Origin of the sequence: Sporolactobacillus kofuensis (genome assembly GCF_024125425.1) — a bacterium.
Taxonomy (GTDB): Bacteria; Bacillota; Bacilli; order Bacillales; family Sporolactobacillaceae; genus Sporolactobacillus; species Sporolactobacillus kofuensis.
This window is the reverse complement of record NZ_JAMXWN010000001.1, coordinates 173,014-334,518: the sequence shown is the minus strand read 5'-3', so window position 1 is coordinate 334,518 and position 161,505 is coordinate 173,014. Positions and strand designations below refer to the sequence as shown.

Annotated in this window: 154 protein-coding genes, 1 pseudogene and 1 riboswitch (1 of these 156 only partly in view); of the genes and pseudogenes, 18 read left to right on the top strand and 137 right to left on the bottom strand. The window is 41.5% G+C overall.

All coding sequences use genetic code 11. The features are described from left to right. Positions 1-1,608: 1,608 nt before the first annotated feature. Positions 1,609-1,696: riboswitch (cyclic di-GMP riboswitch) on the top strand. A gap of 65 nt (positions 1,697-1,761) precedes the next feature. Next, a complete protein-coding gene (locus tag NIE32_RS01560) occupies positions 1,762-2,124 on the top strand; it encodes a response regulator (protein WP_253052287.1) in 363 nt (120 codons plus the stop codon). A 355-nt stretch (positions 2,125-2,479) separates the two neighbouring features. Continuing rightward, on the top strand, positions 2,480-3,106 hold the full coding sequence (locus NIE32_RS01555; protein WP_253052285.1) for a DUF421 domain-containing protein: 627 nt from the start codon (positions 2,480-2,482) through the stop codon (positions 3,104-3,106). Positions 3,107-3,334: 228 nt separating this feature from the next. On the opposite strand, the gene glnA is transcribed toward NIE32_RS01555, so the two are convergent. The 10 genes from glnA to NIE32_RS01505 all read right to left on the bottom strand — a co-directional run bounded on the left by glnA (position 3,335) and on the right by NIE32_RS01505 (position 13,977). Then, complete coding sequence (gene glnA / locus NIE32_RS01550; RefSeq protein WP_253052283.1) at positions 3,335-4,669, bottom strand: type I glutamate--ammonia ligase; 1,335 nt, start codon at positions 4,667-4,669, stop codon at positions 3,335-3,337. Positions 4,670-4,730: 61 nt separating this feature from the next. Next, the gene (locus NIE32_RS01545; RefSeq protein ID WP_253052281.1) at positions 4,731-5,117 is read right to left on the bottom strand and encodes a MerR family transcriptional regulator; all 387 of its coding nucleotides are present in this window, start codon (positions 5,115-5,117) and stop codon (positions 4,731-4,733) included. A 104-nt stretch (positions 5,118-5,221) separates the two neighbouring features. After that, positions 5,222-6,502, bottom strand: coding sequence for a methionine gamma-lyase family protein (locus tag NIE32_RS01540; protein WP_253052279.1), 1,281 nt, complete (start codon positions 6,500-6,502; stop codon positions 5,222-5,224). A gap of 2 nt (positions 6,503-6,504) precedes the next feature. Then, the gene (hflX, locus tag NIE32_RS01535) at positions 6,505-7,758 is read right to left on the bottom strand and encodes a GTPase HflX (protein WP_253052277.1); all 1,254 of its coding nucleotides are present in this window, start codon (positions 7,756-7,758) and stop codon (positions 6,505-6,507) included. Between the two features lie 24 nt (positions 7,759-7,782). Continuing rightward, entirely contained in the window at positions 7,783-8,733 is a 951-nt protein-coding gene (locus NIE32_RS01530) for an AAA family ATPase (RefSeq protein WP_253052275.1), read from the bottom strand. 288 nt (positions 8,734-9,021) lie between these two features. Next, entirely contained in the window at positions 9,022-9,255 is a 234-nt protein-coding gene (gene hfq, locus NIE32_RS01525) for an RNA chaperone Hfq (protein ID WP_253052273.1), read from the bottom strand. Positions 9,256-9,466: 211 nt separating this feature from the next. Continuing rightward, entirely contained in the window at positions 9,467-10,408 is a 942-nt protein-coding gene (gene miaA / locus NIE32_RS01520; RefSeq protein ID WP_253052270.1) for a tRNA (adenosine(37)-N6)-dimethylallyltransferase MiaA, read from the bottom strand. Between the two features lie 278 nt (positions 10,409-10,686). Next, positions 10,687-11,307: a DUF5052 family protein gene (locus NIE32_RS01515; protein WP_253052268.1), complete on the bottom strand. Its 621-nt coding sequence runs from the start codon at positions 11,305-11,307 to the stop codon at positions 10,687-10,689. A 313-nt stretch (positions 11,308-11,620) separates the two neighbouring features. Continuing rightward, positions 11,621-13,150, bottom strand: coding sequence for a gluconokinase (gene gntK, locus NIE32_RS01510; RefSeq protein WP_253052331.1), 1,530 nt, complete (start codon positions 13,148-13,150; stop codon positions 11,621-11,623). A 128-nt stretch (positions 13,151-13,278) separates the two neighbouring features. After that, positions 13,279-13,977, bottom strand: a complete 699-nt coding sequence (locus NIE32_RS01505; protein WP_253052329.1) for a GntR family transcriptional regulator — start codon at positions 13,975-13,977, stop codon at positions 13,279-13,281. A gap of 405 nt (positions 13,978-14,382) precedes the next feature. Here NIE32_RS01505 and NIE32_RS01500 point away from each other — a divergent pair, with 405 nt between their 5' ends. Then, positions 14,383-15,711: a GntP family permease gene (locus tag NIE32_RS01500; RefSeq protein ID WP_253052327.1), complete on the top strand. Its 1,329-nt coding sequence runs from the start codon at positions 14,383-14,385 to the stop codon at positions 15,709-15,711. A gap of 246 nt (positions 15,712-15,957) precedes the next feature. On the opposite strand, the gene NIE32_RS01495 is transcribed toward NIE32_RS01500, so the two are convergent. The 7 genes from NIE32_RS01495 to NIE32_RS01465 form a co-directional block, all read right to left on the bottom strand. Beyond that, entirely contained in the window at positions 15,958-17,652 is a 1,695-nt protein-coding gene (locus NIE32_RS01495; protein ID WP_253052266.1) for a glycerol-3-phosphate dehydrogenase/oxidase, read from the bottom strand. Between the two features lie 187 nt (positions 17,653-17,839). Continuing rightward, positions 17,840-19,345 (bottom strand): glycerol kinase GlpK, encoded by a 1,506-nt coding sequence (glpK, locus tag NIE32_RS01490; RefSeq protein ID WP_253052264.1) that lies wholly within the window; start codon positions 19,343-19,345, stop codon positions 17,840-17,842. Between the two features lie 27 nt (positions 19,346-19,372). After that, on the bottom strand, positions 19,373-20,203 hold the full coding sequence (locus tag NIE32_RS01485; RefSeq protein WP_253052262.1) for an MIP/aquaporin family protein: 831 nt from the start codon (positions 20,201-20,203) through the stop codon (positions 19,373-19,375). 225 nt (positions 20,204-20,428) lie between these two features. Further along, a complete protein-coding gene (locus tag NIE32_RS01480; RefSeq protein WP_253052260.1) occupies positions 20,429-21,016 on the bottom strand; it encodes a glycerol-3-phosphate responsive antiterminator in 588 nt (195 codons plus the stop codon). A 491-nt stretch (positions 21,017-21,507) separates the two neighbouring features. Next, positions 21,508-22,263 (bottom strand): glucose 1-dehydrogenase, encoded by a 756-nt coding sequence (locus NIE32_RS01475; RefSeq protein ID WP_253052259.1) that lies wholly within the window; start codon positions 22,261-22,263, stop codon positions 21,508-21,510. Between the two features lie 8 nt (positions 22,264-22,271). After that, entirely contained in the window at positions 22,272-23,288 is a 1,017-nt protein-coding gene (locus tag NIE32_RS01470; protein ID WP_253052258.1) for a zinc-dependent alcohol dehydrogenase, read from the bottom strand. Between the two features lie 410 nt (positions 23,289-23,698). Beyond that, positions 23,699-24,034: a phage holin, LLH family gene (locus tag NIE32_RS01465; protein ID WP_253052256.1), complete on the bottom strand. Its 336-nt coding sequence runs from the start codon at positions 24,032-24,034 to the stop codon at positions 23,699-23,701. A gap of 449 nt (positions 24,035-24,483) precedes the next feature. Between NIE32_RS01465 and NIE32_RS14165 the strand changes: the two genes are divergently transcribed. From NIE32_RS14165 to NIE32_RS01445, 5 genes are all read left to right on the top strand, one after another. Continuing rightward, the gene (locus NIE32_RS14165; protein WP_290443375.1) at positions 24,484-24,612 is read left to right on the top strand and encodes a hypothetical protein; all 129 of its coding nucleotides are present in this window, start codon (positions 24,484-24,486) and stop codon (positions 24,610-24,612) included. Positions 24,613-24,658: 46 nt separating this feature from the next. Beyond that, entirely contained in the window at positions 24,659-25,330 is a 672-nt protein-coding gene (locus NIE32_RS01460) for a DUF3298 and DUF4163 domain-containing protein (RefSeq protein ID WP_253052255.1), read from the top strand. An 84-nt stretch (positions 25,331-25,414) separates the two neighbouring features. Continuing rightward, complete coding sequence (locus tag NIE32_RS01455) at positions 25,415-26,359, top strand: exonuclease domain-containing protein (protein WP_253052254.1); 945 nt, start codon at positions 25,415-25,417, stop codon at positions 26,357-26,359. Positions 26,360-26,750: 391 nt separating this feature from the next. Further along, the gene (locus tag NIE32_RS01450) at positions 26,751-26,945 is read left to right on the top strand and encodes a site-specific integrase (protein ID WP_253052253.1); all 195 of its coding nucleotides are present in this window, start codon (positions 26,751-26,753) and stop codon (positions 26,943-26,945) included. A gap of 137 nt (positions 26,946-27,082) precedes the next feature. Further along, positions 27,083-27,232 carry a hypothetical protein gene (locus tag NIE32_RS01445; protein WP_253052325.1) on the top strand — a complete coding sequence of 50 codons (150 nt, stop codon included), beginning with the start codon at positions 27,083-27,085 and terminating at the stop codon, positions 27,230-27,232. 28 nt (positions 27,233-27,260) lie between these two features. Here the strand turns inward: NIE32_RS01445 and mutL are convergent, their stop codons facing one another. After that, a complete protein-coding gene (gene mutL / locus NIE32_RS01440) occupies positions 27,261-29,129 on the bottom strand; it encodes a DNA mismatch repair endonuclease MutL (protein WP_253052251.1) in 1,869 nt (622 codons plus the stop codon). A gap of 21 nt (positions 29,130-29,150) precedes the next feature. Then, a complete protein-coding gene (gene mutS, locus NIE32_RS01435; protein ID WP_253052249.1) occupies positions 29,151-31,775 on the bottom strand; it encodes a DNA mismatch repair protein MutS in 2,625 nt (874 codons plus the stop codon). Between the two features lie 178 nt (positions 31,776-31,953). Between mutS and NIE32_RS01430 the strand changes: the two genes are divergently transcribed. From NIE32_RS01430 to NIE32_RS01420, 3 genes are read left to right on the top strand one after another with little or no spacing between them, the layout of a single operon-like run. Further along, positions 31,954-32,898, top strand: coding sequence for an AAA family ATPase (locus NIE32_RS01430; protein WP_253052247.1), 945 nt, complete (start codon positions 31,954-31,956; stop codon positions 32,896-32,898). Beyond that, the gene (locus tag NIE32_RS01425) at positions 32,895-34,088 is read left to right on the top strand and encodes a DUF58 domain-containing protein (protein ID WP_253052245.1); all 1,194 of its coding nucleotides are present in this window, start codon (positions 32,895-32,897) and stop codon (positions 34,086-34,088) included. The genes NIE32_RS01430 and NIE32_RS01425 overlap by 4 nt, the downstream gene beginning before the upstream one ends. After that, positions 34,081-35,295 (top strand): hypothetical protein, encoded by a 1,215-nt coding sequence (locus NIE32_RS01420; protein WP_253052243.1) that lies wholly within the window; start codon positions 34,081-34,083, stop codon positions 35,293-35,295. The genes NIE32_RS01425 and NIE32_RS01420 overlap by 8 nt, the downstream gene beginning before the upstream one ends. Before the next feature lie 211 nt (positions 35,296-35,506). Here the strand turns inward: NIE32_RS01420 and cotE are convergent, their stop codons facing one another. The 3 genes from cotE to miaB all read right to left on the bottom strand — a co-directional run bounded on the left by cotE (position 35,507) and on the right by miaB (position 38,051). After that, positions 35,507-36,067 carry an outer spore coat protein CotE gene (cotE, locus tag NIE32_RS01415; protein ID WP_253052241.1) on the bottom strand — a complete coding sequence of 187 codons (561 nt, stop codon included), beginning with the start codon at positions 36,065-36,067 and terminating at the stop codon, positions 35,507-35,509. A gap of 140 nt (positions 36,068-36,207) precedes the next feature. Beyond that, positions 36,208-36,567: a YlbF/YmcA family competence regulator gene (locus NIE32_RS01410; protein WP_253052239.1), complete on the bottom strand. Its 360-nt coding sequence runs from the start codon at positions 36,565-36,567 to the stop codon at positions 36,208-36,210. Next, a complete protein-coding gene (gene miaB, locus NIE32_RS01405) occupies positions 36,564-38,051 on the bottom strand; it encodes a tRNA (N6-isopentenyl adenosine(37)-C2)-methylthiotransferase MiaB (protein ID WP_253052237.1) in 1,488 nt (495 codons plus the stop codon). The genes NIE32_RS01410 and miaB overlap by 4 nt, the downstream gene beginning before the upstream one ends. 652 nt (positions 38,052-38,703) lie before the next feature. Between miaB and NIE32_RS01400 the strand changes: the two genes are divergently transcribed. Beyond that, positions 38,704-39,060: a TM2 domain-containing protein gene (locus NIE32_RS01400; protein ID WP_253052235.1), complete on the top strand. Its 357-nt coding sequence runs from the start codon at positions 38,704-38,706 to the stop codon at positions 39,058-39,060. Positions 39,061-39,179: 119 nt separating this feature from the next. Then, a complete protein-coding gene (locus NIE32_RS01395) occupies positions 39,180-39,557 on the top strand; it encodes a PH domain-containing protein (protein ID WP_253052233.1) in 378 nt (125 codons plus the stop codon). A gap of 900 nt (positions 39,558-40,457) precedes the next feature. Here the strand turns inward: NIE32_RS01395 and NIE32_RS01390 are convergent. Further along, positions 40,458-42,302 carry a nitrilase-related carbon-nitrogen hydrolase gene (locus tag NIE32_RS01390; protein ID WP_253052231.1) on the bottom strand — a complete coding sequence of 615 codons (1,845 nt, stop codon included), beginning with the start codon at positions 42,300-42,302 and terminating at the stop codon, positions 40,458-40,460. Positions 42,303-42,703: 401 nt separating this feature from the next. Here NIE32_RS01390 and NIE32_RS01385 point away from each other — a divergent pair, with 401 nt between their 5' ends. The 3 genes from NIE32_RS01385 to NIE32_RS01375 all read left to right on the top strand — a co-directional run bounded on the left by NIE32_RS01385 (position 42,704) and on the right by NIE32_RS01375 (position 45,827). After that, the gene (locus NIE32_RS01385) at positions 42,704-42,877 is read left to right on the top strand and encodes a YjfB family protein (RefSeq protein WP_253052229.1); all 174 of its coding nucleotides are present in this window, start codon (positions 42,704-42,706) and stop codon (positions 42,875-42,877) included. A 264-nt stretch (positions 42,878-43,141) separates the two neighbouring features. After that, positions 43,142-44,413: an MFS transporter gene (locus tag NIE32_RS01380; RefSeq protein WP_253052227.1), complete on the top strand. Its 1,272-nt coding sequence runs from the start codon at positions 43,142-43,144 to the stop codon at positions 44,411-44,413. Positions 44,414-44,585: 172 nt separating this feature from the next. Beyond that, a complete protein-coding gene (locus NIE32_RS01375; protein ID WP_253052225.1) occupies positions 44,586-45,827 on the top strand; it encodes an MFS transporter in 1,242 nt (413 codons plus the stop codon). 103 nt (positions 45,828-45,930) lie between these two features. Here NIE32_RS01375 and NIE32_RS01370 read toward each other — a convergent pair whose 3' ends face one another. Next, entirely contained in the window at positions 45,931-46,392 is a 462-nt protein-coding gene (locus NIE32_RS01370; RefSeq protein WP_253052223.1) for a CBS domain-containing protein, read from the bottom strand. Positions 46,393-46,668: 276 nt separating this feature from the next. Here NIE32_RS01370 and NIE32_RS01365 point away from each other — a divergent pair, with 276 nt between their 5' ends. Next, the gene (locus NIE32_RS01365; protein WP_253052221.1) at positions 46,669-46,929 is read left to right on the top strand and encodes a stage V sporulation protein S; all 261 of its coding nucleotides are present in this window, start codon (positions 46,669-46,671) and stop codon (positions 46,927-46,929) included. A 227-nt stretch (positions 46,930-47,156) separates the two neighbouring features. Here the strand turns inward: NIE32_RS01365 and NIE32_RS01360 are convergent, their stop codons facing one another. The 100 genes and pseudogenes from NIE32_RS01360 to NIE32_RS00875 all read right to left on the bottom strand — a co-directional run bounded on the left by NIE32_RS01360 (position 47,157) and on the right by NIE32_RS00875 (position 146,565). Beyond that, positions 47,157-47,954, bottom strand: a complete 798-nt coding sequence (locus NIE32_RS01360) for a TIGR00282 family metallophosphoesterase (RefSeq protein WP_253052219.1) — start codon at positions 47,952-47,954, stop codon at positions 47,157-47,159. Between the two features lie 213 nt (positions 47,955-48,167). Continuing rightward, on the bottom strand, positions 48,168-49,733 hold the full coding sequence (gene rny, locus NIE32_RS01355; protein WP_253052217.1) for a ribonuclease Y: 1,566 nt from the start codon (positions 49,731-49,733) through the stop codon (positions 48,168-48,170). A 414-nt stretch (positions 49,734-50,147) separates the two neighbouring features. Then, positions 50,148-51,200 (bottom strand): recombinase RecA, encoded by a 1,053-nt coding sequence (recA, locus tag NIE32_RS01350; protein WP_253052215.1) that lies wholly within the window; start codon positions 51,198-51,200, stop codon positions 50,148-50,150. A 262-nt stretch (positions 51,201-51,462) separates the two neighbouring features. Then, positions 51,463-52,710 (bottom strand): competence/damage-inducible protein A, encoded by a 1,248-nt coding sequence (locus tag NIE32_RS01345; RefSeq protein WP_253052213.1) that lies wholly within the window; start codon positions 52,708-52,710, stop codon positions 51,463-51,465. An 87-nt stretch (positions 52,711-52,797) separates the two neighbouring features. Further along, on the bottom strand, positions 52,798-53,376 hold the full coding sequence (gene pgsA, locus NIE32_RS01340; protein ID WP_253052211.1) for a CDP-diacylglycerol--glycerol-3-phosphate 3-phosphatidyltransferase: 579 nt from the start codon (positions 53,374-53,376) through the stop codon (positions 52,798-52,800). A 125-nt stretch (positions 53,377-53,501) separates the two neighbouring features. Then, positions 53,502-54,398, bottom strand: a complete 897-nt coding sequence (locus tag NIE32_RS01335) for a helix-turn-helix domain-containing protein (protein WP_253052209.1) — start codon at positions 54,396-54,398, stop codon at positions 53,502-53,504. A gap of 6 nt (positions 54,399-54,404) precedes the next feature. After that, a pseudogene (locus NIE32_RS14325) lies at positions 54,405-54,707 on the bottom strand (DUF3388 domain-containing protein). Between the two features lie 130 nt (positions 54,708-54,837). Continuing rightward, entirely contained in the window at positions 54,838-54,987 is a 150-nt protein-coding gene (locus NIE32_RS14320; protein ID WP_354326783.1) for a DUF3388 domain-containing protein, read from the bottom strand. Between the two features lie 56 nt (positions 54,988-55,043). Beyond that, positions 55,044-55,187: an ACT domain-containing protein gene (locus tag NIE32_RS14315; protein ID WP_354326781.1), complete on the bottom strand. Its 144-nt coding sequence runs from the start codon at positions 55,185-55,187 to the stop codon at positions 55,044-55,046. Between the two features lie 336 nt (positions 55,188-55,523). After that, entirely contained in the window at positions 55,524-55,790 is a 267-nt protein-coding gene (locus NIE32_RS01325; protein ID WP_253052207.1) for a DUF3243 domain-containing protein, read from the bottom strand. 71 nt (positions 55,791-55,861) lie between these two features. After that, positions 55,862-56,593, bottom strand: coding sequence for an elongation factor P 5-aminopentanone reductase (ymfI, locus tag NIE32_RS01320; protein WP_253052205.1), 732 nt, complete (start codon positions 56,591-56,593; stop codon positions 55,862-55,864). A gap of 41 nt (positions 56,594-56,634) precedes the next feature. Beyond that, positions 56,635-58,944: a DNA translocase FtsK gene (locus tag NIE32_RS01315; RefSeq protein WP_253052203.1), complete on the bottom strand. Its 2,310-nt coding sequence runs from the start codon at positions 58,942-58,944 to the stop codon at positions 56,635-56,637. 361 nt (positions 58,945-59,305) lie between these two features. Further along, positions 59,306-60,973, bottom strand: a complete 1,668-nt coding sequence (locus NIE32_RS01310; protein ID WP_253052201.1) for a ribonuclease J — start codon at positions 60,971-60,973, stop codon at positions 59,306-59,308. Positions 60,974-61,108: 135 nt separating this feature from the next. Beyond that, on the bottom strand, positions 61,109-61,750 hold the full coding sequence (gene pcp, locus NIE32_RS01305; protein WP_253052199.1) for a pyroglutamyl-peptidase I: 642 nt from the start codon (positions 61,748-61,750) through the stop codon (positions 61,109-61,111). Positions 61,751-61,829: 79 nt separating this feature from the next. Beyond that, positions 61,830-62,729 carry a 4-hydroxy-tetrahydrodipicolinate synthase gene (dapA, locus tag NIE32_RS01300; protein ID WP_253052197.1) on the bottom strand — a complete coding sequence of 300 codons (900 nt, stop codon included), beginning with the start codon at positions 62,727-62,729 and terminating at the stop codon, positions 61,830-61,832. 5 nt (positions 62,730-62,734) lie between these two features. Beyond that, a complete protein-coding gene (gene dapG, locus NIE32_RS01295) occupies positions 62,735-63,982 on the bottom strand; it encodes an aspartate kinase (RefSeq protein WP_253052195.1) in 1,248 nt (415 codons plus the stop codon). A gap of 88 nt (positions 63,983-64,070) precedes the next feature. Next, on the bottom strand, positions 64,071-65,129 hold the full coding sequence (gene asd / locus NIE32_RS01290; protein ID WP_253052193.1) for an aspartate-semialdehyde dehydrogenase: 1,059 nt from the start codon (positions 65,127-65,129) through the stop codon (positions 64,071-64,073). A gap of 143 nt (positions 65,130-65,272) precedes the next feature. After that, entirely contained in the window at positions 65,273-65,872 is a 600-nt protein-coding gene (locus NIE32_RS01285; protein ID WP_253052191.1) for a dipicolinate synthase subunit B, read from the bottom strand. Further along, positions 65,872-66,765 carry a dipicolinic acid synthetase subunit A gene (dpaA, locus tag NIE32_RS01280; protein WP_253052189.1) on the bottom strand — a complete coding sequence of 298 codons (894 nt, stop codon included), beginning with the start codon at positions 66,763-66,765 and terminating at the stop codon, positions 65,872-65,874. The genes NIE32_RS01285 and dpaA overlap by 1 nt, the downstream gene beginning before the upstream one ends. A gap of 177 nt (positions 66,766-66,942) precedes the next feature. After that, positions 66,943-68,178 (bottom strand): M16 family metallopeptidase, encoded by a 1,236-nt coding sequence (locus tag NIE32_RS01275; RefSeq protein WP_253052187.1) that lies wholly within the window; start codon positions 68,176-68,178, stop codon positions 66,943-66,945. Between the two features lie 231 nt (positions 68,179-68,409). Then, positions 68,410-70,551 (bottom strand): polyribonucleotide nucleotidyltransferase, encoded by a 2,142-nt coding sequence (pnp, locus tag NIE32_RS01270; protein WP_253052185.1) that lies wholly within the window; start codon positions 70,549-70,551, stop codon positions 68,410-68,412. Between the two features lie 137 nt (positions 70,552-70,688). After that, positions 70,689-70,958 (bottom strand): 30S ribosomal protein S15, encoded by a 270-nt coding sequence (gene rpsO, locus NIE32_RS01265; protein WP_023508861.1) that lies wholly within the window; start codon positions 70,956-70,958, stop codon positions 70,689-70,691. A 151-nt stretch (positions 70,959-71,109) separates the two neighbouring features. Next, entirely contained in the window at positions 71,110-72,066 is a 957-nt protein-coding gene (locus tag NIE32_RS01260) for a bifunctional riboflavin kinase/FAD synthetase (protein ID WP_253052183.1), read from the bottom strand. A 60-nt stretch (positions 72,067-72,126) separates the two neighbouring features. Further along, a complete protein-coding gene (gene truB, locus NIE32_RS01255; protein ID WP_253052181.1) occupies positions 72,127-73,032 on the bottom strand; it encodes a tRNA pseudouridine(55) synthase TruB in 906 nt (301 codons plus the stop codon). Positions 73,033-73,109: 77 nt separating this feature from the next. Continuing rightward, positions 73,110-73,460, bottom strand: a complete 351-nt coding sequence (rbfA, locus tag NIE32_RS01250; RefSeq protein ID WP_253052179.1) for a 30S ribosome-binding factor RbfA — start codon at positions 73,458-73,460, stop codon at positions 73,110-73,112. 16 nt (positions 73,461-73,476) lie between these two features. Then, positions 73,477-73,755, bottom strand: coding sequence for a DUF503 domain-containing protein (locus NIE32_RS01245; RefSeq protein WP_253052323.1), 279 nt, complete (start codon positions 73,753-73,755; stop codon positions 73,477-73,479). Beyond that, complete coding sequence (gene infB / locus NIE32_RS01240) at positions 73,755-76,019, bottom strand: translation initiation factor IF-2 (RefSeq protein WP_253052177.1); 2,265 nt, start codon at positions 76,017-76,019, stop codon at positions 73,755-73,757. The genes NIE32_RS01245 and infB overlap by 1 nt, the downstream gene beginning before the upstream one ends. A gap of 4 nt (positions 76,020-76,023) precedes the next feature. Further along, the gene (locus NIE32_RS01235) at positions 76,024-76,341 is read right to left on the bottom strand and encodes a YlxQ family RNA-binding protein (RefSeq protein ID WP_253052175.1); all 318 of its coding nucleotides are present in this window, start codon (positions 76,339-76,341) and stop codon (positions 76,024-76,026) included. Further along, positions 76,331-76,615 carry an RNase P modulator RnpM gene (rnpM, locus tag NIE32_RS01230; protein ID WP_253052173.1) on the bottom strand — a complete coding sequence of 95 codons (285 nt, stop codon included), beginning with the start codon at positions 76,613-76,615 and terminating at the stop codon, positions 76,331-76,333. Before rnpM ends, NIE32_RS01235 begins: the two co-directional genes overlap by 11 nt. A gap of 12 nt (positions 76,616-76,627) precedes the next feature. Continuing rightward, complete coding sequence (nusA, locus tag NIE32_RS01225; protein WP_253052171.1) at positions 76,628-77,782, bottom strand: transcription termination factor NusA; 1,155 nt, start codon at positions 77,780-77,782, stop codon at positions 76,628-76,630. Between the two features lie 33 nt (positions 77,783-77,815). Continuing rightward, the gene (rimP, locus tag NIE32_RS01220) at positions 77,816-78,289 is read right to left on the bottom strand and encodes a ribosome maturation factor RimP (protein ID WP_253052169.1); all 474 of its coding nucleotides are present in this window, start codon (positions 78,287-78,289) and stop codon (positions 77,816-77,818) included. A 120-nt stretch (positions 78,290-78,409) separates the two neighbouring features. Continuing rightward, entirely contained in the window at positions 78,410-82,720 is a 4,311-nt protein-coding gene (locus tag NIE32_RS01215; protein WP_253052168.1) for a PolC-type DNA polymerase III, read from the bottom strand. A gap of 136 nt (positions 82,721-82,856) precedes the next feature. Then, positions 82,857-84,494 (bottom strand): proline--tRNA ligase, encoded by a 1,638-nt coding sequence (locus NIE32_RS01210; protein WP_253052167.1) that lies wholly within the window; start codon positions 84,492-84,494, stop codon positions 82,857-82,859. A gap of 48 nt (positions 84,495-84,542) precedes the next feature. Beyond that, the gene (gene rseP, locus NIE32_RS01205; RefSeq protein ID WP_253052165.1) at positions 84,543-85,805 is read right to left on the bottom strand and encodes an RIP metalloprotease RseP; all 1,263 of its coding nucleotides are present in this window, start codon (positions 85,803-85,805) and stop codon (positions 84,543-84,545) included. Positions 85,806-85,824: 19 nt separating this feature from the next. Next, the gene (locus NIE32_RS01200; RefSeq protein ID WP_253052163.1) at positions 85,825-86,973 is read right to left on the bottom strand and encodes a 1-deoxy-D-xylulose-5-phosphate reductoisomerase; all 1,149 of its coding nucleotides are present in this window, start codon (positions 86,971-86,973) and stop codon (positions 85,825-85,827) included. A 13-nt stretch (positions 86,974-86,986) separates the two neighbouring features. After that, entirely contained in the window at positions 86,987-87,778 is a 792-nt protein-coding gene (locus NIE32_RS01195) for a phosphatidate cytidylyltransferase (protein WP_253052161.1), read from the bottom strand. Next, a complete protein-coding gene (uppS, locus tag NIE32_RS01190; RefSeq protein WP_290443372.1) occupies positions 87,775-88,557 on the bottom strand; it encodes an undecaprenyl pyrophosphate synthase in 783 nt (260 codons plus the stop codon). The genes NIE32_RS01195 and uppS overlap by 4 nt, the downstream gene beginning before the upstream one ends. A gap of 103 nt (positions 88,558-88,660) precedes the next feature. Continuing rightward, positions 88,661-89,221, bottom strand: a complete 561-nt coding sequence (gene frr / locus NIE32_RS01185; protein ID WP_253052159.1) for a ribosome recycling factor — start codon at positions 89,219-89,221, stop codon at positions 88,661-88,663. A gap of 3 nt (positions 89,222-89,224) precedes the next feature. Next, positions 89,225-89,950: a UMP kinase gene (pyrH, locus tag NIE32_RS01180; protein WP_253052157.1), complete on the bottom strand. Its 726-nt coding sequence runs from the start codon at positions 89,948-89,950 to the stop codon at positions 89,225-89,227. A 159-nt stretch (positions 89,951-90,109) separates the two neighbouring features. Beyond that, positions 90,110-90,991 carry a translation elongation factor Ts gene (gene tsf / locus NIE32_RS01175; protein ID WP_290443371.1) on the bottom strand — a complete coding sequence of 294 codons (882 nt, stop codon included), beginning with the start codon at positions 90,989-90,991 and terminating at the stop codon, positions 90,110-90,112. A 94-nt stretch (positions 90,992-91,085) separates the two neighbouring features. Continuing rightward, positions 91,086-91,844, bottom strand: coding sequence for a 30S ribosomal protein S2 (gene rpsB / locus NIE32_RS01170; RefSeq protein ID WP_253052155.1), 759 nt, complete (start codon positions 91,842-91,844; stop codon positions 91,086-91,088). A gap of 145 nt (positions 91,845-91,989) precedes the next feature. Further along, positions 91,990-92,577, bottom strand: coding sequence for a hypothetical protein (locus NIE32_RS01165; RefSeq protein ID WP_253052153.1), 588 nt, complete (start codon positions 92,575-92,577; stop codon positions 91,990-91,992). Positions 92,578-92,593: 16 nt separating this feature from the next. Beyond that, on the bottom strand, positions 92,594-93,346 hold the full coding sequence (locus tag NIE32_RS01160; RefSeq protein ID WP_253052317.1) for a FliA/WhiG family RNA polymerase sigma factor: 753 nt from the start codon (positions 93,344-93,346) through the stop codon (positions 92,594-92,596). Positions 93,347-93,393: 47 nt separating this feature from the next. Beyond that, positions 93,394-93,876, bottom strand: coding sequence for a chemotaxis protein CheD (locus NIE32_RS01155; RefSeq protein WP_253052151.1), 483 nt, complete (start codon positions 93,874-93,876; stop codon positions 93,394-93,396). Next, complete coding sequence (locus tag NIE32_RS01150) at positions 93,873-94,487, bottom strand: chemotaxis protein CheC (RefSeq protein ID WP_253052149.1); 615 nt, start codon at positions 94,485-94,487, stop codon at positions 93,873-93,875. Before NIE32_RS01150 ends, NIE32_RS01155 begins: the two co-directional genes overlap by 4 nt. Before the next feature lie 3 nt (positions 94,488-94,490). Further along, positions 94,491-94,964 (bottom strand): chemotaxis protein CheW, encoded by a 474-nt coding sequence (locus tag NIE32_RS01145; RefSeq protein WP_253052147.1) that lies wholly within the window; start codon positions 94,962-94,964, stop codon positions 94,491-94,493. A 12-nt stretch (positions 94,965-94,976) separates the two neighbouring features. Next, positions 94,977-97,040 carry a chemotaxis protein CheA gene (locus tag NIE32_RS01140; RefSeq protein ID WP_253052145.1) on the bottom strand — a complete coding sequence of 688 codons (2,064 nt, stop codon included), beginning with the start codon at positions 97,038-97,040 and terminating at the stop codon, positions 94,977-94,979. A gap of 2 nt (positions 97,041-97,042) precedes the next feature. Further along, positions 97,043-98,125 (bottom strand): protein-glutamate methylesterase/protein-glutamine glutaminase, encoded by a 1,083-nt coding sequence (locus tag NIE32_RS01135; RefSeq protein WP_253052143.1) that lies wholly within the window; start codon positions 98,123-98,125, stop codon positions 97,043-97,045. Beyond that, positions 98,122-99,009, bottom strand: a complete 888-nt coding sequence (locus NIE32_RS01130) for a P-loop NTPase (protein ID WP_253052141.1) — start codon at positions 99,007-99,009, stop codon at positions 98,122-98,124. Before NIE32_RS01130 ends, NIE32_RS01135 begins: the two co-directional genes overlap by 4 nt. A 2-nt stretch (positions 99,010-99,011) precedes the next feature. Beyond that, on the bottom strand, positions 99,012-100,109 hold the full coding sequence (locus NIE32_RS01125) for a flagellar biosynthesis protein FlhF (RefSeq protein WP_253052139.1): 1,098 nt from the start codon (positions 100,107-100,109) through the stop codon (positions 99,012-99,014). Further along, positions 100,106-102,139, bottom strand: coding sequence for a flagellar biosynthesis protein FlhA (gene flhA, locus NIE32_RS01120; RefSeq protein ID WP_253052137.1), 2,034 nt, complete (start codon positions 102,137-102,139; stop codon positions 100,106-100,108). Before flhA ends, NIE32_RS01125 begins: the two co-directional genes overlap by 4 nt. Before the next feature lie 19 nt (positions 102,140-102,158). Continuing rightward, positions 102,159-103,247, bottom strand: a complete 1,089-nt coding sequence (flhB, locus tag NIE32_RS01115) for a flagellar biosynthesis protein FlhB (protein WP_253052135.1) — start codon at positions 103,245-103,247, stop codon at positions 102,159-102,161. 5 nt (positions 103,248-103,252) lie between these two features. Next, the gene (fliR, locus tag NIE32_RS01110) at positions 103,253-104,041 is read right to left on the bottom strand and encodes a flagellar biosynthetic protein FliR (RefSeq protein ID WP_253052133.1); all 789 of its coding nucleotides are present in this window, start codon (positions 104,039-104,041) and stop codon (positions 103,253-103,255) included. A gap of 9 nt (positions 104,042-104,050) precedes the next feature. Beyond that, the gene (gene fliQ, locus NIE32_RS01105; protein ID WP_253052131.1) at positions 104,051-104,320 is read right to left on the bottom strand and encodes a flagellar biosynthesis protein FliQ; all 270 of its coding nucleotides are present in this window, start codon (positions 104,318-104,320) and stop codon (positions 104,051-104,053) included. Positions 104,321-104,336: 16 nt separating this feature from the next. After that, on the bottom strand, positions 104,337-105,011 hold the full coding sequence (gene fliP / locus NIE32_RS01100; RefSeq protein ID WP_253052129.1) for a flagellar type III secretion system pore protein FliP: 675 nt from the start codon (positions 105,009-105,011) through the stop codon (positions 104,337-104,339). Then, positions 105,008-105,694, bottom strand: a complete 687-nt coding sequence (locus NIE32_RS14310) for a flagellar biosynthetic protein FliO (protein WP_253052127.1) — start codon at positions 105,692-105,694, stop codon at positions 105,008-105,010. Before NIE32_RS14310 ends, fliP begins: the two co-directional genes overlap by 4 nt. 6 nt (positions 105,695-105,700) lie before the next feature. Further along, positions 105,701-106,063 carry a response regulator gene (locus NIE32_RS01090; RefSeq protein WP_253052124.1) on the bottom strand — a complete coding sequence of 121 codons (363 nt, stop codon included), beginning with the start codon at positions 106,061-106,063 and terminating at the stop codon, positions 105,701-105,703. Between the two features lie 93 nt (positions 106,064-106,156). Continuing rightward, positions 106,157-107,350, bottom strand: a complete 1,194-nt coding sequence (gene fliY, locus NIE32_RS01085; RefSeq protein WP_253052122.1) for a flagellar motor switch phosphatase FliY — start codon at positions 107,348-107,350, stop codon at positions 106,157-106,159. Further along, positions 107,343-108,341, bottom strand: coding sequence for a flagellar motor switch protein FliM (fliM, locus tag NIE32_RS01080; RefSeq protein ID WP_253052120.1), 999 nt, complete (start codon positions 108,339-108,341; stop codon positions 107,343-107,345). Before fliM ends, fliY begins: the two co-directional genes overlap by 8 nt. A 33-nt stretch (positions 108,342-108,374) precedes the next feature. Then, complete coding sequence (gene fliL / locus NIE32_RS01075) at positions 108,375-108,809, bottom strand: flagellar basal body-associated protein FliL (protein ID WP_253052118.1); 435 nt, start codon at positions 108,807-108,809, stop codon at positions 108,375-108,377. Then, positions 108,788-109,024, bottom strand: a complete 237-nt coding sequence (locus NIE32_RS01070) for a flagellar FlbD family protein (RefSeq protein WP_253052116.1) — start codon at positions 109,022-109,024, stop codon at positions 108,788-108,790. The genes fliL and NIE32_RS01070 overlap by 22 nt, the downstream gene beginning before the upstream one ends. A gap of 60 nt (positions 109,025-109,084) precedes the next feature. After that, entirely contained in the window at positions 109,085-109,849 is a 765-nt protein-coding gene (locus NIE32_RS01065) for a flagellar hook-basal body protein (RefSeq protein WP_253052114.1), read from the bottom strand. Positions 109,850-109,921: 72 nt separating this feature from the next. Next, a complete protein-coding gene (locus NIE32_RS01060; protein WP_354326758.1) occupies positions 109,922-110,317 on the bottom strand; it encodes a TIGR02530 family flagellar biosynthesis protein in 396 nt (131 codons plus the stop codon). After that, positions 110,310-110,783, bottom strand: coding sequence for a flagellar hook capping FlgD N-terminal domain-containing protein (locus tag NIE32_RS01055; protein WP_253052112.1), 474 nt, complete (start codon positions 110,781-110,783; stop codon positions 110,310-110,312). The genes NIE32_RS01060 and NIE32_RS01055 overlap by 8 nt, the downstream gene beginning before the upstream one ends. A 1-nt stretch (position 110,784) precedes the next feature. Next, positions 110,785-112,227 carry a flagellar hook-length control protein FliK gene (locus NIE32_RS14305; protein WP_253052110.1) on the bottom strand — a complete coding sequence of 481 codons (1,443 nt, stop codon included), beginning with the start codon at positions 112,225-112,227 and terminating at the stop codon, positions 110,785-110,787. Positions 112,228-112,255: 28 nt separating this feature from the next. Beyond that, entirely contained in the window at positions 112,256-112,891 is a 636-nt protein-coding gene (locus NIE32_RS01045; RefSeq protein WP_253052108.1) for a MotE family protein, read from the bottom strand. 12 nt (positions 112,892-112,903) lie between these two features. Then, a complete protein-coding gene (gene fliJ / locus NIE32_RS01040; RefSeq protein WP_253052106.1) occupies positions 112,904-113,341 on the bottom strand; it encodes a flagellar export protein FliJ in 438 nt (145 codons plus the stop codon). After that, entirely contained in the window at positions 113,331-114,659 is a 1,329-nt protein-coding gene (gene fliI / locus NIE32_RS01035; RefSeq protein ID WP_253052104.1) for a flagellar protein export ATPase FliI, read from the bottom strand. Before fliI ends, fliJ begins: the two co-directional genes overlap by 11 nt. Before the next feature lies 1 nt (position 114,660). Further along, positions 114,661-115,416: a flagellar assembly protein FliH gene (gene fliH / locus NIE32_RS01030; RefSeq protein WP_253052102.1), complete on the bottom strand. Its 756-nt coding sequence runs from the start codon at positions 115,414-115,416 to the stop codon at positions 114,661-114,663. Further along, positions 115,409-116,425: a flagellar motor switch protein FliG gene (fliG, locus tag NIE32_RS01025; protein WP_253052100.1), complete on the bottom strand. Its 1,017-nt coding sequence runs from the start codon at positions 116,423-116,425 to the stop codon at positions 115,409-115,411. Before fliG ends, fliH begins: the two co-directional genes overlap by 8 nt. Before the next feature lie 13 nt (positions 116,426-116,438). After that, positions 116,439-118,034, bottom strand: coding sequence for a flagellar basal-body MS-ring/collar protein FliF (gene fliF / locus NIE32_RS01020; protein WP_253052098.1), 1,596 nt, complete (start codon positions 118,032-118,034; stop codon positions 116,439-116,441). A gap of 37 nt (positions 118,035-118,071) precedes the next feature. Then, complete coding sequence (gene fliE, locus NIE32_RS01015) at positions 118,072-118,356, bottom strand: flagellar hook-basal body complex protein FliE (RefSeq protein ID WP_494337181.1); 285 nt, start codon at positions 118,354-118,356, stop codon at positions 118,072-118,074. 25 nt (positions 118,357-118,381) lie between these two features. Then, positions 118,382-118,828, bottom strand: a complete 447-nt coding sequence (gene flgC, locus NIE32_RS01010) for a flagellar basal body rod protein FlgC (protein WP_253052094.1) — start codon at positions 118,826-118,828, stop codon at positions 118,382-118,384. Between the two features lies 1 nt (position 118,829). Next, entirely contained in the window at positions 118,830-119,171 is a 342-nt protein-coding gene (gene flgB / locus NIE32_RS01005; RefSeq protein ID WP_354326812.1) for a flagellar basal body rod protein FlgB, read from the bottom strand. 653 nt (positions 119,172-119,824) lie between these two features. After that, positions 119,825-120,601 (bottom strand): GTP-sensing pleiotropic transcriptional regulator CodY, encoded by a 777-nt coding sequence (gene codY / locus NIE32_RS01000; protein WP_253052090.1) that lies wholly within the window; start codon positions 120,599-120,601, stop codon positions 119,825-119,827. A 412-nt stretch (positions 120,602-121,013) separates the two neighbouring features. Beyond that, complete coding sequence (trmFO, locus tag NIE32_RS00995) at positions 121,014-122,321, bottom strand: FADH(2)-oxidizing methylenetetrahydrofolate--tRNA-(uracil(54)-C(5))-methyltransferase TrmFO (protein ID WP_253052088.1); 1,308 nt, start codon at positions 122,319-122,321, stop codon at positions 121,014-121,016. Positions 122,322-122,359: 38 nt separating this feature from the next. Beyond that, entirely contained in the window at positions 122,360-124,444 is a 2,085-nt protein-coding gene (gene topA / locus NIE32_RS00990) for a type I DNA topoisomerase (RefSeq protein ID WP_253052086.1), read from the bottom strand. Between the two features lie 138 nt (positions 124,445-124,582). Next, entirely contained in the window at positions 124,583-125,488 is a 906-nt protein-coding gene (gene dprA, locus NIE32_RS00985) for a DNA-processing protein DprA (RefSeq protein ID WP_253052084.1), read from the bottom strand. A gap of 167 nt (positions 125,489-125,655) precedes the next feature. Further along, positions 125,656-125,949 carry an EscU/YscU/HrcU family type III secretion system export apparatus switch protein gene (locus NIE32_RS00980; protein WP_253052082.1) on the bottom strand — a complete coding sequence of 98 codons (294 nt, stop codon included), beginning with the start codon at positions 125,947-125,949 and terminating at the stop codon, positions 125,656-125,658. Next, positions 125,946-127,475: a hypothetical protein gene (locus NIE32_RS00975; protein WP_253052080.1), complete on the bottom strand. Its 1,530-nt coding sequence runs from the start codon at positions 127,473-127,475 to the stop codon at positions 125,946-125,948. The genes NIE32_RS00980 and NIE32_RS00975 overlap by 4 nt, the downstream gene beginning before the upstream one ends. A gap of 23 nt (positions 127,476-127,498) precedes the next feature. Continuing rightward, on the bottom strand, positions 127,499-128,260 hold the full coding sequence (gene rnhB / locus NIE32_RS00970) for a ribonuclease HII (RefSeq protein WP_253052078.1): 762 nt from the start codon (positions 128,258-128,260) through the stop codon (positions 127,499-127,501). A 65-nt stretch (positions 128,261-128,325) separates the two neighbouring features. Further along, positions 128,326-129,195 carry a ribosome biogenesis GTPase YlqF gene (gene ylqF, locus NIE32_RS00965; RefSeq protein WP_253052076.1) on the bottom strand — a complete coding sequence of 290 codons (870 nt, stop codon included), beginning with the start codon at positions 129,193-129,195 and terminating at the stop codon, positions 128,326-128,328. Positions 129,196-129,510: 315 nt separating this feature from the next. Next, a complete protein-coding gene (gene rplS / locus NIE32_RS00960) occupies positions 129,511-129,852 on the bottom strand; it encodes a 50S ribosomal protein L19 (RefSeq protein ID WP_253052074.1) in 342 nt (113 codons plus the stop codon). A gap of 144 nt (positions 129,853-129,996) precedes the next feature. Beyond that, the gene (trmD, locus tag NIE32_RS00955; protein WP_253052313.1) at positions 129,997-130,740 is read right to left on the bottom strand and encodes a tRNA (guanosine(37)-N1)-methyltransferase TrmD; all 744 of its coding nucleotides are present in this window, start codon (positions 130,738-130,740) and stop codon (positions 129,997-129,999) included. Continuing rightward, on the bottom strand, positions 130,730-131,254 hold the full coding sequence (rimM, locus tag NIE32_RS00950) for a ribosome maturation factor RimM (RefSeq protein WP_253052072.1): 525 nt from the start codon (positions 131,252-131,254) through the stop codon (positions 130,730-130,732). The genes trmD and rimM overlap by 11 nt, the downstream gene beginning before the upstream one ends. A gap of 266 nt (positions 131,255-131,520) precedes the next feature. Next, positions 131,521-131,751: a KH domain-containing protein gene (locus NIE32_RS00945; RefSeq protein ID WP_253052070.1), complete on the bottom strand. Its 231-nt coding sequence runs from the start codon at positions 131,749-131,751 to the stop codon at positions 131,521-131,523. A 20-nt stretch (positions 131,752-131,771) separates the two neighbouring features. Next, positions 131,772-132,044, bottom strand: a complete 273-nt coding sequence (gene rpsP, locus NIE32_RS00940; RefSeq protein WP_253052069.1) for a 30S ribosomal protein S16 — start codon at positions 132,042-132,044, stop codon at positions 131,772-131,774. 43 nt (positions 132,045-132,087) lie between these two features. Next, positions 132,088-133,431, bottom strand: coding sequence for a signal recognition particle protein (gene ffh / locus NIE32_RS00935; protein WP_253052067.1), 1,344 nt, complete (start codon positions 133,429-133,431; stop codon positions 132,088-132,090). Positions 133,432-133,443: 12 nt separating this feature from the next. Then, positions 133,444-133,779 carry a putative DNA-binding protein gene (locus tag NIE32_RS00930; protein ID WP_253052065.1) on the bottom strand — a complete coding sequence of 112 codons (336 nt, stop codon included), beginning with the start codon at positions 133,777-133,779 and terminating at the stop codon, positions 133,444-133,446. A 144-nt stretch (positions 133,780-133,923) separates the two neighbouring features. Beyond that, complete coding sequence (gene ftsY / locus NIE32_RS00925) at positions 133,924-134,934, bottom strand: signal recognition particle-docking protein FtsY (protein WP_253052063.1); 1,011 nt, start codon at positions 134,932-134,934, stop codon at positions 133,924-133,926. A gap of 47 nt (positions 134,935-134,981) precedes the next feature. Further along, positions 134,982-138,554: a chromosome segregation protein SMC gene (gene smc / locus NIE32_RS00920; RefSeq protein ID WP_253052061.1), complete on the bottom strand. Its 3,573-nt coding sequence runs from the start codon at positions 138,552-138,554 to the stop codon at positions 134,982-134,984. 156 nt (positions 138,555-138,710) lie between these two features. Further along, a complete protein-coding gene (rnc, locus tag NIE32_RS00915; RefSeq protein WP_253052311.1) occupies positions 138,711-139,418 on the bottom strand; it encodes a ribonuclease III in 708 nt (235 codons plus the stop codon). 132 nt (positions 139,419-139,550) lie between these two features. After that, positions 139,551-139,793, bottom strand: a complete 243-nt coding sequence (gene acpP / locus NIE32_RS00910; RefSeq protein WP_253052059.1) for an acyl carrier protein — start codon at positions 139,791-139,793, stop codon at positions 139,551-139,553. 104 nt (positions 139,794-139,897) lie between these two features. Next, a complete protein-coding gene (gene fabG / locus NIE32_RS00905; RefSeq protein WP_253052057.1) occupies positions 139,898-140,644 on the bottom strand; it encodes a 3-oxoacyl-[acyl-carrier-protein] reductase in 747 nt (248 codons plus the stop codon). A 3-nt stretch (positions 140,645-140,647) separates the two neighbouring features. Beyond that, positions 140,648-141,592: an ACP S-malonyltransferase gene (fabD, locus tag NIE32_RS00900; protein WP_253052055.1), complete on the bottom strand. Its 945-nt coding sequence runs from the start codon at positions 141,590-141,592 to the stop codon at positions 140,648-140,650. Positions 141,593-141,692: 100 nt separating this feature from the next. Then, complete coding sequence (fapR, locus tag NIE32_RS00895) at positions 141,693-142,268, bottom strand: transcription factor FapR (protein ID WP_253052053.1); 576 nt, start codon at positions 142,266-142,268, stop codon at positions 141,693-141,695. A 247-nt stretch (positions 142,269-142,515) separates the two neighbouring features. Then, a complete protein-coding gene (recG, locus tag NIE32_RS00890; RefSeq protein WP_253052051.1) occupies positions 142,516-144,564 on the bottom strand; it encodes an ATP-dependent DNA helicase RecG in 2,049 nt (682 codons plus the stop codon). Further along, positions 144,561-145,463, bottom strand: coding sequence for an L-serine ammonia-lyase, iron-sulfur-dependent, subunit alpha (gene sdaAA / locus NIE32_RS00885; RefSeq protein ID WP_253052049.1), 903 nt, complete (start codon positions 145,461-145,463; stop codon positions 144,561-144,563). The genes recG and sdaAA overlap by 4 nt, the downstream gene beginning before the upstream one ends. 27 nt (positions 145,464-145,490) lie before the next feature. Next, positions 145,491-146,153 carry an L-serine ammonia-lyase, iron-sulfur-dependent subunit beta gene (sdaAB, locus tag NIE32_RS00880; RefSeq protein ID WP_253052047.1) on the bottom strand — a complete coding sequence of 221 codons (663 nt, stop codon included), beginning with the start codon at positions 146,151-146,153 and terminating at the stop codon, positions 145,491-145,493. A gap of 13 nt (positions 146,154-146,166) precedes the next feature. Beyond that, on the bottom strand, positions 146,167-146,565 hold the full coding sequence (locus NIE32_RS00875; protein ID WP_253052309.1) for an Asp23/Gls24 family envelope stress response protein: 399 nt from the start codon (positions 146,563-146,565) through the stop codon (positions 146,167-146,169). Between the two features lie 958 nt (positions 146,566-147,523). On the opposite strand from NIE32_RS00875, the gene rpmB reads away from it, so the two are divergent. Then, on the top strand, positions 147,524-147,712 hold the full coding sequence (gene rpmB, locus NIE32_RS00870; RefSeq protein WP_023508941.1) for a 50S ribosomal protein L28: 189 nt from the start codon (positions 147,524-147,526) through the stop codon (positions 147,710-147,712). 231 nt (positions 147,713-147,943) lie between these two features. Here rpmB and spoVM read toward each other — a convergent pair whose 3' ends face one another. The 13 genes from spoVM to NIE32_RS00805 all read right to left on the bottom strand — a co-directional run. Then, positions 147,944-148,024, bottom strand: a complete 81-nt coding sequence (gene spoVM / locus NIE32_RS00865; RefSeq protein WP_253052307.1) for a stage V sporulation protein SpoVM — start codon at positions 148,022-148,024, stop codon at positions 147,944-147,946. A 97-nt stretch (positions 148,025-148,121) separates the two neighbouring features. Further along, positions 148,122-148,763, bottom strand: coding sequence for a thiamine diphosphokinase (locus NIE32_RS00860; protein ID WP_253052045.1), 642 nt, complete (start codon positions 148,761-148,763; stop codon positions 148,122-148,124). Positions 148,764-148,807: 44 nt separating this feature from the next. Further along, complete coding sequence (gene rsgA, locus NIE32_RS00855; protein ID WP_253052043.1) at positions 148,808-149,689, bottom strand: ribosome small subunit-dependent GTPase A; 882 nt, start codon at positions 149,687-149,689, stop codon at positions 148,808-148,810. A gap of 11 nt (positions 149,690-149,700) precedes the next feature. Then, positions 149,701-151,704, bottom strand: a complete 2,004-nt coding sequence (gene pknB / locus NIE32_RS00850) for a Stk1 family PASTA domain-containing Ser/Thr kinase (protein ID WP_253052041.1) — start codon at positions 151,702-151,704, stop codon at positions 149,701-149,703. Beyond that, positions 151,701-152,450, bottom strand: a complete 750-nt coding sequence (locus NIE32_RS00845) for a Stp1/IreP family PP2C-type Ser/Thr phosphatase (protein WP_253052039.1) — start codon at positions 152,448-152,450, stop codon at positions 151,701-151,703. Before NIE32_RS00845 ends, pknB begins: the two co-directional genes overlap by 4 nt. 35 nt (positions 152,451-152,485) lie before the next feature. Further along, the gene (gene rsmB / locus NIE32_RS00840) at positions 152,486-153,835 is read right to left on the bottom strand and encodes a 16S rRNA (cytosine(967)-C(5))-methyltransferase RsmB (RefSeq protein ID WP_253052037.1); all 1,350 of its coding nucleotides are present in this window, start codon (positions 153,833-153,835) and stop codon (positions 152,486-152,488) included. Then, positions 153,832-154,776, bottom strand: coding sequence for a methionyl-tRNA formyltransferase (gene fmt, locus NIE32_RS00835; RefSeq protein WP_253052036.1), 945 nt, complete (start codon positions 154,774-154,776; stop codon positions 153,832-153,834). The genes rsmB and fmt overlap by 4 nt, the downstream gene beginning before the upstream one ends. A gap of 88 nt (positions 154,777-154,864) precedes the next feature. Continuing rightward, positions 154,865-157,285 carry a primosomal protein N' gene (gene priA / locus NIE32_RS00830; protein ID WP_253052034.1) on the bottom strand — a complete coding sequence of 807 codons (2,421 nt, stop codon included), beginning with the start codon at positions 157,283-157,285 and terminating at the stop codon, positions 154,865-154,867. Beyond that, the gene (gene coaBC, locus NIE32_RS00825) at positions 157,282-158,481 is read right to left on the bottom strand and encodes a bifunctional phosphopantothenoylcysteine decarboxylase/phosphopantothenate--cysteine ligase CoaBC (protein WP_253052032.1); all 1,200 of its coding nucleotides are present in this window, start codon (positions 158,479-158,481) and stop codon (positions 157,282-157,284) included. Before coaBC ends, priA begins: the two co-directional genes overlap by 4 nt. A gap of 112 nt (positions 158,482-158,593) precedes the next feature. Beyond that, entirely contained in the window at positions 158,594-158,788 is a 195-nt protein-coding gene (rpoZ, locus tag NIE32_RS00820; RefSeq protein ID WP_253052305.1) for a DNA-directed RNA polymerase subunit omega, read from the bottom strand. After that, positions 158,788-159,411, bottom strand: coding sequence for a guanylate kinase (gene gmk, locus NIE32_RS00815; RefSeq protein WP_253052030.1), 624 nt, complete (start codon positions 159,409-159,411; stop codon positions 158,788-158,790). The genes rpoZ and gmk overlap by 1 nt, the downstream gene beginning before the upstream one ends. A 38-nt stretch (positions 159,412-159,449) precedes the next feature. Continuing rightward, a complete protein-coding gene (locus NIE32_RS00810; protein WP_253052028.1) occupies positions 159,450-160,340 on the bottom strand; it encodes a YicC/YloC family endoribonuclease in 891 nt (296 codons plus the stop codon). An 87-nt stretch (positions 160,341-160,427) separates the two neighbouring features. Beyond that, positions 160,428-161,505 carry the 3' portion of an Rqc2 family fibronectin-binding protein gene (locus tag NIE32_RS00805; RefSeq protein WP_253052026.1) on the bottom strand. It continues 647 nt past the right edge of the window, so only the last 1,078 of its 1,725 coding nucleotides appear in the window; the start codon falls outside the window, past its right edge; the stop codon is at positions 160,428-160,430.

The following is a 161,505-nucleotide window of genomic DNA, read 5'->3' as shown; positions in this document are numbered from 1 at the left end:
CCTATGGGGATCAATTATTGATTGGGGAGTTATTGCATATAACTCACGATCATTGTTCGCATTAACATAATTTCACTATCATTCCCAAGCATCAGTCTCAACTGTGACTCAGGTAAAAAATAAATAAAAAAAGAATTTAAGGTGAATGCATGGTGCACATCGCAAATCTATCAAAACAAGGGGAATGTGATCAAAGGAGATAAGTAAGATAGCAACGTAACTTCAATCAGACACGTTACCAATAATCATAAGTATTTGGGGCATGATTTGCTGAAGGACATCCATTTCTTCACCTCAAATCCGGCCAGTAAAGGAATTGTATCCTTTTACCATCATTATCATATCTCGTATGCTTACGAATGAACAACGAATTTATGATGCGCCTTCCCGCACTTTTTAATGCGGAATCACGCATGATCACGCATTCACGTTTATTATTTTCATGAGCTTACTCTGTAAACAATCTTCGATGATGCGTATTCCAATGGGAGCTGCTTACATACCCTATCCATCACGTTGTGGCTGTCCATGAATCTATACCACTTTTATATTGCCGGGGAGCGTTAGCGAATGAAAAACTATATGTTTTTTAAAGGTAACGCTTGATTCTCTCAATGATTACATTGGTCTACTTAACGTTTATAGGCAAGGTCATAACAGAAAAAGAGCCTCAGCTAGTGTTACCTCAGGCTCTCTTTCTTTATTCATTAGTACATGTAGGGATTATCAACAGATCATTTCGAAGGCTTGCCAAAATTGTCTCTCCATATCATGTGACAATAGCGATATGCAATTTTTGTTGAACGTAGTATCGGTTGTTGTTTGCGGTTATTTCGGTAAATGTTCATAAACAGCCTGATTAATTTAATTTTTTCATCCCACGGTATTCGTTCCTTTTGTTGCAGTGCAGGTTGTTTCATTTCTATCCATCCTTTATGACATTATCAGTAGAAAACACGCCATATCAGCATGGTCGTTATTTGATATTCCTAAACAACACAAATGGTGCATTTTAACCTATGCACTTATAATAATAAAATTAGAATCAATGTTTGGGATTTAGTTTACATAATTTATTTATGGTATTTTTATTTAATAGGAGTATTCCTCAGTAAATTCAAAAATTTATTTAGTAGTCTCTAGTAAAAACCTCCTTCTCTATGATAAAATGTCTCATATTATACGCTCATAGCTTATAAATGGATTTGTTTCCATCTTTGCATACAAACTGTTTTATGGAGGAACCGTCATGCATGCTTTTTTAATTATCCTTGAATGGGTAGGATTTTCCTTCGTTTTCATTGGTTTACTGATTCGCTATTTAAAAATTTTCCAACAAAATGAAACGAGAAAAAGAATAGGAATAATCCTTTGGGCCATCGGTATTTGTGTTATCTTTGCTTCCAGCTTTTCTATTCATTTTCTTCTAAAATAACTCCCAAACTGATGAAATGTACCACCATGAAGAGACTTAATCGTCGCCTATTTTAGAGCTTACCAAATCACGAAAAACGAACGTGGGGCGTTTAAAAAAATGCGCTGATCGATCACCTTCTATTGTTGCGCATAATAAATGTATTGAGTGTCTCTCCACTTTTTGTGATAATATAACTATCAAGGCAAATTTTACGAAAGTATTAGACGCAAAGCCACGGACCTACAGCATTCATTTTGCCATGGTAGCCGGGTTGCCAGGAGATTCTCCTGTTCAAGTTAATACTGACTTTAAATTTGCCCTTATTACGTAGATGAGGTAACAATTTGTTAAAGACTATTTTAATTGTAGATGATTCGCGATTTATGAGAACATTTATTCGAAACAAAATAGATTCATCGCTCTTCTGCATTGCTGGTGAAGCGTCAAATGGGCTTGAAGCCGTTGATCAATACAGTACCCTTCACCCTGACCTCGTGATTATGGATATTACTATGCCTCTTCTATCTGGGATCGATGCTTTGCGAAGAATTATGAAGCTAGACCCGAAAGCAAAAGTAATCATGTGTTCATCATTAGGCAGCGAACAATTAGTAATTGAAGCCATACAATTCGGTGCCAAAGAATTTGTGTTAAAACCTTTTTTTGATGATCTCAATGAAAAATTAAAAAGTGTCTTACACTATTAAAATCAGTGCGTGACGTTTGATCCAATGCCTTTAATCCTTTCAAAGCATCAAGAATTGAATCATCGAATTCATCATTCCGCCAATGATTGACTTATCGTCTTCCGAATCCGTGGCGTCATAATGACTTTGCTTTCAGATCTTGCAGCATTTGCTTATATTCTTACATCTGCTTGCGTCCACCATATCTCCCTACTTTAGCTTAAGCCACCGCCTTTGACGCGATGCGTTTCTTTCCCCCATTTTATCAATAGGTTCAGTCGTTTTCCGCTGTCGCAAACAAATTTCATCACTTAAAAGATGTATATTTATAAGCCAATTTTTCTAATAATAGTTAATACATTGGCGGTGAACAGTGATGGATTTAAATTTGATATGGAAAGCAGTATTAATTATTGTTTGTGGTATCTTTTTATTGCGGCTTTTAGGAAGAAGCTCCATTTCTCAAATGACGACTTCCCATACGGTTATAATGATTTCAATTGGTACGTTACTTATACAACCGATAATAAGCAACAGAAACATCTGGCTTACTTTTGTACTTGCCTCTATATTGGTTTTAACCCTGATCATCATTGAATTAATTCAAATGAAATGGGACTTTACCGAAGCGTTAATCACTGGACGCTCCAAAATAGTTATAGAAAATGGGGCATTAAATCAAAAAAATCTAAAAAAGTTACGTATTTCGGTAGATGACCTAGAAATGAGTCTAAGGCAAAATGGTATTGAAAAGATAACCGATGTACAATGGGCGACTATTGAACCAAGCGGACAATTAGGTTATCTACTTACTGATAAAAAGAAATTTGCAACGAAAGAAGACACGGATAAGATTTATGAATTACTCAATCAGCTTATCTCACAATTGAATGACACGAAAACTAAACCTCCGGAAAACAATAAATTAACGAATCAAGTTTCTAATCTTTTTACCGAAGTTAAGAAAGGACATAGTTCGTCAAATTCTGATCAGCTTAACTAATGTCCTCACCGCTCATGAATCACTTCGAATTGTTCAATTTCCGACAATTTAATACCTGTTGTTATTCCTGTCAGCACACCTTGTTCCTAATCAAGACTGACTAAACGATCAATGAGCAACTTGCGATTGGAAGTCTCCTCTAATGTTCCTGCTAAGATGGTATTTAAGCAGTTATAGCAAAGACCCCTCAAGCCATATGGCTCAAGGGGTCTTTGTATTTCTAGTTGATTAATATTGTTCCATGTATTGTTCGCGTTCCCAAGGATGTACCTGAGTGCGGAACATATCCCATTCAATTTCTTTAGCATCGTTGAAGTGGGAAACTGTATGTTCACCAAGTGCAGCTGTGATTACTTCGTCAGAATTGAATACGTCTAATGCTTCTTTCAAAGATGAAGGTAATTCGTGAATACCAAGTTCTTCACGATCTTCGTCAGTCATGACATAGATGCTACGGTCAACAGATGCAGCTGGAGTCAATTTTTCTTTGATTCCGTCAAGTCCTGCTGCAAGCATAACAGCCATAGCGAGGTATGGGTTTGTTGCAGGGTCAACACTACGCACTTCGATACGAGTGCTTAAGCCACGAGAAGCAGGAATACGAACCAATGCACTACGGTTGCTCAAAGACCATGCAACATAGCTTGGTGCTTCATAGCCAGGAACCAAACGTTTAAATGAGTTAACCGTCGGGTTGGTAATCGCTGTGAATGCACGAGCATGTTTCAGAACGCCGGCAATGAATGCCTTTGCTGTAGCACTGAGTCCGTCTTCAGCAGATTCATCATAGAAAGCATTTTCTTTGCCTGTGAATAAAGACATGTTCGAGTGCATACCTGAACCATTGACACCGAACAGAGGTTTCGGCATGAATGTTGCATGAAGTCCGTGTTTACGTGCAATCGTTTTAACAACCAATTTGAATGTTTGGATGTTATCACATGTTTTTACTGCATCAGCATATTTGAAGTCGATTTCGTGCTGACCCGGAGCCACTTCGTGGTGGGAAGCTTCAATTTCAAAGCCCATATCTTCGAGTTCAAGAACGATATCACGACGGCAATTTTCGCCAAGGTCCGTAGGAGCAAGGTCGAAGTAACCGCCTTTATCATTAAGATCGAGTGTCGGTTCGCCGTTTTCATCCATCTTGAAGAGGAAGAATTCCGGTTCAGGTCCGATGTTGAAAGATGTAAAACCTAGTTTTTCCATTTCGGCTAATTGAGCTTTCAATACCGAACGAGGATCTCCAGGGAATGGCGTGCCGTCTGTCTTGTGGATATCACAAATCAGTCGAGCAACTTTTCCTTTTTCTGCTGTCCAAGGGAATACGACGAAGCTGTCATAGTCTGGGTACAAAAGCATGTCCGATTCTTCAATTCTTACAAAACCTTCGATTGAAGAGCCGTCAAACATAATTTTGTTATCCAACGCTTTTTCGAGCTGACTTACAGGAATTTCAACATTTTTGATAATTCCGAGCAAATCAGTGAATTGCAAACGGATGAATTTCACGTTTGCTTCATTTACCTTAGAAATGATGTCTTCTTTTGTAAACTTTGCCATTCAAGATCCTCCCCAAAGATAAGTTTCTGTTTTCTTAAAAATTTATATACACAGATCGCAATCACCGAAAGAACCGTGACAGCTCCCCTTGTATTAACGATGCCTTACCATACTTACCTGCTTGAACAAGCTCAGACTTCAGGAATTTCATCAAATCAGCATCAGACACTGCCTTCTTTTCCTCCGCAGGGCTGTTCGCTTCCAAAGGCTTTTCACTAAGCTCTCGCCTTATACCCGCCAAGTTCACGCCTTCATCTAAGAGTGACTTAATATCCAGAAGTCGATCAACATCATTGAAAGAAAAGACGCGGCGATTTCCCGCTGTACGTTCAGGACGAATCAAGTCATTTTCCTCGTAATAGCGGATCTGTCTGGCCGTAAGTCCGGTCAGTTTCTGCACAATGCCCATTGAGAATAAAGGCATTGAACGGCGCACATTATCAGCCATCTCGCCTCACGCCCCTTTCTTAATCACATTATAACGGTCAGCCTATTAGTTGTCAAACCATGTTAGCTTATCTCACGTTTAACGATACTGATTTAAGAAATTTGTCACAATTGCACGTGATCTGGATTCAACAGATGGGTTTCAAACAAATGGTTAACAGCCACCATCATTGCTGCTTTCACGTGTTCATAGGTTAATCCACCTTGAACATATAACGTATAGGGCGGGCGAAGCGGTCCATCTGCGGTCAGTTCCAGACTCGCTCCTTGAATAAATGTACCTGCAGCCATAATTACATCACTTGTGTAACCAGGCATTGGGCTCGGATAAGGGAGTACATGTGCGTTAATTGGTGATGCCATTTGCACAGCCTGACAAAATGCAGTCATGAGATCTGGGTCATGAAATGTAACGCTTTGAATTAAATCCGTCCGCACGGTTTGCCATGAAGGAGCTGTTTCCATGCCTAACTTCTCCATAAGCGCGGATGTGAATACTGCCCCTTTCAGTGCTTGAGCAACCATGTGAGGGGCAAGGAAAAATCCTTGATATTGATCCTTTAATTCATTCAAAGATGGCCCTACTTCTTTTCCAAGTCCAGGGGCTGTCAGTCTCTCAGCACACATTGAGACGAATTCTTCTCTTCCGACGATGTAGCCACCAGATTTTGCCAACCCGCCGCCAGGATTTTTGATCAATGAACCAGCCATTAAATCAGCCCCAACATGGCATGGCTCAATCGTTTCAGTAAATTCGCCGTAACAGTTGTCCACAAAAACGATGACATTCGGATGTTCCTTTTTAATTGATGCAATAGCTTTACCTATTTGATCAACCGGGATTGACGGACGGTTGTCATAACCACATGAGCGTTGGATTGCGATCATTTTTGTTTTCGAAGAAATCGTGCGATTGACATAGTCTGTATCAATCTTTCCATGCTTCAGTGGAATCGAGCGAAAATCGACTCCGAAGTCCTTCAAAGATCCGTGACTGTTCCCGGAAATACCAATTACACCTTCTAATGTGTCATAAGGTTTACCAGTTATGTAGATTAACTCATCATTTGGTCGAAGAATTCCAAAAAGTGCGGTTGTAATCGCATGTGTACCTGAAATCATCTGTGAACGAACAAGCCCGGATTCTGCTCCAAGACAGTCTGCGTACACGGCCTCTATGCCTTCACGGCCAAAATCATCATAGCCATAACCAGTCGTTCCGCTAAAATGAGCATCACTAATTTTGTTTTTTCTAAAACTGGTTAACACGCGATATTGATTTTCTAGTGCAATGGCATCAATGGCCTTCAATCGCTCAGCAATCTGTTGCTCAACACCTTCTGCCAATTTCTTTAATTGATCTCCAAAAGCAAGTGCATCAAACATTATTATAGCTCCTCATCTGTTGTACCTATATCTTTTAATAACTTAGAGGCAATCGGCGTCTCCGGAAAGACAAATCCTTCAACTTCAAAAGCCTGAGTTTCTTCATTATAACTTTGTTTTTTTAGAACTGTATTTAGCTTTATTTCATTTAATAATTTGCCTTCGTCCGCAGGTATCATCGTTTGGAACGGTACCATCTGCTCAATCAGCATATTTTCGACTGCTTCAAGAATCTGATCGCGGTCATTCAAATTTCTCGCTGAAACAAGCAAAGAACCTTTTGGAACAATAAAAGGCGTTTGCAATAAATCTTTTTTATTATAGAGAGTTAACATCGGAAGATCATCAGCACCTAGCTCTACAAGTAATTGTTTGACCGTTTGTTCATGAGTGATCAAATCCGGATCAGAAGCATCAAGAACGTGCACGATGAGCTGAGCACCTGAGACTTCCTCTAATGTGGAACGAAAAGCGGCAACAAGTTGTGTTGGTAGTTGCTGAATAAAACCAACAGTGTCTGATAATAAACTGATAAAACCATTCGGCAGATTCATTTTCCGTGTTAAAGGATCTAACGTTGCAAAAAGCTGGTTTTCTGCGTAGGTCCGTGCCGCAGTGAGTTGATTAAACAATGTAGATTTTCCTGCATTGGTATACCCTACAAGTACCACCTGACATTGGTTATTTGCGAGCCGTCGTTCACGATAGCGTTTGCGATGCTGTACAACTGTCTTCAATTGATTACTGATATCTTTCATTCTATTGCGGATATAGCGTCGATCAGTCTCCAATTTGGTTTCACCAGGACCACGTGTGCCAATACCACCACCGAGTCTTGACATGGATTCACCCATGCCGCTAAGCCTTGGAAGTAGATACTGAAGTTGAGCCAATTCAACCTGTAATTTTCCTTCTCTAGAGCGCGCTCGCATTGCGAAGATATCTAAGATTAACTGAGTCCTGTCCAATACTTTTGCATAAAGCAATGCGCTGAGCCTTCCCTGCTGTGCAGGTGTCAGTTCACCGTTAAAAATGATTGTGCCTGCTCCTAATTGCTTTTCCAATGCGTCTAGTTCTTGTAATTTCCCGCTTCCAATGTAAGTCGCGGAATCGATTTTTTGTCTCTTTTGAGTGACAACGGCAACAACTTGACCATCCGCTGTCTTTGTTAGTGCCTCAAGCTCCTGAAGTGATGATTCGAAATGATCATCAGATTGGGAGGGTAGCTGACATGCAACTAGGATTACATTTTCCATAAAGTACCTCTCTCTATTTCTGCATTATGCCTCATCAACTTTTGAAAATGTCGATCCGTCTTCAATGTTCAGATCACAAGCGCGAAGCGTGAGAAGCGCGTCACGATCGAAACTATGTTCACGTACGAGGCGGACTGCCTGTTGACGAATCATTTTTTCAATTAAGTTACGTACGAAACGTCCATTACTGAAGTGGGGTTCAATGCCGGCTGCTTTTTGTTGAAGCAACCGGAAAAGTTTCTTTTGAGCTTCGGCAGTTAACGAATATTCCCGATCATGAATCATTTGTTTTGCAATTTCCAACAGTTCAACTCCTGAATAATCAGGAAAAGACATAATCATTGGAAAGCGCGAAGAAAGCCCCGGATTCATCTGAAGAAATTCATCCATTTCGTCGGAATATCCGGCTAAGATTAGGATAAATTCATCCTTATGATCTTCCATTTGTTTGACCAGTGTGTCAATAGCTTCCTTCCCAAAATCCTTCTCTCCGCCACGGGAGAGTGAATACGCCTCATCAATAAAAAGTACTCCGCCAAGCGAACGTTTCACTAAATCTCTCGTTTTTTGTGCGGTCTGTCCGATGTACTCACCAACAAGATCTGCACGTTCTGCCTCAATCAAATGGCCTTTCGTCAAGATGTCCATTTCTCGGAATAAATCGCTGATCAGCCGTGCAACAGTCGTTTTCCCCGTGCCCGGATTACCTTTGAACAACATATGAAATGAATGTTTCTGCACCTTCAATTGTACTTCTTCACGTTTCCGATAGATATAGAGCCAAGCGTAAAGTTCCCGTACGAACTGTTTTATTTCATCCATTCCTACCAGTTGATTGAGCTTTGTTTCTAACTTTTCAAGCGGCTCATGGGTCACACGTTCATCAACAGGAAACGGTGCTGCGCTTTTCTCTGCTTTTTGATTAAACACAACATTAATTTGGCTTTTCTTCGTGAACGTATAGGCTTCTCGCACGGACCGATCACCTCACTGTTGTTCTGTGGTTCAAGTCTCATAATTTCACCTGCGTCGCTTATGTATACGCTGGCCGGAACGCGCCTGTGACAAACGCCCATGGCGATTGTGAAAAGACTGGACTGATTTATCTTATGATAACCATCTGCAATTAAGAATTAAAGTAACCCAACAAAAACTTGATCGAACAGTTTGGAATCACAGACCCAATGACCGCCTAACTTGCATTCTACAATTGCTTTTCAACATAAAGAAAAGACAGCGTAATCGCTGCCTCCCCAGAATCTATTATGACTCGTCTTGACTTGTCCAGTTTACAGGCTTTGATGGAGTAAAAGTGGAAATCGCATGCTTGAAAATCAACTGCTGTTTGCCATCGCTCTCCAAGAGCACCGTGAAATTATCGAAGCCTTTAACTTTTCCTTTCAATTGAAAACCGCTAACAAGAAAGACGGTCACAAACGTTCCTTCTTTTCGCAACTGATTCAAGAAAGTATCTTGGATGTTGATTGACTGTTTCATTTTATTCCTCCTCTTTTCTCTCTAACTAACACTAATTCGATTTGGTGTTAAATTATCCTGCAAGGAACATCAATTTGTCTGATCTTTATCTCTGAGAAGGAAAAAATTGTCCAGTCAGAAAGATCTTACAAAATGATTATATTTTAAATTTCCATCATTTGCAAAGTTTGCTACAAAAACGATCAAGAAATGTTAGAAAACATGCCTTGAATCATTTAGTGATGAAACTTTTCTCCACGAAGTGGTAAATTTCGTCTGCTTTTGATGGAAAATCCTCGATAGCTTCCGTCATGTCAAACCAATGCACAGGCATCTGTCGCCTAAACCAGGTTAATTGTCGCTTTGCATAATGACGGGAATTCTTCTTTAGCTGATCTACAGCTTCCTCTAAGGAAACAGATCCATTAAAATAGGGAATAAATTCCTTATAGCCAATTGCTTGCATGGCCTGAGTCTTCTGATACCCCAACCGATACAAAGACTCTGCCTCATCGAGTAACCCATCTGATATCATTTGATCCACGCGTTGATTAATACGCGAATATAAACGAGAACGTTCCATCGTCAAACCAACGCATAGAAAAGGATAAAGAGACTGTTCCGTTTCATGTTGCGCATGGGCACTAAATGGCTGACCTGTTTCATGGTAAACTTCAAGTGCGCGCATCACTCGAACAAGATTATTCGGGTGAATCCTTTGTGCTGCAACGGGATCTACCTTTTTCAAACGTTCGTACAGTTCTTGTTCGCCGTGTTCTTTTACGAATGCTACTAATTGCCGCCGATAGTCAGGATTGGACCCACTCGAAGAAAATTGATAATTAAAGAGCGCGGCCTTTATGTATAGGCCGGTTCCACCAACTACAATAGGCAACTTGTCTTCATTAGCCATTTCTTGAATGACTAAGCGCGCATCTCGCTGATAATCAGCCGCCGAATAATCCTCATTCGGATCACAAATATCAATAAGATGATGCGGAATACCCTCGGCTTCTTCAATGGTCACTTTTGCCGTACCGATATCCATACCTCGATAAATCTGAAATGCGTCTCCGTTAATTACTTCACTGCTAAAGCGCTTTGCCAATTCAACGCCAAGTTTAGTTTTTCCGACCGCTGTCGGACCAACGATTACAATGATCTTTCTATTCATAACCGACTCCCAAAATAAAGTTGGTTTCAGTATAGCATAACTCATTAATGATGAACCATTTATGAATCATGGCGAATGTGGCAAGACGCCGGATATGATCCCGATAAGACACTGATTTAACCACCATGACCAACAGATTGAGAAATCATTACGACAACGTCGCCTCTTCTCATCACGTCTTCTTATCATCATTATACGAACGTTAGTTCCTATTATCAAGCAGTTTTTTTGAAAATATTATAAGTGAAGAATGAGGTTTGGACGTCTCTTCTCATCTATTATTTTTTTAACAGTTTCGTATCATACATGGTAAAATCACATCGATAGATAAATAGATATTTGCCATCAATGATCAATCCCGTTGAATTAGGCACTTCCGTAGCGAAATAAGAGACATGATTTCCAGCAAAAGTTGCGATTGGTTTTCCAAGCTGTGAACGGATTAAAATCACTTTAGATCGACCATCAAAATAGTTATGAAAATTATTAACTACACGATTGATGAACGGGTAACTACGATCCTGATTCTCAACAAGTGCCTTTTTCGGCAATTTGTTCATCACATCCTGAAGCCCTTTTTCATACATAATTAACGTGCTGCCGACATGGACCACTTGATTCCCACCAATAGTAATATTTAGTACAGAAGATTGCTTTGTTGTTTCCCCTTTCTCATTGGTTTGGTCAAACTTTGTATCTCTCGTAATAGAACCCGAGATTCCGTGTAGGGAATCAATTGGCTCGCCATCCGCATCATAGGTTTGCATGGTGACGTCTAGTCCTTTTAATGATCCTTCAATTTGTGTCGTGAACATATCCCAAACTTGACACCCGCTAAGTCCAATCAATGTTATAACCAATAGCCCCGCAATAATAATAGCTTTCACATTTTTCTTCACTTTATTTTCTCCTGTCTACCCAAAGAGTCATGGATACTTCTGCTACCAGCATAGCTAATGGGTATGAATCTGTCATCCGTCTCCAGACAGAGATTCGGTGAACATAAAAAAAGAGCTGAACATCCACATTGGAACGGAATGCCAACTCGAGCACAAGTGTTAAATGCTACTGTAAAAATATTAGACCCTGTCAAGGCCGAATAATTAAGGAGGGTGTTGCTTTCATGTATTTATCATAATAAATAATTCTTAATAACTCCTTAAAATGTTGAGCAATCTTATATCATTCAATAGAAATTTTTTGACCCTATACTTAATTAGTAAACTGCTCATGTTGGAATGCTGCAATATCCTTCCACTCATCACTGAGTTTTCTCGATAGTCTCAGAAAAATTGGGAAGAGTCGCTCATACACGTCAACATTTTCTTTTATCGGTTGATGACTATTCACTGACCCTATCATAGATGCGACGATGCCAAGATTGTCCGTTTCTCCGGTCGCGTAAAGTCCAAGGACGGCTGCACCCAAACACGAACTTTCAAAACTCTCAGGTACATTCACCGGCTGAGCAAAAATGTCTGCCATCATCTGGCGCCAGAGTTCAGAACGAGCAAAACCTCCGGTCGCCTGGATCTTTTTCGGCTCGCCTGTTCTCTCTCTCATGGCCAGCATGACACTGTAGAGATTATAGATAATACCTTCGAGTACTGCACGGATCATGTGCTGCTTCTGATGATGTAAAGTCAAACCAAAGAAAGCACCCCGTGCATTTGGATTCCAGAGCGGTGCACGCTCACCGCTGAAGTACGGTTGGAAGATGAGACCATCTGAACCCGTTTGTACGCGGGCAGCCATTCGTGTCAGTACATCATAGGGGCTGATCCCCAGCCGCTTTGCCGTTTCGACTTCTGACGCTGCAAATTCGTCCCTTGCCCAGCGCAGAACTCCCCCGCCATTATTGACTGGCCCACCAACTACCCATTTATCTTCAGTCAATTCATAACAAAAGAGACGTTCTTTCGGATCAGCTACTGGTTTATCAACGACGGTTCGAATAGCTCCACTTGTTCCAATGGTAACAGCGACAACACCAGGCTCAACTGCATTTACGCCTAGATTCGATAGAACACCGTCACTCGCTCCTACAATAAATGGGGTTTCCTTTTTGATCCCCATCTTATCTGCAAATACTGGATTTATTCCCATCATTATTTGGGTCGTTGGTACAAGTTCAGAAAGCTGATCTTCCTTTATTCCCGCAACTTCCAGTGCGTCTTGGTGCCAGCTAAGCGTTCTCATTTCCATTAACCCTGTACATGACGCTATGGAATGATCAACGACATATCGATTAAATAATTTATAAAAAATATATTCTTTGATTGAGATATATTTCTTAGCTTTGTTAAAGACCTCTGCATTCTCGTGTTTCATCCAGAGCAACTTGGGAAGCGGGGACATTGGATGGATCGGTGTTCCGGTTTTCATATAGATCTCATGTCCACCAAGATCCGTTTTCAGCCGTTGACACCAGTCAATACTGCGATTATCCGCCCAGGTAATACAGCGCATTAGTGGTTTCCCATCTGCGTCAACGGGGATGACACTATGCATTGCACAGCTAAAAGAAATAAATGAAAGTTGCTCTGGAGCTACCTTACTTTTCTGAACAGCATCATGAATTACAGATAAGACCGCTGAGAAGATCTCTTCAGGGTCCTGTTCAGCTGTAAATGCATCCGGTGTATAGAGTGGATAACCATGATTTGCATACGCAGCAATCGTGCCATTGGTTTGATACAAAACCGCTTTCGTACTTGTCGTTCCTATATCCACACCCATCATATATTTTGTCACTACCCAGCTCCCCTTTCATGTGTATCCTTTTGGATTAATCTTTTTCCATTTCGAAGAACAGTACCCTAAATTTAATCCAAGTTGGCTTCAATACCTGGTTATATCTCCCACGTTATTCAAGCTCTTCCCTCATCTATTCTCAAAGGAAATGATTTATTGAGCGTCCGTTTTGAATCATCAAAATATCGGCCCACTGATTTTTCTATGGTTTCGCTCGTTCCTGTCTGCATCGCCCGAACGATCTTACGATGTTTATCAATCACCCATTCAGTATGCTCTGTTCCATGTGCAAAGACATCTTCAGTTGTTACAAGAATGATCGCCATAATTAATGGTCGCATGCCGTTCCAAAGGTTTAAAATACGTTGATGGCGAGCATGACGGATTATTGTTTCATGAAAAGTTAGATCGTAATAAGCAAAATTACTGTGCATATCATATCGAGCTGCTAATTCCATTTGATCAATAGTCAGACATAGCGAATGAAGCACTGTGCTCATATCTTTCCTTGAAACGCGCTGTTGGGCGAAATTTTCGATCATCTCACGAATATCATACAGTTCTTGAACATCTTTTTGACTGAGTCCGAGAACGACGGCCCCCATACGCTCCAGATGAATCAATCCATCATTCGAAAGTGCTTTCATCGCATCACGCACCGGTGACCGGCTTGTGCCGTATAATTGAGCGATTTGATTCTCTGATAAGACTTCCCCAGGCTTAATACTATTTTCTAGAATTTTCAGACGCAATTCATTCGCAATGCGCTCACCTAACGATATAGTGTTCATCCACAATTCCGGGAACTGCAGCATCATCTTCACTCCTGTTCAACCCAAGACCTAACTTTATACGAGCCATGGGCGCCAAGTACACTTGTCGACAAGTTAATTAACAATAAAGTACCGTATTGCGAAAAACAATGTAAGCCCTTACAGTTTTACCAATTAGTATTTACTCACCTTTGCACTGCTGTCAACGTTCCACCTCTTTTTATCGTTCAAGCTCTTTCACTACGCCTTCCATCTTCTCTGAATGTATGCAAAAATGACCGATCATAGAATGTAAAAATAATCTTCTCCCCTCATCAGTGAGCAGAGCGTTCATCAAAGAAAACTAATGAATCAACGACTAAATTTAAAAATTAATATCATGAATATACACGAACGAAAATATCAATGTAAACTGTAAGCGCATTCATCAATCGGGAGGGGATTATCATAGACGCATACTTGTTGATCATTACTGTATTGTCAATCGTTCTCGTTATCCTTGGTGTTTCATGGTTCAAGTGGCATGCATTCATAAGTTTAACAGTCGCCAGCCTATTCCTTGCTATTTTTTCCGGTATGTCTTGGGACAAAATTGTCCTCGGTTATGAGACGGGTGTTGGCGGTGTGATGGGGCACTTAGTCGGTATTCTCGCACTCGGGACAATATTAGGGAAAATGCTCGCCGAATCGGGTGGAGGAACATCGATTGCGAATTTCTTTATTAAGATTTTCGGTGATAAGTTGTTACCCTGGGCTATGTTTGTTTCCGGATTCATCGTCGGAATTCCGGTATTCTTCGAAGTCGGTATTCTCATCCTTCTACCTTTGGTCATTTCCATCCATCATGAGTCAAAAAAGAACATTTTGCTGATTGCGCTTCCAGCCATTGCTGGGCTATCAATTGTTCACGGTATTATTCCTCCTCATCCTGGGGCGATCGCTGCAATCAGTATTTATGGTGCGAATATGGGTACCGTTCTCCTTTATGGTCTTATCGTCGCTGTTCCATCAGGAATTATTGCTGGGCCATTGTTTGCCAAATGGATTTACAAAAAAGTCACGCCTGCTAATGAACCGAAACTCATTGAAGTCGAAGAAAAAGATCCGGCTACAATCCCCGGTCCAGGATTGGCATCATTTATCATTCTCCTTCCTGTTATTCTGTTATTATTTGGATCTTTCGCATCCTATCTAACAAAAAACGAAACATTTCAACATCTTTTCGCATTTATCGGTAGTCCACTCGTAGCACTATTGATTTCAGTATTTATCGCTTATATCTTACTTGGTTTTCGATTGGGCAATACGAAAGATCAAATTAGAAAGTTTACAGAGGATAGCATCCTTCCCGTCGGTTCAATCATTATCATCATCGGTGCCGGTGGTGCATTTAAACAAATTCTGATCGACAGTGGGATTGCAACTGTGATTAGCCGAATGGCCATTCATTTCTCACTATCTCCATTGATTTTAGCCTTTGTTATCGCAGTGCTTATCCGTGTTGCGACCGGATCAGCAACCGTTGCTTTGACAACAGCAGCCGGAATTGTCGCTCCGATTGTTGCGCATATGACCGGTGTGAATCTTGAACTGTTGGTTATTGCCACAGGAGCGGGTTCGCTTTTCGCCTCTCATGTCAATGATGCGGGGTTCTGGATGGTCAAGGAATATTTAGGCCTTTCATTGAAAGAAACGTTTAAGACATGGACTGTTTTGGAATCGATTCTATCGGTTGCAGCTTTCGCGATGGTTTTAATCTTAGATGTTTTTGTATAACTCAACTTCTATGTAAAGTAAGTAATTTAATAGAAACAGCCGCAAATGATGTCTGCGGCTGTTTCTCTATTCAAGTGTGATTTGGTACGTTGAAGAGATGTTTTGTTCACATAATGGTACCATCTACCCTCATGCAATTTTGGTCTTTTAGTCATAATCTCATTACCATCCCCAAATTTATTCAAAACAAGAAATGGCACCTGAAATGCTCAGGTGCTTTGATTCTTGCAAATAAACCGATCAATATCATAGACCTATTAAAGGATTCTCATCCAGGGTCACAGATTTAAATGTTGCTTCATCGAATGCTGCTGCTAGTTCTTGTTCGTAATGTTCCATTTGTTCTTTCCTCCATGACAAGCGATCGGCCATATAGTTCAGAATCGGTCGTTTCCATTTTTCCACCCAATCGATATCGAATAACAGTTTCCCTGTTCTTCTCGTAAAATAGTCTACTGGAGAAAATGCCATTTCATTAGTCAAAGCATATTCTATTGTCGCAAAAACAAATGGTGTAAGATGATATTGTTTAATTTCTTCCCTATTTAAACGGATCAATTCAAATAGGATTGGTGTATTTGTGCCATATTTTTGAGACAATTCTTGTGCTTCTTCTTCAGTCAACCCAAGTTTTTCACCGTTTGCAATCATTTTTCGTATCAGGTCCAAATAATTTGCGGAACCGCCAAAATGCCCACCTGAAAGTTCAGCATGAACAGTTTGGCATGATGGATAGTGATGGCCTGTTTCTCTCTCGAGTTGAGTCGTGACTTCATCAACGACACGCTCAGCCATCTTCCGATAACCGGTTAATTTCCCGCCTGCAATCGAGATCAAGCCCGATTTAGCAACGAATAGTTCATCTTTCCTGGAAATTTCAGAGGGCGACTTTCCTTCTTCCTGAATTAATGGACGGACACCTGCCCAGCTTGATTCGACATCCTCTGGCCTGAGATTAATGCTCGGGAACATGCCATTAATCGCATCTAAAATATAATCTCTATCTTCTGAATCCGGTTTCGGATTAATTGGATATTGGGCATACGTCGTATCGGTCGTACCAGCGTAAACTTTACCATCCCGTGGAATGACAAATATCATCCGTTTATCTCCATTTGTTGTATCAAAATAAAGCGATTGTTTCATTGGAAACCGTTTGCCATCAATAACAATATGGACGCCTTTAGTCAGTTGAAGGTACTTTCCCTTCTTAGAATGGTCCATTTCCCGAATTGTATCTACCCATGGTCCTGCTGCGTTGACAATTTTTTTCGCAAAAATACGATAGGACTTTTGTGTCAATTGATCAATCACCTGTACACCTGTCAACTGTGAATGAGCATCATATATCAAATGCTCTACTTTGGTATAGTTTACCGCGAGTGCCCCCTGTTGCACCGCTTCCTTCATTGTTTCTATTGTCAGACGTGCGTCATCCGTACGATATTCGACGTAATATCCGCTGCCCTTCAGCCCTTCTCTTTTCAGAAGCGGTTCCTTTTCAAGCGTCTCACTTCGGCTGAGCATCACGCGGCGTTCACTTCGTTTAACACCAGCGAGAAAATCATAGAGCTTAAGGCCCATGGAAGTAGAAAATCTGCCAAAGGTTCCATTTTTATAAATCGGCAGCATCATTTTTTCCGGACTGGTAACATGTGGTGCATTTTCATAGACAATTGCCCGTTCCTTACCAACCTCAGCGACAATTTTTATTTCAAGTTGTTTGAGATAACGCAATCCTCCATGTACAAGTTTCGTTGATCGACTAGATGTCCCACCGGCGAAATCCTGCATATCAACCAGACCGACATTTAGGCCGCGTAAGGTTGCGTCAAGAGCAACGCCTGCCCCAGTAATGCCTCCCCCGATCACCATAAGGTCAAGTGGACGGGTAGCCATCTCTTCCAAATAGTGATCTCTTTCCAAAGATGAAAATGACATTATGCCTTCCCCCTAGTTAATTATTGAAAATGGGGACCACCAATACAAACCGGTTCGCTTTTGCTCACTTAATTCCGGAAATGATTGGCGGTCCCCTCCTCAGTCACGACCTGATATGAACTTGTTTTTATAGATAGATAGATAAAAGTATGCTTGTTTTAAAGTCACTTAACATGAGAATTTGAGCTTATGCCTGTAACCCCGGCTTGTATACACGTGTTGCTTCAACTGCTTTTGCCCAACCTGTATAGAGCAGGGATCTTTTTTCATCACTCATCGCTACTTGATAAGATTTTCCCAGTTCCCATATCTGGGCTACTTCATCCTTGTTTTTCCAGATGCCTACAGCAAGCCCAGCAAGATAGGCTGCTCCCAGCGCAGTTGTTTCATTGTTTGTTGGTCGTTGAACTGGGACACCAAGGATATCACTCTGAAATTGCATCAGAAAATCATTCATTGATGCACCGCCGTCTGCGCGAAGTGTATTCAGTGTAATACCCGAATCTTTTTCCATTGCATTTAGTACATCTTTTGTTTGATAGGCCAGCGATTCAAGTGTCGCACGTATAAAATGTTCTTTTGTCGTCCCCCGCGTCAAACCGAAAATGGCTCCACGAGCATCCGAATCCCAATAAGGGGTTCCTAATCCGACAAAAGCTGGTACAAAATAAACACCATCGGTTGAATCTACTCGAGTTGCATAGTTTTCACTTTCCGGAGATGATTTGATCATTCGTAGTCCATCACGCAACCATTGAATCGCAGATCCGGCTACAAATATACTCCCCTCTAAACCATAATTGATTTTTCCGTCTAGACCCCAAGCTATTGTCGTTAAGAGCCCGGTTTTGGAATGCACCGCTTTCTCACCCGTATTCATGAGCATGAAGCATCCTGTTCCATACGTATTCTTCACCATTCCCGGCTCAAAGCAGGTTTGGCCGAACAATGCAGCTTGCTGATCACCGGCAATACCGCAAATCGGCACTTCTTCCCCAAAGAAATGATAACTGATCGTTTTGGTATAAATTTCAGAGGAAGAATGTACTTCGGGAAGCATCTTCTTCGGAATGTCCAGCATCGCAAGTAAATCGTCGTCCCAATTCAGATCATAAATATTGTACATCATCGTACGCGAAGCATTTGTATAATCTGTGACATGCGCTTTTCCGCCAGAAAGCTTCCAAATCAGCCAGCTATCAATGGTCCCAAACAGCAAGTCACCTTTTTCTGCTTTTTCACGAGCATTTTCTACGTGATCCAGAATCCATTTCACTTTTGTTCCTGAAAAGTAAGCATCGATCAGTAGTCCCGTTTTGCTACGTACAAGATCATCGTACCCTTTTTCCTTCAGATCACGACATATCTCATCCGTTTGGCGTGATTGCCAAACAATGGCATGGTAGATTGGGTGGCCAGTATTCCGATCCCAGACAACTGTCGTTTCGCGCTGATTTGTAATACCGATTCCAGCCACATCTCGAGGAGAGATTTCACTCGTAGACAATGCGTCGGCAATGACTGCTAGAATTGCACCCCAGATTTCATTTGCATCTTGTTCCACCCAGCCAGGGTTTGGGAAAAACTGGGTGAATTCTTTCTGTGCTGTCTGAATGATACGTCCATGATCATCAAAAATCATCGCCCGTACACTCGTCGTTCCCTCATCTAACGCAAGAATATATTTTCCCATTTTTTTCCCCTCTCACTTTTCAATTATTTATTCTGAAGTTACCTGATCCTGTACGATCCGTTGTGTAGCATACTTTCGTTCACTTCTAAGAGCAAAAATAATCACGATCAGGCTTACGCCACCAAAAACCCAGAAAGCCGTGGTCATTTGTCCAATAAAGAGTGCTTTGTAGAACAGAGCACCGAATACACCGCCAATAATCGGCCCTATTACTGGAATCCAAGCGTAGCCCCAGTTCGAACTCCCTTTACCGATAATTGGAAGAATCGCATGCGCTATCCTTGGTGCTAGATCACGTGCTGGATTGATGGCATATCCTGTTGTCCCACCTAGAGACATACCGATCACAATGATTAAAAATCCAACAATCAGAGGATTTATCCCTTGAGCAAATTTGTTGGCACCAATAGCCAATATGCCCACGACAAGAACAAACGTCCCAATCATTTCACTGAGCAAATTGGCCCAACGATGAGGGATTGCCGGACCAGTGCAGAAAATACCGCGCTTCACTCCTGGATCATCCGTCTCCCTCCAATGCGGCAGGTAGTGCAGAAAGACAATGCAGGCACCTAGAAACCCGCCAATGAGCTGGCCGGCAATATATACTGGGACCTCGCTCCAGGGAAAATCTCCAGTTGAAGCGAGTGCTAGAGTCAATGCAGGATTTAGATGTGCCCCACTGATTCTGCCGACCGCATAAGCACCAATTGCGACCGCAAGTCCCCAACCCATAGTGATCACGATCCAGCCGGAATTTCTAGCATAAGATTTTTTCAGACTAACGCCTGCGCACACCCCATCACCAAGTATGATTAGGATCATTGTACCAATCAACTCGCCTAAGAAACCGGACATCCTATTCCCCCCTATGTTGATTCATTGCGGACTGGATTGGGCATCTTTCCTTTCTCGCGCAAAAAAAATCCACTCTTGGCATGTCTGGATCATCAAACATGGTCCAGATTGCTGTTAAGTGGAAGATCCAATCTCAGTATCCGCGTATCATTAACTTGACACTTTTGATGATAGTCTAAAATGTAAGCGCTGTCAACAAATTGTTAAAAAAAGGTCAAGATTTGTTCACAATTGAGTGGATTGAATAAATTTCCAAAGCTGCCGATTTGATGTTGAAACCGCTGATGCGCCTGCAGCCAATGCATCCTTGATTTCCTGTTCTGTCCGGATCAATCCACCGGCAATCACCGGGACAGCTGCTCTTTCTCTCACTTCTTTGATCATTTTAGGTATAAGCCCTGGAAGAAGTTCTACATAATTAGGTTGCACTTGCTGAAGCAGCCGATACCCAGTGTCCAACGACCTCGAATCAAGAAGAAAAATGCGCAATACGGTTATTAATCCACGTTTCTTTGCCAATTCAAGGACATTTGCCCGAGTAGAGATAATACCAAACGGACGAATATTTTGGCAAATAAATTCTGTTGCGTACAAATCATTTTTCAGTCCTTGTATGAAATCTGTATGCAGAAAGACATTTTTCTGATTTTGTTTTGCTAGCTTGGTGATTGCTCCGATTTGTGAGATATGACTATCCAAAACAATAATAGATTGAACGGGGGACATGAGCAGCTTTTCATAGTCTTTCATGTTGTTCACAGCAGGAATGATACCATTAATCGCAGATAGTATTATATCAATCCCTTCTTCCAATTCATATTTAAAATTCTAATAATCTTCCAAGATCAGTTTGATCATAACATATTTTGAACCAGGAATTTACACAAGGTGTACCAAGCGATACCCAAAAACAGTTGACAAAAAAAATTACATTCTAATCTTATAATTCACGATCGAGTTTGGTAGGTCTTACTTAAAAAAAGGACTTAGCCAAGTCCTTTTTTTAAATTGTTTATGCGTCGATTACTCGCTTGCCACGGGAGATCTGTGAGCTTCCTCGTTCAACACGTTGTCTGCGGGGTCTCACTTGGCTCGCGATCATCCGGAACGCTCCGCAGGCGTATCGCATCTTCGCTACATTTTTACACAATTAGATTTATACCTTCTTTAAAAAAAACCTTACCTTTTTAAAGGGTAAGATTTAATAAAGATCCGATTCCAATTATTTTATGCATGATTAATGATTTTTGGGGTTACAATGAAAAATTTGTAAAATCAATTTCTGTTTCTACTTGTTTGAAAGTCTATCTTCCCATCCAGCCGCCATCCACAGCTAACAAATGGCCATTGACATAATTTGACGCATCTGAAGCTAAAAAGACAACAGCCCCCATAAAATCTTCAGGTTTTCCCCATCTTCCTGCAGGAATGCGTTCTAAAATTTGCCGACTTCGTACGCTGTCATTAATTAGTGCGTGATTCATATCGGTTGCAACATAACCCGGAACAATAGCGTTTACATTTACATTATCTTTTGCCCACTCGTTTGCCAAGGCTTTCGTCAGTTGGGCAACTCCACCTTTAGCAGATGCGTAGGCAGGGATATTAATGCCGCCTTGAAATGAATTCAGTGATGCCAAGTTTATTATCTTGCCCTTTTTTTGTGCGACCATGAATTTTCCTGCACCCTGGCATAATAGCCACACTGCCTTTAAGTTTACCTGAATAACATCGTCCCAATCGGTTTCTTTAAAAGAGACAGCCGGTGAACGACGCTGGATCCCTGCATTGTTAACAAGAATATCAATGCTTCCAAATTTGTCGATCACCGCCGGTATCACTGCTTTAACCTGTGCTTCATCTTCTAAATCACAGGGAATACTCGCACTCTTATAGCCTAATTCTTCAATTTCCTTCTGAACGGACGTGTTTTCTATGTCACGTTGAAGAGAAACGACTGTTGCTCCCGCTTCTGCTAGTGCAATCGCCATTTTTCGTCCAATTCCTCTTGTCGCGCCTGTTATTGCTGCAATTTTTCCATCTAGTCGAAACATAGTCATAGCCACCTTTATCTACTCGGTTGAAATAATATTTTTAACGATTGCTCAGGATCCGCCATTAATTCAAAACCTTGTTTTATTTGCTCTAATGGAAGTTGATGCGAAATGAGTGGTTCAACATCGATCTGTCCCGTTGCCATCATTTGTATTGCGGTTTCAAAATCACTTGAGGAGTAGCATCTTGTTGTGGTTAGTGACAGTTCCCGGAAATGCATGGCGGCAAGATCAATCATAGGTTTGTGTTTAAATACACTGACAACAACGATATGTCCCTGTGTCTTACAGCTATCGATCATTTGCTGCGTCGTGATATCTGTCCCCGCTACCTCAAAAACAATATCGGAACCCTTCCCATTCGTCGCCTGCTTCACTGTATCAACGATATTTTCCTTCTTCGCATCAATAGGAATAAATCCTAATTCTTCTGCTTTACTCAAACGGAATGGACTGACGTCTGAGATAAAAATATTCCCAGCACCCGCCAGTTTTGATACAAGACCAACAATCAACCCGATAGGGCCTGCTCCAAGTATCGTAACGGTGTCTCCGACTTTCAACTTTGAGCGTCTAACTGTATGAATTCCTACGGCCAAAGGTTCTGCTAACGCCGCAAAAGCATCGCTTAAAGAATCAGGGACTCTATGCAATCGATCCAATGGTACGGATACATATTCCGCAAAACCCCCATGCCAATCAATCCCGATTAATCCTAATGAATCACAGACATGAGGATTTCCTGATCGACATGCTGCGCAATGTCCGCAACTAATCGTCGGTTCGACGACAATGCGATCGCCCACTTGAAAACTTGAATTTCCATTTATTTCATCGATTACCCCACTGAATTCATGGCCCATTGCAAGCGGAGCTTTCGCTCTTGGATGTTTCCCCTTGTAAATCATCATGTCCGTTCCACAAATTCCTGCGTAGGATACCTTGATCAGTGCCTCATTTTCTTGAATTCCCGGCTTTTTCAGTTCGTCAATCGCTACATTTTTTTCTGAGAGATATAAACCTGCCTTCATGACACATTCCCCTTATTAAGTATTTTAATAGCTTAGTACAGAGAAATCTATTCACGGTTTAAAACATCATCAGGAACAAAGAAATAACGTCAAGAGCTTTGAAATTGCAATGAAAACAATCACATTGTAATCGTTTTCATTTAATATGGATATTTACTTCTTGATGAGATTATTACAATTCTTTGTGATAGGAACCTTTATGAAGGTTATTGATTACCATTTGGCAGGTATGCCAAGGGGATTAGCTGGTTTATATGAACCTATTACCTAAAAGCTAGTGAAATCTCATTGAATCGATTATAAAACTACAAATTATGTATCCCCCGCGTATAGATTGGGGGAATAGTAACGGCTCATGTTATGTCGGGGGATGAAAGAATGAACGGTTATGTTCAGCTAATCTGATGATTCTACCGCTTTTTTGTTTTCTCAATCGCCTTAGGCAGCTCTGCATGCAGCTCTGTTACAGCTGCTTCAATATACGCTTTTAGTTTTTCATCTTTAATAAAATAGAGCAAACGCTTACGCGCAAACCTGAGAAGGCTATCCGCTACCACTTCATATTTTTCTTCGCCTCTGTCACTGCCTCTAAAAGTTGATTCAGCAGCCTTAACCAAGAACGCTGCTTTGCTCTTCATCAGTTTATCTATAATATATGGGACACCCACATTTAGAATATAAGCGACAAGCGCCGGTATCACAACGGATGCGACCGGATCAACCACATATTTCAGAAATTCCTGCATGGTACCACCCCTCAATCGTTCAACTTATTGCCAGGAGAATGTTTTTGATACTTCAAATAGAGCCACCTCGCTCATAAAAACGTGAGCCACTCCATTTCCAGTTGGAGCATTGTCTTTACATGGAGAGGGAGGCATGATAAACTTTCCGCTGCTCGAAAAACCTTGGTGCGATACTTTTCGAGAGCAGTCATGCCTCTAGAGGCTCCATGTCAAGACATCCCAAAATTTCCAATTCAAAAGTCAAGAGTGGCTCACGATGATGTGATCGGAGTGGCTCAAAGTCTGGTTATCAAAAACAGAGAATTTGTGTCCAGGCACAAATTATTCTCCTAATTAAGTTTATTCACCGCTGCTTCCTTTGCTTTTGTTATCGACTAAAGAGAATCGCCTTTTTTTAATTCGTAGGTATGAGATTGAGTAATCCATGATATGAATGAAGGTGCTGAAAAGTGGAGCGGACGGAGGAGTATGATAAAGAACCAGTTGGAAGTGGCATTCATCAGCTTCTAGACGATGACCATTTCGAATATGTAGATTTTCAAGCAGGTAAACCGTGTATGAGTCAATACCAGCAGTAAGTGAAGACACTTACAATGCTTACCATTTGGCAGAGGAGGAATTCTCATGAAACGGAGCCATTATTTAGTGATCGTCGCAGCTTTATTTGCAAGTTTGATATTTTCCGGATGCTCTCCGCAACAAAGTGAGGCAGAATACGCTGGCACCATAAAGACACATTTTTTCAAAACCAAAAATCTTAAGTATCCTCAAATTAAAGGATTAGCAAATAAGAACGCGCAAACCAAAATAAACACCGCACTAAGAAAATACGCAGAAATCGTTTATCAACAGCAAAACAGGTTAGTAAAGCAATACAAACTAGATAAAACACAAAATAAAAGTATTAAGCCCTACTTTAAAAAATTGACCTACAAAGTCGTTTATCACACGCATGGAAAACTAAGCATTTTAACAACAAATTCTGGCTATGCCGGCGACGCGGATGGGTTTCTATACATTAAAGGGTTTAATTTCGATACAAACACAGGACAATCTCGTTCACTCCGATCTAATTTTTCAAGCTTTGAGCAGTACAAAAAAGCAAATGCTTATGCTCTAAACTATATGAAGGACAGGAAAAAAAGCTATCCCTTTGCCAGCAATAGTACATTTATCTATGGGCATACTTATTTCTGGACAAATCAAGGGCTTACAGTGGTTTTTCAAGTGTATAAGGTTCGTCCCTATGCCTACGGTCCTGCCTATATACCAATCCCAAAATCTTACCTAAAGTAATGACTTCTACCTACTTTTTCTTTGCAAGAAGAAGCTTAACTATATAAAATTTACCATAAATCAGAATTAATTGAGGAGTGATCTATGTTGAATGAATTGAATTATGTTGTCATTGATTTTGAAACGGCAAACGAATCTCGTGCATCAGCTTGTTCACTTGGCATGTTAAAAGTTATAGATGGCAAAATTACCGATTCTTATTACAGCCTAATTAATCCTGAAACTTATTTTGACTCGTACAACACATATATCCATGGGATTACCGAAGAGGATGTTGCCAGTGCGCCAACTTATCCCACAACTGCTGAAAACATCCAAAATTTCGTTGATAATCTTCCTGTAGTTGCCCATTTTGCACCGTTTGATACGGGTGTAATAAGAGAAAGTAATCAAAGGTATGGGATCCACTTTGAATTCGATTACTTTGATTCTTACTCTCTCTCTCGATCTCTTATTGATCCAAAATTGTTATCTTACAAACTTAATAAAGTCGCCGATTACTTTGGTTACCAATCATTTGAACACCATCACGCTTTGGAAGACTGCAAAGCATGTTCATATATAGTAAATGAATTAGCAAGAGCATTTAACGCAAAGTCCCTGGATGAACTGATTAAATTAGCTGGCTATCCACAATTCGGACATGTCAATCAAGATGAAAGTTGGAAACCATTCAGAAAAAGATACTCGTCAGGAAGTTCTTCGGATCTCTTTAATTCACTGGATTTCAGCAAAGCTAAAGATGCGAATTCAGCTGGTTATTTTTATGGTAAGAGTGTGGTATTCACGGGGAAATTATTGAGCATGCAAAGGAAAAATGCGATGCAACATGTGATAAATGCCGGTGGCAACCCTCAAAAAGGAATTAACAAAATGACAAATGTTCTAGTCGTTGGAAAAGAAGATCCAAAAGTAGTTGGTTCGGACGGAAAATCAAGTAAAATAAAAAAAGTTGAACAGCTATTGTCTGACGGATTAGATATTCAAATTATGGATGAAGATGAATTTCTAAAAATGATAAATGGATGATAAAACATTAAAACGAATGTTGGATCTTTTTGTTCGTCTGGATCAAAAGCTAAGTGAACTAAAAAGTGCCGCAGAGGATTGGCTTTATACTCGGTGGGATCACAAAGACTCAATATCAACGGTTCATCAATGAGCTTCGAAAAAAGTATAAAAAAAGAACCGTACAATCCATTCACTCAATCGTTTGCACGGCGTTTAATAAAGCGGTTGAACTGGAACTAATCCCAATTAACAAGTTCCATACTATCTCCATCGTTGACGATGATGAGGTGAAACTCAACCATCTGACTCGTGATGAAGTCTCTGTTTTCATGAGAGCAGCTCGTCTTTCTCCTTTTCATCACTTTGTCATTGCCTCCCTTTATTACGGACAGGCATGCGGAAGGGCGAAATGCTTGCTCTAACCCTAAACGATGTGGACCTGGTTAAAAAAATATTTGCATTACCAAATCTCGTGACCACACCGGCGAACATTTACCAAAAACCAAGTATACGAACGATTGCCATTGATGACATTCTTGTTTCCGTACTGAAGAAGTACCAAACCGCAAAAGAAATATCGGTTAAGTCACAAACACAATTTTGAATCTGAGTACCTGCTGACGATTCCCAACGGCACTGAGATGGGCGAATATGGCGTGAACAAAATCATTGATATGCTTAGCTAAAACGGATTTGGACAAACATCTCACTCCTCACGTCCTAAGACATCCACATGCAATCATGCTTCTTGAGAGTGGTGTTGATATCAAATCCGTGAGTGAGCGTCTAGGACACAGCAGTGTTGAATTTACAGCGAATGTATACCTCTATTTCACTAAGAACTTGGAAGACAAATTGATCAACAACTTGCAGTCGTATCTGACGTATTAAATTTGCATATACCCCTCTGAAAACCCCGTCACTGCACGCGTTTGAACATCTTTTCCATTTCGTAGGGCGTAAAGTGAACAAGTACTGGCCGGCCATGAGGGCAGGAAAATGGATCTTTTGCCTTGCTTAGTGAATCCAGCAGTGCCTGAATTTCGTCTGATCGAAGGTAGTGGTTTGCTTTGATCGATCGTTTGCAAGACATCATCATGGCCAACTTCTCGCGCAATTTCTTGATCGAGACTTTCCCTGTTTCGATCAATTGATGGACAATGTCATTAATCAATTCTTCCTCTTTGCCCTTTGGCATCCAAGTTGGATAGGATCGAATGATCAGACTGCGTGCGCCAAATTCTTCGAAACTCAGACCAATATCACGTAAGTACTCTTGGTATTCAACAACGGTCTCATATTCCGAAGCGCTGAATTCAAACGTCATCGGCACGAGCAATTCCTGCACCTCTCGTGCTGTTTCTCCAACCTTTTCACGAAAATATTCATATTTAATCCGTTCTTGTGCAGCATGCTGATCGATGATATACAGCCCGTCTTCATTTTGAGCGAAAATATAGGTGCCATGCATCTGCCCGATTGGGTACAGTTTAGGCATGCGCCTCTTCGGTTCATTATCCGGTTCGACTCGCTCTGACTCTATTCCTTCATCATTCTGTTGCGCGGTTGTTTGAAAAGCAGTCGCGATTTCATCGAAATTATTAAGTGATGCAAAGTCACTTGTTTCCGGTTCATGGACCTCTTCTGAAAAAGTGGGTTTAGAGAATGATTCTATTGCTCGTTCTTCCGGCTCTGAAAATTCAGGTCCGATTTCGGCAGAGGGCGAAAAATCCAATGTTTGCTGTTCATTTTTGGGCTTTTCAGTAGAACGATGCGGCTTCCCTGAAACCGATGGAATCAGTCGTTCACGGTGGAAAGCTGAACGGATGGTTTCACTAATGAGCACACAAAGTTCTTTCTCTTTACTAATTCTTGCTTCGAGTTTAGCCGGATGGACATTAACATCGACAAGTGATGGATCCATCTGAATATGGAGCACACAGATTGGGTAACGGCCAATCATCATCAAGGTGTGGTAGCCATCCATAATACTGTTAAAGATCGGATAGTTCTTAATGAAACGGTTATTGATAAAGATATAGACATATTGCCTGCCTGCACGAGAAATTTGTGGATGAACAGCTAGTCCTTCGACTTTAAAGTCGAGAGATTCACCCGAAAAATTGAACGCAGATTTTGCCGTACGTACGCCGTAAATGGCTGCTAATACATGACTCAGATCACCGCTCCCATTTGATTGAAAAAGCGTTTTTTGTTCATGGATGAGCGTAAAACGAACGTTCGGATAAGCTAAAGCCATACGATTGATGACATCGCTAATTTTACCGAGCTCAGTGTGAATACTCTTCAAGTACTTTAGGCGTGCCGGTGTGTTGTAGAACAGGCGGTCGACTTTGATCTCTGTGCCCTTTCTGCTCTGTGCAATGCCCGATTGAATAATATGTCCGCCTTGAAGAACAAGATGTGTACCTGGATGTTCTCCGTCAGAAGTTGTGAGTTCAAGATAAGAAACTGCAGCAATACTTGGCAGCGCCTCACCACGAAAGCCAAGCGTAGCGATGTGAAAGAGATCGGCGTCCTCACGAATTTTACTTGTTGCATGGCGTTCAAAGGCGATTTGGCAATCTTCAGGTGCAAAACCTTGACCATTATCGGTCACTTTAATCGATTTGAGTCCGCCCTCTTCGACTTCGACCGTCACCGACGTCGCTTCCGCGTCAATCGCATTCTCCACAAGTTCTTTGACGACAGACGCCGGGCGTTCAACAACTTCTCCAGCCGCTATTTTATTTGCGAGTGCTTCACTGAGTCTTTTGACCACGCCCATATGCATTTCCTCCTTTCACACTCATTTTTTTAGGTCTTTTTGTAATTGGTATAACGTATTCATGGCATCCATCGGAGTCATCGTTAACAATTCGATTTTATCAAGGTCATGCAGTACTTTTCGTTCCCGTTTACTGAGGGCAGGTGCCTCTTCTGCATGTTTAGGTTCAGCAAAAAGGGCAAGCTGTTCGGGTTCTTCTTCAACAGTTGCCGCAGCCTCTACTTTTCCAGCAGGGTCAAAGGAAACCGGGGCCACCGACTGGATTTTATTGGAGGAAGATGCTTCAAGTCCTGTAAGAATCTCGTCTGCACGTTCAATCAGATTGTCCGGCAATCCCGCCAGTTTAGCTACATGAATCCCATAGCTCTTATCCGCTTGTCCACTCAGCACCTTGTGCAGAAATACAACAGTTCCATTTTCTTCCATCGCACCCACATGGATGTTCTTCAGCCGATCCAACTTCTCTTCCAAGAAGGTCAATTCGTGATAGTGTGTTGAGAAAAAGGTCTTTGCCGCAATATGATCATGGATATATTCAACAATTGCTTGAGCAATGGCAATGCCATCATAAGTGGATGTTCCTCGTCCAATTTCATCGAGTAGAATTAAACTATTCTGCGTTGCGTGGCTGAGTGCATAATTCGCTTCATCCATTTCCACCATGAATGTACTTTGCCCGGAAACCAAATCATCCGCTGCACCAATTCGAGTAAAAATTTGGTCAAACACCGGCACAATGGCTTGATCGGCAGGAACGAAGCAACCAATCTGTGCCATGATTGCCGTAAGTGCTGCTTGACGCATATAGGTACTCTTACCGCCCATATTGGGACCGGTAATCATCAGCAGATCACAATGCTTATCCATGTTGATGTCGTTCGCTACAAAAGAACCGTTGCGCATCACTTTTTCGATCACCGGATGTCTGCTATTCGTTATCGATAATGTGCGATCTTTTGAAAACTGAGGACGGACATAGCTATTGCGATCACTCACCGATGCAAAGCTTTGTAATACATCTAAACCGCTAACCAACCGCGCCAATTTCTGCAAACGCGCTGATTGTTCCTTTATTTGCATGCGGACATCACCGAAGAGTTGAAATTCCAAACCAACTCTTTTTTCTTCCGCTTCTAAGATAATCCGTTCTTTTTCCTTTAGTTCAGGGGTAATGAAACGCTCCGCATTAGAAAGTGTCTGCCTACGCTCATAGCGCCCCTCTGGAATCAATTTCAAATTTGGTCGTGAAACTTCGATATAGTAACCGAAAACCCGGTTATAGCCAATTTTTAGAGACCTAATACCGGTTTCCTCGCGCTCGCGTGCTTCAAGTTCAGCAATCCACTGTTTCCCATGTGTCGTCGCATCGCGGTATTGATCTAGGGTTTCGTTATACCCTTTCTTAATCATGCCACCATCAGCAGTTGTAAATGGCGGATCATCCACAATGGCCTCGGTGATCAATTTTCGGACTTCAGCGCATGGGTCCATTTCCTGCTCGTACTTAGATAACGATTCCTCGCCAAGCTCTGATAAGGTCCGTTTGATCTCAGGAATTTGTTCTAATGATCGCTTGAGTTGAACCACTTCACGCGGATTGACATTGCCGAAAGACACGCGTCCGACCAAACGTTCAAGATCATATACATTACCAAGCAGGGAACGCAACGTCTCCCGCTCCAGCAAATGATCCTTTAATGCAGCAGCCGCATCCATTCGTTTCTCAATCTCTGTTTGATTCAGTAATGGCTTCTCAATCCATTGTTTCAGTCGTCGCCCGCCCATTGCCGTCTTTACATCATCCAATAGCCAGAGGAGCGATCCATAGACTTTCTTCTCACGATTGGTGTGTGTTAACTCGAGATTCCTTCTCGAATGAAGGTCAATCATCATGAATTCATTTATATGATAGACATCGGCCTGTTGCAGGTGATCTAGAGACCGTTTTTGGGTGCTCACTAAATAATTCAGCAAACGACCAAGCGGGTGAAGCAATTTATCCTGATCAATACCAACTGTAATATGCTTTAATGTTTCAGGGACATTGTCTTGTTCACATTCCGAAAATGTCATGTTGAGCCGTTCAGCCAATTCTTCTTTCTTATCCGGAGCAAACTTAGGTGCGAGAACCAGTTCGCGCACATCGTTTGCATCCATTTCCTGAATCACACCGTCCCATGAAGCAATCAAAGTCACACGTGTTTCTCCAGTTGTCAGATCACTCATGGCAAAGCCAAAAGAACCGTCATCAAAGCCGCTTAGCGCAGCTAAATAATTATTTTTCTTAGGCTGAAGAGACTCATCTTCCATTATCGTTCCTGGCGTGATCATCTGAATCACTTCACGGCGAACCATGCCCTTTGCTTGTTTCGGGTCTTCCATTTGTTCACAAATGGCAATCTTATAGCCTTTATCAATTAAGACTTTAATGTATTGCTTGGCTGCATGATAAGGAATACCGCACATCGGTATGTATTCGTCTTTTCCGCCATTCCGTGATGTTAAAGCAATCTCAAGTTCTTTAGATGCCTTCTTTGCGTCTTCGAAAAACATTTCATAGAAATCACCAAGTCTAAAAAACAAGAATGCATCTTGATACTGCGCTTTAATCGCCAAATATTGTTGAATCATTGGTGTATAACTCATTGTCTGTCCACTCCACCTTGCCTACGTCCGATTGTATTGATGATCTTATTATTATAGCACAGGCTGATTACTCCCAGTGTCTTGATTGATCAGGAGCGTCATATTCATGTGTCTGTCCTATTCGTCTTAACGTTAAGTGATATAATATAAAAAATTAATGATGTTTGGGAGTGTGCTTATGCTTGAAGAGTTGGAAAAATTAAAAAGTAACGTTCGAAAAGTTCTTATAGGTAAAGATCAGATTGTGACACTCTTTTTTATCACGATGATCTGTGAGGGACACCTTCTCATGGAAGACGTCCCCGGAACAGGAAAAACAATGCTGGCAAAAATAATAGCTCAATCGATTAAAGGGCGCTTTCGACGCATACAATTTACGCCTGATCTTCTTCCATCAGATGTCACCGGAATCCGTTTTTTTAACCCCAAAACACAAAGCTTTGAACTCCAAATCGGCCCGGTGATGACGAACGTCCTGCTCGCAGATGAAATTAACCGCGCAACACCACGGGCACAATCGAGCTTACTCGAAGTCATGGAGGAACGACAAGTAACGATTGAGGGAGAAACCTTTCCTATTGAAGCACCTTTTCTTGTTCTCGCTACTCAAAATCCAATCGAATCTCAAGGAACCTTTTCACTTCCAGAAGCTCAAATGGACCGGTTCTTTATGCAAATTTCTTCTGGTTATCCAAGTTTTGATGAAGAAAAAGAAATGCTTCACATTCACCAGCTCGGAAACCCACTCAATCAAATTGAACCGGTTATTGACAGGGCAACGATCACCAAGCTTCAGGAGCAAGTCAGGCACGTGCATATTGAAGAGTCTGTTGAAAATTACTTATTAAATATCGTTCGTGCAACACGTGCGCATGACTGGGTGGAAAATGGTGTGAGTCCTCGGGGAACGCTTGCCTTTATGCGCGGTGTTCAAGCAAAAGCTCTGGTCTCCGGACGAACCTTTGTTGTTCCAGAGGATGTCAAGGCGATGGCACCTTATATGCTCGCACATAGGCTTGTTTTATCAATGGAAGGCGAAGTACACGCATCAAAGGGACAAGTCATTGATGACATACTTGCTCATTGTGATGTCCCTGTTGAATCAGGAACCCAAGTCAAATGAGGGGCTACGCAACCGAGTGGCAGACTCGGAATCAATCGCTCTTTTATTTGTTTGGAATCATTGTTCTGATTATCGGTTTTTTCAGAAATACATACCTGATCACACTCACCGGTGTGGGATTCATTTGCATTGCCTTTCTATCAAAAAAATACCTAACCTATATGATTCGAACATTATCCATTGACAATGTTGATCATAGTGTACGCTTGTCAATTGGCGATCAAGGGTCGCTCAACATTGCCTTTGTTAATTCGTCACACATTCCCTTTTTTGGAATACATGGCCGTATCGTTGCCGATCCAATAGTCACGTTTCATCCGAATAATCAAGAATCAGCAGAACCCGAGTATACATTTTTCCTCACTACTCCACCACAAAAGAAGGTGTTCGTCGGTTGCCCTGTTAAGGGTTTGGCGAGAGGAACGACTCGGATTCGCTCGTTTGAATTGGTCATCTCGGATCCTCTCCACATCAACTCATGTGTGCTTCAATTCCGTGAATTGCTGAAGAGCAGGATCATTGTGTACCCACGACCAGAACCCATTCAGCTGAATGTTGACTACCCACATGATCTGGGTAATCAACCAATCGCACGTTCATATTTTCAGGATGACACATCGCCATCAGGAATTCGAGATTATGCAACACACGACCCTTTTAAACATATTCATTGGAAAGCCAGTGCACGAATTGGACGACTTCAGACGAAAACATATGATCATGTGACTAATCAAAATTGGACACTCATATTTCTAAATTCATCACATCATTCAATTCATTCACGTGCTAATGACTTTGAAGAAAGAGTCTCTGTTGCAGCATGGATGACTCAATACGCACGAAAACATCAAATCGAGTTTTCTATTTATACGAATAGCAAAACGATGGGAAAGAAACTATTGGGAATCGATCAAGACCAAAGCGGCCAACAATTAAAACAAGCTTGGGAATTGCTTTCCTTTCTACAACATTGGCAAATAAAAACAGCAATTCCTGAAGCAATGCGGATTATTGATCAACGGTTGCATCGGCCTCAGGCCCTTTTCATCTTGACACTCGATCAACCAGAATTAGGTGCACCGTGGCTTGCCAAATGGATGAAAGATGGGCATAAGATCTACATACTAAAAGAAGACAACGGGATTTATCATCTCGAGCATATGGGGAGAGGAGGCGCAGCGATTGGCTAATCAAAAAAGAATACTCTCTATTCTTCTCTATACTCTATGTGAATGGTTGTTTTGTTACCTGATCTTACTCCCGTTCTCGCCGAATCAATGGATGATCGTTCTTCCATTCATGGCTTTTGCGGTTATTCATAGTCTCTTAATCGTCTTCTTAAAACGAAGGAAGCATGCGGATGCCTTTTCCTTACTTATGGTCTCTTTACTAATCGGTCTATTGGCATTAGTCGTTGTCCATATGAGTTTGCTCGCAAGTGCGACGCTCACCGCGCTCATCACTTATTTTGCAGTCAAGCGTGAACAAAAACAATCATCTGATCGACTTTCACTGCTCATCTTGCTTTTTGCGATTGTTGTCATCATTTATGTACTTTTCGCCGTGATCAGACAACCTGTCTCTTTGTTCTTTCTGCTTCTGATTGAAATCATGGCGAGCATCTCTTGGATCAGTTTGAATCTTCATAAGCAAGAAGGTCGCTGGCTCTTGATCAGCTCCGGTACTTTTTTGGCTGCTTCCGCAGTTCTTACCACGATCGTAATTTTTGCTAAACCGTGGGTTGAAATGGTCTACAACACCATATTCAATCTTATCGTTCGTCCGATTACGTATGGTGTTGCAACCCTTCTGTTTGGTTGGCTCAGCAGTTTATCAAACTTAGAATCTGCGCGCCGTATCCATAAAGCCCTCCAGAGTTCCAGTGCAGCAAGGCAGAAGAATGGACCACAATCCTCATTCTCAAGCCCTTTCTCTTTCCTTAGCTTTGATCAACTCATGGGTATTCTGATTGTTGTAGCCATACTTATTTTTGCTTTTTTGCTTTATCGCAAAGCAAAGCGGAAAAACCTGGTGCAAAAACAAAATGAAGTTAATGGTGGAGTGATCATTCAGGATCGATTCGATCACTCTTCAGGGCAAGGCTCAAAAAGATTTCTACATCGACGTTCTATACCGAAAAACCAGGTACGTCGTGCGATTTTTCAGCTTCAGAAGAAGGCTTCAAAACATAAATTAGGTCGCTATGGTTCGGAATCTCTTTCTGAATGGTTAGAGCGTTTATGTATTCCTCAAACCGGCACCCTAACTTCAGCATACGAGAAGGTCCGGTATGGCGAAAATACACTCACTGACTCGGAAAAGGTAGCATTCTTTCAAGCCATAAAAGAAGCAAAAAAGCAAATCCTCGAATTAAGTGCAAAAACCAAAAACAAGTAAAACGATTCGGCTGAGTTAAAATCAAAATACAGAAAGCTTTTTATTCATTCAAATTCAATCAGCATCTTATTGATAAAAAAATGATCTTGATCTGGTTCACTAGACCAAGATTTTTTTCATTTGCCAAAATAATTATGTTTCCCGATTATCTTTTCTCTAAAATCGTCTAAACACAACTAAAAAAAGAAGAAGTGGCTCAGCCCCTTCTTCCTTAGTCTTCGTCTTTATCATCGGTGAGTAAATCAGATTCCAGTCCACTAAGCTCTTTATCAAGTTCTTCTTCACTAGCATCATCATCGACTGCTTCGATGAGTCCATCGTCATCAACTTGGACCTTCACTTTTGTTTCTCCAATGACTTCAACAAGAAATTCACGTTCAACCTGAGCGACAACCTTATTGCCATTTGGCGAAATCTTTGCCTCGAGACAATTCGGTTCCTGTAACGTTCGACAAGTTACATCCACATGATCTGAGACCAATTGTTTGTCGCGAAGTGTTAGTGGCACACGATCACGGTAATTCACCGTTTCGCACACAACTTCTGTCTTTGTGTTGTTATTGTAGGAGTACCAAGTATTAATGTCGTAAGTACCTTCGACACTCACCGCATCCTTGTGGTAGGTTGTTTTATATTTATGATTGATCACCCAGCATCCAAGGATGTTCGAAGGTTTATGCGTTGGTGTCACGGTATGCGCGGATTGACTGAACTTCTTTCCTTTTCCGCAAATGGCCTTTGTGATAATTTCCCTATATGCATTCTCTGCCAAAAGTCCAAACCTCCTTTGCCTTCTTCATCTTCATGTTATGCAGGGCGAATGACACGTGTGAAACAAAAGAAAGTTGGAAGCAATAAAAAAAACTCCTCAAATGAGGAGCTTAATCAATCAATGGGCCATCTATCTAATGATTACTGTTTATTGTCCATGACGCGGCTGGATACCAGCTTCGCCATCAGTTGCAGAAAATCGTTCACATCTTCCTGCGACTGCTTAAATTCTTGAACCACAGGAATCGCATCAAGCTCTGCCTGCAGCTTATCGATCATCGCTTCATTCTGGTGATAGGCCTCCGCCTTACCAAAATGCTGTAAGTTTACGGATTCTTTCTGATATTTTTTAATTTGTTCAACAAGCCGTTGTACCTTTTGATTCGCACTAATCTTTGACTCCGCCTGCTTATAAAAGCGGATCTGATCGGAGTTTGATAGTTTTCCTGCAAGATCAGACGCTTTGGCAAGAATCTCTTCTTTTGAGTACTGGTAGGTCATTGTGGCAAAGCCTCCGCTTCCTTTTGCCATTCACCGTCGAGCGACCACATTTTTGCATCGGTAACTTTCACTTGAACCAGCTGTCCAATTAAAGATTTCGGTCCTCGGAAATTAACGACTTTATTTGTTCGCGTATGTCCGGACAGGACTTCAGCATTCTTACGGCTCTCACCTTCGACAAGTACCTCAACAATTTGATCTTGATACTTGGCATTGCTTTTTGCCGATAATTCATCGATCAATTGATTAAGGCGTTGCAACCGTTCCTTTTTCACTTCCATTGGAACATTGTCTTTCATTCGTGCAGCTGGCGTTCCCGCACGTGGTGAATAAATGAACGTGAACGCACCGTCAAACTGACATTCGCGAACAAGCGACATCGTTTCTTCAAACTGTTCATCTGTTTCATTCGGAAAGCCAACAATAATATCGGTCGTAAATGAAGCGTTTGGCACCGTATCCTTGATTTTATGAAAGAGATCTAGATAGCGTTCACGTGTATAGCCGCGACCCATGATCTTCAAGATGGCTGAACTTCCGGATTGAACAGGCAGGTGAATATGTTCGCATAGATTACCGCCTTTACCGAGCACTTCAATCAGATGATCGTCAAAATCTTTCGGATGACTCGTTGTAAAGCGTACTCGTGGAATCCCAATCTTACGGATTTCATCCATCAGATTTCCAAGGCCATAATTTTCCATATCCGGCAAATCTTTTCCATAGGCATTGACGTTCTGTCCGAGCAGCGTAACTTCCTTGTATCCTTGTCGTGCGAGATCACGTACTTCCTGAATAATCTCTTCCGGATGCCTGCTCCGTTCTTTCCCACGTGTATACGGTACAATACAGTACGTACAGAATTTGTCACAACCATACATAATATTGACCCATGCTTGAAAATGTCCGCGGCGGGATTGAGGAAGATTCTCAACGATATCGCCTTCTTTAGACCACACTTCAACAACCATTTCTTTACCAAACAATGCTTCCTTCAATAACTGTGGCAAACGGTGAATATTATGTGTACCAAAGATCAGATCGACCTGAGGATGTTTGGCAAGGATCTTATTAATGACCACTTCCTCCTGCGCCATACATCCGCAAACGCCAAGAATGAGTCCCGGATTTTCGACTTTCAGTGTCTTCAGGCGACCAATATGACCAAACACTTTATTTTCAGCGTTCTCACGAATCGCACACGTGTTTAGCAGGATGACATCAGCATCAATCGGCTCTTCCGTTTCTTGATAACCCATCTCTTCAAGAATTCCGGCCATGACTTCCGTATCATGTTCATTCATTTGGCAACCATAGGTTTCGATCAAATAACGTTTGCCCTTACCGATTGACTTCATATCTTCTGGAATACTAAAATCATTTATAATTTGAACGGCTTCTCTGCGACGCCTGCGCGCATCTTTCAAAGAAGGCGGTTGAAAATACTTTGAAAAATCAACTTTGCTGAATTTCGTATCAGCCACAAGGCAACATTCCTTTCAGATCTCATCCCTAAATTATAGCAAACTCATTCATGATATGAAAGAATCGGGATTTAATGATGAAATGTTCTGTTTATGAATTAAATTTTGAGTGTTTAAATAAACTTTTATTGTCTTTATTCAATGAACTGAATGAGTTAGTATAGTAAGATTAGTGTGCAAATTTTGTGATTATTTTAGATTTCTGGGGGGAACGAATTCTATTGAGAGCAATCCTGGAATTAATCCGTATTATTGTGATCTTTTTCCTTCTTGGTGAATTAATGGGCGCTTTGGTGAAGTTAATATATGCGCGTTTTGAAGTAAACGTAGACAATACCATTGGTGCTTGGTTAGTAGGATTATCCATCCTTACTCTACTTTTTATATTGTATAGAAATAAACTCCAATATTTTGGATTTTACAAAGGGACGGGCAGTTCTAAACTACCGAAGAAAGTTTGTATTTCTCTGATTTTTAGTTCAGTATTAATGCTAATTTTGGCACCTTTCTTTCACTAAGGGCTGTGTGTAGTCTTTTTTTGAATGGAAAAAAGCCTAATTTATCAGAGTTCTGTCTACTTTTATACAATAATAAACAATGGTATATCAGCTGATCGGTAGGGATCCCGATTTTTTGCAGAGGAGTTGATGACTTGATAAAAAAAAACAGTCAAACAGAACCAACCACGTCTCATTTACGTGATGAACTCACAAATAATGAGCTTCTCATGTTAAACAAAGAACTTGATCAACGCAGAAAAAACATACTGTTGGCTTACATTAATGCACTGATTTTTGGTTTGTTTGGCGGGCATAGATTCTATTTGGAGAAAACAAGAACTGCTCTTTTAATGATTTTGATTACCGTTCTATCTGAAGTTCGTTATTCGTTTATTACGGTCATTTGGCTGATCATTGATCTATTCCTTTTACCTGAAATGGTACGACAGAAGAACCTAGTAATAGAAAACAGCATAGCACAAGAAATTTTGGAGAGAAGACAGAACTAAACCTCGTTACACATGCACCACTCCCACCTCTCAACTTTGGTTTTTGCTACAAAGATAAAACATAAACTACCGAGCAATATCATACTGTCATAAAAAATAACGATTTGGAGGAATGAATCATGGGATTCTTTGATGGACTAATTGGAAATGCATCAAAAGTACTACCTGGAGAAGTACAGAAAGAAATTGGTGATATTTTAATTGAAGACGAACAGGTCACAGCAGCTTTTAAATTAATTCGAGATCTAATCGTGTTTACCGAGAAGCGATTACTGTTCGTTGACAAACAAGGAGTAACCGGCAAAAAAGTGGACTACCACTCTATTCCTTACAAAAGTATTTCCCACTTCAGTGTAGAAACTGCTGGTCATTTAGATCTTGATGCTGAATTGAAAATATGGATTTCTGGTGCAGTGCAACCAACCATTTCAAAAACATTTAGAAAAGACAACCCTATTTTTGATGTGCAAAAGATTTTGGCACAGATGACTTGCTGAACAATTACCATTTTTTGATGAGATAAGGAGTTATTATCCATGAAAAATCCCTTTATAAGTTTTGCGTATATTCTTATCCTACCTGCTTTATTGATTTTTCTTCCCAAACCTTATAACAGAATTGTTCTGTTCGTTAATGGGTTGTACGTTGCTTATCACATAATCAAAGGATCGAAAAGTAAAACAAAAGCTGTTTTATTCTCGTGTACTCTCATGCTTGCATTAATTATTCTTGTTTTCATTTTCTAACACAGTATAGGTCGGATTTCGTAATAGAAGTTTCCTGAACCAAATTCAGTTCCTTCTAAATTTATCAGTATAAGGCAAAATCTCTTTATTAGGTTGGGCGTAAATGGCTGTTGTAGGATATTCAATTCTAGCAGTCATTTACACAGTTTGTCTGTTATGCGCTATTTGTTCTATTGTGTCTTTCAAACGTCACAACCGGTTAAATGGGTCGCTATTAATCATCATCCCAACTGTAATTATCATGGGTTTAACTGTGAATCGATGGCTATGGTTGAGTCGTACTATGCAACAATATTATTAAAGTTTACTAAATTTTTTCCTCAGTTCATCATAGAACCCATCAAATGAAAAATCATTTACCTCTCAGGTTGATTAGGGACAGGATCAAGAATGTATAAATTAAACAGAAGATTTGTCATATAAGGAATCTGGATTCAATCTCAAACGTTTAACAATAGGCTCATATTATGGTCTTAAATTGGCATCATTTTAATTATGAGATATTATGGACTCACGGTTTACGAAAAGATTCCCCTTCGATGGTGTATATTTATCATAATAAATAAAATAATTTTCAAATTAAAAAAGGCCGCATAGCGGCCGATAATAAAGAATAATTGTTAGTACTGCTTTCATATAAAACTAATAAACTTATTTTATTAGTGGTTTATAATACGCTGGTTGTCTTGAATTAATTAATTTATCTTGATTGAACCAGTTATTAGGTTGAATTGTTTTGAATTTAACAGCTAATGCTTCTTCTTTATTTGATGAAGCAACAATCGGTTGATCAAGTCCATATAATGGATCCAATGTATACAATGCACTTCTTCCTTTAAATCCTTTGGAAGTTCCAACGTAGTTGGAAATAATTGTGTAGCTTTGGGCATCAATTGATATTTCTGACCATAGTGGCATTGTGCCACTTGGATAAGGATTGGCAGACATTTCATGGTTGATCTCCATATTACCACCGAACTGACCATACCATGACGATGGAATGGCAATGATATCTGCACGTTGAACGGCAAACACACTTGAAATTTCAGGGAAGTTAACATCATTTCCAATCATTATGCCCACTTTCCCTAATTCATTGTTACTAAAAACAGGTAATGAATTTCCACGTTTTGCCCATTTCTTATCAAAAGAACTCAATTGAGCTTGTCTGTACTTACCATCAATTTTGCCGCTTTTATCCATCAATACTGCAGTATTGTAAAGATTCTTTCCTGATTTTTCAATCAATCCATAAACAATAGCTGTCTGATATTTTTGAGCCAATGTCTTCATAAACTTGGTTGTTTCTCCATCAATCCTTTCAGCATACGTAGACATTCTATGAAGTTTCAAAAGTTCAGAAGGTCCAGTCAGCGAAAGTTCAGGGAGGACGATAAGGTTCGGTCGTACTTCACTGTTCTTAATCTTACTGTCAATCAAATTCACTATCTTATCCTCATTAGATTTTTTATTACCTGGAACAGGAGTATATTGTATTGCTAGTGCGTTGACACTTTTGGGCTCACTCGTTGTTGTATAATCCCAAGGTCCAACTTTTAACATGATATCTTGATAAAGGTCAGGGCGACGCTCTTTCAGTCTTTTTTTATTGGCATTATTGTATTGCTTTGGATCAATTGTAGCATAAGTAATAGTCGGTTTATTGATGTCATCTTTTGGGGTTTTAATAAGTTTAGCTTCTGCCAACTTTTTTCCTGTTGGTGACCATACTGCACTAGCACCGATCATGTGAAAGCCTTTCTCAGTGTTTGAACGATTAGCGCTTACTATGTATAGACCATTCTCCATAGCTCGTGCTGGGAGAGCAGCAACTGCTTGAGCAGATGAATTTGTTGGAAAAGCCATAATATCTGCGCCATTTACTGCAGCTAGTCTCGCCATTTCTGGATAAGCAGCGTCCATACATATATTAATTGCAATGTTGCCCAGCTCTGTTTTGAAAACAGGAACACCTAAGTCTCCCCACGCTGCCCAATGTTCCTCTGTCTCCCACTGCTCCGTTTTACGATACTTTCCAATATACCCGCCTGGTCCTACCAATGCAGAAGAATCATAGTAAACATTTGTCTTAGGATCTTTTTCCGCCATACCAAAGACTACATATGCGTGATACTTTCTTGTTAACTTTGCAAATTTTTTTGTTGCCTTGCCTGGAATTGTATCCACAAATGGTTTAATGGCTTCGCGGTTTTTATAGTAGTAACCGGTTGTGGACATTTCAGGTGCTACGGCTAATTTCGCTCCGTGTTTAAATGCGGTTTCAATTTGTTTGTAAAGAGCATCAATGTTTTTATCTCTATCATTCAACTTAGGATTAAACTCAATCGAAGCAACTTTAAAGGACTTTAGTTTTTGAGTGTTAGATTTCGCCTCTGTATTCGTGTTTTCACCAAATGAAAAGGCAAAAAAAGATAATGCAATGATTACTATTAATGATACTGATAATATAATAGATTTACGATGAATCATGTTCATCTTTCCCTCACCTCAATTGTTTTTTGCTTATCTATGTCATATCTTATAACATGGATTGTAACCAATTATAGGCGTTTAGAGTTTAAACGTAAATATATTTCTGAAAATATTTTTTATTTAAAAATAAATTTATTTCATTAAATATATTCATTGGATAGAGTAGACCGTAAGAGAAATTAAAACAGTGCTTCCTGGAATAATACTGTTTACTTAACCAGAGCCCATAGATATTTCTTCACGCTCATTTCCGAAGGATTTGCTCTAAATAATGGCCCAATAAACTATGCGGCACTGCAATACGCACCGTACCACTCGTTTGTTTTGCGGATATGTCTTGCATTCAAATTTTCTTCAATTATTTTCATTGTCACTCCGATAAAACAATCAGGGAGGTGATTTTCATGGACGTTGCATCTGCATCGGTGGGTATGAATCAAGCATTACTCAGTCAGAATGTGAGCCTTGCGGTTACCAAAATGGCTTTGAACAGTGCTCAGCAAAGCGGAGCTCAATTAATTCAAACGTTACAAGCTTCAGATCCATATTTAGGAACGATCATCGACCTAAAAGCATAAAGATCAGAAAAATGTAACCCACTTGGGCTGCATTTTTTACTTTCACCGTTTCTTTACGTTCACAGATTCCGAACCGTCTCTCAGGCGAGCAAATCAGAATTTCATGTATGTCACGAAAAGTCGAAGAGTACATAGGAAATTCTTGATCCAACTCTTCTTTTTTGTATAACATAATTAACATTCTGAAAAACCAATGTTTCAATGTGTTATGATCGCCTTCATATAGATAGAAAAATCATTTCTAATATGGGGGCTACGCATTTAATGAAATTATTTTTGGAAAATAAGAATTTTTGTTTGTTGTTTTCAGCGCGACTCATCACTAATGTCGGTGATAGTATGTATTTCATTGCTGCGATGTGGCTTGTCTATCAATTGAGCGGTTCATCCTTTTACTCTGGATTAGCGGGTTTTCTCACCATGTTGCCTAGAGCTTTGCAATTCATCATTGGTCCAATCCTTGACCGGTATTCTATAAAACGTCTGCTGATAGCAACTCAAGCTGCTCAAGCTTTTTTCCTTCTCATCATTCCCATCGCTGCATGGTTCAATCTCCTTTCAGTAAATCTTGTGTTGATCATTATGCCTTTGGTTTCCTTTCTGAATCAATTTTCATTCCCAGCAGAGAGCGCACTTATTCCGCAGATTGTAGAAAAACAACAATTAGTTCAAGCAAACGGCTTGATGACGTTCGCTTATCAAGGAACGGAAACCGTATTTCAAGCAATTGGTGGACTCTTAGTCATGATACTCGGTGCCGTCTCTCTCTACAGTGCTGACGTCATGACCTTCCTCATTGCTATTCTCCTATTTGCTTCACTCATTCTTCCTAATCACAACGTTTCCCAGAAAAATAGTTCAATGCAAATGCAAATCCACCGTTATTTTTCAGATTTACAGGAAGGCTTTCAAATTGTAGTTCATTCAGTGATCGGAAAAATGATGGTTGCTTCGCTTGTGACGAACTTTGCATTAGGCGCACTGATTAGTAGTCTACCTGCATATGGGGCAACATTAGGTGGGTCTGGAATGTACGGGTTATTGATGGGTGCAATGGCGATTGGGAGTTTAATCGGGGCACTCATTGCAAAACGCTTTGAAAATAAGCCGATTGGTAAAATGCTGATTGGAGGCTATTTTATAGGTTTCTGTCTATGGATGGCTGCTGTACTTTCACCGAATCCCCTACTTACTGTCGTGCTCTTTGCGACAAGTATGATCGCGCCGGGATGTAATAATGTGCTCAATTTCACACTGATCCAAAGCATTGTACCTCGAACTATGCTTGCACGTGCAATGTCACTTGTTGCCAGTATGGCTACATGTATTATGCCTCTAGGCTCACTGGTTGGTGGATCCTTAACTTCCCTATTTGGACCAAAGATCATCTTTTTCGTATCCTCATTTGGCTTTCTCTTCTATTCATTATATGTGCTCACAATGCCAATTTTACGTCATTTACCATCAGCGGGGAACGCTGATCCGGAAAACTACGGATTTCCAGGTGAAGTAAATCCAATTCAAGAACAAGTGTAATAAAAGAATAAGCTGTTGACTGAGTAGAGATGGAATAGATCTGCTCAGTTTTTGTATACTGTTAATTTCATGCTGAAGGTGGCGTTTTTCTAAGACTAGCGACTGATTCATACGCGGAAGAACTTTGCTACATTGTATGTAGATAATAAGTTAGCTTAAGGAAGGAAGTTAGATGATGAAAGGTTTGATCCGCAATAAGAACTTTATGATCCTATTTATTGGTCGCTTGATTACAAATATTGGTGACAGCATGTACTACATTGCAGCCATGTGGCTGGTCTACAAATTAGGAGGATCTGCTTTTTACTCCGGTCTTGCAGGATTTTTAACCATGCTTCCACAAGCCTTGCAATTTATCTGTGGCCCAATGATTGATCGTTCTTCAATTCGAAAATTACTCATCAACACTCAGTTAATTCAAGCACTTCTCCTGAGTATCATTCCGATCGCGTATCGTTTTCATGTGCTCTCAATTTCACTTATTCTCATTATTATGCCGCTTGCAGCATTTCTTAATCAGTTTTCCTTTCCGGCAGAGAACGCATTAATTCCAAGAATCCTCCCAAGAGATCAACGAGTCTCAGCAAATTCATTAATGTCCGTTGCTGTACAAGGTACTGATGCTGCTTTTAATGCGATTAGTGGCGTACTTGTTGCACTTGTCGGTGCGATGGCGTTATATACTGCCGACATCATCACTTTTCTCATTACTGCTCTACTCTTTGCAGCACTTCAATTGCCAGAGAACCATGTAGAAAAAGCAAATCAATCACTAGGTGCACAAACAAAAAGATATTTTATCGACCTTAAAGAAGGATTTCAGCTTGTGCTCCATTCTTTACTTGGAAAGATACTTGTCGCGGGTGCGATCACCAACTTTGCATTTGGCGCAATGATGGCGTCCTTACCTGCCTATGCAGATTCACTAGGTGGGGCGAAAACATATGGGTTTCTGCTAGCCGGAATGTCAATTGGAGTACTTGTTGGCGCAGCAATCGCTGGACTCTTTGAACGTTTCGCATTTGGGCATTTAATGGTAATCAGCTATGCAGCTGGATTTATTTTCTGGATTGGTTCTGCACTGATTCCCATTTTCATTTTAAAAATTGTTCTCTTTGCAATGAGTATGGTTCCGATTGGTTTAAATAATGTACTCAGTTTTGCAATGATGCAAAATGTTATTCCAGAAAAATTACTTGCACGGTCGGTTTCTGTTATGGCAAGTATCTCTTCATGCATCATGCCACTGGGATCTCTTCTTGGTGGTTCCTTAGCCGCTCTATTCGGCCCACAGCTTATTTTTACACTGACCAGTGTCAGCTTGCTTTTCATAGCTGTTTATGTGAGTCTCGTTCCGATTCTTCGCAGGATCCCATCCGTACACAACGTTTGCCCTGATGATTTCGGCTTTTAATAAAAGATGGAGAGTAAATGATGTAAGAGTATTATCGTAGAAGAACAGAGAAAATGAAGCAGTAGGGAGATTCCCATACTGCTTCATTAGTATTTATATTCAATTATTCGTTAATCAACTGTTCACCAATGTGACGAATGATATGGCTTCTCGTAAGTAATCCCACAACATGTCGTTCATCATCGACGACTGGGATGCGCTTGATATGGTAATGAGAAAGCAATTTAAGAACGGAATCCAAATCTTTATCTTCATGAACCATCTGTAAATTCTTCTTTTTCATTAAATCTTTTACTTGCTGATCCAGAAGATCTCTTATTTTTTCGGTAGATAGATCAACACGAATCGCTGAAATTAATGAATAGAGATCATAGATGGTTTGCTGCTTGGGTGATAGTGCGCGTAACAAATCGCCATCGCTGATGTAGCCAACTAATCGATCGTTTCCATCCAAGACCGGAGCACCACCGATGTTGTGATCAATCATTGTCTTAATGAGTGACTTAATGGTATCCGTTTCACGAACAGTCACCACATTTTTGATCATTAATTGTTCGACAAGCATCAGCATTCGCCTCCTTAAGCGTTTGAACTATATCTTCTGTTTCTCTTATTATTATACCATGTTTATGTAACCGCTTAAACATTATCCACTCTGTTGTTCTGTCCCCTTCTTACTCACGAATCGCATAGAAAAATTCAATGTGTTGTTAAAACTGAGCCACTTAACTTTATGAGTCAAAACCATGTTGAACAAACTTTCTGCTCAAAGTGGCATAGTCATCTTTTTCAAGAATATAGTATTTTATGGGCAATCCTCATAAGGAGATGACAAGCGGACATGGATGTGTTAAAAGTTTCAGCAAAATCTATACCTAATTCTGTTGCCGGTGCCCTTGCACATGCAATGAGGGAACAAAAAACAGCGGAAATACAAGCAATTGGCGCAGGAGCGCTCAATCAAGCCGTAAAAGCCGTAGCCATCGCTAGAGGCTTCGTCGCACCGAGCGGACTTGATCTCATTTGCATTCCAGCATTTACAGATATTCTGATTGATGGAGAAGAACGGACAGCAATCAAGCTCATCGTTGAACCACGTTGAAAGGGTGTCATAAAGACCCTTTTGTCACTTCGATCAAATCTAAAGTGACTTAAAAGTGACCTAACGGTGCCAAAAAGAAATGGTTTGTCATGAATGAATGCGAAAATGTTCTCATGATGTTTCGTAGTGTTCTCGACATTTTGACTTCGCAAATAATTGTAAAAAAGACAGTTTCACCTATGCGTGAAGCTGTCTTTTTTATAGATTTATAGTCACCTTATAATCCATCAATCAAAAAACAAATGATCATCATTAATTAATATACGTTCGATTTTGCTTGCTTTACCTGTTTTGTCATTAACGTGAATCAGTACTGCGCTTAATTGGCCCGGCCCTTCTTCACTTTCAAAACGAACCGGCATCGATGTAAGGAAGCGTTTGGTCACCGATGCCCTTTGCACACCAATAATTCCATTATAAGGTCCGGTCATCCCGACATCGGTGAGATACGCAGTGCCCTGTGGAAAGATCCGTTCATCTGCGGTTTGAACATGGGTATGCGTACCAACAACTGCGGAAACAGTGCCATCCAAATACCAACCTAGTGCAAGTTTCTCACTCGTCGTTTCCGCATGCACATCAATAAAGATAATTGGTGTTTTCTTTCGTGCCTCGTCTACGAGCTGTTTTACAGTGCTAAATGGATCATCTAACGGTGGAAGAAAGACGCGTCCTTGTATATTAATCACAGCAACTTGGATATTATGTGGCAATGTCAAGAAGCGAAGCCCCGTTCCAGGTGTTCCTGCCGGGAAGTTTGCCGGTCGAACAAGTTGCTTGGCATCGTCAATAAATTCAAAGATTTCGCGATTATCCCAGGTGTGATTCCCCATCGTGAGCATATCCGCACCAACTTCAAGCAGCTGTCTGTAAATTTTCTTTGTAAGTCCCTTTCCATGTGCGGCATTTTCAGCATTCACAATTGTTGCCGTCGGATTAAACTTACTCTTCAATTTCGGCAGATAGTCTTGGATCATCTGCCTCCCCGTGCGTCCGTAGACATCACCGACAAATAGTATCTTCATTCTCCACGCTCTTTTCCGAGTACTTCTTTATTTCAATCTTAAATTCAAGTAAAAAAATATTGGCTGAGTTCACCTGATCCAAAGTCAAGAGCTGATTTGTTTCGGTTAATGCTCACTTGATCATTATCTAGTTCGTGAGTGCAGCATATGACCGATTACTCAACGTAAATTATTTAAATATAGTATAAAAAAGGCGGCTGTTCGCCGCCTTTCTTATTTCGCATATTCTACAGCTCGCGTTTCACGAATTACCGTTACTTTGATATTTCCTGGATAATCCAGTTCATTTTCAATCTTTTGGGTGATTTCATGCGCTAACTGATAGGACTTCGCGTCGTCAACGATATCTGGCTGAACAATGATGCGAATTTCACGACCTGCTTGAATCGCATAGGATTTCTCAACACCCTCAAAGGATTCTGAAATTTCCTCTAACTTTTCGAGCCTATGGATATACGTCTCAAGCGTCTCACGTCTTGCTCCAGGTCTTGCAGCAGACAATGCATCGGCAGCGGCCACAAGTACTGAAATGACAGAAGTAGCTTCCGTGTCACCATGGTGAGACGCGATACTGTTAATCACAACCGGGTGCTCCTTGTACTTCGTCGCCAATTCTACGCCGATTTCAACATGGCTACCTTCAACCTCATGATCAATCGCTTTACCGATATCGTGTAGAAGTCCGGCTCTTCTAGCCAAATGCTCATCCTCACCGAGTTCGGCAGCCATCATTCCAGCTAAGAAAGCAACCTCCACTGAATGCTTCAAAACATTTTGACCGTAGCTCGTTCTGAAGTGGAGTCGACCCAAAATTTTAATTAAGTCCGGATGCAGACTGTGGATGCCAACCTCAAAGGTTGTTTGTTCACCATAATCGCGAATTTTCTCATCGACCTCATGCCGTGATTTTTCAACCATCTCTTCAATACGTGCTGGATGGATACGACCATCCTGCACAAGTTTTTCAAGAGCAATTCGCGCAACTTCGCGGCGAATCGGATCAAATCCCGACAATATGACTGCTTCCGGAGTATCATCAATGATCAAGTCAATCCCCGTTAAAGTTTCTAACGTACGAATGTTTCGACCTTCTCGTCCGATAATACGTCCTTTCATCTCGTCATTTGGCAAGTTAACAACCGAAACAGTAGTCTCAGTAACATGATCAGCCGCACAACGCTGAATCGCTAGAGAAAGAATGCTTTTTGCTTTCTTTTCAGCATCTTCTTTCGCTCGTGTCTCAATGTCCTTTGCGATCTGAGCAGCCTCATGAGCCGTTTCCTGTCTCACTTGGTTCAAGATAAGCTCTTTCGCCTCATCATTAGTTAGTCCGGATATTCGTTCGAGTTCTGACTGCTGTTTACGCAGCGATTCCTCCACTTTGCTTTCCATCTCTTCAATTTGTCGACGTTTCTTGCTAAGAGATTCCTCCCTTTTTTCCAATGAACTTTCTTTATTATCGAGAGATTCGCTTTTTCGATCGAGCAGATCCTCTTTCTGCAAAAGGCGGTTTTCCTGCCTCTGAAGTTCATTTCGCCGATCACGTGCCTCATTCTCAGTCTGAGTTCTAAGCGTGTGAATTTCGTCTTTTGCTTCCAAGAGCGCTTCCTTTTTCAAGGCTTCCGCATCTCGGTGTGCATCATCAACGATTTGGCGTGCCGCAGTTTCAGCAGTAGCAATTTTTGCTTCAGCAATTTTCTTTCGAATGTAATAGCCAACAAACAGACAAACTACAGAGGTCAGCGCAATGGAGGCGATCATAACATAAGCTGTCATCATTTCACCTCCTTGCTTTTCCATATCATCAATAAGTAAAACAAATGTTTTTACTTTTGAATGATGCTTAACGTAGCGACAAATGGAAAGTAAGATCTTTCAGTGTTCATATTCGATTGCTCGTGATAACGAGTGGATTGAAAGGAACCTTTAAGCGAATTACTTTCTTTATCACCCTTAAGCATGTTCATGCGATAAGTTTACATAATCAAAAAATCAAAAACTTTGTAGTTACATGTTCATTGTATAATTGCCTATTTGGGTTGTCAACCTTACGCAATCCAAGCATTGAGGAAACTACTGTTATTTTCTGATTTTTCAACATCATTAAAAGCGTTCACACCACAAAAAAGAACTTACACCACGATACAGGTGCAAGTTCTTCGTTGTAGAGATTATGACTCAATCAGTTATCTATTATTCTTCGTCAGGAAGTGGCTGCGCTTCTGCATTAACCGAAGCCTCGTCAGGAAGGTCATCTAAGTTATAGTGTGCACGAATTTGTTGCTTAATCGCATCTTTTACGGCTTCATTTTCTTTCAGGTACAATTTCGCATTCTCACGACCTTGCCCCAATCGTTCCTTATTGTAAGAATACCATGAGCCGCTCTTTTCAACGATATCGAGATCCGCTCCAATGTCGAGAATTTCGCCTTCTTGGGAGATCCCTTGTCCATACATAATGTCCACTTCAGCTTGTTTGAAAGGAGGTGCAACCTTGTTTTTCACGACTTTAATTCTTGCTCTGTTACCTACAATGTCATTCCCTAGTTTCAAAGCCTCAGCACGACGTACTTCTAAGCGTACAGAAGCATAGAATTTAAGTGCACGCCCACCTGGTGTCGTTTCAGGATTGCCGAACATAACGCCTACCTTCTCACGAATCTGGTTGATAAAGATTGCCGTTGTCTTAGACTTGCTGATAGCTCCTCCCAATTTTCTCAACGCTTGAGACATCAAACGCGCCTGCAAACCAACATGCGCGTCTCCCATTTCGCCTTCAATTTCCGCTTTTGGAACTAATGCAGCAACGGAATCGATGACAATAATATCAACTGCTCCACTACGCACCAACGCTTCGGCAATTTCAAGAGCCTGCTCACCGGTATCCGGTTGTGAAAGAAGTAGTTCATCAATATTAACACCAAGATTTTCTGCATATACCGGATCCAATGCATGTTCTGCATCGATAAACGCAGCTTGTCCGCCACCTTGTTGTGCTTCAGCGATCGCATGCAGTGCAACTGTTGTTTTACCTGAGGATTCAGGACCATATATTTCAATAATTCGGCCACGTGGATAACCACCGACACCCATTGCTATATCTAAAGCCAGTGAACCGCTTGATACTGTTGATACTCGCTGTTCCGGCCGTTCTCCTAATCTCATAATCGAACCTTTGCCAAATTGTTTTTCGATCTGGCGAAGTGCATTGTCGAGTGCTGCTTTTCGTTCATTCTTTTCAGCCATTATCGTGGTTCATCTCCTTCAACATTCTCTTATGCTATCATACCTTTTTTCAAAAAAGAGCACAAGTGTTCTGCGAATATTTATTCGCTTTTTTTCTATGTTAAAATCTTTCGGTGTTGCTTTATTGATTCTAGCTATGTGTTCGCTTCCATCGACGCCTCGCGAGCCTCATCGATGTAGTCTCGCTGGCGCCAATCAATGATCCCGCAGGCGTCTCCCACATTATCTTTTAATCAGAAAACAGCATGAAAATTGAACATAATTATTGATTAAGTAATGGAAGTGTTCTCAAATGCCTTCTGACAAGATCATAACCAGTCTTAGCCGATTGTGTTCTGATCTTTTGGCGTGCTCCATTGAACTGGAATCGATAACTTTGAGTCTCATGAGCGTCACTGAAACCAATATAAACCGTTCCAACTGCTTTTCCTTCGCTCTTGTCCGGCCCGGCAACACCAGTAAAAGATAGCCCGATATCTGAATGGCATAACTTCCGAACAGATTCTGCCATGTGCTTTGCACAGCGATCACTAACCGCGCCATCACTTGCTAAAACCTCAGAAGGTACATGTAGAAGATCTGCTTTGACTTGATTTGTATACGAAACTACCCCACCCTTTAGCACAGAAGATGCTCCTGGAATACCAGCCATCCAATCAGCAGCCATTCCTCCGGTCAGGCTTTCTGCAAAAGCGATCGTTTTCTTTTGATCTACTAAGAGTTTAAATACAATCTCAGGCAGTGAATCTTCGTTATAGCCATATAAAAATTGGCCAACACGAGAATCAATTTCTGCTTCAATTTTGTCAAGCATTGCATTTGCTTGCTCAACCCGTTCGTGCTTCGCTGTCAGTCTCAGCGTCACTTCACTCTCTTTTGCAAGTGGAGCAATGGTTGGATTGGATTGTGCATCAATGAGATCGATAATTTTGGTTTCGAGCTGAGATTCTCCAATTCCAAAGAAACGGAGAACACGGGACTGTATATGCTCATTATTACGGCTGGCTAGATAGCCACTGGCAAAATCAAGAAACATTGGTTTCATTTCTGAAGGTACACCCGGCATCAGTAAGTATAAATGATTCTCTGCATCAACAATCATACCCGGTGCCATGCCATGGTGATTGGGCAATACCTGGCTACCTTCGATAACAAGGGCCTGTTTCTTATTATTCTCAGTCATTTCACGGCCAGTCACTTTAAAGTATTCAAGAATACTATCCATAGCTTCCTGATCAGTGACCAGCTTCCTTCCGAGTACTTGAGCAACAGTCTCTTTTGTCAAGTCATCTTTGGTCGGACCAAGGCCGCCTGTAAAAATTAATAGATCAGCCCTTGTTTCCGCTTTTTTGATCACATCAATCATTCTGGCTTCATTATCACCGCATACGGTATGAAAAAAAACATCAATACCCAGTGTAGCTAAATGCTCAGATATAAATTGAGCATTCGTATTAGCAATCTGCCCAAGAAGCAGTTCTGAACCGACTGCAATAATTTCCGCATTCATGTGCAAGAACTCCTCTCATGCGTTTTCAGATCTAGTATTCTCTCACTATTATCAGGCACACAGGCATGGAGCGCAAGTCCGTTCTCCTTATTTAGAGCGAAGAATAATCTCGCTGTTTTTGTAAAAGTAGTCTACACCCGAAATGACAGTTAGGAGGACAGCTACCCAAAGGATGATCTGATCGAGCGGAAAACCGTTCAAACCAAATGGAACATTATTAAACAAAAAGAGGATGATCGCAACCATTTGCGAGAACGTCTTCCATTTGGCAATTTTGCTTGCTGCGATCACTTCGCCTTCCTCAACAGCAACAAGGCGCAAACCGGTAACAGCAAACTCCCGAGCCAAAATTAAGATGACCATCCAAGATGCCATTCTTCCTAGACCCACAAAGGAGACAAAAGCACTCATCACAAGCAATTTATCAGCGAGTGGATCAAGCAGTTTCCCAAAATTGGTCACCAATTGATAGTTACGTGCAAGCTGACCATCAAGCCAATCTGTGAATGAAGCGAGAATAAAGATGACTGCGGCGATCAATTGAGATACAGGGAGATGGTAAATTCCCGCACTCAATGTACCCAAATGAATCGGAGAAAGAAGGAAGATTAAAAAAAGTGGAATCATAATCATGCGTGATACAGTTAATTTATTAGCGATATTCATCAACAATTCCTCCTATTCTGTTCTTGAAACTATGAATAAACAATGACGGTTAATTCCATTAGAAACTTAGTATAATCCAAAAAAAGTGAGCCACCACAAAGGCTGGCCCATTAGAAAGAAAGCAATTACTTAGTGTAGTTGATAATCAAATGCTGAACAGTAGCCGTGTTTGAAAATTTCACTGTTTTACCATTAATTTTGAACACCGTACCTGGTACATTTCCGAATTGAATGTTTAATGTTTGTACATTGGTTGCGTCAAAACGATAGGATTTCTTACCATTTGCCGCCACTGTACCTTGAGCAATAAGCTTACTTGTTTTTGCGTCAGACGCCATGAACCAAGCCGGACGATCCGTCTTTGCCGTTACTGTAACAATGAATTTCTTTGCGCCGGATAAGGTATATGTGGTCGTAGAACCTTGTACCTTCTCCTGCTTCATTTTCTGTGTTGTAGATGAAGCGTCTGAAGAACTGCTTGATGTGTCCGAATTTTCCGAAGATGAGTTGCTACTGGATGAAGTACTGCTCCCTTTATATTGTACCGCATTTCCATTGCTCTGATCTGCACTTGGATTGGTACGATTCCCTGCAAAATGCGTGACAAGAATGTACACAATCATGAGTGCGATTAGTACAAATACAAGTACAATAGCTTTATTAACAAACGATGACCAATTGCTCGCGCGAACAGCATTACGTCGCAACGGTTTCGGCGTGCGATCTGCTTCACTCCCGTCAGGCGGCATCGTTCGCGATTCTACAGGTTGCCTATTAATACTAGGCATGTCGCTAGCATATTGTTCCGATAAACTTTTGAAATCTAAGTCTACAGCCTCAGCATAGCTTTTTATAAAAGCTCTAGTGTAGAACTCACCAGGTAACTGGCTGAAGTCGCCTTCCTCGATTGCTTTGAGATAGCGCTTTTGAATTTTTGTTTCCTCTTGAAGAGCGTCCAGAGACAAGTTTTTCTGTTCACGGGCTTCCTTAAGAGCTTGACCAAGTTCACTCAATCCTAACACCTGCCATTATGAATTTGCATCAGGCCATGAAAAATCCTGGATATTCGGGATGCTCCCATATGTTGTTTCTTCTTTGCGTTGATTGCGGAGTTCGATAATAGAGTCAAACATTTTATTTGAAAACTTAGTTCCTCTCACAAAGGTATCCGGATGCTCAATAACCTTAGTGACAGGAAGCCTCATCAATTCACGATAAGTGCCCAATGACTTTCTGACCTCATCCTTTGGGACAACGCACGATCCAATAACAAAAAGATGATTTTAGGTACGTTGATCCTTAGACAGTTCCGCTCGAACCGCCTGTTTCAAAAGTGTTGATGAGACAAACTGCCAGCGCTTATTAGCGGATACACTGGCTCTAAAGTTGACTCTGACTTACCAACTCTAGGAAGTCCTCAAATTCCGAGCAGAAGGTGGATCGGCATTTTAAACCATTCGGTCATAAACTCAACGAGAAACTAATTTCATCCCGTGAGAACCGAAATGTTTCACACTCACCGGTGTCCCTCTCGACGTATCGGCCATGACAAACAGCCAGTCTGTCACCTATGGTTGTCTGCCGTACTTTTGTCAGATGAGTGGTTTCCAATGATGTTTAGACGGTAGAAATTCTTGATTCTGCAGATCATCACATGATGACACAAGTCATCCATGACGCTCGTCATCTACATCGTTTAGTGTTAAACTATTTATTCCAAGTTTGCCAAGAAGTGAGGACACTTCACCAAGTAATCCTGGCCTGTTGTTATGTATTTCGTACTCAAGAGCCCATTCTTTACCGTCGAACATGAAGTGACCCCCTTCGCATCCACCTTTGTCACACATATCTTCTTGGCAAAATTTTAGAATGAAACGTCCAAACCCCACCTGTACGATCTAAGGAGTCTCGCATCCTTTTCGCTCGAATTAATCATCCACAAAATCCAGAAAAATCATGTACAAATCAATACTCACGTTACTAATATTATCATATCTTTACTCTTTTAACGATACGATAGCGAAAAAAAAGAGACACTACGGATCCAATACCTAAAGGTTAGGTCTTATGGACCAAATCCAGGTTTTGTTCCAGCACGTGCCTCTTCTTTTGTATTAATGAAAGTCAAAAAATCATCATCAAACAAATTATTGTGATGATTTTACAGGGTCCGAAGTCACCATTTTCATCATCAGTCGAGCAAGGACAAGACGTTCCGGTTCCGCAGCAACCGACCACAAGTCTTTAAGCACACGATCCTGATCATTTTTCGGATCAACATTTTCACTTAGATAGTCCCCGATTTTCTTTGCGAAACTCGTAATCGTGTCCTCGCTCATACCAAGGTTTTCTGCTTGCTCAACGCGATCGCCGAGAAAATCTTTCCACCGATTCCAGTTGTCAAAAATTGACATAACAATTCCTCCTTTTATCGAAATCTTTATTAGGTTTCCAAAGATCACGAATTTTAACCAAAAGAAGAATGTTAACAATACCACGCTCCATTGATTGACACAATTTGACCACTGATGTAGCTCGCTTTGTCACTCATCAAGTACTTGATCAACGAGGCCACTTCATCAGGCTGAGCTAATCGGCCCATCGGAATCTCTTCTTTGACATATTCGATATCCTCAGGACTGAACAATTGCATCATCGACGTATCTACTGCACCTGGAGCTACAGCGTTAACTGTTATTCCGCTTGGTGCAACTTCTTGGGCAAGTGCTTTTACAAATGCATTCTGCCCTCCTTTGACCATTGAGTAAAGCACTTCCGTTGAGGCACCCTTCAACCCCCAAATTGAAGAAACCAACACGATGTTTCCAGCTCTTGCTTGGATCATTGGTTTGATTAAGTCTTGCAGGAGACGAAACGGACTCGTCAGTTGCAGCTGGATCATTTTTTTTGTCGTCTCTAATGGTGTGTCTTGAAACAAGTTAATCTCACTAAATCCACTTGCGTAAATAACACCGGTCACGGGCTTGTCCATTTGCATCAGTAATTGATCCGGACCCTTTTCACATGAGAGATCAGCCTGGAGACAAGTGAATGTCTGGCTTGGATAATTTTCTTGAAGTTTTTGCGCAAGCTTTTCAACAGCTTTTTTTGAATTATTATAATGTAAATAGAGCGATGCACCGGCCTCTGCCAATGCTTCTGCAGTTGCACTGCCAATCGCACCGCTCGCACCTGTGATTAAGATTAATTTTTGCATGGGAACAACTCCGATTTGGTTGACATTGGTTTATCCTTCTCTTAGCGTCCGCTCACTTCATCACTCTGTTTTGGCACAAGAACAGACCGTGGTTTGCTGCCTTCATAAGGCCCAACAATATGTCGTTCCTCCATGGCATCAATAAGTCGAGCAGCCCTTGTATAGCCGATTCGAAAACGACGCTGCAACATGGATACACTTGCAGTCTGCATGCCAACAACAAGTTGAACAGCATCATCAAAGAGCTCGTCCTCAACTTCTTCTTGAGGTTGCTCCGGCTGTTCGGTCGGAATCATATCTTTTCGATAATTTGCTTTTTGTTGGCCAATTACATGGTGAACAACTGCTTCAACCTCGTCGTCAGAAAGAAATGCACCTTGTATGCGCACCGGTTTTGATGCACCGATTGGCAAGAAAAGCATATCGCCTTTTCCCAGCAGCTTTTCCGCACCACCGGAATCAAGAATTGTACGCGAATCCATCATCGATGAAACGCTAAACGCAATCCGTGATGGAATATTGGCTTTGATGACACCGGTAATAATGTCAACAGACGGTCTTTGTGTCGCAATAATTAAATGGATTCCTGCCGCACGCGCCATTTGCGCAAGTCTAGTTACAGTCTCTTCTACATCTTTGGAAGCCACCATCATCAAATCAGCAAGTTCATCAATGATGACCACAATATAAGGCATCAATGGTTGTTTTTCCTCATGCTCCTGATTAAACTTTCGCACAGCTTCATTATAGCTTTCCAAATTCCGTGTTCCGCTCTCAGAGAAAAGTTCATATCTCCTCTCCATCTCGCCCAGCACATTTTTCAATCCTTGTGCTGCTTTTGCCGGATCGGTTACGACCGGAGTTAATAGATGAGGAATACCATTATATACATTGAGTTCAACCATTTTAGGGTCGATCATGAAAAGTTTGACTTCACTTGGTTTGGTTCGCATCAATAGGGTAATAATAATACCGTTTATACAGACACTTTTCCCACTCCCTGTTGCGCCTGCAACAAGCAAGTGTGGCATTTTATTTAGATCAGCAAGAATGGGTTCGCCCGAAATATCTCGACCAAGACCAATTGTCAATTTGGAATATGCTCTTTTGGCATTTTTTGACTCTAATACTTCGCGAAGGCAAACCATAGCTACTTCTTGATTTGGGACTTCTATACCTACTGCCGATTTTCCAGGGATTGGTGCCTCAATTCGAATATCTTTCGCCGCTAAAGCAAGTGCCAAGTCATCGCTAAGGCTGAGAATTCTGCTCACTTTTACACCGGATTCCGGATATACTTCATATCTGGTTACCGCAGGTCCAAGATGCACTTCTTTAACTGTTGCTCGAACACCAAAACTTTCAAAGGTTCTTTCCAATGTTCGTACATTCTCAGCAATGTGTTTTCGTTCATTATTTTGAGCATTTTTCCCAGGCATGTGGAGCAACGATAACGACGGTAACTGATAATCTGCATTTTCAACAGGCAATTGGGTAAAATCCGGTGTCACCTCATCATCCTCATAGTCATCAACAGATAATTGCTTGCTATCCGTAGCCGGCGACACATCCATCGGGTCTAACGCTGTATCATTAAAATCATGGATCTCAGGTTCAACAGATCTTGTTTCCAGCGGATCTTGCACATCTTGTGGTTTTTCCTTATGTTGTTCCGGTTGACGATCTGAGGTAGGCTTTCTTTTACGTTCTCTTGAGAAAAGTCCGACAATCGATGCTTTCCCATGCGCCGCATTTTTTTTAATCGAACGGAAGAGCCCCCCAAATAATTTTTTCGTCATGTCTCGGAGTGAATGTCCTGTAATAAGAATGACGGAAACCATAAATAAGAATGCAGTCATAAAATAGGTTCCTGTTGTTGAAAATAGGAAATAAAAAAAGGCAAACCCAACAGCCCCAATTAATCCGCCGCCAAGCCCTTGACTCGGAATCTCACCCGACAATTCTCCGCGAAACAATAAAAATGTGTTATAAATTACTGAACGGTTTTGCCAAACATTTGCTTGTGAAAGAGACTCGAATAAGCGCACATGGCTGATCAACAGCAATGTAAAAGTGAGCAAATAAACGCCCGATAATCTTCTCGTAAAAAAAACAGGTTGTTTTCTAAATAAAATATAGTAAACCGAGAGGACAAGGAAAAACAAAAGAAGTAGAACCCACCAGTCACCAGTAAATAGGCGTGCAGCTTCCTTAATCACTTCCCCGGCAACACCCAAACTGCTAATACCAATGCAGGTGAGCGCAAACATGCACAGTCCGCCTACTTCATAAATAAGGGTTTCTTTCCACCCTATACTCGCACGTGTTCGCTTTCTTTTTTTCTTTGCCATTGTTCACTTGCACCTCAACATTTTCATACGTATTCCAAGTATATTGTTCTTTTAATGTACTCTAATTAACTGTTTTTGGCAAAGCATGACCTATAGGACAACTCTGAGAACAATCAAACCGCGCCCCTTTAAAAATTGAGAAAAACCGCGCAAAAATATCGCACAGTCCCTACTTCTCCAGGATGCTGTAGCTTTTGCGTTGCATTTGCTTTTGTCCGCTTCGCTTGCTTGCATCAACTAGGACGGTCCCATAGGCGTCTCTCATCTTCTCACTATGTTTTTATGCAAGTCGCGCATTTATTTCTTGCCTACAAAAAAAGTGTCTCACAGTCATAAAATTGACTTTTGAGACACCTTCTTCTTAAAATTCCATGATAATTGGCAGTATCATTGGACGGCGTTTGGTTTTATCAAAAAAGTAACGGCTTAGCGAATCACGAATTCCACTCTTTAGCGATGACCACTCGGATACGTGCTGTGTCAATGATTTTGACAGCACTTCGGAAACAATATGATTAGCTTGATCGAGAAGATCTTCCGACTCCCGAACATATACAAACCCGCGAGTAATAATTTCAGGCCCTGCAAGAATTTTCTTTGTCCTTCTCCCCAGTGTTACAACAACAATGACTGTACCATCTTGGGAAAGCAAACGGCGGTCTCTCAACACAATATTTCCGACATCACCTACACCTAATCCATCAACAAGTAATTGACCAGCAGGAATAGAATCTGAAGATCTGGCTTCACCATTCGTAAACTCAACAACATCGCCTTTATCCAAAAGGAACGTACGACTTGCTGAAATACCCATTGATTCTGCAATATCTTGATGAGCCTTCATCATTTTGAATTCACCATCAATAGGGATCACATACTTCGGACGGGTAAGTTGAAGCATCAGTTTTATATCTTCTTCAGAACCATGTCCTGAGACATGGACGTCCTTACCAAAGACCACTTGAGCACCTTCACTCATTAATTGATCAATCGCATGGGTAACTGTTGTTTCATTACTTGGCGTTAAAGATGCAGCATAAATAATTAAGTCATCTTCTTTGAGTCTCAACTTTTTATGCAAGTGATTGGCAAGGCCGGTTAATGGAGTAAGAGGATCTCCATCTGGACCACTCGTTAGAATTGCAATATCTTCAGCAGGCTGTTTCAAAGATTTATCCCAGTTGATGAAAATATTCTTTGGGATATCAAGGAAACCGTTTTTCGCTGCAATTGAAATGACCCGATCTAAGAATTTTCCATCAATGGCCACTCTGCGGTGATGGCGTTCACAAGCATAAAGAAATTGTTGAATGCGATGAATGTTGGTTGCATGAATAGCAACGATTACACGGGCATCTGCAGAATACAGAATGTGATTAAAATGATCTCCAATAATGGAATCCGATTGTGCTTTTCCCGGGAGTTCTGCATGTTTGCTATCTGATAGTAAGCAGAGTACGCCTTCATCACCAATTTCCGATATTTTACTTATGTCTGTGCGAATACCCCCAACGGGCGTAAAGTCAAATTTATAATCGCCAGAATGAACGATATAGCCTTGGGCTGTTTGAATTGCAAAGCCAACTGCATCAGGGACACTGTGATAGGTTCGAAAACATTTAATGATGTGTTGTCCGACTTTCAAGTCTTTATCCGGGTTCAGTGTACTAAATAAATCCCTCGGGTAACTCTCTCCCAATTTTCTCAGGCTTTCCCAAACCAGTGCTAGAGTGAATCTCGTTCCATATACCGGAACTTTCAATGTTCTGAGCAAATAGGGAAGTCCACCGATATTTGCTTGATGTCCGTGTGTGAGGAATAATCCTCGTATTTGATCACGGCGCTCAATCAAATAAGATACATCAGGAATCACAGTATCGACCCCAAGCATATCTTCATGGGGATGCATTAATCCCGCATCAATAATATAAATGTCATGATTCACCTCAATGACTGTCATATTATTTCCAATTTCGCCAACGCCGCCCATTGCATAAATTTTCACACTTTCTTTCTTGGCATGTGACAATGGGCATTCCTCCTATTAAATTGAGCAGTCATCGCTATTGACCCGAACTAATCATTGTTTTTATTATACCCAATCCAAATTGCAAAGTACAATTTTTTATCATTCAATTTTGCCAATGTCCACCATTTGCGCGCGTTAGACAGATTTGCTTAGATCTATAGTTTTCAGATATGCTTCAGCAGATACAATTGCGCTCTGCAGTAATGCATCGGTGATCTGATCGATGACTAGGCTTGGTAGTTCATCTCCATTGAGTTGTTCAGGCAAATACGGTACGTGAATAAATCCGGCAAGTTTCGAACTTCTTGATTGCTTGAGTTGATGCATTAATTTATAAAAAACATGATTGCACACAAATGAACCGGCACTTTCAGAGAGCTCAGCAGGAATTCCTAATTGACGAATAGCGTTAACCATGTCCTGGACAGGAAGCGTAGAAGTATAGTTCTCAGGCCCATCATTGGCAATTAACTGATTCTTCAAAATCACTCCTTCATTGTCCGGATTTTCGGAATCACTTTTGTTCACTGCATAGATTTCCGGGTTAATCGCATGTCGGCCCCCTGCTTGTCCCACAATAATGATAACCTCAGGACAAATAACACGGACAGAAGCGAATAACCGATCTGCCGCTTCGCTATACGAAACGGGAAGCTTGGTTGCAAAGAGTTCGACATGATCCGTTGCCTGTATCCCATCCAGACGTCTCACAGCTTCCCAAGATGGATTGAGATCACTTCCCCCAAATGGTGCGAAGCCGCCTAATAATACTCTCATTCATGATTCCTCCAGATATACAAAAATTAAAGGTGAATAGAACCGATTGTGTTCTCATTCACCTTCATCTCTATTTCATTTATTTGCTAATTCCTAAACTCAAACTTCTCTTTAAAGCTTGATATACATTTGTCAGTGATGTATGTTCCTCTTCTGTGAGTTCCACCATTGGCAAGCGAACACTACCCACTGCAATGCCGAGATCATTGAGTAACGCTTTCACAGGTGCAGGACTCGGTACTGCAAACAGTTCCCGCATGAATGGGAGCATCCTTTGATGCTGAATTGCTGCTTTTTCAATTTGACCGGATCTAAAGTTGTTCATCATCTGTTTCATTTCTGGAGCAATGACATGAGATGAAACGGAAATCACACCATGCCCTCCTATAGCAAGTATAGGTAGTGTGAGTCCGTCATCTCCGCTATATAAATGAAAATGCTCATCGGTTCCACTAATTATTTCAGCCATTTGATCTAAATCCCCACTTGCTTCCTTCACAGCTACAATATTTTCTAAATGTGAAAGTCGAATGATTGTTTCAGCAGAAATATTTACTTTAGATCGGCTTGGAATATTATACACAATGATTGGAACATCAACCTGTTCGGCAATCGCTTGAAAATGTGCATAGATTCCTGCCTGATTCGGCTTATTATAATAAGGAGCGACAACCATAATTGCATCTACGCCCAGCTTCGCAGCTTCTTTAGAAAGGGCAATGGAAGCACTTGTATTATTGCTTCCAGTTCCAACGATCACTTTAATACGTCCATCCACCACTCGAACTACATGTTCAAATAAAGCTAATTTTTCTTCTTGTGAAAGTGTTGGCGATTCACCGGTTGTTCCGGCAACGACGACACCATCCGAACCCGTTTTGATCAAGTGTTCCAAAAGATCACTGGTCCTCTTTAAACTTACTTTTCCATTCTCATCAAAGGGGGTGACCATCGCAGTTAGTAATCGCCCAAAATCCATTTATCTCACTCCTGTGTAGGATGTTGTAAACTTTGTTCTTCTTGTTCCTTATCAAGGCGAAAAGCCTTGTGAAGCGCATTGACTGCATTCTTCATATTCGCCTGTGCAACAAGGACCCAAATCGTATTATGTGAATCCGCTGATTGTAAGATCTGAATGCCTTGCTCCGTGAGTGCATTTACGATCATCGAAGCGACCCCAGGTACACCAGCCATTCCTGCGCCTACTGCAGATACTTTTGCACAGCCTGGCTGCACTTCCGGATGATAACCTTTATTCTTTAATATTTGAACGGCGCGTTCGGTTGCTTGTTCGCTCACCGTATAAATCACACCATTTGGACTAATATTAATCAAGTCCACGCTGATCCCTTGTTCCGCCATCGCTTTGAATACTTTAGCCTGCAAGTCGAATTCATTTTTACCGGCGCGAACTCGAATTTGTGTGACATCGCGAACATAGGTAATCCCGGTTACCGGACGCTCCACAAGATCCTGTCCCCTACCCGCACGATTCATTGTCGTTACAATTGTTCCTAATTCATCGGACATTGTCGAACGAATATGAATGGGGATTTTTGCCGTCATGGCGATTTCAACAGCTCGTGGGTGAATGACCTTTGCGCCCTGATAAGCGAGATTACATACTTCATTATAAGTCAGTACGGACAAGCGACGTGCATCACTGACAATTCGAGGATCAGCGGTCATCACCCCGTTTACATCAGTAAAAATATCGATCCATTCGGCATCTACTGCCGCACCTAGTGCTGCAGCAGATGTATCACTGCCGCCTCGTCCAAGTGTTGTGATTTCTCCATCAGCTGTTTGCCCCTGAAAACCGGCAACCACAACTGCATCACATTCTTCTAATCTTCTGAGCAGTGGAGCAACTTTCATCTCAATAATCTTTGCTTCATTAAAGGCATGATTCGTTCGGAATCCTGCTTGAGCGCCGGTCATTGCTTCTGAATGAATGCCTGCACGTTTCAGTAAATTTGAGAATACAATCATTGAAATGGTTTCGCCGCAAGACATCAAGATGTCCTTTTCACGAGCCGAGCTCTTATTGTTACCAAGAAGTCCAAGCAGTGTATCGGTCGCATACGGATCTCCAGTTCGCCCCATTGCAGATACAACGATGATGACTTTGTATCCTTTTTCAACTGCTTGCACCACATGATGAACCGCATGTTCCCTCATTTGTTCCGTCTGGACAGAGGTTCCGCCAAATTTTTGTACAATGATTTTCAAACATTTCCACCCTCTCACATAAGGGAGACCAGAATAAGCCAGACCTCTCCATTCGAAACTTTACTCAGCCTGGCTGTATCGGTAACTCTCAGATCTTAACAATACCAAGCTTAAGCAGACTTTCTGCAATTTGGACAGAATTCCACGCAGCACCTTTTAGTAGATTGTCCGAGACAATCCACATATGGAAACCGTTTGCTACATCAGGATCACGTCGGATACGACCAACAAATACTTCCTTTTTCCCTTCTGCATTGACAGGCATTGGGTATATTTGATGTGCCGGATCGTCTTCTAAGACAACACCTGGTGCATCGGAAAGTAAATGTTTCAAGTCGGATGCAGTTACATCGGATTTGTCGATCTCAATGTATACCGATTCTCCGTGACTAATGCCAACGGGCACCCGTACGCAGGTTGCGGAAACCTTAATCTCCTGATCGTCCATTATTTTTTTTGTTTCATTAATCATTTTCATTTCTTCAAATGTATAATCATTCGGCTGGAACAGATCGATTTGCGGGATCGCATTGAATGCCATTTGAAAGTGCTTCTTATCGCCTTTTACCGGCATGATCGCCGTTTGTACTTCGTTTCCGTCCAGTACATCACGGGACTGGGTTTCAAGCTCAGCAATCGCTTTTGCTCCTGAACCCGATACTGCCTGATAGGTCGAAACGATAATTCGATTTAGTCCAAATGCTTTCCGAATCGGTTCAAGCGCAGCAACCATTTGAATCGTTGAACAGTTAGGATTGGCGATGATTCCGTGATGCTGAAACAGTGCTTGTTCATTCACTTCAGGGACAACAAGAGGAACATCTTTCTCCATACGGAAAGCACTTGTATTGTCAACGACGATTGCGCCTCGTTTTGCAGCTTCAGGTGCAAGTTGCTTAGAAACGGAACCACCGGCACTGAACAAAGCAATATCAATTTTTTCAAATGATTCGGGCTTTGCTTCTTCGATTGTCCATTCTTTGCCGCAAAAAGTTACTTTTTTGCCTGCAGAGTGGATCGATGCTAATGGTAACAACAATTTAACCGGCAACGGAGAACTCTCAAGCATTTGGAGCATTCGTGTGCCTACTGCGCCGGTAGCGCCAACAACAGCTACATTCAACCCTTCTGATTTAAGCAAAACCATCTCTCCTCTATTTAACTTAACTGTTTTTTTCCTATTATTATATAATCACTGGCGGCCGAAAGAAAAGGACAATTATGAAAAATGTCCTTTTTACCGCACTACAGTCTTATTTTATCATAATTGTTTCAAGAGAGAAGTACTGATCAATCATTCACCTTTGTTTTTTCTAAAAGAATCGGTTGCTTTTGTTGTCCTTTAATTGCATTTTCTACGGTATCGACAAGCAGATACATATGGGAAACTAGTGAGTTCGGCTTATTAACCGGATCATCTTGCCCAAATGGAATAAAGTAGATATTTTTGGTTACAATCAGTTTCGCGATGTTTTGCAAATTCAATCCCAATCCATCATTTGTTGATACACCTAGAACTACTGGACTTCCATTACGCAGTGTCGCCTTAGCTGCCATGAGCACTGGACTATCTGTTTGAGCGTTTGCAAATTTGCTCATCGAATTACCGGTTAACGGGGCGATGACCATACAATCCAGCGGCTTTTTGGGGCCATAAGGTTCTGCATCGACAATTGAATCGACAACTTTCTGACCTGTTATTTCTTCAACTTTTTCTATCCAATCATTAGCTTTGCCAAATCTTGTATCCGTTGTTTTCACTGTATACGTAACAAAGACAGAAACCTTACATCCTTTTGCAATCAATTTTTCAACCTGGGGAACAACTTGACTATACGTACAATGAGAACCTGTGATACCAAATCCAATATGCTTGCCTTCTAAATTCATTATCCATCCTCCTCTGAGAACTTCTCAAGCAATAGCTCTGCAAGTACATTAGCAATAATTTTTCCAGCAGTTTTTGGAGCAACCATACCCGGTAATCCCGGTGTAATCATTGCTTTTATGCCTCTTTTTTTTGCATACCGAAAATCTGTTCCACCGGGCAGAGAGGCGATATCAATAATGAAGCTGCTGGCAGGCATTTTTGAAAGGATTTTACTCGTTAATACCATAGCCGGTATGGTATTGATACAAATCTCAGTATTTTCTACTTCTTTCTCCAAATCCTTGAGATAAAAAGCATCCACGCCCATTTCCGTTGCACGAGCAATTTGTTCCGGATTACGCGTACCGACTTTCACATAGGCACCAAGTGCATGAAAAGCACGTGCAATACTCATTCCCGTTCTCCCTAGTCCAAGAACCATAACATGAGCGTGATGAATCGTTATGTCTGTATTCTGAATGACCATCATTAATGTTCCTTCAACGGTCGGTATCGAATTATAGATGGCTACATCATCGCGAGCGAATAATTTAATGACATCTCGTTTTGTTTCTTGAGAAATTTTATCAAGATAGGGGGTTGAGATACCTGAGTAAATTGCGCAATGTTCCGGCGTTTCTGCAAGCCATTTGCTCGTCAGCTTCACTGTTTCATTTGAGAACGTGGTCTCGACGTTGCCTTCGGGATCAGTCCCGCTGACTGGAAGAATCAAGCTGTCAACATCTTTTGCGCTGATTTCATCCATGTTCACCTTGGCTGCTCCGTTAAAATTTCTTTCCAGCTGATCGAAACCGACAAGTGACAGATGTGCATCGAGTGCAATGCATTTATTAATCACTTCAATCTGTCGGGCGTCTCCTCCCATGATCACGATATGTCTGTTTGTCAGCATCGATTTTCCCTCCGCATGGGCTATTCCTCTTCCTTCGTGTATAGCCATAAATTCATTCAACACTTTATGGTATGACAAACGCCCTTTAGTGTGAAATCATTGGGCACAACAAAAAGACCCGAAATAAATGATTTCGAGTCTTCGAAAATAGCCAAACAAAGGTATCCGATATTTTTATTAGAGTGCAACAGGCATATGACCTGTTGGACTGACAACAGAACAAGAATAAGGCTTATCAAATATGAATTTGGATACTTGCTGTACATCCTCGAGTGTGACTTCATCAATACGTGCAATATTCTCATCGATTGAACGATCTCTACCGAGCACCAATTCATTCTTTGCATTTCTGCTCATGCGACTATTCGTACTTTCCAGCCCGAAAATCATGCTTCCCTTAATTTGGGCCTTACTACTCTCAAGTTCTTTTTCAGAAATGCCCTGGTCGACCATTGTGTGAATGGATTGAAGAATGGTCTCACCAAGTTCCTCGACCTGATCTGCACCTGTTCCACCATATATTGTGAGTAATCCGCTGTCCTTAAATGCAGTGTGGAACGAAAACACAGAATAGGCGAGCCCTTTTTCTTCTCGAATTTCCTGAAACAACCGGCTACTCATGCCACCACCAAGAACATTGTTCATCACCATCAGAGGAGCGATTTGCTCATTATTACTGCTAAATCCAGGAAAACCAAGACAGATATGTGCCTGTTCTGTCTCTTTTTTGCGTGCAATTTTCCCCGGGTTAAACGAAGGGGCACTCTGACGCTCCTCCGAATTCGGAATCTCGTAATTTGCAAAAATTGATTCTATTTCTTGAATAAGTTCTTCTTCAACATGGCCAGCAACTGAGATGACAATGTTATCCGGTGTATAGTGCAACCGCATGTGGGCTCTTAGATCTTCCGGGGTAAAATCCGCCAATGTTTGTTGCGTTCCAAGTATCGGATAGCCGAGCGGGTGATGTGCAAAACTCGTCGCACTTAATAAATCATGCACGAGATCGTCCGGTGTATCTTCATACATTTTTATTTCTTCGCCAATAACTTGTTTCTCTTTTTCTAAATCATTCGTGTCAAAACGGGAATGGAAAAACATATCCGCAAGGACACGCATTGCGAATCCGGCATCTTTATCCATCACTTTTGCATAATAGCATGTGGTTTCCTTTGAAGTAAAAGCATTCACTTGACCACCAATTTGATCAAATGCTTCTGCAATTTCTCGTGCATTCCGAGAGTCTGTACCCTTGAACAGCATATGTTCTATAAAATGTGAAATTCCATTGTTCGATTCGTGTTCAAATCTGGAGCCTGTGCCAACCCAAATGCCAATACTTACAGAACGCACCGTAGGCATCCTCTCAAGTAAGACACGGACTCCGTTTGCTAATCTTTTCTTTATGACCACAAATTAATCCCCCTGTTTCTCTTCTCATCCGATAAACTATGAAATTACTATTTACTATAGCACGATGAAAATAACCAGACAATGAGATTCGTTTTTTTCATCAAGATGCACCGTGAAGTTATCGGTATCTATAACAGAAATATATGAAAAAATAAAAAGATCATGATTCTACGTGCACATCCATTTTCAAAAAAAAAGAAGCAGGTCTCCCTGCTTCTCCAATTCTTGTATTTACGAGTGCGTGATATCTTGTTCCTCAGACTTTGTTTTTTCCTCGGTCTCTTGCAATACTTTATGGGACAACTTGATACGGCCTTGATGGTCAACTTCGATGACCTTCACACGTAATTGATCGCCAATATTAACAACATCTTCTACTTTCTCTACGCGTTTAGTATCGAGTTCAGAGATATGAACCAAACCATCGGTGTGACCAAATAAGGAAACAAATGCGCCGAATTTTTCAATCCGCTTTACTTTCCCAACATAAATTTCGCCTACTTTGGCAACACGAACAATGTTTTCAATAATTGTCTGTGCTTGCTTCCCTTTCTGCTCATCAATTGAGAAAATCATTATCGAGCCGTTTTGTTCGATATCGATTTTCACACCGGTCTCGTCTATAATTTTATTAATTACTTTCCCACTTGGGCCAATAACATCTCGAATTTTATTCGGATTAATGGTCATCTTAATGATCTTCGGTGCAAACGGGGAGAGATGATCTCTTGGAGCAGCAATGGCATCGAGCAAGGTGTCCAAGATCTTCAAGCGGCCCTCTCTTGCCTGTTCTAGTGCTCGGCTAAGAATGTCACGTGTGACACCGGATATCTTAATATCCATTTGAAGCGCTGTGACTCCTTTTTCAGTACCTGCACATTTGAAGTCCATATCCCCAAGTGAATCTTCCATCCCTTGAATATCCGTCAGGACAACGACGTCCTCACCATGTTTGACAAGTCCCATCGCAATGCCGGTAACTGGTGCCTTGATCGGAACACCAGCGTCCATCAAAGCTAGCGTACTCCCACAAATACTTGCCTGGGATGAAGATCCATTGGATTCGAGTACTTCTGACACACAGCGGATCATGTATGGAAAATCCTGTTCATCCGGAATGACGGGTGCAAGTGCACGTTCACCTAATGCACCATGCCCAATTTCTCGTCGTCCAGGAGATCGTGAAGCTCTCGCTTCCCCTGTACTGAACCCTGGAAAATTGTAATGATGCATAAAGCGTTTCGTTTCTTCAGCATCAAATTCATCGAGAACCTGCGCCTCACTTAGCGGTGCCAAAGTACAAATACTGAGTGCTTGCGTTTGACCACGCGTGAACAGTCCGGATCCATGTGTTCGCGGAAGCAAACCTACACGTGCAGATAATGGTCGGATCTCATTAATCGCTCGTCCATCCGGACGAAGCTGCTCGACAACAATCATACGTCGAACTTCTTCTTTCAAAATCGTATGGAGTACTTCTTCAACTAATGCAAGATCCACCGGTTCCTCTGCATCTACATTTTCAGCTTGAAAAACGGCGGTAACCGACTCGTTAACTTGTTGTATCGCTCGGTCACGCGCTTGTTTTTCTTGAGTTCGCATGGCCTGATTCAAGCGATCACCGACTAATTCCCGAATACGATTTTCAAGTTCCTGATCAGCCTTGAACAACTTCACGTGCATCTTTTCTTTTCCGTTTTCAAAGACAATCTGCTCTTCAAATGCAATCAATTGCTTAATTTGTTCATGAGCGAACATGATCGCATCGAGCATCACCTCTTCTGGGATCTGCTCAGCACCTGCCTCTACCATGTTGATGGCATCCTTCGTCCCCGCAACTGTCAAATGAAGGTCACTTTGTTTCTCTTGATCAACCGTGGGATTAACAATAAATTCGCCATCTACGCGACCAATGATAACACCGGCAATCGGTCCCTCAAAGGGAACATCTGATAAGGACAGCGCAAGTGATGAACCAAGCATCGCTGCCATCTGTGCACTGCTATTCAGATCAAGGCTGAGCACCATATTGCCAATCAATACTTCATTACGGAATCCATCAGGAAATAAAGGCCGAATGGGGCGGTCAATCATACGGGCAGATAGGGTTGCACGATCATTTGGTCGTCCCTCTCTTTTAATAAAACCGCCGGGTATTTTCCCAACAGCATACATCCGTTCATCATAATTAACCGTTAGGGGAAAGAATGAACCCTCCTTAGGTTCCTTAGATGCGGTCACTGTCGATAAAATCACGGTATCCCCGTAGTATACCAAAGCAGCACCATTCGCTTGTTTGGCTACTTCGCCGATTTCGATGCGCAACGGACGTCCCGCCCAATTCAACTGATACACTTTTTTATCTGTTTGCATACATCACACCTCTTTCCCTATGTTAAGATCTTCTCTATGTATCGAATGAGATCCTTTAAAGTCTCACCGATCCTATAACAAACAATTATCTCTCCATATGAACAAAAAAGCGGGAATGCTCCCGCTTCTTTTCTGACTTATCGGCGCAGGCCCAATTTGTTAATGAGCTCGCGATATCTTTTGACATCATTTTCACGAAGATATGTGAGCAGGTTACGACGTTTGCCGACCATTTTCAGAAGTCCTCGACGTGAATGATGATCTTTCTTATGCTGCTTCAAGTGATCATTCAAAGCGTTAATTTGCTTTGTCAGTACAGCGATTTGTACTTCAGGTGAACCTGTATCATTTTCGTGAGTTTGGAACTCATGAATCAGGCTCGTCTTTTCTTCTTTTGTTAAAGCCACTTGATTTCACCTCCCTATCTCGTATCCCCTCAAGCGTCGCTGCCGCCGGTGATGCGTACAGCCAAGCATGGGTTCTTGTACGATATAAACCGTACTGAATTATGATACATGTTTTTTGTGGTTATTTCAAGAGATTGCTCAAAATAACTTATTAATTTGCATTTCTCAGTGTCTCAAAGTACTCACGAGTTTCCGATTTATCTTTTTCCATCTGAACAATCAAGGCATCTGCGCTGTCAAATTTCAATTCGGGCCGTAATCTTTTATACCAGTAGATCCCGACTTCCTTGTCATATAAATCCCCATTGAAATCCAAGACATACACTTCAACTGTTTTTATCGCTTCATTTTTATCGTAGAAAGTAGGTCTGAGTCCGACACTGCACACCCCATCAAGTGGCTTCCCGTCCACGTTGAGTTGAACCGCATAAACACCGTTCTCCGGGATTAGAAATGCTTCGTTCTCATCCACATTCGCTGTTGGAAAACCCAGTGTACGTCCGCGCTTGTCACCGTGGATAACAATACCCGTCGTTTCGTACGGCTTGCCGAGCAAATCTGCTGCTTCTTCAACTGCGCCATGCTCAATTAAAGTACGAATATGAGTTGTACTTACTTTCTCTCCGAACAGTTCCACTTTTGGCACCGTAGTGTAACTGAACATGCTGCGTGAATAATCACCGATATTATTCATATTCCCGGCAGCTTTGCGTCCAAAAGTAAAATCATAACCTGCAACAACATGCTTCGCGTGCAGCTTAATTAGATATTGATCAACAAAATTTTGTGGGGACAATTGACTGAGCGTCAGATCAAACTTTACAAAAACCAGCGTTTGAACACCCAGTTTTTCGATCAACTTTGCTTTGATCAATTGCGGGGTCAATTCATTCACCCTTTTTGCATCAGGACGCAACACCACAGAAGGATGTGGATAAAAAGTCATAACCACCGGTTCAAGTCCTTTTTCCTTCGCAATTGTGACTGCCGTCTTTATCACCTTTTGATGGCCGAGATGAACCCCATCAAAATATCCTAACGCAATGACCTTTTCCTGGCTGTCCATTTGATCAATAAATGGCTGATTATCTAAAAAAACGCGCTCCATATCAGGCACCTTCAATTCTTGTAAACTCATTCATAGGACTCAAAACATGTAGTCCGTTGATTAATCGGCGAGAACTTTATCCGGCTTAATCATGCCGGGTTTCTCCGGATGTAGCTGATAGATTGCGAGACACTTACCTTGGTTATCGAATACGGCATGTGGCCCTTTTTCAAAGTGATTCGGTTTAGGCAAGACAGCCCCATGACCCACTTGTTTTGCTGTTTGTTCATCGACCACCCAACGATCCATCAAGTTCAGTCCGTATTCTAAAGGTCTCAAGCAATTTTCAAATTGATGTTCATCCAAGAGTTGCTCGATTTGATCAAAAGTTACACATTCATGAATGCCAAATGGACCTGCCTGAGTTCTTGTCAAACGAAATAAGTGCGCGGGGTAACCCATTTTCTTTCCAATATCAACAGCTAATGTGCGGATATAGGTACCCTTACTGCAGGATACTTTAAAAGGAATATCCGTTGTAAAGGAGGATGTCCGGCCTTCTATATCAAGAGCGTAAATCTTAACTTTCCGACTAGGTGGCGTTATCGTAATTCCCGCTCGTGCATACTCATAGAGTTTCTTTCCATTCACTTTTACAGCACTATACATGGGCACAGACTGCTCAATTTCACCAAGAAAAGACTGAAACACTTTTTCCACATCAACTCTACGGATCGGACCTGTGACCGGTTCGCACTCGATCACTTCACCTTCCGCATCTTCAGTTGTTGTCGACGTTCCAAGTCGAACGATTCCTTGATACGTTTTACTATATTCCAATAAATACTGAGCAATTTTTGTTGCTTTTCCAAGACATAACACGAGAACACCATCTACAGTAGGATCCAGAGTTCCCGTATGACCTATTTTTTTAAATTTTAACAGCTTTCTAAGCCGAAAGACGCAATCATGAGAGGTCATGCCGCGTGGTTTGTAAAGAGGCAACAAGCCATTATACTCAGGCATATATTCCCCTCCTCAACTTATTATAAAGCGCAAACAGACCGCATGTTCTCGGAACAAGTCGGTCTTTTGCGTACTCATTATTCATCTTCATGATGCAACTTATTGATCAATTGATCGATGTGACTGCCATATTCAACAGACTCATCAAATTTGAACTGAATCTCAGGCGTTTTTCTTAACCGAATTCGTTTCCCGATTTCACTTCTTACAAAGCCCTTTGCCTTCATTAATCCTTCAAGCGAGGCTTTCTTCTTCTCCTCATCTCCGAAAACACTAATATAGACAGTAGCTTCTTGAAGATCTCCGGTGACATCTACCCCTGTGACAGTCACAAAACCGACGCGAGGATCCTTGATTCGGTTCCCAATAATGTCACTCATTTCCTTCTTCATTTGCTCGGCGACACGATGTACCCTTAAATTGGCCATGGAGTCACCCTCCTTCTTAGAACCATTCATAGACGGTATTTATTCTTTCAATATCTGTCCGAAAGTCAATTAATGATAGTGCACGCGCAAGATTGCGTTCGACTTGCACTTTTGACGTTCCGACTGAAACAAAAGCAAGTTCAGTATGCTGCCATGTGTCTTGGTAATCCGTTTCGCTAGCAGAGAGATTATGATTGTTTACTGCTTTTCGAAGAATACTCAAGAGTACAGCACGCTTTTCTTTCAGTGAATGTGTTTCATAGAGCAAGCATTCACATCTTGCTAAACCAATGATCACTTCGGTTTAACTTCTTCCATCACGTAGGCTTCCATAGTGTCGCCCTCTTTGATGTCATTAAAGTTTTCCAGAGTCACACCACATTCAAATCCTGCCTTAACTTCTTTAGCATCATCCTTAAATCGTTTAAGCGTGTCAACATGTCCTTCGTAAATAACCACACCATTTCTCACGAGACGAATACCCGCATCACGTGAAATCAATCCATCGGTTACATAACATCCGGCAATTGTACCGATCTTAGATACCTTGAAGGTTGTTCGTACTTCAAGCTGTCCAATGACTTTTTCTTTGAATTCAGGATCCAGCATACCTTTCATTGCTGCTTCCATTTCGTCGATGGCATCATAAATGACACGATACAAGCGAATATCTACCTTTTCTTCTTCCGCAACCTTTTGTGCGTGATTATCCGGGCGAACATTAAATCCAATGATAATTGCGTTTGAAGCAGATGCAAGGATAATATCCGATTCACTAATTCCGCCTGCCCCGGCATGAATGATATTTACTTTCACACCATCAACATCAATTTTCTTCAATGATCCGGAGAGTGCTTCGACAGAACCTTGAACATCGGCTTTAATCACGATATTGATTTCTTTCATTTCGCCTTCTTTAATCTTCTCAAACAGATCATCGAGGCTGACTTTACTTGTCGTTTCCTTACGTTCTGTAATCAGAGCGCGCTCTGCTCGAATTTCACCAATTTGGCGCGCTTTCTTTTCATCTTCAAAAACAACGAATTGATCACCAGCTTGCGGGACATTATTCAGACCGGTAATTTCAACCGGTGTTGAAGGCGTTGCTTTCTTGACGCGACGTCCGAGATCGTTAACCATAGCACGAACACGTCCAAATGTGTTGCCGACAACGATTGGATCACCAATATGAAGTGATCCATTCTGAACAAGCAGAGTTGCCACTGGACCTTTACCCTTGTCGAGTTCTGCTTCGATCACAGCACCCCGTGCACTCTTGTCAGGATTCGCTTTAAATTCTTCCATTTCCGCAACGAGCAAAATCATTTCAAGCAAATCATCAATACCCGTTCCTTTTTTGGCAGATATTTTGACAAAGATTGTATCTCCGCCCCAGTCCTCAGGAACAAGTCCTTGCTCAGACAATTCCTGCATTACATGATCGGGATTGGCATTAGGCTTGTCAATTTTATTGACAGCAACGATGATCGGCACTTTAGCCGCACGCGCATGATGAATGGCTTCAATGGTCTGAGGCATCACACCATCATCCGCTGCTACAACTAATACAGTAATGTCTGTGATTTCCGCACCACGTGCACGCATGGTTGTGAATGCCGCGTGCCCAGGAGTATCTAAGAAAGTAATTTTCTTTCCATTATGAACAACCTGGTAAGCACCAATATGCTGTGTAATACCACCAGCCTCACCTGCGGTAACTTTCGTATGCCGTATGGAATCAAGCAAAGTTGTTTTCCCGTGATCGACATGCCCCATGATTGTGACAACTGGTGGACGAATGACTGCTGTTTCTTCATCAATTTCCAGTCCATCATCTTCGAAACTTGCTTCATCCACAATTACTTCTTCTTCAACCGCAACACCATAATCACCGGCAAGCAACTCAATAGTATCCTTATCCAAATCTTGATTTTTAGTCGCCATAACGCCAAGTGCCATTAATTTTTTAATAATATCCGTTGATGGTCTACCAATTTTTTCAGCAAATTGACCGACGGTTAGTGACCCGGAAATCATTATCTTTTCTGGAAGCTTTATCTCTAGCCGCTGACGATTTGCCTGTTGTTGCTGGCCTCTTCTTCGATTATTCCGATTGCGGTTGTTTCGGCGTCCACCACCGAAATTGTTGTTTCCGCCATTATTATTGTTAAAACGATTTCTGTCATTATTCTGGTTGCCGAAGCTATTTCTTCCAGATCCGCTTCCAGACTTTCTATTGTTATTCGAATCGATTGATTTTACTTGTTGTGTGCTTCTATCCTTGTTCTTGTGTGCCGTTTCATTAGTGTTTGAATTTTTTTCTTTTGTTCTTGTTTGATTCACTGGGCCCTCTGCTTTGTTTTTATTTGGTTTAGCAGTCACATTTTGTGCTTGCGCAGCTTTACCGTTCATTTTTCGATTTAATTGATTCATTGCATTATCTGCAATAATAGACATATGGCTTTTTACTTCAAAGCCGAGCTCTTCCAATTTAGAAATAATATCTTTACTTGTCACATGATGTTCTTTAGCATATTCATACACACGCATTTTACTCATATATTCACCCCCGTGATGATGGTCCGATCCGTTCAATCAGCTGGCCTGCGAATCCACTGTCCGTGACCGCGATAATCACGCGTGACGGCTGGCCGATCGCCTGGCCGAGCACCTCTCTATCCGGTACGGTCAAAAGCGGAACGTGATAGAAATTACATTTATTTCCGATTGTCTTTTTTGTACGCTCTGAGGCGTCATCAGATAATAACACGGCTTTCGCTTTTCCCTGACGTATCATTCGAAGAACTGTCTCTTCTCCGGAACTTACCTTTCCGGCTCGCTGTGCGAGTCCGAGCAATGATTGCCAATTGTTATTGGTCATTGGCAGAATGTGTCTCCAAATAAGTCATCATTTCATCGAAAACTTGTTCTGGCACGGGAACGCCCAAATGCCTTGATAATAAATTTTTTGTTTGCGCTTTTCGGACACAGTCGACTTTTTTGGAAAGGTAGGCACCTCGTCCATTCTTTTTCCCTGTCAAATCTAGGAAAACTTCACCTTCCGGAGAACGGACAATACGAAAGAGGTTTTTTTTCTCTGCCGATTCTTGGCAGACAATGCATTTACGCAACGGAATCTTACGTTGCTTCGGCATAAAATGACCCCCTTAATCTTGGTCGGACTCAGAGGATTCTTCAGTGCTTAGAGTTTCCTGATCTTCTATTGGCTGATCCTCTGCCGGCTGTTCCGGAGCTCTTAATACACTATTCTCATCGAATAGTCCAAGCTCTTCTGCTTCTGATTCACTCTTAATATCGATTTTCCATCCGGTCAACTTTGCGGCCAGGCGGGCATTTTGTCCTCTCTTGCCAATGGCAAGGGATAACTGATAATCCGGTACGATAACCGTTGTGGCCTTGTCTTCCTCATTTACATTCACTTGTACAACTTTAGACGGGCTAAGTGCATTGGCAACGTAAGTGACGGGATCTTCCGACCAGCGAACAATGTCAATTTTTTCACCCTTAAGTTCATTCACAATTGTCTGTACACGAGCACCTTTTTGACCAACGCATGCACCAACCGCATCAACCGCTGGATCTGCAGCATATACAGCAATCTTTGAACGATCACCTGCTTCACGGGAAATCGACTTTATTTCAACAGTTCCGTCATAGATTTCAGGAACTTCCAATTCGAACAAGCGTTTTAACAGACCTGGATGTGTTCTGGAAACAGTAATCATTGGTCCTTTTTTTGCATCCTCGACTTTTGTCAAGTACACTTTAATCCGGTCATGAGGATGATAGGTTTCATTCGGCATTTGCTCTGATTGCGGCAACAATGCTTCAACACGACCAAGATCAACATAGATAAAACGATGATCCAATCTCTGGACAATGCCGGTCATGATATCATCTTCACGATCAATGAATTCCGAATAAATAACACTGCGTTCCGCTTCACGAACACGCTGTGTAACGACCTGTTTTGCAGTTTGCGCAGCGATACGTCCGAAATTACGTGGTGTCACTTCGATTTCAACCGTATCACCTACTTGATAATGCGGATTGAGGGTTTTTGCTTGTTCGAGTGAGATTTGCAAGTTGCCATTTTCAACTGCTTCAACCACGTCTTTTCGAGCATAAACTTTGATTTGACCAAGCCCTTCATTAATATCAACGCGTACATTCTGTGCCTGATCAAAATTGCGCTTATAAGCTGAGATCAGCGCTGCTTCCAATGCATCAAGCAGAATTTCTTTACTGATTCCTTTATCTTTTTCCAGCGCGGTGAGTGCATCTAATAAATCACTGCTCATTTTCTTCTCCCCTTTGTTCTCAGCAGTTCTATCCTAAAAAATGATTGCAAGTCGGCTGCTCGCAATCTTATCAAATGGTAGTGTCACATGTTCTACTCTCGTCTTATTTTTAATCGCGAGCACAACATAGTCCTTGTTCACTTCGGTAAGATTGCCTTCAAATACTTTATTTCCTTGAATCGGTTCATAGGTGGTCAGATGAACATCTTTTCCCACAGATTTTACGAAGTCCTCGAATTTCTTCAAAGGGCGTTCTGCTCCAGGTGAAGACACTTCGAGAAAATAGGCTTCTTTTATCGGGTCTTTCTCATCGAGAGCTTCGCTTAGTTTTTCACTAACAGCCGCACAGGTGTCTAAGTCAACATCGCCCTGAGGGTTATCGATAAAAACACGTAAAAAGTGATTTTTACCCTCTTTTACAAATTCGACATCAACAAGTTCCAGATTCAAGGCACGCAAAATCGGGGAAATTAATTCATCTGTTATCGTCCGGATAACGCTAGCCATTTTCAGCCTCCTTTTGAAAATGAAAGAGTGGGAAATTCCCACTCTTTGCAGACGAACTATTTCCAGTATTTCCATAAATACTATATCATACCCCTGTGTCCAAGGCAAGAATACAGCAAATCAGAAAAGAGACAGTTGATTCGCATCTGGCATCCCTTCGAGGCAACCTTGACCATCCAAGTATTCAAGGACTGTCTTAGAGACTTTTGCACGTTTCTGCAAATCTTCTTTTGATAGAAATTCTCCATCCTCTCGTGCTTTGGCAATTGCCTTTGCAGCATTCGTTCCCACGCCGGGGATCGCATTAAAAGGAGGAATCAGCGAATCGCCTTCAACAAGAAAACGTGTGGCATCTGAACGATACAAGTCAACCGCTTGGAAACTCAGTCCTCGTTCGCACATTTCTAGTGCAACTTCAAGAACCGTTAATAAACTTTTCTCTTTGGGAAGTGCGTCATTTCCCTTTTTCTCAATTTCGTCCATCTTGTTACGAATCGCATCCGATCCACGTTTCATGACATCGACATCGAAATCATCTGCACGAACAGAGAAATAGGTGGCATAGAAAAGAATTGGATAGTGAACCTTAAAATAGGATATCCGAATCGCCATTAATACATAGGCGGTCGCATGGGCTTTTGGAAACATGTATTTTATCTTTAGACAAGAGTCCATATACCACCCAGGGACGTTGTTCTCCTTCATTTCAGCGATCCAATCGTCATTTAAACCCTTACCTTTTCGTACCGATTCCATGATATTGAATGCGTGCGAGGGTTCCAGTCCCTGATGCATCAAATCAATCATAATATCATCACGACAGGAAATAACATCGCGCAAGACACAAGTCCCATCTTCGATCAATACTTGTGCATTGCCGAGCCATACATCGGTTCCATGTGACAAACCGGAAATTTGCACTAATTCTGCAAAAGTCGTTGGCTTAGTGTCTTCCAGCATTTGTCGCACAAACCGTGTCCCAAATTCAGGAATTCCTAGTGTTCCTGTTTTACAACGAATCTGTTCGCCTGTAACCCCTAATGATTCGGTGGTGCTGAAAATTTTCATAACTTCTTTATCATCAGTAGGGATCGTTTTCGGATCAATACCGCTCAAGTCTTGCAGCATGCGAATCACCGTAGGATCATCGTGCCCGAGAATATCCAGTTTCAGAATATTGTCATGGATGGAATGAAAATCAAAGTGGGTGGTTTTCCATTCCGCCGTCTTATCATCTGCCGGAAATTGGACCGGTGTAAAATCATAGATTTCCATATCACGGGGGACCACCACAATACCACCTGGGTGCTGGCCGGTCGTTCGTTTTGCACCGGTACATCCAGCTGCGAGCCGGTCACGCTCAGCACCTCTGAAACTTGAGCCGGTATCTTCCTCATAGCCCTTCACATAACCATACGCCGTCTTATCTGCAATTGTACCAATTGTACCGGCACGGTACACTTTATCCTCACCGAACAAGACCTTCGTATAGTTGTGTGCAACCGGTTGATAATCTCCTGAGAAGTTTAAGTCAATATCCGGAACCTTATCCCCTTTGAACCCAAGGAATGTCTCAAAAGGTATATCATGTCCTTCCTTTTTCATTGCTGTCCCACATTCAGGGCAAGCTTTATCAGGCAAGTCAAAACCACAGGCCACAGAGCCATCGGTAAAGAATTCTACATGATGACACGAAGGGCATAAATAATGAGGCGGCAGTGGATTAACCTCAGTAATTTCGAGCATGGTCGCAACCAATGATGAACCTACCGATCCACGCGACCCGACTAGATAACCATCAGACAGCGACTTCTTCACAAGTTTGTGTGCAATCAAATAAATGACAGAGAAACCGTGCCCAATAATACTCTTTACCTCTTTATCCAACCTTTTTTCTACCAACTCAGGCAGTTTCTCTCCGTATAGTGCATGTGCGCGACTATACGTTTTATCCTTGACCTCTTCTTCAGCGCCATCAATCGTTGGTGTGTAAAGTTTGTCTTTAACGGGTAGAACATCCTCTATTTGATCCACAATTGCATTCGGATTCGTCACGACCACTTGTTCCGCTTTTTCTTCACCAAGAAAGCTCATGCATTCAAGCATTTCATCGGTTGTTCGGAAATGGACATCCGGTTGAGTCTGCCGATTCAACGGATTAGCTGCTTGAGATGTAATTAAAATCTTTCGATAGATCTTATCGTATTCATCCAGATAATGGACATCACCGGTGGCGACGACCGGCTTATTCATTTTTTCTCCGAGTTTGACTAACTTGATCATGACATCCTTCAGTGCAAGTTCGTCCCTAACGATCCCTTTTTCCACAAGGTGATAATAATTGGAAGGCGGTTGAATCTCAATATAATCGTAGAATTCCGCCACTTTTTCGGCAAGTTCGGCAGACTTCTGCATCATCGTCTCAAATAATTCACCTTTATCACAACCAGACCCTACAAGAATACCTTCTCGATATTTCGTAAGAAGTGATCGAGGGATTCGGGGTACACGGTAGAAATAGGCAACATGGGAAAGTGAAATCAATTTATAGAGATTCTTCAACCCTGTTTGATTTTTCACGAGTAAGATGATATGTGACGGGCGAATCCGATCCAGGTTACCCTTTCCAAGATTATCATTAAGTTGGTCATGATAATTCATGCCTTTTTCTGCAGCATCTTTTAGCATTTTCCAAGCTAAATAGCCAGTTGCTTCTGTGTCATAAATAGCTCGGTGATGGTGCGTGAGCTCAATATTGAATGCTTTACAAAGTGTATCAAGTTTGTGATTTTTAAATTCAGGATAGAGAAAACGGCCCAGTTCCAACGTGTCAATAACAGGATTAACAGCTTTCTCATGACCTAATTTCTGATAGGCGGTATTTAAAAATCCCATATCAAATGTTGCATTGTGGGCAACCAAAATCGCATCCCCTGCAAACGAACGGAACTCTTCAACAACTTGATCAGCATCTGGAGCATCCGCAAGCATTTCATCGGTGATGCTCGTCAATTCGATTATTTTCTGTGGTAAGGGATGATGTGGATTGGCAAACTGATCAAACTTCTCGAGAACCTCACCATTTTTCATCTTAACCGCTGCAAGTTCGATAATCGTATCGTATACCGCAGACAAACCAGTCGTTTCCACATCAAAGACAACATAAGTTTCGTCAGCAAGAGCCCGATGCGCCATATTGTATGCAATTGGAACGCCATCATCAATGAGGTTTGCTTCAATACCATACACGACTTTAATCCCATTCTTTTTCCCAGCTGTGTAAGCTTCTGGATAGGATTGGGCAACACCATGATCGGTTATCGCGATTGCACGATGACCCCATTGTTTTGCTCGTTTAATTAATGCGGATGCGGTAACCACAGCATCCATTTGACTCATTACAGTATGTGCATGCAGCTCGACACGTTTCTGCCCTTCCGGTGCGGAATCCTTTTTCATATTCGGCGTGATTTCTTCGATATCGTTTGCTATCATCACCAAATCCCTTGCAAAACTATCATTTTGGACACCACCGCGTACTTTAACCCACATTCCTTTATGCAGCTTTCCAAACTTCTCTGCGTCCTCCTTATCACGGGAGAATACTTTCACCATTAATGAGTCGGTATAGTCCGTAATCTTAAAGAGGAGCAATGTACGTCCGCTGCGCAATTCACGCGTTTCCGAGTCAAAAATATACCCCTGTATCGTAATTCGACGTTCTTCATCCTGTATTGTTTCAATGGATACAGGTTCATCATGGATATCATAGCCAACCTTGAATGGTCCGCTCTCTTCATTTCCTGACGCATGATCAGCCTCTTGTTGCTTTTGACGTTCGATCATTGCCTGCACAACTTTCTGCTGATCTTCTGCTTCACGTTGTTTGACAAATGTATCATACGCCTTTGAACGATCTTCCGAGTTGATTTTCACATCTATGGAAACGGGCGGAAATCCGAAAACACGTAGTTTTTCATTGAGCGCTTTGGGAATTTTTCTTTTGATCAAACCTGATTCAGCTTCACTATTTGCAGAGAAAGTGATCAGGTGATCATGTACTTCAGGTTGTTGACGTGTGAGACAATCCTTCAATGAGGGATAATCTTCACAGAGTTGCGTGCATGCTACTGGCCAATACTGTTTGAGATATTGTTCAGCGCCTGCTGAATCACGGATATGAAAGGACATCGTTAGTGAAGAAACGACAGATTGAAAATGCTTTTGCAAACTGGATTCAAACCATTCATAGACTTGGTAAGGGAGCACACCGTTCAGCAAAAACTCAAAATGCCACCGCCGTTCACTGCGAAAGACAGATAATTTTTCAATTTCAGCTTGATTAAAATAGTCTTCAACCCATTGCTCAGGCGTTTCTAGATGCTCGAGCAAGAGCATCAGTCGATCATGATTGGAAGCAGGATCAGTCATATCCTTCTCTCCTTTCTTTCTATTATTCTACTAAATCAAAAAGCTGAAAGCTATGTGCTTATTCTTCTTTAAATGAATGATTGCAGCGATCTAAATAGAAAAAGGAGCTCTGCAGCTCCTTTCAATTGTCTATCTTTTAATCAAGTGTTTTCAGCAATTGATCCACTGTTTCCGGTAATGATACCGCTTGTGTTTCATTCCGTGCTTTATCTTTCCGTGTGGCAATTTCTACGATATTTTCGGATGCCTTTTTGCCAACAATTACTTGTACCGGGCAACCGATTAATTCACTATCCGCAAATTTGACACCTGGTCTTTCTTTACGATCATCCCAAAGAACATCATAACCTAAGTCAACAAACTGTTGATATAATTGTTCAGATAACTTGTATTGATCTTCATTCTTTGGATTTACAGTGATCAGATGAAGAGTAAACGGAGCAAGTGACTTTGGCCAAATCATTCCGCCTTCATCGTGATACTGCTCACAAATTGCTGAAAGCGTCCGTGAAACACCAATGCCGTAGCAACCCATGATCAATGGTTTTGCTTTTCCTTCTGCATCTAGATAAGTTGCATTCATCGCTTCAGAGTATTTCGTTCCAAGCTTGAAGACTTGTCCAATCTCAATGCCCTTTGCGAAGCGAATCGTTCCTTTTCCATCCGGTGAAGGATCACCTTCTTTAATAAAACGGAAATCATCATAAGCTACAATGTTCAGATCCCGTTCTGGATCAAGGTGGAGATAGGTGACATCTTCAAATTTATTATAAAGTACAGATTGAGACAAGTGCTTTACACCGTTATCCGCGAATACACGGACATTTGAATCAGTCTTCATTAAATTAAAATCTGCAGGGATGGGTTCAAGTAAGTCAGTCGCCATTACATTCTTTAATTTAACGTCATTCATTTCATCAGATGCTTTAATAAATACAACCACGGTTTCTGTTCTTGTTTTAAAGGCTTGAGCAATGATTTCCTGCTCATTCGCTTCCTGTTTTCCGGCTACCTTTTCTAATGGTTGTGTAGCTTCCTTCTCAGATGCATCCGTATCCAGTACTGCTGCCATCTCAAGATTTGCAGCATAATTTGATTGATCAGAATAGGCAATTGTATCTTCGCCAATCTCTGCTAAGGCTTGGAATTCGTGCGTATCTTTACCACCGATTGCACCTGAGTCTGCAAGTACCGCTCGGAACTTCAAACCGCAACGTTCGAAGATTCGGCAGTAGGCAGTGTACATCGCCCAATACGTCTTATCCAAACTTTCGGCAGAATCATGAAACGAGTACGCATCCTTCATGATAAATTCTCTTCCACGGAGCAGACCAAACCGTGGCCTTTTCTCATCGCGGTATTTTGTTTGTATTTGATAAAGATTCATTGGCAATTTTTTATATGAATTGAGGAAATCACGGACAAGACTTGTTATCAGCTCTTCTCCTGTGGCACCAAGCGCGAAATAACGACCGTGCCTGTCCTTAAGCCGCATTAATTCCGGACCATAAACATCCCAGCGCCCGGTTTCATGCCATAATTCAGCAGGTTGCATTGCCGGCATCAGTAATTCTTGAGCACCTGCACGATCCATTTCCTCACGAATAATCGTTTCGATTTTCTTAATTATTTTATAGCCAAGTGGAAGGTACGAATAAACACCCGAAGCATTCTGTCTGATAAAACCGCCACGTAAGAGCAATTGATGGCTTGCTGATTCAGCGTCTGCTGGTGTTTCCTTCATAGTTGGAATAAACATTTGGCTTTGTTTCATTGTGACCACCTCAACTGTATAAACTCAAATTCATAAAACAAAGTGCGCCTAGCGCGAAAAAAGGTTCTGCAAATCATTCCAGGTGACCAGCAGCATGAGTAGCATAAGGAATGCAAAGCCGATAAAATGAACAAGCGCTTCTTTCTGCGGTTCCACCGGCTTTCCTCGCAATGCCTCCAAAATGAGAAAAAGCAAGCGTCCGCCATCAAGCGCAGGAAGCGGCAATAGGTTGATTACTGCCAGATTAACACTGAGGAATGCAGTCCAGTTTAAGACAAAGAATAAACCTTGAGCAACCACCTCACCGGTCGCATGATAGATACCTACCGGTCCTGCTAATTTATTGAGATCAAACCCGCCGGTTACCAGCATCTTCAATCCAACTAGCTCCATTTTCACCCAATAATAGGTTTGACTAAAGCCTGCACCTACTGATGCAATAAAGGAATGCCTCGTTGGTTGATAGACACCAATAACGCCTTCAAACTTACCATTTTCGCCTTTGCGTTGACCTGTTATTAACGATACTTGTTTCTGACGACCGTTACGTTCAACTGTTAAATGAATGTTTTCTTTTGGATGATCGCTCACATAATTGACAATCCCCTGCCAGTTCATTGTCCGGTGTCCATCAATTTGAACAATACGATCACCGGCAACTAAACCAGATTTTTCTGCGGGATAACCATTAATTACTTTCCCCAGCACAGGTTCATTTGATGGAACGCCCTGAATACTGAAATAAATAATGAAGATGACCACGGCTAAGATCAAGTTCATGAGCGGCCCGGCAAATATGGTTAGAAACCGTGCGAGCAGCGGTTTGGAAGCAAATTGGCGATCACGTGGTGCAATTTGGAAGTCTTGATTATCGGCTAGATAGGTTGCATCACGGTTCACTGTATAGCTGACAAGAGGCCCATCCTCTTGTTCATATCCGGACAGGATAAGTTTCTCATCAAGATCACATCTCTCAACCGTAATAAATCGTGCATCGGGATGCTTTTCTAAGTGATCACTGACAATTCTTGAAACATGTCCTCTTCTATCCAAGTAGACCCCAATACTTTGCCCAGGTTTCACTTCAAAAGTTTCAGGATCTTCACCCGCCATACGTACGTAGCCGCCAATTGGGAGCAAACGCAAGGTATAGACTGTCTCGCCTTTCTTAACTGCAAAAATTTTCGGGCCAAATCCAATTGCGTACTCACGACACAAAATTCCCGAGCGTTTGGCAACGATTAAATGGCCAAATTCATGGATCGAAACGAGAAGTCCGAAAATGATCACAACGATAATCAAAGTTTCCAAGAGCTTGACACCTCTGCTTTTACATTATTTGTTTCATGACAAAAGCGCGGGTTTCCTTATCAACGGCTTCAATGGTCTCTAGATCAGGCATCTGAATCCTATCGTGCTGATCAAGCGCCATTTCTACATACCGTTCGATATCCAGAAACTTAATTTTTCCGGAAAGAAAAGCCTGAACTGCTGTTTCATTTGCAGCATTCAGCACAGTTGGCATTGAACCGCCAATTTTTCCCGCATGATATGCTAATGATACGCTTGGATAGCGTTGCATGTCCACTTTTTGAAAATGCAAACTTCCTATTTCCCATAGATTCAGTTGCTTGGTTTGTTTTAGCTCAAATCGTGAAGGATAGGTCAGTGCGTATTGAATCGGGACAAGCATGCTTGGCATACCCAATTGAGCAATGACACTATGATCAGCATATTCAACTAATGAGTGAACAATACTTTCTCTGTGGATAATCGTATCTATTTTTTCGTAAGGCATATCGAAGAGCCAATGCGCTTCAATAACTTCGAGCCCTTTATTCATCATAGTCGCTGAATCGACCGTTATCTTTGCACCCATTGACCAGTTCGGGTGGTTTAAAGCATCTTCAATGGTCACTTCGGAAAGCTCGTCACGGCTTTTGTCTCTGAAGCTGCCTCCTGAAGCAGTCAGGATTAATCGTGAAATAGCTGAGCGGTCCTGTCCTTGCATTGATTGAAAAATCGCTGAATGCTCACTATCAATAGGCAGTATGGAAACACCGTGCTCAGCTGCACTTTTCATGACCAAGTGTCCCGCAGTGACAAGTGTTTCTTTATTTGCAAGCCCTATCGTCTTCCCTGCTTTGATCGCTGCAAGCGTGGGCTCTAATCCAATACTCCCAAGAACAGCATTAACAAGTAGATCACTTTCTGGATGCACTGCTGTCTCAATCATACCTTCAACACCATAAACTAAACGAATATGTGAATCCAATTGATTGCTGAGTTGATCAGCGATCTGTTTGTTTTTCACAGCAACAAGTTTTGGTTGAAATTCATGGATTAAAGGCAGAGCAGTCTTAATATTCTCGCCAAATGCAAGCGCTACAACCGAAAAATGTTCGGGATGTTCACGAATAACATCTAGGGTTTGAAGGCCTACTGAACCTGTCGCCCCAAGTAAACTAATCTTCTTCAAGACAATTTCCTCCTCAACCTATTAGTCCAAATACATAAAGCAGCGGGAGGACGAAGATTAAACTATCGAATCGATCGAGCAGTCCCCCGTGACCGGGCAGAAGATTACCGGAATCCTTCACGTTAAAAAATCGTTTCACAGCAGATTCTGCCAAATCGCCAAGTTGCCCGACTATTGATATGAGTAACGTAACGCCAATCAATGTTAGCCATGAAGCATAGAGCATCTTCCCGAAAATAATCTGGAATATTGCTGCAACGACTAGCGCGGTAATAATTGCGCCAATGGACCCTTCCCTCGTTTTATTGGGACTTAGATTAGGCGCCAGTTTGTTCCTGCCGAACTTTCGGCCAACAAAATAGGCACCACTGTCCGTTGCCCAAATCACAATCTGAACAAATAAGATTAATGCTAGACTGTCTATCCGGATTCGAATAAGCAAATAAAATGGGATACTTATGTAAAAAACGGAAAAAAACAGATAGGCTATCTTGGGATAGGAACATTGATTCTTCGTTAGTACCATCAAACCTAACAGAAGTAATGCTAGAAGAATAAATGCTTTGAGCCAAACCGAATAGACTATTGACAGCGGTGCTAATGCAGTAAGTACAAAAAAGGCAACAGCTAATGCGCCAAGAAGAACTTCAGGTGAATAATAACGAAGTTTATTCATTTCAGCGAGTTCAATAAAGCTTATCACTGCAATGGCTGCAACAAATAATGTAAAAGGAAATGAGCCGATCCATAGTAATGCGAGATAGACGGCTCCGGCTAGAATACCGGTAATGATTCGCTGTCTCATTTTTTCTCGCTTCCTTCCATTAGTCCACCGTAACGGCGTTGTCTCGAAGCAAAGACTTTTACAGCGTCTTGAAGACTCTGTTCATTGAAATCCGGCCAATATTCATCTGAAAAATAAAGTTCCGTATAAGCGAGCTGCCAGAGCATGAAATTACTGAGTCTAATTTCTCCACCTGTACGTATCAAAAGATCAGGATCCGGCAAAGGACTCAGCAAATGCTCAGCAATCATACTTTCCGTAATTTCTTCAGCATCAAGTTTTTGATCCTGAACATCACGGGCAATCATTTTAACGGCATTGACAATTTCTGCATGGCTCCCATAGTTCAGTGCAAAATTCAGGATTAATCCTGTATTTTCTTTTGTCTTCTCGCTGGCGCTTTTGACAGCATCCAAAGTATATGAAGGAAGACGTGATAAATCTCCCATTGCACGAACCTGAACGTTTTGTTCGATCAGTTCTTTAAGATACGTAGTTAAAAACTGTTGGGGCAATTTCATTAGAAAATCGACTTCAGCCTTTGGACGCTTCCAGTTTTCAGTTGAAAAAGCGTAAAGAGTCAAGACTTTGACACCGAGTCTATCCGCTTCCTTTGTCACGCGTTTCACCGTTTTCATTGCTTCGCGGTGCCCAGCAATCCTTGGAAGGCCTCTTTTTTTCGCCCATCGTCCATTTCCATCCATAATGATCGCCACATGTTCAGGGATCTTTTCAGTTAATTGTTCTTGATGGTTTTCATTGCCCATTTTTCCCGTTTTAAAGGAAAATTTATCAAACATTGATTTTCCCCCATTACTGATACTGAGACATTCCGGATGCCACAAATTGGTATCATTCCCACTACGTCTCTTGGACAAGCGGTCGGCTTGATGCGTTTGATGATTATATGTCCATCATTTCTTTTTCTTTTTCTGATGCGATTTGATCAATATTTTTAATTGTATCATTGGTTAATTTTTGTACATCATCTTCTGCTTCACGAACATCATCTTTAGTCAGTTCATTATTCTTCGCCATCTTCTTAATTTGATCGTTAGTATCTCTACGTACGTTACGTACAGCAATTTTGGCTTCTTCGGACATCTTGCGAACGAGTTTGACGAGTTCGCCACGCCTTTCCTCTGTAAGCGGTGGAATTGCAATACGAATGACCGTACCGTCGTTTGTAGGCGTAACACCTAAATCGGATTTCAAGATGCCTTTTTCGATATTGGCCAGTGCAGAACGGTCATAGGGTTGAACAAGTAGCAAACGCGCTTCAGGTACTGTGATCGATGCCACCTGGTTTAAAGGTGTTTCAGCGCCATAATATTCTACAGTGACCTTATTAAGTAAAGATGGGTTCGCCCTACCGGCACGGACCGTGATTAATTCACGCTGAAATGCTTTAACTGCTTTATCCATTCGTTCTTCAGCATTCTTAAATAGTTCTGATTGTGCCATCAATTATCGCCCCTTCACAACTGTGCCGATATCTTCTCCTAATACGGCACGTTTAATATTTCCTTCAACAGATAATGAAAATACGATTAATGGAATATCATTATCCATGCTTAATGATGATGCAGTAGAATCCATAACTTGCAACCCTTCGTTGAGAACGCGAAGGTATGAAATTTCTTTATATTTTTTCGCTGTTTTATCAACTTTAGGATCTGCAGAATAGACACCATCTACATTATTCTTTGCCATCAGAATAACATCGGCTTCAATTTCCGCAGCTCGCAAGGCAGCCGTTGTATCTGTAGAAAAGTAAGGATTTCCTGTGCCCGCTGCAAAGATTACAACACGGCCTTTTTCAAGATGGCGAATCGCACGTCTGCGGATGTAAGGCTCTGCTACTTGCCTCATTTCGATTGAGGTCTGTACACGTGTTTCAACACCGATACCTTCGAGGCAATCTTGTAAAGCAAGCGCGTTAAGGACCGTAGCCAACATACCCATATAATCTGCCTGTGCACGATCCATTCCCATTTCACTTCCGGCTTTGCCTCTCCAGATATTCCCTGCGCCGCAAACGATTGCAACTTCAACACCAAGGTCTACAACCTCTTTGACTTGTTTTGTGATGGAGCGAATGATGCTTGGTTCGATACCAAAACCACCTGCACCCGCTAACGCTTCGCCGCTTAGTTTTAAAATGACACGTTTATATTTTGCATTTTCAGGCATATTCGACTGCACCTCGCATTGATTAATTTTAAAAAATGGGACACGTGACCCGTGCCCCATTGTGTTTCCTTGCTCTGTTTCATCGGGTGTTGAAAACCGCAAATCGGTTATTGACAGTTGTTTTACCTATCGTCTTCAACAATCACCTTACAGGAGCTATTATTGTTTCATTTGTGCTTTAACTTCGTCAGCAAAATTTTCTTCTTTCTTTTCAATGCCTTCGCCGACTTCAAAGCGAACAAATGCAAGTACATCTGCGTTCTTGCTCTTCAAGAATTCTTCAACGGTAACATCGCCGTCTTTAACAAACGGTTGGTCAACAAGACAGATATCTTTGAAGAATTTCTTCAGTCTGCCGACTACCATTTTTTCGACAATGTTTGCCGGTTTTCCTTCGCCTAGCGCTTCCTGAGTCAGCACTTCCTTTTCATGAGCAACAACATCTGCAGGGATTTCATCTTCCTTCAGATATTGTGGGCGAATTGCCGCTACATGCATAGCTATATCTTTAGCAACTGCTTCGTCTCCACCGGAAATCTTTGTTAGAGCGGCAATTCTTCCGCCCATGTGAAGATAAGCACCGAAAACTTCATCTTCCGCTTTTTCAACAATTGAAAAACGACGCAAGGAAATTTTTTCACCAATTTTTGAGATAGCCGCTGTAATCGTATCTGATACGGTTTCACCGCTTGCCATTTTCTGATTCAATGCTTCATCAACCGAAGCTGGTGAATGATCTAAGAGATGTTGTGCTAGTTCATCGATCAATGCTTTGAATTCAGCATTTTTTGCAACAAAGTCCGTCTCAGAGTTTACTTCTAATGCAACGGCTTTGTTGCCATCAATTTTAATTTCAGCCAAACCTTCGGAAGCGATACGTCCGGATTTCTTTGCAGCCTTTGCCATTCCTTTTTCGCGGAGCACATCTATTGCTTTTTGAATATCTCCTTCTGCTTCGGCGAGCGCACGCTTGCAGTCCATGATTCCTGCACCTGTTAATTCACGTAATTCTTTAACTTGCTTTGCACTAATTGCAGCCAATGGGCATCCTCCTTTTATACGTTCCCTAAGTATTCGTGAAAAGAGTGATAAAGGGCAAGCCCCTTATCACCCCGTGTACATGCTTTGAACAAAATTATTCTGCTTTTACAGCTTCTTCTTCAACAACTGCTTCAGCTTGTTCTGGTTCTGCTGCTACTTCTTCAGTTTCTTCGCCTTGATTTGCTTCCAGAACTGCGTCAGCCATTTTTCCGGTTAACAGTTTTACTGCGCGAATCGCATCATCATTACCTGGAATGATTACATCGATTTCATCCGGATCACAGTTTGTATCAACGATCGCGATGATCGGAATATTCAACTTATGTGCTTCAGCAATTGCAATTCTTTCCTTACGTGGGTCAATTACGAAAAGCGCTTGTGGCAGGCTTTCCATATCTTTGATTCCGCCCAAGAATTTTTCAAGACGAGCCCATTCTTTCTTAAGTCCGACTACTTCTTTCTTAGGAAGTACATCAAATGTACCGTCTGCTTGCATTTTTTCAATGTCTTTCAGACGTTTGATTCTCTTTCTAATCGTTTCGAAGTTGGTCAGCGTTCCACCAAGCCAACGTTGGTTAACAAAGTATTGACCTGAGCGTTCAGCTTCAGATTTCACAGAATCTTGAGCTTGTTTTTTTGTACCTACAAAGAGAACCTTGCCGCCGTCAGCAGCAATGTCTCTGACGAAATTATATGCTTCTTCTACTTTTTTAACGGTTTTCTGCAAGTCAATGATGTAGATACCGTTTCTTTCCGTAAAAATATAAGGCTTCATTTTTGGGTTCCAACGACGGGTCTGATGACCAAAGTGTACGCCGGATTCCAGTAATTGCTTCATTGAAATAACTGACATGAAAAATTCCTCCTATTGGTTTTATTCCTCCGTTTGCGTCATTTTCGTGTACAGCTGAGCATTTTCAGCACCCGCACATAAATCGACAAACGTGTGTGATTGACACCAAACGTAACTATATCATAATCGGAACAACATGGCAAGATTAGGATTGTACTTTCCCTTTTAATTTAAGGAGCAGTTCAATTTCTCCTTTGCCGCGGTGTAACTGTTTCGCTATTTCAGTTGCCGTTAATCCCTTTTCTTTTAATTTTAATGCTTGGATATATGGAGATTCTTCGATCTTATCCTGGACTTGATCTATTGGCGGCATCCATTCATCAGTACCCGGTGATTCTGGCTTTGACGTTATCCGTGATTTGTTCACACTTTTTGCATTGGGTTTATTTCGTTCTGTCTCTTCACTCAGCATTGCTGAAAAGTCTTTCTTTTCAAGATTACTATTTTCTTCACTTGGCACTTCATGAGCTTCTTTGTTTGTAGGACTTGGTTTACGTGTTCGTTTTGTTCTCGGCTTCTTCGCATCCTGTTCCTTTAATAACGTTCGTAATTCTGCTAATAACTGTTCATTCTCCTGCCGAACCGCTGCCATATGCTCATCGAGGAGCAGTTGTGTATCACTTGAATTTGGATCTTTTTTTTGCAGAATTTGAATTCTTTGATAAAGATGCAGAATTAAATAAAACGCAAGCAACAATAGAACAAAATTTAAAGTCATCCAAAATGCTGTCATGTGTTCACCGCCTCAATTAAGTTGACTCCACTTCACGAGCATGTAAAAATTGTCGTAATTTAAAAAGTGCTTTACTATGAATTTGTGAGATGCGCGAGGTCGAAAGTGAAAGAACCTGACCAATTTCTGTTAACGTTAATTCATCAAAATAAAATAATGAAATGACCATGCGTTCCTTTTCGCTTAGTTTATCAATTTCTTCAGCAAGTTGACTTCGGTTCTCCTCATCGATCAGTTGTTTTTCCGGCAATATGGCGCGATGATCCTCAATTGCTGACGGTGGATATTCATTATTCTTCCCAGAAGCGCTATCATCAAGAGACAACAGATTGGAAAGTAAACTTTCGGACAAGACTTGCGAAACTTCTTCCGCATCCATAGCACAGAATTGAGCAACTTCTTCTAGTGATGCCGTTCGCATTTTTTCCTGTTCAATTTTCTCCGCAGCCTTTTCAATCTTCTTGCTTTTTTCACGGATCGAACGAGGCATCCAATCTTCTTTGCGCAAACCATCAAGAATTGCACCACGGATTCGAAAAGAAGCATATGTATCAAATTTCAAATCCCGCTGAACATCGAATTTTTCAAGTGCATCGTAGAGTCCAAGAAGGCCGAAACTCTGCAGTTCGCCGCGATCAATATTACGCGGCAATCCGGAACCAATGCGCTGCACATGATACTGAACAAGCGGCATATAGATTTCAAGAAGACAATTTGCAGCTTCTACGTCATGGGACTGTACCCAGCGATTCCAGTACTCTGACTCCATGGTTTCCGATTTTCCCAATTGTCTTCCTCCTTTTCAAATCAACCATTCTAGATCACACTTTTCCCCTTAAATAGAGCATGAATGGTCAATGTACTAGAAAGCGTCTGAAATTCAACAGTCCGGCCATAGTCTTTTCCGGTTTCTTCAGCAATGAGTGGGATATGATACTGATCCAGCTGAATTTTGACCGCTTCGACATTTCTCTTCCCTATACTCCCCATCGGAAGAGACCGAGTACTCTTGAACATTTCCGCACCGCCAGCTATTTTTGCTTTTAGCTGATTGATTGGACATCGATAGTGCGCAATCATCGTCTTCACCAATTCCGGTACAGCAGTATCTGCATACTTACCTTGAGGAAACTCAGCTGTTCGTGCTAAATCAGAATCAGGAAGCATCACATGAGCCATCCCCGCAATTTGCCATTCTTCATGATAAATGACGACCCCAACACATGATCCAAGCCCTAATGATTTTAATGTTTCTGGTGATTCAGCAAATTTAATCTCAGAAAGACCAACATGAATCACATCGACAACTTCCCTTCAGAAATATCGAAAATGACATCAAGTGAATCAGGGAATGGAAGAAAAAGAAATTCTCCATTCAATTGGTTTCCTTTTTGTTTGTCGAATAGAATTGCATCGATTAGAAGTGCGGACTCATCATAAAGGGAAAGTTCGACAAGTCCTTCGCTTAAAATAGCTCCTGCCATGTCTACCGCATAGATCGGTGGCGATTGCGTAAGCGGAATAGATAAAAAGTTCGAGAGTGCGGAGAGATACGAACCACATAAAATATTGCTGATTTCACAAAACGCGGATTTTCCCAATCCCTCATCTAACACATTCCCTTCAGGGACTAATTCATGGATCAGTGTATCTGCTTGATGGACATCAAACATCATAATAAAGAAACCTCTTAAGCCGCCATAAACTTGAATGTATGAAGCAGCTACATGTTTTTCCGCATCATGATCAATCAGTTCGGAAAGCGGGAGTACACGAACTGATGGAATAGTCATATCGATCGGTTTATTAAGCAGCACAGAAAGTGAAGAAGCCGCATGTGCAGCTCCGATATTACCCGACTCCATTAACAAATCCAGATGTTTTGGTCCAAGATCGCTTAGGTTATGCATGCGTTAAGCCTCGATCTTTTGTAATTCAGCGACATCATCCGAATTAAGCACTTGATCTAAATTAAGCAGGAGCAGCAAATCATTATCGTTAAGTTTTGCCACACTATTAATGAATTGTGCAGATGTCCCACCAATAATTTCCGGTGTTTCTTCCAATTTACTTGTTTCGATATCAAGAACTTCTTTTGACGTGTCGACGAGTAAACCCACTTTCATTTCATCGACATCAATAACAATAATCCTACTTTCTTTTGTTACTTCAGTATTTCCCATTCCAAAACGTGCCCGGACATCAATAATAGGGATGATTAAGCCTCGAAGATTCATCACACCCTTAACAAAATTCGCTGTGTGGGGTATGCGCGTAATCGTGTCCACTTTTTCAATGGACAAAACTTGTTCAACAGGTACTCCATACGTTTCAGTATTCATCTCAAATAAAATAACTTTCAAAACGGATTCCTCTTGATTTGCCATCACACATCCTCCTCAAGCTTTTTCCTTTAGCAATTGTTTTTTCTGACTTACTGTTATTGCTTGACAGTCAATAATTAAGGCGACCGTTCCATCACCGAGGATTGTGGCACCTGAGAAACCATCAATGTTTTTTAAATAGTTTCCTAGCGGTTTAACAACAATATCCTGATAGCCTAAAAGTTTATCAACAACGATAGCAACGATTTTATCTCCGTGCCGTACAATCACAACCGAACCTTGCCGCGGGTCATTGATAGCTGTAGCTGGAATATCTAGAAACTCACTCAACTGAACGAGAGGCACGACTTTATTTCGAAATTGCATGACTTGACGACTATGAATGGCTAACTCATCAATATGGCGTCTCAAAGCAGTTTCTATAATTGATGTAATCGGAATCGCATAGACTTCTTTTTGACATTGTACAAGAAGCGCATTAATAATTGAAAGTGTTAGCGGCAGTTTTACCGTAAATTTTGTCCCTTTTCCAGGAGTTGAATCTACTTCAACACTACCGCTCAGCGAATGGATTTTACTTTCGACAACATCAAGGCCAACGCCACGGCCGGATATATCTGAAATTTTGTCTGCAGTACTGAATCCGGATTCAAACAATAAGTGGTAGATTTCTTTATCAGTCATTTTCTCCGCGGCTTCTGTTGTCACGATGTTCTTCTCGATTGCTTTAGAAAGAACTTTTTCACGGTTAATACCTGCTCCATCATCTGTAATTTCAACAAATACATGGTTACCACTATAATAGGCACCTAAAGACAACTTTCCTTCCGGATTCTTTCCGTGAGCTGCTCTTACTTCAGGAGTTTCAATGCCGTGATCCATCGAGTTTCGAATCATATGCATTAATGGATCACCTAATTCTTCAATTACGGTGCGATCCAATTCCGTTTCCGCACCACGAATAACAAAATCCACTTTTTTATTCAGTTCTTTTGATAAACTTCTAACCATACGTGGGAATCGGTTAAAGACTTGTTCAATTGGCTCCATGCGTAGATTAAGAATCGTTTCCTGAAGTTGATTGGTCACACGATTGATTGTTCCAATCGTATCTTTCAACTCGGGATTGTCTATGGTAGAAGCAATTTTCTCCAAACGGCTGCGATCAATAATCATTTCTTCAAAAAGATTAAGCAAACGGTCAATTCGATCAAGATTTACCCGAATGGTTTTTGCCACTACTTGATGAGTGGTCGATTTCTGCTTTGTTTCTTGAATTTTCGGGGTATTGCTCAAAGCTTTTTCTTGTTTCGAAGGAGAGGCTGCAGTTTTCATTCCCTCTGTAATGGGGCTTACTTGAACTTGCTCAATTTCAGATATACTGTTCACTTTGTCTTTAATCGTTTCAGCATTCGCCTCAGTAATTACTAGAAAGACGAGTCGTTGAACAAAGGCTTCTTTTTCAATCTCTTCTGTTGATGGTCTTGTCCCCACTATTGTTCCTAATTCCCCTAATGCGTTAGAAATCATCAATGCCCTTGCTGCTTTAAGTACGCAATCTTTAGTTAATTGAACAACTGTTTCAAAAACCTGCAGCTTCTGTGATAATGCCTGGGATACAATCTCTTTCTCATAATCGGTTAATGTAACCGCATCTGTCTGAAGTTCAGTAGACTGTGGTTGTGAAGAAGTAGCTGCCGAACTGCTACTTTTTTCTACGGTGTCGGAATCAGCAGTCTTGCCACTCGTGATCGCTTGAAGTTTCTGTACTGTTTCCTGTACATCTCTTGCATCCGTTCCTTGTTGCTCAATGGAATCTGCCATTGCTTCAAGGTGGTCTAGTCCTTCAAAGAGTACGTCGATCATTTGCGCGTTGACAGTAATACTTTGGTGCCTCAGGGCATCAAAGACATTTTCCATAATATGTGTCAATTCCATCATATTTTGGAACCCCATTTGTCCGGAGCTCCCTTTTAATGTATGAGCCGACCTAAAAATACTGTTAATTAACTCTGGATCATTTGCATTTTGCTCAAGAGTCATCAATTTGTCATTCAAATTCTGCAAATGCTCTCTTGCTTCGTCAAGGAATACGCCTAAATACTGGCTCATGTCCATGTTCATTCATCTCCCTGTAATCCGAATTGGCTGCAGATTGCATCGGCCACATGTTCAAGAGGCCGAATCTCATTAATTTTACCAGTTTCTATTGCTGCTTTGGGCATGCCAAACACTGTACAGGTCTCTTCGGACTCAGCGATGGCGTGAATGGGTTTCCCGGCAGCACAAAGATCTGTAATTCCTCTTGCACCATCTTTACCCATCCCGGTCAAAATAGTGATCACGAATGAACATCCTTGTAAATCCGCTAATGATTCGAGCGTGACATCAACTGCCGGACGAACACCATTTACCGGATCGGTATCTGTTAGGTGAACTTGATACTGAGCGTACTCATTCTCTTGGATACACATATGCCGTCCGCCAGGAGCAACATAACAATGACCCTTCTGTAATACTTCCCCATCTTGTGCCTCACTCACTTCAATAGAGGATAGCCGATCAAGACGTTCAGCTAGCGATTTTGTAAATCGCGGAGGCATATGCTGAATGATTAATACAGGAGCCGGAAGATTTTTATTCAGTGATGGCACCACAGTCTGAAGAGCCTTTGGACCGCCAGTAGAAGTGCCAATAAGAATCATTGAAGATCCAGCACTGTTTCCATGGAATGCATGTTCTCTACGAATCTCATTTGTATGATACACTTCATTTCTTGGATTTAACATTTCACTATTTATCTTCGAAAACGCTGCCTGTTTAATCTTCTCCTGTAGTTCACGCTCAATGCGCTCAACATCGGATGGCTTACCTGAAGGTTTAAAAATGAAATCAAAAGCACCACTGCTGATCGCTTCAATAACGTAGTTCGCATTTTCATCTGAAGCACCACTTACCATAATTGTTGGCGTTGGGCGTTGCTCCATAAGATCATGTAAAACGTCAAGTCCATTTTTATCCCCTGGCAGAATAATATCGAGTGTGACTACATCAGGATGAAAGCGAAACAATTTATCTAATGCATCTCGCCCATTCCTTGCTGTAGCAACAACAGTCAGCATTGGATCTTCTTCGATCATTGCTTTTAGGGTTTGTCGCATGAACGCCGAATCATCAACCACGAGTACTTTTACAGGCTTCATGCTCTTTTCCCCCCGATCAATCTCAAATACTTCTTGACCTTATCGGCAAATGAGGGTACCACTTTCGGTTGTATGGTTGCCCCACATTGAATGAGGAACGCTTTCGATAGAAGTTGCATGTCAACACAATATCTGGATTGCGGATGACTTAACATACAAGGAACTTGCTTTCGCACCGATTGTACTAAATCATTATCTCGATGGATCGCTGCTAACCATGATGGTGAGTTACCTAGAAAGCGATCGGCAACTGAAGAAATACGCTGCCAAGTCTCCCATCCCTCACTTTTCTTCAAGATCTGATTGACAACAAAGGACACCTCAAGATCCTGGTTACGTGCATAAACCATTTTTAACACAGAATAACTATCGGCCATTGCAGGAGGCTCTGGAGTGGTTACAAGAATTAATCGATTTACGGCAAGCATAAAATGGAACATGTCTTCAGATGCTCCAGCACCAAAATCAAAAAGAATAAAGTCGTACTCATTTCGTAATTGTTCAAGCTGATCCAAAAAGTCATGTAAATACTCATCATTTAAATGAAAGAGTGAAGTCAAACCACTGCCTCCGGCAATGAAAGAAACCGTTGAAGTCGCTTCAATAACAACTTCCTTAAAGGGCAGCTTTCTCTGTATCGCATCGACAATAGTTAATGGAGCAGTTTTCCCCATTAATTGCTCAATATTCCCCATGCCAATATCTAGATCAATAATGAGAACTTTATTATGTACTTGTCCAAGTGCAATTGAAAAGTTTACACAGAAAACTGATTTCCCAACGCCACCCTTACCACTTGCTACGCCAATGACCTGAGCGGCTGAATCTTCTTTCTTTTCAAGAGAGATCCGCATTCTTAACTTTTCAGCTTGATCATTATTCATTTTCAATCACCCAGCATCAGATTAATTAGTTCCCGAACATTCGGAAAATGTAAATCATCAGGAACATCTTGTCCATTCGTTATGTACGCAACGTTCATCTTTGGTTGTTGCAGTAATACGCTGACTAGAGAACCCAACGTAGTCGTTTCATCAAGTTTTGATAGGATCAGGTTTGTCACATTCATCGATTGAAATTGAGTAATGACTGCATTCATATCTTCTACTTTAGTTGTTGCAGAAACAACCAAATACAAACCGATAGACAAACCGTCTCCGACGTATTGCCTGAGTTCCGAGATATACGAACTGTTTTGAAAATTGCGTCCTGCCGTATCAATAAAAACATGATCATATTCGGAAAACTGTCTGATTAACCGTTGAAAATCTTGTTGCGTGTAGGCGACTTCCAAAGGAGCGCCCAAAATATCCGCATACATTCTCAGCTGATCAATCGCTGCAATCCGATAAGTATCTGCAGTGATGAATGCAATTTTTTTCCCTTCATCTAATACTGCACGACTTGCTAATTTTGCCATTGTCGTGGTTTTTCCAACACCTGTTGGACCAACTAGCATAATGAAATGCTCGCTCAATCCGCCAATCTGAAATCTTCTCGGATCCAATTTTTGAACCAGCTGTGCTTTTAACAGTTCCATTAACTCACGTCGGTTCATTTGCTCATCACTCTGATACCACTTTTTAATCAAAAGTTGCATAAGAGGATCCGTATCGTCTCTCCGCATCCCTTGATCAAGTAGCTTATCTTGTAACGATTCAATCAATCCGGGCGCTGTGAATAATCGATCGACCTTATGATCTGAACGACGGAACGGAAGACCTTGTTCATTAACTGTAGCGCCATGATTGGTTATGAATCCCTTACTCTCTTTTTCGGCAACTTGTTCACTTTTATTAATGGGTGAATGCGGTTCAGGATCACTTGCAGCAAGTACCTCTATATTCACTTTCTTGAAAAGATTAAAGAACCTCCCGCTTGTCACTTTCTTTGTATGAAAAATAACCGCATCATTGCCAAGTTCTTGTTTGACCTTTTCAATTGCTTGAGCCATAGTTGGCGCAATAATTTTTTTCATTTTCATGCTGCACTCAGCACCCCAATGCTTTGTACTTCAACATTCGTTTCAAGTTCATTATAGGATAGAACACGTATATTTGGAAAATAGCGCTCAATTAATTGTCGGACATACATGCGCACTGCAGGTGAGCAAAGAATAACCGGGTCACTTTCCGGATCAACCCATTTCTCAACGGCACTGGATAAGTTCTTTAATGCTTGTGATGTGGTTTGTCCATCTAATGCTAAGAAATTGCCATGTTCTGTTTTTTGAACAGAATCTGAAATTTTTCGTTCAAAATCCGGGCTGATTGTTAATACTTTTAAAGTCTCACCTTGCTGAGTGAATTGTTCGGTAATCTGTCGTGCAAGTGCCTGACGAACATATTCAGTGAGTAATCCTGTATCTTTTGTCATTTGTCCATAATCTGCTAATGTTTCAAAAATGATCGGCAAGTTTCGGATCGAAATATTTTCTTTTAATAAGTTCACAAGAACCTTCTGAACATCGCCAATTGTCAACGGATCAGGAATGACCGCGTCAACCAATGCAGGATAGTGCTCCTTTAAATGATCGACAAGTTGTTTCGTTTCCTGTCTGCCAACCAATTCATAGGCATGGCGACGCATGACCTCCGTTAAATGTGTCGAAACAACCGAAGGAGGGTCAACAACTGTATAGCCCGAAAGTTCGGCTTGTTCTTTCGTTTGTTCATCAATCCAAAGGGCTTTTAATCCAAAAGCTGGTTCAACTGTTTCGATACCATGAATCGATTCATCATCAATACCAGGACTCATGGCGAGGTAATGATCCGGCATTAATTCCCCTTTTGCCACTTCACTCCCGTTAATTTTTATTCGGTAACTATTGGGTTCAAGTTGAATATTATCTCGAATACGTACGACAGGGAGTACAAATCCAAGTTCGAGTGCAAGTTGACGTCTAATCATGACAATCCGATCCAATAGGTCGCCGCCTTGTGAACTGTCCGCCAGAGGTACCAATGCATAACCAAACTCAAACTCTACCGGATCCATATGTAAAAGGTTCATGACGTTCTCTTGACTCTTAAATGTTTCTTCAGCCTTTTTATCCTCTTCTTTAGCGACATCTTGAAGCGCTTGACCACGATTTCTACGAATCATGAGCCCTATAACAATCAATACAATCGCGATCGGCAAGGTTGCGACCATTCCAATCGGTGTTAAGCCCAAAATGAAAATCACTGCACCGGCGACGATGAGCATCACTGGGTAGGAAAGTAATTGATCAGAAACTTCTTTACCCATATTATTTTCCGAAGAAGAACGTGTAACAATAATGCCGGTTGCTGTCGAAATAAGCAGTGCTGGGATTTGGCTGACAATGCCATCACCAACTGAGAGCAAACTGAAGTTTTGAGCAGCATCGCTCAGTGACATGCCCTGTTGCATGACACCAATGATCATTCCAACAATCAAATTGATTGCGACGATGATCATACTTGCAACCGCATCACCTTTGACAAACTTACTTGCCCCATCCATCGCACCATAAAAATCGGCTTCTCTCGTGATTTTCTCACGTCGTCTTTTTGCCTCTTGATCATTGATTAATCCTGCATTCATATCGGCATCAATGCTCATTTGTTTTCCCGGCATTGCATCCAAAGTAAAGCGAGCTGCCACTTCAGCGACACGTTCTGCCCCCTTAGTTATGACAATAAATTGCACAATAATTAAGATTAGGAACACAACAAGGCCAACGATAACATTTCCCTCTACCACAAAATTACCGAACGCCTCAATAACACGACCCGCATCACCTTCCGTGAGAATCAATCGTGTCGTTGAAACATTTAATGCAATTCGAAATAAGGTCATGATCAGGAGCAGTGAAGGAAACACTGAAAACTCCAGAGATTCTGTTACATTCAATGTGACCAATAAAATGACCAAAGCTAATGAAATATTCATGATAATAAGAAAGCTGAGTAATGAAGCTGGTAATGGAATAATCAGCATCATGACGATAAATACGACGCCAATCATTACGATATAATCTCTTGTTTTCATTGTTACCCTCCCTTCCTTTTCAGACTTTGCCTTTTAATCGGTAGACATAAGCTAATATTTCTGCGACTGCTTTGAAAAATTCTTCTGGAATCGTGTCACCAATTTCCAATTGATGAAACAACGCCCTGGCTAATGGCTTTTTCTCAACAATGACGATTTGGTTCGCACGAGCGATCTCCTTAATCCTTAACGCAATGAGATCCGCACCTTTTGCAATCACTTGCGGGGAGCCCATTTTTTCTGCATCATAGGTCAATGCAACAGCAAAGTGTGTTGGGTTCGTAATAATAACATCTGCTTTAGGTACTTCTTGCATCATTCTCCTCAGTGCCATTTGCCGCTGTCTTTCCTTAATCTTTGATTTAATCTGCGGATTACCTTCAATGCTTTTGAATTCATCCTTTATATCTTGTTTAGACATTCGGATATTTTTTTCATAATCATACTTCTGATAAAGGTAATCGAGTAAAGACAAAGCAATTAAAGATACGGCAACGGCTATCCCCATATTAAGTACAATAGTTGCAATTGTCCGTACACTTTCCGTTAAGGGTTGGCTGGCCAATTGAGTAATCGATTGTCGATTCATCCACAAAATTGCAAAGGCAACGATCCCGATAAAGACGATCTTGAGTATGGATTTTAGAAATTCAACGATGGCTCTAAGTGAATAAATCCGCTTTAGTCCTTTTAAAGGATCAAGCCGTTCCGGTTTAAACATAAGCTGGTCGGGCAAGAATAGAATACCAACCTGAACTATTTGTGTCGCTACCCCAATTACGAGTGCTACTATTAGAATAGGGAGCAGTAGTTGTAGCACTTGCATCGATAGTTCAGAGAACAGGCGATGGATTGTATTCTCAGTAACGCCCATCGATAGATCGCGGTTAAAAAAAATCCCCATCATCTGAGCGAGTTGCTCAACAAATTTGCCACCAGCAATTCGAAAGTAAATAAAGAAAGCAAGCATACTAATTGCAGTGCTAAGATCAACACTTTTAAAAATTTGACCTTTTTTTCTACTTTCCTCTCGCTTATGTGGTGTCGCCTTTTCAGTTTTCTCACCTGCAAAATATTGTAAATTCACAGGATAGCGCAGATCAGACATGTCCTTTAACTCCCCAATACATGCATAAAGCCACTAAAAATCGAGGTCATCGAATCAAAGATCACTTGAAAGAGACCGATTAGCGATGGAAAAACAACCAACATTATTGCAAATCCGGCAAGCACCTTAAGCGGCATACCTACAACAAAAACGTTGACTTGCGGCACAGTTCGCGCAATCAGACCTACTGCAAGATCAACCAAGAAAAGGCAGCCAACGATCGGCATGGCTAGTTGTGCAGCAATAACAAACATCTGTGCAGTGACTCGAGTAACAAATTCTGCAGTATTTCCAGATCCATAGGCCACACTTAAACTGCTGATAGGAATTATCTGAAAGCTATACATTATCCCGTTCAGCAGCATATGGTGAGCATTTACACCTAAAAAGAATAACAGTTGTAGAACATAGAGAAACTGCCCGGTGAGCGGTGTCGTGACCCCGCTTTCAGGACTAATCACATTGGCCATTGCAAAACCCATTTGCATGTCAATGAAAGCCCCGGCAAGCTGTACGGCATAGACAAGAATACCGGCAACAAACCCCATGGAAATACCTACAAGAATTTCCTTTAGAATCAGCACAACAAACCTGCCGTCAAGTGGTACAGTCTGACTTTCAAATTGTGTTAGATCGACGAGTATCGCCAGTGAGACTGAGAGACCAATTTTCACTGGCGCCGGAATCGTCCGATACGAGAATAGTGGCATGGTTACGATAAAGCTTGTCAATCGCGCAAGAATCAGTAAGAAAACAGGAATGGCATTTAATAGTGATAATGACAATGAATTCATAGTCCCTTTCTATCGGATAAAGTGCGGTAGATTTGCAAAAATATTTTCTGTAAACGTAAGCATCTTTGAAAGCATCCAAGGGCCAAACAGAATCAATCCGAAAAGGACTGCTACAATTTTGGGAATGAACGCCAACGTTTGTTCTTGAATTTGCGTCGCTGCTTGAAAAATGCTGACGATTAAACCGACAACAAGTGATAGTACGAGTAACGGCCCAGAAACCATGAGCACCGCCATAACACTTTGATCAGCGATTGAGAGAATCATTTCAGAACTCATTCGGCTTCATCCTTTCTCAAAAACTCTTAAGCAACGATTCAACAATTAAGTACCAACCGTCAACCATAATAAACAGTAAGATTTTAAACGGTAGAGAAATCATTACCGGCGGCAACATCATCATACCCATAGCCATCAAGATACTGGCAACCACCATATCAATTACCAAAAAAGGAATGAAGATCATGAACCCCATTTGAAAAGCCGTTTTCAGTTCACTTATTGTATACGCAGGGACAAGCGCCGTAAGTGGGATGTCGCTTACTTTACTCGGATTTTTGTATTTTCCATAATTCAAAAACAACTGTAAATCCTTCTCACGGGTTTCCTTCGCCATGAATTCCTTAATGGGGACTTGAGCTCTAGAAAGCGCCTGTTTCTGCGTAATTTCTTTCTTCATATACGGTTGAATCGCATGCGTATCAATCTGTCCATACACAGGGGCCATTACAAAAAAGGTTAAAAACAATGCAAGACCTACAAGTACTTGATTCGGTGGCATTTGTTGTGTCGAAAGTGACGTTCTTACAAACGACAGCACAATAATGATACGCGTAAAGCAAGTCATCAGCACAAGAATTGCCGGAGCAAGTGACAAGACAGTCAAAACAAGCAAAAGTTGTAAAGTCGTTGCGACGTCTTGAGGCTGGCTAGTGAAGAAGTCGGTAGGAATACCCGGTATACTATTCATTTTTTCCTAACCTCCTGCAAAAGAGCTCTCAATTCGTGTGATCGCTCGTTTTTCACTGTTTCCAGCTGTGCTTTCAGCGCTTCTTGTGAGGAGAAGCTACTACTTTCTTGACCTGCGGTATCATGATTACGACGCAAAGCATGATCTGTTGTCCATTTTAATGCTTTCAATACGTTCTCTTCAAAATGATCGGATGCATCTGATTGTTGCATTAACGATTGGATCGCTTCAGGATCTTTAATTTCTTTGAGTAACTGTACCGTTTCCCCAACCCCAACAACGAGAATTTCATCACCGACCTGAATCAATTGTAGTGAACGATTTGCACCAAGTGAAACGCCACCCATATTTTTCAACGCATTGATACGCGTAAACTTCCCTGTTCGCTTCACAACAAAGTGATAAAGCAAATAGATAAGGGCTAATACAATCATCAAGGCGAAGAATAACTTTAAGAATGTCACAAATAGATTGCTATTTTTACTTAAGGACGAGTCATTTTGGCTTGTCCTTCCCGCACTTCTTTGATCTCCCGAAGATTTTTGTTTCTTCTGCCCGTTATCTAACCATTCCTGAACAGTACTATTCCCTGAGTCTGCATAAGAAACTGAACTATGTGAACCGATGAGTAATAGTGCGATTAACGTTAAAAAAATTAATTTAAACAAGCGAACTGGTTTCACTTTAAATCATCCAATCGCTTTCTTAATCGCCTCTAAAACACGATCAGGTTGAAAGGGCTTAACAATAAAATCTTTTGCTCCAGCTTGGATGGCATCAATTACCATTGATTGTTGGCCCATTGCCGAGCACATAATTACTTTGCAGTTAGGATCCATTTCCTTAATTTTCTTTAACGCATGAATACCGTCCATCTCAGGCATTGTAATATCCAAAGTCACTAAGTCAGGTTTAAATTCTTCATACTTTGCAACGGCTTCATTACCGTTTGCACCTTCTGCACAAACCTCATAACCATTCTTTGTCAAAATATCTTTCAGCATCATTCTCATAAAAGCTGCATCATCAACAACAAGTATTCGTCCTGCCACGCAAATCCCTCCAGATCATTCATCAATATTAGTAATAGGCTGCCAGATTCATAGCATCATGAAACTAACAGGAAAAAACAGTTTTTTTGATTCTTACAAGTTTTTCAGGCGATCACTTTGGTCAAGAATTTCAGTGATGCGTATGCCGAAGTTTTCATCAACGACGACGACTTCACCTTTTGCAATATATTTTTGGTTAACTAAAATATCAATAGCTTCACCCGCAAGCTTGTCCAATTCAATAATGGAACCAGGACCAAGTTCGAGAACATCCTTAATCGTTTTCTTTGTATGACCGAGTTCTACACTTACATCCAAAGGGATGTCCATCAGTAAATTCAGATTGCGTGGAACCTTTGATTCTGACGTGTTCGGCTGCTCATTGAAATCTGAAAACTGAACGGGTCGAACATCTTCTTGTGGCGCTGGGTTTGACTTGATCGCTTGATGCTCCGGCATATCCGGTGCCATTGCTACCGCAGCTTCCTCTTGACTTGACGCTGAGAGAGACGCCGAAGAATTGTCCTTATTTGTTTCTTGCTTAGGAATCTCATTTGTCCCTGCTTCAAGACTTTGCGTACCATTTGTTTCTTTAAGCAATAAGTCAACAAGCTGTTTTCCAAATTTAATAGGAATTAATTGCATAATATGAGAATCAACAAGGTCACCAATAATGAGCTGAAATGAGATTTCAAACATCATTTCATCTTTTGGCAGGTGCTCAATTCCTTTTTGCGTTTTCACATCCATCAAATTTAATTTTGGAGGTGAAATATCAATACGTCGGTTGAAAACCGTAGACATTGCGGTAGATGAAGAACCCATCATTTGATTCATGGCTTCTTGTACGGCACTCATTTCCATCTCACTGATTTGTTCTGTTGGATTTGTGCCATCCCCGCCCATCATCAAGTTCGCTATGACACTCGCATCATGTGTCTTGATGACAAGCATGCATGAGCCTTGGAAACCCTCTGTATAATTTACCAAGACTGAGACATGGGGGACAGGGAATTCTTCAGATAAATTTTTTCGATTCACCAAATGAACCTGAGGTGTCGTAATTTCCACTTTCTTATTAAGGATCGTGGATAGCGCTGTCGCTGCACTACCAAAAGAAATATTTCCGATTTCGCCAAGTACATCTTCATCTAAGTCCGATATGTCCTGTTGAACATCCGAACTCGTTTCAGATTCAGATGGCTTAGCCACGGAATCTTGATTTTCATTCGAGTGATTACCAAGAAGTGCATCAATTTCTTCTTGTGAAAGTTGTCCGTCACTCATTGACGTCATCCTCCTCCGTTATGGGTTTGATAATTTGGATAGCAAGTCTTTTGTCGCGTTTTCCTGGCTGAGCAATATACTTTGGTGCGCCTCCGACATCGACAACTAATGGCTGATCCAAATATTGTTCGAGCTTGATGACGTCGCCAACACTCAAATGCAGCAGTTCATCAACGGTTATCTGTGAATGACCAAGCTTTGCCGTCACAGTGACATAAGATTGTTCTACCTTTTTCCTTAATGACTGGTACTCTTCGGTCGTCGCATCGCTCTTCTTCTCACTCATCCAGTAATGCATGGACAATTTGGGGATGATTGGTTCAAGGACGACATGTGGTAAACAAAGATTAATCATACCACTCGATTTCCCTATCATCGCAGATAGCGAGATTACAATTACAGTTTCATTTGGAGAAACTAATTGTAAAAATTGAGGATTGGTCTCGAGTTCAATCATGTACGGTTCAATATCTTGTTCAACCGATGACCAAGCTTCCTTTAATGCAGGGAGTCCGCCTTCGAACAATCCCTTCATCAAATCTGTCTCAATTTCAGTTAAGTTCTCAATCTTATTCATACTTTCGCCACTGCCACCAAGCAGTCGATCCAGCATCGCATACGCAATATTCGGATTTACTTCAATAATCAGGTGGCCTTCAAGTGGTGGTGCCTCAATGACATTAAGAACCGTAGCCGAAGGAATGGAGCGAATAAACTCTTCATACGGCAATTGGTCAACCGATGCTACAGATATTTGAACATAAGTCCTTAACTGAGCTGAAAAATAAGAAGTAAGTAATCGCGCATAATTCTCATGAATTCGCGTTAAACTGCGAATCTGATCCTTCGAAAAACGCAGTGCACGTTTAAAATCGTAGACGCGAATCCGCGATTTTTTTTCTTCACTTTTTAGTTCTTCTGCGTTCATTTCTCCAGTTGATAATGCAGAGAGCAATGCATCAATTTCTGATTGTGATAGAACATCGGCCATTTTTTTCTCACCACCCTTCAACGGCCACAAACACTATTGCACAATTTTCTCTGTCGTGTACACGTGGGTTACCGTACCGCTTTTTAGAAAACTGTTAATTTTTACTTTTATCATAGTTTCTAATTTATTTAAGCCTTGCTGGTCTTGTAAATCACTAGGAGTCATCCCTGATACTGTATAAATGACAGCATTTTTTACTTGGAAAGATCGCTTTGTCAGTTCTGCTTTTGCATCTTTATTTGATACTTGGATATTGAAATCCAATTTTATAAAGTGATCACCCTTTATATTTGTTGTAATCTCACCAGTGTCAACTGTTAGATCTTTGACGATCTCATCTATATTGGGATCCTTTACAGGTTCCTCACTGCGATTCATGCTTGACATGATGAAGAAGGCGGCAACGGTCCCAATGATCACAAGAACCATCAAAATAAACAGCAGATTCATTCCTCTGCTTTTGAACATCTCAACACACCCTCTTCCCCAGAAATTCCCGACACTAAAGAAATTGATTTCAAAAACTCACTCATTTTCTCACGAACTTCCTCAGGTGTTTCCTTGACAACGAGTTTCTTACCCGTTGTCAAGGTAATCGTCGTATCCGGCAATGCCTCCACCTGTTCAATAAGGAATGCATTAAGCATAAATGATTGATTATTAAAATGTGTTAACTTGATCATCCGCGTTATAAAAATGTGCTGGACAAGGAAGATGCCCAGCCATTTTTCTCCCCTATTTAATTATTGTTTCAATTGAACTAATGTTTGAAGGATCTGATCGGCTGTTGTAATCGTTTTTGCATTTGCTTGATAGGCACGTTGCGCTTCAATCAGTGATGTCATTTCATCGGTCAGATCGACATTAGAACCTTCGAGAGCACCTTGTTGAATCTTGGTCGAAGTACCTACACCTGTTGCTGGAACTGCACCACCAGAATTACCTGATACTTGAAACAAAGAATTGCCAATTTTTTCAAGACCTGCGGGATTGTTAAAAACATAAACATTAATTTTGCCTAGGCCGGTCGCTGGAGTTCCATCATTGTTGACTCCTGTTATCGTGCCATCACTCGCTATTGTAAACGAACTAAGGCCATTAAAATTTCCGGTAACACCATCGATTGAATAACCTTGGGAGGTGACCAATTCCCCAACATCATTTAATTTAAAATCCCCTGCACGTGTGTAAAACTTATTTGTGCCATCGGATACTTGAAAATAACCCTCACCATTAATTGCAACATCATACGGATTTCCTGTAGAGTTTACAACACCATTCGTTACAATATTATCAATTGATCCTGTTTGAGAACCCAATCCTACTTGAATGGCATTCCGACCAGTGCTTGCATTCTGTACATTATCATTAAACATATCTTCAAAGTTGATGCGTCCTTTTTTGAAACCTGTCGTACTGACGTTTGAGATGTTGTTACCAATCACGTCAAGATAAGTTTGAAAATTTTTCAGTCCTGAAACACCTGTTCCCAATGATCTCAATAACATAATTGAATCCTCCTTTTTGTAACTGCCTCTGTCATTCGGCAGTTTTAGCTCTCCTATAAAGGTCCAGCTGATTTAGTGATTAATGACAATTGTGCCATTAATGTTCGAGAAAATTCTTGTGTTTGTTTCATCAAGGCCCATGGCGGTAATCACCGTTTGATTTGGTGTGTTCACAACGAGTGCGGCATCCTTCGTTAAAACCAGTGAATCATTAATCCCCATTTTCTGTGCTTCTTGCATTTTTGTATGAATCAGATTCCACTCATTTTGCGAAATATGAATATTCCGTTCTTGTATTCGCTCACGGGCATGCTTTGAAATTTTCAATGGCAACTTTCCAAACTCTTCTTCAAGGTTCTGGGCAAAAGAATGGCCTTGAACGGTCGATTTATGATCTTGTTTCGATTCTGATACTGCACGCTCCGGCAACGGTAACTGTTGATATACAAAGGCATTAATCTTAGTCACCGTTGCTCGCTCCTGTTACATTGCTAACTTCAGTGATCGTTGAGGGATCGACACTTTCTCCATGATCAGTGACATAAGAAACAGATCCGTCTTTCAGTGTGACTGATTTAACGATGCCGCTAAGTATATTGGTAAGTGAATTTCCATTACTATCAGTAGCCGTATCTGTCCAACTGATTTGTTTGCCGATCATGGATGCTTGTTCAGAAAGGGACTGGTTGGATTGTGAAGCTACTAACTTGTCAATGGCATTACTCATATTCTGAGTCTGCTCAAGTGTTGTAAAGTCCGCCATCTGCGACACAAACTGCCCGCTATCCATCGGTGAAGTTGGATCTTGGTTGGTCAACTGAGCGACGAGTAATTTCAAAAAAGAATCTTTATCCAAAGCACTGTTCGCGTTATTTGTTGACGTTGTTGAAGTATTCGTTGTTGCTGATGTACCTGAACTCGCTGAAATACTCATCTTAGATCATACCTCCTGTCATCCACTCAGAGAATGAATAGTTACTCTGTAGATCGTCATTGCTGACCGCCTGCAGAACTTGATGTTTTTTCTGCTGATGCTCTTGCTCTTGTTGATCCTGTCTGCCCTGGTGCTGTTGAAATTCACCTTGTTGTTGGCTTTGACTTTGTGCATGTTCCGGAGTAGCCGTCTGCAATTGCCGGGTAACATCAATCTGAGTAAACGAAATGCCTTTCCCTGCACAATCATGTTTCAATTGGTTCAAACCACTTTCGAGTAAGTCTTTTGCAGCTTTTGTCTCTGCCGTGATTTGAGCGACTAACCCCTGATCACCCCTACTTACGGAAATCGTCAATTTGCCCAAATTTTCTGGTCGTAAAGAGAGGGTATAAACCTCTGAATCACCTTTTTCCAGTTTCAGAGAAGACTTACCTAACCATTCACTGAGTTGATCTGAAACCTGTTGATGAACAGGCGTTTGTTTTTCTTGTACTTTACCCGACTGATAACTCGACCAAAGTTCAAGCTTATTCATTACCCCAGTCACAGAACGAAGATGTTCACTTTGACTCTGTGACTGCGTAATCGTAGCATCCAATACTTTTTGGTGCGCTCCATCATTCTTTTGTTTGGTCGTGTCAGTTGATGAATGCGGATCGGGAAGAACACTTAGACTTGAGTGCATACTTTTCTTAAATGCTTGTCGATCATACCCCTGTTCAACCGCTTTTTGATCACTACCCCAAGTTTGTTGCCTCAAGACTTCCACTCTTGCTTTGATGGGTTGGTTGATGATGTTCTTGTTTTGCTGAGTATCGTTCTTTTGATTCACAAGTGCATCAGTCATTGACGAATGAGCACTTTGCTGCACCTGACCTAGTTGGATCTTAACTTCTTGTTGCTCGTTTTGTGAATGCACGCTTGTCATTGTTTTATGCATTTGATTCGTAATCTGAGTAGTCACCGTATCTTTAGTTGTTTGCACATACGGTAGGCCAGCGTCACCAGAACGATTCATTGAAGCATTCCCTTGGTCGGACACATGATTAATAGTCTCTGAGCTTTTAGCATTCATTTGATTTTTTAGAGCTTGCTCATTACTTTGATTCTTAACCGCGTCTTGGACTATCCTTTGCTCCAAAGTCTTTTTTGAAGATGACTCTGATTGCTCCTTCGATAACTTAACACTCATTCGGTTTTCAGGAATGTGCGCCTTACGCTGATTCTTAACCGTTTCATGCACAATTCTTGGGTCCGAAGCACTTTTTGACTGTGACTCTGATGACTCCTTCGTACCTTTTGAACTCAGTTGATGCTGAATCAGTTGAATCGCCGACAAAAAAGTAGTTTCATCCGCAGTACTACTTTTTTTCTTTTTCTTTGCCACATGTCCAGTGACTTCTTGTACCTTGAGATTTTTCATATCCATTACCGTCGTATTCACTTTTTCACCTCCTTTCAAAGACTATCGATCAAGGCGACGTTGTCGTCGTCATTGTCGATGTCGTACCTGCACTCGATGTTGAACTAGCATTTGATGTATTCGCCTTTAATAGCGGCGTTAATGCAGCTGCTTTATTAACATCCATATTTTCAAGAATAGAAGCTTTCGTTTTATCATCCAGTAAATTGATATATTTTGCTGCTTGCTTCACGCTCAACTTGCTGAAAATCGCACCTGCCTTTGCAGGATCCATTGTTTTATACGTTTGAGCGTATACCGCTTGACGAGCAGCAGCATTCTGATTCTTTGTTTGCTTGGCTGTATCATTTGCGTCATTTTGTGCCTGCTTCAATTGATTTTTCAATTGCGCCACTTGATCCGTTAAATTATTTTTGTCACTCTGAAGTCGTTTCAAAGTTACTTTTTGATCTGAATTTTCCGCTTTCAATTGTGCAATTTGTGCAGAACTACCTGAAGCTGATTGCTGCATCTGACTTGAGGATTGATCTTTAACTATAAGGTTTTTTGCTTCTTCGATAGGATCAAGTCCTGCAAGTTTTAAAAACAAAGCAGCGATGAGCAGCATAAAAAGAATAGGAACTAAAATCGCTAAGAATACTTTTAATAGCTTTAATCCAAATCCTGTTCGTTTTGTATTCTCCATTTAGCTTCCTCCTTAACTTTGAAAGGTTCTCTGACCAGCGATTTCATCCATCTGTTTCATTTCTGTTTTATGAACTACTTTATTAAAAATTAGTTGTTGCTTTTCTTTAATTTTTTCATACTTCTTTACTTCAATAGCTTTCTGCTGTAATTTTCCTTGAAAAGTTTCTAATTGCAGTTTGGCACGCAGATATTGCTTGTTCGTCTCTTCAATGAGAAAGTCAATTTTATTAACATCGGACATGCCCATCTTCATTTGATCAATAGTTATTGCTTGGTTCATTTGATTTTGGAGATCCGTTTGCACACGATTTTTCTGTTCAACCAGATCAATGAGTCTATGTGCCAGTTTTTCAAAAGCATCAAACAGGTACTTGTACTGAACCTCTAGATTCTGCTTTTCATTCTCGGCAAGTTTCATAACACGTTCAAACCGATACTCAAACGCCATTCGAACTCATCTCCTGCCCGAAATCATTAATCAATTGATGAACCGAGTCTTTTAGATTCACACTTTCGCTCTCCGCTTGACGTAAATAAGTTAACATTTTGGGGCGGAAATGAATCGCTTCATCGATTTCTGGTGAACTCCCTTGCTTATAAGCACCGATATTGATAAGATCTTCCGATTCAGAGTACTGAGAGAGCAAGGATCGAAATTTTAACGCCGCTCGTAAATGATCTGGAGTACTTATTGTGTTCATCACACGACTGACACTCTTTAACAGATTAATAGCGGGATATTGCCCCTTTTGAGCGAGCGCTCGATCAAGTACGATATGTCCGTCAAGAATACCTCTTGCTGTATCCGAGATCGGTTCATCAAGATCATCACCATCGACTAATACGGTATAAAAGGCTGTGATCGTACCGTGCTGATCCGTTCCTGTTCGTTCCAACAATTTTGGTAATAATGCAAAAACCGAGGGAGGATACCCCTTTGTCGTTGGTGGTTCACCGATTGCAAGACCAATTTCACGCTGGCTCATTGCCACACGTGTCAGTGAATCCATCATCAACAAAACATTTTTCCCTTCTGAACGAAAGTGTTCGGCAATTGCGGTTGCTGTGAGTGCGCCTTTGATTCTCATTAGTGCCGGTTGGTCACTCGTAGCTACAATCACAATGGAACGTTTTATCCCTTCAGGTCCCAGGTCTTTTTCAAGAAATTCTTTTACTTCCCGGCCACGTTCTCCAATTAAAGCAATAACATTCAGGTCCGCTGTTGTATTTCGAGCAATCATCCCCATTAGAGTACTCTTGCCCACACCGCTACCTGCAAAAATACCTACACGTTGCCCTTTTCCAACAGTCAGTAATCCATTTATCGAACGAATACCAAGCTCAATTGGCTCAGTGATACGCGGCCGAGTCATTGGGTCCGGTGGGTCCTGGTTGGTTGGAACATTCACCACAGGCTTTGAAAAAGCCATTCCTGAAGAGGGATGCCCAAGGCTGTCGCACACTTGACCAATCAGTTCATCATTAACCTTTACTTCAAGAGGTTTATCTGTTGCTTCAACCAGACAACCTGGGGATATTTGTGCAATAGATGTGTAAGGCATCAGCAAAATATTTTCATCCTTAAATCCAACAACTTCAGCCATAACTTTTTTTCTGCCATTTTTGATATGTATGAGACAAACATCGCCAACAGATGCAGAAGGTCCCTTCGATTCAATGAGAAGTCCCACAACTCGATTAATTTTTCCATAGCGGCGGTAACTGTCGATAGAGGAGAGTTCATCAATCAAAAGGTTCATTTTCATATCAATGCTCCTCCATCAATTCAGAGAGTTTCTCTTTAATCACTTGCAGTTGACTACGTACGCCGGCATCAATTTTGCCGAAGGAGGTTTCAATCGTGCATTGATCATTTGAAAAATCACTATCCGCATAAATGAAAATCTTAGCATCTTGTACAAGTTTTTTTAATTCATCGATGTGTTGGTTAATCGATTCAAAGTGAATAGGCGCAACCGTTATTTTAATTGTCTCTTGATCACGAACTTCTCTTACCGCTTTTTCAACTAATGAAAACCATTTGTCTTCATCGAGAGCTACCGAAGTTGCAATGATTTTTTCTGCAACAGCCATTGAGAGACTCAATATTTCAGGTTCCGCTTTTTTTATGTACTCGTTAAAATATGTTTGTGCTTGATCAACAAAAAGATTTCCTTGTTGAATCTGTTTCGCATACTTTTCTTTTGCTTCCTTAGTTCCTTGTAAGAAGCCAGCTTCGTAACCCTCTTTTACACTTTTCTGATGGGCTTCTTCACGTTTCTGTTTCGCTCGTTCATTTTCTGTTTCGATTTGATGTTGCATTCTCGCCTGTTCTTCTTCTGCCTCTCTGATTATACGCGCGGCTTCGTGCTTTGCCTGATTTATCTTTTCTGTCAGTGTTTTCTCAATGGACTCTTGATCCATCTCATCAGTTAATGCATCAAGTTGAGGATCAATGATTGCTGAGATCTGAACAATCTTCGCTTCACCCTCTGTTTGCGCGCGCTTTATCAGATTAGACAATGACGTCATCTCCCTTACCGCGTGCAATCACAATCTCACCAGCATCTTCGAGCTTACGGATCGTGTTGACAATTCTCGTTTGCGCTTCTTCAACGTCATGTAAACGAACAGGGCCCATGTATTCCATTTCTTCTTTGAAACTCGCTGCCATCCGTTCGGACATATTTTTAAATAATAGTTCTTTTACTTCATCACTGGCCGTCCGCATTGCTAGAATAAGATCCTCATTCTCACTTTCACGAATGACGCGCTGGATCGCACGGTCATCAAGGACAATGATGTCTTCAAACACAAACATACGTTTTTTGATTTCTTCTGCTAAATCAGGATCTTGTTTCTCGAGTTTTTCAAGGATGTTTTTTTCAGTCGTCCGGTCAACTCCGTTAAGTACACTGACGATGGAAGGTATGCCACCTGTCTGAGTGTAATCTTCGTTAATTGAAGAACTAGAGATTTTCTTCTCTAGTATTCTTTCAACCTGAGAAATTGTTTCCGGTGAAGTACGGTCCATCTGTGCTATTCGCTGAGCAACATTCGCTTGAACTTCAACTGGGAGTGCAGATAAGACAGCACCTGCTTGATCCGGATCAAGATAAGATAATACAAGTGCAATCGTTTGTGGATGTTCGTTTTGAATAAAGTTCAAAATCTGTTGCGGATCACTTTTGCGCATGAAATCAAATGGCTTGACTTGAAGTGTGGACGTCAACCTTTGAATCACCTTGTTGGCTTGATCTGATCCTAGGGCTTTTTCAAGAATTTGCTTGGCGTACCCAATACCGCCTTGTGAGATATACTCTTGAGCGAGCGCTGTCTGAAAAAACTCTTCGATCACTTGTCCCTTAGTTTCAGCATCTATTTTTCTTGCATTTGAAATTTCCAATGTCATATCTTCAATTTCCTGTTCCGTAAACTGTTTGAAGATATTTGCTGAAACATCGGTTCCAAGAGCGATCATTAAAATCGCCGCTTTCTGTTTTCCAGTTAATTTCGTTCTGCGCTCTGCCATCACCGACATCTCCTCACTTATCTTCTGCCATCCAGCTTCTTAACAACTTAACAAACTGATCCGGTTGTTGTTTTGCCATTTTCTCCAGTTCATTGTATTTTTTCTGTTCTGGAGTCTCTTGATTCAACAGTTCCTCGTAATCATCTTTTTGTGGGATATCTTCGACAATGGTCTGGTCATCAAGCATATCTTCCGCATTTCTTCTTCTCCGAAGGACCAGCCAGATGATTAAACCAATAATCAAAGCAAGAATGACTCCTCCGACAATATATAGCCAATTAAATCCACCATTTGTCGTTTGTGCAGTCAATTGTCCATTGAATTGTCCAACTGTAACAGATGTTTTTTGATTGATCGCTGCATTCGTAAGTTCCTGACCTTGCGGATCTGAGATCGATGTTTTGATGATCGAATTTAATATTGACTGAACATCGTTAATCCTTTGTGTCGGAAGTGAATTGTTGTTTTTTGGATTTGGCGGTTCAATCATGACCTGAATGCCAAGATCCGTAATTTTATATGGACTATTTACGACATCACGATGGATGCGATTAAATTCATTATTTACTCGATCTTCGATTTTTTGATATGTACCGTTGCTATTCGTGCCATTTTGATAAGTTGGAACATCTGTTGTTCCCGTTCCTGCTTGTCCGGCAGCACCTTGTCCGGTGTAGGTCTCCGCAATATGCTCCGTACTTGTCTGCAATCCTTCCATCGTTTGCGGATTAACCGGTTCAACGAGATATTGTTTCTCCTTGGATTGTGTAAAGTCGACATCAGCGGAGACATTCACCATCACTTTGCCTTGCCCCATCATGGTTGTTAACAGTTGTGTCACTCTACGCTGAAGATTATTTTCAACATCTTTAACAATCGCCTGTTGTTGGTTGTATGTGGATGTGAGACTCGAGTTCCCAGAATCGTTATTTTTTAGATCATAGTAATTAAAATATTGATCCATAATGACGATATTATTTACAGGTAGGTTTGGAACACTCTTCGATACTAAATGATAAAGACCATTAATTTGGTCAGAACTTAACTGCGTTCCGGGCACAATATTAAGTACTACAGAAGCTGATGCCTTATTGCTATTTCCTTGATCCCCAACCCACACGTCATTTTGTGGCAGAGTCAGCATCACTTTTGCAGATGTAACCCCTTTTGTATTTGAGATAAGATTTGCAAGTTCGGTTTGCATCGCTGCCCGTTGTAATACATCAAATTGCTTATCCGTCATACCAAACCCGGCATTCTGTCCGAAAAAAGAATAATCGATTTGTCCCGTTTTTGGGATACCTTGTGCTGCTAGTTCTACTTTCAGTTCATCGACTTGATTTTTAGGAACACTGATTGTCGTACCGCCATTTGAAAGTTTATAAGGTATTTTTTTGCTGTCGAGCGTATCTTTAATCTGCCCGGCTTCATTTGTTGACAAATTACTATACAAAGGCGTGTAATGTTTCACATTCGTCAGCAACAAGATAAGGATCGTTGCGATAAGAATTGTCGAAGCGCCGCCAATGATCCATATTTTTCTTTTTCTAGGCAAATTAGTCCAGAAATTTTTTATGTGAGTTACCCATGTTGATAATCGTTCTTTCATGAATGCTTCCTCCGTTCATTAACACACCCGATGCCCATCAAACCTGCATTCTCATAACTTCTTGGTAGGCTTCGATTACACGGTCGCGCACTTGAACAGTCGTTTTTAGCATTACGTCAGCCTTTTGCATTGCAATCATGACATTATGTAAGTCGACATTACTATTCCCATTAGCTAATTCAGTGACCATTTGATTTGCCGTCTGCTGCGAAGTGTTTACTGTACCCAGTGCATTTTTCAGAGCACCCGCAAATCCATTTTGAGCTTTGGCTACTGTTTGGTTACCTGCAGCTGTAGTCGCTGTGGACGAATTAAAGTTGATTGGATTAATGTTCACTTATCGATCCCTACCTTCCAATTTCAAGCGCATGGGTGAGCATGCTTTTATTCGCATTCAAAACTGTTACCCCTGCTTCATAGGAGCGATTTGCATCCATTAAATCAACCATTTCTTTTAGAGGGTCGACATTAGGTTCCTGGACATACCCACTCGCATCTGCATCTGGGTTCGTTGGATCATATTTGACTGGATAAGCAGTCGGATCATCACTAACGGATGCTACCTCTACCCCACCTGAGGAAGAACCTAGTGAGTGCTGCAACACCGAATCAAAAGATGGTGAATCAATCGTTTTTAAATTAACCACTTGCCGGGTATAAGGTACCCATTTACCATTAACCAAGCGACCATGTGTTGTATCTTGATTCGCGATGTTTGCTGATGCAACATCCATCCTAAATCGTTGCGCAGTTAAGCCTGAAGAAGATATATCTAGTCCACTAAACATTCCCATCTCAATTTGAACCTCCTAATACCATGTTAAATTGCTGAAATTGATTGCTCGCCGATTGGCCAAGCGCTTGGTATAGAAGCTGGTTTTGAGCTAACTCGGACATTTCATGATCAATGTCAACATTATTACCGTTATTTTGCACTGAACCAAAATTATCGGTTACAGTTGTATAACCTGATCCGTCCGATGTTGAAAAATTATAGTGGCGCGGATTGGTACGATTTGCTACGAGCGAACTTTGCAACACATCATTAAATACAACTTTTTTCGCTTTGTAATTTGGGGTGTCGACATTTGCTATATTCTGCGCTATTGCATTTTGTTCTGCCATAGATGCATTCATCCCACGTTCAATAGCTGATAAAGGAGATAGTGATGACATAGTACGACAACCCTTCTTTCATTATAAAGATAACTATTAAATGCGTATTACATAGTTTGAGAATAAATTACATAGTTTGAGAATACATTTCTATTTTATCAATTTTTTTACTTATGTCTACGTTAAAGTCTATAATTCGACAGCATTTTTCTTGCACTTCAACTTTATAAAATAGTTATTTCAGCGCTAGTATTTCCATTATTTGTTAATTTTTGAGGTTTTTTCTTTATTTTTTGAAGATAACTGAAAATTATATTCTTTTTTCACGAAAAAAAACAGGCCATGAGCACTATAAGATTTGTTCACAAATAATCCTCAATCGTATCTTGATGATAGAAAAAGAACCGGGAAAAATGAACTAACCCCTGAAGTTTGTCAACAAAACTCAACTTTAAAGGTCTCACCTTGCTCGCGATCAGCAGGAACCTTCGCAAGCGTCTCGCAAATGCACATAACTAGAGTATTTTATATTTTCATCCAAGTAGTGTCACGCGCCCTTCAAACGGTCAATGAATGTTTCTTATCATTTAAAAAAGGACCTTTAGTGACAAAGTTTTGTCACTAAAGGTCCCGACAAGATGGAGCTCATATACGCTTACAAAGGGAAGCTTCTCTTATTCACCCTTAATTCGGTTAAGTTCGTAGAGAAACTTATCATTAAGTACTTTAATGTACGTTCCTTTCATACCAAGAGAACGCGATTCAATAACTCCTGCACTTTCCAGCTTTCTAAGTGCGTTGACAATAACAGAACGTGTGATTCCAACACGGTCAGCTATTTTACTTGCAACAAGCAAGCCTTCTTTGCCGTCCAATTCTTCAAAAATGTGTTCAATTGCTTCCAATTCACTATAAGAGAGGGAACCAATTGCCATTTGCACAATCGCTTTCTCACGTGCCTCTTCTTCAACTTCATCCGTTTTTTCACGAAGAATTTCCATACCAACTACAGTCGCACCATATTCTGCAAGAATCAAATCTTCATCAGTAAATGATTCATTCAACCGTGAAAGAATAAGTGTACCAAGTCGTTCCCCACCGCCGACGATCGGGACAACCGTTGTCAATCCTTGGGTAAACAAGTCTTTATTTTCATCTGGGAAAATACTGAAATCACTATTTACATCCAGATTGGGTGATGTTTGAGCCACCATGAACAAATTTTGTGTGTACGTATCTGGAAACTGTCTATTCTCAAACATTTTTTGCATACGTTCGTTTTCAAATTCCAACTTTAATGAGAGGCCAAGGATCTTACCTCTGCGACTAACAACAAAGGTGTTCGTCTGGATAACATCGCGAAGCGTCTGTGCCATTTCATTAAAGTCGACTTGTGTCTTCGTGCTTTGAAGTAATTGATTAATTTTCCTCGTCTTTTCTAATAACGTCATCTTCATTTCCTCCTGAATAACCTTAATAACTAATAAACTGGTTGGATAATGGTTTTTACAACAATCTCTAGACCTACTGCCGTCGAACCTCAAGCAAGTCCATCAATACTTTATAAAAAAACAGACTTTAAATGGCATGCATCGCAATGCAATTCCCAAAATTGTATGTAACCTTCTCACACCAATATTATCCGATACTAAAAAATGCAAACAAATTTTAACTTGATGGTTCAATTATCGTCAGAATATTAAATCTTAATACAAATTTAATACTTAGATTTTTTTTAGCTCTGACAATTCTTTTACTCTATTCGACAAGATCATGCACTATATGGCCAAATAAAACCAAAAAGTAAGCAGAGGACACCTGCTCATTTATGTTAGCACATGTGCTCTTAATTAGCAATGAAATTTACAGTTTTATAACAACATTCTGAATTGTGTTCAAAGCACGTTCAGCATAGTGAGCTGCTCGTTCTTTTTTGTCACGAATCCTTTCTTGGATCGGTGGTAGTAACCCAAAGTTTGCATTCATGGGTTGAAAATTCTTTGCATTTGCCGACGTAATGTAGTGGGCCATGCTACCAATTACAGTTTCTTCCGGAAAGACAATTGGATCTGATCCGGCAGCCAATCTTGCTGCATTGATGCCAGCAATCAAACCTGATGCTGCTGACTCAACATAACCCTCTACACCGGTCATCTGACCGGCGAAAAAGAGATCTTCTCTTGTTTTCGTTTGATAAGTAGGGTTGAGAAGAAGTGGTGAATTAAGAAACGTATTTCGATGCATAACACCATACCGAACAATCTCCGCATGCTCAAGACCGGGTATCAATTGAAAGACCTTTTTCTGTTCGCCCCATTTTAAGTGGGTTTGAAAACCAACAATATTAAATAGGGTTCCTGCTGTGTTGTCCTGTCTTAGTTGGACAACAGCATACGGCCGTTTTCCCGTTCTTGGGTCTTCCAATCCGACCGGTTTTAGCGGGCCGAACAATAATGTTTTCGCACCTTGCCTTGCCATTATTTCTACAGGCATACAGCCACTAAAATATTTTTCTTGTTCAAATTCCTTCAACGGTGCTGTTTCTGCAGAAATGAGTGCATGAAAGAATGTTTCGAATTCTTCTTTAGTCATTGGGCAATTTAAATATGCTGCATCCCCCTTATCATAGCGGGACTTCAAATAAACTTTATCATGATCAATGGTTTCTCCAGAAATAATTGGTGCAGCTGCGTCATAAAAATAAAAATAGTCTTCCCCTGTTAACCGTTGCAATTGTGCGGACAATGCAGGTGAAGTCAATGGTCCTGTAGCTATAATTGTTATTCCTGTTGGGATTTCATCCACTTCTGCATCGATAACTTTTACATTTGAAAGATTTCTTAATTTTGATGTCACGAGTCCGGAAAAGTCATGACGATCAACTGCTAATGCGCCCCCTGCGGGTACCGATGCCGTGTCGGCAGCCTCCATAATTAATGAGTCGAGACGACGCATTTCTTCTTTTAATATCCCCACAGCATTTGTGAGACTATTTGAACGTAATGAATTCGTGCAGACAAGCTCTGCAAATTGGCCTGTTTGGTGAGCAGGCGTTTGCTTCGTGGGGCGCATTTCATAGAGATGAACAGGTATGCCGCGTTTTGCAAGCTGCCAAGCCGCTTCACTTCCTGCGAGACCTGCGCCAATTACATTAACCGGTTGAATGGCCATTTACTTTCCTCATTTCCATAAAAAGAATCCATAAACATTTATTGCATTTCTTCCTTATAATCACATTTCGGACATTCTACCGACTTCGCATTCTTTGTTTTTTTCTCAACAAGGTACGAACCACATTTTGGACATTGTCTTTGAATAGGCTTATCCCATGAAACGAAATCACATTCTGGAAACCGATCGCAGCCGTAGAAAATACGATGTTTCTTGCTTCTGCGTTCTACAACTTCTCCTTTTCCACACTTTGGACATGGAACACCCATCTTTTTTAATATTGCTTTTGTATTTCGACATTCAGGAAAGTTCGAACACGCTAAAAATTTTCCGAAACGTCCCATCTTATAGACCATTTCATGGCCGCATTTTTCACACTTTATTCCAGCCGGCTCATCTTTAATCGAAACAGATTGCATTTCTTTCTCAGCCGTAGATAACCGCTTAGAAAAATCTTGATAAAAGGCATCGATCAATCCGATCCAATTTTTCTTTCCTTCTTCTACTTCATCAAGATCTGTTTCCATTTGTGCAGTGAAATCAATATTAATAATTTCCGGAAAGAATTCAACAATCAGGTTTAAAACAACTTCGCCTAATTCAGTTGGAACAAATCGCTTGGCATCCATGGTCACATAATTACGACGTTGGATCGTATCAATGGTTGGCGCATAAGTTGAAGGACGTCCTATTCCAATTTCCTCCATAGATTTAACAAGTGTTGCTTCGGTATATCTTGGAGGCGGCTGAGTAAAGTGTTGTTTTGGATCGGTTTGATCTTTGATCGCAACCATACCTTCTTCAAGTTCCGGCAAGAAATTTTCATGAGGTGCATTATCCGATTTCTTTAAATCATCACTGCCCTCAATATAAACCTTCATAAATCCTTGAAATTTCACCTTCGAGCCCGAAGCCCTGAATAGAACACCATTCTGTTCAAGATCAGCACGAACAGTATCCAGTACAGCAGGTGCCATTTGACTTGCTACAAAACGTTCCCAAATTAATTTATAGAGCTTAAATTGATCCCTGCTCAAGTAATCTTTGATTTCTTTCGGCACTCGAAGTACAGATGTTGGCCGAACACCTTCATGTGCATCCTGAGTATTCTCTGATTTCTTCGCTTTCTGAGGATGCATGTTGTAATAGTTCTCACCATAGTTATCAAAAATAAATGATTTTGCTTCGGCTTTTGCAACATCGGAGATACGTGTTGAATCCGTTCTCATATACGTAATTAAACCCGTACTTCCCTGCTTACCAAGCGCGATCCCTTCATAAAGCTGTTGTGCAATCATCATCGTTTTACGTGCCCGAAAATTGAGTTTCCTCGCTGCTTCTTGCTGAAGCGAAGACGTAGTAAAAGGAACTACCGGATTCCTCAATCGTTCTTTTTTCTGTACATTCTGTATGAGAAAATTTGGGCTCTTGATTCTATCCAGAATCTGTTTCACATCTTCGTTCGTCTTTAATACTTGTTTCTTTCCATCATAACCATAGAAAGCAGCTTCGAATGACTCATCATCGACATGAAACTTTCCAGTAATTGACCAATATTCTTCAGGATTAAAGGCTTTGATTTCTTTTTCACGTTCGATGATCATTCGTAATGCAACCGATTGAACGCGACCTGCGCTTAAGCCCTTCTTTACTTTTTTCCAAAGTAAGGGGCTGATATTGTAGCCAACGAGTCGATCAAGGACACGTCTCGCCTGTTGTGCATCAACAAGATCCATGTTAATTTTTCTTGGCGTTTTAAAAGCGTCTTTAATTGCAGGCTTTGTAATTTCATTAAAGACGACCCGGCAAGCTGAATGATCATCGATTTCAAGGCTATGTGCTAAATGCCAGGCAATAGCTTCCCCTTCTCGATCGGGGTCGGCTGCAAGAAAGACTTTCTTTGCTTTTTTTGCCGCACTTTTCAAATCTTTAAGCACCGGGCCCTTACCACGGATTGTAATATAACGCGGTTTGAAGTGATCGTCAACATCAATGCCCATTTGACTTCTAGGTAAATCACGTACGTGGCCCATTGAGGCTTTGACTTCATATTTTGAACCTAGATAACGTTTTATGGTTTTTGCTTTAGCGGGAGATTCCACAATGACTAGATAATCACTCATGTTGTTTCTCCCCCTTTCTGTGAATATTCAAATCTTCACTAATCTTAATGATTGATGAAAGCTTTGTCAAACGTAAACAAATAACTAATCATTTATTAAATGGAACTAACTGCTGTAATTATTAAATTATGAATACTATTACGCTTTATTAAATAACTCTCCAAATGGCAAAGAAAATTCATCGATAATATCATGCCAATGACAAACCAGTTTTGCTCCTTGCTGAATCAATCGATTTGTACCACTACTATTGTCTTTCAGTATGGATCCGGGAATAGCAAAGACCTCCCGCCCTTGGTCAAGCGCTTGATCCGCTGTAATTAATGAACCGCTCTTCTCTTTCGCCTCAATAACAAGCGTTCCGAGACCTAACCCACTTATTATGCGATTTCGTTCAGGAAAACGCCAACGTTCTGGTCTTGCTGATGGTGGATATTCACTAATCACCAACTGGTTTTTACACAATTGTGAAAAAAGCGTATGGTGTTGTGCGGGATACGGATGTAGCAATCCTGAGCCTAAGACGGCTATCGTTTTACCATTTTCTGCGATTCGATGTGCCATTCCGTCAATTCCCATGGCCATCCCACTAATAATAACCCAACCTTGTTCCACGAGCGGTGTCAGCACTTCATGCATCACATGATTCGCTTCAATACTCGGATGTCTTGTTCCAACAACACTAAGGGCTTTATATGAGTTTAATAGCGTTAGATCTCCCTTTGCATAGAGTAAGTATGGTGGGTCACTGATTGTCTTCAATCGCTTTGGATAAGATGGATGGTGAAAAGGTATCGGAACGATATGATGGTGTTCATACTGGTGGGCCAGGTCAATGGGGTTCATAGAGTTAAAATCCTTAATAAAAAGCTGTGCATGTTTTGGAGGTACGCCATACTTTGTAAGCCAATCATTTATTGAATAGCTATTCAAATGGCGAAGTGCAGGGTCTGATTGAATAAGTCGCCAAACGGTACGTCTACCAATACCGCGGCAATGATTAAGCAACATTAATTGACTGGTCAGCTGATCGATAAGAAGCACCTTCTTTTACCGTGGAATTATTTCTTTATAAGGACAGAAATTAACAATTGGAGATTAATGCGAGGTTCATTTTTGAAGTAATGGCGCATAAGCTGTTGCATCGGTTTGAAGTGAAAAAGGCATGTTTGTTCATCCAAAGCAGGATTACTGAATTCATAATATTCTAACTATTTTTGGTTATGGTTCCGTTGATCAACTTGATTATCAATAGTATAAATAAATGCAAAGATTTCCGCAACTGCTTGGTAAAGTTCTTGAGGAATCATCTGATTCAGGTCAAGTTTGCCTAACATTGATACGAGTGCGGGATCTTCTTGAATGGGAATATTATGTTCTTTAGCCGTATCAATCATTCGCTGAGCGATTTCTCCCTCGCCTTTCGCAGTGACACGAGGTGCTCGGTCTGCTCCTTGTACATAACTTAAAGCTACAGCCTTTTTCTTATTCTCTCTTTGAGTCATACTTTCACGTCCAGGCGATAATTTGATTCTGTGAGCGGTTGTGTTGCTTTCTTAATAAGATTCGGATCAATTTTTTCCGACTGAGTCAAAGAGACAAGCTGATACCCTATTTCTTTCAAGCGTTCACTTAAGTGCATTTCCCCTGCCTTCAACCAGTGACTGAGATCCATCTGATCATTCTGAATGGTTAAGGCAACTGAACGATTCTGTACACGTACACTGATTAGCGTCTCTTTGAGGTGATTCAGATCCAGCCACAATAATAATGTGCAAGAATTCGGATCGAGCGTGCCTTTCCGATCTCTCTTCCCCTCCCAATAAATAGAAACATTTGATACCTTTTGCTGAAAAGGTAATGGAAGTTGCATTGAAAACTGAGCAACAAAAGGATCTGCAGACACCATTTGAAGTTGTTCGCCAGTTATTTTCTGTACCATATCATGGGCTGCCTTTTTTATGGCAGACGGAGATTGTGGATCTTGAGCAACCGCAAGGAGTTGTTCTTTAATCGAACTTGACAGTTGATCAGACATTACGCCATTGTTGAACCATTTCGTTAGTTGATGTTCATAGTCAAACCCTATTTTTTTTAACGCTTGAAAAAGAGTATCCGGCTCACTGGGTATTTTGAGTAACTTACTGACCTCCGGATCATGCTGAACTGCAAAGTCTCGAAAGGATTCACTGAATGATTGGACTGAACCACCCAAGTTCAAGTCTTTCATTAGTGCTGAAGTTTCTTTGTTCGTAAAAGAGCCGGACATATAGCGATCAAGCGTACTCTGAATCGTTCGTGTAAGCTGACTTTCTGGCATTTGTTCTTTAATGAAGGTAGACAATAAAGAACGGCCTCTTTCACGTCCAATTTGGTTAAAAAGTTCAAGGAGTCTGTCTGAACCATTTGAATTGGAGAATGTGTGTAATGATGTCTTTAATTGGTCCATTGCAGATGTATGCACTGGAGCTTGGTCCAATTGCTGTAGCATACCTTCCAGCTTTGTACTCAGTGACTCCATCCGTGCAGAGTCCTTTGCTATTTGAAAAAAAGTATTCGTTAAAGGAAGTTCTCGATTCAGCAACCAGCGAATCGTTTGCATGTCCTTTGAAAATTCTGAACCTGCTTTCATCAATGCACGAGCACCAAGAATGGTGTCACGAGATAAAGGATCCCCGTGATTGAGAAAGGATTGAATGATTTTTCGAGTTACTGAGTCATTATTATCGAGATTCAATGCAGTAAGAACATCATCAACCATGGTTTTACCGGTGAGGTCAGTTGTTTGTTTTCTATCAACAACCTTTGCGAGTAACGGGTTACTGCCCTGTTGTATCTGGAACAAGTAATCCTGTCCAACTTTTAAAGGCGGTTCCACAGAAGCTACTTTAGCTACAACTTGTTTCGCTCCAAGTTGAACCAGAGCAGTCCTGTCCGGCAAGAGATCAAGCACTTTCCCACGTAATATTTGCTCAGGAGCATATGTACTAATCATTTGACTTTGGCTGATGGCATAGGGTTGAAAGTTCACAGGATCACCTTCTCATCCATGGTTCACGATTTTAATGGTGCAAAGGTAAGTCGATGCTCAGGACAGGTACCAAGCTGTTCAATCGCTTCCAAATGTGCTTTGGTTCCATACCCTTTATGCACAGCAAAGCCGTAACCTGGATATTTTTGGTCAAGAGCGCACATGAGACGATCACGTGTTACTTTTGCCAGAATGGATGCTGCAGCAATAGAATTACTACGCGCATCTCCCTTAATTAAGGATTTCTGCGGAATTTTGAGCGGTAACTCCATCGCATCAATCAGTAAATGATCCGGTTTAATTTCCATCTGATCAACAGCTTTGACCATCGCTTTCTTCGCTGCCTGATAAATGTTGATTTGGTCAATTTCTGCAGCAGAAACAATACCGACACCAAATGATAATGCTGACTCACAAATCCGATTATAGAGGTACTCTCTTTTACCAGCAGACAACTGTTTCGAATCGTTCAATCCGGGGATCATAGCATCTGGTTGTAAGATGACACTTGCAGCAACAACCGGGCCTGCCAGTGGCCCTCGCCCGGCTTCATCAATACCTGCAATTTTTCTTGCGCCCTCCATCTTCAACTCATTCTCAAAGTCATTCATCTGATGGTACTTTTCTACAAGTTTCTTTAAATGTGAGCGGCGTGCTTCCCATTTCTGCAGTGCTTTTCGAACACCGATGCGTGAATCATTTATTAATTGTTGATGTTCTTCCTCAGTGAGTTCGGTTGTGGTGATGAGTTTCTCCTGGATTTGTGCGATTGTCAGTTCTTGCATGCTACCTTCCCCTGTACATTCTATATCGGTGTAATAAAAACAAATTTTAGCCTTTATCTGGTCAATTATGGCCATTCAAGAGTCAGCGGCCCTAGTTTTTGGCTGCGATAGTCACGAATAATAATCTCCGAAACACGATCATAGTCAATGTAACCACCGCTCATCAGACAACCTCTCTTCTTGCCAATTTCATCAAACAGTTGAACAAGTTTATCCTGATCCTCGCCAGTCCCCGTTAACTCAGGAAGTGAATCCAGATTATAACGATCTGCTAAGGATTGCCGGTAATGATGCAATGTGGTTTTTAATAAGAAAAAAGCAATTTCTTGGAAATCCAGCAGTTCTTCTTTTATTGCGCCTGTAGCTGCAAGACAGAGACCCACTTGTGGATCATCGAATTTGGGCCACAAAATCCCAGGTGTGTCCAGAAGCTCCATAGTAGATCCAACTTTGATCCATTGTTGTGCTTTCGTCACGCCCGGACGATCCCCTATTTTGGCAATCTTCTTTCCAGCCAATCGATTTATTAAGGTTGACTTGCCTACGTTAGGTATTCCAAGGATCAACGCACGATCCGCATGAGGACGAAAACCTCTGTCCTCAAGTTTTTTTCGTCTGGCAGCAGTCAGCTTATGAACCGCATCAGGTAATGTTGAGACCCCTTGGCCAGTCTGGCTATTTACTAAATGAACAGTCACACCCTCAGTTTCGAAAAAGTGTTTCCATTGCTGTGTTGCCTGTCGATCAGCCATATCAATCTTATTCATAATGAGAAGTCTTGGTTTTCCTGAAGCAATTTCTTCAACAAGTGGATTCCTTGACGCTAAAGGAATACGGCTATCAACAAGTTCAATCACGACATCTATTTGTTTAATTTTTTCGACCATCTGGCGTTTTGCTTTAGCCATATGTCCAGGATACCATTGTATTGTCACGGTCATTGTCCCCTTTCATTTTGTTTACTCAAGCAGGTATGCAATGTAAGGATGAGAAAAACTGGGTAATAACTGCCCAGTCCTTATTTTGCATTAATTCTGCTTCGATCACTCGCTTGCAGCAAACGATCCGTGAGCCCCCTCATACATCAATGTATTCTGCGGGGCTAATAAACACTTGGCGTGTGATCATCGGGAACGATCCCGCGGGCATCTTGCATCTTTACTGTATTTTTACGTTAAAAAAACAGAAGGGACTTGGTGTCCCAAGCCCCTCCTTTTTCAATACTGCACTCATTCAATTTCAAATCATGCTTATCTGCTCTTAATACGTGCTTTCTTACCACGCAGACTACGCAGATAATACAGTTTCGCACGACGCACTTTACCAAAGCGTACCACTTCGATCTTATCGATCTTCGGGGAGTTTACCGGAAAGGCGCGTTCAACACCGACACCATAAGAAATCTTTCGTACTGTAAAGGTTGCGCTGATACCGCCGCCATGACGTTTGATTACGACGCCTTCAAAAACTTGAATACGTTCATGACTACCTTCAGTAATCTTCACGTGCACTTTAAGTGTATCACCCGGTCTGAAATCCGGAATATCTGTACGCAACTGTTCTTTAGTAATTTCATCAATAACATTTGACATATAAAATGGCCTCCTTCCGTACAAATGCTCGTACCTTCTCTTAGAACGCAGCGGAACATCGTATTCACTGGCATTTGCCACAAGATTCATCATACCATATCTGAATCATGGCATGCAAGTCATTTAAACGGCAGAGTCTAGGATTTATTCTTTACCCGACTCTCGCTTAAATTGACGCAACCATTTTAATTCTTGCTCGGTCATCTTTCGATCGTTCAATAGATCTGGCCGACGTTCATAAGTTCTTCTCAGCGATTCTTTCCAGCGCCATTCAGCAATTTTTTCATGATTTCCGGAGAGTAATAGATCTGGAACTTTCATTCCTCGAAAATCTGCTGGTCGTGTATAATGCGGATGTTCCAATAATCCATCTGAGAATGAATCAGTGACAGCAGAAGTATCATTACCCAGAACACCTGGGAGCAATCGGACAATGCTGTCAATCATAGCCATAGCCGCCAATTCCCCACCGGTCATGACAAAATCACCGATCGAATATTCATCTGTCACCAAATGTTCAGGAATTCGCTCATCAAACCCCTCATAATGGCCACAGATAAAGATGAGTCTCTTCTCGTTTGAGAGCATTTCAGCATCTTCTTGTTTGAATGGCTTTCCTTGTGGTGAAGTTAGAATAATTCTTGGAGCGGTATCATCATCCGCTCTAAGCGCATCTACCGCGTCAAACAATGGTTGCGGCATCAAGACCATACCTGCACCACCACCGAAAGGATAATCATCAACTTTATTGTGTTTATTTGTTGTAAAATCTCTGAAGTTCGTCACTGAATAGGATACTGCGTCTTTTTCAGCTGCCTTCCCAAGAATCGAAGTATTCAATACGCCATCAAACATTTCAGGAAAAAGAGAAAGAATGTCAATCTTCATCATCAACCAACCCCGGAATCAGATGTACGGTTACTTTTTTGTTTTTCACATCAACATTTTTTACCACATCTTTAATATAAGGAATTAACAACTCTTTCTTACCCGTATCAATCACCCAGACGTCGTTGGCGCCAGGAGACAGAATTTCTTTTACTGTTCCTAGCACAGCTCCGGTGTCTGTAACTACATTGGAACCGATCACTTCATAATAGTAGAAGTCGCCTTCTTCTAATTCAGATAACTGTCCCTGCTCAACAAAGAGTGACATACCTTTATAGTTCTCTACATCGTTGATGGACGGATGATCTTCAAAAGTCAGGCAATCGAATTGTTTGTGACGACGATAACTCCTCACTGTTAGAGTTTGATCATTTCCTTTCTCGCGGAGATGTAGTATTGAGCCTTTAGCATAGCGTTCCTCTGGAAAATCCGTTGCACTAATGACACGTACCTCTCCTTTGATGCCTTGAGTGTTAACTATTTTTCCAACATATAACCATTGCTGCTCAGTCATCAGTCTTCCTCCTTGTCTACGGAACATTTATATGGCCTGATCTTGCCAGTAAACTCTATTATGTACGTTAACTTCATTTGTGCTTCGCTCGCTCGTTTGCTTGCCGCGGGCGATCCGTGAGCCACCTCGATCAACCCATTGTCTGCGGGTCTCACTCGCGGAACGCTCCGCAGGCGTCTCGCATTCGCTGCATTTTCACGAAATAGTCTTACCTTTTTTATCTGTTGAAAAAGAGAAGGGCAAACGCTCCCCTTCTCTTTTCATTATTATTCACGGATTAAAAAACGTGCGTCAATTCCTCGAGCACTGCCTATGGCTGAAACAACAGTCCTAACGGATTCAGCAACTTGACCATGTCTGCCGATGAGTTTGCCCATATCCTGTTTTGCAACTGTAAGGAGATAGGTTTCGCACCCTTGTTCTACTTGTTTCTCAATCCGAACATGTTCATGATCATCGATGAGCGGGAATACAATGGCTTTAATCAACTCTTCCATTTATCTTCCCCCACTCATACTTATTTTTGAATCTTGGAAAGATGGAATTTTTCCATAATCCCTTGTTTTGAGAACAGGTTACGGACCGTATCCGATGGTTGTGCACCTTTTTGAAGCCAATCAAGTGCTTTTTCTTCGTCAACTGTGAATGTTTTTGGTGTAACTACCGGATTGTATGTGCCAATTTCTTCAATGAAACGGCCATCACGAGGTGCGCGTGAATCTGCTACAACTACTCTGTAAAATGGACGTTTTTTTGCTCCCATGCGTTTTAGACGAATTTTTACTGACATACTAAACAACTCCTAATGGTTATAGTTTGTGTATTTTGTTCCATTACATAAATGGTAAATTAAAAGGATTGCGTTTCTTGCCTTTTGTCTTGCCCATAAACTGTTTCATCATTTTCTTCATGTCTTTGAACTGCTTGAGCAACCGATTGACATCTGCAACGGATGTTCCGCTTCCAAGTGCAATCCGTTTCTTACGACTTGCGTTAATCATATCCGGCTCAGTCTTTTCCTGGGCAGTCATTGATCGGATAATGGCTTCAGTCTGGCCAATTTTCTTCTCATCAATCTGCATGTTCTTCATGCCTTTAAATTTGTTTGCTCCAGGCATCATCGCAAGTAGATCTTCTAATGGTCCCATATTGCGGATCTGACCAATTTGATCAAGAAAATCATCAAGTGTGAAACTGACAGACAGCAATTTTTGCTGCATATCGCGTGCTTTCTCTTCATCAATGTTCGCTTGTGCTTTCTCGATCAGAGAGAGCACATCGCCCATTCCAAGAATACGCGACGCCATACGATCAGGATGGAAAGGTTCAAGCGCATCCATCTTTTCGCCCATACCCACGAACTTAATTGGTGTCCCGGTCACTGAGCGGATCGATAATGCAGCACCGCCTCGAGTGTCGCCATCCAACTTAGTCATAATCACACCGGTTAAGTCAAGTCGCTCATTGAAAGCAGTCGCAACGTTCACCGCATCTTGACCAGTCATCGCATCAACGACAAGAAAAACTTCATCCGGATTGCTGACAGCTTTGATTTGCTCGAGCTCATCCATCAGTCCTTCATCAATATGCAGACGCCCTGCAGTATCAATGAGAACTAAATCATGATGCTCACTCTTCGCTTGTTCCATACCTTGACGAACAATTTCTACAGGATTCACCTGATCACCTAATGAAAAGACAGGTATATTCAATTGTCCACCCAATGTTTGCAATTGTTTGATCGCTGCAGGACGATAGATATCCGCAGCAATCATTAATGGCTTTTTATTATGGGCCTTGCGAATATAGTTGGCAAGTTTCGCTGCAGATGTCGTTTTACCTGCACCTTGGAGTCCGACAAAAAGTAAGACAGTCGGTGGCTTTAGAGCAAGGTTAAGCTTTGTCTGCTCACCGCCCATCAGCTCGGTCAATTCTTCTTGAACAACTTTAATGACCTGCTGACCAGGTGTGAGGCTTTTCAAAACTTCTTGCCCAACAGCACGATCCTGTACACGTTTGACAAATGATTTAACTACTTTAAAGTTAACATCTGCTTCAAGAAGCGCCAAGCGGATTTCACGAGTCATTTGCTTAACATCCGCTTCAGAGACCTTGCCTCTGCCGCGGATTTTTTTCATCGTTGCCTGAAGCCTGTCAGATAGACTCTCAAATGCCATACTTCTCACATCCTAGTCTAAACTCTCTAATTCATTAATAAAAGAATCGAGTTGTTTGCTTTCTTCACGATCCAAATGACCAGCCAGGCTTTTCATTTTGGAAATCACAGTAAGCCGAGTCTTGTACTTGCGAAACAACCCCAATTTTTCTTCAAACGTTTCGAGAGCACTTTCAGCCCTTTTCAGGTTATCATAAACTGCTTGTCTCGTTACTTGGTTTCTGTCCGCAATTTCACCAAGAGAAAAATCATTCAGATAGTAAAGATTCAAATATTCCTGTTGTTTTGGGGTGAGAAGCGGCTGATAAAAATCGTATAGGGCGTTAACTCTCAAAACCTTCTCAAGCATAGCAAATCCCCTTGGCTGTAAAGGCACTTTACTTTACGGTAAAATAATACAGGATTAACTTACATGTGTCAAGTTTTCGCCTTGAACCCAGTAAAACCGACGGCTGTATGGACCGTTATTTTATCTGAATGCCAGACGCATCAATTATTCGTCGTCCGTTCCATTCGTATCCTGATGTTCTTCGCTAAACAACTCTGCAAACAAACCATAGATAAATGCATCAGCATCAAAAGTCTGCAAATCATTGAGATGTTCCCCCAACCCAACTAACTTGACAGGAATATCTAATTCATTACGGATCGCAAGAACAATACCGCCTTTTGCTGTGCCATCTAACTTGGTAAGCACAATTCCAGTAACTTCTGATGATTGCTGAAAGAGTTTTGCTTGGCTAAGTGCATTTTGTCCAGTTGTTGCGTCAAGCACAAGCAACACTTCATGAGGTGCACCCGGACATTCTCGGGAAATGACACGCTTAATTTTCTCAAGTTCTTTCATTAAATTGACTTTATTTTGCAGTCGTCCTGCAGTATCACAAAGCAAAACATCGACTTTTCTTGATTTAGCTGCTTGCATCGCATCAAAGACCACAGATGCAGGATCAGATCCTTCCTGATGCCTAATGACATCAATGCCAGTTCGATCACCCCAAACCTGAAGTTGGTCAATCGCGCCGGCTCTAAAAGTATCTGCAGCAGCAAGTAATACACTCTTGCCTTCATTTTTCAGTCTTCCGGCGAGTTTTCCAATCGTGGTTGTCTTACCAGCGCCATTGACACCAACCATTAAAATCACAGTTAATCCGGTTGGATTTATCCGAAGTTCCGTGTCTTTAACATTTTTTGTTAGAAATTCTGAAAGGACCTCAACAATAACGTCTTTCAGTTTGTCCGTATCTTTTATATTTCGTGTTCGCGCTTCGTCTTTCAACCGGTCGACAAGATCCATAACCGTATTGATGCCAACGTCTGATTCAATAAGTATTTCTTCAAGTTCCTCAAAAAATTCTTCATCAACTTTTCTATATCTCTTAACCAAATTGTTCATACGCTCAGAAAATGATTTGCGTGTTTTTGAGAGACCATCTTTAAATTTATCTGTAACGGCAGTTGTGCTTCCGGTAATCTTATTTTTTAATTTGTCGAAGAAGTTCATGCTGTTTCCTCCAATCTATACTTCTATTTTTTCACTTAGAAAATCATTTATCCATTTCCGGCAGTGAGTAATTCATCAGTATCTTCAAGACGTACCGAAACAAGTCGAGAAACACCGGATTCCTGCATGGTCACCCCATAAAGTACATCTGATCGTTCCATTGTCCCATGCCGGTGTGTCACAACAATGAACTGTGTTTCCAAACTAAACTTTTTCAGAAAGGCTGCGTAACGGTCGACGTTGGCATCATCTAATGCTGCCTCAACTTCATCCAATACACAGAAAGGGACAGGGCGTACTTTCAAGATTGCAAAAAGTAGCGCAATGGCTGTCAGCGCACGCTCACCACCGGAAAGAAGTGAAAGTCTTTGAAGCTTCTTTCCGGGTGGCTCTGCAAGAATATCGACACCGCTCGTTAACATGTTCGACGGTTCAATCAGTTGAAGATCTGCCCGGCCACCACCGAATAGTTCTCGAAATACCTCTTGAAAGTGGTGTCTGATATTACTAAATGTTTCAGTAAAGCGCTGTTCAACAACCTGATCCATCTCAGTCATCACATGATTTAATGTCTCACGTGCTTTTAATAAATCAGCTCTTTGGGATGAAAGAAATTGTTCTCGCTCTCGAACTGTTTCATATTCTTCAATGGCACCAATATTTACGGATCCAAGTTCTTCAATGGCGCGTTTAATTAATTTCACTTTCTTGCGTGCTTCAGGAACCTCGATTGATAACGGATAGTTCTCGCGCGCTGCTTCAATCGTCATTTCGTATTCTTCTCTTAACGTGTTTAAGAGATGATCAAGTTGTACATCCATTCGCCCAAGCATAACATCCTTTTCTTGAAAGGCAGAATTGATCGTGCCTAATTCCGTACGCTGATTCTGCAAGGATGATTCATCTGAAGAAAGCGATGCTTGCTGCTCTTTGCGCACCGTTCGCTTAATCTTAAGGGAATCTGTAAGTGCATCTTTTCGATTCTGCGCGTCCTTGATCTGTTGTTCAAGCTGCTCGGTTACTTCTTGCTGATTCTCAATTTCAACATCAATGCCACTCGCTGAAGAGTGGAGTGCGTCAATTGAAGCTGCGAGTTCGTCAACCCTGGATTGCGTCTGTGCTACTTTCTCATCCTGATGTGTGACAATTTGGTGCTGCTCGGCAATGCGGACTTTTAATGTAGTGATCTCAGACTGGAGTTCCTGTTTTGATAAATCAATGTCTGCTCTGTTCTGCGTCAAACGGCTGATCTCAGTGGTCAGATGTTCCGCAGTTTCCGCATTTGATGATTCATTCGTGTCAATCATTTTCAAGCGATTGGTTATTTTCTCATGTTCCGCATTGAAATCACCGTTTTCTCTTGAAAGTAATTGATATTTTTCGAGACTAGCTTTTTCTTCTGTTTCCGCATCACGTTTTTCAGCTTCTATTTGGCGATACTGTTCCGTAGCTTCTTGCAAAGCTTGCCGGACATGATTGGTATCGAGTTCATCCTCGGCGATCGTGTTCTTCAGTGTTACAAAATCAGTTTGCAACTGTTCTCTTTTATTCTGCATTTCTTTGATTTGCGCTGTCAATTCATCAATCTCAGCGCTCCGCCCTATTAAGCTTGCTTGGCGCTGCTTCACACTCCCACCGGTCATTGCACCACCAGGAGCAACACTATCCCCCTCGAGAGTCACAATCCGATATCGATAATGTATTTGTTTCGCAATTTGGTTTGCCCCTTCGAGATTTCGGGCGATAAGAACCGCTCCGAGTAAAAATTCAACGATCGGTTTGTATTGCGCCTCACATGAAATTAAGTCCGCACCCGTTCCAATAAAAGCGGAATGGTCTTGAATTCTGTCACGCTCAGTAGCTGGGATTGATTTCGGCCTAATTACGGAAAGAGGCAGAAAAGTAGCTCTTCCCCCTTGATGCTGCCTCAAAAATTGAATCGCGTTTCGCCCGGCTGTCTCATCTGTGACAACAAGATGTTGAGAAGAACTGCCTAATGCTGTTTCTATAGCCGTTCCGTAAGTCTTTTGAACATGAATTAATTCCGCAACCGCACCATGAATACCGTTTAATCTTCTTCTATTTTTCAGAATTGCTTTGACACCTTGATAATAGCCAGCATAATCTTCTTTAAGTGATTCAAGCATTTCTTTTCTTGAACGCGCTTGATCAATAAAATTACTTATTTTGCTAACCGCATCTTTTTCTTTGGTATATCGTTCACGTTCTCTTTCTAAACGAACGCAATACGTGTCAAACTGTTTCTGCAACTGTTCTTTTTTATTCTTTATTTGGCCTAACTGCTTTTCAAGCGTATTTTTTCTCTTACCCGCTTCTTCGGCCATTGCTTTGATTTCCTGCGTATTTGCTTGAAGGCGATTCTTTTTGACCTCCAAGTTTTTTCCTTGATCCGAGAGGTAGCGCCGTTCATTTCGCATGGCCGCTTGTTGGTTGAGAATTTCGATGTACTCTGCCTTTAATTGCTCAATACGCTCATCCAAATTCTGTTCAAAACTGCTAAACTCTTTTTTCTTTATCGTAAGTTCCTGTTGAATAGCATTGAATGTTCGCTTCTCAGAATGACAACTGTTTTTTGCTTGAACGAGAAGCTGACGCTCCTTCTGTAATTGCTCATTCAGTTTAATGATTCGATCTCTAAGTTCTTCAGCATTACTGTGCGCGTGTTTACTTCTCTCGGACAGCACTTCTTTCCTGCCAAGCAGTTTTTCCAAATGCTCTGCAGATTCCGCCCATTCAGCTTGCATCGTTTCAATAGATTCATCTAATTCTTCAAGTTGTGCACGACTCGAACGGTATTTTTGATCAAGCATTTCAATCTTCTCAGCCAACGCAGTCTTTTTGTGACTTAAGGAATCTACTTGATGCTTCGTTTCTTGCCATTGATCATGAAGATCATCAATGTCATGGGCAAGTAATGCGATGTCCACTTCTTCGAGTTCGCTCTTCTTCTGTAAATATTCCTTTGCAATTGATGCTTGCTGCTCTAATGGACCAAGCCTTTGTTCTAACTCATGCAGGATGTCTTCGACACGATTTAAACTTTCTTCTGAATCATTGAGTTGCTTCTCAGCTGCTTGTTTTCGCAGCTTGTATTTCAACACGCCTGATGCTTCCTCAAAAATTTTACGTTTATCTTCCGCTTTACTATTCAGTATTTCATCAATTTTACCTTGGCCAATGACGGAATAGGCTTCTTTCCCTAAGCCCGAATCCATGAAAAGGTCAACAATATCTTTTAATCTGCAACTCTGCTTATTTAGCTGAAATTCGCTTTCTCCGGAACGGAATACCCTTCGTGTAACACTAATTTCGCTAAAATCCATGGGTATGTACTGATCACCATTGTCTAAAGTGAGGGTCACTTCAGCCATGTTCACCGCTTTTTTCGTATCACTACCGGAAAAAATGATATCTTCCATTTTTGCTCCACGGAGCGACTTTGCGGATTGTTCACCCAGTACCCATCGAATCGCTTCGGTTATATTGCTTTTTCCACTTCCATTAGGGCCAACGACCGCAGTTACCCCAGGGACAAATTCAACCGATGTTTTATTCGCAAAGGATTTAAAGCCTGAAACTTCGAGTCTTTTGAGGAACATCCTGATCCCTCCGTTTCTTACCAATCTGTTTCGCAAAATTGATGATCCTACGTGCGTGGTCTATTTTCATCAGATTTGCTTCATTAACTCGTTCTCATCATTCATATATGAATGATGCGCGTAACAAAAACAGCCGAGTATGCCCGGCTGCTTTTGTTACTCGGCAATGTTCTTGAGCGCTTTGCATGCAGCGCTTTGTTCCGAGTCTTTCTTCGAATGTCCCTTACCCAGTCCAACCACTTCTCCATTAAGCAGCACTTTTGATGTAAACTCACGATGATGAGCAGGCCCTTTCTCGGTTACTAACTCATAATCAAGTTCACCCAAATTCTTTCGCTGAATCATTTCTTGAAGTTGACTTTTATAATCCATCACATGGGAAAAAGAGCCATCGCTGATTCTCGGATACACAACAGATTGTAAGAAGCGTTCCACTTCTGACAATCCTTGATCGAGATAAAGAGCGCCGATAAACGCTTCAAACACGTCGGCGAGAAGAGAAGGTCTCTGTCTGCCGCCGGTTACTTCCTCGCCACGACCGAGGAAAATCTTATCCTCAAAGGAGAGTGATGAAGCAAACTGGAACAATCCTGTTTCACAAACAATGGCTGCCCTTAGCTTCGTCATATCTCCTTCTGTGAGATCCGGAAAGTGCTTAAATAAATGCTGAGAGATCAGCAATTCAAGTACTGCATCTCCAAGAAACTCGAGCCGTTCATAATCTTCCTGAGATTCGCGACGGTGCTCATTCACATAAGATGAATGTGTGAATGCCTGCTTCAGTAATTCTTCATTATTGAACGAAAATGAGAAGTCACTGAGAAATTGATAAAGTTTTTCCGTTATTTCCTTTTCCTGATCCATTTTTCTTGAACCTGGCAAATTTGTCACCTCCACTTACTAAAAGAACAAAACCCATCTTGTCCATGTAAAATAAATAAGAAGAAATCCCGCCCTTATAAATGATTTATAAAAACGGGACTCATGGTTAGCATGTCAGGATTTGTGGTTCTCTATGTAAGATACGACGTCACCAACGGTTTGAATCTTTTCCGCATCTTCATCGGAGATTTCCAAATTAAATTCATCTTCAAGTTCCATGACAAGTTCTACAATATCAAGAGAATCTGCGTCGAGATCTTCTTTAAATGAAGCTTCGAGCTTAACATCAGCTTCATCAACGCCTAATCGATCGACAACGATTTTCTTGACACGTACCAAAACATCTTCGTCTGCCATGTCTTCACCTCCTCTCGAGGGCATTATTCATTAAAAATACTTGCTCTCCGTCCTCAGTCAATTCGAGGAGGGGCAACATCTTTTTAAAACGTACCTAAATCATTTTATTGCATTGCCATACCACCGTCAACACTTAATGTTTGTCCGGTCATATATTTACTCTCATCAGAGGCTAAAAATAAAACAACTCCGGCAACATCTTCGGGTGTTCCCAGCTTACCTAATGGAATCTCGCTCTGCATTTTCGACTTTACATCCTCAGGAAGCTGATCCGTCATTTCTGTCACAATAAATCCGGGTGCCACGGCATTGACAGTAATCCCGCGTGATGCCACTTCACGTGCAGTGGCTTTTGTCAAACCAATCACACCCGCTTTAGCTGCTACATAGTTTGCCTGACCGGGATTGCCTAGAATACCAACAACTGATGCCACATTAACTATTCTGCCCTGTTTTTGACGCATCATTGGTCTAAGAGCTGCTTTTGTAACCAAGAATACCCCTTTAAGATTTGTATTGAGCACTGCATCCCAATCCGTTTCTTTCATGCGCATCAATAAACCATCTCGAGTAATCCCAGCATTATTCACCACAATATCCAAATGGCCAAAATGATCGATGGATTGCTTAATCATTTCCTGAACAGCAGATTCATCGGAAATATCGCATTGCCAAACGAATGCTTCTGCCCCTACTGATCGAATTTCAGAAGCAGTTTCTTCAGCCCGCACTTTATTCCCGGAATAATTAACAATAATCGATGCGCCTTGTTTCGCCAGCTTGATCGCAATGGCATGACCGATCCCTCTTGAAGCTCCAGTAACAAGTGCTACTTTATTTTGAAGTCCCATTTATTATACACGCTCCTTGAGTTGTTCAGTAACTTCACTCAAACTCTGCGCATCACTGACTTGAAGTACGGTAGACTTACGATTTATTTTACGAATCAATCCTGAAAGAACTTTTCCAGGTCCAACTTCGACAAATGTATCGACGCCTAGCGCATTCAGCCGTTCAACGGATTCAATCCAGCGAACCGGAGAATATAGTTGTTCAATCAAATGATCACGAATTTCCTGTGCCTTCGTTTCCTCCTGAGCCGTGCTGTTTGCTACGACCGGAATTTTGGCATTAGATACAGGCAAGGCATCGAGTACATCTCGCAATTGTTCTGCTGCTGGTTTCATAAGTGACGAATGAAATGGTCCACTTACAGACAGCGGAACCACACGCCGAGCTCCTGATTCTGCAGCACGTTCTGACGCCTTTTCAACACCAGCAACGGTTCCCGAAATGACAATTTGTCCTGGGCAATTAATATTTGCTGTCTGAACGGAATCTCCTTGGTCAGTGATTTGTAGGCAAATTTGTTTCAATTGTTCGACATCCAATCCGAGAACTGCAGCCATCGTCCCTTTTCCAGCAGGTACTGCTGCTTCCATTAATAAACCTCTTTTGCGAACAGCATAGACTGCATCCTCAAAGTTAAGGACTCCCGCAGCAAATAACGCACTATATTCACCAAGGCTGTGACCGGCTACATAGTCAGGATGGACGCCTTTAGTTTCTAACAAATGACATAATACCGCACTAACAGTGAGTAATGCAGGTTGTGTGTTCTCCGTTTTTTTCAGTGCTTCTTCAGGCCCATTCAAGATTAATTCTGTAAGTGGAAAACCTAAGTGGCGATCTGCTGCAGCAAACATTTCTTTTGCTTCAGGGTACGCATTGATTAGGTCAGCACCCATACCAACCGTTTGCGAACCTTGTCCTGGAAAAACAAATGCGACTTTACCCAATATTCATCAACCTCCGGATTATTCTGTCCCCTAGTACCAATCTTTAATGTGCTGCTCATCTCGTGGCAACAAATAAATAAGGAGACTACAAAGCACTTAGTTATAGTTCTGATTTATCTTTATTTCCATGTGCACGATACATGGTGAACACGCCATTGAACACATGATCATGACCTGAATAACTGTTGACTTCTACTCTCGTACGCACGCGCTCTTTGCGAATCACTTTAGCTTTGGCAACAACACGTTCTCCTGATTTTACCGGCCGTATGTAGTGTATTTCTGCTTTAGAAGTCAATGCAAGAGCGTCATTGATTACGGCAACCGCCAGGGAGTTTGCCTGTGCAAATAGATGATGACCTCGAGCAATTCCCGTCCTTGTGAATACTAATTCTGGAGTAATTTCAAGAATAGATATGGCACTTATATCCAATTGCAAGTCAAGAATGTCACCAATCACTTCTTCTTGATGAAGTGCCTTAACTTCGTCAAATTGCCTTTTAGCCACATGTTTAATGCGTTCTCTTAATTCAGGAATGGATAACTCTAAGCGATCTAATCGGATTGTCTGCACGCTAACCGAAAACTTTTTCGACAATTCGTCATCAGTAATAAAAGGATTGTCAGTAATGGTCTGTTTTAATAATGATTGTCGATCCTTTTTGTTCTTTCTCATTGATACCGCCGCCGTCCTCGTTCATCGTTCATTGTGTTCAATTCACAATTAAGACTAGGTAATAATAGTAAGTATACCATATCTTATCTGTAGCGGGTAGCACCGGCAAATGAGTGGATGTGTCGAGCTTTTCTCTGACTGTTCACTGATAAAATATAGTACGGATAGTTCACATACCGTATGAGTCAGACATTCTTCTCAAAAATGACACGTATTTATGTACGTGTTCATTTGGACAAGGGTTTCACTAATCTAAATGAACTGAAGAGGTCAATCCGGATTCAATAAGGGGCTGACGAAGTTGTGCGTATTGTTCATCATGCCAGAACTTTGAATCACTGACCAATTTTGCAGCATCATCTCTTGCAGTAGCCAGCGTACGGTAGTCATGAACCATATCTGCCAACTTAAATGAAGGCACACCACTCTGTTTTTTTCCAAAAAAATCTCCGGGTCCGCGTAATTTGAGATCATAAGCAGAGAGCTTGAAGCCATCGGTCGTTTCAGTCATCATTCGCATTTTCTCACGACTTGCTTCCGATTTAGCATCTGCAAGAAGTACACAATACGATTGGGTATTGCCACGTCCTACCCTGCCACGGAGCTGATGGAGCTGAGACAGGCCGAATCGATCTGCATCATAAATAATCATTAGAGACGCATTGGGCACGTTAACCCCGACCTCGACAACAGTTGTTGAGACAAGAATCTGAGCCTTATGATCCTTAAAAGAATTCATGACCTCTTCCTTTTCTTCTGGAGCAAGCTTTCCATGCATCAAAGCAACGCGATACTGAGGTAACGCTTGGGATAGGTATGCATGAACATCCAGTGCATTCTGCACATCGAGCTGTTCAGATTCCTCTATTAAGGGGCAGATGACATACGCTTGTCGCCCTTGATCAAGTTCCTTTTTCATGAATGTAAGGACTCGATCCATAACGTTTTCCTGAACCCAATAGGTCTTGATCTTCTTTCTTCCACCGGGAAGTTCATCAATTGTTGATACATCCATATCTCCAAATACAGAAAGTGCAAGTGTTCTTGGGATGGGCGTTGCGGTCATATACAACACATCAGGTTCTTTCCCTTTCAAGCGTAATGCGCCTCGCTGACGTACACCGAAGCGATGTTGCTCATCCGTCACAACGAAGCCTAATTTTTGAAAAAGAACTTCTGGTTGGATTAGAGCATGCGTGCCTACAAGTATGTGAATGCTTCCTTCTGCCAAATGTTCAAGCAGCGCTTTTCGCTTCTTCCCCCGTACACTTCCTGTTAATAGTCCCACAGTGATTCCAAACGGCCTAAAGAGTTCTTCCAGATAATCTGCATGCTGTTCTGCAAGTATTTCTGTTGGTGCCATCAGCGCCCCTTGATAGCCTCCCGTTACAGCCGCATAAAGGGCAATCGCAGCAACAACAGTTTTACCAGAACCTACGTCACCTTGGAGTAATCGATTCATTGGCGATGACGATGCCAAGTCACGTAAGATTTCATCGATTACCCGGTTCTGTGCTTGAGTCATAGCAAAAGGAAGCAGACCAATAAACTTGTGGACCAATTCTTGATCCACAGGAATAGGGTTACCGATGGATGAGGAACGGTTCATTTGTTTATAAGCCTGCAATTTAAGTTGATAAAATAAAAACTCTTCATAAACCAAACGTCTTCTTGCTTGATGCAGGCGCTCACGTTCCTCGGGAAAATGAATAATCTGCACAGCCTCTTTCTTACCAATCAGCTTATAAGCTTGTCTTAAGCTTTCAGGAAGAGTTTCTTGAATGCAGTCCGGGTATTGAGCAAACGCTTGTTTTATGAGCGTCCTCATTTTTTTAATGGAGACACCCGACTTAACAGGATAGACAGGTGCCCATTGTGCATGAGTTTCTGGCTTCCCTGTTTTGAAATCGGTAGATGTCAAGACTGCACGATTTCGGTCCCATTTACCGGTTACCGTTACCGGCTCGCCGAGTGTTAGACTTCGTTTCAAAAAAGGTCGATTGAATAGAATAACCGTGATAAGGTAACGCCCCGACAGCACGCGCACAGATAGTCTTGACTTTTTTTTGCCATAATAATTAAGTAACGGTTCGCTCTGAATAATACCGGATACCGTCGCCATTTCTTGATCCTGGACATCTGCAAGATTTCTTAATTCATAGTTATCATATCGATAAGGATAATAGTCGACTAGGTTTTCAACTGTTGTGATCCCTAAAGTTCCCAGTTCTTCAGCTAGGCGTGTTCCGACCCCTTTTAAATTTTGTATTGGTATATTTGTTTTCGCTGTCGTCATTGCTCTTTGATCATCGATGACTGTGCATCCGAACCGAAAATTTGTTTTTTAAGCGCTCGGCCTGTCTTTGTGTCTGCCAATCCACCAAGTGCAGTCTCTCTTAACGCAACCGGCATCATACGCCCTACTCGGTACATCGCATCAATCACTTCGTCACAGGGTATTAAGCTTTTTATTCCAGCTAGAGCCATATCTGCTGCCACAATTGCGCTCGATGCGCCAATTGCATTGCGTTTCACACAAGGTGCTTCAACTAATCCTGCGACAGGATCACAAATCAACCCCAGCATGTTTGCAAGGGCAATTGCCATTGCATGTGCGGATTGTTCCGGGGTCCCTCCCGCTAATTCAACCGCAGCAGCGGCTGCCATTCCGGTTGCTGAGCCTACTTCAGCTTGACATCCTCCTGCAGCCCCTGAAATGGATGCGTTATTTGCGATAACAAATCCAAATGCTCCGGCAGTAAAAAGAAAATCAACCATTTGTTCACGGCTTGGATGAAGCTTGGATTGGAGACCAAATAAAACACCTGGGACAACGCCTGCTGAGCCTGCTGTCGGTGTCGCACAGATGGTTCCCATAGCTGCGTTTACTTCATTTGTGGCCATTGCCTTACTGACTGAATCAAGCAATACAGTACCAGACAAAGGTTGCTTATTTTTTAAGTAAGCTTGTAATTTACGTGCGTCTCCGCCTGATAAACCGGAGCGTGATTTAATATCCTCATTAATTCCCCGTTGAACGGCCTGCTCCATAACCTCCAAATTGCGGGACATTTTAGAAAAAATGTCTTCACGACTTCTTCCGGTTGTCTCCATTTCAGTCCGAATCATGACTTCGGAAATGGCTATATGTTGTTGATCAGCAAGGTTCACTAATTCCTCTATGGTACGAAACATGAAGACTCCTCCTTTTCCAGCAATTTTTTATGATAAAACAGCTACATTCAGGATGTTTGGAAGGCCAGAAATTTCTGCTGCCATTCCCTCATCGATTTCTTCATCTGTTTGAATGACCATCAATGCTAAACTGCCTTTTTTTTGGCGAGATACTTCCATATAGGAAATATTCTTCTCATATTTTGCAATCAATCCCGCAACTTCAGCAACTGACCCGTACTTATCATGATGGAGTACAAGCAATGCGGGATTACTCCCAGACAATGATATGGAAAATCCATTGACTTCAGTGATCTCAATTTTACCTCCGCCAATGGAAACACCAACCAGTTCAAGTTCATCGTCACCTGTTGCTAAGTGGATTCGCGCTGTATTCGGCTCTTCAACTTGTGTGTTTTTATCAATGTGAAACGAGATATCTATGCCCAATTCTTCAGCGATTTGAAGTGACTCAGGAAGCCGTTTGTTACTCTCATCAAAATCAAGCAAACCTGCCACAATAGCAACGTCTGTTCCATGCCCCTTATAAGTTTCAGCGAATGAACCATAAAGTGTAATGATCACCCGCTCGGGGCGTACGCCGAACAATTTGCGAGCCATGCGACCAATTTTTGCCGCACCTGCTGTGTGTGAACTGGAAGGACCAACCATTACTGGTCCGATAATGTCAAATACACTCCGATATTTCATGATTGGCATCCCCTTACTGATGTAACGATTGGTCTTCAGAAACTGTTTCTTCTTCTAAGAGACGAACCCCTTGGACAAAAATATTAATCGAAGCAGCATCTAATCCTAATGTTTTATTCAATGTCTGTTTCACTCTATTTTGTACATTCATTGCAACTTCAGAAATGCGTGTTCCGTAACTTACGATAATGTACATATCAATAAGTAAGTTCTGATCTTCATCGAACCGAACAATGATGCCTCGGCTAAAATTTTCTTTTTTAAGAAGTTCAGCGAATCCATCCTTTAATTGGTTTTTGGATGCCATTCCGACAATTCCGGCACAGTCCAATGCCGCACCGCCAACAATTTTTGCAACCACATCAATAGATATATCAATTTGTCCGAAATTATTAGTCATGGAAACCGTCATCATTGAACCCTCCTGTTAGGCTGTTTATTATTTTTTTTACATATAGGCATAAATACCAAATATACGAATCATTTTACATAGGAATGCATATCGTTATTTTACACTAGCCTCCTTGAAATTTAAAGCAACGTAAAGAGCAACTCCTTTCATAATACATAACTTTTGTAACAAAAAAGGCAAGGTTGACCGAGGAGGCTCATGGATCGCCCGCGGCAAGCGAGCAATCGATGCTCAATTCATACAAATAAGGATGGATTAGTTCTTTGCCCAGTTTGCTCGAAACTAAGAAAAACACAGTGAAGATGCGAGACGCCCGCGGCAAGCCAGCAATCGAAGCTCAATACATACAAATAAAGATGGATTAGTTCTTTGCCCAGTTTGCTCGAAACTAAGAAAAACACAGTGAAGATGCGAGACGCCTGCGGGAGTGCGAGCCAAGTGAGACCCCGCAGAGAGCAAGGTTGACCGAGCAGGCTCACGGATCGCCCGCGGCAAGCGAGCAATCGAAGCTCAATTCATACAAATAAGGATGGATGAGTTCTTTGCCCAGTTTGCTCGAAACTAAGAAAAACACAGTGAAGATGCGAGACGCCTGCGGGATCAGCGAACCAGTGAGACCCCGCAGACCCTTGCCTGTTCGAGGAGGCTCACGGATCGCCCGCGGCAAGCGAGCAATCGATGCCCAATACATACAAAATAAGGATGGATTAGTTCTTTGCCCAGTTTGCTCGAAACTAAGAAAAACACAGTGAAGATGCGAGACGCCTGCGGGAGTGCGAGCCAAGTGAGACCCCGCAGAGAGCAAGGTTGACCGAGGAGGCTCACGGATCGCCCGCGGCAAGCGAGCAATCGATGCCCAATACATACAAATACTGTCCTACAGGTTGCAAGCAATGGACTGACGTGTTACTATAAAGCTATTGTGTTAATGAATTGCATGGTCAAGGAGGTCATCCAAGTGGGACGTCGATGCTTTGTTACCGGCAAAACAACGAAATTCGGTCAGAACCGTTCGTTTGCTGAAAATAAATCAAAAAGAACGTTTAAAGCAAATCTGCAAAAAGTACGCATTCTTGTTGATGGAAAACCAAAACGCGTTTATGTATCAACAAAAGCACTTAAAGCAGGTAAAGTTGAACGCGTTTAATGTTTAATTATGCGCATTCATGATTAATCGTGCTCCGGTACTTAAAAAGTCCAATCCCAGTGCACTGGGATTGGACTTTTTCATTTCAAACGTTGATTTGGCAAATGATTTAACACATAGGTAAACAATCGATGCATCGGCCTGAAAGAACATCCATCACATTATAACCAACTTTTTCTCACGTCAAAAAGAGTCCCCACTTGAGAGACTCTTTCTGATGATGTGAGCAGTTTACCCTTTCCGAAAGGAACCGAGGAGTGCTCTCACAATACCAGCTAAAAATCGAGGCAACTTAATTGTGTAAAATTTCATTGCACTGCTCCTCCTTGTCAAGCGCCGTCATCCTTTATCACGTGCTTCTAGAATATATGAGGTAAGTGCAGAAACTATAACTGGAAATAGAGAGCGATTAATCACTGCATTGCATCATTAAGAGATACCCTTGTGATAAAGCTACGGTGAATACATTTGCTTCAGCTTCATTGCTGATGCATAAACTCGATCCGAGTGGTAGATCGGCCTCTTGAAGCGGGTATTTAACACCCTTTAAAGTCAATCCAGTCACTTTTTCGGATAGAGAAAGAAATGAAAGATAACGGTAAAATATATTCTTCTTTATATGATATGTGCCTGGAGTGAGTAAAGTGATACAATTTCTACGATCCATTATTTCCAGTTTCGTAGTCATGTGCGCCGCTTTCATCAGCAACTGTACACTTGCGAGCGCATGATCTTGACGCCCACCGGTTACCCCTAACAAAAGACACTGCTCCGGTGATTGACTCAGAGCCCAATCAAGGGCAAGTTCTAGATCAGTTTTATCTTTTTCAGGCGGAAAGATGGAGAGTTGTAAGCCGCTGTGATTTACCTTCGCACGTTCATCTTCAGACAAAGAATCAAAGTCACCGAATGCACGGATCGGACGAATATTGTTATTCACTAACACCATAGTACCATGGTCTGCACCGACCCATTGATAATCACGAAATTCAGAGGATTGGAGATCCGGAATGAGGGATTCAGGACCGCCGGCTACAATCGCTAATTTCATCGGGGATTCACCTCTTTTTCTACCTTGAAATCCATTCTCCAGAGTTAATATTTTTTTCTCTGGTTAATTTCATTAAAAAAGACTTGGTAATGCGCATAGCGTTTCTGATCGATCTTCTTTTCTGAGATTGCCTCTTTCACCATACAGTCTGGTTCTGCAATATGCGTACATCCTCTGAATCGGCAATGGTCGCGATATCCGTCAAATTCTGGAAAACAATGTTCAAGTTCCGTAACTGTGATATCTGGCAATTCCAGTGAACTGAATCCAGGCGTATCGGCGACATAGCCATTTACACCTATTGGCATCAGCTCAACATGCCGGGTCGTATGTTTCCCGCGACCTAGCGACTGAGAAATTGCCTGTGTATCAATGCTTAACGATTGATTCAGATGATTGAGCAAAGTAGACTTGCCCACTCCTGATTGTCCAGTTATCACGCTGATTCGATTTTCCATCTGGTTACGTAGCGCATCCAGCCCTTCATTATTCATACTGGATGTAATGACTACTGGATAGCCAATGCGCGCGTATGTGTCTACACGCAGGCGCATTGCTTCAGCTTCGACTTGAGAGAGTAAATCCCATTTTGTTAGACAAATCAATGGATCGATATTCTGCGCTTCCATCTGCACAAGAAAGCGATCAAGTAATTGACTGTCAAATGCGGGTTCAGCAACAGAAAAAACAAGAATTGCTTGATCGATGTTTGCAATCGGCGGGCGTTTCAATTCATTTTTTCGCTTCTGTATTGAAAGAATATATCCATCTGTCGGTTTCTTCGCCTCATAGCCGACATGATCTCCTACCAATGGACTTAGCCCTCTTTTTCTGAAAACCCCTCGAGCTCGGCATTGGATCTGTTGTTGACCATCGTTGACATAATAGAAACCACTTAGGGCTTTAATAATCGTTCCTTCCAACATGTTAAAACTCCTTAATGTAGGCTTGCTCCGTGTTCGTCCGGATAATCAACCGTGCCTGTTTTTCGCTCTGTGCCATCAATTAATACCCGATAGGTTCCCTTTTCATTCGGATTAATCATGAATGGAATCGTATACGTCTTAGTTTCAGTTATTTCTTCGTCAGTAAAAACAGAATTATTATGATTAGCATCTGTATAATAAATCTGCACATGAATCGGTGTTTTACTTTCACCTGAAGCTGCTGAGGAACCTTTATCACCAGGGTAGATCACTTTAATCGGTTGATCAATTCCCTTAGGCTTCGGTTCCTTGCCCTTGGACAACGTTACAACGATCGAGGCTCCTTTTTCGACCTGACTACCAGAAGCCGGATCTTGATCGAGAACACTCCCTTTTGCAACATCATCAGAGTAATCGCTGTTTGAGAAATCTGCATTCAATCCTTGTGCTTTTAGCAATTTACGTGCATCATTTTTCGTTTTCCCTTTAAGATCGGGTACTGTGATTTCCTGATTCTCAGGGCTATACGTTAATTCCAATATGGTATCGGCGGGTACCACCTTAGTTCCTGCTGATGGGTTCTGACGAATAATCTCTCCTTCAGGCGTATCTGGTGATGTGCTCGTCTCATGCCAGACAACTTTCTTAAAGCCAGCATCTTTGATCGCACTTGTAACCGTGTCGCGACTGTAGCCAACATAATTATCTAGAGAGACCATTTTTGAGCCCTTGCTTACGATCACGTTAATTTCGGTACCCTCTTTTACTTCTTCTCCGGATTCAGGATTTTGGCTGATTACCTTTCCTTTCGCAATGGAATTACTGACACGGTCAGAGCGCACAACTTTCAACTGCTGAGCATTCAATGCGTTTCTTGCCTCTTGATACGTTTTTCCTGTGACATCAGGTACGCGAACATTGGACACATAGAAAAGTTTCGGCAACAGCGTCATGCCAAGAATTAAGCCCGCAGTTATTAATAACAATAATATTCCGGATATGGTCAACCACTTTTTGGCTTTTGATTTTTTGGGCTGCTTTTCCTTTTTCGAGTTCTCTGATTGCGGTGCTTCCGCGTTCACTGCATTCTTATTCATCTCATGCTCAACAATTGGCGTCATTTTAATTGTTTTTTCATTATCTGCAGTCTCTTCATCCGAATTTGGTTCATTTAAAATCAGTCGTTTTTCATTTGCTCGTTCTGGATCTAACGCTGTATTCAGATCGTCATACATTTCCGTTACATATTCGTAACGCTCAGCTGGATCCTTCGCCAATGCCCGGATGACAATATTCTCTATGGATTGTGGGATGTCGTTGCGAAAGTCGCGTGGAAAAGGCATTGGAGAACTGAGATGTTTTAATGCGACAGATACCGGTGATGTTCCAGGAAAAGGTAATTTGCCAGTTAAAAGTTCAAACATCACAATTCCAAGAGCGTAGATATCCGATTTAATGGTTGCTTTTCCACCTTTTGCTTGCTCAGGTGATAGATAATGGGCTGATCCCATAATTGAATGTGTATACGTAATCGTTGCACTGCTCACGGCCAGTGCGATTCCAAAATCTGTTACTTTAACTTGCTCAGACTCATTAATGAGAATGTTTTGAGGCTTAATGTCACGATGGACGATCCCGTGATCATGTGCATGTGCGATCGCCTGTAAAATCTGCTTCATAATATGTATCGTTTCATTAATGGCAATTGGCGAATAGTCCTTAATGAACTCTTTCAGCGTCATGCCTTCAATATATTCCATCACAATATAATAGCAGTCCTCTTCGCCAATATCGTAAATTGCGACGATATTAGGATGTGAAAGACTGGCAACCGATTCGGCCTCACGACGGAAACGACGCACAAATTCCTCATCATCAGCCAATTCCTGCCTCAGCGTCTTCACCGCGACCAAGCGATCAAGAATAAGATCTTTTGCCTTATAAACAATGGCCATCCCGCCTTCTCCAAGGCGAGATAAGATTTGGTATCTGCCGCCAACTCTTTTTCCAATCATTGTTTTTCACCATCACCATCTTTGGATATAATGATCACCGAAATGTTGTCCTCTCCACCGGCGTTATTGGCTTCTCTAATCATCATTTCCGTTTTTTCGTGAAGCGTTGCTTCATGTTCCATGATTTCACTCAACTTTCCATTAGAAAGTTTGTTCGTTAGTCCATCCGAACAAAGAAGAAGATGCGTACAATCCGACCAGTCCAAAGTTACGGTATCCAGTGCAATCGTGGGTTCTGTACCCAAAGAACGCATCAAAATATTTTTTTTCGGATGAACTTCGGCTTCTTCTTCTGTAATTTGCCCGGATTTCACCAGTTCGTTGACATAAGTATGATCTTCTGTAATTTGCACAATACGATGATTCTTAGTCTGTTTATAAACCCTGCTATCCCCAACAGTGGAGACAATCATAAATTCTGAAGTGCAATAGACCGCTGCAAACGTTGTCCCCATTCCATGACAAGCTTCGTGGGTCTCTGCATACTCATAGAGTTTCAAGTTGACGCCTCTCACAAGATGATTGAGCCAAAGTTCAGCTTCCTCCTTAGAAAGTGTCTTTTCTCTTTCAGTCCACCTGACTGACGAAAAATCGACAGCCATTTTACTTGCAATTTCACCTGCAGCATGACCGCCCATACCGTCAGCAACTATGGCAAGTAAGCAATCATGATCATTGAATACACCAATACTGTCTTCGTTGTTACTCCTAACTTTCCCGGGATCTGTACGATATGCAATTTGCACCTCTTCACTTCCTTAAGAGAATTCATTGCCGTCCATCATTTTCGTTCAAGACAACAGATGAAAAATCCATCCGTTTGACATGTAAAAGGCATTAATTGAACCATGCCCTTTCCAGATTGAGACTGCGTGTCCCTCAAAACATTTGGAAGTCTTTCAGCAAAAGTCGGTTCCAAATGAAATTCGGAATGCTGTGCAAGAAATTGACGAATTTGGGCTTCATTCTCATCCTTATTAATCGTACACGTGCTGTAGATCAACCAACCGCCTGATTTAACAAGCGTTGCAGTTTCTTCTAGAATGGATTGTTGAATAGGAATAAGCCCGTTGATTTCATTAGCCGACTTCATCCACTTGATTTCAGGCTTGCGACGAATGACACCGAGTCCGGAGCAAGGTACATCAAGTAAGACTCTGTCAAATGAAGATTCTTTGAAAGCGGTATGAGCAGTTCGCGCGTCCAAAGCTCTCGTTTCAATAGTATATAGTCCGAGTCGCTCGGCAGCATGATCGATTAATTGCGTTTTATGCGGGTGCAAGTCCAAGGCAATGATTTTCCCCTGATTTCCCATTCGTTCTGCAAGATGTGTCGTTTTCCCACCAGGTCCGGCACAGGCATCAAGAACAGTCATCGATTGATCGGGTGCAACAACATCAGCAACGAGCATAGAGCTCTCATCTTGAATGGTAAAGAAACCTTCTTTGAACAAGTGCGTCTCGACGACACTTCCGTTTTGTACAATCAGACAGTCTTTGGAAAGTTGTCCGGGAATAGTCCGAATCCCTTCCACTGCCAATTTTTCAGCAAGTTCCTCTCTCGTAGCTTTTATACGATTAACCCTGATCACAACGTTCGGCGGTTGATTATTTGCCTCGGCAATTTTTAATGCATCCGATAGATCCCACTGCGTTTTCCACAAGTCAATTAGCCACTCCGGATGACTGTATTGTAGTGAAAGACGTTTTCGTTCAGATTGAACTTTTGAAATGTCGGGTATCCCTTCGCGTAAAAAGTGACGCAGTACACCATTCACAAGTCCTGAAATACCACGGTGTCCTCTTTTTTTTGCAATCATTACTGCCTCATTGACGATGGCATGGTCAGGTATACGATCAAGATACACCTTTTGATAAAAAGAAAGAAGGAGCAACAGTTCAACCCAATCATCTAGTTTCTTCTTAGAATGAACAAATGCAGATAAATAAAAGTCTAAAGTCAGCTTACGCTGTAAAACACCATAGAAAAGCGTTGTCACGAGACTTTTATCCTTGTCTGAAAATGGGTTCGACGAGAGTGCTTCATTAAGAGCGATCTGACTATACGCATGCTTCTTGGTGACTGCAAGTAATAGATCTAATGCGGTTTCTCGCACAGAAGGATGGCTCATGAATGACCTCCGAGAACTGTGCCTTCATTCATCGAAGTTCCTCTTAAGAAATCCGAAGCAGGCATCCTTTTCTTTCCTGCCGGTTGACATTCCGTAACATAAATCACTTGGTTTTCTCCGGTAGCAACGAAAAATCCTTTTTTGTCATGATCGATTACAGTACCTGGTTTTTCTTGTGTCTTTAGTTTGGTTAATTCAGCAGAATAGACTTTGAATACCGCTCCATTGAGATACGTAAAAGCACCTGGAAATGGGTTCAACCCTCTAATTAAATTGCGCACATCAGACGCAGATTTTTGCCACTTAATTTCTTCATCTTGATGTTGAATACTTGGTGCAAAGGTTACTTCTTCATCGTTCTGTTCGCGTGGCTTCACGTCACCAGAAGCGAGTTTGGGTAATGTTTCCAATAATAATTTACTTCCCGCTGTGCTCAATTTGTCATGAAGTGTTCCAAAAGTATCTTGATCTTCAATCGGAACACGTACTTGGGACAGAATATCTCCTGCATCCAATTGTTTGACCATGTACATAATCGTTACGCCAGACTCTGCTTGTCCATCAATGATGGATTGCTGTATTGGTGCAGCACCGCGGTAAGCCGGCAATAATGATGCATGAACATTGACACAACCGAGTGATGGTCCTTTAAGCAAAGATTCGGGTAATATTTGCCCATATGCTGCGGTTACAAGTAAATCCGCCCCAAATGATAAAATTTCTTGCACAGCCTCTGCTTGGCGTACTTTTTCAGGTTGCAATACAGGAATGTTGTATTTTTCAGCGAGTATTTTTACTGGTGGCGGCGTTAATTTATGTTTTCTCCCCTTTGGACGGTCGGGTTGTGTGACCACGCAGACGACTTCATAACCTGGGTCATCCAACAAATTTTGGAGTACGGGTACCGCAAAATCCGGTGTGCCCATAAAAGCGATTTTCATTCAATCATCCTCTTTAACAAAATTAAATCTTGGGTCTGCTCGAAAGCAGAGCGAAAAAAATTTTTCGTATGGATTCGTCCGCTCTCTATTACATAAGTACAACAGGATTAAGATCAATTGAGATCTGCAAGTTGTTCTTCCCTGATTCTTGGAAATGTTGCAAGATCTTATGTAAAACAGGCAATAGAGCCGGTTCTCTTTTGTATTTTACCATGCACTGATAGCGATATCTATCATTTATCTTTGAGATCGCGGGTACAACAGGTCCATACACTTGAGAAGATTGCGACAGATTATTATTCAAAATAGAAGCCACGCGCTCGGCTGCTTCCGCAACTTTGGCAGGTTCAGGATGGGTCATACTGATCAATGCCAAATAATAAAAAGGAGGATAGCCCGCTCGATGTCGAAGTTCCATTTCTTGTTGGTAAAAAGCTTCATAGTCATGATGTGCAGCATCAATAACCGCGTAATGATCAGGCGTATAACTTTGAATCACTACCTCACCGGGCAACGCATGTCTCCCTGCACGACCCGAAACTTGAGTAATTAACTGAAAGGTCTTCTCCGATGCACGAAAATCAGGCAAATGAAGCAATGAATCGGCAGCGAGAACCCCAACTAGTGTCACTTTTGGGAAATCTAGCCCTTTAGCAATCATTTGTGTTCCCAATAAAATATCTGCCTGCTCCTCACCAAACTGACGCAGTAAATGCTCATGGCTTCCCTTTTTTCGTGTTGTATCCACGTCCATCCGGATCACTCTTGCTTCAGGAAGCAACCGGTTAAGTTCTGCTTCAACCTTTTGCGTTCCCGTTCCGAAAAAGCGCATCGCATCACTCGCACATGTGGGACATGTATCCGGCATTTTTTGTTCATAACCGCAATAATGGCACTTCAATAGATGTTGCGCCCGGTGATAAGTTAATGAGATATCACAATGCGGGCATGTGACAACTGTACCGCATGAACGGCACATGACAAATGTGGAGTAGCCCCTCCGGTTTAAAAACAAGACCGTTTGCTCTTTTTTCTCAAGACGATCTCTAATTTTTTCAAGAAGAATTTTTGAAAAAACCGAATGGTTGCCCTCGCGCATTTCTTCACGTAAATCCACAATTTCTACAGAGGGTAAAGGACGTTGATTCACACGTTTTTTTAATGATAATAAAGTATAAACGTGTTTGCCTGCGCGTGCAAAAGACTCAAGAGACGGTGTTGCACTCCCAAGGACAACGGGGCATTGATGTGTTTTCGCTCGATGGATGGCAACGTCACGTGCATGGTAACGTGGAATATCTTCTTGTTTATAGCTGGATTCATGTTCCTCATCGATAATGATCAGGCCAAGATGTTTAAACGGAGCAAAAATTGCTGAACGCGCCCCAACTACTACTTGCACCTTTCCCTCACGAATTTTTCGCCATTCATCGTATTTCTCACCGCGACTTAGCCCACTGTGCATGACAGCCACCTGTTCACCGAATCGCCCTTTAAATCGAAGTACCATCTGTGGCGTTAACGATATTTCAGGAACAAGTACAATCGCTTGCTTTGACTGAGCAATGACATGCTGAATCGACTGTAGGTAGATTTCTGTCTTCCCGCTACCGGTGACACCGTGGCAGAGAAACACGCGATGTTCTTCATGCTCAATCGATTCTAAAATTGGAGTAAGCGCCTCACTTTGTTCACTCGTTAAATCTAGAGGATACGTTTTCTCCACTTTCTTTAGAAAAGGATCGCGATAGTGATCGACTTGTTCATCATGCAACAATCCTTTTTCTTCAAGCTTGTTCACCGCATCCCGACTGAAACCCTGATTAACTAAATCAGCGAGCGGTAGTTGAAAAGAAGAGAGATCAGATTGCTGCACAAAGAATTGAAGAACTTCTTTTTGACGAATCGCACGAGCAGTCATTTGCGCACACGCATTCTCCAATTGTTCTCGTGAGACAGCGGCAGATACATGAATGACTTTCTTCGCACGTGCTTGATTTTGAACCAATTGATGAATGGACAACAAACCTTGACTGATTGCCCGTTTCATTCGATTCGATAATTTAGGGTGATGTTTCACGACTTCCGACCACATCGGATTCTTCACTTTGCTTAAGAAGGAAGCAAGTTCCGGATCACTCGCTTGTAGTTGATCTGGTTGTTCCACTTCAATCAATTTCTTATAATCAGCTTTCATGGCGGCAGGCAGCATTGCTTGAAATGCTGCCACTCTGGTGCAGAGTGTCGTTCTGGCTAACCAATCTCCCAATTCCAATAGCTCTTGGGTCAATACAGGATGATGATCTTCCACGGAATCGATCGTTTTCAGCTGTTTGAACGAGGATTCATTCTTCAGTTTTGTAACAAAACCAAGACGACGTGTGCGTCCGAATGGTACCGTCACACGCATTCCCGGTTCAACAACCTCTTCCAATCCTTCAGGAATCCGATAATCAAAAGGTTTGTTTACTGGATTAGCCGGAATATCAATATATACTTCCGCAATCACTTTGAATCACTCATTTCAAACAACCCTGATAATGCATCCAGTATCTCTTCGGCAATTTGTGGCTTAGGCATGCGTTCAAGCACTTGTTTCCGGCCATTTGCAAAATAAAAGGTAACCTTATTCGTATCATTGCCAAAACTGTCGGAAGCATGGTTAGCAATAAGCAAATCCAAATGTTTCGATTCCAGTTTCTTCAGTGCATTTTCTTCAAGGTCATCCGTTTCTGCGGCAAAGCCGACTAATACTTGTTTCACTTTTTGTCTGCCCAATTCTTTCAAAATATCTGGATTGCGAACCATTTTCACCATCATGGGTCCATCTGACTTTTTAATCTTACTTGCGCTCACATTTTCCGGACGATAATCTGCGACCGCAGCAGCCTTTATTACCGCATCAAGTCCGTTGTAGCGACGAATCACCTCATCATACATCTCACGAGCAGATGTCACATGGACTGTTGTCACGCCTTTGATGTCACCCAGCTGAGCACCTGTCACGAGAGTGACATCCGCCCCTGCTCGCTGGGCTGCTGCGGCAATGGCGTAGCCCATCTTTCCACTCGATTGGTTGCTGAAGAAGCGAATTGGGTCCAGTGCTTCTTTTGTTGGCCCTGCGGTTACCAAGATCCTTTTCCCTTTTAGTGTTTGATCTCCTGTAAAGAAATCAGTCACTTTACGCACGATTTCTTCCGGTTCAGTCATTCTCCCGGTTCCTGTCCAACCGCAAGCAAGGTGACCTTGCTCAGGTCCAATTAGCCGATATCCGTAACTTTCCAAGATACCTAGATTTTTCTGGAGTGCGGGATGTGCATACATATTCACATTCATCGAAGGAGCTAGCCAAACAGGTGCTTTTGTCGCCAGCACAGCGGTTGTCAACATATCATCAGCGATTCCGGATGCCATTTTTGCAATTGTATTTGCTGTTGCCGGTGCGATGAGGAAAAGATCCGCTTGATCAGCTAAATCAATATGCGCAATTTGTCCTTCTTTCTCATCAATAATGACTTGATCATAGACCTGATGTCTTGTCAATGCTTGAAAAGTAGCAGGACCAATAAATTGCTTGGCTGCATCCGTCATCAATACATGCACATCAGCGCCCAGTTTCACCAAGCGGCTGGTGAGATCCGCTGCTTTGTAAGCGGCAATACCACCGGTGACCCCGAGAATAATCTTCTTTCCTTTAACCGTCACAATCTTCACTTCCTTCTTTACTAAACAACCCCTGGCTTTTTGAGCGCGCGACTTGTGTATAGAAAAGGCAACAACCTATGAAAGGTTGTTGCCTGCCAAGTCTGCGCAAAAATTAATGTTTATAAGTAAGCAATCCGGCATTAATTTCTTCCAATGCCTGTCCAACCTCTTTAACCGAACGTGGATGTTCAACCATAAGATGGCCGGAACCATCCTGCAGTTGGCGTGCGCGTTTTGCAGAGAGCGTCACCAAAGTATAGGTCGAGTTAACTTTTTCAAGCAGATTATCAATAGACGGATAGATCATCATTGTCCGTCATCTCCTTCCAAATGTTTATATTTTTCAATCAGACGGTCAACACGGCAATGCTCGGCACGCACAATCGCTTCGATCCGATCGCAAGCCTTATCAACCTGATCGTTTTCAACAACATAATTGTAATTCTGCATTAATTCCATTTCGGACTTAGCAACTGTCATGCGGCTCTCAATAAGCGCAGCTGTCTCGGTTCCGCGTCCCATAATACGATTTTTCAGCTCTCTCAGGTTTGGCGGAGCGAGAAAAATGAAACATGCTTCTGGAAAACGTTGTTTGATTTGAAGTGCACCTTGTACCTCAATTTCCAGTATAACATCCTTACCTGCGTTTATGGTGTCTCTCACATAATCAACAGGTGTGCCATAGCAATTGCCTACATACTCGGCCCATTCCAAAAGTTTGTCCTGATCAATCATTTGTTGAAATTGATCTCGTGTTTTAAAGAAATAATGCACGCCGTCAATTTCGCCTTCGCGAGGTTTTCTTGTCGTAGCCGAGATTGAGTACTGCAAATCCGTACCTCTTTTTCTCAACGCCTTGCAGACCGTTCCCTTGCCAACGCCTGATGGCCCGGACAAGACAACCAGCAACCCTTTTTCCTTAAAGCTCATTCCTTTGCCTCCAACTGTTCATTCAACACAGCAGTCATCTATTCTACATTTTGCACTTGTTCACGAAGTTTTTCAAGATCACTCTTAATGGATACCACAATTTGACTGATTTCTACATGATTACCTTTTGAACCGATCGTGTTTATTTCTCTGTTCATTTCTTGAATGAAGAAGTCTAGCCTACGACCAATCGGCGCATCCACTGTTTCATCATTTAGAAGCCCCAAAAATTGATGCATATGACTCTTCATCCTCGTCAATTCTTCGTCGATTGCCGTTCTATTTGCATAAAGCGCAATCTCATTCATCAAGCGATCTTCATCAATCATCTGATGATCATTTAGGAAAGCGTTGACTGTTTCACGTAGTTTTTGCTCATAGTGTTGTCTTATTATTGGGATAAAGTGAGCCAAATCATCGACTTGCTGTTGAATCGTCTCGGTTTTTTCGATCAGATCGCCTTTCAGTGCATGGCCTTCCCTTTCACGCATCGTCACTAATTGAGCACAAGCCTCTCGGACGGTATCAAGGATAACCAGCTCAGTATCTTTAGTTAAATGGCTGTCCGTTTCATGCAGTGAAAAAATGCCGGGGAACTGCAGTACAGCACCGAGATCCAATGATGGTGTGCCGCTACGTCTCTGAATTTCTTTAGCAGCCTCAATATACTGATCAACAACCGACCAATTCGTCTCAACGCGCTGAGTACGTTCCTCAGCACCATCAACCGCAAGGAAGAGTGTAATCGCGCCTCTTTTTGCCACTGAATGAACCATTTTTCTGACTTGATCTTCAAGGGAGAACATCGGTATTGGTCCATTAATAGAGAAATCAAAAAAGCGATGATTGACGGATTTCACTTCAACGCGCACCTGTGTCTTTCCTTCATTTTTCGTGCACATGCCGAAACCGGTCATACTTCGAATCATCCAATCACTTCCACTCTTCTCCCATTTTATACAAAATGATACAAGCGAATCAAGTTATCGTACAAATAAGTTACGTGGACGATCGTATTAGTGTGCTTGCTGCGGCTTTTCCCGCATCTTGAGCACTTGAGATTCATCAGGTGTGACAAATAGTGTCTTCTGATCTGTATAAATGACAAAACCAGGTTTCGCACCACTCGGCTTCTTTACATATTTAACTTTTGTGTAATCTACCGGTACGCTACTCCCCAACCGTGATTTACTAAAAAATGCAGACAAAAGGGCGGCTTCCTTTACAGTATCTTCGCTTGGATCTTCTGAATGGATAATCACGTGCGAACCCGGGATATTCTTTGTATGCAGCCAGATTTCATTTCGACCTGCGACTTTTGTCGTTAAATAATCATTTTGCTTGTTATTTTTCCCAACGAGAATTAATGTTCCGTCCGACGCGTAGTACTTGTCAATAACCGGTTTCTTATTTTTCTTGCGTTCTTTTCTCGAATGTTTCTTCCTTAAATAACCGCCGTCTTCTAGTTCTTCGCGTATTTCCTCTATATCTTTTAATGAAGCGGAATCTACTTGTTGAGTCAAACTGTCGAAATAGGCAATTTCTTTTTGAGCCTGATCAATCTGGTCCGACACTACCCGTTTCGCTGTTTTCGCCTTATTGTATTTCTTAAAATAGGCTTGTGCGTTGTCCGATGGTGTGCGATTCGGATTAAGTGCAATCGTCACCTTGGCTTGATTCTCATCATAGTAGTTAATGACCGTAACTGATTGATCGCCACGCTTAAATTGATGCATGCTTGCCGTCAATAGCTCCCCATATAAGCGATATTTATCCGCATCCTCTGCATCCTTAAGCGTTTTTTCAAGTTTCTTCACTTTTAACTTGTACTTCTTCAGCTCAAGTGCAATAAAATGACTGAGATCTCCTGCTTTTTGCTTCACCGCATCCGTTTGTGCTTTCACCGCATAAAAACGGTCAAGCATCTGATGAACGCTGGCAAATGTCTCCGTCTTTCCTGACTCATGAGTAAGCCTCAGCACATGAAAATCATCTTTCCCTTTTGGATTAAAAACAATCATGGGATGATAATCGTGATGGCTTATCTCCGATTGGATCTCTTCAAAGGCATGTGCAATCGCTTCTTGATGAGGA

Bases quoted from the DNA above. Each gene is read 5' to 3' on its own strand.
- acpP (WP_253052059.1), bottom strand. From the start codon at position 139,793: ATGGCAGACGAAGATGTTTTGGTACGTGTCAAGAAAATCGTTGTCGAT.
- pnp (WP_253052185.1), bottom strand. From the start codon at position 70,551: ATGCAAACAGATAAAAAAGTGTATCAGTTGAATTGGGCGGGACGTCCG.
- mutL (WP_253052251.1), bottom strand. From the start codon at position 29,129: ATGGGCGTGGTCAAAAGACTCAGTGAAGCACTCGCAAATAAAATAGCG.
- rpsB (WP_253052155.1), bottom strand. From the start codon at position 91,844: ATGTCAGTTATTTCAATGAAGCAATTACTGGAATCCGGCGTACACTTT.
- dapA (WP_253052197.1), bottom strand. From the start codon at position 62,729: ATGGATTTTGGGCGATTACTAACTGCGATGGTCACCCCCTTTGATGAG.
- rimP (WP_253052169.1), bottom strand. From the start codon at position 78,289: ATGGCTAGCGTTATCCGGACGATAACAGATGAATTAATTTCCCCGATT.
- NIE32_RS00980 (WP_253052082.1), bottom strand. From the start codon at position 125,949: ATGACTCAAAGAGAGAATAAGAAAAAGGCTGTAGCTTTAAGTTATGTA.
- codY (WP_253052090.1), bottom strand. From the start codon at position 120,601: ATGACGTTATTAGAAAAGACGAGGAAAATTAATCAATTACTTCAAAGC.
- uppS (WP_290443372.1), bottom strand. From the start codon at position 88,557: ATGTTTGATAAATTTTCCTTTAAAACGGGAAAAATGGGCAATGAAAAC.
- NIE32_RS01145 (WP_253052147.1), bottom strand. From the start codon at position 94,964: ATGGCAAATCAAGAGGAATCCGTTTTGAAAGTTATTTTATTTGAGATG.
- NIE32_RS01130 (WP_253052141.1), bottom strand. From the start codon at position 99,009: ATGAATAATGATCAAGCTGAAAAGTTAAGAATGCGGATCTCTCTTGAA.
- flgC (WP_253052094.1), bottom strand. From the start codon at position 118,828: ATGGGAATGTTTAGTGGACTAGATATATCTTCTTCAGGCTTAACTGCG.
- NIE32_RS01160 (WP_253052317.1), bottom strand. From the start codon at position 93,346: ATGGAGTCAGAGTACTGGAATCGCTGGGTACAGTCCCATGACGTAGAA.
- fliL (WP_253052118.1), bottom strand. From the start codon at position 108,809: ATGTTCAAAAGCAGAGGAATGAATCTGCTGTTTATTTTGATGGTTCTT.
- flgB (WP_354326812.1), bottom strand. From the start codon at position 119,171: ATGAATGCATCTATGGCAGAACAAAATGCAATAGCGCAGAATATAGCA.
- flhB (WP_253052135.1), bottom strand. From the start codon at position 103,247: ATGTCTGATCTGCGCTATCCTGTGAATTTACAATATTTTGCAGGTGAG.
- recG (WP_253052051.1), bottom strand. From the start codon at position 144,564: ATGACGACAGCGAAAACAAATATACCAATACAAAATTTAAAAGGGGTC.
- trmD (WP_253052313.1), bottom strand. From the start codon at position 130,740: ATGAAGATTGACATTCTTTCTCTTTTTCCTGAAATGTTTGATGGCGTA.
- trmFO (WP_253052088.1), bottom strand. From the start codon at position 122,321: ATGGCCATTCAACCGGTTAATGTAATTGGCGCAGGTCTCGCAGGAAGT.
- NIE32_RS01455 (WP_253052254.1), top strand. From the start codon at position 25,415: ATGTTGAATGAATTGAATTATGTTGTCATTGATTTTGAAACGGCAAAC.
- NIE32_RS01425 (WP_253052245.1), top strand. From the start codon at position 32,895: ATGAGGGGCTACGCAACCGAGTGGCAGACTCGGAATCAATCGCTCTTT.
- NIE32_RS01450 (WP_253052253.1), top strand. From the start codon at position 26,751: ATGCTTGCTCTAACCCTAAACGATGTGGACCTGGTTAAAAAAATATTT.
- flhA (WP_253052137.1), bottom strand. From the start codon at position 102,139: ATGAAAACAAGAGATTATATCGTAATGATTGGCGTCGTATTTATCGTC.
- frr (WP_253052159.1), bottom strand. From the start codon at position 89,221: ATGGCACAATCAGAACTATTTAAGAATGCTGAAGAACGAATGGATAAA.
- NIE32_RS14315 (WP_354326781.1), bottom strand. From the start codon at position 55,187: ATGTTCGACGGTAAAGAATGGGCTCTTGAGTACGAAATACATAACAAC.
- truB (WP_253052181.1), bottom strand. From the start codon at position 73,032: ATGCCTGAGTATAATGGCTTGTTGCCTCTTTACAAACCACGCGGCATG.
- NIE32_RS00860 (WP_253052045.1), bottom strand. From the start codon at position 148,763: ATGAAATTAGCGATTGTAGCCGGCGGTCCTGAATCCCTCATTCCGGAT.
- rplS (WP_253052074.1), bottom strand. From the start codon at position 129,852: ATGTCAAATGTTATTGATGAAATTACTAAAGAACAGTTGCGTACAGAT.
- topA (WP_253052086.1), bottom strand. From the start codon at position 124,444: ATGAGTGATTATCTAGTCATTGTGGAATCTCCCGCTAAAGCAAAAACC.
- NIE32_RS01365 (WP_253052221.1), top strand. From the start codon at position 46,669: ATGGATGTGTTAAAAGTTTCAGCAAAATCTATACCTAATTCTGTTGCC.
- fliG (WP_253052100.1), bottom strand. From the start codon at position 116,425: ATGGCAGAGCGCAGAACGAAATTAACTGGAAAACAGAAAGCGGCGATT.
- fliP (WP_253052129.1), bottom strand. From the start codon at position 105,011: ATGAATAGTATACCGGGTATTCCTACCGACTTCTTCACTAGCCAGCCT.
- asd (WP_253052193.1), bottom strand. From the start codon at position 65,129: ATGGTTTTGCTTAAATCAGAAGGGTTGAATGTAGCTGTTGTTGGCGCT.
- fabG (WP_253052057.1), bottom strand. From the start codon at position 140,644: ATGGGACTTCAAAATAAAGTAGCACTTGTTACTGGAGCTTCAAGAGGG.
- smc (WP_253052061.1), bottom strand. From the start codon at position 138,554: ATGTTCCTCAAAAGACTCGAAGTTTCAGGCTTTAAATCCTTTGCGAAT.
- spoVM (WP_253052307.1), bottom strand. From the start codon at position 148,024: ATGAAATTTTACACAATTAAGTTGCCTCGATTTTTAGCTGGTATTGTG.
- rnhB (WP_253052078.1), bottom strand. From the start codon at position 128,260: ATGCAAGAACTGACAATCGCACAAATCCAGGAGAAACTCATCACCACA.
- NIE32_RS01410 (WP_253052239.1), bottom strand. From the start codon at position 36,567: ATGACCTACCAGTACTCAAAAGAAGAGATTCTTGCCAAAGCGTCTGAT.
- fapR (WP_253052053.1), bottom strand. From the start codon at position 142,268: ATGAGAAAGAACAAAAAGGATCGACAATCATTATTAAAACAGACCATT.
- NIE32_RS01065 (WP_253052114.1), bottom strand. From the start codon at position 109,849: ATGTTATTGAGATCATTGGGAACAGGTGTTTCAGGACTGAAAAATTTT.
- NIE32_RS01045 (WP_253052108.1), bottom strand. From the start codon at position 112,891: ATGGAGAATACAAAACGAACAGGATTTGGATTAAAGCTATTAAAAGTA.
- mutS (WP_253052249.1), bottom strand. From the start codon at position 31,775: ATGAGTTATACACCAATGATTCAACAATATTTGGCGATTAAAGCGCAG.
- nusA (WP_253052171.1), bottom strand. From the start codon at position 77,782: ATGAGCAGTGATTTATTAGATGCACTCACCGCGCTGGAAAAAGATAAA.
- NIE32_RS01070 (WP_253052116.1), bottom strand. From the start codon at position 109,024: ATGATCAAGTTAACACATTTTAATAATCAATCATTTATGCTTAATGCA.
- recA (WP_253052215.1), bottom strand. From the start codon at position 51,200: ATGGCTGAAAAGAATGAACGAAAAGCAGCACTCGACAATGCACTTCGC.
- NIE32_RS01555 (WP_253052285.1), top strand. From the start codon at position 2,480: ATGGATTTAAATTTGATATGGAAAGCAGTATTAATTATTGTTTGTGGT.
- ffh (WP_253052067.1), bottom strand. From the start codon at position 133,431: ATGGCATTTGAGAGTCTATCTGACAGGCTTCAGGCAACGATGAAAAAA.
- glnA (WP_253052283.1), bottom strand. From the start codon at position 4,669: ATGGCAAAGTTTACAAAAGAAGACATCATTTCTAAGGTAAATGAAGCA.
- fliJ (WP_253052106.1), bottom strand. From the start codon at position 113,341: ATGGCGTTTGAGTATCGGTTTGAACGTGTTATGAAACTTGCCGAGAAT.
- NIE32_RS01465 (WP_253052256.1), bottom strand. From the start codon at position 24,034: ATGCAGGAATTTCTGAAATATGTGGTTGATCCGGTCGCATCCGTTGTG.
- fliR (WP_253052133.1), bottom strand. From the start codon at position 104,041: ATGAATTCATTGTCATTATCACTATTAAATGCCATTCCTGTTTTCTTA.
- fliQ (WP_253052131.1), bottom strand. From the start codon at position 104,320: ATGAGTTCTGAAATGATTCTCTCAATCGCTGATCAAAGTGTTATGGCG.
- NIE32_RS01165 (WP_253052153.1), bottom strand. From the start codon at position 92,577: ATGACAGCATTTTGGATGACTTTAAATTTTGTTCTATTGTTGCTTGCG.
- fliI (WP_253052104.1), bottom strand. From the start codon at position 114,659: ATGAAAATGAACCTTTTGATTGATGAACTCTCCTCTATCGACAGTTAC.
- NIE32_RS01150 (WP_253052149.1), bottom strand. From the start codon at position 94,487: ATGCATAACCTAAGCGATCTTGGACCAAAACATCTGGATTTGTTAATG.
- NIE32_RS01540 (WP_253052279.1), bottom strand. From the start codon at position 6,502: ATGTTTGATGCACTTGCTTTTGGAGATCAATTAAAGAAATTGGCAGAA.
- pgsA (WP_253052211.1), bottom strand. From the start codon at position 53,376: ATGAATATCGCTAATAAATTAACTGTATCACGCATGATTATGATTCCA.
- NIE32_RS01195 (WP_253052161.1), bottom strand. From the start codon at position 87,778: ATGAGACAGCGAATCATTACCGGTATTCTAGCCGGAGCCGTCTATCTC.
- NIE32_RS01390 (WP_253052231.1), bottom strand. From the start codon at position 42,302: ATGAACATGATTCATCGTAAATCTATTATATTATCAGTATCATTAATA.
- NIE32_RS01325 (WP_253052207.1), bottom strand. From the start codon at position 55,790: ATGTCAATTTTTGACAACTGGAATCGGTGGAAAGATTTTCTCGGCGAT.
- NIE32_RS01485 (WP_253052262.1), bottom strand. From the start codon at position 20,203: ATGTCCGGTTTCTTAGGCGAGTTGATTGGTACAATGATCCTAATCATA.
- glpK (WP_253052264.1), bottom strand. From the start codon at position 19,345: ATGGGAAAATATATTCTTGCGTTAGATGAGGGAACGACGAGTGTACGG.
- NIE32_RS01545 (WP_253052281.1), bottom strand. From the start codon at position 5,117: ATGGCTGATAATGTGCGCCGTTCAATGCCTTTATTCTCAATGGGCATT.
- NIE32_RS01460 (WP_253052255.1), top strand. From the start codon at position 24,659: ATGAAACGGAGCCATTATTTAGTGATCGTCGCAGCTTTATTTGCAAGT.
- rimM (WP_253052072.1), bottom strand. From the start codon at position 131,254: ATGACTGAGCAGCAATGGTTATATGTTGGAAAAATAGTTAACACTCAA.
- NIE32_RS01360 (WP_253052219.1), bottom strand. From the start codon at position 47,954: ATGAAGATACTATTTGTCGGTGATGTCTACGGACGCACGGGGAGGCAG.
- rny (WP_253052217.1), bottom strand. From the start codon at position 49,733: ATGATGACAGCTTATGTTATGATCGCCTCCATTGCGCTGACCTCTGTA.
- NIE32_RS00945 (WP_253052070.1), bottom strand. From the start codon at position 131,751: ATGGAAGAGTTGATTAAAGCCATTGTATTCCCGCTCATCGATGATCAT.
- NIE32_RS01210 (WP_253052167.1), bottom strand. From the start codon at position 84,494: ATGAAACAAAGCCAAATGTTTATTCCAACTATGAAGGAAACACCAGCA.
- ymfI (WP_253052205.1), bottom strand. From the start codon at position 56,593: ATGCAAAAATTAATCTTAATCACAGGTGCGAGCGGTGCGATTGGCAGT.
- NIE32_RS01430 (WP_253052247.1), top strand. From the start codon at position 31,954: ATGCTTGAAGAGTTGGAAAAATTAAAAAGTAACGTTCGAAAAGTTCTT.
- hfq (WP_253052273.1), bottom strand. From the start codon at position 9,255: ATGAAACAGTCAATCAACATCCAAGATACTTTCTTGAATCAGTTGCGA.
- rbfA (WP_253052179.1), bottom strand. From the start codon at position 73,460: ATGGCCAATTTAAGGGTACATCGTGTCGCCGAGCAAATGAAGAAGGAA.
- NIE32_RS01125 (WP_253052139.1), bottom strand. From the start codon at position 100,109: ATGAAAATGAAAAAAATTATTGCGCCAACTATGGCTCAAGCAATTGAA.
- NIE32_RS00875 (WP_253052309.1), bottom strand. From the start codon at position 146,565: ATGACGGTTTCCATGACTAATAATTTCGGACAAATTGATATATCTATT.
- NIE32_RS01385 (WP_253052229.1), top strand. From the start codon at position 42,704: ATGGACGTTGCATCTGCATCGGTGGGTATGAATCAAGCATTACTCAGT.
- NIE32_RS01495 (WP_253052266.1), bottom strand. From the start codon at position 17,652: ATGTCATTTTCATCTTTGGAAAGAGATCACTATTTGGAAGAGATGGCT.
- rsgA (WP_253052043.1), bottom strand. From the start codon at position 149,689: ATGTTGGAAGGAACGATTATTAAAGCCCTAAGTGGTTTCTATTATGTC.
- NIE32_RS01380 (WP_253052227.1), top strand. From the start codon at position 43,142: ATGAAATTATTTTTGGAAAATAAGAATTTTTGTTTGTTGTTTTCAGCG.
- NIE32_RS00930 (WP_253052065.1), bottom strand. From the start codon at position 133,779: ATGCTTGAGAAGGTTTTGAGAGTTAACGCCCTATACGATTTTTATCAG.
- rnpM (WP_253052173.1), bottom strand. From the start codon at position 76,615: ATGCCGAAGCAACGTAAGATTCCGTTGCGTAAATGCATTGTCTGCCAA.
- NIE32_RS01395 (WP_253052233.1), top strand. From the start codon at position 39,180: ATGGGATTCTTTGATGGACTAATTGGAAATGCATCAAAAGTACTACCT.
- miaA (WP_253052270.1), bottom strand. From the start codon at position 10,408: ATGAATAGAAAGATCATTGTAATCGTTGGTCCGACAGCGGTCGGAAAA.
- rpoZ (WP_253052305.1), bottom strand. From the start codon at position 158,788: ATGATCTATCCGTCTATTGATAATCTGCTTGAAAAAGTTAACTCGACC.
- sdaAB (WP_253052047.1), bottom strand. From the start codon at position 146,153: ATGAAATATCGGAGTGTATTTGACATTATCGGACCAGTAATGGTTGGT.
- NIE32_RS01475 (WP_253052259.1), bottom strand. From the start codon at position 22,263: ATGACTATGTTTCGACTAGATGGAAAAATTGCAGCAATAACAGGCGCG.
- pyrH (WP_253052157.1), bottom strand. From the start codon at position 89,950: ATGCCTGAAAATGCAAAATATAAACGTGTCATTTTAAAACTAAGCGGC.
- fmt (WP_253052036.1), bottom strand. From the start codon at position 154,776: ATGAAAATCGCTTTTATGGGCACACCGGATTTTGCGGTACCCGTACTC.
- NIE32_RS01285 (WP_253052191.1), bottom strand. From the start codon at position 65,872: ATGAATTTAGAAGGCAAGCATATTGGATTTGGTATCACAGGTTCTCAT.
- gmk (WP_253052030.1), bottom strand. From the start codon at position 159,411: ATGAGCTTTAAGGAAAAAGGGTTGCTGGTTGTCTTGTCCGGGCCATCA.
- dpaA (WP_253052189.1), bottom strand. From the start codon at position 66,765: ATGCTGACAAACAGACATATCGTGATCATGGGAGGAGACGCCCGACAG.
- hflX (WP_253052277.1), bottom strand. From the start codon at position 7,758: ATGGAAAATGTAATCCTAGTTGCATGTCAGCTACCCTCCCAATCTGAT.
- ftsY (WP_253052063.1), bottom strand. From the start codon at position 134,934: ATGAACTTCTTCGACAAATTAAAAAATAAGATTACCGGAAGCACAACT.
- NIE32_RS01235 (WP_253052175.1), bottom strand. From the start codon at position 76,341: ATGACCAATAACAATTGGCAATCATTGCTCGGACTCGCACAGCGAGCC.
- NIE32_RS01140 (WP_253052145.1), bottom strand. From the start codon at position 97,040: ATGGACATGAGCCAGTATTTAGGCGTATTCCTTGACGAAGCAAGAGAG.
- rpsP (WP_253052069.1), bottom strand. From the start codon at position 132,044: ATGTCAGTAAAAATTCGTCTAAAACGCATGGGAGCAAAAAAACGTCCA.
- pknB (WP_253052041.1), bottom strand. From the start codon at position 151,704: ATGATTGGAAAAAGAGTTGGCGGCAGATACCAAATCTTATCTCGCCTT.
- fliM (WP_253052120.1), bottom strand. From the start codon at position 108,341: ATGGCCGATGTTCTATCACAATCAGAAATTGATGCATTGCTCTCTGCA.
- NIE32_RS01445 (WP_253052325.1), top strand. From the start codon at position 27,083: ATGCTTCTTGAGAGTGGTGTTGATATCAAATCCGTGAGTGAGCGTCTA.
- NIE32_RS01370 (WP_253052223.1), bottom strand. From the start codon at position 46,392: ATGCTTGTCGAACAATTAATGATCAAAAATGTGGTGACTGTTCGTGAA.
- rnc (WP_253052311.1), bottom strand. From the start codon at position 139,418: ATGGATCAGGAAAAGGAAATAACGGAAAAACTTTATCAATTTCTCAGT.
- infB (WP_253052177.1), bottom strand. From the start codon at position 76,019: ATGAGTAAAATGCGTGTGTATGAATATGCTAAAGAACATCATGTGACA.
- NIE32_RS01135 (WP_253052143.1), bottom strand. From the start codon at position 98,125: ATGAAGCCTGTAAAAGTACTCGTGGTTGATGATTCGGCGTTCATGCGA.
- NIE32_RS01375 (WP_253052225.1), top strand. From the start codon at position 44,586: ATGATGAAAGGTTTGATCCGCAATAAGAACTTTATGATCCTATTTATT.
- NIE32_RS00810 (WP_253052028.1), bottom strand. From the start codon at position 160,340: ATGATTCGAAGTATGACCGGTTTCGGCATGTGCACGAAAAATGAAGGA.
- NIE32_RS01345 (WP_253052213.1), bottom strand. From the start codon at position 52,710: ATGAATGCGGAAATTATTGCAGTCGGTTCAGAACTGCTTCTTGGGCAG.
- pcp (WP_253052199.1), bottom strand. From the start codon at position 61,750: ATGAGAGTATTATTAGGCGGCTTCGCACCATTTGGGGGAAGTGATCTC.
- NIE32_RS01470 (WP_253052258.1), bottom strand. From the start codon at position 23,288: ATGAAGGCAGGTTTATATCTCTCAGAAAAAAATGTAGCGATTGACGAA.
- NIE32_RS01215 (WP_253052168.1), bottom strand. From the start codon at position 82,720: ATGACTGATCCTGCTTCCAATCATGATCGACTGATGCTCTTGCTCGAG.
- NIE32_RS01055 (WP_253052112.1), bottom strand. From the start codon at position 110,783: ATGAGTATTTCAGCGAGTTCAGGTACATCAGCAACAACGAATACTTCA.
- NIE32_RS01315 (WP_253052203.1), bottom strand. From the start codon at position 58,944: ATGGCAAAGAAAAAAAGAAAGCGAACACGTGCGAGTATAGGGTGGAAA.
- gntK (WP_253052331.1), bottom strand. From the start codon at position 13,150: ATGATGGGTGTGGATATAGGAACGACAAGTACGAAAGCGGTTTTGTAT.
- rsmB (WP_253052037.1), bottom strand. From the start codon at position 153,835: ATGAGCCATCCTTCTGTGCGAGAAACCGCATTAGATCTATTACTTGCA.
- fliY (WP_253052122.1), bottom strand. From the start codon at position 107,350: ATGAGTGACGGACAACTTTCACAAGAAGAAATTGATGCACTTCTTGGT.
- sdaAA (WP_253052049.1), bottom strand. From the start codon at position 145,463: ATGTTTCGTACCATAGAGGAATTAGTGAACCTTGCTGATCAACAACAT.
- fliF (WP_253052098.1), bottom strand. From the start codon at position 118,034: ATGAAAGAACGATTATCAACATGGGTAACTCACATAAAAAATTTCTGG.
- NIE32_RS01260 (WP_253052183.1), bottom strand. From the start codon at position 72,066: ATGGAGCGCGTTTTTTTAGATAATCAGCCATTTATTGATCAAATGGAC.
- NIE32_RS01505 (WP_253052329.1), bottom strand. From the start codon at position 13,977: ATGCTGCAGTTCCCGGAATTGTGGATGAACACTATATCGTTAGGTGAG.